The organism is Streptomyces liangshanensis, from assembly GCF_011694815.1.
Classification (GTDB): Bacteria; Actinomycetota; Actinomycetes; order Streptomycetales; family Streptomycetaceae; genus Streptomyces; species Streptomyces liangshanensis.
The window spans coordinates 5000001-5230686 of sequence record NZ_CP050177.1; the positions used below are offsets into that span (position 1 = coordinate 5000001).

A 230686-nucleotide genomic window follows, 5' to 3' on the forward strand; every position below is an offset into this window, starting at 1 on the left:
CGATGGGCCCTACCGGGTTACTGACCTTAGCCAAACTCCGAATGCCGGTAAGTGAGAGCGCGGCAGTGAGACTGTGGGGGATAAGCTCCATGGTCGAGAGGGAAACAGCCCAGAGCATCGACTAAGGCCCCTAAGCGTACGCTAAGTGGGAAAGGATGTGGAGTCGCAGAGACAACCAGGAGGTTGGCTTAGAAGCAGCCACCCTTTAAAGAGTGCGTAATAGCTCACTGGTCAAGTGATTCCGCGCCGACAATGTAGCGGGGCTCAAGCGTACCGCCGAAGTCGTGTCATTCACATATATAGCCCCAACGGGTGTGTGGATGGGTAGGGGAGCGTCGTGTGCCGGGTGAAGCTGCAGCGGAAGCTAGTGGTGGACGGTTCACGAGTGAGAATGCAGGCATGAGTAGCGATACACACGTGAGAAACGTGTGCGCCGATTGACTAAGGGTTCCTGGGTCAAGCTGATCTGCCCAGGGTAAGTCGGGACCTAAGGCGAGGCCGACAGGCGTAGTCGATGGACAACCGGTTGATATTCCGGTACCCGCTTTGAAACGCCCAGTATCGAATCCATTAATGCTAAGGCCGTGAAGCCGTCCTGGAGCCTTCGGGCGAAGGGGAGTGGTGGAGCCGTCGAACCGAGGTGGTAGTAGGTAAGCGATGGGGTGACGCAGGAAGGTAGTCCAGCCCGGGCGGTGGTAGTCCCGGGGTAAGGGTGTAGGGCGTGTGATAGGCAAATCCGTCACACATTGAGTCTGAGACCTGATGCCGAGCCGATTGTGGTGAAGTGGATGATCCTATGCTGTCGAGAAAAGCCTCTAGCGAGTTTCATGGCGGCCCGTACCCTAAACCGACTCAGGTGGTCAGGTAGAGAATACCGAGGCGTTCGGGTGAACTATGGTTAAGGAACTCGGCAAAATGCCCCCGTAACTTCGGGAGAAGGGGGGCCATCTTGGGTGAAGGAATTTACTTCCTGAGCTTGGGGTGGCCGCAGAGACCAGCGAGAAGCGACTGTTTACTAAAAACACAGGTCCGTGCGAAGCCGTAAGGCGATGTATACGGACTGACGCCTGCCCGGTGCTGGAACGTTAAGGGGACCGGTTAGTCACATTTCGGTGTGGCGAAGCTGAGAACTTAAGCGCCAGTAAACGGCGGTGGTAACTATAACCATCCTAAGGTAGCGAAATTCCTTGTCGGGTAAGTTCCGACCTGCACGAATGGCGTAACGACTTCTCGACTGTCTCAACCATAGGCCCGGTGAAATTGCACTACGAGTAAAGATGCTCGTTTCGCGCAGCAGGACGGAAAGACCCCGGGACCTTTACTATAGTTTGATATTGGTGTTCGGTTCGGCTTGTGTAGGATAGGTGGGAGACTGTGAAGCTTGGACGCCAGTTCAGGTGGAGTCGTCGTTGAAATACCACTCTGGTCGTGCTGGATGTCTAACCTGGGTCCGTGATCCGGATCAGGGACAGTGTCTGATGGGTAGTTTAACTGGGGCGGTTGCCTCCTAAAGAGTAACGGAGGCGCCCAAAGGTTCCCTCAGCCTGGTTGGTAATCAGGTGTTGAGTGTAAGTGCACAAGGGAGCTTGACTGTGAGACCGACGGGTCGAGCAGGGACGAAAGTCGGGACTAGTGATCCGGCGGTGGCTTGTGGAAGCGCCGTCGCTCAACGGATAAAAGGTACCCCGGGGATAACAGGCTGATCTTCCCCAAGAGTCCATATCGACGGGATGGTTTGGCACCTCGATGTCGGCTCGTCGCATCCTGGGGCTGGAGTCGGTCCCAAGGGTTGGGCTGTTCGCCCATTAAAGCGGTACGCGAGCTGGGTTTAGAACGTCGTGAGACAGTTCGGTCCCTATCCGCTGTGCGCGTAGGAGTTTTGAGAAGGGCTGTCCCTAGTACGAGAGGACCGGGACGGACGAACCTCTGGTGTGCCAGTTGTTCTGCCAAGGGCATGGCTGGTTGGCTACGTTCGGGAGGGATAACCGCTGAAAGCATCTAAGCGGGAAGCCTGCTTCGAGATGAGAACTCCCACCCCCATGAGGGGTTAAGGCTCCCAGTAGACGACTGGGTTGATAGGCCAGATGTGGAAGACCGGTAACGGTTGAAGCTGACTGGTACTAATAGGCCGAGGGCTTGTCCTCAGTTGCTCGCGTCCACTGTGTTAGTTCTGAAGTAACGAAGAGCCGTGTTGTCATCCAGCTGTTCGATATCTTCATAGTGTTTCGGTGGTCATTGCGCGAGGGAAACGCCCGGTTACATTCCGAACCCGGAAGCTAAGCCTCGTAGCGCCGATGGTACTGCAGGGGGGACCCTGTGGGAGAGTAGGACGCCGCCGAACAATCTTTGTGGGATTGCCCCGCACCATTTATGGTGCGGGGCTTTTCCGCGTTCAGGACCATTTCGGTCAGAAAGAGAAAGGCCCCGGCGACGCCGGGGCCTTTCTTGCGTTGAGGCCGTACCGCTCAGAGGCGGCCTGCGGCCTTGAGGGCGAGGTAGGCGTCGGCGAGGGCGGGGGCGAGTTTGTCGGGTGTCGCGTCGACGACCGTGACCCCGAGGCGCTGGAGTTGCTCTGCCGTGCGGCGGCGCTGGGTCTGTGTCTGGGCGCCGGCGGCGGCTTCGTACACGGCCTCCACCGTGCCCCTCCCGGCGCTCATCTTCTCGATGTACGGGTCCGAGACCGATGCCACCAGCACGGTGTGCCGTTGGGTGAGTTGCGGCAGGACGGGGAGCAGCCCCTCCTCGACCGGGGTCGCGTCCAGACTCGTCAGCAGCACGATCAGGGACCGGCGTGGGGCGCTCTTCAATAGGGCCGAGCCGAGGCCGCGGGCATCCGTTTCGACCAGTTCGGGTTCGATCGGGGCCATCGCGTTGACGAGGGAAGGCAGGAGGTCGCCTGCCGCCCTGCCCTGGACTTGGGCGCGGATGCGGCGGTCGTACGCCAGGAGGTCGACCCGGTCGCCGGCGCGGGCGGCCAGCGCGCCCAGGAGGAGCGTGGCGTCCATGGCGGCGTCCAGGCGGGGCACGTCGCCGACCCGGCCGGCCGAGGTGCGGCCCGTGTCGAGGACGATGAGGATGTGCCGGTCGCGTTCGGGGCGCCAGGTGCGTACCGCCACGGCCGACTGGCGTGCGGTGGCCCGCCAGTCGATGGAGCGGGTGTCGTCGCCCGGGACGTAGTCGCGGAGGCTGTCGAACTCGGTGCCCTGCCCGCGGATGAGGACGCTTGTCCTGCCGTCGAGTTCCCGCAGGCGGGCCAGTCGGGAGGGCAGGTGCTTGCGGCTCGTGAAGGGCGGCAGGACGCGGAGGGCCCAGGGGACCTCGTGGTTGCCCTGGCGGGCCGCGAGGCCCAGCGGTCCGAGCGAGCGTACGGTGACGCGCTCGGCGTGGCGGTCGCCGCGGCGGGTGGGGCGGAGGAACGTGGTGAGGCGGCGGCGTTCGCCGGCCGGGACCGTCAACTGGTGCCGGGACGCGGCCTGTTCGTCGCCCGTCGGCCAGCTGCTCGGCGGCCAGGCGTCGCGGAACTGGGCGCGCAGACGCCGGGTGGAGCCGTTGGTGACGGTCAGCTGGACCTGCGCGCTCTCGCCGAGTCGAACTGAAGTGTCACCACTTCGGGTGAATTGGAGCGATCTCACTGGCGCCGCGAGGGCGTAGTCGCACAGAATTGCGAGTGAGAGAGGCGCGTTGACGGCGAGGATCCCCGCCCAGCTGGGGGCGAAGATCCCGACGGGCAGCGTGCCCAGGGCGGCGAGTAGCGCTGTTCGTCCGGTGAGGGCCACGGGTCATCGCCTCATCGGGGGACGGGGACATGGGCGAGGATCGCGGTGATGACGGAATCGGCGGTGACGCCTTCCATTTCCGCTTCGGGCCGCAGTTGCACGCGATGACGGAGCGTGGGGAGGGCGAGGGCCTTCACGTCGTCCGGTATGACGTAGTCGCGGCCGGTGAGCCAGGCCCAGGCCCGGGCGGTGGACAGCAGAGCGGTGGCGCCTCGCGGGGAGGCGCCGAGGGTGAGCGAGGGGGATTCACGCGTGGCACGGCAGATATCGACGACATAGCCCGCGATCTCGGGTGAGACGGATGTCCTGGCGACGGCGTCGCGCGCCGCTTCCAGGTCGGCCGGCCCGGCGACGGGTCGTACGCCCGCGGCTCGGAGATCGCGGGGGTCGAAGCCTTCGGCATGGCGGGTCAGGACGCTGATCTCGTCGTCGCGGGAGGGCAGCGGCACGGTCAGTTTCAACAGGAAGCGGTCCAGCTGGGCTTCCGGGAGGGGGTAGGTGCCCTCGTACTCGACCGGGTTCTGTGTCGCGACGACGAGGAAGGGGTCGGGCAGCATGCGCGCGCTGCCGTCGACGGTGACCTGGCGTTCCTCCATCGCCTCGAGAAGCGACGACTGGGTCTTGGGCGGAGTGCGGTTGATCTCGTCCGCGATCAGCAGGTGGGTGAAGACGGGTCCCGGCTGGAAGGAGAACTCGGCGGTCCGGGCGTCGTAGACGAGGGAGCCGGTGACGTCGCTCGGCATCAGGTCGGGGGTGAACTGGACGCGCTTGGTGTCGAGTTCGAGGGAGGCCGCGAGTGCCCGTACGAGAAGGGTCTTCGCGACACCGGGGACTCCTTCGAGGAGTACGTGGCCGCGGCACAGGAGGGCGACGACCAGTCCGGTGACGGCGGAGTCCTGGCCGACCACCGCCTTCGCGATCTCGGTGCGCAAGGCCTCCAGGGAGGCGCGGGCCTTCGCCGCGTTCGCGGCGGGCTCCGCGGTCTCTTCGGCGGTCTCTGCGGTCGGGGCGCTCATGAGGTGCGTACCTCTCTTTCGAGGGCGTCGAGTTGGTCCGCCAGGCGGATGAGAGCGCTGTCGTCGGCCGGGGCGGGCCCGAAGAGCAGCGAGTGCGGGTCGAGTGCGGTGTCCGGGAGCCGGACGGTGACCGCGGGCAGCAGGATCTCGGGGCGGTGGGCCGTGCCGGGGGGTACGCCGAGGAGGGGGGAGAGGCGGTCGCGGGACGCGGCGCGCAGGACGGAGGCCGCGTGGTCGCGGGCGTTCGCCTTGGCGTAGAGGCGGGCGCGGCCTTCGGTGGACTCCGACGCGCGGACGGCGACGGGGAGTCGTTCGGCGACGAGCGGGCCGAGCCTGCGGCCGCGCCATACGGCGGCGAGGAGTGCGGCCAGGAAGAGCTGGAAGGCGCCCCAGAGCCAGCCGGAGGGGATCAGGTCGAGGAAGCCGCTCTCGCCGCCGTCCGCGCGGTCGGTGCCGTCGTCCGCGGAGTAGGTGGGATCACTGAGCGAAGGGAGGTACCAGACGAGATGCGGCCGGGAGCCGAGGAGTTGGAGGGCCAGCGACGCGTTGCCCCGCTGGTCGAGGCGCTCGTTGTAGAGGATGTCGGGGGAGCCGAGCAGGACGGTGTCGCCCGAGTCCCGGTGGTTCAGGACGAGCAGGGTCGGTGTGCCGGCTGCCGGGTAGCAGGCCTGGGCGTCGGGGGAGTCGGTGCTGTAGCGCTCGCCGCCGATGTCGATGGTGCCGGCGCGGCGGGCGGCCGGCAGGGAGCACTCGGGTGCGCGGGAGGAGACCTCGGCGGGGGTGTGCGTGCGGACGCCGGGGGCGAGTGCGTCGACGGAGTAGGGGCCGGCGCCGAGCAGGATGGTGCGGCCGCCGGAGGAGGTGGTCGCGGCGCTGAGGGTCTCCTGCTGGTAGGGCGTCAGGAGTTCGGGGGCCGCGACCAGGAGTGTGGTGTCGGGGCGGGCCGCGTCGGTGGCCTCGTCGAGCGTGGTGACGACGTCGGTGGAGACTCCGCTGTTCTTGAGGAGCTCGGCGACGGCCCGGCTGCCGAGGGCGTCGGCGGAGCGGGGGTCGAGGCGGCCGTGGTGGTCGCCGGAGCGGACGGCGGCCAGGACCGTTCCCGCTGTCAGGAGGATGACGAGGGCGAGGAGGAGTCCTCGTCCGCGGGTCCAGATCTGACGGGGGGTGAGGGACACGGACGTGGGGCTGGTCGTGAGGGTCATGGGGCCGTTCCCCCGGCGGCGTCGCTCAGGTGCGGCGTGGCCTGTTCCAGGTCGAGGTCGAGTTCCCGCAGGCGCCGGTATGCCTGTTGGTCCGTGGTGCGGCCGCCGTATGTGACGTCGTCGAACTCGCGGGCGGCGGAGCGCAGTCGGGTCGCCTGGGCGGGGAGTGTGCGTCCGGCCTCGTGGGCGGCCTCGTCGGCCGTGCGGCCCGGGTGGGGGGCGAGGAGGGTGCGTTCCTCCAGGGAGCGGACGACGGCGCGCATCCGTTCTTGGAGGGCTTCGTTCCAGCGTTCCTTGGCGGCGTGCCTGTCGGCCGCGGCGCGGTGTTCCGCGGCGCTGCGGGGCCGGTCGTCGAAGAGGGAGCCGGGCCTGTGGGGGGTGCGTCGGGGCTTGCCGAGCCGCCACCAGAGGGCGGCCACGAGGGCCGCGACGAGCAGCAGGATGACGATGAGGCCGAGTGTGCCGCCGGGGGCCGCGCCGGCGACGGAGGTGAGGAGGTCGCCGACCCAGCTCCAGAAGCGGTTCATCGCTCGTTGGAGGAGGTTCGGGTCGTTCTCGTGGTACATGGGTTTGGACAGTTCCCGCTCCGCGGCCTCGCGGGCGGGGAAGCGGGACGGTTCCACCGGGCCGTCCGCCGCCGTGCCGAGCAGTGCGTGTGCTGTTGCCGAGCCCCCCGTGACGGACACCGCATCAGCTCCCGGGGGTCGCGGTACCCGGCGTGCCGTTGCCCGTCAGGCCCGCGGCGCGCGCCAGTTCGAGGTCGAGGGCTTCGCGGCGGATGCGCTGGTCGACGTAGAGGAGCACGGTCACGCCGGCGGAGATCGGGTAGCTGATCGAGGAGGCGATGACCGCGCCGACGCCGGTGATGATCAGGTAGGTCCAGCCGTACTCGGGGGTGGATCCGGCGACCAGGCCGTCGATGCCGGAGCCGTCCGTGGCGAGGGCGATGATCGCGAACGGGATGGAGACGATCATCGTGATGAGGAAGGTCAGGAGCAGGGTCAGGGACTGGATGCCGAAGATCCGCCACCAGGCGCCCCGGACGAGTTTGGCGGAGCGGCGCAACGAGGCTGCGATGCCCTGGCGTTCGAGCATCAGGGCCGGGGAGGCGAGGGCGTAGCGGACCATCAGCCACGAGATGACGACGAGCGCGATCAGTCCGCCGAGGACGGCGAGGAGGACGCCGGCGGTGGAGCCCACCAGGATGCCGGGGGTCACGCCCACGCCCATGATCACGACGGCGGCGAGGGGCAGCAGCAGGGTCAGGCCGAGCAGTTGGGCGAGCCGGGGGCGGGCCTCTTGCCACGCTTCGGTGAGGGTGACGGGGCGTCCGAGGATGGAGCGGCTGACGACCATGGTCAGGACGGCGGTGGTGAAGAGGGTGCCGAGCAGGGTGATGACCGTCGTGGGGGCCAGGGAGAACAGGCTGTCCCGGATGGAGTCGCCGGCCTGGGAGAGCGCTTCGGACGGCGTCGCCTCGGGGTCGATCTGCTCGGGCTCGGGGACCAGGTAGCGGACGACGAGTATGTCGCAGATCTGGGTGACCACGGCAACGGCGAGGGTGACGCCGAGGACGGTGCGCCAGTGGGCGCGCAGGGTGGAGACGGCGCCGTCGAGGATCTCGCCGACGCCGAGGGGGCGCAGCGGGATCACGCCGGGCTTGGCCGCCGGCGGGCGGCCCCACGCGGGGCCCGGGGCGCCGCCCTGGCCGGGTCCGCCCCAGCCGGCGCCCCAGGCGGGGGCGGGGTGCGGCGGGGTGGGGCCGGGTTGGCCGGGGGTCTGGGCGCTGGGCGGGGACCACTGGCCGGGGGGCGGCTGGGTCTTGGACCACTTGGAGGGGGTACCGGTGTCGTCGGCGGGCTCGGCCGGCCGCGGAACGGAAGCGTCCTGGCCGTCGGACGGGGCGGATCCGGGCGAGGCCCAGCCCGGAGTGTCGTTCACGGTCGTCCACCTCGTGGCTTGGTTGTGGGGCCGGCTCGGCGAGTCGGCGGTTCGGAGGTGCCTGTCCGCGGTGCGGGACGGCGGGCTGGCAGCCATCGTGCCACGCGTTGCCCGTTGGTGGACCTGGGGTTGTATCTCCTTCTCACCTCGATTCCTGCCTTCATTGTGGGTGTCGTAGCGGGCAGACTGGGCGGATGGCTGATCAGTACGTACCAAACGCGGCCGGCCCGGAGCCGTCCATGCTTCCGTCGATCCGCTGGGACGAACCACCGGAGGGCCCGGTTCTGGTCCTCCTCGACCAGACGAGACTTCCGGTGGAGGAGGCCGAGCTGGTCTGTACGGACGTTCCCGCGCTGGTGCGGGCGATCCGCACGCTGGCGGTGCGCGGGGCGCCGCTGCTGGGGATCGCGGGTGCCTACGGGGTGGCGCTGGCGGCCGTGCGGGGCTTCGACGTGGAGGACGCGGCGGAGATCCTGGCGCAGGCGCGGCCCACCGCGGTGAACCTCGGGTACGGGGTGCGGCGGGCGCGGGACGCGTACCGGGCGGCGGTCGACGGGGGTGCCGGTCTGGAGCAGGCGGCCGCGGCGGCGCTGGCCGAGGCCAGGCTGCTGCACCAGGAGGATGCCGAGGCCAGCGCGCAGATGGCGCGGTTTGGGCTTACGCTCCTGGATGAGTTGCTGCCGGGCGGCAATCATCGGATCCTGACCCACTGCAACACCGGGGCGCTCGTCTCCGGCGGGGAGGGCACCGCGTTCGCCGTGGCGTTGTCGGCCCACCGGGCCGGCCGGTTGCGGCGGCTGTGGGTGGACGAGACTCGTCCGCTGTTGCAGGGTTCCCGGCTGACTGCGTACGAGGCGGCGCGCAACGGGATGGCGTACACCTTGTTGACGGACAACGCCGCTGGTTCGCTCTTCGCCGCGGGTGAGGTCGACGCCGTCCTCATCGGCGCGGACCGGATCGCGGCGGACGGTTCGGTGGCGAACAAGATCGGGAGCTATCCGCTCGCGGTGTTGGCGGCGTACCACCATGTGCCGTTCGTCGTGGTCGCCCCGACCACGACGATCGATCTCGGGACCCCGGACGGGGCGTCGATCGAGGTGGAGCAGCGGCCGGGGCAGGAAGTGACGGAGCTCACGGCGCCGCAGACGGCGGTGGCGGGAGTGGAGGCGGGGAGTGGGATGCCGGTGGCGCCGCTGGGAACGCAGGCGTACAACCCGGCGTTCGACGTCACGCCTCCTGAACTGGTGACGGCGATCGTCACCGAATACGGCGCGCTGTCCCCGGTGACCGGGGACGGAATCGCGGAGCTGTGTGCCAGGTCACGCCGGGTAACGATTAGATAAATGGGATGATGTCGATATGAAGGGACGCGTCCTTGTCGTCGATGACGACACCGCACTGGCCGAGATGCTCGGGATTGTGCTGCGTGGTGAAGGGTTCGAACCGTCGTTCGTAGCGGACGGTGACAAGGCGCTGGCCGCCTTCCGTGAGGCCAAGCCGGATCTGGTGCTGCTGGATCTCATGCTGCCGGGCCGGGACGGTATCGAGGTGTGCCGGCTGATCAGGGCCGAGTCCGGGGTGCCGATCGTGATGCTCACCGCCAAGAGCGACACGGTCGACGTGGTGGTCGGGCTGGAGTCGGGGGCGGACGACTACATCGTCAAGCCGTTCAAGCCCAAGGAGCTGGTGGCCCGGATCAGGGCGCGGCTGCGGCGCTCCGAGGAGCCCGCGCCGGAGCAGCTGACCATCGGCGATCTGGTGATCGACGTGGCGGGTCACTCGGTGAAGCGGGAGGGGCAGTCGATCGCCCTGACGCCTCTGGAGTTCGACCTGCTGGTCGCGCTGGCCCGTAAGCCGTGGCAGGTGTTCACGCGGGAGGTGCTCCTGGAGCAGGTGTGGGGTTACCGGCACGCGGCCGACACCCGGCTGGTGAACGTGCATGTCCAGCGGTTGCGCTCCAAGGTCGAGAAGGACCCGGAGCGGCCGGAGATCGTGGTGACCGTCCGGGGTGTCGGGTACAAGGCAGGACCGAGCTGAGATGACCGGTGGCAGCGCTGCTCCGAAGCCCGGGGAGCCGGGAGTCCGTGCGGGGCGGGCTGCCGGGCCGGGGCGTGCGTTCGCGCGCCTGGGCCGGCTGGTCCGGGACGGCCGGCTGCTCCAGGACGGCTCGCCGGGCGGTCCGGTGCTGCGGTTGCTGGTGCGGTGGGTGCGGCGTCCGCTGCTGCCCGCCGTGCGGCTGTGGCGGCGCAACATCCAGCTGCGGGTCGTCGCGGCCACGCTGCTGATGTCGCTCGGGGTGGTGCTGCTGCTCGGGTTCGTCGTCATCGGGCAGATGCGCAACGGTCTGCTGGAGGCCAAGGAGAAGGCGGCGCAGAGCCAGGCCGCCGGTGGTTTCACGGTGGCCAAGGAGATCGCCGACGCGCCGTCGGCGCCGGGCAAGCAGGGGGCCGACGGTTCCGGCGGTGTCCAGGGGAAGAACTCGGTGAACTGGCGGACCGAGCTGGTCGAGCAGCTGGCCAGTGGTGGTCCGGGGGCGTTCAACGTGGTGGCGCTGAGCGCCGACTCGCAGGACGACGCCGTGTCCACCAGCCGCGCGCCCCGCGCGTCGAACGGGGTGGACTTCACCAGCATCCCCGCGGATCTGCGCGAGGAGGTCGCCAAGGGCACCGAGCCGTTCCAGGTGTACGCGCAGATCAGGTACACCGACGCCACGGAGGCGCGGGCGCCGGAGCCGGGGCTGGTGATCGGCAAGCGACTGAACGACCCGGACGGCAAGGCGTACGAGCTGTACTACCTCTTCCCGCTGACGCAGGAGGAGCAGTCGCTGAACCTGGTCAAGGGCACGCTCGCCACCGCGGGGCTCTTCGTGATCGTGCTGCTCGGGGCCATCGCGTGGCTGGTGGTGCGCCAGGTCGTGACGCCGGTGCGGATGGCCGCGGGGATCGCCGAGCGGCTCTCGACGGGCCGGCTCCAGGAGCGGATGAAGGTCACCGGCGAGGACGACATCGCCCGGCTCGGTGAGGCCTTCAACAAGATGGCGCAGAACCTCCAGCTCAAGATCCAGCAGTTGGAGGAGCTCTCCCGCATGCAGCGGCGCTTCGTCTCCGACGTGTCGCACGAGCTGCGCACGCCGCTGACGACCGTACGGATGGCCGCCGACGTCATCCACGACGCGCGGGCCGACTTCGATCCTGTGACGGCCCGGTCGGCGGAGCTGCTCGGGGACCAGCTGGACCGTTTCGAGTCGCTGCTCTCGGACCTGCTGGAGATCAGCCGCTTCGACGCGGGGGCGGCCGCGCTGGAGGCGGAGCCGATAGACCTGCGGGAAGTGGTACGCCGGGTGATCGGCGGGGCGGTGCCGCTGGCCGAGCACAAGGGCACCCGGATCCGGGTCCTCGGGGACGGGCAGCCCGTCGTGGCGGAGGCCGACGCCCGCCGGGTCGAGCGGGTGCTGCGGAATCTGCTGGTCAACGCCGTGGAGCACGGTGAGGGCAAGGACGTGATCGTGCGGATGGCGGTGGCCGGCGGCGCGGTCGCGGTCGCGGTGCGCGACTACGGGGTCGGGCTCAAGCCCGGCGAGGCGACGCGGGTGTTCAACCGGTTCTGGCGGGCCGACCCGGCCCGTGCCCGTACCACCGGCGGCACCGGGCTCGGGTTGTCGATCGCCGTCGAGGACGCGCGGTTGCACGGCGGCTGGTTGCAGGCCTGGGGCGAACCGGGGGGCGGGTCGCAGTTCCGGCTGACGCTGCCACGGACCGCGGACGAGTCGCTGCGCGGCTCGCCGATACCCCTGGAGCCCGAGGATTCCCGGCGCAACCGGGAGCGGGCCGCGGCCGAGCAGCGCACGGAGCAGGCGCAGCGGCTGATGAGTGTGCCGTCCCAGCCGCGCGCGGATCGTTCCGCGCTGCCCGTACCGCCCCACCTGGCGGCGGCGCCCCCGTCGGGGACGGCGGTCGATCCGGCGGCGCTGCCGGGCAGTGGGGCGCGGGTGGTGGCGCGGCCCGCGGGGGAGCGGCCCGCCGACGGTGACGGGAACGATCCACTGAGCACGGCTTCGGAGCGGGAGGACACACGTGGGCGCTGACCGCGGCCGTCTGGGCCGGGGACGTGCGGTGAGGGTGCCCGTGGTGCTGGGGACCGCCGCCCTGCTGCTGGCGGGGTGTGCGTCGATCCCGGACAGCGGTGACGTGGAGCCGGTGAAGGCGTCCCCGCGCGGGGGCGAGTCGCAGGTGCGGGTGTACGCGGTGCCGCCGCGTGCGAAGGCGGCCCCCGACGAGATCGTGGACGGCTTCCTGGAGGCCATGACCAGTGACGATCCCGACTTCGCGATGGCCAGGAAGTACCTGACGGACCAGCGGTCCAAGGCGTGGCGGCCGGAGGCCGGGACGACGGTGCTGCGGGACGCGCCCGCGGCGGCGGCGCCCAAGCAGCCGGGTGGCACGGATCCGTCCGGGATGACGTTCCAGCTGTACGGCGACCAGATCGCCGACGTGGACGGGACGCACCAGTACGAGCAGGTCGCGCCGGTGTCGTACACGGGCACGATCCACCTGGTGCAGCAGAACGTCGGTTCCGAGGGCAAGGAGTGGCGGATCGACGACCTGCCGCAGGGGCTGGTGCTCGGGGAGTCGGACTTCCAGCGGAACTACCGTTCGGTGAACAAGTACTACTTCGCGTCGGGCGAGAGCTGGCTGGTGGCCGATCCGGTCTACATCCGTCAGCGAATAGACCCCACGACGCGGATGGACCCGGTCACGCAGGCGGTCAAGGCGCTGCTGGACGGGCCGACGAACTGGCTCAAGCCGGTGGTGGATTCGCCCTTCCCGACCGGTACGGCGTTGCAGAAGGGCACCCGGACGCTGGAGTTCGACGACCGGAACGGGCTGAAGGTGCCGCTGAACGGCAAGGCGGCCGAGGCGGGTCACGACCAGTGCCGGAAGATGGCGGCGCAACTGCTGTTCACGCTGCGGGACCTGACGTCCACACCGGTGGGGCGGGTCGAGTTGCTGGCGAACGGTTCCTCGCTCTGTGTCCTCGACGGGGACCAGGCGGAGGAGTTCGCCCCCGACCACAGCGCGGGCCGGGCCGACACCCCGTACTTCGTCGACCGGGAGGGGCGGCTGTCGCTGCTGACGTCGGGTGGTGACGGTTCTCCCGAACAGAGCCGGGTCAGGGGCCCGTTCGGTGACGGCACGGTGAAGCTCGACTCGGTCGCGGTGGCCAGGGACGAGCGGCGCGCGGCGGCGGTCACCAACGGTTCCAAGTCGCTGTACGTGGCGCCCGTGACGTCGGCGGGCGAGCTGGGGCAGCCGCTGGTGACCAGCCAGGGCGTCGCCGCCAAGGACCGGTTGTCGGCGCCGAGCTGGGACGGGCACGGCGATCTGTGGGTCGCGGACCGTGACCCGGCCAAGCCGCGTCTGCTGCGGTTGGCGGACGGGGCGGGGACCCCGGAGGAGGTCACCGTCGACGGGCTGGGCGGCGCGCGGGTGGAGGCGCTGCGGGTGTCGGCGGACGGGGTGCGGATCGCGCTGCTGCTGTCCAAGGACGGGCGGACCACTCTCCAGATCGGCCGGGTGGAGCGGCACGGCTCCGGGGCGGACACCGAGGTGTCCGTGGTGGAACTCCAGGCGACGGCCCCGCAGATGGACACGGTCACCGCGGTGTCCTGGGCGGGTCCCAGCCGTCTCGTGGTGGTCGGCAAGGAGGCCGGCGGGGTCCAGCAGGTGCGCTACATCCAGACCGACGGGTCGACGTCGGCGGGGAGCGTGCTGCCGGGCCTGAACCAGGTGACGGCGATCGCGGCGGCGGACGACGAGCAGCAGCCGCTGATCGCCGATTCCGGGGACGCCGGGATCGTACGGCTGCCGACGGGGGCGAACTGGCAGACGGTCGTGCCGACCGGTTCGTCGCCCATCTACCCGGGCTGAGCGGACTTTGCCCGATCTGGTTGTCCACAGGGGTGGCCGGGTGCCTCCGGCGTTGGCACAGTGAGTGTCATGCGGGGGTGGTGGCGGGAGATCACCGGCCTGGTGCTTCCGGTCGCCTGTGGCGGCTGCGGCAGCCCCAGGACTCCCCTGTGCGAGGACTGCCGCCGGGCGCTGTACGGGATGTGGCCGTGCCGGGTCCGGCCGGTGCCTGAGCCGCCCGGGTTGCCGCCGGTGTACGCGGCCGCGCCGTACGAGGACGCGGTACGGGCAGTGCTGCTGGCGCACAAGGAGCGCGGCGCGCTCGGGCTGGTGGGTCCGCTGGGCCGGGCGCTGGCCGGCGCCGTACAGGCCGCCGTGCCGCCGGGTACGGGGGTGGGGCCGCTGCTGCTCGTCCCGGTGCCGTCGTCCCGGCGGGCGGTCGGCGCGCGGGGGCACGACGCCATGCGGCGTACGGCGCTGGCCGCGGCGGCCGAGCTGCGGCGCGCGGGCCGGACCGCCCGGGTGCTGCCGGTGCTGCGGCAGCGGCGGGCGGTCGCCGACCAGGCGGGCCTGGGTGCCCCTCAGAGGCTGGCGAATCTCTCCGGAGCCCTGGAGGTCGCGGTGGGTGGTGCGCGGCTGCTGGAGGGCGGCCGAGTGGTGCTGGTGGACGATCTCATGACCACGGGCGCCTCGCTGGTCGAGGCGGCGCGGGCGCTGCGGGCGACGGGCGGGCCGGGTGGTCCTGGATATGTCCAGGTGAGGGCGGCGGTGGTGGCCGCCCCGCCGCTGTCGTTCGAAATAAACCGGAACTGAGGTCGATCTTGCATCGTTCCAGGTGGACGGGGAAAGAGAACACCCGAACGGAGCTACATCCCGGTAGCGGGTGCCGACACCCGTCCGGGCGAGCTATGTTCGGTTGTGAGGAATGGTGGAAGCCGTGACTCACTGAATGCACTGGTCTGCTACGGCGTTTTTCAGCACCTCGGGAATTCGGGGGAGTGGGGATCTTGCCGTCGGGGGAGGAGGAGGTGAAAGTCGCCAAGTCCGAGGCTCCGGTGACTACTGGGGTCTGGTGCAACAGGGAGTAACTCCGCAACGAGGCGGAGTGATCCGGGAACGGAGTTCTGCGTGGACATCGTCGTCAAGGGCCGCAAAACAGAGGTGCCCGAGCGGTTCCGGAAGCACGTGGCCGAGAAGCTGAAGTTGGAGAGAATCCAGCAGCTCGACGGCAAGGTCATCAGCCTGGACGTCGAGGTCTCGAAGGAGCACAACCCGCGTCAGGCCAACACGTGCGACCGAGTGGAGATCACGCTCCACTCCCGCGGGCCCGTCATCAGGGCGGAGGCGGCGGCCGCGGACGCGTACGCGGCCCTGGACCTCGCCACCACGAAGCTGGAGGCGCGGCTGCGCAAGCAGCACGAGAAGCGGCACAACCGCCGCGGTACCGGGCGGCTTTCGGCGGCCGAGGTCGTCGACGTCGTTCCCGGGGTGGCCCGGTTGAACGCGAACGGCGCGACGGTCGCCGACGAGGTGCGTGCCGCCGTGCCCACCACCAGGATCGGATCGCTGGAGGTGCAGGGCGAAGGCCCCCTGGTGGTCCGGGAGAAGAACCACGTCGCGGCGCCGATGTCGCTCGACCAGGCGCTCTACGAGATGGAACTGGTGGGGCACGACTTCTATCTGTTCATCGACTCCGACACCAAGGAACCGAGCGTCGTCTACCGGCGCCACGCCTATGACTACGGTGTCATCCACCTGCAGACGGACCCGTTGGCCGAGTCGCGGGCCGGCGACGCCGGCGGCGCCCTCGGTGGCTGAGACCGGACGGTCGGGAAAAGGCTGAGACATGGCCCCCGGTGGTGCCCGTGAGGACTCCCTGAGCCCTCACGGGCACCACCGCGTGGCGGCGGCGTCACCGCTGCGGCGCCCGGGCATGAAATCATGACGTCGCAAGCCAACACGTGGTCTGCGAACAGCGGTTGGCCGGCACTCATGAACTTCGGGCCATGGCCTTCAGGGGGAGGAACGATGGCGGACAGCTTCGGGCCGGTGCACGGCACGGACCACGCCGGCCACAGGGCCGGGGGTCCGGGGTCGGACGCCGACACGGACCGGGGCGGGTCCCGCAAGGAGCCGATCCGGGTCCTCGTGGTGGATGACCACGCACTCTTCCGCCGGGGCCTGGAGATCGTCCTCGCCCAGGAGGAGGACATCCAGGTCGTCGGTGAGGCGGGCGACGGCGCGGAGGCCGTCGACAAGGCCGCCGACCTGTTGCCGGACATCGTGCTGATGGACGTACGGATGCCCAAGCGCGGCGGGATCGAGGCCTGCACCTCCATCAAGGAGGTGGCACCGAGTGCCAAGATCATCATGCTGACGATCAGCGACGAGGAGGCCGACCTCTACGACGCGATCAAGGCGGGCGCGACCGGATATCTCCTCAAGGAGATCTCCACGGACGAGGTGGCCACCGCCATTCGCGCGGTCGCCGACGGGCAGTCGCAGATCAGTCCTTCCATGGCGTCCAAGCTGCTGACCGAGTTCAAATCGATGATTCAGCGCTCCGACGAACGCAGACTCGTTCCCGCGCCGCGCCTGACCGAACGGGAACTCGAAGTCCTCAAGCTCGTCGCCACCGGAATGAACAACCGCGATATCGCGAAGGAGTTGTTCATCTCCGAGAACACCGTGAAGAACCACGTCCGCAACATTCTGGAGAAGCTGCAACTGCACTCCAGGATGGAGGCCGTGGTCTACGCGATGCGGGAGAAGATCCTCGAGATCCGCTGACCCGCCACCCGCTGACCACTGCCCCGCAGGCACCTCAGAGCGCCGTGAGCGCCTCGGCCAGCGGCCCGCGCAGCTCGGGCGCGTCGACCCGCTCCACCCGTACGTCCGAGCAGCCGACCCACTCCGCCGCCTCGCGCAGCGCCTGCGCCATCGGCAGCACGGCCTTGGGCGTGTCCAGGGAGACGTGCTTGGCGACCAGTGTCCGGCCCTCGCGCGCCGGGTCGACGCGGCCGAGCAGCCGGCCGCCGGACAGCAGCGGCATCGCGAAGTAGCCGTACACCCGCTTGGGCTTGGGGACGTACGCCTCCAGGCGGTGGGTGAAGCCGAAGATCCGCTCGGTGCGCGCCCGCTCCCAGATCAGGGAGTCGAACGGGGACAGCAGGGTCGTACGGTGCCGGCCCCTCGGCGGGCTCGCCAGCGCCTCCGGATCGGCCCACGCGGGCTTCGCCCAGCCCTCGACGGTCACCGGGACCAGGCCCGAGTCCGCGATCACGGCGTCGACCTGCTCGCCCTTGAGCCGGTGGTAGTCCGCGAGGTCGGCGCGGGTGCCGACGCCCAGCGACCGGCCCGCGAGCCGGACCAGCCGGCGAAGGCACTCGGTGTCGTCCAGGTCGTCGTGGAGGAGGTCGCCGGGGACGGCGCGCTCCGCCAGGTCGTACACCCGCTTCCAGCTCCGGCGGCCCGTGCAGACCACCTCGCCGTGCATCAGCGCCCGCTCGACAGCGACCTTGGCCTCCGACCAGTCCCACCAGGGGCCGCCGTTCTTGGCGCCGCCCAGCTCCGTCGCCGTCAGGGGGCCCTCCGCGCGCAGCTGCTTGATCACCGCTTCGTACGCGCCGTCCGCCAGGTCGTGGTACCAGTTCGGGCGGGCCCGGTAGGCGCGGCGGCGGAACGCGAAGTGCGGCCACTCCTCGATCGGCAGGATGCACGCCGCGTGCGACCAGTACTCGAAGGCGTGCGGCGGGTTCGGCGCGGCGCCGGTGCCGGGCGGCGTCCAGTAGGCGTCCTCGACGGTCCTGCGGCCCACCGCGCCCAGGCGCGCGTACGGGATCAGCTCGTGCGAGCGCGCCAGCACCGAGATCGTGTCCAGCTGGACGGCCCCGAGGTGGCGCAGCAGGCCCCGGACCCCGCCCCGGCGGTCCGGGGCGCCCAGGAACCCCTGGGCGCGCAGCGCGATACGGCGGGCCTCGTCGGCGGACAGCTCGGCGGCGGGCGGCGGCACAGTCGTCATGACCGCACGATAGACGGCGGCACCGACAGCGGGCGGCGCCCGGGGGACGGCTCAGGCCCGGGCGGGCAGGTACGGGTAGGGGCTCGGCAGGCCGACGTCGGACGGGAGCACCGCGCCGACCCAGCAGTCACGCAGCGTGCCCTTGTTGAGCAGGGCCGCCCGTAGCGTGCCCTCGACCACGAAACCGGACTTCTCGGCCACCGCGCGTGACCCCCGGTTGCCGACCTCGGCGCGCCACTCCAGCCGTATCGCGCCCAGTGTCGTGAAGGCGAACCTGGTCAGCGCCTTCACGGCCTCCGTCATGTAGCCGTGGCCCCGGTACTCCTTCGCCGTCCAGTAGCCGATCTCCCAGGACCCGGCCGCGGGGTGGTGCAGTGAGACGGCGGCCATCAGCGGCCCGTCGTCGCCGCGCCGCACGGCGAAGGCGTACGCGCTGTCGTCGCGCCATCCGTCGGGGACCAGCTGCCCGACGAACTGTTCGGCGTGGTGGCGCGCGTACGGCGAGGGGATCGTCGTCCAGCGCTGGATCTCGGGGTCCTGGCAGGCGTCGAGGACGGCGTCCGTGTCGTCCGGCGTGAAGATGCTCAGCGTCAGACGCTCGGTCGTGAGGGTGAGAGGCTCCATGTACGGATTCTGGTGACGGCCGACCCGCCGCGCGAGCACTTTTCGTGTCTCACCGGCACCTTCCGCGCGTTCCGCGCGTTCTCATTGCGGGTGACAGCAGGCCTGCGTGACAGCGGCCCTCCCGGCGCAGGCGGGTCCTCGCTTACGATGGCCGATGCGGTGGGGCCCGCCTGCCGTGCCCGCGCCCGTGTTCCCATACCACCCACGTGCCAGGCCCGACCGGCAAGGAGACCAGCCTCAGTGTCCGTCTTCAACAAGCTCATGCGTGCAGGCGAAGGCAAGATCCTGCGCAAACTGCACCGCATCGCGGACCAGGTCAACTCCATCGAAGAGGACTTCGAGAGCCTCTCCGACGCCGAGTTGCGGGCGCTCACCGACGAGTACAAAGAACGCTACTCCGACGGCGAGAGCCTGGACGACCTGCTTCCCGAGGCCTTCGCGACCGTCCGCGAGGCGGCCAGGCGCGTTCTCGGCCAGCGTCCTTACGACGTCCAGCTGATGGGTGGCGCCGCGCTGCACCTCGGTTATGTCGCCGAGATGAAGACCGGTGAGGGCAAGACCCTCGTCGGCACCCTGCCCGCCTACCTGAACGCGCTGTCCGGCAAGGGCGTCCACCTGATCACGGTGAACGACTACCTGGCCGAGCGTGACTCGGAGCTGATGGGGCGCGTCCACAAGTTCCTCGGCCTGTCCGTCGGCTGCATCCTGGCGAACATGACGCCCGCGCAGCGCCGCGAGCAGTACGCGTGCGACATCACGTACGGCACGAACAACGAGTTCGGCTTCGACTACCTGCGCGACAACATGGCGTGGTCCCAGGACGAGCTGGTCCAGCGCGGTCACAACTACGCGATCGTCGACGAGGTCGACTCGATCCTCGTGGACGAGGCCCGTACGCCGCTGATCATCTCCGGCCCCGCCGACCAGGCCACCAAGTGGTACGGGGACTTCGCGAAGCTCGTCACGCGCCTCGCCAAGGGCGAGGCCGGCAACTCGCTCAAGGGCATCGAGGAGACCGGCGACTACGAGGTCGACGAGAAGAAGCGCACGGTCGCCATCCACGAGCCCGGTGTCGCGAAGGTCGAGGACTGGCTGGGCATCGACAACCTGTACGAGTCTGTGAACACCCCGCTCGTCGGTTACCTGAACAACGCGATCAAGGCCAAGGAACTCTTCAAGAAGGACAAGGACTACGTCGTCATCGATGGCGAAGTCATGATCGTCGACGAGCACACCGGCCGTATCCTCGCGGGCCGCCGCTACAACGAGGGCATGCACCAGGCGATCGAGGCGAAGGAAGGGGTGGACATCAAGGACGAGAACCAGACCCTGGCGACCATCACCCTCCAGAACTTCTTCCGCCTCTACGGCAAGCTCTCCGGCATGACCGGTACGGCCATGACCGAGGCCGCCGAGTTCCACCAGATCTACAAGCTGGGCGTCGTCCCGATCCCGACGAACCGGGCCATGGTCCGCAAGGACCAGTCCGACCTGATCTACCGCACCGAGGTCGCCAAGTTCGCGGCGGTCGTCGACGACATCGCGGAGAAGCACGAGAAGGGGCAGCCGATCCTGGTCGGCACGACCTCGGTCGAGAAGTCCGAGTACCTCTCGCAGCAGCTCAGCAAGCGCGGCGTGCAGCACGAGGTCCTCAACGCCAAGCAGCACGACCGGGAGGCGACGATCGTCGCCCAGGCCGGCCGCAAGGGCGCGGTGACGGTCGCCACGAACATGGCCGGCCGTGGTACGGACATCAAGCTCGGCGGCAACCCCGACGACCTCGCGGAGGCGGAGCTGCGCCAGCGCGGCCTGGACCCCGTCGAGCACGTCGAGGAGTGGGCCGCGGCCCTGCCCGCCGCGCTGGAGAAGGCCGAGAAGGCCGTGCAGGCGGAGTTCGAGGAGGTCAAGGAGCTCGGCGGGCTGTACGTGCTGGGCACCGAGCGGCACGAGTCGCGCCGTATCGACAACCAGCTGCGCGGTCGTTCCGGACGTCAGGGTGACCCGGGCGAGTCGCGGTTCTACCTGTCGCTGGGCGACGACCTGATGCGGCTGTTCAAGGCGCAGATGGTCGAGCGCGTCATGTCGATGGCGAACGTCCCCGACGAGGTGCCCATCGAGAACAAGATGGTGACGCGCGCGATCGCCTCGGCCCAGTCGCAGGTCGAGCAGCAGAACTTCGAGACCCGTAAGAACGTCCTGAAGTACGACGAGGTCCTGAACCGGCAGCGCGAGGTCATCTACGGCGAGCGCCGCCGCGTCCTGGAGGGCGAGGACCTGCACGAGCAGGTGCGGCACTTCATGGACGACACGATCGACGCGTACATCCAGGCGGAGACCGTCGAGGGCTTCGCCGAGGAATGGGACCTGGACCGGCTGTGGGGCGCCTTCAAGCAGCTCTACCCGGTGAAGGTCACCGTGGACGAGCTGGAGGAGGCGGCCGGGGACCGGGCGGGGATCACCGCCGAGTTCATCGGCGAGTCCATCAAGGACGACATCCACGACCAGTACGAGGACCGGGAGAACCAGCTCGGCTCCGACATCATGCGTGAGCTGGAGCGGCGCGTGGTGCTGTCGGTCCTGGACCGCAAGTGGCGTGAGCACCTCTACGAGATGGACTACCTCCAGGAGGGCATCGGCCTGCGGGCGATGGCCCAGAAGGACCCGCTGGTCGAGTACCAGCGCGAGGGCTTCGACATGTTCAACGCCATGATGGAGGGCATCAAGGAGGAGTCCGTCGGCTACCTGTTCAACCTGGAGGTCCAGGTCGAGCAGCAGGTCGAGGAGGTCCCGGTGCAGGACGCGGCGGAGCGTACGTCGCTCAGCAAGGACGCCACGGTGCCGGCGACGCGCCCCGAGATCCGCGCCAAGGGGCTGGACGCCCCGCAGCGGCCGGACCGGCTGCACTTCTCCGCCCCCACGGTGGACGGCGAGGGCGGTGTGGTCGAGGGCGACTTCCAGAACGCGGACGGGCCGACGCGCTCCACGTCGGACGGGCTGACGCGCGCGGAGCGCCGGAAGGCGCAGAAGGGTGGCGCGCAGGGCGGGCGCCGTCGCAAGAAGTAGGTCTGTGTCCTGACGGACGGGCCGGGGCGGGCGCAGGTGGCGCGCCCCGGCCCGTCGTCATGTCCGGGCGCCGCCCAGCTCGACCGCGGCGCACCGCCAGCGCAGGTCGGCGCCCCGCTCCAGGCGGAACGCGATGGCCCGCACCTGCGCGCCCGCCGCGATGCTGGCGGACGCCTCCAGGACGCCGGGGCGCGGCTCGAAGCTCCGGCAGGTACGGACGACGGGGTGCACGCCGCGGGCCCTCAGGGGGGTGCCGGGGGCGAGGCGTACGAGCTGCTCGTACGCCTCGCCGACGGTCTGGCCGAGCATCCAGTGCACGGGCCGGCGGCCGCTGAGGACGGCGAGCAGGCGCTCGGCGAACAGCTCGTGCGGAGGGACGTGGCGGCGCCGCTGCGGGACCACCGTGCCGGGCCTGCGCGCGTCACGCCGCCCGGGCGGCCGCCCGGGCCCACCCGCCCCGGAGGGGCGCCCGGGGGCGCCCGCGGCGCGAGCGGGCGTCGTGGGGGTCGCTTCGGACGGGCGGGTCGTGCCCGCGTCGTGAGCGGTGTTCGCCGTGCCCGTCGTAGGCGCCGTTCCTGCCGCGCTCGCCGTGTTCGTGGTGCTCGCCGTACCCATCGTGTCCCCCGTGTGTGTGGTGCTCGTCGTGCCCGCGTCGCGGGCCCCGGCCGCCGGGGCCGGACGCACGCTCGTTCCCGTTGCGCCGGTGGTCTTCGTCGTTCCTGTTGTGGTCACGCAGATCGCCCCCGTTCTGCCCGGCCGGTGGGGATACCGGTCGGTAACTTGTGATGGGGATCTTCTACGGGGCCGAGGAAGGCGTGGCAAGAGCCGTTCGGGGGCGGGGGGCGCCGGGGCGAAGTCACCTATCCGGGTGATGCGGGCGCCGTGCGGGGCCGGTGGAGGCGGGGGTGGGGGGTTCCCGGGTGGACGGCGGGGGGACCCGTACACGTCACCCCCACGAGGGATTCCCGCACGTATCCTTGGGTGTTCGCCCGACTAGGAAAGCGGTCCGCCCATGCGCGTCTACGTCCCCTCGACCCTCCCCGGTCTCGCAGAGGCGCACAAGACGGGTGAGCTGGGGCCGGGACCGGTCACGGCGTACGCGGTGACCCCCGGGCTGCGCGAGTGGTACGTCTCCGACGACATCGAGGAGCTGGAGTACGCGGCCCTCAACCGCGCCGCCGCCGCCTCGCTCCGGCTGCTCGCCGCCGATCCCGCCGCCGCCCGCCGCCGGGTGGTCGTCGCCTTCGACGTACCCGACAAGGAAGCCGTCGCCGACCCGGACCGCGGACCGGACTCCGCGGGTCTGGGCGAGGTGCGGATCGCCGCCGCCGTACCGCTCTCCAAGGCCGCCGCCGTCCATGTCGACGCGGACGACGCGGACACCGACGTCTCGGCCGCCGCCGCCGCGCTGGGCGCCGCGGACCACGGTGACGACGACGCTCAGTTCGTCGTGGACGGGGCGGAGGACCACGAGCTGCTCTGGTTCGGGGTCCAGGAGATCGACCACCTCATCGGCTGACCGCGCCGCGGCGGACGCGTAAGGCCCGTGGCCACTGCACCGATGTCAGTGGCGGGCGGTACGGTTTTGCCATGGGGAAGCAGAACACGCACCTGGTCTGGGACTGGAACGGCACCCTCCTGGACGACACCGAGGCGGTCATCGGGGCGACCAACGCCGCCTTCGGCGAGATCGGCCTGGAGCCGATCACCCTCGCGCGCTACCGCGAGTTGTACTGCGTGCCCGTCCCGGTCTTCTACGAGCGCCTGATGGGCCGGCTGCCGACGGACGCCGAGTGGACCGTCATGGACCAGGCCTTCCACCGGCACTACACGGAGCAGCGCGTGGGCTCCCGACTGACCGCCGGTGTCGAGGAGCTGCTGGCGGCCTGGACCCTGGCGGGCCGCAGCCAGTCGCTGCTCAGCATGTACGGCCACGAGGAGCTCGTCCCGGTGGTGCGCGGGTACGGCATCGAGAGTCATTTCGTCCGGGTCGACGGGCGCACGGGCCCCTCCGGGGGGAGCAAGGCGCTGCACATGGAGCGCCATCTGATCGCCCTCGCGTCGGCCGGCGCGATATCGCCCGGTCGTACGGTGGTCATCGGCGACGCGGTGGACGACGCGGTCGCGGCGGCGCACGTGGGCGCGCGGGCGGTGCTGTACACGGGCGGGTCGCACAGCAGGGCCAGCCTGGAGGTGGCGGGGGTGCCGGTCGTCGACTCCCTGGAGGAGGCCGTGGAAGCGGCACAGGACCTGGTGGGCCGAGAGCACGCCTGAGTCCCGGTGTCGCGGGCCGGAGTGTCAAAGTTCACGGTGAGCTTTTGTACACATGCGGCTCATGACGGCGCCCCGGTGGAGAGCGATAGCCTGGGGCCGTGATCAGCGCGATATGCCGTGGGGGCAGCGAAGCCCCCCGTCTGCGCCCGGAGCGCCACCGCGCCCGGGCCGTCGTCGATCCCCGTTATCCGGACCGGCCGTCAAAATTGGCCAATAACGTCCCGGACATCTCTCATCGCGGCATAACGTCGACCCCGACCGGAAACCCCGCGTCGTGGCGTTGTGGCGCTTCTTTCATCTACGTCACGCAACGGCGCGCGACAGGAGCCAGAGGACATGCAGACCAAGCTGGACGAAGCCAAGGCCGAGCTGCTCGAACGGGCGGCCCGGGTCGCTGAGAACAGCCCGGCAGGGGAGACCGGAGGGCCGGGGGGCATCCCCCTGGCGGACCAGGACGCGGCAGGGGCCGCGCACGAGGGGCGGTCCTCCCGGGACGCGCTGCTCGCCTACCTCCAGCGCTACTACCTGCACACCGCCCCCGAGGACCTGGCCGACCGCGATCCGGTCGACCTCTACGGCGCGGCGCTCTCGCACTACCGACTGGCCGGGAACCGACCGCAGGGGACGGCCAACGTGCGGGTCCACACCCCGACGGTCGAGGAGAACGGCTGGACGTGCAGCCACACCGTCGTCGAGGTCGTCACCGACGACATGCCCTTCCTGGTCGATTCCGTCACCAACGAGCTGTCCCGCCAGGGCCGCGGCATCCACGCCGTGATCCACCCGCAGGTCGTCGTCCGCCGCGACGTCACCGGCAAGCTGATCGAGGTGCTCCCCGACGGCCCCGCCGCCGGGGCGGAGCGCCCGCACGACGCGGTCACCGAGTCCTGGATCCACGTCGAGATCGACCGTGAGTCCGACCGCGACGACCTCGTGCAGATGACCTCCGACCTGCGCCGCATCCTGTCCGACGTACGGGAGACCGTCGAGGACTGGGACAAGATGCGCGAGGCCGCGCTGCGCATCGCCGAGGAACTGCCCGGCGAGCCGACCGCGGACGACCTGCGCGTCCAGGAGGTCGACGAGGCCAGGGAGCTGCTGCGCTGGCTCGCCGCCGACCACTTCACCTTCCTCGGCTACCGCGAGTACCAGCTGACGGACACCGACTCGCTGTCCGCCGTGGCCGGCACCGGCCTCGGCATCCTGCGCTCCGACCCGCACCACAGCGAGGACGACGACCACCCGGTCAGCCCGTCGTTCAGCCGCCTGCCCGCCGACGCGCGCGCCAAGGCCCGCGAGCACAAGCTGCTCGTCCTCACGAAGGCCAACAGCCGGGCCACCGTGCACCGCCCCAGCTACCTCGACTACGTCGGCGTGAAGAAGTTCGACGACAAGGGCAACGTCGTCGGCGAGCGCCGCTTCCTCGGCCTCTTCTCCTCCGCCGCGTACACCGAGTCCGTCCGCCGCGTGCCGGTCGTGCGCCGCAAGGTCGCCGAGGTCCTGGAGGGCGCCGGGTACTCGCCGAACAGCCACGACGGCCGCGACCTCGTGCAGATCCTGGAGACGTACCCCCGCGACGAGCTGTTCCAGACGCCCGTCGACCAGCTGCGCTCGATCGTCACCAGCGTCCTCTACCTCCAGGAGCGCCGCCGGCTGCGGCTGTACCTGCGCCAGGACGAGTACGGGCGCTACTACTCCGCCCTCGTCTACCTGCCGCGCGACCGGTACACCACCGGGGTCAGGCTGCGCCTGGTCGACATCCTCAAGGAGGAACTCGGCGGCACCAGCGTCGACTTCACCGCGTGGAACACCGAGTCGATCCTCTCCCGGCTGCACTTCGTCGTCCGGGTCCCGCCGGGCACCGAGATCGCCGAGCTGACCGACGCGGACGCCGACCGGATCGAGGCCCGGCTCGTCGAGGCCGCCCGCTCCTGGGCGGACGCCTTCTCCGAGGCGCTGAACACCGAATGCGGCGAGGAGCGCGCGGCCGAGCTGCTGCGCCGGTACGGGGCCGCCTTCCCCGAGGGCTACAAGGCGGACCACACCCCCCGGGCCGCGGTCGCCGACCTCGTCCACCTGGAGGCGCTCACCAACGACGACAAGGACTTCTCGCTCTCCCTGTACGAACCGGTCGGCGCGGCCCCCGGCGAGCGGCGGTTCAAGATCTACCGCCTGGGCGAGCAGGTATCCCTCTCGCGCGTCCTGCCGGTGCTCCAGCGGCTCGGCGTCGAGGTCGTCGACGAGCGGCCGTACGAGCTGCGCTGCGCGGACCGTACACACGCCTGGATCTACGACTTCGGCCTGCGGATGCCGGTGGCCGGCCTCGGCGGGGAGACCCGCGCCGACGACGCGCGCGAGCGCTTCCAGGAGGCCTTCGCCGCCGTCTGGACCGGCGCGGCGGAGAACGACGGCTTCAACTCCCTCGTCCTGGAGGCCGGGCTGAGCTGGCGCCAGGCGATGGTGCTGCGCGCCTACGCCAAGTACCTGCGCCAGTCCGGGGCGACGTTCAGCCAGGACTACATGGAGGACACCCTCCGTACGAACGTCCACACCACCCGCCTGCTCGTCTCGCTCTTCGAGGCGCGGATGTCGCCGGGCCACCAGCGCGCCGGCACGGAGCTGACCGACGGGCTGCTGGAGGAGCTGGACGGGGCGCTGGACCAGGTCGCCAGCCTGGACGAGGACCGGATCCTGCGGTCCTTCCTCACGCTCATCAAGGCGACGCTGCGGACGAACTACTTCCAGAGCGCGAGCCTGGACACCGGCACGTCGGACAAGACCGAGGACGCCGAGAGGGCCGAGCGGTCCGGGAAGGCCGGGAAGCCCGGTAAGGCCGACCAGAAGGCCGCGGTCGCCAAGCACCACACCTACGTGTCGATGAAGTTCGACCCGCAGGCCATCCCCGACCTGCCGGCCCCCCGGCCCGCGTACGAGATCTGGGTCTACTCCCCGCGCGTCGAAGGGGTGCACCTGCGCTTCGGCAAGGTCGCCCGCGGCGGGCTGCGCTGGTCCGACCGGCGGGAGGACTTCCGTACGGAGATCCTCGGCCTGGTCAAGGCGCAGATGGTCAAGAACACGGTGATCGTGCCCGTCGGCGCCAAGGGCGGCTTCGTCGCCAAGCAGCTGCCCGACCCGGCCGTGGACCGGGACGCGTGGCTGGCCGAGGGCATCGCCGCGTACAAGATCTTCATCTCGGCGCTGCTCGACATCACGGACAACATGGTCGCGGGCGCGGTCGTGCCCCCCACCGACGTCGTCCGGCACGACGAGGACGACACCTACCTGGTCGTCGCCGCCGACAAGGGCACGGCGAGCTTCTCCGACATCGCCAACGCCGTCGCGGTCGCCTACGACTTCTGGCTCGGCGACGCGTTCGCCTCCGGTGGCAGCGCCGGATACGACCACAAGGGCATGGGCATCACGGCCCGCGGCGCCTGGGAGTCCGTCGAGCGGCACTTCCGGGAGCTGGGCCACGACACCCAGTCCGAGGACTTCACGGTCGTCGGCGTCGGCGACATGTCGGGCGACGTGTTCGGCAACGGCATGCTGCTCTCCGAGCACATCCGCCTCGTCGCGGCCTTCGACCACCGGCACATCTTCATCGACCCGCACCCGGACGCGGCCACCTCGTTCGAGGAGCGCCGCCGGCTCTTCGGCCTCCAGCGCTCCTCCTGGGCCGACTACGACAAGGCGCTGCTGTCGCAGGGCGGCGGCATCCACCCCCGTACGGCCAAGTCGATCCCCGTCAACACGCACGTCCGCGAGGCGCTCGGCATCGAGCCCGGGGTCACGAAGCTGACCCCCGCCGAGCTGATGAAGGCGATCCTCCAGGCCCCGGTGGACCTGCTCTGGAACGGCGGGATCGGTACGTACGTCAAGGCCTCCACGGAGTCGGACGCGGACGTCGGCGACAAGGCCAACGACGCGATCCGGGTCAACGGCGAGGACCTGCGCGTCAAGGTCGTCGGCGAGGGCGGCAACCTGGGGCTGACCCAGCTCGGCCGCATCGAGTTCGCCCGCCGGGGCGCCGGCGGCGAGGGCGGCAAGGTCAACACCGACGCCATCGACAACAGCGCCGGCGTGGACACCTCCGACCACGAGGTCAACATCAAGGTCCTGCTCAACGGCCTGGTGACCGAGGGCGACATGACGGTCAAGCAGCGCAACAAGCTGCTGGCCGCGATGACCGACGAGGTCGGCGCGCTGGTGCTGCGCAACAACTACGCGCAGAACACGGCGCTCGGCAACGCGCTCATCCAGTCGCCGTCCCTGCTCCACGCCCACCAGCGCTTCATGCGCCGGCTGGTGCGGGACGGGCACCTGAACCGGGCCCTGGAGTTCCTGCCGACCGACCGGCAGGTCAGGGAGCTGCTCAGCGCCGGGAAGGGGCTGTCCCAGCCCGAGCTGGCCGTGCTGCTCGCCTACACCAAGATCACGGTGGCGGAGGAGCTGATCCACACGGATCTGCCCGACGACCCGTACCTGCGCAAGCTGCTGCACGCGTACTTCCCCGCCCCGCTGCGGGAGCAGTTCGCCGACCGGATCGACGCGCACGCGCTGCGCCGCGAGATCATCACGACGGTCCTGGTCAACGACACGGTGAACACGGGTGGTTCGACCTTCCTGCACCGGCTCCGCGAGGAGACGGGGGCGTCGATCGAGGAGATCGTGCGCGCGCAGACCGCGGCCCGCGAGATCTTCGGGCTGAACGCGGTGTGGGACGCGGTGGAGGCGCTCGACAACAAGGTCGAGGCCGACGTCCAGACCCGGATCAGGCTGCACTCGCGCCGCCTGGTCGAGCGCGGCACGCGCTGGCTGCTGGGCAACCGGCCGCAGCCGCTGGAGATCGCGGCCACGATCGAGTTCTTCGAGGCCGGGGTCGAGGAGGTCTGGGCGCAGCTGCCCACGATGCTGCGCGGCGCGGAGCTGGAGTGGTACCAGCGGATCCTGGAGGAGCTGACCACGGCGGGCGTGCCGGAGGAGCTGGCCCTGCGGGTGGCCGGGTTCTCGTCCGCCTTCCCGACGCTGGACATCGTGGCGATCGCGGACCGTACGGAACAGGACCCGCTGGGCGTCGCCGAGGTGTACTACGACCTCGGGGACCGGCTGCGGATCACCCAGCTGATGGACCGGATCATCGAGCTGCCGCGGGCCGACCGCTGGCAGTCGATGGCCCGCGCCTCGATCCGCGAGGACCTGTACGCGGCGCACGCGGGCCTCACCGCGGACGTGCTGTCCGTCGGGGACGCCAACTCGACTCCCGAGGAGCGCTTCAAGGCGTGGGAGGAGAAGAACGCGGCGATCCTGGGGCGGTCGCGTACGACGCTGGAGGAGATCCAGAGCTCCGACGCGTTCGACCTGGCGAACCTGTCGGTGGCGATGCGGACGATGCGGACGCTGTTGCGTACGCACAGCTGAGCCGTACCCCCGGCGCCGGACGGGCTGTGTCTCAGCCCGTCCGGCGGTCGGGGCGCGTGCCCGTCCACAGGGCGCGGCAGGCCAGCAGGGCCGCCGCCAGCAGCAGGCCGTTCCTGACGACCATCAGGGCGACGCCCGCCACCGTGCCGGCGACGACCTCCTCGTACAGCACGGGGTACGCGAGCGCGCTGAGCGCGGTCGCGGGCAGCAGGAGCAGCGCCACCGTGCGCTGCCGGGTGTGCCGGGACGTGAGGCAGACCGCGCCCAGGCCGAGGAGCCAGACCAGGTACTGCGGGCTGATCACCCGGCTGGTGACGGTGAACAGCAGGACGGCGGCGAGCGCGGCGTCGAAGGGCGTCGCCGGGTTCCAGCGGCGGGCGCGGAGGCGCCAGAGCAGGAGCCAGCAGCAGGCGGCGGCGGTCAGCAGCAGGGAGATCCGGGCGACGCTCGACACGTACGGGCCGGTGAACTCGAAGGCGCCGTAGCGGTATTCGACCGTGCCCGGCCAGCCCGCCAGCCGGGCCACGGCGAGCGCGGTGCCGCCGAGCGACTCGATCTGGACGCCCCGGTGCCGCTGCTGGTCCAGGAAGGCCAGGGTGTGGGTGTGGCCCAGGGCCAGGACGCCCAGCAGGGCGGCGGCGGCCACGGCCGCGGAGGCCCAGGAGGCGCGGGTGGTACGGCCCCGGGGGGTGCCCAGCAGGGTCAGCAGCGGCCACCCCTTCACCAGGGCGCCGAGGCCGGCGAGCGCGCCGCCGGCGCGGGGCCGGCGCCGGACGGCGAGCAGGGCCAGTACGGCGAGGGCGGTGACCTGGACGTCGTACCGGGCCAGCGGGATGTGCAGAAGGAGCGGCAGCCCGCAGACCCAGAGCCAGGCGCCCGCGGGGCCGGCGCCCCGGCCCGGCCTGGCCTCGATCCCGGTGCCCGCCCCCGGGTCGACGGAGGTCTCGGCGGGGGACGGGTCCTGGTCCGGCGCCGCCCGGTCGGAGGCGTCGGTGCGGCCCGCGCGGGCGAGCGCGAAGGCGATGACGGCGTCGGCGAGCAGGGCCAGCGCGACGAAGGCCTGGAAGTACGTCAGCCACGGCAGGAGCGCGGGGGACAGGATCACGGCGCCGGCGCCGGGCGGGTACTGCCAGGTGGAGTCGTCGGCGGGGAAGGTGCCCCGGCCGAGTTGTTCCGACCAGCCCCGGTAGAGGACGTACACCTCGCGGCTGACCCCGCCGACCCCGAGGTCGTCGCGGACGAGCAGGGCGAGCATCGCCAGCCGGGTCACGGCCCAGACGGAGACGAGCGCGAGGCCGGACCGGGGGCCCGCGCGGCGCGTTCCCGGGTGGCCGGGGGTGAGGAGGGGGCCGAAGCCGGGGGGAGGGGCCACGGAGGAACGGGCTGGGGTGCCGGCCGTGCCGGTCCGACGGGTAATCATCGACCGGCAGCCTAGCCCGCTTTGTGCCTATTTCTTGCTGCTTGAGAACTCCTGGTAGGCGGCGACTACCTCTTTGGCGGGGCCGTCCATCCGCAGGACGCCCGATTCCAGCCAGAGCGCGCGGTCGCAGGTGTCGGTGATGGTGTTGTTGCTGTGGCTGACGAGGAAGACCGTGCCGGCCTCCTTGCGCAGCTCGGTGATGCGTTCCTTGCTGCGGTTCTGGAACTTGGCGTCGCCGGTCGAGAGGGCCTCGTCGATGAGCAGGACGTCGTGGTTCTTGGCGGCGGCGATCGAGAAGCGCAGCCGGGCGCCCATGCCGGAGGAGTACGTGCGCATCGGCAGCGAGATGAAGTCGTCCTTCTCGTTGATGCCGGAGAACTCCACGATGCCGGCGTACCGCTCGCGGACCTCTTCGCGGGACATGCCCATGGCGAGGCCGCCGAGGATGACGTTCCGCTCGCCGGTCAGGTCGCCCATCAGCGCGGCGTTGACGCCGAGCAGGGAGGGCTGGCCCTCGGTGTGGATCATGCCCTTGGTCGGCGGCAGCAGCCCGGCGATGGCCTTGAGCAGCGTCGACTTGCCGGATCCGTTGGAGCCGATGAGGCCGATCGCCTCGCCCTTGTATGCGACGAAGCTGACGCCCTTGACGGCGTGCACCTCGCGGACGCCGGGGGTGGCGCGCCGGGAGACGATCCGGCTGAGGGCGGAGGTCGCGGAGCCCTTGCCGCCCTTGGTGCCGTGGACCTTGTACGTGATGTGGACACCGTCGACGATCACGGTGGGGGTGGGCTCGTCCTGGGGGGTGAGGTCAGCCACGTCCGTACTCCTCCTCTGCCTTCCAGAAGTAGACAAATCCGCCGACCCCGACCACGACCGCCCAGCCGAGCGCGATGGCCCAGACGTGCGAGGGCAGTTTGTCGGCGCCGAAACTGTCGATCAGGGCGAAGCGCATCAGGTCGATGTAGATGGCGGCCGGGTTCCACTGGAGCAGCAGCGCCACCGTGTGCGGCAGCTTCCCGGACACCTTGTCGATGCTGTACATCACGCCGGAGACGTACATCCAGGTACGCAGCAGGAAGGGCGTGAGCTGGGCGATGTCCGGGGTCTTGGCGCCGAGCCTCGCCATGATCATCGAGACGCCGCCCAGGAACACCGACTGGAGCACCAGCGCGGGCGCGGCCAGCAGCCAGCTGAGCGTCGGGTACTGCCCGAAGCAGACCAGGATCGCGGCCAGCGCGACCATCGAGAACAGCAGTTGCTGGAGCTGTTGCAGCGCGAACGCCAGGGGCAGCGAGGCGCGGGGGAAGTGCAGGGCCCTGACCAGGCCCAGGTTGCCGGAGATCGCCCGGGTGCCCGCCGTGATCGCGCTGGACGTGAAGGTCCAGATGAAGACGCCGGTGACCAGGAACGGGATGTAGTCCGGCACGCCGTGCTTGGTGTTCAGCAGGACGCCGAAGATGAAGTAGTAGACCGTCGCGTTGAGCAGCGGGGTCATGATCTGCCAGATCTGGCCGAGTTTCGCCTGGCTGTACTGGGCCGTCAGCCGCGCGGTCGCGAACGCGGTGATGAAGTGCCGGCGTGACCAGAGCTGGCGGACGTACGCGGGCAGGGAGGGGCGGGCTCCGCTCACCTTCAGCCCGTGGCGGGCGGCGAGGGCGGCGAGGTCCGTCCCCGGGGGCAGGAGACCGGTTCCGACCTGGGCTTTCCGGTCGTTGTCCGGGGAGCCCTGGCCGGGGTCCGGCGTGGTGGGGGTGATCGTCTGGCTCACAGGTACCGCTTTCGACGGTGGCTGGGTCGACGCAGGCGATGGAACGGGTCCGTATCGTCGCTACGTCGATGCTAGGACGATTTTCCGACGGAACGCAACCGTATCGTCGTGACGCCTTGGTCAAGCTATGCTCAACTCATGACCACGGATCCGCGCACTTCACGCCGCGTACCCGCGGGAGCCGCCGTGCTCCGGGAGGACGTGACCGACGCCATTCGTGCCGCGGTCTTCGAGGAACTGGCCGCGGTCGGGTTCGCCCGGATGTCGATCGAGGGCATCGCGCGGCGGGCCGGGGTCGGCAAGACCGCCGTGTACCGCCGGTGGAAGTCGAAGCTCGCGCTCGTGCTGGACCTGCTGTCCGTCTTCGCCGCGCAGGGCCTGCCCGCGCCGGCGACCGGCTCGCTCTACGGGGACGTACGGGCGCTGCTGGAGGTCGCCTCGCACGCGCTGCGCCACCCGGTCGCCTCGCAGGTCATCCCGGACCTGCTGGTGGAGGCGGCGCGGCACCCGGAGATCTCCGACGCGATCAAGGCGGCGCTGCTGGACGGGCAGCAGGGGATCGCGGCGGTGATCGTGCGCGAGGCGGTGGAGCGGGGGGAGCTTCCGGAGGGGACGGACCCGGACCGGGCGCTGGACCTGACGGTGGGGCCGCTGTACTGGCGGCTGGTGGTGGTCAGGAACGACCTGCCCAAGGGGTACCTCGACATGCTGGCGGCGTCGGCCGTGGCGGCGCTGAAGGGCGGGGCGTAGGCGCCGTGCGCCCCGGGGCGTACGCCACAGCGGGAAGGGGCGTACGGCACGTCAGGAGGCTGCGTACGGCACGTCAGGAAACGGCGGACGTCACGTCAGGAACACGCGGCGCACCACCCGTTCCGCCGCCCCCGCGTCCGCGTACGGGCAGAAGCGGGCCCGGAACGCCGTCCTGAGCTGCGTCGAGCGGGAGCCCCGCCAGTGGTCCGTGGTGAAGATGTCGATCAGTTCGTCCTCGGTACGGGCCACCGCGCCCGGCGGGAACGCGCGCAGGTCCACGTAGGTGCCCCGGACGGCCTCCAGGACGCCGTGGTCGGCGAGGTGCAGGACGATCGGCCGGTCCAGGTGCGCGTAGTCGAACATCAGCGGCGCGTGGTCCGTGACCAGCGCGTCCGCGACCAGACAGAGGATCTCCTCGGACGGGTGCTCCGACACGTCCATGATCCGGGGGTGGGGCGCGGCGGGAGCCACCCGGCTCAGGACGACGTAGCGCGGGCCCAGCGCCCTGGCGAGGCGTTCCAGGTCCAGTGACGGCGTCTGCACGCGGTGGTGGTCGCGGTGCGCGGGGGCGTACAGGACGGTGGTGAAGCCCTCCGGGATGCCCAGCGCCGCCCGCAGGCCCGGCACGTCGGCGGGCGCGTGGAGGGTGTCGTGGCGGGGGTGGCCGAGTTCGAGGGTGGTCGCGGGGGAGGGGTACGCCTTCTCGTGGGTCAGGGTGGCGTGGCGGTTGGCCGCCAGCGTGTAGTCCCACCGGGCGGCGTCCGCGAGCATCCGGGGGAGGTCGGCGGCCACCGCCGGGCGGTCCGCCAGGTCCAGGCCGACGGAGGCGAGCGGGGTGCCGCGGTGGGTCTGGAGCAGCGTCTGGCCGGGGCGTTTGACCAGCCGGGGATCGAAGTGGGTGTTGCTGGTGAGGTACGCGGACCTGGCCAGCGCGGTCCAGTAGGCGAAGGAGTCCGGGTCGGTGAGCCAGGACGTACGGACGGCGGGCGCCAGCGCGCGCAGCTTCCGCTCGATGGCGGCGGGGTCACCGCCGGGGCCGTACGTGGCGAAGGCGGCGCGGTCGGCGCGCAGGGGAAGGCGCCGCTGGAGGGCGTAGTGGAGGCGCAGCGCCAGGGCGCGTCCGGCGCGGCGCGCGGCGGTGCTCGTACGGCGTGCGCGGGCGCGCAGGGCGAGGGCCGCGCGCAGGACGGCGTACGTACGGTGGGCGCCGAGGCGCAGCGGGAGGTGGCCGCCGGTCGCGCCGGGGGCGCGGTGGCGGCGGAGGTGGGCGCGCGCCCGGCGGAAGAACGCGGCGCGCGGCCGGGCGGTGGGCGCCAGCAGCGCCAGGTGGTCGAGCATGCGCCCGCGCACGACCGGGCGCCAACGGTCCGCGTCGGGGCGGCCGTCGAGGAAGGCGAAGACCCGGTCGTACTGGTCGAAGACGTCCAGGTACGCGGACGGCGCCGCCGGCAGCGGGAGGGGGCGGCGCACCGCGCAGACCTGGTCGAGCGTCACGATCGACGCGGCGGTCATCAGCGCCTGGCAGGTCCACGCGACGTCGGAGAACGGGCCGGGCGGGAAGGTGAGCCCCGCGCTCTCCACGAACTCCCCGCGGTACGCCTTGTCGGTTGCGGTCAGCAGGAGGGCCAGGGCGTCCGGGGTGCTCCGCCCGGTGAGCGTGGCCGCGCACGGGGTGCGGACGGTCCCGTCCGACGGATGGGCCACGGCGTGGTCGTGGACCAGGACGTCCGGGCCGTCCGTCTCCTTGAGCCGGTCGGAGAGCGCCTGGAGCGCGCCGGGGACGAGGGTGTCCCGGCCGTCGAGGAAGACCACGTAGTCGCCGGTGGCGCGGGCGAGTCCGGCGTTGCGCGCCGGTCCCGTACCCGCGTGCGCGGTGAGCCGGACCGGGACGACCCGGCGGTCCCGGGCGGCGGACTCGCCGGCGATCTCCCCGCAGGCGTCGGGCGAGCCGTCGTCCACCACGATCAGTTCCAGGTCGTCGCACGTCTGCGTCAGTACCGATGCCAGGCAGTCCTGGAGGTACGCCTGGACCTTGTACGCGGAGACGATCACGCTGAACCGGGGCATGGCCCGGGAACGTTCGCGGGGGCCGAGGGGTTACGGCCGGCGGGCCGAACGGGGGACGCGGCGCGCGCCGGGAGGGGTAGATCCACCCCGGCGCGCGCCCACGTGACCACCGCTGACGGCTACTTGACGGCTCCCGCCATCACGCCCGTCACGAACTGCCGCTGGAACGCGAAGAACACGACCAGCGGGATCACCATGGAGACGAACGCCCCGGGCGCCAGGACGTCGACGTTGTTGCCGAACTGCCGTACCTGCTGCTGGAGCGCGACCGTGATCGGCGGATGCTTGGAGTCCGCGAACACCAGGGCCACCAGCATGTCGTTCCAGACCCAGAGGAACTGGAAGATGCCCAGCGACGCGATGGCCGGGCCGCCCAGCGGCATCACGACCCGCGTGAACAGCCTGATCTCCCCCGCCCCGTCGAGCCGCGCCGCCTCCAGCAACTCCCGGGGGATCTCCGCGAAGAAGTTGCGCAGCAGGAAGATGGCGAAGGGCAGACCGAAGGCGACATGGAAGATGATCACGCCGAAGGTCGTCTCGAAGATGCCGACGGCGCCGAAGAGTTCCGACACCGGGACCAGCGCGACCTGCACCGGCACCACCAACAGGCCGACCACCACGAGGAACCACCAGTCGCGCCCCGGGAAGTCCATCCAGGCGAAGGCGTATCCGGCGAGCGAGCCGATCACCACGACGAGCAGGGTCGCCGGGACGGTGATCAGGATCGTGGAGAACAGGGAGTTGGTGATGACGTCGTTGTCGAGGAGCCGGGAGTAGTTCTCCGTGGTCAGCTGCGCGGGCGCGGTGAAGACCTGCCACCAGCCGCTCGCGCTGATGTCCGTGGAGTCGCGCAGCGAGGAGAACAGCAGCCCGATCGTCGGCATCAGCCAGAACAGCGCGACCAGGAGCAGGAAGACGCGCAGCGCGCCGCCGCCCGCCCGGGCCGCGAGCCGGGCCGCGACGGACTGCTTCGCCTTGACCGCGGGCTCGGTCGTGGTCATCGGCGAGTCTCCTTTCGCATCCTGCGGACGTTGAACAGCATCACCGGGATGACCAGCAGGAGCAGCAGTACGGCGATGGCGCTGCCGACGCCGAGATCCGCGTCCGTGCCGAACGACGACCGGTACAGCTGGAGCGCCAGCACGTTGGCGTCGTCCTGCGACGAGCCGGGCGCGATGATGAAGACCAGGTCGAAGATCTTCAGCACGTTGATCATCAGGGTGACCATCACCACCGCGAGGACCGGGGCGAGCAGCGGCACGGTGATCCGGCGGAACACCTGCCACTCACTCGCGCCGTCCACCCGCGCCGCTTCGAGCAGTTCACGGGGCACGCTCGCCAGGCCCGCCGCGATGAGGACCATCGCGAAGCCCGCCCACATCCACAGGTAGCTGCCGATGATGGCGGGGGTGACCAGGTTCGGCCCGAGCCAGTTCACCCCGTTGTACGGCTCCCGGAAGTTCGAGGCGGGCAGCCGGAGTTGGGCGCCGTCCGCCGCGGCGGGGAGGCTGAACGTACCGTCGGCGGCGGCCGTGGCGCTCGCCACGACCTTGCCGTCCTTGACCGCCTCGACCTTGATGCCCTTGAGGCCCAGCTCCGAGGCGTCGATGACGTTGGGCTTCCCGCCGCCGCCCCGCGTGAAGTCCAGCCAGGCCGTGCCGTTGACCCGGTCGCTGTCGGCCGCCGGCCGCGGCGCCTCGGCCCGCTCGGCGTCCGACGGCATGACGTCCGGGGCCACCCCGACCAGGGGCAGTTGTACGGGCGTGCCCGCCCGGACCGTGTCCTTGGTGACGAACGCGCCGCCGCCCGCCGCCTTCAGCGGGTGCACCGGCAGGGGGTGCGCCTTGGGGAAGCCGGCCGAGTCGCTGAACGTGTCGTGCACGCCCACCCAGACGGCGTTGGCGATCCCGCGCTCCGGGTCCTGCTCGTACACCAGCCGGAAGATGATGCCCGAGGCGAGCATCGAGATCGCCATCGGCATGAAGACCACGAGCTTGAACGCCGTTCCCCAGCGCACCCGTTCGGTGAGCACGGCGAAGATCAGGCCCAGGGCCGTGGCGACCGTCGGGGCGACGACGACCCAGATCGCGTTGTTCTTGACGGCCGTCAGGATGGTGTCGTCGGTGAATATCTCGATGTAGTTGTCGAGTCCGGCGAAGCTGTCGCCGGACTTGTCGAAGAAGGACCGGTAGACGGAGAACCCGATGGGGTAGACCACGAGCGCGCCCAGCAGCACCAGCGCGGGCAGCAGGAAACCCGCCGCGATCGCTTTACGTGTGCCTGTCACGCTCTTGCGTTTGTTGCCCGGTGCGGAGGGCACCGGCGTGGTGTCCTTGGTGCCCTCCGCTGTCGCCGACGTCATCCCGTCAGCTCGTGTACGCCTTGGCCGCGTCCGACTCCAGCTTCTGCTGGGCCCCCGCGACGTCCTTCGGGTTCTTCAGGAAGTCCTGGAGGGCCTTCCACTCGCCCTTGCCGGGCGTACCGCCGAACGACTGCGGCATCTGGTCCGACATGTCGAAGCGGAAGTCGTCGCCCGCCGCGATCAGCGCCTTCGCGATGTCCCGCTGGACATCGTTCGGGTACGCGGCCACGTCCAGGGACTTGTTCGGCGACAGGAAGCCGCCGGACTCCGCCCAGATCTTCGCCGCGTCCGGGGACGCCAGGAACGTCAGCAGCGCCTGGGCGCCCTTGGAGTCCTTGAGCGCCACGGCCGCGTCGCCGCCGGTCACCACGGGGGCGTCGGGGCCGACCGCGGGAAAGGGGAAGACCTTGGCGTCCGTACCGATCTTGGCCTCGGTCTGGGCGATGTTGATCCCGACGAAGTCGCCCTCGAAGACCATCGCGCCCTTCGGCTGGTCGCCGCCGGTGAACGTCTGGGTGACGGACGCCGGGTACTCCGTCTGGAGCGCGCCGTCCGCGCCGCCCGCGATCAGGGCCGGCTTGCCGAAGAGCTCGCCGAGGGTGGTCAGCGCGTCCCGCACCGAGCCGTCGGTCCACTTGATCTTGTGCTGGGCGAGCTGGTCGTACTTCTCCGGGCCCGCCTGGGACAGGTAGATGTTCTCGAACCAGTCGGTGAGCGTCCAGCCGTCCGCGCCGGCGACCGAGACCGGGGTGACGCCCGAGGCCGAGATCGTCTCGGCGGTCGTCAGGAAGTCCTTCCAGGTCGTGGGGACCGTGGCGCCCGCGTTCTCGAACGCGGCGTTGTTGTACCAGACCAGCGACTTGTTGGCGGCCTTGAAGTACACGCCGTACTGGGTGCCGTCGACCGCGCCGAGGTCCTGCCAGCCCTTGTCGTAGTTCTTCGCGAGCTGCGCTTTCGCCTCCGCGCCGACGGGCTTGGCCCACTTCTTCGCGACGGCCTGCTGGATCGCGCCGACCTGCGGGAGCATCGCCACGTCGGGCGGGCTGCCCCCGGCGATCTTCGTCCCCAGGAAGTTGACGATCGGGTCCTGCGCGGGCACGAACGTGACGCTCGCCCCGGTGCGCTTCTCGAACTCCTTGAGGACCTTGGTGAAGTTCTCCTGCTCGGGCCCGGTCCAGACCGCGGCGACCTCGATCGTCTCCCCCTTGAGCTGGGGGAGTTGCACCGTGGCCGCCGGTGCCTTGCTCGCCGGCTTCTCCGGCTCCTTGGCGTCGTCCGAGCCGCCGCAACCCGCGAGGGTCACGGCGCCGACGGCCACGATCGCCACGGCGGCCGACCGGGCGGTGCGGGTGCTACGAGTGCTGGTGGTTGTGCTGGTGCGTGTGCCGAATGCCTTACGTGCCGTACGAGTTGTGCGCATCGCTGCCCCGTCTCTCCCGTGCGCGTCTGGTTCTACGCATACGGAACCGGCGTCGCAGCCGTGACGTGGCGGCGGCGCTCGCGTCCCGTGCGCACAGTCCTACGCCGGGTGACCGGGCGCCGCAATACTGCGCTCGGGGCCAACTCCCCTATCGTGATGGGCTCGTGACGTGCCACAACGGGGGTTCGGCGGACGTATGGGGATCTTGTGTCGCCGGTGACGGGCCGGGCGGGTCTCCTCAGGGATGGGCCGGGGCGAGCGGCGCGACCGGTACGGCGTGCACCGAACGCGCCGCCCGTTCCAGGGCGCTGGCGAGCAGCGCCAGGTCCGTCGGCCCGTTGCCCAGCTCCCGTACCGGCCTGCGGGTCGGCGGATCGCCCATCCGCTCCCACTCCAGCGGTACGACCGTCGGCCGCAGCGTCGCCGTACGGGGGATGCGGCCCGTCACCCGGCCGCCCTGGAACGGGGTGACCCGGCCGTCCGGATGGCCGAGACGGCCCCGGCCCGGCGACGGGTCGTCCGGGGAGGGCGCCGCGGGCGGCGGGTCCAGCACCACCCGCAGCCGCGCGCCCTGCGCCAGGTCCGTGTCGCTCGTGCGGTTCGGACAGGCCGACGACGCCACCAGGTGTACGCCGAGCCGCTCGCCGTCCCTGGCCACGGCCTCCAGCGCCCGTACGACCGAACCGGCCGCCGGGCGGCCCGGACTGCCCAGCGCGGGCGCCACGAGCGCGTCGAAGTCGTCCACCAGCACGACGAGCCGGGGCAGCGGGGGCTGTTCCGGCTCCGGTTCCGTACGCGCCGAGGTCGTCCGCAGCCGGAGCGTGCCGCCGGGTGGCGTGCGCTGTTCGGCGCCGCTCGGCGGACGCGGGCCGACCATCCGCTCCGCCACCTCGTGCCTGCTGTGCCACTCGGTGAAGTCCAGCCGGCCGAGCAGCTCCGCGCGCCGCTTCAGCTCGGCGCCGAGCGCCTGGGCGAACTCGCGCATCCGCACCGGGTCCGAGGCGACCAACAGCTCCAGGACGTGCGGCAGTTCCGTACAGGCCCCGAGGCCCTCGCCGCGCTCGCCGCCCGCGCCGTCCACCAGCAGCAGCCCCAGCCGGTCGGGCCGGTCGGCGGCCGCCAGCGAGGCGGCGACGGAGCGCAGCAGCTCGGAGCGGCCGCTGCCGGCCGGGCCCTCGATCAGCAGATGCGGGCCCTCCTCGGCCAGATCGACGCTCACCGGGCCGTGCGGCCCCGCGCCGAGCACCGCCGTGCAGTCGGCCGTGCCGTCCGCCGCGGACGCCCAACGGGCCATCAGGGACGCCGGGGTGGCCCGCGCCAGCCCCAACTCGTCGAGCAGCCGCGCCGAGTGGGGCAGCGCGGCGGCGGCCCGCCCCGAGCCGCCCCCGGCCGCCGTGCGCAGCGGCGCCAGTGCCCGGCCGAAGCGCTCGGCCCAGGCCGGCGAGACCGCGTCCACCACGGCGACCGTGCCGTGCCCGGCCGGCTCCCCGACCGCCGTGCGCAACAGGCGCAGCGCGCTCGCCACATCGCCGCTCAGCAGGCCCACGGCCCCGCACTCGCGGAAGGGCAGCGAGGCCGCGCACGCCGTCTCGTAGGTCGCGGCGACGGGGGAGAGCGGCGAGGCGGCCGGGGTCTCCGCCAGACAGACCAGGTGGATGCCGGCGGCGGCGCCCGCGCTCGCGAGCCGCGCCGTCACCTGCCGCAGCGAGGCGGAGCCGGGATCGCCGTCCACGACCACGACGGTGTACGGCCCCTCGTGGCGCCCGGCGGCCCGCGCGACGGACTCCGGGTCCGCCGACGCCCAGCCCGTACCGAGCGGTCCGGCGTCCAGCCTGCGGGTCAGCTCGGCGGTCCTGGCGGTGGCCTGGTCCCGGTCGTAGGCGAGCAGCAGCCGGCAGTCCTGGCCGTGCGCCGGGCGGACCTGGGGCAGCCAGCCGAGCCACCCCCACTCCTGCCTGCGCTGCTCGGGGCTGCGCGCCCGGTCCGTGCTGATCAGGACGATCTCCAGATCGGCGGGGGAGTGCAGCGCGGCGAGCTGGGCGACGACCGAGCGGGCCAGGCCCGTCAGCCGCTCCCGCGGTCCGGCGAGGCCCAGCGAACCGGCCTCGCGCAGCGCGACCGTCACCGGCACGCCGGGCAGCAACCCCACGCCGTCCGGCGCCGGACGGTCCGCCGTGCCCAGCCGGACCACCAGCGCCTCGGCGTGGTCGCTGTCGCGCTCCCAGAGCCTCGGGCCGGGGCCGAGCGCCGTCATCAGCACCTCGGCGGGGTCCGGCCAGGTGTCCGCGAGGGGCGCGCGGCCGGCCGGGCCCGCGGGGGGCCTCGGGCCCGGGGCGCTCCCGGCCGGTTCCTCCTCGCGGCCCCCGGCCAGCCGCCTCGCCCACGCTCCTATGCCGCCGCGCCGCCGGGCGGCGGCGTCGGGCAGCTGGGTGCCTCGGGCGGGCGTGCCCTGCCTGCGGGTGCCGGTGGTCCTGCTGTGCGACTGGGGTCCTTCGCCGACATCGCCGGTGCCGTCGTCCGCCGTCGCGTACGGCTGCTCGTCCGCGGCCCTGCTGTGGGCCCCGCCGGGGCCGGTGTCGCCGTCCGCGCGGGAGGCGGGCGCGGCGGGGCGCCGCGGGCCCGTACCGGAGGCGGGATCCGAGGTCGAGAAGCCGTAGTGGGTGTCGACCGCGCTCCGGGGATCGGGCACCCGGGGGTCGCGGGACGGCCCGCCGTACGAGTGGACGGTCCGGCCGCGGGGCTCCTCCGGCGCGCTCGCGCCGTACCGCGGATCCCGGTCGGAGCCGGTCCGCGGCCCGCCCGCCGGGGACCCCTCCCGCGCCTGGGCCGGTACGGAACCTCCCGCCCCGGATCCGGGGCGCTGTCCGTACTGGGGCCCGGGCGAGGCGCCCGCCGGGCCGAGGCCCGAGCCGTCCGTGCCGTACCCCCCGGAGCCGTACGCGCCCGTCTCCCGGGACCGGTCGCCCTCGTCGGCCCGGTCCCCGGCACCGTCCCCCGCACCGCCCTCCGGGCGCACCACCCGCAGGTGGCCCTCGCCGTCGGGCGTCGTCGGCAGCGGCGTCGCCAGCGGGCTCGTCAGGAGCCGCACGGCCGACTCGCCGATCCGCAGCAGCGCCCCGGCCGGCAGCCGTACCGGTACGGGCCCGACCTCGGCGCCCTCCAGCGTCGTACCGTTCGTGGAACCGAGGTCCGCGACCGACACCCCGCCGTCGTCCGCGACCGTCACCGCGCAGTGCAGCCGCGAGACGTCCGGGTCGTCGAGCGGGACGTCCGCGTCGGCGGAACGGCCGATCCTGATCTGGCCGCCGTGCAGCAGGTGCACCCCGCCCGCGTCAGGACCCGCCACCACCCGCAACTGGGCGGGCGCGTCCATCTCCGCCACCCCGTGCGTCTCGTCCTGGCCGGGGACCTGGAGCGAGAGCACCGCCCCGTCGATCAGCGGCGGCTCACCGAGGGCGCAGCGCTGCGCGTCGAGCCGTTCCGTACCGGCGTAGAGCACGACCGTGCCCGACACGTCCGGTCCCGACACGGCCGTGGCGAGGGCGGAGGCGACGGCGGACAGCGCCGTCCCGGCGGGTGCGGTGACGAGCACGTCGCACGCGCGCCCCGCGGCGTGGCCGCTGCGCGGCGCGAGGACGGTCAGCCGGATCTGCATCGCGTCAGCGGTCCCTTCTGCGCGGGGTCCCCGGTTCTGCGCGGGATGCCCGGCAGGGGTACTGCCCTGTGATTCCCCCCACCACGCACGGGACGCGTCGTCCGGTACAGGTCGGCGCGTACGGTGCCGTCCCCGGCCGGCACCCGACGCGCTGAGGGCATCCTCGCACCTGACACGGACAACACGCCCGGGGGCAGCGTACAAGTGATCTTGAATGGTCGGCTGTGGGTGCAAAAGTGCCTGCTTGGGCGCCCCTTCGAACGCCGATGAGATCATCCCCGATGCCCTGGGGACAGCCGTTCGGCAACCATCACCCCCTGGTCCGCGTCTCTCGTCCGGACGGGACACGCGTGCGACACACATGCGACCGTGGGCGCCACGGGACCTGTGGATGACCGGCCGGATACCCGTTCGGCCGGTCGGAGACCGTCCGGTGATTGGGGGGCGGGTGAAGGAGCGAGGTCCGGTGCGTGCAGCTGCAAGGCGGAGGATTGAGGCATGGCGGAGCCATGGTGATTGACGACAACGCCGCAGATGTGCGCACCGGACCTCGTGACGCCGCCCCCCAATCGCCGGCCGGTCTAAAGTGGGTCCGGAGCCCGGGGGGTCCGGGACGATGAACGGGACACACCAGCAGCAGGGAGCCCATGACGTGCGGCCGGTAGGCAGCAAGTACCTCCTGGAGGAGCCGCTCGGACGCGGCGCCACCGGTGTCGTCTGGCGGGCCCGTCAGCGCGAGACCGCGGGTGCCGAGGCGGCCGTCGCCGGCCAGCCCGGCGAAACCGTCGCGATCAAGGTCCTCAAGGAGGAGCTGGCCAACGACGCGGACGTCGTGATGCGGTTCCTGCGGGAGCGCTCCGTCCTCCTGCGCCTCACGCACCCCAACATCGTGCGCACCCGCGACCTGGTCGTGGAGGGCGATCTCCTCGCCCTCGTCATGGACCTCGTCGACGGCCCCGACCTGCACCGCTACCTGCGCGACAACGGGCCCTTCAGCCCCGTCGCCGCCTCCCTCCTCACCGCCCAGATCGCCGACGCGCTCGCCGCCAGCCACGCGGACGGCGTCGTCCACCGCGACCTCAAGCCCGCCAACGTCCTCCTCAAGGACGACAACGGGCAGATGCACCCGATGCTCACCGACTTCGGCATCGCGCGCCTCGCGGACTCGCCCGGCCTGACCCGTACCCACGAATTCGTCGGCACGCCCGCGTACGTCGCGCCCGAGTCCGCCGAGGGCCGCCCGCAGACCTCCGCCGTCGACATCTACGGCGCGGGCATCCTGATGTACGAACTGGTCACCGGCCACCCGCCGTTCGCCGGGGCGACCGCGCTGGAGGTGCTGCACCGCCACCTCAGCGAGGAGCCGCGCCGGCCCTCCACCGTGCCCGAGCCGCTCTGGACGGTCATCGAGCGCTGCCTGCGCAAGGACCCCGACCAGCGCCCGAGCGCCGTGAACCTGGCCCGCGCCCTGCGCGTCGTCGCCGCCGGTGTCGGCGTCCACTCCAGTGCCGCCCAGATCGACGCGGCGCTCGGCGTCGGCGCGCTCCTCGCGCCCGACCCGGCGCCCGCCGCCGTGCCGGAGACCCCGGGCGCCGCCGACCCGACCCAGGTCCTGCCCAGCAACGCCGCCGCCTTCGACCCGAACGCGGCGACCAGCTTCCTGCCCTCGGCCGGATACGCGGGAGCGGGCGCCCCCGGAGGTCCCGGCGGCCCCGGACAGGGCTACGGCCCGCCCGGGCAGAACGCCGACCCGACGTCGGTCATGCCGCCCGTACCCCCCGGGGAGCCGGACGGCCCGCACCCCTGGCAGAGCCAGCTCCAGGCAGCCAGGGACCGCAACGAACAGACCCAGGTCCAGTACCTCGACCCGAGCCAGGACCCGCTGCGCCGCCGCCCGCACCGCCCGCAGCCCCCGCGCCAGCAGCAGCCGCCCCCGCCCGCCCACCGGCAGGCGTCGCAGGGCTACCCGCCGCCCCCGCAGGCCCCGCAGCCGAGCCGGCAGCAGCAACAGCAGCCCCAGCCCCAGCAGCAGCGGTACGCCCCGCCCCCGCAGCAACAGCAGTACGCGCCGCCGCAGCCGCCGCCCCAGCAACCGGCGCCCCGGCAGCCGCGCGAGCCCCGCCAGCCCCGCCAGCGCAGCGCCAACCCCATGCGCATCCCGGGCCTCGGCTGCCTCAAGGGCTGCCTGTTCACCCTGGTGCTGCTCTTCGTGGGCGGCTGGCTGATCTGGGAGCTGACCCCGCTCCAGGACTGGATCGGCACCAGCAAGAGCTTCCTGTCGACGATCGGCGACGGCATCTCCGCGGTGTCGGAGTGGTTCTCGAGACTCGGGGATTCGACCGGCTCGCAGTGACCCTTTCGAGGGCAATACGGCGGCACGGACACCCCAGAAGCACACTTTTCGCCCCACGCAGGTGCGGGCGTGCCCGGGCCTGGGCACTGAACACCCCGATTGCCGCGTACTTTGAGGGGCAACGCCAGCCGCTGAGGGAGCAGTCTTGGCACGGAATATCGGCAGCCGGTACATCGCCCACCAGATCCTGGGACGGGGCAGCGCCGGCACGGTGTGGCTCGGCGAGGGGCCCGAAGGCCCCGTCGCCATCAAGCTGTTGCGCGAGGACCTGGCCTCCGACCAGGAGCTCGTCGGGCGCTTCGTCCAGGAACGCACCGCCCTGCTCGGTCTCGACCACCCCCGCGTGGTCGGCGTCCGCGACCTCGTCGTGGACGGCAACGACCTCGCGCTGGTCATGGAGTTGGTACGCGGCACCGACCTGCGCACCCGTCTCGACCGCGAGCGCCGGCTCGCCCCCGAGGCGGCCGTCGCGATCGTCGCCGACGTCGCCGACGCGCTCGCGGCCGCCCACAAGGCGGGAATCGTGCACCGCGACGTCAAGCCGGAGAACATCCTGCTCGACATGGAGGGACCGCTCGGCCCCGGCGGCGCGCACCCGGCCCTCCTCACCGACTTCGGCGTCGCCAAGCTGATCGACACCCCGCGTCGCACGAAGGCGACCAGGATCATCGGCACCCCCGACTACCTGGCGCCCGAGATCGTCGAAGGACTCCCGCCGCGCGCGGCCGTCGACATCTACGCGCTGGCCACCGTCCTGTACGAACTGCTCGCCGGCTTCACCCCGTTCGGCGGCGGCCACCCCGGAGCCGTCCTGCGCCGGCACGTCACCGAGACCGTCGTCCCGCTGCCCGGCATCCCCGACGACCTGTGGCAACTGCTCGTCCAGTGCCTGGCGAAGGCGCCCGCCTCCCGGCTGCGCGCCTCCGAACTCGCCGCCCGCCTGCGGGAACAGCTGCCGGGACTCGCGGGCATCCCGCCGCTGGACGTGGACGAACCGGACGGCGAACCGACCGAGCAGCCGTACGAGGAGCCGCGCCCCGGTTCCCCCGAGGAGCCGCGCCGCCGCGGCGCGGTCCCGCTCGTGCCCGGAGCCGTACCGGACTCCAACCGCGACACCCACACCAGCATGCGCGTCCCCGCGCCGGACGAGCTGGCGGGCGGCGCGCGCGGTACGGCCCGCGCGCCCCGGTCGCCGAGCCAGCGCAAGCCGGGCACGGCCCGGCACAAGGCGGAGACCGTACGCAAGCGCCGCATCACCCTGGCGGTGGCGGCGGTCCTGCTCGCGGCGGCGCTGGGAGTGGGTGGCTGGCTGGCCGCGAGTGGCGGCGGGGACGGTCCGCCGCAGGACTCGAAGCGGACGACGTCCCCGGAGCCGTAGGCGCGGGAGTCCGCGGGGCCGGGTCTGTGTCGTGTGTCACGGGCGGGCCGCGATCCGTCCGGCGCGGGGCTCCCGGGCGCCGCGGCGGGCGTCGTGGGCACCGCCCCCGCCGGCGGGGGGAGGGTTCGCGCGCTCAGCCGTTACGCTGGACCCGTGGCAGTCGTCGATGTATCCGAAGAGCTGAAGTCCCTCTCCTCGACCATGGGGTCGATCGAGGCCGTCCTGGACCTCGACAAACTGAGGGCCGACATCGCCGTGCTCGAGGAGCAGGCCGCGGCCCCGTCCCTGTGGGACGACCCGGAGGCCGCGCAGAAGATCACCAGCAAGCTTTCGCACCTCCAGGCCGAACTCCGCAAGACGGAGGCCCTGCGCGGGCGCATCGACGACCTGGAGATCCTCTTCGAGCTCGCCGAGGGCGAGGGCGACGCCGACGCGCTCGCCGAGGCCGAGGCCGAGCTGGAGTCGGTGCGCAAGGCGCTGGACGAGATGGAGGTCCGTACGCTCCTCTCCGGCCAGTACGACGCCCGTGAGGCGCTGGTCAACATCCGCGCCGAGGCCGGCGGGGTGGACGCGGCGGACTTCGCGGAGCAGCTCCAGCGGATGTACCTGCGCTGGGCCGAGCGCCACAACTACGGTACGGAGATCTACGAGACCTCCTACGCGGAGGAGGCCGGCATCAAGTCGACGACCTTCGCGGTGAAGGTCCCGTACGCCTACGGCACGCTCTCCGTCGAGCAGGGCACCCACCGCCTGGTCCGCATCTCGCCCTTCGACAACCAGGGCCGCCGGCAGACGTCGTTCGCCGGTGTCGAGGTGCTGCCGGTCGTGGAGTCCAGCGACCACGTCGAGATCGACGAGTCCGAGCTGCGCGTGGACGTGTACCGCGCGTCGGGTCCCGGCGGGCAGGGCGTCAACACCACCGACTCCGCGGTGCGGATCACCCACGTACCGACCGGCATCGTGGTGTCCTGCCAGAACGAGCGGTCGCAGATCCAGAACAAGGCGAGCGCGATGAACGTGCTCCAGGCGAAGTTGCTCGAACGCCGCCGCCAGGAGGAGCAGGCCGAGATGGACGCCCTCAAGGGCGACGGCGGCAACTCCTGGGGAAACCAGATGCGTTCGTACGTGCTGCACCCCTACCAGATGGTCAAGGACCTCCGGACGGACTTCGAGGTCGGCAATCCGCACGCGGTGCTGGACGGGGAGATCGACGGATTCCTCGAAGCGGGAATTCGCTGGCGCAAGCAGCGCGAACGGTAAACACACGCTTTGTCGACAAGGGAACTGCCGCCCCCGGGGCGGCAGTTCCCTTTTATGTCACAGTTGCATGCCCACACCCCGGACATCCGGCCTGAATGCGGTCATCGCGCGCGCAACGGCCTTGACGCGTATATGAAAAGTGGGAAGGCTGCCCGTGGCATGCGTATACCTGGGGCGTGTGTGACCGGGGGCGGACCAGAGACACCCCCCGTGCGGCCGCTGCCCCGGACGCTGCACCTCAACGAATCGGCTACTGGGGGTAGCAAGCAGATGACCAAAAAGACGCGGATCCGCGTGGCGCGCATCGCGGCAGGCGCGGTGATCGCCGCCGGCGCATCGCTGACCGTCGCGGGCGTGGCCCAGGCGACCAGCAGCTCCACGACCGTTGACATCGGCCTCGGCATCGACGACGCGCCGACGGACCCGGTGACGGAAATTCCCGACCCGCCCACTACGCCGCCGGTGGACCCGCCGTCGACCCCGCCGGTGGACCCGCCCAGCACCCCGCCGGTGGACCCGCCGTCCACTCCTCCGGTGGACCCGCCCAGCACCCCGCCGGTGGACCCGCCGTCGACCCCGCCGGTGGACCCGCCCACCGACAAGCCGACGGACAAGCCGACCGACGACCCGACCTCCAAGCCCACCGAGGCCGGTGGTAGCGGCACGAGCGGCGGCACCGGCAACGGCGGCACCGGTACGGACGGCGGCGCCGGTGCGAACGGTGGCACGGGCGGCTCCACCGGTGGTGGCGCCGACACCGACAGCCTCGGCTCCCAGCCGGTGCAGCAGGGTGAGGCCAAGGAGGAGCTGGCGGAGACCGGGGCCTTCGAGACCACGTTCCTGGTGATCGGCGCCGCGACCATGATCGCGGGTGGCATCGGCTTCCGGATGCTGCCGCGTCTGGTCGGCGGCGGACGGGCCGCCGTCTAAGGACGTACGGCACGACGTCACGACGTGACATACGGAAGGGCCCGGACACCGTGCATGGTGTCCGGGCCCTTCCCACGTTCGCGAAGCGCGCTACGCGGTCTGCTGCACCGCCACGAAGGCCACCGCCGCGAGCAGCACGACGATCATCGTCAGCAGGGCCATCGGGCTCAGGCCGCCGAAGGGCCCCTCCTGCTGGAGGCGCTCCCGGTTCGCCCGGCAGACGCGGCACCTGCCCTCACTGACGGGTCCCGCGCAGTTGGCGCACACCAATCGGTCGTAGGTCATGCGCATTCCTCCTCACCGCGCGGCGGAGCCGCAGCCAGTGTCTCCCCGCTCAACGCTCGGGGAATCGCGACTGTTCCCCTTACCACTCTGCCAGTTCCCGGCCGTTTCGGCGCGCCCGGCCGGTTTCCGGTGTGACCGCTCCCACTGGCGGACGACGCGCATCCGTGATAAATCGCCCAAGCCCGTCCCAACCTCCGGTGCGGACTGCGCGCGCCAGTCGGGTTCGCGTAAGGTCACGCACACCTGCTCCCGGCCGACCGTGGTGTATCTCGTGATTCGATTCGACAACGTCTCCAAGACCTACCCGAAGCAGAACCGCCCCGCGCTGCGTGATGTCTCCCTCGACATCGAGAAGGGGGAGTTCGTCTTCCTCGTCGGCTCGTCCGGTTCCGGCAAGTCGACGTTCCTGAGACTGATCCTCCGCGAGGAGCGCACGAGCACCGGCATGGTGCACGTCCTCGGCAAGGACCTGGCACGCCTGTCCAACTGGAAGGTGCCCCAGATGCGCCGCCAGCTCGGCACCGTCTTCCAGGACTTCCGGCTGCTGCCGAACAAGACCGTCGCGCAGAACGTGGCGTTCGCGCAGGAGGTCATCGGCAAGTCCCGCGGCGAGACCCGCAAGTCCGTCCCGCAGGTCCTCGACCTGGTCGGACTCGGCGGCAAGGAGGACCGGATGCCCGGCGAGCTCTCCGGTGGTGAGCAGCAGCGCGTCGCCATCGCGCGGGCCTTCGTGAACCGCCCCATGCTGCTGATCGCGGACGAGCCGACCGGTAACCTCGACCCGCAGACCTCCGTGGGCATCATGAAGCTGCTCGACCGCATCAACCGCACCGGCACCACCGTGCTGATGGCCACGCACGACCAGAACATCGTCGACCAGATGCGCAAGCGCGTGCTGGAACTCGACCAGGGCCGCCTGGTACGCGACCAGGTGCGCGGCGTCTACGGCTACCAGCACTGAGCACCGCCGTGTCGCGTACGGGACGGTGAGCACGATCGCAGTGAGCACGACCGCATTGAGCACCGAAAGCTGAAAGGACGCCATGCGCGCCCAGTTCGTCCTGTCGGAGATCGGCGTCGGCCTCCGCCGCAATCTCACGATGACCTTCGCCGTCATCATCTCCGTGGCCCTCTCGCTCGCCCTGTTCGGCGGCGCGCTGCTCATGCGCGATCAGGTCAGCACGATGAAGGACTACTGGTACGACAAGGTCAACGTCTCCATCTTCCTCTGCAACAAGGGAGATGTGACGACGTCGCCGCAGTGCACCAAGGGCGCGGTCACGACGGAGCAGCGGGACCAGATCGAGGCCGATCTGAAGAAGATGACGACCATCGTCGAGACCGTCCACTACGAGGACGCGGACGAGGCGTACAAGCACTACAAGGAGCAGTACGGCGACTCCCCGCTGGCGGCCACGATCACGCCGGACCAGATGCCGGAGTCGTTCCGCGTCAAGCTCAAGGACCCCGAGAAGTACAAGGTGGTGGCGACCGCCTTCGCGGGACGGGACGGGGTCCAGTCCGTCCAGGACCAGCGCGACATCCTCCAGAACCTGTTCGGGCTGATGCAGGGCATGAACGTCGCCGCGCTCTTCGTCATGGCGCTGATGCTGGTCATCGCCATCATGCTGATCGTCAACACCGTGCGGGTGTCGGCGTTCAGCCGCAGGCGTGAGACGGGGATCATGCGCCTGGTGGGCGCCTCCAGCTTCTACATCCAGATGCCGTTCATCATGGAGGCCGCGTTCGCCGGGCTGCTCGGCGGTGTGGTCGCCTGCGCGATGCTGCTCCTCGGGCGCTACTTCCTGATCGATCATGGCCTTGATCTGTCGCACAAGATGGAACTCGTCAACTTCATCGGCTGGGACGCCGTGCTGACCAAGCTCCCGCTGGTCCTGGCGATCGCGCTGCTGATGCCCGCCCTCGCCGCTTTCATCGCGTTGCGCAAGTACCTCAGGGTGTGACAAGTGCCCCTGGCGTCGTGTCGCCAAGGGCCCGTCCGCCGGGGGGCGTTGTCCTAGACTCAACGCCATGTCGGGCTCCGAGTTGCATCACAGACCCCGCGGCGTCCGTCGCGGCGCGGCCCTGACCTTGGTCTTCGCCAGTGTGCTGGCCACGGCGGCGGCGACGAACTCCCTGCCGCGCAGCGACGAGAAATCGCCGGCGCTGCCGCTGCGCGCCGCCTCCTCGACGGTGCACGGCGAGGACGTCGCCCGGGCCGCCGCCGAGGCCATGGCAGACGGCAAGTCGGCCACGGAAGCGGCCGAGGAGGTCGTCAGCCGCAGCGGTGACCGCTGGGGCGCGGTGTACGACAAGAGTGAGTACGAGGAGTTCGAGCAGGGCCTCGACGGCCGGTACACCGGGGTCGGGCTCGCGGCCCGGGGCGCGGCGGGCGGCCTGGTCGAGGTGACCCGGGTCCAGCCGGGGGCGCCCGCGGACCGGGCGGGCATCAGGGCCGGGGACACCGTACGGACCGTCGACGGCGCGTCCGTCGCGAAGCGGCCCGTGACGGAGGTCATGGCCCTGCTGCGCGGCGACAGCGAGACGAAGAGCGCGCGGCCCGGTTCCGCCGTGGTGCTGGGTCTGGAGCGGGGCGGGCGGCACTTGACCCGTACGGTACGCAGGGCCGAGCTGACCACCGAGTCGGTCACGGTCGCCACGCTCGCGGGCGGCGCCCGGCTGATCAAGGTCGAGTCGTTCACCAAGGGCACGGGCGCGCGGGTACGGGACGCGGTGCTGGACGCCCCCGCGAAGGCCGGTGTCCTCCTGGACCTGCGGGGCAACGGGGGCGGGCTGGTCTCCGAGGCCGTGAAGGCCGCCTCCGCGTTCCTGGACGGCGGCCTGGTCGCCACGTACGACATAAACGGGGACCAGCGGGTGTTGAACGCCGATCCGGGGGGAGACACCACCCGGCCCCTGGTGGTCCTCGTGGACAGCGGCACGATGAGCGCGGCCGAGCTGGTGACGGGGGCGCTCCAGGACCGGGGCCGGTCCATCACGGTCGGCGCGCGGACCTTCGGGAAGGGCTCGGTGCAGATGCCGAGCAAGCTGCCGGACGGCTCCGTCGCCGAGCTGACCGTCGGGCACTACCGCACGCCGGCCGGCCACGGGGTCGACGGCCGGGGCATCACCCCCGACGTGCAGGTGAGCGAGCGGGCCCAGGAGCGGGCGCGGACGGTGCTCAGCGGCCTCGGCGGAAATGGTTAAGGGAATCCGCGTCCAGGTGCGAAAATGGAAGGACTATGGCTAAGGAAAAAGGGCGCAAGCTGATCGCGCAGAACAAGAAGGCGCGGCACGACTACCTCATCATCGACACGTACGAGTGCGGCATGGTGCTGACCGGCACCGAGGTGAAGTCCCTGCGCCAGGGGCGGGCGTCGCTGACGGACGGGTTCGTCCAGATCGACGGCGGCGAGGCCTGGCTGCACAACGTGCACGTACCGGAGTACACGCAGGGGACGTGGACCAACCACAGTGCCCGGCGGAAGCGGAAGCTCCTGATGCACCGGCTGGAGATCGACAAGCTGGACTCCAAGTCGAGCGAGTCCGGGCACACGATCGTGCCGCTGGCCATGTACTTCAAGGACGGCCGGGCGAAGATCGAGATCGCGCTGGCGAAGGGCAAGAAGGAGTACGACAAGCGGCAGACGCTGCGGGAGAAGCAGGACCTGCGCGAGACGAACCGCGCGATCGCGGCGGTCAAGCGGAAGCAGCGGGCCTGACGCCTCGGCCCGCTTCCCGGCCCACCGCGCCGGGAATACGCGTGGACCGGGCTCGGTTGATCACGTAGGATGGGCCGTGCACTCCATCGAGGGTGCATGCAGGAAGCAGTTTGAAAAAACAACATGGGGATGATCGGTTTCGACAGCGGATGTCGAAGCAGGTGAAGCGAGCCGAGGAAGCGGCAATGATCTCGTAAACCATATGTCGCAAACTATAATCGCCACTTCTAAGCGCGATTCCTCCGCCTTCGCTCTCGCTGCCTAATTAGCAGCTAGCGAAGACTCCGCGGAGTGTCAGCCCGGGGCTGTTCCCGACCCGGATCCTGGCATCAACTAGGGAACTAAACTTCTAGGTCCGGTCACGGGACCTGGAAGGAAATCAAACAGTGACTGAGCCCGTCGGAGACTTGTCCGTGTGATCTTCGGGGCCGAGAAAATCGCAGCGGACTGCGCTCGGAGAAGCCCTGGTTCTGCACCGTTGGACGCGGGTTCGATTCCCGCCATCTCCACAAACCCCATGTGAGGCCGAGGCCCCGCTGCTCCCAAGGCAGCGGGGCCTCAGTCGTACCCGGGGGCGGGTGTCCCGGCCCCTGCCCGGACGACCGCCCCTCCGACGACCGCGGCCAGCAGCGCGAGCAGAGCGGCACCCGGCGGTACGAGGTAGCCGAGCGCCGGCCCCAGACGCTCCACCGCCCAGCCACCCAGCGCCGACCCGGCCGCGATGCCGCCGAGCAGCGCGGTGACGGCCAGGGTCATGCCCTCGTTCGACCGGCCCGCGGGGGAGAGGCCCTGGACCGCTCCCATGGCCGTCACCATGGTCGGGGCCGTCGCGGCGCCCGCCAGCAGCAGACTCCCGGCCAGCAACGGCAGCGAACCGGAGAGTGCCGCGACCAGGGGGACGGTCAGCAGCGCGGCCATCGCGGCGAGGCACAGCGCCAGCCGGCGGGCGGCCCCGCGCGGTGGTGGCAGCAGGCCCAGCAGCAGGCCGGCCGCGCACGATCCGCCGGCCTGGAGCGCCAGCAGCGCGCCGCCCGTCCAGGCGGGACGGCCGCCGTCGTCCGCGTGGGCGAGGGTCACCACCTCGGTCGCGCCGAAGACCCCGCCCGTCGCGAGGAGGACCAGCAGGAGCGCGGTCAGCGCGGGGGAGCGGAGAGGGGTGCGGGCCGCGGCCGTGCCTCCGGAGGGCGGTGGTTCGGTGGACCGCTGCCGGGCGAGGAACAGGACGCCGGTCAGCAGGAGGGCCGCGCCGGTCAGGGTCCCCGCCTCCGGGAAGAGCGCGGAGCACAGGGTGGCGGCCAGGAGCGGGCCCAGCATGAAGCACAGTTCGTCCGCGGCCTGTTCGAAGGAGCGGGCGGTGTGCCGGGCGGCCCGGTGCTCCGGGGTGTCCTCACCGAACAGGAAGACCCAGCGCGCGCGGGACATGCCGCCCGTGTTGGGCATGGCGGCGGTCGCGGCGTACGCGGCGAAGAGCGTCCAGTCCGGCGCGCGGTGACGGACGCAGAGCAGCAGGGCGAGCGAGCCGAGGACGGCCGACACGGCGGCGGGGACGGCGACCCGGGCCTGGCCGTGCCGGTCGACCAGGCGGGCCACCCCGGGGGCGACGAGCGCGGTGACGGCGAGGCCGGTGGCGGTGACGGCCCCGGCGAGGGCGTACGAGTGCCGCTGTCCGGCGATCATGATCACGGCGCTGACCGTGAACATCCCGGCCGGGAGGCGTGCCAGCAGGGATCCGGCGGTGAAGGCGAGGGCGCCCCGGGGCGCGAAGAGTACGGCGTACGGATTCACGCGCCCACCCTCGCGGCGCGCGCGGGGCGTGGTCCAACACCTGATCGGTGGCCCTTCACGCACCTGTGTTGTTGAATGCGGCGGATGTCCCGAGACATCGACCCCCGACTCCTCCGCGCCTTCGTGACCGCCGCCGAGGAGCTGCACTTCACCCGGGCCGCCGCCCGGCTGTACGTCGCCCAACAGGCCCTCAGCCGTGACATCCGGCGTCTGGAAGGGGAGTTGGGCGCCGAGCTGTTCGTCAGGACCACCCGGCGGGTGGCGCTCACGGCGGACGGTGAGCGGCTTCTCCCGTACGCCCGAGGGGTGTTGGCCGCGCAGGACCGGCTGCGCGCGGCCGCCGCCGAGGGACCGCGGCCGTTGCTCGTGGACCTCAACTCCGAGGGGCTGACCTCCGGCCGGGTGCTGGCGCGCGCCCGTGAACTCGCGCCGGACCACGAGCTGATGGCGCGCTTCGAGAGCGGATTGACCGGCGCCGCCGCCGAGATCCTCGCCGGCCGGCTCGACGTGTCGTTCGGGTACGCCGACGGGCTCGCGCCCGGGCTGCGCGCCGGGCTGCGGAGCCAACTGGTGCGGTACGAGCCGATGGCCGTCCTGTTGCCCTACGACCATCCGCTGGCCGGTCGCGCCGAGGTGCCGCTCGCCGCGCTCGCCGGGGAGCGGGTGTACGCGGGGGCCGGCAACCCGCGGACGGCGGAGTGGACGGAATTGGCCCGGCAGCTCTTCGCGGGGCGCTCGATCGCGGTCGCGGAGCCGGCGCCGATGGCCGTGGGGCGGGAGGAGTTCCGGCGGATCATGGCGAAACATCGCACGCCCGTTCTCACGGTGGTGGATTCGCCGGAGATGCCGGGATCGGTGCTGCGGCCGCTCGTCGAACCCGTACCCCTGTCACCCGTGTTCCTGGTGTGGCGGGAGGGGCTGAAACACGCCGGTGTGGCCGCCCTGCGGGCCGCCGCGGCCGAACTGGGCCGGAGCGGTGGGTGGCTTGAAGTGTTACCCGCGAGTTGGGTTCCTCGCGCGCCACAGCACTGATGCATGGTGTCCGTCAAGCCGAGGTACGGAGGACACCTCCTTGCGCTACATTCGTCGTCCGGGTGCGGTGTGGTAGGGGGCATTCCGGTTCAGGTGGGGGCCTGGGCCGACGGCATGCCCGGCCAATCGATTGCGCACCCAAGACAGCCAGTGGGGGATGTGCGCCGTAGTGGAAAAGTGGCTGAATGATGCCCGAATCGGGCATACACATGAGCCGATTGATGTCACTATCGAACTGGATGGCCTGGGCCGTCAGCTCTCCGAACTGCCCGTCGGCGCCCACCCCGCGCAGGAGTCAGGTCCTGCGCGGGAGGGTCAGGGGGGCGGTTCGGAGGGGCCCGTGTTCGTCGACGCCAGCGGTCGGCGGAGCAAGAAGTTCCGGCGGGCCGGCTGGGTCGTGGCGATAGCCTGCGCCTGTTACGCGGTGATGCTGGGGGCCGCGGTCATAGGTGGCAGCTCCAGCGCGCCGTGGCTGAAAATACCCGGTCTCGCGGACGAGAAGAAGTCCGATACGGTCGAGAACAGGCCAGCTCCGACACCGAGCCGATCAGGTTCGCACGCGCCGGGCGTTCCGGTGGCCCTGCCCACCGCCACGGACTCCAACGGAGTGGTCGTTCCCGGCCCTTCGGGCAGCGCCCCGCCCGGCGCCACCGGCACACCCGCCCCCGGCGTCTCGAAGCCCGGGGCCACCGTCAAGGCCCCGACGGGCGGCGCCGGAACGGCCGCCGCCGCGGGGGGAGCGGGAGCGGCGGGAGGCACCGGCGGTACGGGCCCGGTCACCGGAGCCCCGTCCGTACCCCCGGTCGACGACCCCGGCACCGCGGCCGGGAGCAGTGGCGGCGCGTCGCCGCCGGTCTCGCCGGACCCGAGCACGCCGCCGCCGGACCCGAGCACCTCCCCGGCCGCCCCGCCGCCGGACGGGACCGGGGCCCAGCAGGTGGCCGCGGAAGGGGCGAACTAGATGTCCTCCTCCCGCAGACGCCCACCCGAACGCGCCCGCCGCACCGGCAAAGAACGCCGCACCGCCCGCCGCAGGCTGCCCATGCGCTACCTGCTCCCGTGCCTCGTCCTCGTCGCCGTGCTCGCGATGCTCATGCTGCGCGGCTACGTCCACAGCGAGATCCTCGCCGACCACCGCGTCCGCCCCCCGGTCGCCACCGACCAGGTGCCCGACCGGATCCTCGACGGCGGCCCCGTCATCGACGCGCGCTCCGCCTCGCAGCCCGCCAAGTCGCTGAGCATCCCGGACGGCAGGCTGGTCCTGACGTTCGACGACGGCCCCGACCCCGAGTGGACCCCCAAGGTCCTGGACCAGCTGAAGAAGTACCACGCCCACGCCGTCTTCTTCGTGACGGGCACCATGGCCTCGCGCTACCCGGCCCTGGTGAAGCGGATGGTGGACGAGGGCCACGAGGTCGGCCTGCACACCTTCAGCCATCCCGACCTCTCGTACCAGACCAGGACCAGGACCAACTGGGAGCTGACCCAGAATCAGTTGGCGCTGGCGGGCGCCGCCGGCGTCAGGACCTCGCTGTTCCGGCCGCCGTACTCCTCCTTCGCCGACGCCATGGACAACAAGTCCTGGCCGGTCACGCAGTACATCGGGAGCCTCGGCTACATCACCGTCCTCGACAGCGTCGACAGCGAGGACTGGAGGCGGCCCGGCGCCGCGAAGATCGTCGAGGGGGCCACCCCGAAGGGCCGCCAGGGCTCGATCGTGCTGATGCACGACTCCGGCGGCGACCGCTCGCAGACCGTCGAGGCCCTCGGCCGCTACCTGCCCGCCATGCAGGAGCGCGGCTTCCGCCTCGTCAACCTCACCGAGGCGCTCGGGGCGCCCAGCGCGCTCACCCCGGTCACCGGCGCCGACCTGTGGAAGGGCAAGGCCTGGGTCGCGGCGGTCGCCCTCTCGGACAACGTCACCGAGGTCATGGTCGTCGGCCTCGCCGTGATCGGCGTCCTCGTCCTCGTCCGCTTCGGCCTGATGCTGGTGCTGTCCTTCGCGCACGCGCGCAAGGTCCGCCGCCGCGGCTTCCGCTGGGGCGACCCGGTCACCGAACCGGTCAGCGTGCTCGTCCCCGCGTACAACGAACGCGAGTGCATCGCCAACACCGTCCGCTCCCTGATGGAGAGCGGCCATCCCATCGAGGTCGTCGTCATCGACGACGGTTCCACGGACGGGACGGCCGACATCGTCGAGGAGATGTGGCTGCCCAACGTCCATGTCGTACGGCAGGAGAACGCCGGCAAACCGGCCGCGCTCAACAACGGCATCGCGCACGCCCGCCACGACATCATCGTGATGATGGACGGCGACACCGTCTTCGAACCCTCCACCGTGGGCGAGCTGGTGCAGCCCTTCGGCGATCCCCGGGTCGGGGCCGTCGCGGGCAACGCCAAGGTCGGCAACCGCGACACCCTCATCGGCGCCTGGCAGCACATCGAGTACGTGATGGGCTTCAACCTGGACCGGCGGATGTACGACCTGCTGCGCTGCATGCCCACCATCCCCGGCGCGGTCGGCGCGTTCCGCCGCCAGGCCCTGGAGCGGGTCGGCGGGATGAGCGACGACACCCTCGCCGAGGACACCGACATCACCATGGCCCTGCACCGCGACGGCTGGCATGTCGTGTACGCCGAGCGGGCCCGCGCCTGGACCGAGGCGCCCGAGTCCGTCCAGCAGTTGTGGTCCCAGCGCTACCGCTGGAGCTACGGCACGATGCAGGCGATCTGGAAGCACCGCGGGGCCCTGGTCGAACGCGGCCCGTCGGGCCGCTTCGGCCGGGTCGGCCTGCCGCTCGTCTCCCTCTTCATGGTGCTGGCCCCGCTGCTCGCGCCCCTGATCGACGTGTTCCTGCTGTACGGCCTGGTCTTCGGGCCGACGGCGAAGACCGTCGTCGCGTGGCTCGGCGTCCTGCTCGTGCAGGCGGTCTGCGCCGCGTACGCGTTCCGCCTCGACCGGGAACGGATGACGCACCTGATCAGCCTGCCGCTCCAGCAGATCCTCTACCGGCAGCTCATGTACGTCGTGCTGCTCCAGTCCTGGATCACCGCGCTCACCGGCGGCCGGCTGCGCTGGCAGAAGCTGCGCCGTACGGGCGTGGTGGAGGCACCCGGCTCGGTCCCGTCGCCGCGGGGGCGCAGCGAGGAGCGGAGGCCGGTGGCATGAGCGTCCCTTCGGTGGACACCGGGGGCGTACCCCGAGCCCGGCACCGGGCGGCGGCCGCCTCGCCCGGACCGGCGGAGGCCGGTACCGCGCAGGCGGGCCCCGCGGAAGCGGCCCCCGGCCGCGACCGCTACCTCGACCTGCTGCGCGCGATCGCGCTGGTCCGCGTCGTGGTCTTCCACGTCTTCGGGTGGGCCTGGCTGACGATCGTCTTCCCCTCGATGGGGGTGATGTTCGCGCTGGCGGGCTCGTTGATGGCCCGTTCGCTCGCGAAGCGCGCCCCGTGGAGCGTGATCCGGGGGCGGCTGCGCCGGCTGCTGCCGCCCATGTGGGCGTTCGCGGCCGTGGTCGTACCGGTGATCTTCCTGCTGGGCTGGCACCCGGTGCGGGAGGAGGGGCTCTGGGGCCTGGCGAAGCTGGGCAACTACGTCCTGCCGCTGGGCGCCCCGCCGTACCCGGACCCGAGCGGGTCGGCGAGCGGCTGGCTGGAGCAGTCCTGGGCGGACGAGGCGGTGGGACCGCTCTGGTACATCCGCGCGTACGTCTGGTTCGTCCTCGCCTCGCCGCTGCTGCTGTGGGCGTTCCGCAAGGTGCCGTGGGCGACGCTGGCCTTCCCGCTGGTCCTCACCGCCGCGATCGAGACGGGGCTGCTGACGATCCCCGGCGAGACGGGCCTCGCGGTGACCGACTTCGCGGTGTACGGCGCCTGCTGGGTGCTCGGATTCGCCCACCAGGACGGGCTGTTCCGGAGGATCCCGCGCTATCTGACGGTCTCGGTGTCCGTGCTGGTGATGGCCTTCGGCCTGTGGTGGGCGTCGGGCCATCCGGGGCCCGAGGGCTGGAACCTCGACGAGATGCCCCTCACCGAGGCGACCTGGTCGCTCGGCTTCGTGGCGATCCTGCTCCAGTACGCCCCGTCGTGGCGCGAACTCCCGGGCAGGCTGGCCCGGTTCGACCCGCTCGTCACGCTGGCCAACAACCGGGCCGTGACGATCTACCTCTGGCACAACCTGCTGATCATGGCGACGGTCCCGCTGATCGACCAGCTCTGGAACATCCCGGGCATCGACCGGTTCTCGGCCGAACTGGACGCCTCGTACGGGACGCTGTCCCTGATCCTGGTCTGGCCGCTGATCGCCCTGATGATCCTGGCGGTGGGCTGGGTGGAGGACACGGCGGCCCGGCGCCGCCCCCGGCTCTGGCCGGCCTGAGAGGGGGACGACCGGGGGGGCATGCCCCCACTTCGTCCCCCGGTGTCCCCCGTTGGTGTCCTCTGTCGACCCGGTTACGGCCCGCCTCTGCGCGCGCGCCCCGAAACGTAACGATCCTTGTGCGAGGACCGGAACGGACCGGATCGGCGCGAGGGCGGAAGGTACATGCGAATGTCGGAACAAGGCCGCGACCACCCGGGAGCGCGTGAGCGCCTCGTCCCCGGCTGCGACGTCTGCGCCGCCTTGCTCAGGCAGCGGGCCGACGCGCGCCGGGTGGGCGACCACGGCGCGGCGCAGGCGTACGGCCGGGAGCTGGAGAACCACCCGCACCCGGCCGCCGCGCCCCGCTGACGGTTCCGTGAGGCCCCGCCGTCCCGGGCGGCCCTACATGTGGACGGCCTGGACGCCTTCCGGAGCCGGCTGCGGCCGTCCGCCGCGGTACATCACCAGGGCGAGCACCGCGCCGACGGCGAAGATGCCGGCCGACCACCAGTAGGCGGTCGAGTAGCTCTCCAGCTGGGCCTGGGCGAGCGCCGCCGGACTCGGCTTGCGGTCCGACAGGTAGTTCGTCGCCGCGCTCGCGGCCAGCGTGCTCAGCAGCGCGGTGCCGATCGAACCGCCCACCTGCTGCATGGTGTTGACGGTCGCCGAGGCGACCCCCGCGTCCTCCGCGGAGACCCCGGAGGTGGACACGCTCATCGCGGTCGGCATCACCAGGCCGAGTCCGAAGCCGATGACCAGCAGCGGCGGGAGGACGTGGGCCGCGTACGTGCTGCTCATGTCGAGCCCGGTGAGCCACGCCATGCCGACGGCGGCCAGCGCCATGCCCAGCGGGACGATCGGCCGGGGGCCGTACTTCGGCAGCAGGGTGTTGGTGACGAGCGTCGCGGCCACCATCAGGATGCCGATCATCGGCAGGAACGCGAGGCCCGTCTTGACCGGGGTGTAGTGCAGCGAGGACTGGAGGTAGTACGTCAGGAAGAGGAAGACCCCGAACATGCCCGCGCCGGAGATGGCGAGCATCGTGAAGGACGCCCCGCGGTCCCGGTCGAGCAGGACGCGCAGCGGCAGCAGCGGGTGCTTCGACCTGGTCTGCCACCAGGTGAAGGCCGCCAGCAGGACCGCGCCGGCGAGCAGGAAGCCCCAGGTCTCCGGGGAGCTCCAGTCGTGCGTCTCCGCGTTGGAGAAGCCGTAGACCAGTCCGAAGAGGCCGGCGGTGACGAGGACCGTGCCCGGCAGGTCGAGCTTCGGCCGCTCGGCCGGGGCGCCCTTGCGCAGGAAGATCACGCCGCCGATGAACGCGAACACGGCGAAGAAGAGGTTGACGTAGAGCGTCCAGCGCCAGCTGAGGTGCTCGGTGAGCAGGCCGCCGAGCAGCAGGCCGACGCCGCCGCCCGCGCCGCCGATGGCGCCGTAGATGCCGAAGGCCTTGGCGCGCTCCTTGGCCCCGGTGAAGGTCGTGTTGAGCAGCGCCAGCGCGGCCGGCGCGAGCATCGCGCCGAACACGCCCTGGAGGGCGCGGCCGGTGACCAGGACCTCGAAGTTCTGGGCGGCCCCGGCCAGGGCCGAGGCGCCGGCGAAGCCGACGACGCCGATGAGGAAGACGATCCGCCGGCCTATGAGGTCGGCGAGGCGTCCGCCGAGGAGCAGCAGGCTGCCGAAGGCCAGCGCGTACGACGTGACGATCCACTGCCGGTTGTTGTCGTTGAAGCCGAGCGCCTGCTGGGCCGAGGGCAGGGCGATGTTCACGACGGTCGCGTCGAGGACCACCATCAGTTGGGCCAGCGCGATCACGGTCAGCACGAACCAGCGGTGGTTGGCGCGCTCCGGCTTGTCCGTCTCCCGTGCCGTGTCGGGCGGGACCTTGCTCTGCCGGGGAAGGGGATCGCCGACGGACGTGTCGGCGGGGGACTTGGCTGCCATGGGCCGGACTCCTGGAGAGGGACGACAGAGGAGAACGAAACTGTTTCGTACTCAGCCGACCATAGGACCGCCCTGGCCGAAACGCAAAAGATTCACTGCCGGTGGCTACCTCCTCACGCCCCGGATGTGCGACGCTCCCGTTCGCGGAATGTGCGACGCTCCAGGTCGCGGGGGTGGGGCCGGACCGGGGTACGTTTGTAGTGTACGAAACAGTTTCGTTCGTTGGTGGAGGTGGTCGGCCGTGGCAGGCACCAGGCTCAAGCCGGAGCGTGAGGCCGAGATGTACGCGGCGGTGCTCGACCTGTTGCGTGAGCTCGGGTACGACGCGCTGACGATGGACGCCGTCGCCGCCCGTACGCGCTCCAGCAAGGCGACGCTCTACCGCCAGTGGGGGAGCAAGCCCGAGCTGGTGGTCCGGGCGCTGCGGCACAACAAACCCGCCGCGTTCCAGGAGATCGACACCGGGTCGCTGCGCGGGGACTTCCACGCGATGGCCGAGCTGAGCGACGACTGCAAGATGGAGGAGGACGCCGCGCTCATGCGGAGCCTGCTCCACGTCGTGCACGAGAACCCCGACCTGCACCGGGCGCTGCGCGAGCTGCTCGTCGAGCCCGAGATGACGGGGCTCGGCATCCTGCTGCGCCGGGCCGTGGACCGCGGCGAGGTGGCGGCCGACCACCCCGCGTTCCCGTTCGTCACGCACATGCTGGTGGGCGCGTTCGTCGCCCGGCAGCTCATCGAGGACAAGGCCGTCGACCGCGCCTTCCTCTCGGACTACCTCGACGCCGTGGTCCTCCCCGCCCTGGGCGTCTGAGCGCCCGGGGTGCGTACGTAACGGCGGCGAAATGCCCGCGCAGCGGGACCGTCACGCGCCCTTGGCAGGCTCGGCCGCCTCATTCGTGACGGGCGGGACGAGCGGACCCGAGACGCATGGACGGACAGCGGTACGGCCCCCTCGCGGGGTTCACGGTCGGGGTCACCGCCGCCCGGCGCGCCGATGAGCTCGGCGCGCTGCTCCGCGCCCGCGGGGCCGCCGTCCTGCCCGGCCCCGCCCTGCGGATCGTGCCGCCCGCCGAGGACGCCGAACTCCTCTCCGTCACCGACGACCTGATCGCGCGCCCGCCGGACGTGACTGTGGCGACCACCGCCACCGGCTTCCGCGGCTGGGTGGAGGCCGCCGCGGGGTGGGGGCGCGGGGAGCGGCTCCTCGGCCTGCTGCGGGAGGGGGAGTTGCTGGCCCGCGGGCCCCGGGCCAGGGGCGCCGTCCGCGCCGCCGGGCTCGCCGAGGCGTGGTCACCGGCCACCGAGTCGGCGGCCGAGGTGCTGGACCGGCTCCTCGCGGAAGGCGTCGCGGGCCGCAGGATCGCCCTCCAGCTCCACGGCGAACCCCCGCCCGGATTCGCCGGGTCGCTACGGGCCGGGGGCGCCGACGTCGTGGTCGTACCGGTCCACCGGTGGGCGCCCCCGGCGGACCCCGGCCCGGTCGACCGGCTGATCGAGGCCACCGTCACCCGCGCCCTCGACGCCGTCACCTTCACCAGCGCGCCCGCCGCCGCCTCGCTCCTCGCCCGCGCCGGACACGGCGGCCGGCTCCCCGCGCTGGTCGACGCCCTCCGCCACGACGTGCTCGCGGCCTGCGTGGGCCCGGTCACCGCGCTGCCGCTCCAGGCGCACGGCATCGGCACCGTCCGCCCCGAACACGCCCGCCTGGCCCCGCTCGTCCAGCTCCTGTGCGCCGAACTGCCCTCCCGCGCCCGTACGTTGCCGGTCGCCGGACGGCACGTCGAGATACGCGGCCACGCCGTCCTGGTCGACGGCGACCTGCGCCCCGTCCCACCGGCGGGCATGGCCCTCCTGCACGCGCTGACGCGCAGGCCGGGGTGGGTGGTGTCGCGCGGGGAGCTGCTGCGGGCGCTGCCCGGCGCGGGGCGCGACGAGCACGCGGTGGAGACGGCGATGGCCCGCCTCAGGGCATCGCTGGGCGCCCCGAAGCTGATCCACACGGTGGTCAAGCGCGGCTACCGGCTGGCCCTGGACCCGCCGGCCGACCCCGCGTAGGGCGGCGGGTGACATCGAGGCCGCGGCGGTAGCAGGGGTTCCGGACGCGCCTCGGGGCAGGCACTCTGAGAAGGACGGCGCGGCGACGCGCTCACCGGTGAACCCCGAGGCGGTGACAGGCACATGGCGGCGGGCATGGGCTCGTACGAGTGGCGGTTCGACTCAGGACGGGTCTGTCTGGACCTGGTCGCGACCGGGGAACCCGCGCCCAGAGGGGCCGAGCGCGCCGAGCGCCTCGACCGCGCCGAGCGGCTGGAGCGCTGGCTGGTCGGCTCCGGACTCGTACCGGAGGGCACCGCGCTCGTCGCGGTCGACGCCGGCTGGGTCGGGCGGTTCGCGGACCTGCGCGAGGGCATCGACCGGCTCGTGCGCGCCGAGATCGAGGGGCGGGACGCCGGGGGCGCGCTGGAGCGCGTCAACGCGCTGGCCGCCGGGGCGCCGCCCGGGATCAGGGCCGTACGGGACGAGGACGGCGGACTCGTCAGGGTCCTGGCGGGCGAGCCCGGGTGCGACGCGCTTCTCGCGGCCGTCGCCAGGGACGCCGTGGACCTGCTCACCGACCCCGCCGCCAGGTCCCGGCTCCGGCAGTGCGACGGGGACAGCTGCCGGCGGATGTATCTGGACACCTCGCGCGGCCGGCGGCGCCGCTGGTGCTCCAGCGAGGTCTGCGGCAACCGCGAACGGGTCGCCCGCCACCGCCGCAGGGCCGCCGCGCTCCTTTGACACCGCCTTGTCCCTGATACGGGTGGTGCGTCCCCCACCAGGAAGGACAACCGCGAGAAGATTTTTAAACTTTCTCACCCCGCGTTGAGTGAACTCTCCCGTCGTGACCGTAGTGATGCATGAGAAGCAGCCACGAAGTCTCGACCGGGAGGTTCCAGGTGCGCAAGGATGCGGCCGTGGCCGATGAACGTCCTCACCGGGCCCGACACCGGAGCGAGGCACCCCGTACCGACTCTTCAGCACCTGACGAAGAGTTGATGCGCGCCCTCTACCGGGAACACGCCGGACCGCTGCTCGCCTACGTACTGCGCTTGGTCGCGGGCGATCGGCAGCGGGCCGAGGACGTCGTGCAGGAGACGCTCATCCGTGCCTGGAAGAACGCCGGTCAGCTCAACAGGGCGACCGGCTCTGTCCGACCCTGGCTGGTGACGGTCGCCCGGCGTATCGTCATCGACGGACACCGCAGCCGGCAGGCCCGGCCACAAGAGGTCGATCCGTCGCCGCTGGAGGTCATGCCCGCGGAGGACGAGATCGACAAGGCGTTGTGGCTGATGACGCTCTCAGATGCGCTCGATGATTTGACCCCTGCCCACAGGGAAGTGCTCGTGGAGACGTACTTCAAGGGCCGCACGGTCAACGAGGCAGCGGAGACGCTCGGCATACCCAGCGGGACCGTGCGTTCACGTGTGTTCTACGCACTGCGTTCCATGAAGCTCGCGCTGGAGGAGAGGGGGGTCTCGGCATGACCACGCACGATCAGTACGGACCGGGCGACGACAGCGCAGTGCACGAAACCGTCGGCGCGTACGTCCTCGGCGTACTGGACGACGCCGAGGCCACCGCCTTCGAGGAGCATCTGGCCGGCTGCCAGATCTGCGCCGTCCACCTGGAGGAGTTCTCCGGGATGGAACCGATGCTGGCCATGCTCGCGGACGGACCCGGGGCGTTCGGCGCCCCCGGCGCCGGCGGCGGGACGGTCGTGCAGGGCGCCTTCGGACAATCCCCGCCCGGCGCGTCCCCCTTCGGACAGCTCCCCTTCGGACAGGCCGGCGCCCCGGGGCGGCTCGACCCCTTCGCCCAGCTCCCGTCCCCCTCGCGGCAGGCGACGCCCAGCGTCTCCGTGCAGCCGAGCCCGCAGCTCCTCGACCGGCTGGTCGACGAGGTCGCCGCCAAGCGCGCCAAGCGCAAGCGGCGGGGCATGTACCTGGTCGCGGCCGCCGCCGCGCTCATCGTCGGAGGACCCCTCGCGGCCGTGGTCGCGACCTCGGACGACGGCAAGGCGGACAACGTGGCCGTGGGCGAGCCCTCCCCGTCGGCCAACACCGCCAAGGCGGCCTTCGCCGGCCTGCCCGAGAAGGTCACGGCGACCGACCCGACCACCAAGGTCACCGCCACCGTCGCGATGGGCGCCAAGGGCTGGGGCACGGACACGGTGCTGGAGCTCAAGAACCTCAAGGGCCCGGAGAAGTGCAGCCTCATCGCCGTCTCCAAGACCGGCGAGGAGGAGACCACCAGCTCCTGGACGGTCCCGGCGTGGGGGTACGGCATCCCCGACGGGCCGAACGCGGTGTCCAGGGCGCCGCTGTACGTCCACGGCGGTACGGCCATGCAGAGCAAGGACATCGATCACTTCGAGGTCCGGACGTTCGACGGCAAGTCACTGGTGAAGGTCGACGCCTGACATAGCCGCCCCCTTCGCGTACGGTTGACGGCTGCCCGTTGCACGTCACGAAGGGGGCCTCGGTGGCCGCGCAGGATGCCGCTGTTGAATCCGCTGGACCCGCTGTAGATCCCGGACGCGACACGGGGAACGACTCCGTACGCGATCGGGAGATCGGCGTCGAACAGCACCATCTGGACCAGGTGTACCGCCGCCTCGAGGAGAAGATCCACGAGGCGGAGTTCCTGATGAACGACGCCGCCAAACGGGGGCAGGTCGGTACGCCGGGCGCCCTCGCCGAGCGCGACGCGCAGGTCTTCCGCGCCGGGATCCACCTCAACCGGCTCAACAACGAGTTCGAGGACTTCCTCTTCGGGCGGATCGACCTGCTGCCCGGCAAGGACGGCAAGAAGGGCCCGGACGGCGCGTACACCTCGGTCGACCCGGCCGACGACGCCATCAGGACCGACCTGACCGCCGACATCGCCGAGACGCTGCACATCGGCCGGATCGGGGTCCTCGACTCCGACTACTCGCCGCTGGTCATCGACTGGCGGGCGCCCGCCGCCGCGCCGTTCTACCGCGCCACACCCGTCGATCCCGGCAGGGTCGTGCGCCGGCGCGTGATCCGCTCCAAGGGCCGCCGGGTCCTGGGGGTCGAGGACGACCTGATGCGCCCCGAGCTGACCGCCTCCCTGGACGGCGCCGCGCTGGCCGTCATCGGGGACGGCGCGCTGATGGCGGCGCTGGGCCAGGCCCGCAGCCACACCATGCGCGACATCGTCTCCTCCATCCAGGCGGAGCAGGACCTGGTGATCCGCGCCCCCGCCGCCTCCGTCACCGAGGTGTCGGGCGGACCCGGCACGGGAAAGACGGCGGTCGCGCTGCACCGCGCCGCGTACCTGCTCTACCAGGACCGGCGGCGGTACGCGGGCGGCATCCTGATCGTCTCGCCGACCCCGCTCCTCGTCGCGTACACCGAAGGCGTGCTGCCCTCCCTCGGCGAGGAGGGCCAGGTCGCGATCCGCGCGGTCGGCTCCCTGGTCGACGGCGCCGAGGCCACGGCGTACGACGAACCGGCCGTCGCCCGTGTCAAGGGTTCGGCCAGAATGCTGAAGGTGCTGCGTACAGCGGTCAGAGGGGCCCTGGAGCCCTTCCCGGCCCCCGGCAGGTCCACCGGCGCCCCGGGCGGCCCCGGCGGCTCCCAGGGCTCCCCGGCAGGCCGCGGCGGGCGCGACGGCCGAGGGGGCGGCCCGCGGAACGGCCAGCTCGCCTTCGGCGAGGAGGAGGCCACCACCGCCCCGGACACCGCCGGCGGCGACTCCGGGACGGAGGACGCCCCCGCCGCCCCGGCCGTACGGACCGACCTGCTGCGGGTCGTCGCCTTCGGGCGGCGCCTGGAACTGGACGCCGACGAACTGAACCGCGTCCGGCAGTCCGCGCTCAGCGGCACCGCCCCCGTCAACCTGCTGCGCCCCCGCGCCAGGAAGCTCCTCCTGGACGCCCTGTGGTCCCGGTCCGGCGCCGCCGCCCGGGCCGGCGAGTACGCGTCACGCGGTGACGCGGAGCTGGCCGCCGAGCTGCGCGGCGGCTTCGACGAGGACGTCGCGTCCGAGGACAGCTTCCTCGCGTTCCTGGACGCCTGGTGGCCCGAGCTGACCCCGCGCGGGGTGCTCGCCGCCATGGCCGACGAGCGGCGCCTCGGCCGCTGGAGCCGGCGGGTCCTCAACCAGGGCGAGAGCCGCCGGCTGGCCCGTTCGCTCCGGCGGCTGGGCGCCGACGGCAAGGGACCGCTGTCCGTGCACGACGTGGCGCTCCTCGACGAGCTGGAGACCCTCCTCGGCTCGCCGCCGCGTCCCAGGAAGCAGCGCCGCGAGCTCGACCCGCTGGACCAGCTCACCGGTCTGGAGGAGCTGATGCCGCAGCGCGAGGAGACGCAGCGCGAGCGGGCCGAGCGGCTCGCCGCCGAGCGCACCGAGTACGCGCACGTCATCGTCGACGAGGCCCAGGACCTCACCCCGATGCAGTGGCGGATGGTCGGCCGCCGCGGCCGGCACGCCACCTGGACGGTCGTGGGCGACGCCGCGCAGTCGTCCTGGACGGATCCCGACGAGGCGGCCGAGGCCAGGGACGAGGCGCTGGGCAACCGCCCGCGCCGCCGCTTCACCCTGACCGTCAACTACCGCAACCCCGCCGAGATCGCCGAGCTGGCCGCCAAGGTCCTGGCGCTCGCCATGCCCGGGATGGAGTCGCCGTCCGCGGTGCGCTCCACCGGCGTACGCCCGCGCTTCACCGTCGTACGGGACGACCTCGCCGCGACCGTACGGGCCGAGGCGCGCGACCTGCTGGCGCGGGTGGACGGCACGGTCGGCGTGGTCGTGGCCATGAACCGCCGCGAGCAGGCGGCCCGCTGGCTGGCCGAACTGGGGCCGCGCGTGGTGGCGCTGGGCAGCCTGGAGGCCAAGGGCCTGGAGTACGACGCGACGGTGGTGGTCTCCCCGGCGGAGATCGCCGACGAGTCGCCGGCCGGGCTGCGGGTGCTGTACGTGGCGCTCACCCGGGCGACGCAGCAGCTCACGGTCGTGTCGGGGGCCCGGGACGAGCCCGACGCGGACGGGGTGCCGGACCTGCTCAGGGATTGATTCCAGGTCAACTCGTCAGGGGGGAATCACTTTCCGGGGTGGTTTGTTAGCCTGGTCATGGCACCGACTCGATCCAAGCCCCCGGGCCCAACCTTCGTCGCCTAGAGCGACCTCTTGCCGCGAGGCGAGCATGGCGGGTCGGTGCCGCCTTGTTCTTCCTTCACTCCCTGGTCCGTGGCCTCCTCGCAGGCCGCGGACCATTGAGTTCATTGAGTTCTCCGCCGAGTTCCGCGATCGGCTTTCCGTTTGCCGGGCCTTCACCGATGGTTGGTGGGGGCCTGCTTTTCTGGGCGGACCCGCTTGTTACGCTCTCCCGCCTGATGGAAGGCCCCTTCCACCCACGCGGGACCCTCACCGGCCGCGCGCCGGGAGGTGCGACCATCGGTAGGCGTGTCGGGCCCGGGGCTCCGACGCGCGGCAATCTGAGCCAGTGAAAGCAGAGGAACACGGTCATGGCAACGGCGCCAAGCGTCTCGTACTCGATGACGGTCCGGCTGGAGGTCCCCGCGAGCGGGACCGCGGTGTCCCAGCTGACCACGGCCGTGGAATCCTCCGGTGGCTCGGTGACCGGCCTGGACGTGACCGCGTCCGGCCACGAGAAGCTGCGGATCGACGTCACGATCGCGGCGACCTCCACCGGTCACGCGGAACAGATCGTCGAGCAGCTGCGCGGCATCGAGGGTGTCACCCTCGGCAAGGTCTCCGACCGTACGTTCCTGATGCACCTCGGCGGCAAGATCGAGATGCAGTCCAAGCATCCCATCCGCAACCGTGACGATCTCTCGATGATCTACACCCCGGGCGTCGCCCGGGTCTGCATGGCGATCGCCAGGAACCCCGAGGACGCCCGCCGCCTCACCATCAAGCGCAACTCCGTCGCGGTCGTCACCGACGGCTCCGCGGTGCTGGGCCTGGGCAACATCGGCCCGATGGCCGCGCTGCCCGTGATGGAGGGCAAGGCCGCCCTGTTCAAGCGCTTCGCCGGCATCGACGCCTGGCCGATCTGCCTGGACACGCAGGACACCGACGCCATCGTCGAGATCGTCAAGGCCATCGCCCCCGGCTTCGCGGGCATCAACCTGGAGGACATCTCGGCGCCCCGCTGCTTCGAGATCGAGGCGCGGCTGCGCGAGGCGCTGGACATCCCGGTCTTCCACGACGACCAGCACGGCACGGCGATCGTGGTGCAGGCCGCGCTGACCAACGCGCTGCGCGTGGTCGGCAAGGGCATCGGTGACGTACGGGTCGTCATGTCCGGCGCGGGCGCGGCCGGTACGGCCATCCTCAAGCTGCTGATCGCGGCTGGCGTCAAGCACGCCGTCGTCGCCGACATCCACGGCGTCGTGCACGCGGGCCGCGAGGACCTGGTCGAGGCCGACGCCGAGTCGCCGCTGCGCTGGATCGCCGACAACACCAACCCGGAGGGTGTCACCGGCACGCTCAAGGAGGCCGTCGTCGGCGCGGACGTGTTCATCGGCGTCTCGGCCCCGAACGTGCTGGACGGCGACGACGTCAAGGCGATGGCCGACAAGGCGATCGTCTTCGCGCTCGCGAATCCGGACCCGGAGGTGGACCCGGCGATCGCCCGCGAGTCGGCGGCCGTGGTGGCCACGGGACGCTCCGACTTCCCCAACCAGATCAACAACGTGCTGGTCTTCCCCGGCGTCTTCCGCGGCCTCCTGGACGCGCAGTCGCGGACGGTCAACACGGACATGATGCTGGCCGCGGCGACCGCCCTGGCGGACGTCGTCACCGAGGACGAGCTGAACCCGAACTACATCGTGCCGTCGGTCTTCAACGACAAGGTCGCGTCGTCGGTCGCCGGCGCCGTGCGGGACGCCGCGAAGGCGGCCGGGGTGACGGTGTCGCCCTCCGCGTCGGCCACGTCCGTCTGAGGCACGTCACCACGGTCCGCCCTGTGCCCGGCGCGTCGCGATTCGCCGGGCGTCACGGCCCCCTCTAGGGTGGCGGACCATGGGCCCCGCCGCTCCAGTGAGGTTTTCAGGGCCTCCGGGGGGCCCAGAGGGCTCCCAAGGCTCCAAGGAGTCTCCACAGAGTCGACGGAACGTCACGACGACGAGGCAGTGGCGCTTTTCGTGTGACTCCGGAGGGTGCCGGATTGGCTTTCCCGCCGCTGGTGGGGGCAGGATGCGTATTCGGGCGCGAGGGTCTGTCAGCAGACCCGGGTCCGGGGACTGTCCGAGGGCCCTGGCAGCATCGGCTTCGATCTCACGCCTCACAGGCAAGAAGAACACGGGAGTAACAACATGAACCGCAGTGAGCTGGTGGCCGCCCTGGCCGACCGCGCCGAGGTGACCCGCAAGGACGCCGACGCCGTGCTGGCCGCTCTCGCCGAGACCGTCGGCGAGATCGTCGCCAAGGGCGACGAGAAGGTCACCATCCCCGGCTTCCTGACCTTCGAGCGCACCCACCGTGCCGCTCGGACCGCTCGTAACCCGCAGACCGGCGACCCGATCCAGATCCCGGCCGGCTACAGCGTGAAGGTCTCCGCGGGCTCCAAGCTCAAGGAAGCCGCCAAGGGCAAGTAACCCCACAGGCGAACTAGCACGGCACAGGGGCGGCCATCCAACCGGATGGCCGCCCCTGTGTTGTCCCCCAGAAGGCCACAGACCGGGCGTGTACGGCCCGGAACGCCCCGGGCGGCACGATGGCCCCGCCCGGGGGAGCGAGGCCATCAGCGCCGTACAGAGGGATTCCGGGGGCATGTGCCCCCGGCCGGGTGGGTCAGACCAGCGAACCGCCCGGGAGCTCGACCTTGGCCCCCAGCTCGGTGAGCTTGTCCATGAAGTTCTCGTAGCCGCGGTTGATCAGGTCGATGCCGTGCACCCGGGAGGTGCCCTGCGCCGCCAGCGCCGCGATCAGGTACGAGAAGCCGCCGCGCAGGTCGGGGATGACCAGGTCGGCGCCCTGGAGCTTGGTGGGGCCGGACACGACGGCCGAGTGCAGGAAGTTCCGCTGGCCGAAGCGGCAGTCCGAGCCGCCCAGGCACTCCCGGTAGAGCTGGATGTGCGCGCCCATCTGGTTGAGCGCCGAGGTGAAGCCCAGCCGCGACTCGTACACCGTCTCGTGCACGATGGACAGCCCGGACGCCTGCGTCAGGGCCACCACGAGCGGCTGCTGCCAGTCGGTCTGGAAACCGGGGTGGACGTCGGTCTCCAGGGCGATCGCGTTGAGCGAGCCGCCCGGGTGCCAGAAGCGGATGCCCTCGTCGTCGATCTCGAAGGCGCCGCCGACCTTGCGGTAGGTGTTGAGGAAGGTCATCATCGACCGCTGCTGGGCGCCGCGGACGTAGATGTTCCCCTCGGTGGCCAGCGCGGCGGACGCCCAGGAGGCGGCCTCCAGCCGGTCGGGGATGGCGCGGTGCGTGTAGCCGTCGAGCCGGTCGACGCCGGTGATCCGGATCGTCCGGTCGGTGTCCATGGAGATGATCGCGCCCATCTTCTGGAGCACGCAGATCAGGTCCTCGATCTCCGGCTCCACCGCGGCGTTCGACAGCTCCGTGACGCCTTCGGCCAGGACGGCCGTCAGCAGCACCTGCTCCGTCGAGCCGACCGAGGGGTACGGCAGCCTGATCTTGGTGCCGCGCAGCCGCTGCGGGGCCTCCAGGTACTGGCCGTCCGCCCGCTTCTCGATCGTCGCGCCGAACTGGCGCAGCACGTCGAAGTGGAAGTCGATGGGCCGGCCGCCGATGTCGCAGCCGCCCAGGCCGGGGATGAAGGCGTGCCCGAGCCGGTGCAGCAGCGGGCCGCAGAACAGGATCGGGATGCGCGACGACCCGGCGTGCGCGTCGATGTCGGCGACGTTGGCGCTCTCGACGTACGTCGGGTCGAGGATCAGCTCGCCCGGTTCGTCGCCCGGGCGCACGGTGACGCCGTGCAGTTGGAGCAGTCCGCGGACGACCCGTACGTCACGGATGTCCGGCACGTTGCGCAGCCGGCTGGGGCCGCTGCCGAGCAGCGCGGCGACCATGGCCTTCGGCACCAGGTTCTTCGCACCGCGAACGCGGATCTCACCCTCCAGCGGGGTTCCGCCGTGGACAAGCATTACATCGTCTTTGACGGTCATGAATCTCGCGTTCCGGAGTGGGCGGGCAGGTGGCCAAGCAAAAGGGTAAGGGGCCGGAGCCCCTGCCCCGTAAGGGCGAGGACGTCCCGAACACGTAATGAATTCGACATGACACGTTCCGTTCCACGCCCCTCGCGGAGGGTCACCGTCCCATCTTCCCGCCGCCCGGTGTCCGAGCCGCCCCGGTGCGTCGTGAGCTGCGTGGGCACGCACTGGGCCGCGCGGGGCACGGACCGGGCGAATGTGCGGGATCATGTGTCGCATGACCGAGGTGTCCTCGCTCACAGGGCGGTTGCTGGTCGCGACACCCGCTCTGGCGGACCCGAATTTCGATCGCGCCGTTGTGCTGTTGCTCGACCACGACGACAAGGGTTCTCTCGGCGTGGTCCTCAACAGGCCCACGCCGGTGGACGTGGGGGACATCCTGGAGGCCTGGGGGGACCACGCGGGGGAGCCGGGGGTGGTGTTCCAGGGCGGTCCCGTGTCGCTCGACTCCGCGCTCGGCCTCGCCGTCATCCCCGGCGACGAGGGACCACTCGGCTGGCGCAGGGTGTACGGGGCGATCGGCCTGGTCGACCTGGAGACCCCGCCCGAGCTGCTCGTACAGGCGCTCGGCTCGCTGCGGATCTTCGCCGGGTACGCGGGCTGGGGGCCGGGGCAGCTGGAGGCCGAGATGGCCGAAGGGGCCTGGTACGTCGTGGACTCGGAGCCGGGTGACGTGTCGTCGCCGCGGCCCGAGGGGCTGTGGCGGGCGGTGCTGCGCAGGCAGCGCGGGGAGCTGGCGATGGTGGCCACGTACCCGGACGATCCGTCCTTGAACTGACGCGGGGCCGCGCGCGGGGGGCGGCCCTGAGCGATGCGTGAGCGAACGGTTCCGGAGTGCATGGCCCCGGAGCCTCCGTCCGGGCCCCGTCGTGGGTACCCTTGGCGCTCATGAGCACTCTTGAGCCCGAGCGCGGGGCAGGGACGGGCACCCTCGTGGAGCCGGCACCACAGGTGTCGCACGGCGACGGCGACCACGAGCGCTTCGCCCACTACGTCCAGAAGGACAAGATCATGGCGAGTGCCCTCGACGGCACTCCGGTGGTCGCACTGTGCGGGAAGGTCTGGGTACCGGGGCGCGACCCCAAGAAGTACCCGGTCTGCCCGATGTGCAAGGAGATCTACGAGTCCATGGGCCCCGGCGGGGACAAGGACAAGGACAAGGGCGGCAAGGACAAGAGCAAGAAGTAACGGCTGGTCCTGTCCTTCGGTGACGGCCCCCCGGGCGCGCGTGTGCGCGCCCGGGGGGCCGTTCGCGTTTTGTCCGGCATGCGGGGCGGTCCGTTGCACAGGGTGCTTCGGCGGGTCACAGAGTGGTAGAGACCACTTGTCGGCGTGTTCCCGACATGCTTATCTCCTGCGAGTTGTGCAGAACGAAACGCACGTTGCGCATGCTGCAACGGATGCCCCTGTCGTCCCCACCGACCCGTAGGGAACTCCCGGATGAAGCTTTCCCGCATGGCCGCCCCGATAGCGGCACTGGTGCTCGCCGGCCTCACGGCCTCCGCCTGCGCGCCACAGACGTCCGACAACGCCGCGACGAAGGACGAGAAGAGCGGCACGCTGCGCGTGTGGCTCTTCCAGGAGGTCAACAACAAGCCCAAGGAGCAGGTCGTCGACGGCGCCGTCGCCGCGTTCCGCAAGGAGCACGCGGGCACGAAGGTCGAGATCGAGTACATCCCCGTCGAGACCCGCGCCCAGCGCATCAAGGCCGCCTTCAACGACCCGAAGAGCGCGCCCGACCTCGTCGAGTACGGCAACACCGACACGGCCGGGTACGTCAAGGACGGCGGACTCGCCGACGTCACCGAGGAGTTCGGCGCCTGGGACGAGGCCAAGGACACCGACCCCACGGCGAAGCAGTCCGTCACGGTGGACGGGAAGATCTACGGCGCGCCCCTGTTCGTCGGCGTCCGCGCGCTCTACTACCGCACCGACGTCTTCAAGGAGTTGGGGCTCGCCGCCCCCAAGTCCCAGGCCGAGCTGATATCCACGGCCAAGAAGATCCACAAGGCCAAGCCCTCCCTGTACGGGCTCGCGGTGGGCGGCGCGTACACCTACGGCGCCATGCCGTTCGTCTGGTCGAACGGCGGCGAACTCGCCGACGAGAGCGGCGGTACGTACAAGGCGGCCGTCAACAGCCCCGCCGCCCGCAAGGGCATCGCCGCCTACACCTCCCTGTTCGGCGACGACAACTGCCCGGCCGCCAAGTGCGCCGCCATGGGCGGCAACGCCACCGTCACCGCCTTCGCGTCCGGACAGGCCGCCATGGCGATCGGCGGCGACTTCAGCCACCAGGCCGTCGAGGCCGGCACGGTCAAGGGCAAGTACGCCGTCGTCCCGCTGCCCGGCGTCCAGGCCGGATCGATCGCCCCCGCGTTCGCCGGCGGCAACAACATCGGTGTCCTCAGGAGCAGTTCGCACCGCACCCTCGCCGTCGACCTGATGAAGTCGATCACGGGCAAGGACACCCAGGCCAAACTCTTCGACGCGATGGGCTTCCTGCCGACGTACACGGACGTCCTCGCGGCCTCCGCCCAGAAGCAGCCGTTTGTCGCCCCCTTCGTCAAGACCCTCGGCGCCGGGGCCAAGTTCGTCCCCGCCTCCGCGGGCTGGTCCCAGATCGACTCCTCGCTGGTCCTGCCGACGATGTTCCAGGAGATCATCAGCGGCCGTAAGGACGTCGCGGCGGCCTCCGACGACGCGGCGAAGAAGATGGACGCGGCGTTCGCGTCCGCGGGCTGAACCGGATGACGTCCCCCACCGACCACGCGCCGCGCCCCCGGTCGCCGAAGAGGCCGGAAACGGCCCTCCCGGCGACCGGGGGCAAGGCCCCGCGCCCAGGACCCCGCGGGGGCACCCGCGGCGGCCCCCGGCGGGCCGGCCAGGGCGGCTGGACCCCGTGGCTCTACCTCGCGCCCGCCCTCGTCGTCCTCGGCGGCCTGCTCGTCTACCCGATCTACCAACTGGGCCTGATCTCCTTCCTGGAGTACACCCAGGCCCAGGTCAGCGGCGGGCAGCCGACCACCTTCCAGGGCTTCGGGAACTACGCCACGCTCTTCGGCGACAGCCAGTTCTGGCAGGTCCTGCTCGCGACCGTCCTGTTCGCCGCCGCCTGCGTCGTCACCACGCTCGGCCTCGGCTGCGCCCTCGCCGTCCTCCTGACGCGCGTACGGGCCCTGCCGCGCCTCGCGCTGATGCTCGCCGCCCTCGGCGCCTGGGCCACCCCCGCGATCACCGGCTCCACCGTCTTCGTCTTCCTCTTCGACCCCGACTACGGACCGGTCAACCGGATCCTGGGCCTCGGCGACTTCTCCTGGACGTACGGCCGCTACAGCGCCTTCACGCTCGTCCTCCTCGAAGTCGTCTGGTGCTCCTTCCCGTTCGTGATGGTCACCGTCTACGCCGGCATCAAGGCCATCCCCGGCGAGGTGCTGGAGGCGGCCTCCCTCGACGGCGCCTCCCAGTGGCGCACCTGGCGGTCCGTCACCGCGCCGATGCTGCGTCCGATCCTGGTGGTCGTCACCATCCAGTCGATCATCTGGGACTTCAAGGTCTTCACCCAGATCTACGTGATGACCAACGGCGGAGGAATCGCCGGCCAGAATCTCGTGCTCAATGTCTACGCGTACCAAAAGGCCTTTGCGTCCTCGCAGTACAGCCTGGGCTCGGCCATCGGCGTGGTCATGCTGCTGATTCTGCTGGCGGTCACACTCGTCTATCTGCGGCTGCTCCGCCGCCGGGGGGAAGAACTGTGAACCTGCCGCTCGTCCGCCGTCCCTGGCGCCTCGCCGCCGAGGCATCGGCCCTGGTCATCGCCGTCGTGGTGGCGTTTCCGCTGTACTGGATGGTTCTCTCCGCGTTCAAACCGGCGGGCGAGGTCCAATCCACCCGGCCGCGCCCGTGGACCCTGTCCCCGTCGCTCGACTCGTTCCGCCGCGTCTTCCAACAACAGGAATTCGGGCGGTACTTCCTCAACAGCCTGCTGGTCGCCGGCACGGTCGTGATCGTCTCCGCGCTGGTCGCCTTTCTGGCGGCCACGGCGGTCACCCGCTTCCGTTTCCGCTTCCGTACGACCCTGCTGATCATGTTCCTCGTCGCGCAGATGGTGCCGATCGAGGCGCTCACCATCCCGCTGTTCTTCCAGATGCGCGACCTCGGCCTGCTCAATACGCTCGGCTCGCTGATCCTGCCGCATCTCGCGTTCTCCCTGCCGTTCGCGATCTGGATGCTGCGCGGATTCGTCAAGGCGGTGCCCGACGCGCTGGAGGAGGCCGCCTACATCGACGGCGCGAGCCGTACCCGATTCCTGTGGCAGATCCTCTTCCCGCTGGTGTTCCCGGGGCTGGTCGCGACGAGTGTCTTCTCCTTCATCTCGACCTGGAACGACTTCCTCTTCGCGAAGTCCTTCATCATCAGCGACACCTCCCAGTCGACGCTTCCCATGGCGCTGCTGGTCTTCTTCAAACCCGACGAGAACGACTGGGGAGGGATCATGGCGGGATCCACCGTGATGACCGTTCCCGTGCTCGTCTTCTTCGTACTCGTACAGCGGCGGCTGGTCTCCGGACTGGGCGGCGCGGTCAAGGACTGACCGGCGGAACCCGGTCACGGTCGACGATCGGCCGAAGCACCCGGTCGCGGTCGACGGCCGGCAGACACACACCCGTGAGGACCGACGCATGGACCTGATTCCCGACCCCCGGCACACCTGGCCGGCGCCCCAGGGGACCGACCCGTTCCCCCTGGACGACGCGACGACCGTCGACGCGGCCCCCGGCACCGAGGGCGTCGCCCGCTGGCTCCGTACGGCCGTCGGCGCCGCGACCGGACTGCCCCTCGCGGACGGCGCCGAGGACGGCAACAGCGTCGTCCTGGAGCTCTCCGAGGACCTGGAGCGCCGGCTCGGCCCCGAGGGCTACCGGCTCACCGCCGACGCCCGGGCGGTACGGATCGAGGGCGGCGGCCCCGCCGGGGTGTTCTGGGGCGCGCAGACCCTCCGCCAGCTCCTCGGCCCCGACGCGTACCGCGCCGCCCCGGTGGACCCCGGGCGCCTGTGGTCCGTGCCCGCGACCGTGGTCGAGGACGCCCCGCGCTTCGGCTGGCGCGGCCTGATGCTCGACGTGTCACGGCACTTCATGCCCAAGGACGGCGTCCTGCGCTATCTCGACCTGCTCGCCGCGCACAAGCTGAATGTCTTCCACTTCCACCTCACCGACGACCAGGGCTGGCGCGTCGAGATCAAGCGCTATCCGAAACTGACCGGGACCGGCGCGTGGCGCAGCCGTACCAAATGGGGACACCGCGCCTCGGAGCTCTGGGAGGAGAAACCGCACGGCGGTTACTACACCCAGGAGGACATCCGCGAGATCGTCGCCTACGCCGCCGCGCGGCATATCACCGTCGTCCCGGAAATCGATATACCGGGACATTCGCAGGCCGCGATCGCCGCGTATCCCGAACTCGGCAACACCGATGTCGTGGACACCGCCGCGCTCACCGTCTGGGACACCTGGGGCATCAACGAGAACGTCCTCGCCCCCACCGACCACACCCTGCGCTTCTACGAGGGCGTCCTCGAAGAGGTGCTCGGCCTCTTCCCGTCGACCTTCATCCACATCGGCGGCGACGAGTGCCGCAAGGAGCAGTGGAAGGACTCCGCGGCCGCCCAACTCCGCATCGAGGAGAACGGCCTGGCCAACGAGGACGAGCTCCAGGCCTGGTTCATCCACCACTTCGACACCTGGCTCACCGCCCGCGGCCGGCGTCTCATCGGCTGGGACGAGATCCTCGAAGGCGGTCTCGCGCCCGGCGCCGCCGTCTCCTCCTGGCGGGGGTACGGGGGCGGCATCGCCGCCGCCAGGGCGGGCCACGACGTGGTCATGTGCCCCGAGCAGCACGTCTACCTGGACCACCGGCAGGCGCCCGGCGAGGACGAGCCGATGCCCATCGGGTACGTCAGGACCCTGGAGGACGTCTACCGCTTCGAGCCCGTGCCCGCCGACCTCACCGAGGAGGAGGCGGCGCATGTCCTCGGCACCCAGGCCAACGTCTGGACCGAGGTCATGCAGGACCGCGCCCGCGTCGACTACCAGGTCTTCCCCCGCCTCGCGGCGCTGGCCGAGGTCGCGTGGTCCGACCTCCCGGCCTCCGCCGAGCGGGACTTCGAGGACTTCGAGCAGCGCATGACCGAGCACTACCGGCGGCTGGACGCCCTGGGGGTCGAATACCGGCCGTCCGGGGGGCCGTTGCCGTGGCAGCGGCGGCCCGGCGTGCTCGGACGCCCGATCGAGGGGCTGCCCCCGATCGTGTGAGCCGCGCGTGAGGCGCCCGCCCCGCCCCCGTGCCCCGGGGAGCCCGCGCGGCGTCTTCGCGGGCCGTTCCGCGCCGTTCCCCGGCGCCCCCGTCAAGGCCGCGTCCCGGGCCGAACGGCGGGCGCCGGCCGGGCGCGTGGGACGCCGAAGGCGGGGCGAAGCGGACCATTGCCCTGGCCGGGGACGGATCAGCCCTTCGTGGACCCTCGCGCCGGTCGGCTCCGAAGATGTGCCAGAGTTGCCACGTCCGGGCTGTGAGCACGTACGGTACGGCAACACAGGTACCGGTACGGCAACACATGCGGGACACCGGAAAGGGGCAGCTGGGTTGACCACGCACGCACCGCAGACGGCGCAGTCCGTGACGCTGCCGGCCTCGCTCGACGAGGCCGTGGCGGCGCTCACCGCGATGCCCGCCGCCGTACCCGTCGCAGGTGGCACCGACCTGATGGCGGCCGTCAACAAGGGCCTCCTGCGGCCCTCGGGACTCGTCGGCCTCGGCCGCATCAGCGAGCTGCGCGGCTGGCACTACCAGGACGGCCACGCGCTCCTCGGCGCCGGCCTCACCCACGCGCGCATGGGCAGGCCCGACTTCGCGGCCCTCATCCCCGCGCTGGCCGCGTCCGCGCGCGCCGCGGGCCCGCCCCAGATCCGCAACGCCGGGACGCTCGGCGGGAACATCGCGACCGCCGCCCCGACCGGCGACGCCCTGCCCGTCCTCGCCGCCCTGGAAGCCGACCTCGTGGTCGCGGGACCGGGCGGCGCGCGGCGCGAGATCCCCGTCACGCACCTGCTGGCCGGGCGCGAGATGCTCGCCCCCGCCGAGCTGATCGGCTTCGTCCGCGTGCCGTTGCTGCACGCCCCCCAGGTCTTCCTCAAGGCGACCGGGCGGACCGGCCCCGGCCGCGCCACCGCCTCCGTCGCCGTGGTCCTCGACCCGGCGCGGCGCGGCGTGCGCTGCGCCGTCGGGGCCATCGCGCCGATGCCGCTGCGCCCGCTGGAGGCCGAGCGGTGGATCGCCTCGCTGATCGACTGGGACGGGGCACGCGGCCTCACGCAGGAGGCCCTGGCGGCCTTCGGCGAGTACGTGGCCGCCGCGTGCGTACCCGACCCGGCGCCACCCGCCGACGGGAGCGAGCCGCCCGCGCTCGCCCCCGCCGTACTGCACCTGCGGCGTACCGTCGCCGCGCTGGCCCGGCGAGCACTGGGGAGGGCCCTGTCGTGAGCACCGACGAGCATTCCGGTACGGGTTCCGGATCCGGCCCCGGGGACCCGCGCGGCGGCTGGGAGCCGGTCGAGCACGGCGGCGAGTACGACGCCGAGGCGACCGCGTTCGTGCAGCTGCCGCCCGAGGACTTCATGGACGCGCCGCTGGCCGCGCCGGGCCACGGCTACGTACCGCCGCAGATCGTCCCGCTGACGCCCGCCGCCGACCCCTCCGTACCGGACCACATGCGCTGGCCCGAACCGCGGCAACAGGGCGGCCAGGGGCAGGTGTACGACACGTCGTACGACCCGCGCGCCACCGGGCACTGGAACTTCACCGACGCCGGGCAGCCGGGGCAGCCGCAGCAGGGCCCCGGGCAGGCGCCCGCGCAGGGGCAGGGCGGCGGGACGGACGGCCGGGGGAGCGCCCTCGCGGGCGGTTCCGGGCCGGGCCCGAACGCGCCGTCCGAGCTGACCGGCGAGTGGACCATCCCGGTCGCCCAGGGCGACCTTCCCGACGAGTCGGGGGAGTTCAGCGCCTCCGTCCTCGCCGCGCAGTGGGGCGGCGGCACCCCGCCCGCGACCCTGCCCGGCGGCGCCGCCGCCCCCTGGGCGCCGCTCCCGGGGACCGACGCCTACGCCGACGCGCCGGACGCCCCCGCTTCCCCGGACGCCTCGCCCGAGCCGGGGCCGGACGCGGCCGGGGACGGTTCCCCGGCGGACGCCGCCGACACCGCCGCGCCCGAGGCCGACCCCGTACCCGACGCGGACGCCGAGCCCGCCCTCCTCACCAGCAGCAACAACAGCGCCGAACACCCCGGCGGCTCCTACGTCCTGCGGGTCAACGGCGCCGACCGCCCCGTCACCGACGCCTGGATCGGCGAGTCCCTCCTGTACGTGCTCCGCGAGCGCCTCGGCCTCGCCGGCGCCAAGGACGGCTGCGCCCAGGGCGAGTGCGGCGCCTGCAACGTCCAGGTCGACGGCCGGCTCGTCGCCTCCTGCCTCGTCCCCGCCGCCACCGCGGCCGGCTCCGAGGTCCGTACGGTCGAAGGCCTGGCCGTCGACGGCGAACCCTCCGACGTGCAGCGGGCGCTGGCCAAGTGCGGCGCGGTGCAGTGCGGCTTCTGCATCCCCGGCATGGCCATGACCGTGCACGACCTCCTGGAGGGCAACCACGCCCCCACCGAACTGGAGACCCGGCAGGCGCTGTGCGGCAACCTCTGCCGCTGCTCCGGCTACCGGGGCGTCCTCGACGCCGTGAACGAGGTCGCCGCCGAGCGTGCCGCGAGCGCGGAGGCGGCCGCCGCCGCCTCCGAGGAAGCCCGCGTCCCGCACCAGGCGTCCCCGGGAGCCGGCGGCGCGCAGCCCGCGCGGCCCGACTCCCACGCGAACCCCCACTCGCCCGCGAACTCGCACTCGCACGACGGAGGCATGGCGTGAGCAACGACGCGGCCACCGGGACACCGACGCTCGACGGCCCCCGGCAGGAGCCCCCCGCGCACGGCCTCGGCGCCTCCCTCGCCCCGGCCGACGCCCGCGCCAAGACCGAGGGCACCTTCCCGTACGCGGCCGACCTGTGGGCCGAGGGCCTGCTGTGGGCCGCGATCCTGCGCTCCCCGCACCCGAGCGCGAGGATCGTCTCCATCGACACCTCCGCCGCCGCCGAGATGCCGGGCGTCCGGGCCGTCGTCACCCACGAGGACGTCCCCGGCGACTCGGCGTACGGCCGCAGGGTCGCCGACCGCCCCGTCTTCGCCTCGGAGGTCGTACGGCACCACGGCGAGGCCATCGCCGCCGTCGCCGCCGACCACCCCGACACCGCGCGGATGGCCGCCGCCGCGATCGCCGTCGAGTACGAGATCCTCGACCCGGTCACCGACCCCGAGAAGGCGTTCGCCGCCGAGGCGCTGCACCCCGACGGCAACCTCATCCGCCACATCCCGCTGCGCTACGGCGACCCCGGCGTCCAGGGCGAGATCGTCGTGGAGGGCCTGTACCGCATCGGCCGCCAGGACCCCGCCCCGATCGGCGCCGAGGCCGGCCTCGCGGTTCCCAGACCCGACGGTGGGGTCGAGATCTACACCGCCTCCACCGACCCGCACACCGACCGCGACCTGGCCGCCGCCTGCTTCGGCCTGGACCCCGAGCGGGTCAAGGTCGTCGTCACCGGAGTCCCCGGCGCCACCGGCGACCGCGAGGACCCCGGCTTCCAGATCCCGCTGGGCCTGCTCGCCCTGCGCACCGGCTGCCCCGTCAAGCTCGCGGCCACCCGCGAGGAGTCCTTCCTCGGGCACGCCCACCGCCACCCCACCCTGCTGCGCTACCGCCACCACGCGGACAGCGAGGGCCGCCTGGTCAAGGTCGAGGCGCAGATCCTCCTCGACGCGGGCGCCTACGCCGACGACTCGTCGGAGTCCCTCGCCGCCGCCGTCGCGTTCGCCTGCGGCCCGTACGTCGTCCCGCACGCCTTCATCGAGGGCTGGGCCGTCCGCACCAACAACCCGCCGTCCGGGCACGTCCGGGGCGAGGGCGCCATGCAGGTCTGCGCGGCCTACGAGGGCCAGATGGACAAGCTGGCCGCCACCCTCGGCCTCGACCCGGCCGAGCTGCGCCTGCGCAACGTCCTGGCGACCGGCGACATCCTGCCGACCGGCCAGACGGTCACCTGCCCGGCGCCGGTGGCCGAACTGCTCCAGGCCGTACGGGACTTCCCGCTGCCCGCCCTGCCCAAGGACACCCCGGAGGCGGCCTGGCTGCTGCCCGGCGGGCCGGAGGGGGCGGGGGAGCCGGGCGCGGTACGGCGTGGCGTCGGCTACGCGCTCGGCATGGTCCACATGCTCGGCGCCGAGGGCGCGGACGAGGTCTCCACGGCCACGGTGAAGGTCCACGACGGCGTGGCGACGGTCATCTGCGCCGCCGTCGAGACCGGGCAGGGCTTCTCGACGCTGGCCCGGCAGATCGTGCAGGAGACGCTGGGCATCGAGGAGGTCCACGTCGCCTCGGTCGACACGGACCAGCCCCCGGCGGGCCCGGCCGCGCACGGGCGGCACACCTGGGTCTCGGGCGGGGCCGTCGAGCGGGCGGCCAAGATGGTCCGTACCCAACTGCTCCAGCCCTTGGCCCACAAGTTCGGCATGTCCACCGAGCTGCTCCAGATCACCGACGGCAAGATCACCTCGTACGACGGGGTGCTGTCCACCACCGTCACGGAGGCGATGGACGGCAAGGAGCTGTGGGCGACCGCGCAGTGCCGCCCGCACCCCACCGAGCCGCTCGACGAGTCGGGCCAGGGCGACGCGTTCGTCGGCCTCGCGTTCTGCGCGATCCGGGCGGTCGTGGACGTCGACATCGAGCTGGGCTCGATCCGGGTGGTGGAGATGGCCGTCGCCCAGGACGTCGGCCGCGTCCTCAACCCGGCGCAGCTGGCGACCCGTATCGAGGCGGGCATCACCCAGGGCATCGGTACGGCCCTGACGGAGAACCTCCGTACGACCCGCGGCCTGGTCCGCCGCCCCGACCTCACCGGCTACGCGCTGCCGACGTCCCTGGACGCCCCGGACATCCACATCGTCAAGCTCGTCGAGGAACGCGACGTGGTGGCTCCCTTCGGCGCCAAACCGGCGAGCGCGGCCCCGGTGGTCACGTCCCCGGCCGCGGTCGCCTCGGCGGTCCGCGCCGCCACGGGCCGCCCGATCAGCCGCCTCCCGATCCGCCCCCAGGCGGCGGTGGCGGTACCGGGGGCGTAGGGCGGCGCCCTCCGTCGGCTCGCTCGCGTGGTCCATGTCACCGTGTCCGGCCCGGTGACGCGGGCCACTGCTCTCTGGGCTCCACGGCGGGACGGTCGTAGGGTGCGGGGGAGAGAGGAACTCCCATGAACGCATCTGAACCGCCGCACATCGGACGCAGGGCCGTGCTCGCCGGGTCCGGGGCCGTCGCCGCCGCGCTGGCCCTGGGCGGCCGCGCGCTCTTCTCGTCGTCCGCGTCGCCCTCGGCGTCGTCCGCCGCATCACCCTCCGCGTCGTCCTCCGGGTCGCTCTCCGCCGAGCCCGCGGCGTATCCGCGGGCCGCCGCGGTGCCGAAGGGGCTCACCGAGCGGCAGCTCGCGGGCCAGCGCGTCATCTACTCGTACCCGGGCCACACCCCGCCCGCCGCGCTGCTCAAGAAGATCAGCGCGGGCGAGGGCGCGGGGGTCATCTTCTTCGGCGAGAACATCACGAGCGCGGCGCAGATCGCCGCGGTCGTGAAGCAGCTGGAGAAGGCCAACCGGTCCAGCCCCGTACGCCTCCCCCTCCTGCTCATGACCGACCAGGAGGGCGGCACGATCCGGCGCCTGCCCGGCGCCCCCGCCCTGTCGGAGAAGCAGATCGGGCTGGCGGCCGACCCGGTGGCGGCGGCTAAGGCGGCCGGCACGGGGGCGGGGAAGAACCTCGCCGCGGCCGGCCTGAACCTCAACCTGGCGCCGGTGCTCGACGTCTACCGCACGGCCGGCGACTTCACGGACCACGCCCAGCGCTCGTACGGCCGGAACGCGGCGCAGGTCGGCAAGCTCGGCGCGGCCTTCGTCACCGCCCAGCAGCACGTCGCGGTCGCCGCGACCGCCAAGCACTTCCCGGGCCTGGGCGCGGCCGCCACGCACCAGAACACCGACCTGGGACCGGTGACGCTCACCCAGTCCCTGACCACCCTGCGGAACGTCGACGAGGCCCCGTACAAGCAGGCCGTCGCGGCGGGCACCCGGCTGGTGATGCTCTCCTGGGCGGTCTACCCGGCCCTCGACGCCAAGCACCCGGCGGGCCTGTCCGCCGCCGTGGTCAAGGAGCTGCGCTCGCACGTGGGGTTCAAGGGGGTCACGATCACGGACGCCCTGGAGGCGAAGGCGATCAGCCACACCCTCACCACGGGCCGACGCGCGGTCCTGGCCGCCGGCGCGGGCATGGACCTCCTGCTCTGCTCGTCCCGCCAGGTGTCCCAGGGCGAGTCGGCGGTGACGGCCCTGACCACGGCCCTCCACAACAAAACCCTCCCCACCCCCGCCTTCCACGACGCAGTCTCCCGCCTGACAGCACTACGCACGGCCCTGAGCTGACCACTCTCTCCCCCCCCCCCACGAGAATGGCGGCATGACAACGGCGACGGTCAACAGGGCGCGAGGCGCCCTCACTTCGGCGGTGACGGCCCTGGCCCTGACGACTCTGACCGCCTGCTCCGACGGGGAGCAGTCCGCGGAGGCGCAGATCCCGGCGGGGCGCTTGTGCCGGGGAACCCTCTCGGACGACGCCGTGAACGCCGTACAACTCCTCACCGCCGCAAAGGAGTTCGCCCCGATCAACGCCGAAGCCCAGCCGGCGACCACGGCCCAGGATCTCGTCGCCGACTACCTGGCGGACGGGACGGGTGGCGAGACCCATCAGCTGTGCGCGGTCCACCTGCCGGGACGGGCGACCTCCCAGATCGACATCGACGTGACGCTGGAGGACGCCGAGGGCGTCGGCGACTCACGGTTCGCCAACACCTTCAAGCAGTACGACCTCGGACGCGAGGGGCTCGCCTCCCCGCAGAAGGCGGTTCTCTACGCGGAGTGCGTCAGCGAGAAGTTCCGCGGCAGCCCCGTCATGCTGCGAGCAGCCCTGCGCAACCGCCACGAACCCGACGGCAACCCCGAACGCCTGCGCCGAGCCAACCTGACCCTCCTCCACTCGGTCACGCTCGCCCTCGTCAAGGAACTCGGCTGCACGGCCCGCGCCGACCTGCCGGAGACGCCGGAACTGGGTTAGGCCGGTGAAACGCCGATCGGTCGCCCCCGGTACACGGGTGGCGGGAATTGAACCCGCGTAACTCGCCTGAAGGCGAGTGGCTTCTCCTGCACGGGGCCGAACGAGTAGCGCGACCAGGCACGACGAAGGTGGCTTCCCGTCCTCGGAAGAGGAGGAGCCGCCCTCCGTTGAGAGCCCCAAGCCCCTGTGCGTTTTGCAGGTTTGTCGGTTCTGGCCAAAGCTCGATGAGCGGGCGACAGGCCAGGCACGAGGCAAGCTGGCGGTAAGGGGAGCTGGGGGACGCTCACCCGCAAAAATGGAAGCACCGGTTGCCGCCGAGCTGAGTACAGTGTTCCCAGCCTGAGAGGAGGCTTCGCCGTGGCGCAGGTCGATCCCAACAAGAACCTGACATCGGAACAGTTCCCTGAACTCAACCGATCTTTCTACGGTTCTGATCCTGCGGACTATTTCCGCAAACGGTTGGATTTGCTGATTCTCGCCGCAGCGAAGCCGCGTGAGCTGGATGCCATGTTGGCCAAAGGGCTCCGATACGGCGAAGTTACCGTGCGACAGCAAGAAACTGAACCCGCCGATGAGGATGCGGCATCGCTGCAAGCCTTCGTTTCCACTGAAGCTGAAGTCCTCCTCCATCATGCATCCGAGGCGCTCTTGCGTCTGTACTTTGCCCATGCCGAGGGACAACCGTGCCCCTGGCTGGAGTGCGCGGGTCTAACGAGCTTCAAGGTATTCAAGCGGCGAGTTGCCCAGCTTAGGGATGATCCCATTCCTGTGGAGAATGTCAGTCGGGTGTTCTTGGGGCGCGTAAGTGATGGTTCGAGCGATGAGCTGAAGGTGCACATCGATACAACGTCCAGATTTCTGCGCCTCGTTGCGAAACGTCTACTGAGCGACAGTAACCTTTACAACTCGGCTAAGCACGGCCTTGCCGTGCTTTCGGGGCCGGCTAGCTTGGTCATGACGGATGAGCAAACCGGGGCATCGTTCGGTGGCGGTGGCCCGAGCTTGAGTTACCTTGAGATCGAGACTAAGGACAACAGGGATCGGCTGTGGCGATGGACTACCCGGTGGGTTGACGCTGAGCAGACGATTATTCAGACCCATGCGGTTATCACGGCGATGTCGAGCCTCTGGGAGATTGCTAGAGCTAGGTACACCGACGCTGAAATAAATGGAGTCCAAGTCCTGACGGCTGAGGCGGTTAAGCAGTTCGCTGGATTTGGTGGAACAAGGACCAACCCGTTTACGCGCAGCAGTTTCTCTCTGGACTATTATCAGCCGCAACCTGCGGAGGATGCGACGGGAGTGAATTCCGCCTCGGGCGCCTAATGTCCTTGCCCTTGTGTCATGGTAGACCCTGCTTTGCCCTTGCCTAATGTCTTCAAGCGTACGGTCGGTCCGTCAACTCGCTGGCCATGGTGACGCGCAAGGTCGGCGTTCAGCACTCCTCGCAGCGAGTGGGCGATGTCCTACACAGGAAGGGGAGAGGCGGACTGCCGGGGGTTGAGAACGGCCGGGTGTTTCCGGACGAACACGGCCGTAGCCATCTAACCGGCGTGACTGGTCCGAGTGGAAGGCGCTTCTGATCGAGGCGAAGGTGCGGGACGGACGTCTGCACGACGCACCGCCGCGACGGTTCTGCTGATCCTCATGTTCCTGAGGGTGCCGTCATGGGCCTCATGGGGTGGTCGACCACGGCCACGGCCAGCCAGTACTAGCGCATGGTGGATGCCGTGCGCACCGACGTCGCGAGGTAGGTCGACGGTCTCATCTGGAAGACCGAGACTGACCGGCCGGATGATGACGGCTTGGCTGGGCTCAAGGTTCACGGGATTGAGAAGCGAGTAGAACGAAAAATCGAGGGCGCGCCGCCGTCCAGGCGGCGCGCGAGTTCTGTCCGGCTGTTTGATCAGATAGTCGGCGCGTGCTGACTCTCTGGTGCTACACATGGATCAAGTAGGCAAAGCACGGCTCGGTGGCCTGGGCGCGTGCGACGCCAGTAGCCGAGCTGCCCCCAAGCCCCGGGAGGTATGTTGCTGATAGCGGAGCAGTCCGACGGTTCACGTGTTGAAGCATCACGGGACCTCGGCCAGGACACCTATTTATGCCCAATGTGCCGATCATCGGTGATCCTCAAGCGAGGTCGGAAAGTCGCCGCGCACTTCGCCCACGCTCCTGACTCCAATTGTCCTGGAGCGGAGTCCGAGAGCTGGCGGCACCTGTTGGCAAAGCGCGTCCTGATGGACGAGTTCACGGCACTGGGCTGGGCCGCCCGGATGGAGGTGCCGCACCAAGCGGCCGGTCGCCGTGTTGATGTCGGTGTGAAAGTGCCCCATCCTCGCGGAACTTGCTACATAGCTGTAGAAGTTCAAGACTCTGCCATTCAGGTGGACACAATGAAGGCCCGTGTCGAGGCAGACAGGCGAATCGGATATCACGCCACAGTCTGGCTGTTCACCAGCCATCGGGCCGCAGCGCTCATGTATGCGGAACCGGACCACGAAGTGCGCGTGCCGGACGAGATGCTGTGGGTTGCCAACCGTTACGGTCAAGGCATTCCGATCATTGATCCTGAGGAGCGTGCGGTCTGGGTTGCGTCGCTTGGGTCAATCCACCGCGATGGAGAATCTCACGAGTGGTACGCCGAGGGCGGTGAGTTGACCGGAGTTGACTATCCCGGAAGGACGCTCCGAAAAACGAAGTCGATCGTGCGCACCCTCGGGGGCTTCGATTTTCGCCTCGTTGCCGGAAAGTTTGGCGACTCTTGGGCGGTCTCCTTCGCCTGCTGATCCATGCCGGCGTCAGTCCGGATGAGTCGCCGTGGTCGAGGCGGCTGCGCCCTGTGAGGCGCGGATCGCAGCTGTGTGATCTGCCAGTCAAGGACACGTCTGAACGGCCAACTGGGACGGGAACTGAGACGGATGACGAAAGGGCGGCACCCCCAAGGGGTGCTGCCCTTTCGTTCTGCCTGGTCAGGCATCCGGAGGCCGTGGCGGGAATCGAACCCGCGTAACTCGCTTTGCAGGCGAGTCCCTGAACCACTCGGGCACACGGCCAAGGTGTTGCTCTGGTCTTGACCGTAGGGGGGTGGGTGGGCACGCTCAAGTGTCGGGGGCGTTGTGCAACGGGACTGCCACACTGCGTTCACGCGGGTGGGTGGGTGGGGTGGGTGGGTTCTTGGTCTTACGACCAAGGGACCAGGGGGATCCGTCTCGCGACAGGGATCAACAGGGGCCATGCCCCTTACCCTGATTCCATGACCGCCCTGGAACCCGGCGACGCCACCGTCGCCCCCGCCGACCTGCCCGTACCAGAACTTCCCGGTCAGGGCGGGGTGCTGGGGCCGGTCCACCGGGCGCTCAGTATCGGGATCGTCTCCGTGGTGCTGCTCATCGCGTTCGAGGCGACCGCCGTCGGGACCGCGATGCCGGTGGCCGCGCGGGAGCTGGACGGCATCTCGCTGTACGCCTTCGCCTTCTCCGCGTACTTCACCACCAGCCTCTTCGCGATGGTGCTGTCCGGGCAGTGGGCCGACCGGAACGGGCCCCTCGCCCCCCTCACCACCGGCATCGCGGCCTTCGCCGCCGGGCTGGTGCTGTCCGGGACGGCCGGGACGATGGCGCTGTTCATCCTCGGCCGGGCCGTGCAGGGGCTCGGCGGGGGACTGGTGATCGTCGCGCTGTACGTCACCATCAGCCGCGCCTACCCCGAGCGGCTGCGGCCCTCGATCATGGCCGCGTTCGCCGCGAGCTGGGTGATCCCCTCCGTCGTCGGCCCGCTCGCCTCCGGCACCGTCACCGAACACCTCGGCTGGCGCTGGGTCTTCCTCGGCATCCCCGTCCTCATCGTCCTGCCGCTCGCCCTCGCCCTCCCCGCGATCCGGCGCATGGCCTCCGGTCCCGCCGACGCGTCCGCGCCCGCCATGGCCTTCGACCGGCGCCGGATCCGCCTCGCGCTCGGGATCTCGCTGGGCGCCGCGCTCCTCCAGTACGCCGCCCAGGACCTGCGTCCCCTCTCGCTCCTGCCGGCCGTCGCCGGAATCGCGTTCCTGGTGCCGGCCGTCCTCGGGCTGCTGCCGGCGGGCACCTGGCGGGCCGCCCGCGGCCTGCCCGCCGTGATCCTGCTGCGCGGGGTGTCCGCCGGGTCGTTCATCGCCGCCGAGAGCTTCGTCCCGCTGATGCTGGTGGCCGAGCGCGGGCTGTCGCCCACGATGGCCGGCCTCTCGCTCGCCGCGGGCGGCCTGACCTGGGCGCTCGGCTCGTACGTCCAGTCCAGGCCGCGCATGGAGCCGTACCGCGCCCGGCTGATGACGGGCGGCATGGTGCTGGTCGCCGCGGCGATCGGGGCCGCGCCGACCGTGCTGATCCACTCCGTCCCCGTCTGGATCGTCGCGGTCGCCTGGGGGGTCGGCTGCCTCGGCATGGGCCTCGTCCTCGCCTCCACGAGCGTGCTGCTCCTCAAGCTCTCGGCGCCGGAGGAGGCCGGCCTCAACTCCGCGGCCCTCCAGATCTCCGACGGCCTGTCGAACGTGCTGATGCTCGCGATCGGCGGCGCCGCCTTCGCCGCGCTGGGCGGCGGTTCGGTGGGCGGCCACGCGGTCTCCACGGCGACCGGTTCGCACCCGACGGCCTTCGCGGCGGTCTTCCTGCCGATGGCCGCGGTGGCGCTGGCGGGGGTGTGGGTGGCGACCCGGGTCCGCCCCGCACGTACCTGACACGGACGGGTCCCGTACGTACCTGAACGGACGGGTGAGGGGCGGGGGCGTTCCGAGCGGGGGGCGTTCCATGCGGGGGCGTTCCGTGCGGGTTCGTCAGGGAATGCCCCGCCCGGTGCGGGACGGCGCGCCTTCGGTGTGACCCTCGCCGCACCCGCGCGACCCGGCCCCCGTTCGTACGAGGATCGCCCCGGGCCCCCGATAGGGTGGCCCGGTTGTCGTACGTAAGCCCGCGCGACGCGATCGCGCACACCCACGTCCGAACCGGAGACCGTGACTACTACCGCCTCCTCACACCACCTTTCCCCCGCCTTCCCGGGCCGGGCGCCTTGGGGTACCGCCAACAAGCTGCGCGCCTGGCAGGAACAGGCGCTGGGGCGGTACCTCCAGGAGCAGCCCAGGGACTTCCTCGCCGTCGCGACACCCGGCGCCGGCAAGACGACCTTCGCGCTGACCCTCGCCTCCTGGCTGCTGCACCACCACGTCGTCCAGCAGATCACCGTCGTCGCGCCCACCGAGCACCTCAAGAAGCAGTGGTCCGAGGCGGCCGCGCGGATAGGGATCAAGCTCGATCCCGACTACAGCGCGGGCCCGTTGAGCAAGGAGTACGACGGCGTCGCCATCACGTACGCGGGTGTCGGCGTCCGGCCCATGCTCCACCGCAACAAGTGCGAGCAGCGCAAGACGCTGGTCATCCTCGACGAGATCCACCACGCCGGTGACTCCAAGTCCTGGGGCGAGGCCTGCCTGGAGGCGTTCGAACCCGCGACCCGGCGCCTCGCCCTCACCGGCACGCCCTTCCGGTCCGACACGAACCCCATCCCCTTCGTCGCGTACGAGGAAGGCAACGACGGCATCCGCCGCTCGTCCGCCGACTACACGTACGGGTACGGGAACGCGCTCGGCGACGGTGTCGTCCGCCCCGTCATCTTCCTGAGCTACAGCGGCAACATGCGCTGGCGCACCAAGGCCGGCGACGAGATCGCCGCCCGGCTCGGCGAACCGATGACCAAGGACGCGATCTCCCAGGCCTGGCGCACCGCCCTCGACCCGCGCGGCGACTGGATGCCGAACGTGCTGCGCGCCGCCGACCAGCGGCTCACCGAAGTGCGCAAGAGCATCCCGGACGCCGGGGGACTGGTCATCGCGAGCGACCAGGACTCGGCGCGCGCCTACGCCAAGCTCATCCGTGAGATCACCGGGGACAAGGCGACCGTCGTGCTCTCCGACGACACGGGCGCCTCCAAGCGCATCGACGACTTCAGCGGGAGTACCGACCGCTGGATGGTCGCCGTCCGCATGGTGTCGGAGGGCGTCGACGTGCCGCGCCTGGCCGTCGGCGTGTACGCCACCACCATCTCGACCCCCCTCTTCTTCGCCCAGGCCGTCGGCCGCTTCGTGCGCTCCAGGCGCCGGGGCGAGACCGCGTCCGTCTTCCTTCCCACCATCCCGAACCTCCTCGGCTTCGCCGGCGAGATGGAGGTCGAGCGCGACCACGTCCTCGACAAGCCGAAGAAGGCCGGCGAGGACGACCCGTACGCCGAATCCGAGAAGGAGATGGCCGAGGCCGAGAGGGAGCAGGACGAGGACACCGGTGAGCAGGAGTCCCTGCCCTTCGAGGCCCTGGAGTCCGACGCCGTCTTCGACCGCGTCCTCTACGACGGCGCCGAGTTCGGCATGCAGGCGCACCCGGGCAGCGAGGAGGAGCAGGACTACCTCGGTATCCCCGGACTGCTGGAACCCGACCAGGTGCAGATGCTGCTCCAGAAGCGCCAGGCCCGGCAGATCGCGCACAGCCGCAAGAAGCCCGACACCGAGGCCGACCTGCTGGAACTGCCCGCCGAGCGGCGGCCCGTGGTCTCCCACAAGGAGCTGCTGGAACTGCGCAAGCAGCTCAACACCATGGTCGGCGCGTACGTCCACCAGAGCGGCAAGCCGCACGGTGTCATCCACACCGAACTGCGCCGCGTCTGCGGGGGGCCGCCCAGCGCCGAGGCCACGGCCGGGCAGCTGCGCGAGCGGGTCAAGAAGGTCCAGGAGTGGGCCACCCGGATGCGGTGACCCCGTCTCCCGTTCCCCGGCCGGTGTGCGCACCCCGCCGGCCGGGGGCCCCGGACGGCCGCGTACCGCCGACCGATATAAGCCGACTGTTCCTCAGAAGTCCTCGTTCATTCGGTTTTGGGTGGGGAACTCGGCGTAACTCACCTCCCGTGCCCGGATTCTGGACGAGGTCTTCCGCTCAGCGGTGCCGCTCGCTACTGTCCCCGCAACGCATACGCCCCGTGGCAGTACCGCCCCGGAGCGCAGCCGGTGCGCCAAGGCTCGCCGCCGGCCTCTCCGTGCGTCGCCGTGGGACCGGTGCCGTCACACCGTGAGAGAGCCGTCGCCACTCACTCCGAAGGAGAGGGCGTCGTGACCGCGGAGACATCCCAGACGCTCGACCGGGGACTGCGTGTCCTCAAACTGCTCGCCGACACCGACCACGGCCTGACCGTCACCGAGCTGTCCAACAAGCTCGGCGTCAACAGGACGGTCGTCTACCGGCTGCTCGCCACGCTGGAGCAGCACGCGCTGGTACGCCGCGACCTGGGCGGCCGCGCCCGGGTGGGCCTGGGAGTGCTGCGCCTGGGCCGCCAGGTGCACCCGCTGGTACGGGAGGCGGCCCTGCCCGCGCTGCGCTCCCTCGCCGAGGACATCGGCGCCACCGCGCACCTGACCCTCGTCGACGGGGCCGAGGCCCTGGCCGTCGCCGTCGTCGAACCCACCTGGACCGACTACCACGTCGCCTACCGGGCCGGATTCCGGCACGCCCTGGACCGGGGCGCCGCGGGCAAGGCCATCCTCGCCGCCCGGCAGAACGCGCTCACCGAACCTCTCTGCACCCTCACCCAGGGCGAGCTGGAGGCGGGCGCCAGCGGCGCCGCCGCCGCGCTGATCGGGGTGACCGGCATAGAGGGGAGCGTGGGAGTGGTGATGCTCACCGACTCCGTGCCGGAACGGGTCGGACCCCGCGTCGTGGACGCCGCCCGCGAGGTGGCCGACGCCCTGCGTTGAACCCCGGGCGGAATCCAGGGCGGAGCCCTGGACGGAGTCTCGGACGGAGCCCTGGACCGAGCCCCGGACGGCTGCCGATACATTTGACACCGTGCCTCCTCGTCTCTCACGTCCCTTCCGTCTCGGTCTCTGCGCCCTCCCGGTCGTCGCGCTGCTCGCCGTCGCGGGCGCCGCGCCGCTGCCGTACGCCGTCGCGCAGCCCGGACTGACCGCGGACGTCCTCGGTGCCGACCAGGGGCGGCAGGTCATCACCATCAAGGGCGCCCCCACCCGCACGACGGAGGGGCAGCTGCGGCTGACGACCATCGTGGCGACCGGGCCGTCCGCCGACGTCGACCTGGCCGACGTGGCCAAGGGCTGGTTCCGTACCGACGAGGCCGTCCTGCCCCGGGACGCCGTCTACCCGTCGGGCCAGTCCGACCAGCAGATCCAGCGGCACAACACCCGCGACATGGTCGACTCGCAGGATTCGGCGACCGAGGCCGCCCTCGGCTTCCTGCACGCCGATCCGAAGAAGGTCGACGTCAGCCTGCACCTCGCCGACGTGGGCGGCCCCAGCGCCGGACTCCTCTTCGCCCTCGGCATCATCGACAAGCTCGACGGTGACGGCTCGGGCGGCGACCTGACCGGCGGCCGCACCATCGCCGGTACGGGCACGATCGACGGGAGCGGCAAGGTCGGCGCGGTCGGCGGGGTGTCCCTGAAGACCCAGGCCGCCGGGCGGGACGGGGCCACGGTCTTCCTCGTACCGAAGGCGGAGTGCGGGGACGCCAACGCCGAGCTGCCGACGGGCATGCGGCTGGTGCCGGTCACGACCCTCAAGGGCGCGGTGTCGGCCCTGCGGGCGCTGGAGAAGGGCGGCTCGGTCCCGAGCTGCTGACCCCGGGAGCCGCGTCCTCGACCGCCCCGTCGACCACGCCGCCGACCGCCTCGTCCTCCCGTACCGCCGGGCGCTCCATGTGCCGCCAGGCGGGGAAGACCAGCGGGCTCAGGGTCGCCAGCAGGTAGACGCTTCCCATGGCCAGCATCGCGTGACTCAGCCCCGCCCGCTCCACCAGCAGCCCGGCCACCAGCCCGCCCAGGGGCATGGTCATCTCCACGCCCGCCATGGTCACCCCGGACACCCGGCTCCGCAGCTCCGTCGGCACCCGCTCGAAGATGACCGTGGTCAGGATCGGGTTGAGCAGCCCGGCCGCCAGCCCGCCCGCCGCCATCGTCACCGCCAGCGGCAGGGTCCCGTCCACCAGCGCCGCGACCACGTATCGCGGCGCCCCGCATATGAGGAACGCCGTCGCGAACACCACGCGGCGCGGGAAGCGCTCGCCGAACGCCCCGTACAACAGTGCCCCCAGCAGCGCGCTGCCGCCGAACACGGCCGTCAGCAACCCGAGATCGGTGGGGCCGCCCAGATCCTCCCGCGCGTGGACCGGCAGCAGGACCGCGCTCCAGCCCTGGTCGAGACCGTTGGTGACCATCACCATGACCGTGATGCCCAGCAACAGGCGCGTGCGGACCAGGAAGGCGTATCCCTCGCGCAGCTCCGTGCGGTACCGCTTCAGGGAGACGGGGGCGAGGCGCTGCGGCTCCGCCGCACGTACGCCCCGCACCCCCACGGCTATGAGCGCCGCCGAGACCGCGAAGGTCGCCGCGTCCAGGAGCAGGACGGTCTCGGCGCCGAGGAACGCGATCAGGACACCCGCCAGCGCCGCCCCGAGCATGCGGGCCCCGCGCGAGACGGCGTCGAGGAGACTCGCGGCCCTGGGCATGGTCGTCCCGGCGCGCTCGGCGAGGTCGGGGACCAGCACGGAACGCGCGGTGAGGCCGGGGGTGTGCACCAGGCCGCTGAGGGCCATCAGGACACACAGCATCCAGAAGTCCAGCACCCCCGCGAAGTGCAGCAGCGGGACGGCTGCCACCGCGACCGCGCACACCAGGTCGGAGGTGATGGACACCCGGCGCCGGCCCAGCCGGTCGATGACCGGGCCGCCGACGACGGCCGCGACCACCACCGGCAGAGTGGCGCAGAAGGCGACGAACCCGGCCCGCCCCGCGCTGCCCGTCGTCTGGAGGACGAACCACGGGACGCCGATCAGGGTCAGTGAACTCCCGGCGATGGAGACGGTGTTGGCGGCGAGGACCGCGACCAGCGGCCGCCTGTCGTACCCGGTCACGGAGGGCGGAGGTGCCGGGGCCGACTTCGCCTCCCCGCGGCTCACGCGAGGGGGATTTCTCGCGCGTGCGGGCGGCTCGCGAGTCGCAGCCCCCACTCGACCAACGCCCAGCCCAGCCGCGCCCGGAGAGCGTGCCACGCGCGGCCCGGTTCCCCGGGCGAGGTGATGCGCGGAGCGCTCACGGCCCGCCTGCTCTCGGCGGCCCGCCTCTGTAGCTCGGCGGACTTCTCGCTGTGCAGCATCAGATGAATGTCGGCATGCATGAGGAACCCCCGGGCGAGATCGATGATGAATGAGGTGTCGGTCGTCTGTGCGGTGTCAGTCCTCGGCCTGCGGCAGCGCGTGGAGATGCACACGCACCTGCGCCACGTGCTCGGCGTCCTCCGGGATGACGCGGTCCTGATAGCTCTCGATGAGGGCGTGGGCCTTCTCGGTCATCTCCGCGGCCAACTCCGGTGTCAGCCGCAGGGTGAAGTCGCTGAGGTCCGAGCTGCCGTGCCACTCCACCGGCCAGTCGATGACGGAGTGGACCCAGGCGGACACCTCCCGGGCGTGCGAAGCCGCCAGCTCTTCGAGGAACACCTCCACCGCCGTACGGGTGCCCGGGTCGGAGTCCGTGTACAGCGAACGGTCGAGGCTCGTGCCCTGACGGACCGCCTTCCACCAGCGCTCCCGCCCCTTGCCCAGCTCCGGCGCGTCCTCCACGAACCCGTACGTCGCCAGCTGCCTCAGGTGGTAGCTGGTCGCACCGCTCGACTCGCCGAGCCGCTCGCCCAACTGGGAGGCGGTGGCGGGGCCGTGGTGCCGCAGGGCGGCGAGCAGGCGCATTCGTATCGGATGGGCGAGCCCGCGAAGGGTGTGCGGGTCCAGGGCGTGGACGTCGTCACGGGCCGGGGGGCGCGAGGCTTCTGGCATGCCTCCACGATAGACATGCAAAGGAATGGATGCAAGGGTTTCTTTGCAACCAATCCTTTGCAGCCACCTCTTTGTATCCGCGCCGTGCGTCACGGGCCGCGCGCTATACGTTCACGCGTCGAGGGTCGCGTCCCCCGCCGCCTGCTCCACCAGGGGGATGATCCGCAGCGGTACGGGGTTCTCCATCACGATCGCCGTCGACGCCCGCATGATCCCCTCGAACCCCACCACCCGGTCGATCACCCGCTGGAGATCCGCGTTCGACCGCGCCACCAGCCGGCACAGCATGTCGCCCTGCCCCGTCGTCGTGTGCAGCTCCAGCACCTCCGGCACGGTCGCCAGATGGGCCCGTACGTCCACCCCCTGCCCCTGCTTGATCTCCAGCGTCGCGAACGCCGTCACCGGATACCCGAGCGCGGCCGGGTCCACCGTCGGCCCGAACCCCCGGATCACCCCCTGCGCCTGGAGCCGGTCCAGCCGCGCCTGTACGGTCCCGCGCGCCACCCCGAGCCGCCGTGAGGCCTCCAGCACCCCTATCCGGGGCTCCCGCGCCAGCAGCACGATCAGCCTGCCGTCGAGCCCGTCGATGCCCATGACCGTCTCCCCCTCGCGTTGTTCCATGGTCACTCTGCGCAGATCGCCCCGTCATTCTGGCCCGCCACCGGACAGATTGCCCAGTGAACCCGCGAACTGTTGCGCACCTTGTGGAACCGGGTGACGCTGAGCCCATGGCAGACACCTCGATGCACCTCGGTACCGCACCCGACACCGCGCGCGCCGCCGACCCCTTCCCGGTCAAGGGCATGGACGCGATCGTCTTCGCCGTCGGCAACGCCAAGCAGGCCGCGCACTACTACGCCACGGCCTTCGGCATGAAGCTCGTCGCCTACGCCGGGCCGGAGAACGGCAGCCGTGAGACGGCCAGTTACGTCCTCACCAACGGCGCCGCCCGCTTCGTCCTCACGTCCGTCGTCAAGCCCTCGACCGAGCGGGGCCGCTTCCTCGCCGCGCACGTCGCCGAGCACGGCGACGGAATCGTCGACCTGGCGATCGAGGTGCCCGACGTCCGGGCCGCCTACGCGTACGCCACCGAGCACGGCGCGCGCGGCATCGAGGAGCCGTACGAGAGCAAGGACGAGCACGGGACCGTCGTCCGCGCCGCCATCGCCACGTACGGCCAGACCCGCCACACCCTGGTCGAGCGCTCCGGCTACACCGGCCCCTACCTGCCGGGCTTCACCGCCGCCGACCCGATCGTCGAACCGCCCGCCCAGCGCACCTTCCAGGCCGTCGACCACTGCGTCGGCAACGTCGAACTCGGGCGCATGAACGAGTGGGTGGCCTTCTACAACCAGGTGATGGGCTTCACCAACATGAAGGAGTTCGTGGGCGACGACATCGCCACCGAGTACTCCGCGCTCATGTCGAAGGTCGTCGCCGACGGCACGCTCAAGGTGAAGTTCCCCATCAACGAGCCCGCCGTCGCCAAGAAGAAGTCGCAGATCGACGAGTACCTGGAGTTCTACGGCGGCGCCGGCGTCCAGCACATCGCGCTCGCGACGAACGACATCGTCGCGTCCGTACGGGCCATGCGGGCCGCGGGCGTCCAGTTCCTCGACACCCCCGACTCGTACTACGACACGCTCGGCGAGTGGGCCGGTGACACGCGCGTCCCCGTCGAGACGCTGCGCGAGCTCAAGATCCTGGTCGACCGCGACGAGGACGGCTACCTGCTCCAGATCTTCACCAAGCCCGTCCAGGACCGACCGACGGTCTTCTTCGAAATGATCGAACGGCACGGTTCGATGGGCTTCGGGAAGGGCAACTTCAAGGCGCTCTTCGAGGCGATCGAGCGCGAGCAGGAGAAGCGCGGCAATCTCTGACGCGCGGCTTCCGCGCGGGTGTGGAACGCCGGACGGCCCCACGGAAACTGACCCGTGGGGCCGTACCCGTACCCGCGACAGCGAGTACGGCGACCGGCCCTACTCCACCTTCGCCGAAAGACCGGAAGCCGAGCCCGAGCCCGAGCCCGAGCCCGAGCCGGAACCGGACCCCGAACTCGCCTTCCCCGCCTTCCCGTACATGTCCTTGGGACCACCCCCCGCCGGTTCCCCCAGCGCGTCCAGCGCCTCACGCGCCTTCGGCGCCAGCAGCGGCGAGAAGGCCGGATGGGTACGCAGCGCCTCCTCGATGTGACGGCGCGCGGCACCGTCCATCTCCAGCGAGCGTTCGATCTCCCCCCGGTGGTACGAGAACAGGGCGCTGCGCCTGCCCTGTTCGGTCGCCTTCTTCGCGTACGAGAGGGCCTCCTTGCCCTCACCCGTACGGAACAGCGCCCACCCCAGCGCGTCCGCCACGTCCATGCTCCGGTGCTGCCGCGCCCACTCCGCCCGCAGCCGCTCCACCGCCGACTTCGGGTCCCCGTGGTCGGTCTCGAAGCGAGCGAGGACCAACTCCTCGTTCACGCCCTGCGCCTGAGCCTCCTCGGCCCGGGCCCGCAGCGCCGCGTACTGGCTCTGCGCGTCGCCGTCCAAGCCCTGCGCGTCGTACAACTCGCCCAGCTCCAAGGCGTACTCGGGCCTCGGGGTCTCCTCGATCGCCCGCTGGTACGTCGCGTACGCCTCGTCCGTACGGCCCAGCGCCGCCAGCGCCCTCGCCCGCCCCGCCAACGCCGCGGCGTGGTCCCGCACCGCCTTCAGCGCGGCGTCGTAGTGCCCCAGCGCCTCGGCCGGTTCACCCCGCTCCCAGGACAACTCGCCCTGCGTCCACAGCGCTTGGGCCTTCTCCGCCGGGGTGGCGGCGCGCGCCGTCGCCTCGACCGCCTTCGCCGCCGCGTCCTCGCGCCAGCCGCGGTCCCGGTAGACCACCGCGGCCCGCTCCAGCACGGGCGCGCCCGGCCGCAGCTTCTTGAGCCGGTCGAGCGCCTTGCCCGCCGCCTCGTAGTCGCCGAGACCGTTGTACGCGTCGATCAGGACCGGGTACGCCGCCCAGCGGCCGGGCTCCCGCTTCCGTACCTCCTCGCCCCACTTCCGGGCGGCGCCGTAGTCGTGCCGGGCGTTGGCGAGCGCGCCGAGACCGACCAGCGCGTCCGTACGGCCGGACGTGTCGGCGGACGCGCCCTTCCCCCGCGCGCCGGAGCCCGCGCCCCCCGAGCCCGAACCCGAACCCGACCCCGAACCCGCGCCCCCCGCCCCACCCGGCAGCACCTGGAGCGAGCGCCGCAACGCCCGGTCCGCCTGCGGGAAGGACGCCGGATCCGCCCGCCGTACCCCCCGCTCCACGTACGCCGAGCCGAGCACCGCCCACGCCCCGGCGTCCTCCGGATGCGTCCGCACCCGGTTCTCCCGCCCCCGGATGAGCGCGTTCAGGTCCGGCAGCGCCGCCGGCGCCCCCGCACCCACCGCGGCCATCGCACGGGCCTCGGGCCCGGGCGCGGGCGCCGGTTCCGCCCGCCGGTCCGGCACGAGCAGCAGGACACCGGCGACCAGCGCTCCGCCGACCCCGGCGGCCAGGGCCGCCCGTCTGACCTGCTTGAGCTGATCCGTTTTCATGGCATTCATGGTGATTACTGTGCGTCCATACGAAGAGCACACCCACTCCCGCGTGGTGGATCGCAGACGGGTTCACACCGATGGCCCCGGATGCGACGCTGGGATCATGGACGATCTCCTCGCACGGCTGCGGGCAGGACTGCCCGGCGAAGCCCTGATCACCGACCCCGACGTCACGGCGTCCTACGCCCACGACATGGCGAGCTTCTGCGAGGCGGGCACACCGGCGGTGGTGGTCCTGCCCCGCTCCGTCGAACAGGTCCAGCACGTGATGCGCACCGCCACCGCCCTGCGCGTCCCCGTCGTCCCGCAGGGCGCCCGCACCGGGCTGTCCGGGGCCGCCAATGCCTCGGACGGGTGCATCGTCCTCTCCCTCGTGAAGATGGACCGGATCCTGGAGATCAACCCGGTCGACCGGATCGCCGTCGTCGAGCCCGGCGTCGTCAACGCCACCCTCTCCCGCGCCGTCGGCGAACACGGACTCTTCTACCCGCCGGACCCCTCCAGCTGGGAGACGTGCACGATCGGCGGGAACATCGGCACCGCCTCCGGCGGCCTGTGCTGCGTCAAGTACGGCGTCACCGCCGAGTACGTCCTCGGCCTCGACGTCGTCCTCGCCGACGGGCGGCTGCTCACCACCGGCCGCCGTACGGCCAAGGGGGTCGCCGGGTACGACCTGACCCGCCTCTTCGTCGGCTCCGAGGGCAGCCTCGGCATCGTCGTCCGGGCCGTCCTCGCCCTGCGCCCCCAGCCGCCCCGGCAACTGGTCCTGGCCGCCGAGTTCAACAGCGCGGCCGCCGCGTGCGACGCCATCTGCCGGATCATGGAGAGCGGCCACACCCCGTCCCTGCTCGAACTCATGGACCGTACGACCGTCCGCGCCGTCAACACGATGGCGAACATGGGCCTCCCCGACACCACCGAGGCCCTCCTCCTCGCCGCCTTCGACACCCCCGACCCCGGGGCCGACCTGACGGCCGTCGGCCTGCTCTGCGAGGCGGCCGGCGCCACCGGGGTCGTCCCGGCGGAGGACACGGCCGAGTCCGAACTGCTGCTCCACGCCCGCCGGTTGGCCCTCCCCGCCCTGGAGGCGGTGAAGGGCACGACGATGATCGACGACGTCTGCGTACCCCGTTCGCGCCTCGGTGACCTGCTCGAAGGCATCGAGCGGATCGGCGAGAAGTACGCGCTCACCATCGGCGTCTGCGCCCACGCGGGCGACGGCAACACCCACCCCACCGTCTGCTTCGACGCGGCGGACCCCGACGAATCCCGCCGCGCCCGCGAGTCCTTCGACGAGATCATGGCGCTCGGGCTCGAACTGGGCGGCACGATCACCGGCGAACACGGCGTCGGCGTACTGAAGAAGGACTGGCTCGCCCGGGAACTCGGCCCGGTGGGACTGGAGTTGCAGCGCGGCATCAAGCGGACCTTCGACCCGCTGGGCCTGCTGAACCCGGGCAAGCTCTTCTGACGGCGCACGCCCCGTACATCCCAACTCCCCCTATTCCCCCTCGGCGGAGTCCGCCGACTCCGCCGACCCGTCCGACGGCCACGGATCCCGCAGCCACAGGTCGTCGGCGGGCGCCGGGGCCAGCAACCCCGCCAGCCCCTCGTCGATCCCGAGCCGCTCGCACTCCGTCCCCGGCGGCACGATCCGCAACGTCCGCTCCACCCACGCCGACACGGCCACCGCCGGCGCCTCCAGCAGCGCGTCGCCGTCCGGGGAGGTGAGGGCCACGCACAGGACACTGCGCCCGCCGACCTTCGTCGGCCAGATCCTCACGTCCCCGTGCCCGCACGGCCGGAAGATGCCCTCCACCAGCAACTCACGGGCGAAGGTCCAGTGGACGGGGGCCTCGGAGCCGATGTGGAAGGCGACGTGCACGGCGCACGGATCGTCGGTCCGGTAGGTCAGCCGGGCCGGGACGGGGATGCTGCGCTCGGGCGACAGCACCAGGTTCAGTTCCAGCTCACGTTCCACCACGGTGTTCATGGGCGGCACTTCCTCTCTCGGTACGGGCCCTGACGGCGGGCCGTACCGGAAGAGAGCGCGCCGACGGCGATTCATGACGCGACTTCTCCGGGCAACTTCCGATGAGCCTGATCGCGTGCTTCCGGACCCTCGCTCTCTGTGCCGTCACTCTGACCGGAAAGTGGCTCAAACGACGGGAGCGGCCCTGGGGACCCCGGTGGTCTGATAGATGTGGACCCTGAATTGGCTCAGAGGAGATACGGGACCACGGTGATGAGCGCCCCAACCTCGGCGACCGGAGACGGCAACCCCGCTCCCGGCTACTACCCCGATCCGTCCATCCCGGGATACGTCCGGTACTGGAACGGAGCAGCGTGGGTGCCCGGATCGAGCCGCCCCGCGCCGCCCGGTGCCGAGGCGCCGCAGTCCGGCGCGCAGGCGGTGCCCGCCGTCGAGGAGACGGGCCCGGTGTTCTTCGACGAGGAGCCCCAGGCCGCCGAACAGCCCCGCCAGGAACCGGCGTCCGCGTGGCAGGCCGACGTCTCGCGGCAGACCGGCTTCGGCGGTGAGCGGGACAACCGCGTCTCCTGGGGGGCTCCGGACCCGCGCGTCCCTGCCCCGGCCCCCGAGCCCGGCGCGCCGCGCCGCGACATCCCGTTCCCGGCGCCCGTCGACCCCACCGGCGGGGCCCTGCCGGGGGTCCGCGCGCTCGGCCCCGGGACGGGCGACAGCCAGCCGGTCATCGACGGTACGGTCGCGATCCGCGCCATGCGCCGCGGCATCGCGCCCGGACCGGGCCCGGCACCGGGTGTCGGCCCGGGTACGGGCGTCAGCCCCGGTACGGGTACGGGTACGGGCCCCGGAGCCGACACCGGCGACCGGCGCGGTGGTACGGGCACGGGCGAGGGCGGTACGGACCGGCCCGCGGCCCTCCCCGGCCAGATCCCGTCCGCCGGGGCGCAGCAGCCGCCGGTCGACAGCACGGTCGCCATCCGCGCCCTGCGCGCGGCGCGCCGCGCCAAGGACGAGGACGCGGCGGCCGGGCGCACCGGCGAGGCGGACGGCGCCCTGTCGGTCCGCTCCATGACCCCCGGCGCGGCCGGCGCGGGCACCGTACCGCCGCCGTCGCGCGACGAGTCCGCGCGGCAGGCGTCCTCGTCCGTGCCGGCGCCCTCGGCCGCGCAGCCCCAGCAGGGCGGCGCGGGTGGCGGCTCGGCCTCCTGGGCCCAGCAGGTCCACCAGCTCGCGCAGCCCGCGGGCGACCAGCCCGTGGTGCCCTGGAAGCCGCCGGTCAGCGACCCGTTCCTCCAGGCCGCGCAGGCCCAGGCGGCCGCCAGGCCCGCCGGCCTCGGCAAGCGGCTCGTGGCCCGCCTGATCGACACCCTCGTGCTCGGCGCGCTGGTCGGGGCCGTGGCCCTGCCGCTCGTGGCGAAGGCGCGCACGCATGTGGACGACAAGATCGAGGCGGCGAAGCAGACGGGGGAGACCGTCACCGTCTGGCTGCTCGACTCGACGACGGCCGGGTATCTCGGCGCGGTCCTCGGCGCGCTGCTGGTCCTCGGGGTGCTGTACGAGGCGCTGCCGACCGCCAGGTGGGGCCGCACGCTGGGCAAGAAGCTCTGCGGTCTCCAGGTGCGGGACATCGAGTCGCACGAGGCCCCGGCCTTCGGCGCGGCCCTGCGCCGCTGGCTGCTCTACGGGGTGCTGGGGCTGCTCGTGGTGGGCGTGCTCAACGTCCTGTGGTGCCTGTTCGACCGGCCGTGGCGGCAGTGCTGGCACGACAAGGCCGCGCACACCTTCGTGGCGGGCTGACCGGCGGGGCCGTATCTCCGAACGGGCCGTACCTCCGAACGGCGGGCAAGCCGTTGCGGGCCCCTCGCGGGCGCGGTGCACTGCCCCCATGAGCGACGACCGCCCCCCGCCCGGCCAGGAGCCACCCGACGACGACCCGTTCCGCAAGAAGCCGCGGGAGTCCCCGTCGTCCGGGGGCCCGGAGTCCGGGGGCCCGGAGTCGCCGTACGGATCTCCCTACGGGGGAGCGGCGGGCGTCCCGCCCCCGCCTCCGCCGGAAGGCTCCGACCCCTTCGGCGGCCCCCCGGGCGGCGGCCGGTACGGCGGCGGGGGCGGCGGCCCGTACGGGGGCGGGGGCGGTCCCTACGGCGGGGACCCGCTCGGCGGGACGGACCCCTACGCGGGCATGCCCCCTCTCGCGCCCTTCGGCAGGCGCCTCACGGCCCGGATCGTCGACGTCCTGATCATCGCCATCCCGGTGGCGGTCCTCTCGCTCGCCGTCGGCGGCTTCGACACGTCGACGTCGAACGGGCACAACGAGTGGAACGACTTCACCGATCAGGTGAACACCGGCAGACAGTGGCTCTGGTCGCTCATCTCGCTCATCGCGTACGTCGCCTACGACACCCTCATGACCAGGAGCAGAGGCCAGACGGTCGGCAAGCGATGGCTGAAACTGCGCGTCGCGATGCTCAACAACGGAGCCGTGCCGGACACGAACGCCTCGCTGCTGCGGGCCCTCGTCCTCTGGCTGCCCGCGCTGCTCTGCTGCTTCTGCCTCTGGTGGGCGATCATCATCCTGACGATCTGGACGGGCAGACCCTACAAACAGGGCCTGCACGACCGGGTCGCCAGGACCGTCGTCGTCTCAGCGGCGCAGTGAATGCTGGCCGAAGCGGGACTCCGCGCCCGCGTGGGAGCGCGCGGCCGGCACCCGGGGCTGCCCGGCGGTCCCGGCGGCCGAGGCGGGGGAGCCCGCGGCCGTACGCCGCGCGGCCGCGGCGCGAGCCGCCCTGGCCCGGCGCGGCAGGGGCACGGTCAGGGCGACGAGCAGTCCCAGCGCGAGAGCCGCCATGCCGATCACCGCGACCCCCACGCCCGTGGACGTACCGGACAGCAGCAGCATGGCGAGGGTCGAGCAGACGACCGTGGCGGAACCGTAGGCGAGCTGTGCGGCAGTCGGACGCGGCATGGCGGAATCCGTCCCTCGGAGCATCGGTTTGGGGGTGTCTCGCGTGTCTCGCACGTACGCCGCACTGCCGCTCGCAGTGGTCGCACTGGTGATCGCACTGTCAGTCGCAGTCTTCGCCGACTCTACGACGGTGGATGCCCCCGTGGAACCAACAGTAAGCGTGAGCTAACCCACGGTGCCGTCGCACAGGGGGCGCATGGAGTCACGCGCCCCCTCGCCAGGAGGCGTCAGTGCGCCTGTTGTTCGAATATTCCGCCATGCGGACGGTGGTCGGCCGACCGTCCGGCCGGCCCGGCGCCCGGGGCGCCCGGGGCGCTCGGAGGGGTCGCATGTCGCTCGTGTCCGTATATCGGAAGTGCCCACTCGCATAGTGCAGTTGACCAGTTCAAGTCAAGGTCTGGCTTTTCTTCTTCAACTCAGGTCGAATGGCGCCACTTATGACGCGCATACGCGCGCGGATCCCCCAACTCCCGGACCGCCGCCCGCGCATGCGCCGGGGAGGACAGCATCAAGTGATCAGCAACCGACGGGCAAGAAGAGTGTCCGCGGTGATCGTGGCACTCGCCGCGACCGCCGCCACCGCTTCTGCCTTCACCACGGCCCAGGCCGAGGGCAATCCCTCGGCCGGTTCCGCCGGCATCGAGCGCCGCGACCCGGCTCCTCAGAAGGCCGAGGTCGACCACGACCTCGACGGCCCGTTCAGCAAGCAGCAGGCGGCCGAGCGCAGCGCCGCCATGGAACAGGTCATCGCGGGTGACGCGAAGGTCGAGAAGCGCGGCGGCTCGCAGGTCGTCAAGCTCGGCAACAAGAAGTACGTCGAGCTGGGCCGCGAGAAGACCGACAAGATCTTCACGGTCCTCGTGGAGTTCGGCGACCAGGTGGACACGACCACCCAGTACGACCCCGACGGCGCGGCCGGCCCCAAGCCGCCGGTCGTCAAGTTCGGCGGCACGCCCGGGCCGCAGCACAACGAGATAGCCGAGCCCGACCGGAAGGTGGACAACTCCACCGCCTGGCAGGCCGACTACAACCAGCAGCACTTCCAGGACCTCTACTTCGGTGAGGGAACGGACCGCAAGGGCAAGCCGAAGGAATCGCTGAAGACCTACTACGAGAAGACGTCCTCCGGGCGTTACTCGGTCGACGGCGAGGTCTCCGACTGGGTCAAGGTCCCGTACAACGAGGCCCGTTACGGCTCCAACTACTGCGGCAGCTCCAACTGCGCCAACGTGTGGGACGCGGTCAAGGACGGCGTCACCGCCTGGGCCGCCGACCAGAAGGCCAAGGGCCGGACGGACGCGCAGATCAAGACGGACCTCGCCGGCTACGACCAGTGGGACCGGTACGACTTCGACGGCGACGGCAACTTCAACGAGCCCGACGGGTACATCGACCACTTCCAGATCGTCCACGCGGGCGAGGACGAGTCGGCCGGCGGCGGCGCCGAGGGCGCCAACGCCCTCTGGGCGCACCGCTGGTACGCGTACGGCACGGACGCGGGCCGCACCGGCCCCGCGGCGAACAAGTCCGGCGGTACGCAGATCGGCGACACCGGGATCTGGGTCGGCGACTACACGATGCAGCCGGAGAACGGCGGCCTCGGCGTCTTCGCGCACGAGTACGGCCACGACCTGGGCCTGCCCGACCTGTACGACACCGCGGGCGGCGACAACTCCACCGCCTTCTGGACCCTGATGTCGTCGGGCTCCTGGCTCGGCAACGGCAAGGACGCCATCGGCGACCGGCCGGGCGACATGACGGCCTGGGACAAGCTCCAGCTCGGCTGGCTCAGCTACGCCAAGGCGAAGGCGGCCACGAACTCCACGACCAAGCTGGGTGTCTCGGCGTACAACACCAAGAACCCGCAGGCGCTGATCGTGGACCTGCCGCCCAAGGAAGAGACCACCACGGTCGTGACGCCCGCCGAGGGCTCCAAGCAGTGGTGGAGCGACATGGGTGACGACCTCAAGAACACCCTCAGCCGCTCGGTCGACCTGACCGGCAAGTCCACGGCGTCGCTTCAGCTCCAGGGCTGGTGGGACATCGAGGCGGACTACGACTACCTGTACGCCGAGGTCTCCACGGACGGCAGCAACTGGACGCCGGTCGAGGGCACCGCTGACGGTCTGCCGATCACCCGCGACTCGGCCGACAAGCCGGCGCTGACCGGTGGTTCGGGCGCGTACAAGAAGCTCGTCTACGACCTGAACGCGTACGCGGGCAAGAAGGTCGACGTCCGCTTCCGCTACCAGACGGACGGCGGCGCGGGCGGCAAGGGCTTCGCGGCCGACGCGATCAGCGTGGTCGCCGACGGCGCCGCGCTCTTCACGGACAACGCCGAGGGCGACGACGCGGGCTGGACCGCGAAGGGCTTCTCGCGCATCGGTGCGTCCTTCACCCAGGACTACCCGCAGTACTACATCGCCGAGAACCGCCAGTACGTGTCGTACGACGAGACCCTCAAGGTCGGTCCGTACAACTTCGGGTTCGCGGCGCCGAACGACGCGAAGGTGGAGCACTTCCCGTACCAGCCCGGTCTGCTGATCTGGCTGTGGGACACCTCGCAGAAGGACAACAACACCAGCCAGCACGCGGGCGAGGGCCTGGTCCTGCCGATCGACGCGCACCCGAAGGCCGAGAAGTGGGCCGACGGGACGGTGATGCGCAACCGCATCCAGGCGTACGACTCCACGTTCAGCTGGTGGCCGACGCAGGGTCTGACGCTGCACAAGGCGAACGTCGCGACCAAGATCAAGCCGAAGCTCGGCGCGCCGGTCTTCGACGACCGCAAGGGCACCTACTACGACGCGAGCAACCCGCTGGCGAGCGTGCAGGTTCCTGACACCAACACGAAGATCACGATCGTCGGCCAGCCGCTGGACGGCCAGACGCTGACGGTCCACGTGGGTCCCTCCGGTCGGTAACCGGAAGTAACCGCAGGTCAAGCCATGATCGGCCGTCGCCCTCTAGCGGGCGGCGGCCGATCGTGTTTAGGTGCGTCCTACGGACCTCTTATTGACAAGACGTCTCATGACGATGTTCGACCGACGCACGGGGGAGAGGAATGATCATGGCAGGCGGAGGCTTCAGCAGACTCCCGAACGGCACGGTGGTGGTGGCACTGACCCTGCCCAGCCCGACGACCGAGGGCGGGGCGGTGCGCGTCCTGGTGCACGCGGGGAACCGGGCCCGGGCCCTGACCAGGCTGCGGAATCTGGGGCTCCGGGCGGTGTACCTGCGGGGGAACGCGGAGCCGCCGACGCTGGACGAGATCACGGCGGTGCTGCACCACCCCGACGGGCTGCTCTGGCGGACCACTCCGGAGTGCGTGGAGCAGCTGTGGCAGCCGATAGGGGCGCTGCTGCGCCGACCCGCGGGGACTGCGGCCGGGACGGCCGCTTAGGGGGGGTGTGGGGGGCCCGGGGGCTGCTTGTCGGTGCGGGGCGGTCCGGGGTGCACGGCCTGCGGCCGTAGGTGTCCTCAAGCGCCGGACGGGCTGGGTTTGTCGTGGTGGCGGGGGGCGGGGCCTCCGGAGGTACGTGTGTCCGGACTGCTATCCTCACCGCGCTTCGCGCGAGCTGCGACGCTTTACGTCCGGACACACGCACCTCCTCCGACCCCACCCCCCTCACGCCGGACGGGACGGATCAGGCGCCGGGCGGGGCGGGGTGGGTCAGGCCACGGTTGGTTTGCCGGTGAGGGTGATGCCTGCTGTGCGCATCTCCTCCAGGGCCCGGTCCGTTGTCTCGGGCGCCACCCCTGCTGTCAGGTCCAGGAGTACGTGGGTCGTGAAGCCCTCTCGGGTCGCGTCCAGGGCTGTGGCGCGTACGCAGTGGTCCGTCGCGATGCCGACCACGTCGACCTCGCTCACCCCGCGCTCCCGCAGCCAGTCCGCCAGGCCGGTGCCGTTCTCGTCCGCGCCCTCGAAGCCGCTGTACGCGCCCGAGTACGCCCCCTTGTCGAAGACCGCGTCGATCGCGCCGGACGCGACCGCCGGGGCGAAGTTCGGGTGGAAGCCCACGCCCTCCGTGCCCGCCACGCAGTGCGGCGGCCAGGTCGTCTCGTAGTCCGGGGCCGTCGCGAAGTGGGCGCCCGGGTCGATGTGGTGGTCGCGGGTCGCCACGACGTGGCGGTACGCGGCGGTCGCCTCGCCGATGAGGTCGGTGATGGCGGCGGCGACATCGGCGCCCCCCGTCACCGCGAGGCTCCCGCCCTCGCAGAAATCGTTCTGAACGTCGACGACGATCAAGGCGCGGTGCATGGCGGAATTCCTTCGGTGGGAGCGAACGACTGCGGGCGGTGGTTCCGAGCGTAGAGACTCCACCGCCCCGAGGGGAGGGGCCGGGGCCGGGCAGCGACGGGGCTCCCGGCCCGTTCCCCGTCCCGTCCGGCGTGAGGGGGGTGGGGTCGGAGGAGGTGCGTGTGTCCGGACGTAAAGCGTCGCAGCTCGCGCGAAGCGCGGTGAGGATAGCAGTCCGGACACACGTACCTCCGGAGGCCCCGCCCCCCGCCACCACGACAAACCCAGCCCGTCCGGCGCTTGAGGACACCTACGGCCGCAGGCCGTGCCCCCGCACCCACCCGCACCCACCCGCACCCCGCAGGGAGGCACCCCGCAGGGAGGCACCCCGCAGGGAGGCACCCCGCAGGGAGGCACCCCGCAGGGAGGCACCCCGCAGGGAGGCGCCCCGCAGGGACGCACCCCGCAGGGAGGCGGCGACGGTCACACGTACTCGGTCGGGATCACCGGCTCCCCGCGCGACAGCTGGATCGCCGACATCGGCAGCCCCGCCCGCGCGGCGATGTGCCGCTCCCGCGCCGCGTCCAGCGCCTCGCGGGCCACCACCCGGCCGCCCTTGACCAGCTGCACCAGCAACTGGCTGTCCAGCAGCTCCGGCGGTACGGGCCCGGTGCCGAGCACCTCCGCCTCGGCGCGGCCCTCGGCGTCCCGCCGCCGCGCCGCCCACTTGCGGCCGCCGACCGACGTCTTCCCGCCCAGCGACTTCTTCGCCACCGGCACGAGCGGCGCCGCCGGATCCGCCGACTCCGCGCGCGCCACGAGCTTGTAGACCATCGAGCACGTCGGGTGCCCGCTGCCGGTGACCAGCTGGGTGCCGACGCCGTACGCGTCCACCGGGGCCGCCGCCAGCGAGGCGATCGCGTACTCGTCCAGGTCGGAGGTGACCACGATCCGGGTGTTCACCGCCCCGAGGTCGTCCAGCTGCTGCCGTACCCGGTGCGCGACCAGCAGCAGGTCGCCCGAGTCGATGCGGACGGCGCCCAGTTCGGGCCCCGCCACCTCCACCGCCGTACGCACGGCCTCGGCCACGTCGTACGTGTCGACCAGCAGGGTGGTGCCCTCCCCGAGCGAGTCCACCTGCGCCCGGAACGCGTCGCGCTCGCTGTCGTGCAGCAGCGTGAAGGCGTGCGCGCTGGTGCCCACGGTCGGGATGCCGTACCGGAAGCCGGCCGCGAGGTCGGACGTCGTGTCGAACCCGCCGACGTACGCGGCGCGCGCCGCCGCGACCGCCGACAGCTCGTGCGTGCGCCGCGCGCCCATCTCGATCAGCCGCCGCCCGCCGGCCGCGGCCGACATCCGGGAGGCCGCCGCTGCGATCGCCGAGTCGTGGTTGAGGATCGACAGGATCACGGTCTCCAGCAGCACGCACTCGGCGAAGGAGCCCTCGACCCGCAGGATCGGCGAACCGGGGAAGTACGCCTCGCCCTCCTGGTAGCCCCAGATGTCCCCGCCGAAGCGGTACGAGGCCAGCCAGGACAGCGTCGCCTCGTCGACGATGTCCCGCTCCCGCAGGAAGCGCAGCACGTCCGCGTCGAAGCGGAAGTTCTCCACGGCGTCCAGGACGCGCCCGGTGCCCGCGACAACCCCGTACCGGCGCCCCTCGGGCAGCCGCCGGGTGAAGACCTCGAAGACCGAGCGGCGGTCGGCCGTACCGGCCTGGAGCGCGGCTCGGAGCATGGTCAGCTCGTACTGGTCGGTGAAGAGCGCGGTCGACGGCACGTCCACCGGCAGCCCAAGGTCCGCAGTGTTCATACGGACGATGCTACCCCCAATACTCGTCAGAGTGACGATTTCTTTTCGGGCACCCTCCCGGACACCCCGGCGGCGGCCCCCGGAGCCGTTTGTGCGACCGGCCCCCGTGGGTGGCAGCATGGGTCGTGCAGGGCTGAATCCCGGGCTGCAACCGGCAGAGAAGAAGGTCGTCCCGAACCGTGAGTGTTGCTCCGACTGAGATCGAACGCCCCGAATCGGCCGAGGAGACGTTCGTTGTCCCCGACCCCGACGTGCCCTGGCTGACGATCGTCCACAACGACCCGGTCAACCTCATGAGTTATGTGGCGTACGTCTTCCAGACGTATTTCGGCTACTCCAAGGACAAGGCGCACAAACTGATGCTCGACGTCCACCACAAGGGCCGCGCGGTCGTCTCCAGCGGCAGCCGCGAGGAGATGGAACGCGACGTGCAGGCGATGCACGGGTACGGCCTCTGGGCGACCCTGACCCAGGACCGCGACTGATGGCCGGGCACTTCGAGGCCACCCCGGGCGGCGGCGCGGCCGTCGCGCTCGACGAGGTGGAGATCTCGATCCTGCGCTCCCTGGCCATGCAGCTCCTGGAGCTGATCGGGCCCGGCGACGAGCCCGCCCAGGGCGAGGACCCGCTCGCCGCGCTCTTCGCGGTCGGCCCCAGCGAACCGCCCGAGGACCCGGCGCTGGCCCGGCTCTTCCCGGACGCGTACGGCGACGGGGACGACGAACTGAAGGAGTTCTCCTCGGAGTTCAGGCGCTTTACGGAGAACGACCTGCGGGACCGCAAGCGCGCCGACGGCATCGCCGTCGTCCGCTCGCTCGACGCGCTCGGCCCCACCGGCGAGGGCGGCGCCGTGCTCAAGCTGTCCGGCGAGGAGTGCCTGCACTGGCTGGGCGCCCTCAACGACCTCCGGCTGACCATAGGCACCCGCCTGGAGGTCACCGACGAGGACGAGGGCGCCGAGCTGTACCGGCTGCCCGACACGGATCCGCGCAAGCCGATGGTGATGGCCTACCTCTGGCTCGGCGCGCTCCAGGAGAGCCTCATCGAGACGCTGACCGCCTGACGGAGGCGGCCCCCGGCCGTTCGCCGCGAGGCCGCCTCCCGTTCGCTCAGCGGAGCCTCAATTCGGCATAACGATCACGTCACCGCTCCCGTGACGTTTGCGAGCGCGGATGGAATTTGTCCGCTTCTCCCTGTGCGCTCCGCCACAGCGCACCTCGCCGGTCACCCCCGCCACCGTGATAGATCTGCCGGACCCCCCGGGGACGCCACCCCTGTCCCCGGGGGTGTCTCGCAGCGGCCGACCGCCGCCGGCACTCCATCCGTATCCGGGGGGATCAGGAACCGGTCCAGGGCCGACGACGGCCCGGACCGGCAGGGAGAAAGGGCGCATCACCATGACCTCTCCGCAGGTCGACAAGGGGCACGGCGACAGCGGCGCGGCCGCTCCCCGTACCGGTGAGGACCACACCGGCGAAGAGGGCTACGAACGCGGACTGGGCAGCAGGCAGGTCCAGATGATCGCGATCGGCGGCGCCATCGGCGTCGGCCTCTTCATGGGCGCCGGGGCCAACATCGCCAAGGCGGGGCCCAGCATCATCCTCATGTACGCCCTCGCCGGCGTCGTGATCTTCTTCATCATGCGGGCCCTCGGCGAACTGCTGCTCTACCGGCCCGTGTCGGGCTCCTTCGCCGAGTACGCCCGGGAGTTCCTCGGCCCGTTCTTCGGCTTCGCGACGGGCTGGACGTACTGGCTGATGTGGGTGGTCACCGGCATGGCCGAGCTGACCGCCGCCGCCATCTACATCCACTTCTGGTTCCCCGCGATCCCGCAGTGGGTCAGCGCGCTGGTCTTCCTGGTCGTCCTCTTCGGTGTGAACCTGATCTCGGTCAAGATCTTCGGCGAGGTCGAGTTCTGGTTCTCGATGATCAAGGTCACCGCCATCATCGGCATGATCGTGATCGGCCTCGGCGTCCTCACCCTCGGCTTCTCCGAGGCCGGCGACACCGCGCAGGCCTCCAACCTCTGGGCCCACGACGGCGTCTTCCCGAACGGTGTCGGCTCCAGCCTGATGACCCTCCAGGGCGTCATGTTCGCCTACCTCGCCGTCGAACTCGTCGGCGTCACCGCGGGCGAGTCGGAGAACCCCGAGAAGACCCTCCCCAAGGCGATCAACACCCTGCCCTGGCGGATCATCGTCTTCTACGTCGGCGCGCTCTCCGTCATTCTCGCCGTCGTCAAATGGACCGAGTTCTCCGCCGGCACCAGCCCGTTCGTCTACGCCTTCGAGAAGATGGGCATCCCGCTCGCCGCGGGCATCGTCAACTTCGTGGTGCTCACCGCCGCGCTCTCCTCCTGCAACTCCGGCATGTACTCCACCGGCCGGATGCTGCGCGGCCTCGCCGCCAACAGCGAGGCGCCCAAGGCCTTCGGCCGGCTCAACTCCCGCAAGACCCCGGCCCTCGGCATCACCGTCTCCGTCGCCCTCATGGGCATCGGCGTCATCCTCAACTACATCGTCCCGGAGAAGGCGTTCGGGTACGTCACCTCCGTGGCGACCGCCGCCGGCGTCTGGACCTGGCTGATGATCCTGATCAGCCACATCCGCTACCGGCGCGCCGTCGACGCGGGCCGCCTCCCGGCCTCCCCCTTCCCGGCCCCCGGCGGAGCGGTGTTCAGCTGGGTCGCGGTCGCGTTCCTCGCGCTCGTCACCTGCCTGATCGCGTACGACGAGGACGCGCGGGTCTCCCTGTACGTCGGCGCGGTCTGGGCCGTCGGCCTCGCGGTGGGCTGGCGGTTCCTCCAGCGCCGTACGACCGGGAACGCCGGGAGCGACGCGCCCGAGTACGCGTCCGCGGCGGAGTGACCTGGCCCGCCCCCGACCCGGCCCCGCACCCGCGGGGCCGGGTCCGTTTATATTTCCAAGCATGCTCACCATCAGCCAGGCCCTGCACGACCAGATCGTCGCGCACGCCCGACGCGACCACCCCGACGAGGCCTGCGGCGTGGTCGCGGGCCCGGCCGGCAGCGGGCGCCCCGAGCGGTTCGTCCCCATGCTCAACGCCGCCCGCTCGCCCACGTTCTACGAGTTCGACTCGGCCGACCTGCTCAAGCTCTACCGGGACATGGACGACCGCGACGAGGACCCGGTGATCGTCTACCACTCCCACACCGCGACCGAGGCCTACCCGTCCCGTACCGACATCACGTACGCGAACGAGCCCGAGGCCCACTACGTGCTGGTCTCCACCGCCGACACCGACGGCCTCGGCCCCTTCCAGTTCCGCTCCTACCGCATCGTCGACGGACAGGTCACGGAAGAGGACGTCGAGGTGGTGGCGGACGGCCCCGGGGCCGTCTGAGAGACTGACCGCCGAACCCGAGGCGGCAGGACCCAGGAAGCCGGTGCGAATCCGGCGCGGTCCCGCCACTGTGACCGAGCTCTCCACGGCTCGGCAGCCAGGAACTGACCTGCCGCCCTTCTTCCACCAACCAGGGGACGCGGAAATCCCCTGGAGGAGGCCCTGCCGTGCATGTCGTTCCCCGGCGCCGCCGCGCGCTCACAGCCGTCGCCCTGTCCGCCGTCCTCCTCCCGCTCGCCGCCTGCGGCAGCGATACGGCGCCCGAGGCGGCGAAGGACCCGAAGGCCGGTGCCGAAGCCCCCGCGGGCTTCCCGTACACCGTCACCAACTGCGGGGTGACCACCACCTACCAGGCCCCGCCGAAGCGCGTGGTCACCCTGAACCAGCACGCCACCGAGGTCATGCTCGCCCTCGGCCTCCAGAAGTCCCTGGTCGGCACTGCCTACCTGGACGACAGGATCCTCCCCGCCTACGCCAAGGCCTACGCGGGCGTCCCGGTCCTCGCCAAGGAGTACCCCTCCAAGGAGAAACTCCTCGCCGCCAACCCCGACTTCGTCTACGGCGGCTACTCCAGCGCCTTCGACGCCGGCGACGGCCGCAGCCGCGACGCGCTCAAGGGCTCCGGCATCAACACCCGCCTCAACCTGGAGAACTGCACCAAGGGGAAGACCACCCTCGACGACGTCTACCAGGAAGTACGGGAAGTCGGCCGCACCTTCGGCGTCCCCGACCGCGCCGAGAAGTGGATCGCCCACGCCCGCACCACCGTCGCCGACACCGCCGAGCATCTGAAGGACGTCGAGCCGCTCTCCGTCTTCGTCTACGACAGCGGCGACAAGACCGCCTTCACCGCGGGCGGCAAGGGCATCGGCAACGAACTGATCACCCGCGCCGGCGGCCGCAACGTCTTCGCCGACCTCGGCAAGGCCTGGGGCGACGCCACCTGGGAACAGGTCGTCGCCCGCAAACCGCAGACCGTCGTCATCTACGACTACGGCTCCACCACCGTCGCCCAGAAGGAGAAGCGCCTCCTCGACGACCCGGTGCTCAAGGACGTCCCGGCGATCAAGAACAAACGATTCGCCGTCATGCCCCTCTCCGAAGTCGTCCTCGGCGTCCGCGCCCCCGACGCCATCGCGGAACTCGCCGCGCAACTCCACCCCGAGACCGTGAAGTAAGCGACGGTGAGCGCCACCACCCCGCCCGCCCGCGGGCGGATACGCCACACCCTCGTGCTGACCGGCCTCGCCGCCGCACTCGCCGCCGCCGTCGTCGCGGCCCTCGCCCTCGGCTCCGTCCGCATCCCGCCCGGTCAGGTCGTCGCCGCTCTGACCGGGCACGCCGACCCCAGCCCCTTCCGGACCATCGTCCTCGACGTCCGGCTCCCGCGCGTCCTCCTCGGCGCCGTCGTCGGCGCCGGACTCGCCGTCGTCGGGACCGTCCTCCAGGCCCTCGTACGCAACCGCCTCGCCGACCCCTTCCTCCTCGGCATCTCCTCCGGCGCCTCCACCGGCGCCGTCCTCGTCCTCGTCCTCGGCATCGGCGGCGGCATCACCACCACCGTCGCCATGCCCGCCGCCGCCTTCGCCGGCTCCCTCGTCGCCCTCGTCCTCGTCTACGGACTCGCCCGGCGCGGCGGCGAACTCACCGGCGGCCGCCTCGTCCTCGCCGGCGTCACCGTCTCGTACATCCTCACCGCCCTCACCACCCTCGTCCTCGTCGTCTCCGCCCGCCCCGAGCACTTCCAGGAAGCCCTCTACTGGTCCATGGGCGGCCTCGGCAGCGCCCGCTGGTCCACCCTCCTGCTGCCCGGCGTCGTCCTCACCCTCGGCACCGCCGCCCTCATGGCCCTCGCCCGCCCCCTCGACCTGCTCCTCCTCGGCGAGGAAGGCGCCACCGCCCTCGGCCTCGACACCGCCCGCTTCCGCGCCGCCGTCTTCGTCCTCGCGTCCCTCGTCACCGGCGTCATGGTCGCCGCCAGCGGCGCCGTCGGCTTCATCGGCCTGCTCGTCCCGCACGCCGCCCGCATGGCCGTCGGCGCCACCCACCGCGTCCTGCTGCCCGTCGCCGCCCTCGGCGGGGCCGTCGTCCTCGTCGTCGCCGACCTCGCCGCCCGTACCGTCGCCGCCCCGCAGGACATCCCCGTCGGCGTCCTCACCGCACTCACCGGCGGACCGTTCTTCCTCTGGCTCATGCGCCGACGCCCCGAAGGAGCCCCCGTATGACCGCCGCCCTCACCCTCGAAGGCCTGTCGTACGAAACCGCCGGACGCCTTCTCGTCGACCGCGCCGACCTCACCGCCGCCCCCGGCGAGACCGTCGGACTCGTCGGCCCCAACGGCAGCGGCAAGACCACCCTGCTGCGCTGCGTCTACGGGACCCTCCGCCCCACCGCCGGACACGCCCTCCTCGACGGGCGCGACCTCCACACCATGACCCCCAAGGAACGGGCCCGGCGGATCGCCACCGTCCCCCAGGACGGCGGCACCGAGTTCGAACTCACCGTCAGGGAAGTCGTCGCCATGGGGCGCTCCCCGCACAAACGCTTCTGGGAGGCCGACACCGCGGCCGACACCACCCTCGCCGACGAGGCCCTCGCCCGCGTCGGCATCACCGACCTCGCCTCCCGCGCCTTCCCCACCCTGTCCGGCGGCGAACGCCAGCGCGCCCTCGTCGCCCGCGCCCTGGTCCAGCGCCCCGCGCTGCTCGTCCTCGACGAACCGACCAACCACCTCGACATCAGCTACCAGCTCGGCATCCTCACCCTGATCAAACAGGCGGGCACCACCAACCTCCTCGCCCTCCACGACCTCAACCTCGCCGCCCACTACTGCGACCGCATCCACGTCCTGCGCGCCGGCCGGATCGTCGCCTCCGGCACCCCGCACGACGTCCTCACCCCCGCGCTCCTCGACGCGGTCTACCAGGTGAAAGCCGAGGTCAGCGAGCATCCGCTGACCGGCAGACCCCTGGTGGTCTACCTCCCGCCGTCCACCTGACGAACACCATCCGTCCGCCCGGCGAGACGGCCTATCGGGATGTGAAGCGGGAATCGATACGATGACCGCATGGTTCTTCCCGACGTGAGCGACAAGACGCCGAGCACCCCGCTGCTCGTGGCGCGGCTGCACGTCGACCTGTGCCGCCTCGCGAGTGCCATCTGTCCCGACCCGGCCGGCTGAGCCCGGACACCCGGCCGGAACAACAGCCTCCGCCAGGCCCGTACCGCACCCGGAACCGCACCACCCCCTCCGCGCGGGGGCCCGAGCCGCGCGCCGATACTTCTCCCGCCCGGCCGTTTCCCTGCCCCGCACCGACCCCGCCGCACCGACAAGGAGCCCACGTCATGGCCATCGAGGTCCGCATCCCGACCATCCTCCGCACCTACACCGACGGAGCGAAGGCCGTCCAGGGCACCGGCGACACGCTCTCGGACCTGTTCGCCGACCTCGACACCCGCCACGCGGGCATCCGCGAGCGGCTCGTCGACCCCGCCGCGGGCAACCAGCTCCGCCGCTTCGTCAACGTCTACCTCAACGACGAGGACGTCCGCTTCCTCGACGGCATCTCCACCACCCTGTCCGACGGCGACAGCGTCACCATCCTCCCGGCGGTCGCCGGCGGCGCGCCCGAGACGCACACGGCCTGATGCGCTACGAATCCCCGCTGGCGGCGGTCGGCAACACCCCTCTCGTACGGCTTCCCCGGCTGTCGCCCTCCGACGACGTCCGGATCTGGGCCAAGCTGGAGGACCGCAACCCGACCGGCTCCGTCAAGGACCGCCCCGCCCTCCACATGGTCGAACAGGCCGAGAAGGACGGACGGCTCACCCCGGGCTGCACCATCCTGGAGCCCACCAGCGGCAACACCGGCATCTCCCTCGCGATGGCGGCCAAGCTCAAGGGCTACCGCATCGTCTGCGTCATGCCGGAGAACACCTCGCGGGAGCGGCGCGAGCTGCTCACCATGTGGGGGGCGGAGATCATCCCGTCCCCGGCGGCGGGCGGCTCCAACACCGCCGTCAAGGTCGCGAAGGAACTGGCGGAGAAGAACCCCGACTGGGTGATGCTCTACCAGTACGGCAACCCCGACAACGCGGGCGCCCACTACGCCACCACCGGCCCCGAGATCCTCGCCGACCTGCCGTCCGTCACCCACTTCGTGGCCGGCCTCGGCACGACGGGCACGCTCATGGGCGTCGGCCGGTACCTGCGCGAGCACAAGCCCGACGTCAGGATCGTCGCCGCCGAGCCCCGCTACGACGACGTGGTCTACGGGCTGCGGAACCTGGACGAGGGCTTCGTCCCCGAGCTGTACGACGCCTCCGTCCTCACCACCCGCTTCTCCGTCGGCTCGGCCGACGCGGTGACCCGTACCCGTGAACTCCTCCAGCAGGAGGGCATCTTCGCCGGAGTCTCCACCGGCGCCGCGCTCCACGCGGCGATCGGCGTCGGCAAGAAGGCCGTCAAGGCCGGCGAGAGCGCCGACATCGTCTTCGTCGTGGCCGACGGCGGCTGGAAGTACCTGTCGACGGGCGTGTACACCGCGGCCACCACGGAAGAGGCCATCGAAACCCTGCACGGCCAGCTCTGGGCATAGGGGTAACTCAAGCCCGTCCGGCGATTGAGGACACCACGCGGCCGAAGGCCGTGGCCGCACCCGCACTCGCACCCCGCCACCCCTCACCCCGTGAGATCCCGCACCCGCTCCCACAACGCCGGATCCACCGTCGACGCCCGCCGCCGGAAGTCCTTGAGCCGTACGCTCCTCAGCTCACCGGTCTCCAGGTAGCTCCGGCGGCCCTGGGCGTCGCCCACCGTGTCGGGCGGCAGGAGAATCACCCCCGGGCCGTCGTGCCGCTTCGTCGTGATCTTCGCGACCCGCGCGCTGTTCCCCCGCACCGACAGGACCAGGCACGGCCGGTCCTTCGACCCCGGACCGTCCTCGAACGGCACCGTGGCCCACCAGACCTCCCCCGGAACAGGCCGCCCCGTCCGCTTCGGCGCACGGGCCGGCCCCCCGGGCGGCCTCGTCCGGCCACCCGGCCCGGTCCCGCGCCGCGGCCGCGGACCGCGCCCCCAGCCGTCCACCACCGAGGCGATCAGCGCGAGCGCCACGACGACGACCAGAACGATCCACCACGTCGTATTCATGACGTCGAAGGTAGCGCCCCGAACCGGCGATCCATCCGAACCGGTGACAGAGCAGGTGAGTTCGCCCACAGACGACCGGTGTGGAGGAGCGACCGGCCCTTTCGCGCCTTACGCTCGAAGACCGAACGACCCCCGTCCACGCAACGGAGGTTCACGCTCCATGAAGCTCACCGTCGTCGGCTGCTCGGGCTCCTTTCCCTCGGTGGGATCGGCCTGCTCCAGCTACCTCGTAGAGGCCGACGGCTTCAGGTTGCTCCTCGACATGGGCAACGGCGCCCTCGGCGAGCTGCAACGCCATGTCGGTCTGTACGACCTCGACGCCATCTTCCTCAGCCATCTCCACGCGGACCACTGCATAGACATGTGCGGGTACTTCGTCGCCCGCTACTACCGCTTCGACGGCGGGCGCTGCGGCGCCCTCCCGGTGTACGGCCCCGAAGGCACCGAACAACGGCTCACCACGGCTTACGCGGACACCCCGACGGACAAGTCCATGAGTGAGGTCTTCGACTTCCAGACGCTCAAGCCGGGCTCCTTCGACATCGGCCCCTTCCAGGTACGCACGGAGAAGGTCGCGCACCCCGTCGACACCTTCGGCATCCGGGTCGAGCACGGCGGACGCTCGCTCACCTACTCGGGCGACACCGGCGTGTGCGAACCGCTGGTCGAGCTGGCCGAGGACACCGACCTGTTCCTGTGCGAGGCGGCGTTCACGTACGGCAAGGAAGACATCCCCGGCCTGCACCTCAACGGCCGCGAGGCCGGCGCCCACGCCGCCCGCGCCCGGGCGCGGCGGCTGGTGCTCACCCACATCCCGCCGTGGACGGACGCCGAGCGGAACCTCGCCGACGCCCGCGCGGTGTACGGCGGTCCCGCCGAACTGGCCGTGCCGGGAGCGGTGTACGAGCTGTGACGCGCGAGGCCTGAGGACACCACGCCGAAGCCCCCGCCGCTCCTCGGAGCGGCGGGGGCTTCGGCATCGGGTCCTAGGCCTTCGTGAGGTCGTCGACCTCTTCCTCGGGCTCACGGCCCGGGGTCTTCAGGTCGAACTTGACGATCACGTACCGGAAGACGCCGTAGTAGATCGCGCCGAACAACAGCCCGATCGGGATGATCAGCCATGGTCGGGTCGCGATGTGCCAGTTCAGCGCGTAGTCGATGACCCCGGCGGAGAAGCTGAACCCGTCATGCACGCCGAGGGACCAGGTCAGCGCCATCGAGGCCGCCGTCAGCAGCACGTGGATCACGTACAGCAGCGGCGCGATGAACATGAACGAGAACTCGATGGGCTCGGTCACACCGGTCACGAACGACGTGAGGGCCAGCGAGATCATCATGCCCAGCACGGCCTTGCGGCGCTCGGGGCGAGCGGTGTGCGCCATGGCGAGGGCGGCGGCGGGCAGGCCGAACATCATGATCGGGAAGAAGCCCGACATGAACATCCCGGCGCTCGGGTCACCGGCGAGGAAGCGCGTGAGGTCTCCGTGGACAACCACGCCGGACGCGTTCTTGAAGTCACCGAGCTGGAACCACGCCACCGTGTTCACGAACTGGTGCATCCCGACCGGGATCAGACCGCGGTTCACCGCGCCGAACAGCGCGGCCCCGCCGGAGCCCAGCCCGGTGATCCACTGGCCCACGTCGGTGATGCCGTCGCCGATCGGCTTCCAGACCAGACCGAAGATCACACCGACGAGCGTGCCGACGAACGCCATGATGATCGGGACGAGCCGGCGGCCGTTGAAGAAGCCGAGCCAGTCCACCAGCTTCTTGCGGTGGTAGCGCTGCCACAGGACCGCGGACAGCAGCCCCATGATGATGCCGCCGAACACCCCCGGGTCGTTGTACGTCGCGGCTATGTCGGCCTTCGACGTGATCACGGCGTCCGTGACCGGGAACGCCTGGAGCACCTTGCTGTAGACCAGGAAGCCGACCAGCGCGGCGAGCGCCGTGGAACCGTCCGACTTCTTGGCGAAGCCGATGGCCACACCCACACAGAACAGCAGCGGCAGGGCGCCGGTCAGGGCACCGCCCGCGTTGTCGAAGACGGACGCGACCTTGTCCCAGCCGAGGCCGTCCTGACCGAAGACGTCCTTGGCGCCCAGGCGGACCATCAGGCCCGCGGCCGGCAGAACGGCGATCGGCAGCTGAAGGCTGCGCCCCACCTTCTGGAGGCCCTGGAACACTGCCGAGCCCCGCTTCTTGGCGGGCGCGGGGGCGGGTGCCGCCGCGGCGGTGGCCGTAGTCATCAACTTCCTCCAGAAGACATGGCGCCGCCAGGGACAGGGGGGACGAACAAGGGGGAGACGGCGGCGACAGCTTGAACACAGCGTGCGGGCCGTGTGGTCTACACCACTGAGTGGTGTAGACCAGTTCTACAGGATGTGCGATAGATAAGGAACCTCTATAAATGTGGCCTGAGCCATAGTCGTAAAAGCCGTAAAACTGCCTCAGGCTAACATTCCGGCAGGGGGGCATACGGTGCCATGACGGACCGAAAGCCCCAACTGGCTTGCCCCGCAAAGGCGTTGCTCTCCGCGACCGCCGCCCCCGCCCGACCGGCCCGTCCCTCTGAAATGGTGTAGACCAGTTGAGGTACGTTGAGAGCCGGTCACCCGCCCGTGAAGACAGGGCAACCGTGCGTTACCGTGACAAAACGCTCTAGGGCTTGTCGTTCCGGAGCTTTCCGAGAGTCAGGGAGAACACCATGGCCACCAAGGCTGAGAAGATCGTCGCCGGACTCGGCGGGCTCGCGAACATCGAAGAGGTCGAAGGCTGCATCACCCGCCTCCGCACCGAGGTCGTCGACCCCTCCCTCGTCGACGAAAAGGCACTCAAGGCCGCCGGCGCCCACGGCGTCGTCAAGATGGGTACCGCGATCCAGGTCGTCATCGGCACCGACGCCGACCCCATCGCCGCCGACATCGAAGACATGATGTGACCACCACCTGACCCCCGGGGCCCGTACCACGACCGCCGTCCCCACCGGCCGTACGGGCCCCACAGGCCTCCCCACTAAACTCACCGCCATGTCTCGCATCGACGGCCGCACCCCCGAACAGCTCCGCCCCGTCACCATCGAACGCGGATGGAGCAAGCACGCAGAGGGCTCCGTCCTCGTCTCCTTCGGCGACACCAAGGTCCTCTGCACCGCCTCCTTCACCGAAGGCGTCCCCCGCTGGCGCAAAGGCAGCGGGGAAGGCTGGGTCACCGGCGAGTACTCGATGCTGCCCCGCGCCACCAACACCCGCGGCGACCGCGAATCCGTACGCGGCAAGATCGGCGGCCGCACCCACGAGATCAGCCGGCTCATCGGCCGCTCCCTGCGCGCCGTCATCGACTACAAGGCCCTCGGCGAGAACACCGTCGTCCTCGACTGCGACGTCCTCCAGGCCGACGGCGGCACCCGCACCGCCGCCATCACCGGCGCCTACGTCGCCCTCGCCGACGCCGTCACCTGGGCCCAGGGCAAGAAGATCGTGAAAGCCGGACGCAAACCCCTCGTCGGCACCGTCGCCGCCGTCAGCGTCGGCATCGTCGACGGCACACCGCTCCTCGACCTCCGCTACGAGGAAGACGTCCGCGCCGACACCGACATGAACGTCGTCTGCACCGGCGACGGCCGCTTCGTCGAGATCCAGGGCACCGCCGAGGCCGAACCGTTCGACCGCAAGGAACTCAACACCCTCCTCGACCTCGCGACCGCGGGCTGCGCCGACCTCGCCACGATCCAGCGCGCGGCGCTGGAGGGGACACTCGGCGCCTGACGACCGGGCCGGCCACCGGGTAAAGACGCAACCAAGGATCCCCCCAGGGCGTCTCTACGCGCACGGGCGTACGGGCCGAACCGTACGCCCGTCCGCACACCACTTCACATCCCTGGGGGAACCGCGATGGGCCCGCGCCACCGCCGCACCGCACTCGCCGCCGCAGCCGCCATGCTCACCGTCAGCGCGGTGGCCGGATGCGGCGCACTCGACAAGGCACTCGACTGCGTCCAGACCGCCGAGGCCATCAGCGACAGCGTCGGCAACCTCCAGCAGGCGATATCCGACGCGGGCGACGACCCGCTGAAGATCGACGACGCGCTCCGCGGCATCGACAACGAACTCGACAACCTCAACGACACGACGGACAACGCCGACCTCAGCAAGGCCGTCGACCAACTGTCCGACGGCGTCGACAACGTCCGCACGGCGGTCAAGGACGGCGACAACAGCCCCGACCTCACGCCGATCACGGACGCGGCGACGGAGATAGGCAAGATCTGCACACCCTGAGCGCCTGATACTGGGTGCATGACCCGCCTGATCCTCGCCACCCGCAACGCCGGGAAGCTCACCGAACTCAAGGCCATCCTCGCCGACGCCGGCCTGCCCCACGACCTCGTCGGCGCGGACGCCTACCCCGACGTCCCCGACGTCAAGGAGACCGGCGTCACCTTCGCCGAGAACGCCCTCCTCAAGGCCCACGCCCTCGCCGACGCGACCGGCCTCCCCGCGGTCGCCGACGACTCGGGCCTCTGCGTGGACGTGCTCGGCGGCGCCCCCGGCATCTTCTCGGCCCGCTGGTCGGGCACCCACGGCGACGACGCCGCGAACCTCGCCCTGCTGCTGGCCCAGCTCGCCGACATCGCCCCCGAACACCGCTCGGCCCACTTCGCGTGCGCGGCGGCCCTGGCCCTCCCGGACGGCACGGAACGCGTGGTCGAGGGCCGCCTCCTGGGCACCCTCCGCACCACCCCCGCGGGCACGAACGGCTTCGGCTACGACCCGATCCTCCAGCCGAACGGCGAAACGAGGACGTGCGCGGAGCTGTCCCCCCAGGAGAAGAACGCGATCAGCCACCGGGGGAAGGCGTTCCGGGCGCTGGCGCCGGTGGTGGGGGAGCTGCTGGGCTGAAGCGGAACGAGGAAACGGCCTGCGCATCGATCCTTCGATTCGCAGGCCGTTCGCTGTGCGGCGGAAGGGATTCGAACCCTCAAGCCCTTTCACAGGCCACAGATCCTAAGTCTGCTGCGTCGCCGTTGCGCCACCGCCGCTAGCCGCCTGCCATCGTACCGGGCAGGCGGCTGAGGTGGTTCCGAGCGGGTCGGCTAGGGCGTACGGCGTCGAGCGCCTCCCCGGCACCATGTCGGGGTGACGGCGTGGCAGTTGGGGTACAGGAGCCGCAGGTTTTCCCGCCGGTTGTCGCTCCAGTCGCCGTTGACGTGGTCGACCTCCAGGGGGAGGGGGCGCCCGCGCCAGACGGTTCCGCAGCCGCAGAGCGCGCAGCTCTCCTCCCGTCCCAGGTCCACCATTGCCCGCTTGAGCAGTGAGCTGGGCGTACGGCGCGCGTGGGCCTCGTCCGTGAGGACCAGTATCTCCTCAGCGGACCGGCGATTCCGGTTCATGCGCATCCGCGCGGTGCGTACCCGCGGCGTGAAGTGGGAGGTGTCGACGCCCAGCCTCGTGAGCGCCTCCGACATCGTTCTCGACGAGCTTGCCGCCTCCGTGAGGCGGGTTCGTGTGTACGGGCTTGGTGGCATGGGGGTGGGTCCTCCGGTCCGTGCGTGCGTTCGTGCTTCGTACGGGACAACGAACCGGATATCGGGTGGTTACGTCCGATAAACGGAATGGAGGGTGCCGCGGAATCCCCACTCTTCTGGGATAGCGCCGGATCCCACGCCTCCTTGATCATGACCGCACCCCCCCGGTCGCCAGAGGAGAACCTGTGTTCCGCCGAAGATCGTCCGCTTCCCGCCCGCTCGCGAGCCTCTTGGCCGCGGCCGCCGTCGCGCTCCCGCTGCTCCTGACCCCCGTCCCCGCCTTCGCCGCGGACCTGCCCAAGTGCGTCACCCAGGGGCCCAGGCAGGTGGGCACGCTCGACCCGAACGACCCCGGGGCGCCGGCGCCCGACGAGGGTCCGCAGATGGACCGCGACCAGATGCTGTCCTTCGTGGCGGGCGGTGAGACCCCCTACGGCCTGGACGGCAATCCGCACGTCTACACGAACGCGCAGGGCCGCCTCGCCGTGGGAATCGGCTTCGAGCTCGACGCCCCGGACGCGCGGAGGCTGATCGAGTCCGTCGACGCGGACTACGACGCGATTCGGTCGGGGTCGAAGGTTCTGACGCCCTTCCAGATCCGCGTCCTGTTCGACGTCGAGATCACCGCCGCCGAGACCTATCTCCGGGCCCGCCTCCCGTCCCTGGACTCGCTCTCCGGAAACCGGAGGGCGGCGCTGATGGACGTGATGTTCGACGCCGGCCCCGACCGGTTCGACGACCTGGAGTTCCAGGCGATGATCAACGCGGTCTCGCAGGGCCAGTACAGCGCGGCCGCCATGCAGCTCAAGAGGTCGGAATGGGCCAGGGAGGCAAGCTTCCGTGCCAAGTACGACGCGGACCTGCTGACCTCCGCGATCCTGTGCTACGTCCCGGTTCCCTCGACACCCAACTGGTTCCCCAAGCGCGACCCGCTCGTCGACGAGCGGATCAAGGCGCTCACCAACGGGGCCGCGTACGTCACCGGGATGATCGAGAGCGGTGGCCACACCAGCCCCACGTACTTCCAGAGGTACTTCAAGTCGGAGCAGACGTGCGAGGCGACGTTCAGCGTCGAGACGCACGGGACGTCCGTCGATCTTGTCATCAACATCGAATGCCGCTCCAGCGCGAGCCCGACCCGCTAGCTTCGCGGGACGTGAACGCGTAGGGCGTGACGCCGGTCCGGTCGTGGTCAGGTCTCCACGGCCGGGCCGGCGCCGTCGCGACAGCCGTTGCTCAGGTGCGGGCCTCCACGATCCCCGCGATCCCGTCCAGCAGCGGCCGCAGGCCGAACTCCAGCAGGGCGTCCAGGTCCAGGTCGTAGTGGTCGCCCAGGCCCGTGATCACCCGGGTCACCGCCGGGTAGCGGGGGGACGTGAGGATCCGGTTCATCGCGGCCGCCTGGCCGTCCAGCCACTCGTCCTCCGTCAGGCCCGTCGACGCCGCCGCCTGCGCCTCTCGTTCCAGATTGACCGCGAGGCCCTGGACGTAGCTGTACAGCAGCACGTGCAGGTCGAACATCGTCACCGGGTCCAGGCCGTGGCCCTCCAGCGCGCTCAGCATCCACTCCGCGTGGACCATCAGGTTCGGCAGCATCAAGGGCCGGGTGAGCGGGTGGAGTTGCGCCAGCCACGGGTGCTTGCGGTAGAGCCGCCACAGCGTCCTCGTGCCCAGTTCCACCCGCCCCCGCCAGTCGTCCGGGACGTCCGCCGCGTCGGGGTACTCCGCCTCGCCGAACGCCGCGTCCGCCATCAGCAGGACCAGGTCCTCCTTGCTGTCGACGTACCGGTACGGGGACATCGCCGCCACCCCGAGCCGTGCGGCGACCCCGCGCATGGAGAGCGCGGCGAGCCCCTCCGCGTCGGCGATCTCCACGGCCGCCTCCACGATCCGCTCCTGGGTGAGGAGGTCGTGGGACTCCGTCTCCTGGCGGCGCCCATTGCGTGGCGATTCCCCGAGCGGTGGTTCCGTGCGCCGCTCCTTTCCGCCGCCCGCCCGTCCCGGTCCGGCCGCCACCACCGTCCCCACCCGGGGGCGCGCCTCCACCAGTCCGTCCCGGCTCAGCCGGGTCAGCGCCTTGGTCGCCGTGGCCAGCGCCACACCCCACTCGCGCGCGATCTGCCGCGTCGACGGCACCCGGTCGCCTGGGGCGAGTTCGCCCTCCGCGATGCGCCGCCGGATGTCCGCCACGATCCGCAGGTACGGGGGCGGGGGAGGGGATGGCGGCGGGGTGGTCCTGGGCATCGGCTTCCTTCGTTCGTTTCCCCGGATCGGAATCTTTTTCGCGGGCTCCTGGATCTGTACTAGTGCAGGGATCAGCTGGAGCGACGCGTCGCCGGGTGCCTGTTCGCGCCCCCTGATCTAGTGCAGAAGCCCCAAACTACCAGTTGGCAGCGGTGTTCGTACGCCGTACATTCACCTGTGTACACCGTACGAAAGGGGCTTCCAGCATGAAGACCGTACTGATCTCCGGCGGCGGCATCGCCGGTTCCGCGCTCGCCCACCAACTGCTCCGCCGCGGCTTCGCGCCCACCGTCGTGGAGCGCGCCGCCGGGCCCCGTCGTGGGGGCCAGGCGATCGACGTCCGCGGGGCCGCCCTCGACGTCGTCGGGCGGATGGGCCTGCTGGAGCGGGCGCGTGGACTCCGTACCCGTATCCGGGGCATGTCGGTCCTCGACGCCGACGGCAACGAGATCCACCGTTCCACCGAAGTCGCCTACAGCAGCGGCCGGTTGGACGGCGAGGACATCGAACTCCTCCTGGAGGACCTGGTGTCACTGCTCCACGAGCACGCCGGGGCCGAGGTCACGTACCTCTTCGGCGACACCGTCACCGCGCTCACCGAGCAACCGGACGGCGTACGGGCCGACTTCGCGCACGCGCCGTCCCGCGTCTTCGATCTGGTCGTGGGGGCGGACGGCCTGCATTCGACCGTACGGCGGCTCGTCTTCGGCCCGGAGGAGCGGTACGCGCACCACCTGGGCACGTACCTCTCGGTCTTCGGCGCCGACAACTTCCTCGGCCTCGACCAGTGGCAGGTGTGGCTCCAGGACGGTGACAACGGCTTCGGGATCATGCCCGTGCGCGACAGCACCGAGCTGCGGATCGCCTTCGGCTTCCGGTCGGAGCCGTTCGGCGGCGACCGGGATCCCGAGCGCTTCCGGAAGATCGTCGTCGACCGGCTCGCCGGCCTGCGCTGGCAGGCGGCCGGGCTCACGAAGGCCGCGGCCGACGCGCCCGACTTCTACTGCGACGCGATGGCCCAGATCCGGATGGACCGCTGGTCGCGCGGCAGGGTCGTCCTGCTCGGGGACGCCGGGTACTGCGCGTCCCCGCTGTCCGGCCAGGGCACGAGCATGGCGCTGGTCGGCGCCCACGTCCTCGCCGAGGAGCTCGGCCGGGCGGACGGGGGCGGCGGGTACGAGGGCGCCTTCGCGCGGTACGAGGACCGGATGCGGCCCTTCGTCACGCTCAACCAGGCCCTCGCCACGGAGAACCCCGGCGGCCCGGCCTCCGAGGAGTCGGTCGCCCGTGCCAAGAACGCGATCGAGCTGTAGCCGTGCGGGGCGCACCACCGGCGCGCACCACCGGGGTCCCTCCGGGGGGAGGGACCCCGGTGGCAAGCGGCCGCAAGATCCGAAAGAGACGGACTAGACGCCCAGGTCCTTGATGATCTTGGCCACATGGCCCGTCGCCCGGACGTTGTACAGCGCCTGCTCGACCTTGCCGTCCTCGTCCACGATCACCGTCGACCGGATCACGCCGGTCACGGTCTTCCCGTACAGCTTCTTCTCGCCGAAGGCGCCGTACGCCGTCAGGACGGCCTTGTCGGGGTCCGCGACCAGCGTGACCCGCAGGTTCTCCTTCTCCCGGAACTGCGCCAGCTTCTCCGGCTTGTCCGGCGACACGCCGATGACGTCGTAACCGGCGCCCGCCAGCAGGTCCAGGTTGTCGGTGAAGTCGCAGGCCTGCTTGGTGCAGCCCGTCGTCATGGCCGCCGGGTAGAAGTACACGATGACCTTGCGGCCCTTGTGGTCACCGAGGGAGACGTCGTTGCCGTCCGCGTCGGGCAGGGTGAAGGCGGGGGCGGTGTCGCCCGGCTGAAGTCGCTCACTCATGGTTCTGGTTCTCCTCGGTGGAGGTCTCGCCCGGTTCCGGGGTACCCGCGGTGGGGCGCACGCCGGCCCCGGGCGTACGGAGGTACGTGCCCGAGGGTAATGCGGCCGGGCCCGATAGGGGGTGCCGCCGGGTGCGCGGGCCGTTGAACTGACAGACTGTCGAGCAGGTACGGACAGAAGTACTGACGAAGGATTACCGGACACGACGACGGAGGCAGCGCGGTGTCGGATTCCAGGACCCCGGCGCAGATCGAGGCGGACATCGTCCGCCGGCGCGGGCAGCTTGCCGAGACGCTCGACGAGATCGGGGTGCGGGTGCACCCGAAGACGATCGTCGGTGACGCGAAGGCCAAGGTGGCCTCCAGTGTGGACCAGACGGCCGGACGGGCGTTCGTCGCCGTGAACAGGGCGGTCGCGGGTGTGCGGGCGCAGTTCGTCGGCATGGACGGCGCGCCGCGGCTGGAGCGGGTGGTGCCGGTGGCGCTGCTCGCGGTGGGGGTCGTGGGGTTGTACGCGGTGTCGGCGCGCCGTCGCCGGGGCTGACCCGGCGGCGAGGGGCGCGGCGGTGGCCGCGCCCCTGTGGCGGGGGGTGGCCGTGCGGGCAGGTAGGTTCTGGGGCGTGAGCGAGAACACCGACGACAAGCTGCCCATCCGCATGCTCCACGACCGGGTGCTGGTGAGCACGGACATCGCGGAGGGCGAGCGGCGTTCCTCCGGCGGCATCCTGATTCCCGCGACGGCCGCGGTCGGCCGGCGGCTGGCCTGGGCCGAGGTGGTCGCAGTGGGGCAGAGCGTGCGGACGGTGAAGCCGGGGGACCGGGTGCTGTACGACCCCGAGGACCGCGGCGAGGTCGAGGTGCGCGGGGTGGCGTACGTGCTGATGCGGGAGCGCGACCTGCACGCGGTGGCGGCGGACCGCTTCGAGGGCTCCGAGGATTCGACCGGGCTCTACCTGTAGCCCGGCGCCCCTACCGCCCCGCCCGCCTTACCGCCCCCGCCCCTACCGTCCCACCCCCGGGAACGACGGTACGTCCCCGGTCCCGCCCGTCCCGCCGTCCGTCTCGCCCGTGGTCGTGCCGGTCGTGCCGCCCCCGGGTCCGCCGGGTCCGCCGTCCGTCCCCCCGTCGGCCGTACCCCCGCCGGTGTCCGGCCCCCCGGGCCCGTCGCCGGCCGTTCCCGTGGTCCCCGTTCCGGTGCTTGTGCCGGTCCCGCCGTCCGTGCCGCCGGTCGTCGGGCCGCCGGTCGGTTCCTCGGAGGGGCCGCCGTCGCTGGGGGTGCCGGTCTGGCCCTGGTCCTGTCCCGGCGGCCTGCTGCCGTCCTGCGACGGTCCGTCCGTGCCGCCCTGCGTGTCGGAGGGGGACTGGGAGTCCGCGGGGTCGGTCGGTTCGTCCGAGGTCTGCGGGTCGGGTGAGGCGTTCTCGGCGCCGTCCTCCAGTTGCAGGTCGAAGTTCGCCACCGGGGTGCCCTTGAGCGCGGCGGCGGTGTACTGGCCCCAGATCTGCGCGGGCGGCCCGCCGCCGTTGACGCGCGCCAGGCCCAGCGCCCCGTACAGCGGCTTCTGCTTCGCGGTCTCGGGGTCGGCGCCCATGACGGAGACGACGGTGGCGAGGTTCGGGGTGTAGCCCGCGAACCACGCGGCCTTGTCGTCCTCCGCCGTACCCGTCTTGCCCGCGGCGGGGCGGCCCGCGGCCCCTGCGGCGGTGCCGGTGCCGGTGGACACGACGCTGCGCAGCATGGACGTGGTGGTGTCGGCGGCCTCGCGGCTGATGGCGCGCTTCGGGTCCTGGTCGGGCAGGGCGATGTTCGCCCCGTTCTTGCTGACCTTGTCGACCAGCGTGTACGTGCCGTGCCGGCCGTGGTTGGCGAGGGTCGCGTACGCCTCCGCCATGTCCAGGACGCTCGCCGTGGCCGGGCCGAGGGCGATGGAGGGGGAGGCGGTCAGGTCGGGGGTGCGGGAGGGGAGGCCGAGGGAGACGGCGGTCTTCCTGACCGTGGCCGGGCCGACGTCCTCGGCCATCTGGGCGTAGACCGCGTTGACGGACTTGTCGGTGGCGGTCCTGACGGTGATGGGGCCGTAGTCGACGTCGTCCTCGTTGGCGGGGGCGTACCCGGTGGGTCCGTCGGGGCCCTCGACCATCCGCTTGTTGTCGCCGTCATAGATGGTGTTCGGCGTGATGGTCTCGCCGTCCTGGGTCCGCGAGCCGTTCTGGACGGCGGAGGCGAAGACGAAGGGCTTGAAGGTGGAGCCGACCTGGTAGTCCCGGCGGGTCGCGTTGTTGACGTACTGCTTGGTGTAGTCGATGCCGCCGTACATGGCGACGACCTTGCCGGTGGCCGGGTCGACGGAGGCGCCGCCGACGCGCACGTTCTTGTCGGCCGCCCGGTCGGGGTCGAGCTTGGAGGTGACCTGGTCCTTGACGGCCTGGGTGAACGCGTTCTGCTTGCCGCGTTCGAGGGTGGTCGTGATCCGGTAGCCGCCGGTGGCGAGGGTCTTCTCGTCGATGACGTGGTTCGTGATCAGGTAGTCCTTGACGGCCTGGACGATGTAGCCGCGCTGCCCGGAGAGGCCCGCGTCGGTGTTCTTGACCTGGCCGGGGGTGGGGAAGGTGATCGCGGCGCGGTCGGCGGGGCTCAGCCAGTGCTCCTTGACCATGCCGTCGAGGACGTAGTTCCAGCGGGCGACGGCGGCCGGCTTGTTCTCCGGGTGGGCGACGACGTCGAACTCGCTGGGGGCGTTCAGCAGCGAGGCCAGGTACGCGCCCTCGGCGGTGGTGATGTCCTCGATGTCCTTGCCGTAGTACGCCTGGGCGGCGGCCTGGATGCCGTAGGCGTTGCGGCCGAAGTAGCTGGTGTTGAGGTAGCCCTCGAGGATCTGTTCCTTGCTCTCCTCGCGGTTGAGCTTGATCGCGATGAAGAATTCCTTGGCCTTGCGGGTGACGGTCTGTTCCTGGCCGAGGTAGTAGTTCTTCACGTACTGCTGGGTGATCGTGGAGCCGCCCTGGGTGCCCTTGCCGGTCGCGGTGTTCCACGCGGCGCGGACCATGCCCTGCGGGTCGACGGCGGGCTCGTTGTAGAAGCCGCGGTCCTCGGCGGCGAGCACGGCCCGCTGCACGGTCCTGGGCACCTGCGCCAGCTGGACGTTCTCGCGGTTGACGTCCCCGTCCCGGGCGAGCGGGGTGCCGTCCGCGTACAGGTAGACGTTGGACTGCGCGGTCGCGGCGGCGTTGGCGGCGGGGATGTGGACGTAGTGGTAGCCCGCGAGGAAGCCGCCGACGACGAGCAGCGCGAGGAAGAGGAACGTCCCGAGCAGCGTGCGCCAGGTGGGGAACAGGCGGCGCCAGCCGGTGCGCTTGGGCCGCCCGGCCTTCTTGCCCTTCTTCCCCTGCCCGGCCGGTGGGGTGGCCGTGGGGTCCCGTGGGGCCCAGCTCTGCTGCTGTGGCTCGTCGCTCATGTGGATGAAGACTCCTCGGCGGGCGCCGGCGGTTCACTCTCCGGCATAACGGTGTCGTATCAGGCCATTCGTCGCGGAGGCCCAAGAAACGCTGCGCCCATCCATGAAACACGCCAGGGGTGGGAAACGGATCGGCACGGTTTGTGTGGATTGCCACTTCAGGGGACGTGTGGTGCGGGTGGTGCGGGTGGCGCGGCCGAATATCGGTCGCGGTGGCCCGGCCCGGGGGCTAGGGTCGGGCGTTTTGGGGAGGGAGCTTTCGTGCGGCTCTACGCCGTGGTGGCCGCGAGCGGGTTCCGGCGCTATGCGACGTACCGGATCGCCACGTTCGCGGGGATCTTCACCAACACCGTCTTCGGCTTCATTCTCGCGTACACCTATGTCGCGCTCTGGGACGAGCGCCCCGGGCTCGGCGGGTACGACCAGGCGCAGGCCCTCACGTACGTGTGGCTGGGGCAGGCGCTCCTGATGACCTGCGCCGTGATGGGCGGCAGCTTCCAGGACGAGCTGATCGAGCGGATCCGTACCGGCGACGTCGCGATCGACCTCTACCGGCCCGTCGACTTCCAGCTGTGGTGGCTGGCCGGTGACCTGGGGCGGGCGGCCTTCCACCTGCTGGGCCGGGGGGTCGTGCCGGTGGTGTTCGGGGCGCTGGCCTTCGATCTGGCGCTGCCGTCGGATCCGCTGGTCTGGCCGGCCTTCCTGCTGTCCGTGCTGCTCGCGGTGGTGGTCAGTTTCGCGCTCCGCTTCCTGGTGGCGCTCAGCGCGTTCTGGCTGCTGGACGGGGCGGGGGTGGTGCAGATGGCGATGCTGGTGGGGCTGTTCTTCTCCGGGCAACTGCTGCCGCTGACCCTCTTCCCGGGGGCGCTCGGCACGCTGGCCCGGGCACTGCCCTGGTCGTCGATGCTCCAGGTCCCGGCGGACGTCCTCCTCGGCAAGCACACCGGGTGGGGGCTGGTTCAGGCGTACGCGTTCCAGGCGGGGTGGGCGGTGGCGCTGCTGGCGCTGGGGCGGCTGCTCCAGGGCGTGGCGACGAGGAGGGTGGTGGTGCAGGGTGGCTGAGCGGGTGCGGGAGCCCGGGGGGACGGCCGCCGGGGCGGAGCTTCCCGGGGAGCGGTCGGTTCCCCGGGAGCGGTCGGTTCCCCAGGAGCGGTGGATTCCGCGGGAGTCGTGGCGGGTCCGGCTGGGCGGCGGGCTGCGGGCGTACGGGCTGATCGTGGCGATGTGGGTACGGTCCACGATGGCGTACCGCGCGTCCTTCGCCATGACCGCGTTCGGGACGTTCGTCGCGTGCGCCCTGGACTTCGTGGCGATCCTGCTGATGTTCTCCCACGTGGACTCCCTGGGCGGGTACGCGCTGCCCGAGATCGCCTTCCTGTACGGCACGTCCAGTACGGCCTTCGGCCTCGCGGACCTCCTCATCGGCTCGACGGACCGGCTGGGCCGCCGGGTGCGGGACGGCACGCTCGACAGCCTGTTGCTGCGGCCCGTGCCGGTGCTGGCGCAGGTGGCGGCGGACCGCTTCGCGCTGCGCAGGCTGGGGCGGATCCTCCAGGGCGCGCTGGTGCTGGGCTACGCGCTGGTCGCGCTGGACATCGACTGGACGGTCGTCCGGGTGCTGATGGTCCCGATGATGATCGTGAGCGGGGCGGCGATCTTCGCGGCGGTGTTCGTGGCGGGGGCGGCGTTCCAGTTCCTCGCGCAGGACGCCGCCGAGGTGCAGAACGCGTTCACGTACGGCGGGACGACCCTCCTCCAGTACCCGCCCTCGCTGTTCGCGAAGGACCTGGTGCGCGGGGTGACCTTCATGGTGCCGCTGGCCTTCGTCAACTGGTACCCGGCGCTGTACGTGCTCGGCCGCGAGACCCCGCTCGGGCTGCCGGCGGCGGTCGCGTTCCTGCCCCCGGTGGTGGCGGTGGTGTGCTGCGCGGCGGCGGGGGCCGTGTGGCGGACGGGGCTGCGGTCGTACCGCAGCACGGGCAGCTGAGCGCGCTCGCCCGGCCGGCCGATCACGGAACGCGGCCGACTACGGAACTTGGCTGACTACGGAAAGGTGACCGGACCGGTGGACGACGCGGATTTCATCATGCTGGACGGGATCGAGAAGGTCTTCGACGTCCGGCGCAAAGTGGGCCGGTTCCGCAGGGAGCGGCAGCGGGTCCGGGCGGTGGACGGGATCAGCTTCCGGGTGCCGCGCGGCGAGATGGTCGGCTACATCGGCCCGAACGGCGCCGGGAAGTCCACCACCATCAAGATGCTCACCGGCATCCTGACGCCCAGCGGCGGCCGGCTGCGGGTCGCGGGCATCGACCCGTCGCGGGAGCGCACCCGGCTCGCACAGCGCATCGGCGTCGTCTTCGGCCAGCGCACCACGCTGTGGTGGGACCTGCCGCTGATCGACTCGTACCGCCTGATGCACCGCATGTACCGCGTCCCCGACGGGCGGTTCAAGCTGAACCTGGAGCGCTGCGTCGAACTCCTCGACCTGGGCGCGCTGTTGGACGTACCCGTACGGCAACTCTCGCTCGGGCAGCGGATGCGCGGCGACATCGCGGCCGCCCTGCTGCACGACCCCGAGGTGCTCTACCTGGACGAGCCGACGATCGGTCTCGACGTGATCTCCAAGGCGAAGGTCCGTGACTTCCTGAGGCAGTTGAACGCCGAGCGCGGGACGACGGTGCTGCTCACGACCCACGACCTGACCGACATCGAGCAGCTCTGCCGGCGGGTGATGGTGATCGACCACGGCCGGCTGCTGTACGACGGGGCGCTGGCCGGGTTGCACGAGGTGGGCCGGAGCGAGCGGACGCTGGTGGTCGACCTGGAGCGCGAACTGCCGCCGGTGGAGGTGGTGGGGGCGCGGGTGGTGAAGGTGGAGGGGCCGCGGCAGTGGCTGGCGTTCCCGGCGGGGGCGTCGGCGGCGCCGCTGGTGGCGCGGATCGCGGCGGAATACCCGTTGGTGGACCTGTCGGTGCGGGAGCCGGACATCGAGACGGTGATCGCGAAGATGTACGCGGAGCGGTCGGACGAGGAGCCTGGGGAGGCGGGGTCGGAGGAAGCGGGTCGTACTGGCGACCGATTGGGCACTGACGGTTCGCGGCTGCCGAACTAGGCTTGTTCCATGACGAGCGAGCAGCCAGAGACGCGGGCCTCCGACGCCGAGCGCGAGCGGGTCGCGGAGCGCTTGCGGGAGGCCGTGGCCGAGGGGCGCCTCGACATGGACGAGTTCGACGAACGCCTCGGGGCCGCCCTCCGGGCCCGTACCCACGGCGAGTTGACGCCCCTGGTCCGTGACCTCCCCGCCCCCGGGACGACCGCCGACCTGGTGTCCGGAGCCCGGTCCGGCACCGGGGCCGCAGTGGGTGCGGCCGGGGACGCAGGGTGGGCGGACCGGGTCGGCCGCGGGGAGCCGACGTCGACCGGCGGGTTCGCGTTCTGGAGCGGGTTCAGCCGCAAGGGGACCTGGACGGTGGGCCGTTCGTTCACCGGGGTCGTGATCCAGGCGGGCGGCGAGATCGACCTGCGCGAGGCGCGGTTCGCGGACCGTGACGTGGTGATCCGCTGCGTCGCGATCATGGGCGGGATCGACGTGGTCGTACCACCGGGGATGCACGTCCAGGTCAACGGCTTCGGTTTCATGGGCGGGTTCGACCAGGTGGGCGGGGGCGAGGTGGATCCGGGGGCGCCGCGGGTGGTGGTCACCGGGTTCGCGCTGATGGGCGGCGTCGGTGTGAAGCGCAAGCTCAGGGAGGCGGACCGGCTCCGTCTCAAGGAGGAGCGCAAGCGGCTCAAAGTGGAGAAGAAGGCGGAGCGCAAGCAGCTCTGACCCCTGACACCGCCGGGGCCGCCACAACGGGGTTCTACAACTGGGTGGGGCTGCGCGCCTCCAGGACCCCCAGGTCCAGCGTCCGGGCCATCACCCGGTACCCGGCGTCGCTCGGGTGCAGGTGGTCCCCGGAGTCGTACGCCGGGGACAGCCGGTCCGGCGCGTGCGGGTCGCGCAGCGCCCGGTCGAAGTCGACGACGTCGTCGAAGACCCCGCCCGCCCGGATCGCCGCGTTCACCTGTTGGCGCACACGCTCCCCGGCGGTGGTGTAGCCGCTGTACCCGCCGAACGGCGTCAGCGTCGAGCCGATCACCCGCAGGCCGCGGCCGTGCGCCTGGGCGGTGAGCTCCTTCAGCGCGCCGACGATGCGGCCGGGGTCCCGTTCCCGCCCGGCCAGGATGTCGTTGATGCCGAGGTCGACGACCACGGCGCGGACGCCGGCCCGGTCGAGGACGTCGCCACGGAACCGTACGAGACCGCTCTCGCCCTTTCCGCGCCGCACGCCGCTCCCCAGGAGGCGGTTGCCGCCGATGCCCTCGTTGAGCACCCCGATGTGCCGGTCGCGCAGCCGGACGGCGAGGTCGTCGGGCCAGCGGTGGTTCGCACCGGGGCGGGAGCCCACGCCGTCGGTGATCGAGTCGCCGAAGGTGACCACCGCGCCGCGCGCGTCGGCGGCGAGGACGTCGACGGCCGTCAGGTAGCGCCAGTTGGTGGTCCGGCCGGTGTACGCGCGGCCGCCGGTGTCCTCCGTACGGTCGCCGCGTGCCACGTACGAGGTCTGGAGGGCGTAGCGGTGGTACGTCACCGGGCCCCCGGCGGCCGGGGTGTAGACCGTGACCAGCAGGTCGCCGCCGGACGGTACGCGCAGGCGCACCGGGTCGCTGACGACCTGGCCGCCGGGCGGGACGGTCACGGCGGGGGAGCGGCCGAACGTCACGCGCCGCATGGTCCCGGGGACGGCCGCCGCGCCGCCCTCGCCGGGGGTCGTGGCGGCCGCGTCGACCGCGCCGGTGCCTGCCCCTGTTGTCCCTCCGGTCGCGCCGCCGGCGCCGGGGCCGCGCAGGGCGACGGAGGCGTGGCCGATGCGCAGGTCTCCGGTGCCGTACCGGTTGGAGAGGGTGATGCGGACGCTCGTACCGCCGATGCTGGTGTGCACGACGTTGCGCAGGGAGCGGCCGGGGTAGCCGTGCGGCGCGCCCGGCTCGGGGCCGCCCGGCGCTGCGGCCCAGGTGCCCGTCCACGCGCCGGCGGAGGCGGGGGCCGCCCTTCCTACGGAGGTACGGCCCTGAAAGGCACCGGAGCCGTGCCCGGAGCTGGAGCCGTATCCGAACCCGAGGCCGGAGACGGTGGCGGCGCCGACGAGCGCCGCCACCCCTATGAGCGCCCCGAGCAGGGCGGATCCACGAGGTCGTGTCATGGCCCCGGTCTCTCCTCGCGTCTGTGACCCCGTGGGTCCCGTGCGTACGGGACGTGTCCCCGGGGAACTCGATGTGCGCCCCGGGAGTACCACAGGTAGGGACAATGCGTACGGGTCGAATTGTGCACGAGCTGGGGCACGACACGTACGCGGACGGGTGGAGCGGATGGAACGCAGCAACAAGGGGAGAGCGGCCGGACCGGACACGGACGCCGACCGCTCCCCCGGCACGGACGCGGGTCGTTCGCCCGGCCGCCCCGGGGGGCTGTCCGCCGCCGGGCTGCCCGCCTTCTCGTACACCGCCGCGGACGAGGAGAAGCGGCGCGGCGTCCGCCGGATGAAGACCACCGCCAGCGGGCTGCTGCTGCTCGTCGCCGTGATCTACGTCCTCGCGACCTGGGCGAAGAACTCGGGCGTGGACGGCTGGCCGGGTTACGTCGCGGCGGCGGCCGAGGCGGGGATGGTGGGCGCGCTCGCGGACTGGTTCGCGGTGACGGCGCTGTTCCGGCGCCCGCTGGGGCTGCCCATCCCGCACACCGCGATCATCCCGAACAAGAAGGACCAGCTGGGCACCTCCCTCGGCGCGTTCGTCGGGGAGAACTTCCTGTCCGCGGACGTCGTACGGGCCCGGCTGCGGGCCCTCGGCATCGGCGGCCGGCTCGGTTCCTGGCTGGCGGAGCCCTCCCACGCGGACCGGGTGACGGCCGAGCTGTCCACGGCGCTGCGCGGCGCGCTGACCGTGCTGCGGGACTCGGACGTGCAGGCCGTGGTCGGCGAGGCGATCACGCGGCGCGCGGACGCGGCGGAGATCGCCCCGGGGCTGGGCAAGATGCTCGACCGGATCGTGTCGGACGGGGCGCACCACCGGGCCGTGGACCTGATCTGCGCCCGCGCGCACGACTGGCTGGTGGAGCACGGCGACTCGGTCATGGACGCGGTGCAGGGCGGCGCGCCGGGCTGGACGCCGCGGTTCGTGGACCGGCGGATCGGCGACCGCGTGTACCGGGAGCTGCTGCGGTTCGTGACGGAGATGCGGGACATGCCGGGGCACCCGGCGCGGGGCGCGATCGACCGGTTCCTGCGGGACTTCGCGGCCGACCTCCAGTCGGACACGGACACGCGGGCGCGGGTCGAGCGCCTGAAGTCGGATCTGCTGGCCCGCCCGGAGGTGCAGGACATCATCGCCTCGGCGTGGTCCTCCGTACGCGGAATGATCATCTCGGCGGCGAGCGACGACCACAGCGAACTGCGCCTGCGGGCGCGGGCCTCGCTGCTGTCGCTGGGCGCGCGGCTGGCGACGGACGGGCGGCTCCAGGCGAAGGTGGAGGGGTGGGTCGAGGACGCGGCGGGGTATGTCGTGTCGACGTACCGGGGGGAGATCACGTCGCTGATCTCGGACACGGTGAAGAGCTGGGACGCGACGGACACGTCCCGCAAGATCGAGGCGAACATCGGGCGTGACCTTCAGTTCATCCGGATCAACGGGACGGTGGTGGGGGCGCTGGCGGGGCTGGTGATCTACACGGTGTCGCACGCGCTGGGGGCGTGAGGCGGCGGCCGCCTCGTACCGTACGGAATCCGGCGACCGCCGGAGAGCGAGCGACCGGCAGAGGCCTGGTGCCCGTCAGAAGTCGGGGAGCGGCTGCTCGCACCAGATGGTCTTGCCGGTCGTCGTCTGGCGCGTCCCCCAGCTCTGGGTGAGGCCGGCGACGAGCAGCAGCCCGCGGCCGCCCTCGTCCGTCTCCCGGGCGCGCCGCAGGTGGGGCGCGGTGCTGCTGCCGTCCGAGACCTCGCAGATCAGGGTGCGGTCGCGGATCACCCGGAGCCGGATGGGGGGCGCGCCGTGGCGGACGGCGTTGGTGACGAGTTCGCTGGCGACCAGTTCCGTGATGAAGGCCGCCTCGGAGAGCCCCCACGCGTCGAGCTGGTCGACGACCAGCCGCCGGGCGCGTTCGACCTGGGAGGGGTCGGCGGCGATGTCCCAGGTGGCGACCTGGTCGGGGGACAGGGCGCGGGTACGGGCCAGCAGGAGCGCCACGTCGTCGGCGGGGCGCTCGGGGAGGAGGGCTCCGGTGACGATGTCGCACGCCTCCTCCAGGGTCGCGGCGGGGCGGGCGAGGGCCCGGCACAGTTCGGCGATGCCGCGGTCGATGTCGTGTTCGCGGGACTCGATGAGGCCGTCGGTGTAGAGGGCGAGGACGCTGGAGGGTTCCAGTTCCAGTTCGGTGGTCTCGAAGGGGAGGCCGCCGATCCCGAGGGGCGGGCCGATGTGGCCGGAGACCGGTGCGGCCGTCCCGTCGGGGGTGAGGACGACGGGGAGCGGGTGGCCGGCGGTGGCGAAGGTGCAGCGGCGGGAGACGGGGTCGTAGACCGCGTACAGGCAGGTGGCGCCCAGGTCGGCGACGGCCGCCGGGTCGTGGGTCTCCTCGCTGGTCTCCTCGCCGTCGGCGAGCCGGATGACGAGGTCGTCGAGGTGGGTGAGGAGTTCGTCGGGCGGCAGGTCGACGTCGGCCAGGGTACGGACGGCGGTACGCAGCCGTCCCATGGCCGCGGCGGCGTGGAGGCCGTGGCCGACGACGTCGCCGACGACCAGCGCGACGCGGGTGCCCGACAGGGGGATCACGTCGAACCAGTCGCCGCCGACGCCGCCCAGCTCGCCGGTGGGCAGGTAGCGGGAGGCCACCTCCACCGCGGCCTGCTCGGGCAGCCGCTGGGGGAGGAGGCTGCGCTGGAGGGTGAGCGCGGTGGCGCGCTCGCGGGTGTACCGGCGGGCGTTGTCGATGGCCACGGCGCCCTTGGCGGCCAGTTCCTCGGCGAGGGAGACGTCCTCCTCGTCGAACGGCTCCCCCTGGCGTGAGCGCCAGAAGCTGAGCACGCCCATCATGTCGCCCCGGGACAGCATCGGGGCGGTGATGAGCGAGTGGACGCCCTCGTCGAGGATGCGCCCCGCGTACTCGGGGTCCCCGGCCCGCCAGGAGGTCGAGGTCCGCAGGTCAGCCTCGATGTGGCCGAGGCGGGTGCCGAGGCTGCGCGCGTACGGGGTGGAGGGGTCGGGGGTGCGCCGGGTCCCGACGGGGCGGAACGGGTGGTCCTCGCGGATGCCGCCGACCGCCACCCGCTGGAGTTCCTGGGAGGCGCCGGTCTGCGGTGTCTCGCCCTGCACGGGGGTCAGGAGGTCGGCGGTGGCGAAGTCGGCGAACTGCGGTACGACCACCTGGACCAGTTCGCGTGCCGTCCGCTCCACGTCGAGGGTCGTACCGACCGACACGCTGGTGTCGTACAGCAGCCGCAGGCGGCGGCGGGCCGCCTCGGTCCGGGCGCGGCTCTCCTGGAGCGACCGGGCCATGGTGTTGAAGGACGCGCCCAGCGCGCCGATCTCCGCGGGACCGGTGAGCGCCATGCGTACGCCGAGGTCGCCGTCCGCGATCTGCTTGGCGACGGCGGCCGCCCTGCGGGTGGGGCGCACGATGGCGCGTGACTGGTAGACGGTGAAGCCCACGATGAGCAGGATCGACACGCCGAGCCCGGCGGACGCGGCGATCACGGCCCGCTCGGCGTTGGCGTTGGCGGTGTCGGCGCGGGCGTCCAGGAGGTCGCGTTCGGTGGCCATGTAGCGGGTGAAGTCGTCGCGCAGCGCGTCGGCGAGGCGCTTCCCCTCGGCGGTCGCCGCCAGGCTCGACACGGCGGAGTCACCGCGCTGGGCGGCCTTGACCAGCGGAACCGAGTAGTCGTGGATGTACGAGTCGATGCCCCGCGTGATCTCCGCCGCGCGCCGCTTCTGCGCGGGGGTGCTGGCGTGCGACTCGAATTCCCGGGCCTGGGAGGGGAAGGCCTTGCGGGCGGCCTGCCACGGTTGCAGGAACACGCCCTGCTTGGTGATGACGTACCCGCGCTGCCCGGTCTCGAGGTCGACGAGCAGCTGCTCGAACCGCTCCGTCTCGACGATGCCCATGCGGGTCTCCTTGCGGGCGTCGGCGGAGGCGCGCATGCCGTTGATCGCCCACAGCATGAAACCGAAGATCAACCCGATCAGCAGCGCGAGCAGCCCACTCGCCACGACGGTGAGCCGGGTGAGACCCCATCGCAGGTCCTTCCCCTTCCCCGGCACCTGTCTCCTCATGGCCCACATCATGCCTGGATCAACCACTTTATGCCGGTTCAGACGCCGCGTCCGGGGGGCCCGGGCGCGGCCGGGGCGCGGGGGTACGGGCCGCGAGCACCCGGCCCGGCCCGGCGCGCGGGCGCTCGCGGAGGTGGCGGAACGGCTGCGCTTGGGCACCGCCACGGCGTCCTGGGTTTTTACGCGGCTCCAGCACCACCACTGCGCCGGGTTACGACCCAGGAAGCCGTGGCGACCGTACCGGCCACGGTGAAGACAGCGGGCCAGGCGCCGACCTTCTTGGCCAGGGGGTGCGAGGCGCCGAACGCGGCGAGGTAGGCGGCGCTCAGCCCCACCGAAGCCTTCGTCCCGCCCTCCCGGTGCCACTGCCGGGCGGCCACGGCGCCGGCGGCGGCCAGCGCGACCCCGCCGAGGGGTCGCTTCTTGGTCCACCGGGCGACCGCGTACCCACCGACGAGCCCACCGGCCGCCACCACCGCTGCGGGAACCCGAGCCATCACAACCACCCACCCCTACCTCTGCCGTCTCCAACGCACAGAGCCTACGTCGCGAGAAGAACCGACCGCAGGCACCCCGCAACGCAACACAGCACATAACAGATCGTCACAACCCACCCCGAGGAGTTCCCGGCCCCACCACCCCCGGGCAGAGAACCCCCATGCTCCGAACCACCGCCGCGGACCCCGCCATCACCCACCTCGCCCGCACCCAGCAATGCCTGGCGACCTCACGCCAGCTCCGCGCGGCTGGCCTGGCACCGAGCACGACCGCCCGCCGTTGCGCACCGAACGGCCCCTGGCAGCGACTGCTGCCCGGCGTGGTCCTCCTCCAGACAGGAACGCCGGACGCGCGCCAACGGCTCCTGGCGGCGGTGCTGTACGGGGCGAAGGGCCTGACGCCCCTGTCCGGCGGCACGGCCGTACTGACCGGCGAATCGGCACTCGCCCTGTACGGAGTCCCCGGGGCGACCACCCACCGGGCGGCCGTCCTCGTCCCGGCAACCAGAAGCCTGCGGAACACCGCGTACGTCCACGTCCGGCGCACGAGCCGCTGGCCACCGACGCTCCTGGTCGACGGCATCCCGTGCGTACGCCCCGTCCGCGCCGCCTCCGACTTCGCGGCCCACGAACGCTCCCCGGACCGCGTCCGCGCGATCCTCACCGCCACGGTCCAGAAGACCAGCTGCCACCCGGAAGACCTCCGCGCCGAACTCCACGCGTCCCGCGCCCTCCGCAACCCGGCAGCGCGCACCGTCCTGGACGACCTCCGCGCGGGCACCCGCTCCATCGCGGAGGCCCGGGCAAGGGACACCCTCCGCCACACCAACCTCCCCCACCCCCTCTGGAACCCCACCCTCCTCACCCCCAAGGGCACCTTCCTGGCCCGCCCGGACGCCTACTGGCCCCACGCCGGCGTGGCCCTGGAGGTCGACTCGGAGGAGTACCACCTCGGCATCGCCGAATACCGCACCACCCTCCGCAGACGCCTCCGCCTGGAAGCCCACGGAGTAGACGTGATCAGCGCGGCCCCCGCCCTGATCCGCGACCACCCGCAAGAACTACTGGCAGCCCTCACCACCAAACTCCACCAAGCCAAATCCCGCCCCACCCTCCCCAACCTGATCATCAGGCCCTACCTCTGACCCGAGTCGGTCAAGGCCTGACGACCGCGTCCGTCAGTGGAGCGCCGGGGTGAAGAACCCGATGGACGGGTCCTCCGGGGTCCCGATCAGGAGTGCACGGTCCAGCAGGCCGTTGTTCTGCTCGCAACTTGTCTCGGGCAGCAGGACGCAGGCGTGGCAGGCCGCGAGATTCACGCTGCCGGCCCCACTCGCCTCGGACTCGACGCAGAGAGGGTCCGCCGAGCACCACGTGGCCCTGGTCAGAGCGGCCCGAAGAGCCTTCTCGAGCTTGGCGGGTTCTCCCTGGGCGACCAGACCTCCAAGGCTGCCTGCCGAGTCGCTGGTCGCCGTGTAGACGAGGAGACCGGCCATGGTCTCGTCGGCGTACAACCGTTCCCGGAGCGAGGACGTGGGGTAGCCGCCGTCCAGACTCCACTCGTTGACGAGTACGTGTGACAACGTGTGCAGCAGAATCATCCGGGCGGACGCGGGCGAGTCGGGGGCGGACTTCGGATCCTTGGCACGCTCGCGCAGTTGACGCAGGTGGTTGGACCGAATCCGTTCCACGCGTGCCGCCACCGCCGCGTTCCTCGCCCAGGAATCGACCCTTTCCTCGTCGAGGCGGAGGAACACGCCTTCGCCCTGGACCTCCATGGCCGGCAGCCAGTTCAGCGGGGTGAGCGACAACTGTGCCTCGTGGACGTCCGCGTGGGAGTCGGGGGTGTCCACGCGGGAGAACGCCTTGAGGGCCCGTACCTCTCGAAGACGCTTGACCAGCATGGGACTTGTCACGCCGTACGGAAGCAGCACGGACGTCGAGGATCTGGGTCGCTCGCAGATGAACTGTTCGTCCCGGTCCGCCGAGCTCTCGGGATTGCCCTCGCTCAGACGTTCGTACTCCTTCTTCCGGAGTGCCACATTGGCGCGATCCTTCGTGCGTGCCTCCTCCGTTCCGGCGTCCTCCTCGTTCTCCGCGTCGAGGAGTGCGACGACCTGTTCCAGAGGCAGCTCGTCCTTGTCCTTCAGGGTGATCAGCTTGAGGGCCAGTTCGAGTTCGCTGCGGTCGATGGCGCGCAAGGTCTCCCAGTGATCGGCGAGACGGGCCGCGAGACCGCCGCTCCACGGCGGGATCGACAGCGCGGTCCGTACGATCGCCTGCCAAGCCACCGACGAACCACGTTGGAGCGTTCTGGGGGCCTCGGCACACGGCTCGACGGGAGCGTCCTTGAGCCAGGGACGCTTTCCGCTGCATCGCACCTTGAGGTCCGACAGTGCCCGGCCGCGGAACGCCCCCTCCATCGAGACCTCCGGGATCCCGCAGCTGCAGGAGACGAGGACGGACCGCAACGACGCCGTCTTTCCGCTGGTGCGCAGACGCATGGCGCCACCGCAGAGTCCCGTCTCGCCGGCACGGTTGTTGCGGTGGGCCCATTTCCAGTAAGGAAAGTCGTCGATGTGTCCGCGGGCGCAGGCCATGACGAAGCGTGACGGGACGAGCTCCTCGTCGCATTCTCCGCACTCGTTCTTCCCGGGAGGGGAGTTGAACCCCCGCACGTGCTGGAGCGCGTTGCAGGTGGGGCACGAATGCCAGAGAGGGAAGCGTCGGACATGGACGCCGTCCTTGCTGGTGTCGTCCGACGCGGGAGGAAGGCGGAAGAACTGGACCCCGAGCACACGTGCCAGTCGGTGCTCGTGAATGGTCGGGGCTCCGTCGACGTTCCACGAGTCGATGCCGGACACGATGAACGACTCGTTGTCGACGGCGATCATCGAGCCGACACCGTACGTCGTGATCATCTGCGAACGGCGTACCGAACCCTTACGGGGGAAGCTCCGCTCCGGAGCTCCTCCTCGACGGCGGCGGGCGGGCGGCGGGGTCATCGCGATGTCTCCATGAACAGGGCGGACTCGGCGTCGACATCACGCAGACTCCACAGAGTGGGCCAAGCCTCTTCGTTCGTCATGTCGTCGAAGGCACAGAGCAGGGAAGGAGTTCTCCGCCCCCGTCCCGGTTCGTACGACAGCCCCCCGTGGACCTCGGCCCGTTCCTCCCAGTGATCGAGGAACTCCGTGACGGCCCGGGACGTCGCCTCGTACTCGTCCTCGTCGACCTCACGGACCCGCGTCAGCAGGGAGGCCTCGACCACACGCTCGATCTCTTCCCGGAACTCACCGATCCGTCCGGCGCCCTCGTCGGGACGGGCGGCAGGGATCAGGATCCGTGCGAGGGCGACGACGACCGCGTGCAGCCCTCGTTCGCGGGCCCGCGAGGAGAACGGTGTCACGCTGGTCGACTCCACCTCCCGGTAGAGCGCGGAGTGGAAGTGCAGAAAGTCCTCGTAGTGCGAACGGTCCCGTGAACGGGCGGAGTTGAGCATGACCGCCACGAGTCCGGGGTGACTTCGGCCGACACGGCTCGTCGCCTGGATGTACTCGGCGGTCGTCTGCGGCTGGCCCATCACCGCCATCAGACCCAGTCGGTCCACGTCCACACCGACGGAGATCATGTTCGTGGCGAGCAGGACGTCGACGGACTCGGGGTGAGGGATGCGTCGCTCGATCTGCTTGAGGCGACTCGGGACCTCGCTGGAGTTGGCCCGGCTGGTCAACTCGGTCATCTCCCGAATGCGTCGTCTCGGTACGCCGTCCCGGTCGGCCAGGTACTCCAGGTAGGCCTCGACGTCGTCGTGGACCTGGAGTTCGGCCGCGGCCAGCAGCCGGAGGCTGTTGAAGTAGCCGACCAGCGTCCAGTACGCGTCACGCACCTCCTCGGTGGTGCCGGCCCGCATCGCGTGGTGCAGCAGGGTCGCGTAGGTCCGGATGAGAAGCGTCGACTGGCTGGTGCTCGGCGTGAGCAGACCGACGTATCGGCGAGTGGCCTTACGCTCCTTGGGCGTCTCGACGGCGAACCAGGAGTCACGGGCGTCCAGGCCGCCCGGCGGGAACTGGGCGACCTCGCGGTCGAAGAGCGCTCTGCCCTGATCCGCGGCACGCCGGATGGTCGCGGTGGAGGCGATCACCTTGGGGCGGTCGGCGAGCACGTCGACCGCGGTCTCGTACAGCCCGGTGAGGGTGCCGAGCGGCCCCGAGATCAGATGCAGCTCGTCCTGGACGATCAGTTCGGGAGGGGGGGTACCGTCCGAGCGGTCCCGGTTGAACAGAGCCGCGGTGCGCTCACGCCACGGCATCGCCGCGAACTTGTCGACGGTGGCGATCACCAAGGTCGGGCGTGCGTCGTAGACCGCTTCGTCGACCAGGTGGACGGGCAGCCCGTCACGGAAATCGCACGTCTCGTCCGGGCAACGGACGTACATCCGTCGTGCTTCCTCGTCCACCTCGTACTGGTAGGCGTCGAGGCGGGTCCCGCACCAGGGGCAGGCGTGCAGTTGGACGGGGTTCCTCTCCTGAAGGGTCCTGCCACCACGTAGCTCGGCCAGGCTGGTCTCCGCCACCGAGAGGGTGTTGGGGGTGGCGGACTGGCCGACCCACATACCGACGGAGATCGGTTCGGCCCCCAACGTGGCGGTGTCGCCCAGCCGGAGCAGTTCCATGGCACAGATCAGGGTGGTGGCACGCTCGAACTGCTGGAGGGTGAGCAGCCGCAGGGTGTAGCGCATGAGGACGGTGACGCCCGCTCCCGACGCCCCGAGGCGCATACGGCGCAGGAACGTCGTGAAGGCGATCAGCCCGAGATAGGCCTCCGTCTTTCCGCCACCGGTCGGGAACCAGAGAAGGTCCGCGATCCCACGGTCCTCGTGGGCGGGATCCTCGATCCCCTCGATGCACAGGAGCATGAAGGACACCTGGAAGGGACGCCAGCGACCGGCTGTCACGTCGGGAGCGCCGGTACGCCCCGACTTCACCCAGACGCTGCGTGCCCGCTGTCGTGCCATGGCCAGGTTCGCGAGGCGGAACGCCTCCATCGCGTCGGGTTTCGTCCCCAGCACACGGATTCCTCGACGCATACGGGCCAGCGCGGCCAGGCACCGCTCGATCTGGGTTCGGGCCGGAACCTCGAAGGAGGTCCCGGTCAGTGCCTCCGCCTCCTTCTCCTTCCGGTCGATCCAGTCCGCGTACCCGGCGGCCAGTTCGTTGAGAGCCGCAAGCACCTCGGACGTGGGCCCGGTGGCCAGACCGTGCATGGTGAGGGCCGAGTTGTCGATCTCCGGGTTGGAGTCGGTCAGAAGTACCTCGTGGGTCGGTACGAACTCGGTCCGCACCTCGCCGACGGACGCGCGCTCGACGGGCGGCGCTCCGACGGGAGGTGGGGTCCAGTCCCAGACGGCCGCGCATCCATGCCCCATGGCGAAGGTCGGGGCATGTCGGTGGAGCAGCCTGCCGGCGGCCAGTTCCGGGTCCGTCGCCCTCCCGGTGGCCGGCCGCTCCACGAACGGGGCCTTCCCCCGGGGTGCGGTGACGGTGAGACGGGGCTGGTAGAGGCAGAAGGCGTCCTGGAGCTCGCGCTCCCCGATCCGTCTGGTGTTGATCAGGGTGACCGTGACGGTGACCGTGCCGTGAGGGCCCGCGGGACGCCGGACCAGAGCTCGGATCTCCACGCCCTCGTCGACGATCTCCGCCGGTTGCATACCGGCGCGGGTGACGTCGATCGTCACAGGGCGCAGGGTCAGTGGGCGTCGACGCCATCGTTCGGACTGTTCGGAGGTACTTCGCGCCTCGGCGCGCTTCGCTGCGACGGGGCGGCCCGCGGCGTCGACCGGGTCGTACGCGGCGGCTTCGGCGGTGACGAGGATCGTCGATGTCACCGCGGGGTCGACGGCGAAGGTGAGGCCCATGGACGACGGTCGACGGTCGTTCGCCAGGGACACCCCCGAATCGGGAGTGGTGTCCTCGATGTCCCGACCGCCGCGCAGCACGGGGGAGTCGTCGAGGCCGTCGTTCTCGGCCGTCGCCGCCCAGAGCTCGTTCTCCGCCGCCTCGTCGGTGGGACGGGGGAAGAGCACACCGATGGGGTAGGTCGTGATCGGTGGATCCTGCGTGAGGATCTCGTCGGGCTCACCCGGACCGAGCAGGTCCCTGCGGAGTTCCTCGACGAGGCCTTCGCGCATCGCGTAGTGCGCGGAATGCGGGCCTGGACCGGTGGTCATCTGCTCTGCCCTTCGTCGGCGTTCTTCCGGACCCGTCTGTACCGGCCGAGCCCGGACATCCGGGGCACGATCCAGATTCCCTGGTCGCCCAGCCCGGCACGCAGGCCGGACGCCGTACTTCCTGCGACGCTCTCCAGACAGTCCACCCTGAAGCCCGTGATCTCCACGGGCCAGTTGATCTCCCAGGTTCGGTTGATCTTCAGGGACGCGTGGAGATCGCGACGGAACTGCTCCGACACCACACCGACGGGCCTGCCCCGGTGGTGGATCGTGTAGGGCGGGCTCTGGTCCGCGGCCATGGGCATCTCGTGCTGCGGGCGCAGGACCAACTCGTCGCCGGGGTGGACCGAGGTCGCCAGGTACTCCTGCACGGCGGTGGCGTCGTCCGTGAAACCGTCCGTACCAGGTGGGTGCTCCCGGGAGACGTCCAGGCCGGAGGCGGTGATTCCGTCCCGGATGTACGCCTGCCAGCCGCCCAGGTACCAGCGGTTGGCGGACCTGTCCTTGCGGAGGAGCGCCGTGTCGGGCGGCGCGATCCGGAACAGGTCGTCCCTCGGACGCGTCATCGCCACGTACAGCGCACGGGCCTCCGACGCCGGATCGACGTGGGAATGCTGTTTCGCCAACTCCGCCGTCGTCCCCGGTTCCACCACGATCACCCGGTCGAACTCCAGACCCTTGGCACGGTGGACGGTGGAGATCACCAGAGGTGCCGGCTCCGCGGCGGCGAGATCGTCGGGGAACCGCCCCTCCGCGATCAGAGGGCGCACCGCCGTGACATCCATGAGCCCTCGCGGCCCACGCGCCGCGCCGCGCAAGGAGCGCCAGAGCCTGGGGTGGTCACCGGAGGGCGGGGTCGGACCGGCGGCGAGAAGCTCGCGGAACCGTTCCTCGGTGAGTGTGCCGGAACCGGTGGCGCGCAGCAGGGACGCCACCCACGCCGGCACGGGCCGGTCCTGAAGAGGGCGCTGGGTCCGATGCCCGACACCTCGGGAGTGCAAGGTGTCCGAAAGCGCGATCGCCTGTCGGTTGTCCCGGCAGAGGATCGCGCAGGTTCCCGGGAAGTCGGTGAGGGAGCCGAGGGTGAAGGCGTTGTCGAGGGTGCCGAAGTCGGGGCACGCCCGAAGCAGGTCGCGCAGCTTGCGGTGAAGGACCTCACCCGCGGCGTCGGACTCCGCGGTCTCGGACGGCAGGCGGCGGAGTGTGGTCCCGAGCGTCAGGGCCGTACGTGCTTCGTCCGTGCGGGCACGAAAGTTCTCCGACAGGTGGAGTTCCACGAGGTCGTCCGGGTAGGACGCCCGCAGCCAGTCGAAGAAGTAGTTGGTCTCCGCCGCCCGGGCGTCGTCGTCCGACACCTGGAAACCGAAGATGGCCTGGGCGCCGTCCCCCACGACGGTGAAGCCGCAGTTGTTCTGGAAACGGTCGAGCAGCGTCTCCACCATGTCCCTGCGGTCGCCGACCAGGTCCTGGACCTCGTCGATCACCACGTGGGCGGGAGCACCCGATTCGGTCTCCTCGACCGCCCCACGCATGATCGCCTCGGTGGCCTCCTGGATACGTTCCTCGAAAGGAAAGGTGCTCCAGTCGCGGGCGGGGTGGGCGCTTCTCAACAGGGCGTAGGCCCAGGAGTCGAAGGTCTGCACCCGTACCCGGCGAGCTTCGCGCGCGTGGAGCGCGATCCGCTCGCGCAGCTCGCGTACGGCCGCTCGGGAGAAGCTGAGCACCAGGATCTCCCGCGCCTCGAGCGCGTCCTCCTCGTCGCTCATCAGGGCGTCCAGCCTGCGCACGAGCGTGTGCGTCTTGCCCGCGCCCGCACCCGCCGTGACCAGGAGTCGGGTGTCCCAAGGTTGGTCCACGACGGCCTGCTGCTCGGCCGTGAGGACCGGGCTGTCCAGATAGACGTTGCTCACTTCGCACTCCACAGGTGCTCGAACTGTGTGAAGGCCAGGGATCTGCCGTAGTTGGTGATGTTGTCCCGGACGTTCAGGATCAGACAGGTCTCCTTGCCGCCGTTACGTGGTCCGCGCAGCCCACGGCCGATCATCTGCTGGTAGACGTTCGGGCTGTAGGTGGGGCGCGCGACCACGACGGCCCGCGTCGCGGGAGCGTCGAACCCCTGCGTCAGGACGCCGTAGTTGGTGAGAACACGGATGGCGCCTTTTCGGAACAGATCGATTCGGTGCCGTCGGTCCGCCGTCGGTGTCGCGGAGTCGACCGCTGCCGCCGTGATCCTCAGGTCGTTGAGCTTGGCGGCCAGGAACTTGGCATGGTCCACGGACGTGGCGAAGACCAGTACCGGCCAGTCCTCGGGCATGCTCCGGATCTCGTCGATGATCCGTTGGTTCCGGTCCTGGTCGCCGGCGAGACGCTCCTCCGCTGCCTTCGACAGCAGACTCAGCTGTTCGGCCCGCTCCTTCTCGACGTTCGTCAACTCGATCGTGCCGCCCGCGAGTTCCTGGTGCGTGACCCGCGCCAGCATGCCGAGCTCCTGGAGTTCCGCGTACGCGTCGTCGGTGGCGAATATGCCGTCGTCGAGTCGGCGGCCACCGAACCGTTGCACCAGTCGACGGGTCTCGTCGTCGTTGGTGTTGCGGAAGGGTGTCGCCGTCAGGCCGAGCAGGTGACGTTCGGTCCGTGTGTGGGTCAGTCCCAGGTGGCCGAGGATCTCGGTGTACTGGGGCGAGATGGCCACGTGCGCCTCGTCGACCACCACGAGACAGGCGGATCGCAGCCATTCGTAGCTCTCGCCGTCCAGACAGTTCCGTAGTTTCGCGTCGGTCGCCACGACCAGGTGGGGACGGTCCTTGACCGGACCTGCCTCGTTCGTCGACCAGAGCCGACTGATCGTCAGAGGGCTGTCCGTACCGACCTTCGACCAGACGAAGCTCCAACTCTGGACAGCCTGTTCGCAGAGCTCCTCCGACTGCGCGATCCACAGGATCGGGCCGTCCAGCTGGTCCACCCGCTTGACCCAACGGATGACGGCCTCCGCGGCCACCCGGGTCTTGCCCGCTCCTGTCGGCAGGGACAGCATCCCCCGTTGGGGGCTGAGTCGGTCGAGCATCGCGAGGACGTTGGTGGCCAGGCGCTCCTGGTAGTCGTGCAGACCGAGGTACTCGGTGGGGCCGGGGACGTCGACCCTCGGCGCGAGTGAGGACGCCTTGGTACCGGCGAAGGAGTCGGGAAAGCCGAAGTCCGACACAAATTTCACGGCGAGGGACGAGCCGGTGAAGGACGACGGAGCCTGGTTCGGATAGGCCGCCAGGAGATCCTTCGCGTGCATCTGGAGTACTCCGTCGCCGTGGGCGTTGTGCGCCATGCGTGCGATTCGGCGGGCGGACGGTTCCTCGCCGTCCCGGTCCGCCCGCTCGCTCTCCAGGAGACCGGGGGGAAGTCCGGCACGGAGCGAGGGCGCGCCGATCAGCAGTTCGAGCTTCTCCTCGACCGTCTCGGCGTCACGGACCCTGCGGAGGGCCTCCTGCACCTGCTGGTCCGCCTCCTGGCGTTCCTGCGCTTCGAGGACCGCTCGACACCCTCCTTCCTTGAGGCCCCACCGCAGCTCCCTGTCCGCCGCGACGAGTGCCGCCAGGCGGGACTCGGGTTCGAGGACGAGCACGGTGGTGCCGTGGAGCGCACTGGTCAGGGGAGCGGCCCGGGTGCCCTGCGGGGTACGGGTCACCTCCTCCAGCTCGGAACACCGCAGAAGGCTGTAGTTGTTGATCACACCCCCGAGCCGTTGCCGCAGCGTCGGGAACTCGTCCCTGAGCAGGATCGGCTCGCCCTCCCCGACGTGTCGGGTCTCCTTGCTGATCACGTCGGAGAACTGCAGCATCCCCCAGGTCCTGATCAGGAGGTCCGCGTCCGCGGCGCCGCCCGCGAACAGTGCCGGCTGTTGCTCGGCGCGGAGCACCCGGTACTCCTCCTCCGTGGCCGCCACGGCGATCTCGCCGTCCTCGCGGGTGTCCCACTCGTTGCCGATCCGGCAACGGGTGAGGCTGTCCGCGGGAAAGGGCACCTCGAGCCGGGTCAACATCACGTAGGTACGCCCCACGAAGGCGTCGTCCTCGCTCCGGCCGAGCTCTGCCATCAACTGCGCCCACTGCCGTGCGGGCACATCGGCCGCCACGACGGGCAGATGGAGTTTGCGAGCCTTCTCCGCACTGATGTCGGCCACCGGTAGCACGTCGCTGTACCCGTGGAGCTGTGGTCCTACCGCGTCCTCGAGCGCGACGATGCCCTGGGACGTCGGGACCATGCCGTGCTTGCGCAGCATCCATCGCAACGGCGAGACGACGGGTCGGCGGGTCGACGCCTGGACACCGATCTGCACGGTCCAACGGTCGATGACGCTGTCGTCGGGCAGGGCTTTGACGAAAGCGGCCCTGGCCTCGTCGGAGAGGTGGGGGAGGAGGTGCAGGGGGCCGCCCGTGGCTGCTCCTTCCACCTTCAGACGATGGAGTGTCGGTCGTGGGGCGTCGCTGGCCAAGGTTCTGCAGTACTCCTCGTGCATCGCCGAGCGGTACTCCTCGAACCAGGGCTCCGCGGCGGGCTGCCGGCCGCCCGTGGGCCGATCCCGGAGGCCGAACTCGTCGAACACCGCGATGTCGTCGGAGTGGAAGACCGGATCCACGGCGACGGACGCGTCCCGGGACCCGTCGGCGGGAACCACCGGGCCGGGAAGCAGACAGTCGTTCATGGGGTGGAAGCGCCCGTCCAGCGTGCGGACGTGGAGGGTCGTCAGCGGCTCGGCGACCCTGGACCTGACCTCCATGGAGACGTGACGGCCGCCCGCGCTGTGGAAGAGTTCCCAGAAACGTGTCCAGTCCTGCGGTCCGTAGCGTTCGAAGCCCTGGTCCAGAACTCCTACGAAACGGCCTCGCGCGTCGGCCTCCCGGATGCCGATGTTGTTGAGCGCCCCCGTCAGGGACATGTCCTCGGAGAGCTTCTGGTCCACGTACACCAGGTCGTCCTTGAGGCCGTCCCGTACGGACCGCCTGAACACCCTTCCGGCGACCGGCGCGACCAGTCCGTGCTCCTCCGTGAGGACGATCCTGGCCTTGCGGGCCTCCTCCGTGAGGGGCGAGTCTTCCCGGATCATCTCCGAAAGGATGCGGACGGCCACGGCGGACGCCTCGGCGGACCCGTCCGAGACGAGAGCCTCCAGCCATGCGCGCACAGTCGCCCGCGGCTGCTTCGTCTCGTTGAGGATGTGCTCGACCTTGCCCACCCGGATGTCCACCGCGTCCACCGACGGGTGGAGCCAGTTCGAGGGGCGCCCCGGGTGGGCGTTCCACATGTCGAGCCAGCGCGTTCTCGGACCTCCGCGGTTGCCCAGGACAGGATGCACGTGCAGATCCCGAGGGATCTGCAACACACCGTCCTGGTCCGGCAGAGAGGGACGTTGCGCGGCCAATTTCCAGATCTGCTCGGTCAGGTACCTGTCCGCCCAGTTCAGTGTCTCCGACTCCCTGGAACGGCCGGGGAGGAGAGGAAGATAGGCCCCGGGGTCCTCGGCCGGCACCAAATGAGGCAGGGAATCGATCACCAGGCGAGCCGCGACCTGGATGATCTCCTGGTTGAAGGGGCTCGCGTCCAGCAGGTTCTGCCGGTCCTCGTTCGTCTTCCACGCCCCGTTGAGGGCGCCGCTCAGCGTCATGGGGTACTTGGTCGGGAAGAAGGACCAGAACTCACCGCGGCCCTTGGGCGGGACGAGGAGCGTGTCCCCGGTGTATTCGGGCACCGCCCAGGCGATGTCGATCGTCCCGCGGTCGTGCATCTCGCCCGCGCTACGGCGGGCGACCTCCGTGGGGCGGTGTGCGTGCGTGAAGACCTTCCAGGTCGTGGTCTCGACCGTTCTCCCGGTGCGTGCCTCGTGGATGCTGTGGCGGAACCCCTCGTGCTCGACGGTGATCTCCCGCCGGACCGGGGGCATCGTCCGGCGGTCCTCCAGGACGACCTTCCCCACGTGGTGGGAGAAGAGCTGGAACCTGGCGGGGAACTCCTTCCGTACCTCGTCCTTCGACGTCCGGTGCATGTCGTGGGCGAGACGCTCGGCCGCGCCGGGCAGCAGGGGAAGACGAACGACCGTGGTGGCCCAGGCCAGCAACTGGTCGAGGACACTGTCCTTCAGGCGTTCGTCGACGGGGTCGAGGGGCCGGGCCATCCGCAGCACGGGCGCCTCGAATTCGTCGACGGCGGCGGTACCGAGGGTTTTGCGGATGGCTTCGTACGACCATGCGCGGTCGAATCCGAAAGAACCGGAAGTGCTGAAGAACTGAGGGGTGTCCGTGACCGCCAGGATCGATTTCACCCCCACGCCGAACCGGCCGATCTGACCACCGCGCTTTTTGGAGACACTCATCCGGAGGATGGTCTCCGCGCCCTCCGCGGTGACGGGCGTGCCCTGATTGGCGCAGTAGAGATGCGATTCGGTGAGCACGACGTGGACTTTCCCGCCGGGCTCGGCGGCGATCTCGTCCGCCGCGTTCTGTACCAGCTCGAACAACTGGCGGTCCCCGTAGCCTCCTTGTGTGATACGACGCTCGCCGTTGGAATGCTCCAGAATCAGGCCGGGGTCGACGCGATAGGTCTCCAACACGCGCGCGGACTGTTCGACAATCTTCTGGATGACGGGTGAAGCGGATGAAGTGTCCGTCGCAGACGATTGGTTCACAGGGATTCCGTTTCTGAGGCTGCCGGCCGGGTGCGGGGAGGGTCGGGGGGCGGCCGTGTTCGGGCATGGCCGACCCCCCGAGTGAACGATAGACGTGCGACCTGACGGTCCGTCGGGTTACCGCTGAACGATGACGATGATGACCGTCCTGGTACGGAACGAGGTGCGGGAGACCCGCGGACGGCGCAGTGAGTTCCTGTTGCGAGGGCGGGTCCGGGGCGGCGCGGGCCGACGACGGTTGCGCGACTTACGGGGGACGAGGGGGACGACACGCGGGGCGTCGGGCGTCACCCCGGGGTTCTTCGCCTCCCGGCGCGCGGCTTCGCGCCTGCGGCGTGCGTTCCGGATGAACTCGAAGGTCCGGCCGTGGGCTTCGAGGAAGTCGGCCCGGAGCTGCGGGTCGTCGAACGAATCGTAGGCGTCGAGGAATTCGGAGTCTTCATTGTCCGGCATGGGCCATCCCTGAATCGGTTCGGGTTCACGGCAGATCGAAAATGCTGATGGTTCACGTGTGTCGCGGCCGAACGCACAGAAAACGGAGGAGTGCATTCCGGGGGATGGCCTGGAGGGCGGAGGAGAAGTCGTGGAGAGGTGCGAGAAAGCATGCGGAGCTGGCCGATCCTGCGATCGGGCACAGCAAACAGGGATATGCGTCTCGAGGGTTTCCCGAGAAGTTCGTGGTGCGGTGGTTCGAAGACGATAGCGTTGTGATTAGGCGGGGTCAAGGAGCCTTGGGAGTCAAAGTCCGCCCGTCCGGGGGGAGTTGGTGACACTTCGGTTCGGGCGATGTGCGCGAACGGCACATGTGGGGCAAAAGGTTCACGGCGGAACATCGGGTGGCGGATCGGAATTTCAGGAAATCCTGGCAGTAGGAACTGTCCTGGGGCGCCGAGCCGTTGTCAACCAGGATTGTCGCTTGGTGCGACTGTCAAATGAGGGTGTAGCGTGGTGCTTCCTGATATGTCGAACGGCAGCTGAGGAGTGTGGACGTTGGACGTCGGAGAGGACTTCGGCCCGTGGCTCGCGCGGCAGTTGAAGCGTCTGGGCATGAGCCAGGCGGAGCTGGGTGAACGCGTCGGTCTGACGCGTGCGGCCGTCTCCGCCTGGATCACCGGACGAGCCGTGCCGCGTGAGGACACGATGCGCCTGATTGCGGATGCGATCGGAACCGACTCCGGAACCATCCACACCCGCACCACGGACGCCGTGACCGGCAAGCCGGCCTCGTGGTACCACCGACCTGCCTACGCCGACGGCGGGAGAGAGTTCGGAAACGCCGCCGCCTTCGCCTTCGAGGCTGACGTCGAGGTGCTCGCGCGCGAGGCGACCCAGAACAGTCTGGACGAGCGACTCGACCGGAAGCGTCCGGTCCGCGTTCGTTACACCCTGCACGAGTTGAGCGGTGAACATCTCGATCGCTTTCGCGAAGCGATCGGATGGGAGTCCCTACGCCCGCATTACGAAGCCGCGGCCGCCCAGGAACAGAAGGTCGGCAGAATCATCGCGGAGGGCCTCCGCGACATGAACGAGCGGGACCGGCTGGTGCTGCTCAAGGTCGACGACTACAACGCGTCGGGTCTCACGGGGGACGACTACGAGGACGGTCGGTTCGCCGCGGTCGTGCGACGTCAGCTCGACAGCCACAAGTCGGACGAGGGCGCGGGCGGTTCCTACGGTCTGGGCAAGGCCACCCTGTGGGCCACCAGTCGCCTGGGACTCGTACTCATCAACTCCACCCTCGCCGAGCCCCACGAGGGGCGCTCCGAGAAGCGGCTGATCGGACGCCTCGATCTGCCGTGGCGGGTGGTGGGCGGAGAGGCGTGGGCGGGCCCCGCATGGTTCGGCGAGCCGGACACCGCCTCGGGCAGCGAGAACGTCGCCCGGTCCTGGTGGGCCGACGACGAGACGGTCGAGCGCCTCCACCTCACGCGCGAGAGCGGAGAACCGGGTACTTCCTTCCTCATCGTCGGGGCCCACGACGTGGCGAGCGGGTCGAACGACCCGACGGACGACGAGGGCGACGAGGACGAATCGGTCCAGGCGATGCACAAGAAACTGGTGGGCGCGCTCGCCGCCAACTTCTGGGCCGCCATGACGTCCGGCGCCACCGTCGCTCCGTTGCTCGAAGCCTCTGTACGTACGTTGCGCAACGGGAACGTGCTCGTGAAGGAACAGCGGGTCGAACCGCACCTCGCGCAGCCGTCGCGTACACGGGCCCTCAAGGCGTACTTCGACGGAGACACCGTCGATCGGCTGACCGAGGTCGGTCAGGTGGCCATGGCCAAGGTCATGTTGAAGGTCCCCGCCCTGCGCGGGCGGGGCAAGCCGGTCGAGCACGAGGCGGTGCTGCTGGTGACGGCGGCCGAGGACGCCGACGGCAGGCCCAACCACCTGGTCAGCATGCGAGGAAGTCGTATGAAGGTCAGATCCGTCCGGGTACCCGATCTTCCGCTGGGCACCAGCCCTTTCCAGGCCGTCCTGCTGGCCGGACACGCGGCCGGTCCCGACACGGTCGAGGCGGACCGGGCCGAGGCGTTCCTCAGGGCGTCGGAGCCGCCCGAGCACAACAAGTGGGCACAGACGGAGGAGCTCCGGGCCAGCTACTCACCCACGGCGCACCGTCGGATCGCGGACTTCACCAGGGCGGCCAACAGCGCGGTCAGGGAGTTGGTGGGGCGTCGTAAGGAACAGACGCAGGAGGGTCCCAAGGCACTTCGTGACCTGTTGCGACTGGACGGAACGCCCGCTGCCGGTCCCAGAGCGGCCGGCGGCGGTTTCCCGACGATTCTGGACATCGACGCCTTCGTGGACGACGAGGGCGCGTGGCAGATCGAGGCCGAGGTCAACCTCCCCGCTCGGCAGGATCCATGGGTCATGAGTCCGGTGGCCCGCTTCGAGGTGAGATCGGGCGGCAGGCCTTCGGTCGGCTGGTCGAAGGTCGTGGCCGTCGAGAACTGTCGTGTCGTCGACGGCGTCCTGCACTTCGCGGCGGGCGCGCGGACAGCCACGTTCACCGCGACCACGGACGTGTCCTCCCACCCCGTGCGCGCGGCCCTCGCCGGCCTCGTGGTCGATCTTCAGAAGCCGAAGGGCGGAGCGGCATGAGAGTACTTCCGTATCCGACACCGGCCGGGAAGGTCACGTTCAGGGTGACGGCGGTGAAGCAGGACCAACGCAGCCTGCACACGTCGGTCTTCTCCGGGGAGGAGCGTGTCGTGGCGCTCCACCAGGTGGAGCGGGACGACTGGAAGTCCTCCCGGATCGCCCTCACGGCCACCCTGCCGATGAAGGAGATCGAGGAGGGTCCGTGGTCCGACGTGGCCGTGGTCGCCGTGCTCACGGAGAAGGCGACCAACACCCGTACGACCGCCGTTCTTCGGAGACAGGGCGAAGGTGGCGCCGAATGGGCGGGTCGGATCAGGCTGCGGAGGGCCGATCATCGAAGCCAGGCCGAACTGTCGGTGACCGTGGTGGCGACCGTCGACGGGGTGGCGGGGCGAGTCATCGGCACCTCCGAGGAGAAGTGGACGGTCGACCTCACCGCGCGGACCCCGGTACGACGGAGCGAGTTGCAGGTCGACGAGGTCGACTTCGCCGACGGTCCGCACGAGTGGCTCAGGGCCTTCAAGGACGCCCCTTGGTTGGTGGAGACCTCCGGGGACCTTCCGACGGTCCATGTGAACACCGGCTTCGAAGGCATCTCCGAACTGCTCAACTCCGGCGGCGGTCCGTTGGAGCGAGGGATCAGGGACATGCTCGCCGCCCAGATCGCCACGGACGTATGGACGGCGGTGTTCCATTCCGCGGTCAGCGATCTCGAACTGGACGCGGACGGCAACCCCGAGTGGCCGGGCGGCTGGCGAGACGCCGTACTGAACGGAATGCTTTCCGACGTGCTGCCCGGCATGTCCGGAATCGATGCCCTGAACGAGATCCACGCACGCCGCGGCGAGTCGTCCGGCTGGAACGAACTCCAACCACGTATCAACTACGCGGCGGCCCGTCGGGCGAAGGTCGCCAGGAACCTCGGTACCGCGTTGCGTGTGCTCGACATGTCCCAGAGGGAGAACAAGGCGTGATCGACAGACCGGATCCACTTCCCGACCGGATCGCCTCGCTCGCCGACCTCAACGCGGTCAAGTACATCGGTTCGGGGGTCAGGTCGGGCCGGGAGGAGCCGCCCTACATCGAGCTGGGCCGTTCCGTCACCGCCACGGCCGAGGACGACGTGAGAATGCGTGTCGAACCGGTACGCGACCTCGTCGACGACGTCATGCACCTCTACAGGGACGACACACGCACGAGGGCCGACGCGTGGCTGGCTCCGAGGTTGCACGCCGCTCTGCGGCTCACGCGCAGGGAAGCCGCCGACGAAGGGATCTGGAACCATCTCGCCGCGGCTGTCGCGCCCGACTACGTGTTGTGGAGGCACCTGCCGGCGACAGGGTCGGACGGCGGGCCCCCCATGGTCCCGTCCGGTCGCTTCCACGGGGCGCACCACACACAGGCGTTCTCCCGACTGTGGTGGGCGGCGGAACTGTTCAGGAACGGACCCGACTACGCGCCGGTGGTGGTGGCCTGCGGGATTCAGGACGTGCTCAACACGGTGCTGAGGCTCGACATCATCGATCACCGGCCCACCGCGCAGGCCGTGGTCGCCCTGGTGGAACAAGGCGTGGCCCGCACGGGTCGCGAGGTCAACGCCCTGGCCGTGGTCGCGAACGCGGCCGCGAGCACACTGTTCTACGACGTGCTCGCGGAGGACGAGGAGCGCGACGACGGAGCTCTGGACGAGTGGGTGGCGGGTGCGGCGTCGGCTCCCCCCGTGCCCAGGAGATCCCTACCGCGGGGACCAGAGGACGGGACGGTCCCCGAGAAGGCGGTGGCCGCTCTGGTCGAGCGCTTCGGCGAGCTGTTCCAGGACGCCGTCGTGCGGGGGCGTACGGCATCCCAGGACTGATCCGAACGGCTCGGGCCGCCGGGGAAGGGGCGGGCCCGATCCTCCCCCGGTGTCGCCCGAGCGTGCGTCAGAGCCCGAGGGCGCGCGCGACAGCCGTTCCGAGCGCGCGCCCCACCGGGGGCGGCGAGGCATGGCCGATCTGCCGGTAGCGGGCGGTCTTCCCGCCCGCGAAGCGCCAGTCGTCGGGGAAGCCCTGGAGGACGGCGGCCTGTTCCACCGTGATCTTCTTGAGCGTGGAGTCGGACGTGTCCGACTCCTGCACCCCGTCGGGATCCGGGACCTCGTCGCTCAGGGCTCCGCCGTTGATGCCCATCCGGGCCCAGGCCTTCTTCGTTCCGGTCGGCCCCAGGTCGGCTCCTCCGCGGTTGTCCGACCCGCCCACCAACGTCGGGGCGACACTGTCGGCCAGAGCCGACCATGCGTCGGCTCCTGTCCACCCACGCGCGGACATCGAGGTGTGCAGTGCCTCTCCCACGGTGACAGGGCCGTCGACGGTCGGTCGGGGCGGTCGGAAGGTCTCGACCCCACCGTCCTTGACGGCGACCAGCACACCCTGTTTGCGGTCCTGCGGAACCCCGAAGTCGGCGGCGTTCACGACGAACCAGTGGAACTCGTAACCCAGGTGGATCAGTTCCTTCCGGGCGAAGTCCCTCACCTCGGCGAACTCGGGCCCGTCCACCAGGTCCGGGACGTTCTCGACGAGGAGTGCGCGTGGCTGCACCGCGTGCACCAGGAGAATCGTTGCCTCCAGGAGCCGTTGTTCGGTGGTGCTTCCCGGCCGGCCGCGGGTCGCCGCGGATCTCACGCGGGGCAGCCCGGCGGAGAGCAGATCCACGTCGTAGGTCTCCTGGTGCTCCACAGGGTCGAAATCGAGGAGATCCGTTTCCAGGACCTGCCACGACGGCCTGTTCGTACGCAAGGTCCTGCACGCCACAGGCTTGTGGTCGAGAACCAGAACGGGATCGAATCCGGCCTGTTCGAGCCCAAGGGCCAGGCCACCCGCGCCCGAGCACACATCCACGGACCGTAGACGTCTCATCGGTCTTCCCCCTCGCGTCGTCGTGCGTCGTCGGGACCGCTCCTGCTGATGGTGGCCGCGACCCGGGCGGCGACCGCCTCAGGTGCTTCGTGCTCCCAGAACCGTAGGACGGTCCAGCCGAGAGCCGTCATGTGCTCCGTGGTCTCGAGATCGCGAGCCATGTTCCGGTCGAGCTTCTCCCGCCACCACTCCGCGTTCGACTTCGGCTGCGTCGCGTGTTCCGGGCAGCCGTGCCAGAAGCAGCCGTCCAGGAAAACGGCGACCTTGGCCCTGGAGAAGGTGATGTCCACGGTCCGCCGTGGCATGTCGGGCACCCGGACGTTGAGTCGGTAACGGTAGCCCGAGGCGTGCAGCAGCTTCCTGACGGCCACCTCGGGCTTCGTGTCCCTTCGCGCCTGGCGACTCATCCGCGACGAGACGGCGGGCGACGACGGCTTCGCTTGGGTGTTCATGTCTCCTGCACGCCTCGGTCCGAGGCGGTTCACAGTTGTCGGTGGCCGAGTTCTGCCCGAGTGATCGTTCTGTCCGGGCGATCAGGAAGGCAGTGGGGCGCCGTGGCAATCCTTGTAGGGGGTGCCTGAGTTGCACCAGCAGGGGGCGGTTTTGGTGGGGGGCCAGGGGGTGGCTCGGCCTCGGGCTGCGAGGGTGGTGGCGTATTGGGGGAGGAGGTCGGGGTCCTCGGGGGAGGCGGCTTCCGAGGCTGCGAAGGCTTCGTACGAGGGGACCGTGCCGGTGACGATGCCCAGGTTCGGGGTGCCGGTCGCGGCCAGGTCGCGCAGGGAGGACTCCAGGGCCGCCAGGTGGGCTTCCTCGGTGGGGTACTCCGTGGTGAGCGCCGGGTAGGCCGCGAGGAGTTCGCGCAGTTCCGGGGTCGGCCAGTGGAGGACCGCCACCGGGAACGGGCGGGAGAGGGCCGTACGGTACGAGCCCAACTCGGCGCGCAGGCGGGTGATCTCGGCCTGGAGTTCGGCCGGGTTGTCCGAGCCCAGGGACCAGAGGCGCTTCGGGTCGTGCAGTTCGTCCAGGGGGACGGTCGCGCGGTGGAGGCTGTCGGCGAGGGTGTCCCAGGCGTCGTGTTCCAGGGCGAGCAGGCGGCGTACGCGGTGGCGTCCGGTCAGCAGGGACTGGGTGCGGTACGGGACGTCCTCGCCAGGGGTGAGGAGCAGGTCGAGGGCCGCGGTGAAGGAGTCGAGGGCCGCTTCGAGTTCGTCGTGGGCCTCCAGGGTCTCCGCCACGATCTCCCACGGGGCCGGGTCCAGCGGGGCCGCGGCGCGCAGGCCGTCGATGATCGCGCGGGCCTCGGCCTCGTGGCCGTACTCCCACAGGTTGGCCGCCTTGAGGGCCTTCACCAGGTGGGGGCGGTCGGGGGAGGCGGCGAGGAGGGTGTCGTAGAGCCCGGTGGCGCGGTCGCGGGCGCCGGCCAGTTCCAGGTGGGCGGCGGCCTGGAGGAGCAGCGGTTCGTGGTCCTCCGGGTACTGGGCCGCCGTGCGGAGCAGGCGCTCGGCTTCCGTGGTGTGGTCAGCAGGCATGTCGGGGCGCATGGTCCACACCGTACTGCCGTGGGTCCGTCCCGACCCAGGGTGGTGGAGAGGTGGGGGGACCGGGGTGACCCGGGGGAGTGGGGAGTGCGGCTTTACGGGTGCGGGGTGCGGTCCTTCAGTACGAGGACCAGCGCCGCCGCCACGAGGGACAGCGCCGTCGCCACCAGGATCGCCGCGTTCGCGCCCGCCTCGCGGGTGCCGCCCGACGTCGCCACCGCGATCATCAGGGCCACGCCCGCCGCCGAACCGATGTAGCGGGCCGTGTTGTTGGCCCCCGACCCCATCGCCGCGCGTTCCGGCGGGACGGACTCGACCGACAGGCGGGGCAGGGCCGCGTTCAGCAGGCCGCTGCCCACCCCCGCGACGAACAGCCCCGGCAGCAGGCCCACCAGCGACCCGGCGTCCAGCGCCACCATGATCCCCGGCGCCCCCACCGCGTGCAGGACGAACCCGAACGCCAGTTGGTGGCGCGCCGCCACCCGGCCGCTCAGCCGCCGCGCCTGGAGCGCCACCACGAAGGCGGTGCCCGCCCACAGCACGAACAGCCAGGCCGCGCCCAGCGCCGACAGCTTGATCGTCACCTGGAGCAGCGAGGGCAGGTAGCTCATCATCCCGATCACCCCGAGCCCCGTGAACAGCCCGCCCACCGTCGCCGCCTGGAAGAGCGGGCGCCGCAGCAGGCCCAGGTCGATGAGCGGGGCAGCCGTACGCCGCTCCACCACCGCGAACACCGCGGTCAGCACGACGGCCGCCGCCAGCAGGAGCAGCACCGGCGCGCGCAGCCAGCCGTCCCGCCCCAGGGTGAGCGCGCTCAGGAGCGCCACGAGGGCCAACGCGAGGGTCAGCGCCCCCGCCAGGTCGGGGCGGGTGCGGTGCGGGGCGCGTGACTCGGTGAGTACGCGGGTGGCGTAGGCGCCCGTGCCGAGCGCGGCCGCGCCGAGGATCACGTACGGCAGGCGCCAGCTGGTGCTGTTCAGGGCGCCGGCCAGGAGCGGGCCGAGGGCGATCCCGCCGCTGACGAACGCGCCCCACACCCCCGTCGCCCTGATCCGCGCGTGCCCGGCCGGGAAGGCGTGGACCAGCAGGCCGAGGCTGCTCGCGATGACGGCCGCGCTCGCCGCGCCCTGCGCGACCCGGGCCAGGGTGAAGAAGAGGCTGTCGCCCGCCAGCGCGCCGAGGGCCGTGCTGACGCCCAGCGCGAAGGTGCCGATGAGGAAGATCCGGCGCCGGCCGTAGTCGTCGGCGAGGCTGCCCGCGACGAGGAGCAGGGCGGCGAGACCGAGCGGGGTGCCGTTGAGCAGCCACGCCTGGGCGGAGAGCGGGGTGCCGAACTGCGCGGTCAGGGTGGGGAGGCTGAGCATCGGGGTCGTGTAGTTCATCAACGCGACCATCGTGACGAGGCTGGTGACCGCGAGGGTGGCGGTGGGGAGCCGCGCGGGGGCGGGGGAGGGGGAGGCGGAGTGGGTGGGGAGGGAAGCGGAGGTGGCGTCGGCAGCCCCTGGTACGGGTTCCTGTGCGGCCTGCTCGCCGGTGTCCGTCTTCGATGATGCGGCCATGACGTCTGTCGTCCCCTGCGGTCCGTTGCTGCGTTCCCGTTCGGGCGGTTCCCGGCCCCGGCCTTTCCCTGCCGGGGCCAGGACCGGGGCCGAGTGGGTTCGTTCAACGAACCCAAGCGATCGGTGCCGAGCGTAGCATGGTCGGTCTCTTCAATGAACCAACCCCACCCGACCTTGTTAAGGTGACCGCATGGCTCTCGGGAAGGACTACACGGCCCAGCAGTGCTCGATGGCCCGCGCGTTGGAGATCATCGGCGAGCGCTGGACCCTCCTGATCGTCCGCGACGCCTTCTACGGCGTACGGCGCTACAACGACTTCCTCACCCACCTCGGCGTGCCCCGCGCCGTCCTCGCCGCGCGCCTCCAGAGCCTGGAGCGGGCCGGCGTCCTGGAGAAGCGCCGCTACCAGGACACCCCGCCGCGCGACGAGTACGTCCTGACCGAACGCGGGCTCGCCCTCTGGCCCACCGTGCGCGCGCTCAGCGTCTGGGGCCGCGAGGTCGAAGGCGCCGGGCACCTGAGGATCTTCACCCACGCCGCGTGCGGCACCGAACTGGGTCCGTACGGCGAGTGCTCCGCCTGCGCCGTGCCCGTACCGCCGCACGACGTCGAGATGCTCCCGGGTCCCGACCTCGACCAGGATCCCGCGGACCCCGTGTGCCGGGCCCTCCTGCACCCACGCCGGCTGCTCCGGCCGCTCGCCACGGACCGGGTGTAGCCCACGGCCGATCCTGTATAACGGTTGGAGTGCCGACGAGAGGTGGCAGGTGATGGTCCGTACCGCGCTGCGCCAGCTGCGCTCCTCCGGCCTGCTGCTCTTCCTCCTCACCGAGGTCATGCTGCTGGACGCCGGCAGCCTCTCCGCCGCCGTCGCCCTCGCCGCCACCGCCGCGGCCGGTTCCGCCCTCGCCGTGTGCGCGCACCTCAGCGCGCGCTCCGTGCCCGTCGTACCGCGTCAGCGGGTACGGACCGCCATCCGCGACCGCGAGCAGCGCACCGCCTTCCTCCCGCAACGGGATCCCGACGCCTCCGGCCGTACCAGGCCCCGAGCGCCCGGCCGTCCTCTGCCGACGGCCGCGTAAGGGTTCACCGACCCCCACCACCCTCCATCACCACCGCTTGAGCGCTCCAGTGCTTGAGTGCTGAGACATGGCGGCGCTGTTCCCTGGCGCCCCCTCCCCACCTCGGTGTCCCCGCGCGGATCGTCCTGCCGCATTCCCATTCGTCCGGCACGACGAGACCCCTCGGAGGGCTCACCATGTCCGTCTTCATGTCCGTCTTCGCCGACCTGGTCGGCAACTTCGCCGACCTGCTCCAGCCGGTCTTCCACCACGGGGCGGCCGCGGCGGCGATCATCCTCTTCACCCTGCTGGTACGGCTCGCGATCCACCCCCTCTCCCGGGCGTCGGCGCGCGGGCAGAAGGCCCGGTCCCGGCTGGCCCCGCAGATCGCGGAGCTGCGCAAGAAGCACGCCAAGGACCCCGAGCGCATGAAGAAGGCGCTCATGGAACTGCACACGGCGGAGAAGGTCTCGCCACTGTCGGGCTGCCTGCCGAGCCTGTTGCAGATGCCGGCGTTCTTCCTGATGTACCACCTGTTCTCCCGTAGCGAGATCGGCGGCCGGGCCAACGAACTCCTCGGCCACTCCCTCTTCGCCGCCCCGCTCCACGGCCGCTGGGCCGACGCGCTCGCTCACGGCGGGCTGTTCGGTCCGGCGGGTGCGGTGTACGCCGTCCTCTTCGCGATCGTCGCGGGTGTCGCGACCTTCAACTATCGCCGGATGAAGCGGCAGATGGCGGCCGCGCCCGCCCCCGCGACGCCCGCCGGGCCGGACGGGCAGCAGGTCGCCGGGCTCGCCACGATGATGAAGTTCATGCCGCTGATGTCCTTCGCGACGCTCTTCACGGTCGCCGTGGTGCCGCTGGCGGCCGCGCTGTACGTCGTGACGAGCACCACATGGACGGCCGCCGAGCGCTACTTCCTCTACCGCGACATGCCGTTGGCGGGGGCGCTGGCCAGCCCGGTGTGAGGCGGCGGACGGTCAGGGCTGCCGGTCGGTCCGGTCAGGGCTGCCGGTCGGTCCAGGTGATGAACCGGGGCTTGCACAGTGATCCGATGTCTTGGAGGATCGAACGGCCCGCCTGCGGCTGTGTCCCCGGGACGGGCCACCCCCGGACACCCGGCCCGGGGCCCGCCCCGTTCGGCCGACCCGGCCCGACCCGGCTCAGTTCTACCCCGCTCGACCAGAGGGAGAAACACCAATGAAGTTGTTGCGAGTCGGTACGGCGGGGGCGGAGCGCCCGGCGTTGCTCGACCAGGACGGTACGACCCTCCGGGACCTTTCCGGCCTGGTCACGGACATCGACGGCGCGCTCCTCGCCGACGAGGCCGCCCTGGAGCGGGTGCGCGCCGCGGCCGCTTCCGGCGACCTGCCCGTCATCGACCAGGGCGGTCTGCGCATCGGGGCGCCCGTCGCGCGCATCGGCAAGATCGTCTGCATCGGCCTGAACTACCACGACCACGCCCGCGAGACCGGGGCCGAGATCCCCACCGAGCCGATCATCTTCTTCAAGGCTCCGGACACAGTGGTCGGACCTGATGACACGGTCCTCGTCCCCCGCCGCAGCGTGAAGACCGACTGGGAGGTCGAGCTGGCGGTGGTGATCGGGCGTACCGCCCGCTACCTGGACTCCGTGGAGGAGGGGCTGGCGCACGTCGGCGGGTACGCCGTCTCGCACGACGTCTCCGAGCGCGAGTTCCAGTTGGAGCGCGGGGGCCAGTGGGACAAGGGCAAGAACTGCGAGACGTTCAACCCGCTCGGCCCCTGGCTGGTCACGGCGGACGAGGTGCCGGACCCGCAGACCCTCGCGATGAAGCTCAGCGTGAACGGCGAGGTCAAGCAGGACGGGACGACGGCGGACCAGATCTTCGGGGTCGGGGAAGTGGTGCGGTACGTCAGCCAGTTCATGACCCTCTACCCGGGTGACGTCATCAACACCGGGACCCCGGCGGGCGTGGCGCTCGGGCAGCCCGAGCCGAAGCCGTACCTGCGGCCGGGCGATGTGGTGGAGCTGGAGATCGCCGGGCTGGGCCGGCAGCGGCAGCAGCTCAAGGGCGCGTAGGGCGCGACGTCGGGGGCGGGGGCTGGTAGGGCCTGGCAGAGGCGGGCTCGGACTTGGAGCCCGCCCCGGCCGGGCGCGTGCGGGGCGGGCTCGGGTCAGCCGCCCCCGTGCGTGTCCCCGCTCCCCCCCGTCACTCTCCCGACAGGGCCGCCAGCTTCGCCAGCGCCTCCACCACCATCGCGTGGTCCTCCGCCTGCGGCAGCCCGGAGACCGTCACCGTGCCGATGACGCCCGCGCCCTCGACCGTGATCGGGACCGCGCCGCCGTGCGCCGCGTACAGGTCCGGGTCCAGGCGCGACGACTCCTCGAACGTCGTGCCCTTCTCGCGGAAGCGCGTACCGACGAGGAACGAGCTCGCGCCGTACCGCTCCGCCACCCGCCGCTTGCGGTCGATCCAGGCGTCGTTGTCGGCCGTCGAGCCCGGCAGCGCGTAGTGGAACAGCTGCTGGGGCCCCCGGCGGATGTCGATCGCCACCGGCGCCCGCCGCTCCCTCGCCAGCTCCACGAGGAGCGTGCCGAGCGCCCACGCGTCGTCGTGGGTGAAGTGACGGAGGGTCAGTTCCGCCTCCCGCGCTTCGAGTTCGGCCGCGGTGGGGGCAGAGGGAGGGGTGGCGGGAGAGGTGCTCATGCGTGGGCCTCCAGATCGATCGTGACGCCCTCGCGCGCCGAGCGCCGGGCCGCTTCCAGGACATCCAGGGCCGCCGCCGCCTCGTGCGCCGACACCGGCGGAGCCGTACCCTCGCGCAGCGCGGTGGCGATCCCCGCGTAGAACGCCGGGTAGTCGCCCGGTTCCGTCTCCACCGGTTCGCCGCCCCCGGTCGCGGGGGACTCCCCGGAGCCGATCCGGCCCCACATCGAGGCGGGTTCCACTCCCCAGGGTGCGTACGTGCCGGGCCGCCGGCCCTCGCGGAGGTCAGCCTCCTGCGGGTCGAGGCCGTACTTCACATAGCCCGCCGACGATCCCAGCACCCGGAAACGCGGGCCGAGTTGAGCGGTGGTGGCGCTCGCGTACAGGTGGGAGCGGACGCCGTTCGCGTGGGTGATCGCGAGGAAGGTGTCGTCGTCCGCCCGCGCGCCGGGGCGCCGTACGTCGGACTCCGCGTACACCCGTACCGCCGGTCCGAAGAGGACCAGCGCCTGGTCGACGATGTGGCTGCCCAGGTCGAACAGCAGCCCGCCGATCTCCTCCGCCGAACCGGACTCGCGCCAGCCGCCCTTGAGTTGGGGACGCCACCGCTCGAACCGCGATTCAAAGCGCTGTACGTCGCCCAGCTCGCCGGCCTCGATCAGGCGGGCGAGCGTGCGGAAGTCGTTGTCCCAGCGGCGGTTCTGGAAGACGGAGAGCAGCAGGCCCCGCGACTCGGCGAGCGCGGCCAACTCCCGCGCGTCGGCAGCGGATCCGGAGAGCGGCTTGTCCACGACCACCGGCAGGCCGGCCTGCAGCGCGGCGGTCGCGAGGGGGACGTGGGTCTTGTTGGGGGAGGCGACGACCACCAGGTCGAGCGTGTCGGCGCGCGCCCACAGCTCGTCCGGCGACGCCGCGAACCGTACGCCGGGGAACTCGGCGCGCGCCTGCTCCTGGCGCTCGGGGTTCGAGGTGACGATCGTGTCGAGCACCAGGCCCTCGGTCGCGGTGATCAGGGGGGCGTGGAAGACGGAGCCCGCGAGGCCGTAGCCCACAAGGGCGACGCGCAGGGCGGTGCCGGTCCCGGTATCAGTCATACGCCTACTTAAGCAACGCTGTTGCCAAAGTGCAAGAGCGGAGGAGAATGGCGGGGTGGACGTGGACACGGAGAGCGCGGGGAGCGGTGCGGGCGGCGGTGTCGCCGGCGGTGCGGGCGCAGGTAAGGGCGGCGGTACGGGTGCCGGTACGGGCGCCGGGTTCCGGCATCCGGCGGGTGCGCTTGCCGGGCCGGGGGCCAACCTGCCCGTGCTGCGGGGGCACAACGCGGCGCTGGTGCTCGACCTGCTCCGGACGGCGGGGGCGGCCGGCATCAGCCGGCTGGAGCTCGCCGAGGGTACGGGACTGACCCCGCAGGCCGTCAGCAAGATCACCGCGAGGCTGCGTACGGAGGGGCTCGTCGTCGAGGCGGGGCGCCGGGCGTCCACCGGTGGGAAGCCGAGGACGGTCCTGCGGCTCGTGCCGTCCGCCGCCTACGCGGTCGGCCTGCACCTGGACCGCGACGAGCTGACGGCGGTGCTGGTGGACCTGGCGGGGGCGGTGGCCGGCGCGCGGACGGTTCCGTTCGACCTGGGCGCGGGGGCGGCGGAGGTCGTCGCGGCGGCGGTGGCGCAGGTGGGGTGTCTGGTGGGCGCGGTGGTGGGGGAGGGGGAGGTCGTCGCCGGGGTCGACGCGGGGGCGCGTGCGGGCGTGGCCGGCGGGGGGCTGCTCGGGGTCGGGGTCGCGCTGCCGGGTCCGCTGGATCACCGCACCGGCGTGCTCGGGCGCGTCACCGGCTTCCCCGCGTGGGACGGCTACCCGCTGCGCGACGCGCTCGCCGCACGCCTCGGGCTGCCGGTCGTCCTGGACAAGGACACCAACGCCGCCGCCCTGGGCCTCGCCCTGCGGGGACCCGGCGACTCGTTCGCGTACCTCCACCTCGGTACGGGGCTGGGCGCCGGCCTGGTCCTGGGCGGCGCGCTCCACCGGGGGGTCCGCACGGGGGCGGGGGAGTTCGGGCACCAGGTCATCCAGCTCGACGGGCCGCCGTGCGACTGCGGCAACCGGGGCTGTATCGAGGCGCTGTGCCTGGCGGCGGTCGCGCGCGGCGACCTGGCGGAGGCGGCGCGCGTGCTCGGCGCGGGGGCGGCCAACCTGGTGGGGCTGCTCGACATCGACCGGGTGCTGCTCGGCGGCCGGACGATCGCCGCGCACGAGGAGCGCTTCGTACGGGGCGTGGGGGCGGCGGTCGCCGAACGGGGCCGGGGCGCGGTGGTCCCGGTGGGGAGGGCCGAAGGGGCGTACCCGGTGGCGGAGGGGGCGGCGCAGCTGGTGCTGGCTCCGGTGTTCGGACGGGGGCGGGGCGCCGAACTGGGGTGAGGGGGGTGGCGCGAGCTGGGGTGAGGGGCGGTACGGGGTTGCCGGGCACGGGTTGTGGCCGCCGGCCCGCTCCAGCGCCTCACGCCGGAAGACGCCCAGGTGGACGGTCTCGGCGGGGCCGGCTTGGTCATCGGTGTGGGAGACCGCGTTCAGCGCTGCCGGGGCGTGGCCGGTCGGGTTGGGCACGGTGGGTGGGTCCGTGGCTGCGGCGGGGCGGGGTGCTGCGGCTCGGCTGATCGGGTGTATTCGTACGACTTTCATACCGTTCTGTGTCGTGGTGCCCGGGCGGTGGGGGTCGCGCGTGGCAGCGTCGGGCACCGTCCGTGTCCTGACCGCTTCGCGAGCAGCAAAGGCCGTGACCCCATGCGACTGCGACGTGCCCTCGCCCCCACGCTCGGAGTCATCGCGGCGACCGCGGTGGCCCCCGCCCTGGCGCCCCCGGCCCAGGCCGCGATGCCGGACCTGCCCACGACCACCCACGCGGCCCCCGCGAACACCGGGAGCGCCGCGAACACCGCGAGTGCCGGGAGCGCCGCCGCCCGTACCGCCTGGGCCGCGCGCGTGGTCGCCCTCGTGCGGGCCGCGCGACACGTCGGTACGCCCGGGGTCGCCGCGCCTGCCGGGCCCGTCGGTCTCGCCGTGCGCCCCGGCCCCGTCGGTCTCGGCGTGCCCGCCGGGGCCGCCGGTCCCGCCGGCCGCGGCCTCCTCCTCCCCGGGCCCGAGGCCGGCCGGCAGCCGCGCTGCGGGAAGGCGTCCGACCCCGACTTCCCCATCGACACCCGCATCCACGGCGGCCCGCGTTCCTACCGGGCCGGTGGCGGACCCGGCACCTGGTACCTCGACCTCACCAACACCACCGCCGACGCCTGCCACGACATCCACCCCGTGATCGTCCTCGTCGACCGGGCCCGGGTCCTCAAGCCCTCCCAGGTGAAGCTCCAGATGTCCGACGGCGGGGGAAAGTGGCGGACGCTCTCGCTGGAGCGGTCCGACGAGGACGAGACGCTCGGGATCCTCGACGACGGTTCGCCCGGCTTCGCCGTTCCGGCGGGGCGTACCGTCACCGTCCGCGCCCGGCTCACCTTCGCCCGGGGCACCCGGCCCAACACGATCGAGGTCAACTCCGCGACCGTGCAACGCCGCGGGGACGACGGGGACTGGGTCGGGAAGTCCAACTCCTACCGGTTCTCGGTCGGTCGCGTGGACGACGACACCGACCCCGGCGTCGAGGAGGACGTGCCGGCCGGCCGGCCCAGCGGCCACGCCACCGGGCGCCCGGACGGCTCCGCCACCGACCGCCCCGCCGACCCCGGCACCCGCCCCCGCGGCGACTCCTCCGCCGCTACGCGCCCCGGGGTCGGCGGCCTCGGCGAGGAGACCCCGGCGCCCGGGCGCCGGCCGGGCGACGCGTCGGCCGCCCCGCGCCCGGAGAGCCCCGAACTCGCCGCGACCGGCCCCGGCGGCACCCTCGCCCGGAGCCTCGCCGCCGGTGCGCTGCTCGCCGCGGGCGGCGGGCTGTTCGTCGCCTTCCGGCGGCGGCGGGCCCGGCGGGTCTGAGACGCGGGCGCCCCGGCCGGGGCGGCGCTCCCAACATCCCTACCCTCAGAGGCAGTTGGCCGCCCCCGACCGCCTCCGCGTCCCCGCTCCGCCCCCGCCTCCGCCCGCGCCCCGGACGCGTGCGCGGTCCTGCCGTCCGCTCGTTACGCTGGATGGGTCGGACCGAGCACCATTTTTGGCCACAGCAGAGCGGAGAACAATCCAGTGGCAGAGCGCAAGCCGATCGAATCCTGGCTCACCGACATGGACGGTGTCCTCATCCACGAAGGGGTTCCGATCCCCGGCGCGGCGGAGTTCCTCAAGGCGTTGCGGGAGTCGGGGAAGCCCTTCCTCGTCCTCACCAACAACTCCATCTACACCCCCCGCGACCTCCAGGCCAGGCTTGCCCGCATGGGGCTCGACGTACCGGTGCACAACATCTGGACGTCGGCGCTCGCCACCGCCAAGTTCCTGGAGACGCAGCGGCCCGGCGGTACGGCGTACGTGATCGGCGAAGCGGGTCTCACCACCGCCCTGCACGACATCGGCTACATCCTCACGGACCACGAGCCGGACTACGTGGTGCTCGGCGAGACCCGTACGTACAGCTTCGAGGCCCTGACCCGGGCGATCCGGCTGATCAACGGCGGCTCGCGGTTCATCTGCACCAACCCCGACGAGACCGGCCCCTCCACCGAGGGCCCGCTGCCCGCCACCGGCGCGGTGGCCGCGCTGATCACGAAGGCGACCGGCAAGGACCCGTACTTCGCGGGCAAGCCGAACCCGCTGATGATGCGGACCGGGCTCAACGCCATCGGCGCGCACTCCGAGACCAGCGCCATGATCGGCGACCGCATGGACACCGACGTCCTGGCGGGTCTGGAGGCCGGGATGGAGACCTTCCTGGTGCTCACGGGAGTGACCACACCGGCCGACATCGACCGCTATCCGTTCCGTCCTTCGACGGTCGTTGACTCGATCGCCGACCTGGTGGACCGTATCTGAGCAGGTCAGCGGGGTGCGCCGAGAGGTGGGCGGCCGCTGCGGATGCGAAAACCCGCCGCGCGGGTGAGCCTGGCGTCTACCAGGAGGTTCACCATGCGTTCAGGGTTGCTCGCTCTCCGTGCCACCGGTGCGGCCGCCGCACTGGTGGTCGTCCCCGTCCTCGGCGCCACCGCCGCCCAGGCCGGCGAATCCGTACGAGTCACTGTCACCCCGGCGACCGTCGCCCCGGGTGGCGAGGTCGAGATCCGTGTCGACGGCTGCGACAGCCGGTTCGGTACGGCCGTGTCCGAGGTCTTCGTCATGGAGGCCGGTCTCCACGGCCGGGGGGACGGCCGAGGGGGCCGCGACGACGGCCCGCCCCCGCCGCGCGACGAGGGCCGACCGCAGGACGGGGGCCAGCCTCGTGAGGAGGGGCGCCCCCGCGACGAGGGTCAGCCCCGCGACGAAGGTCAATTGCCGCGCGACGAGGGCCGCCCCCGCGACGAAGGTCAGCCGCCGCGCGAGGGCCGACCGCAGGACGAAGGCCGGCCGCGCGACGAAGGTCGGCCGCAGGACGAAGGTCAGCCGCGTGACGTCGGTCCCTCCGCCCCCGAGTTCGGGTCCGCGGGCCGCGAGGCGGGTGCGTCCGGCAGCCAGAACGCCGGCGCTCAGGACGGCCGGAAATCGGCGCTGTTCGGGCAGGCGGCGATCAAGTCGCAAGCCGCTTCCGGCACCTACGAGGTCAAGGTCAAGTGCCACGGCCAGGGCCGGTCCGGCGCGGGCATCGTCCAGGTGGTCCACAGCCGGCCCACCCACGACCGGCCCAGCCACCACGCCAGCCCGGTCGCACCGGTCAAGGCGGGCGGCGGCGGTGCCGCGGTCCTCGCCGCGGACGGCCGTGACGCCGACAAGGCGGAGGGCCCCGGCACCCGCCACGCGGTGATCGGTCTGGTCCTGGCGGGTGTCGCCGCGGTCGCGGTGGCGTACCGGAGCGTGCGGCGGCAGCGGTCGGCCGCGCGGGACACGGACTGACATGTCCACCGGGGACCGCAAGGCGGGCAGCGCGGGCAGCGGCAGGCTGCTGACCGGGGTGGCCTGGGCCGTACTGCTGCTGGGACTGTGGCTCTGGGGCCGCGATGCCACCGGCGGCTCGGGCGGCCAGTCGGCGCCCACGACCGGAGACGTGGCCGCGGTCGGCCGCCCGCTGGGCGGCGTACCGCTGCCCGCCGCCCGCGAACCGCTCGAACCCTCGGAGCCGCGGCGCGTCGAGGTCCCCTCGCTGGGGATCGCGGCGCCCGTCGCGCCCCGCGGGCTGGACGGCGCGGGGGCGGTCGACCCGCCGCCGTACGAGACGCCGCAGACGGTCGGCTGGTACGGCCGCGGGGTGCAGCCGGGCGCGGCGGGCACCGCGCTGTTCGTCGGGCACGTCGACACCCGGACCAAGCCGGCGGTCTTCTACGGGCTCAGCGCGGCGCGGCCCGGCACGAAGATCCGGGTGACGAGGAGCGACGGCTCGGTCGCCGAATTCACCGTGGACGACGTGCAGGTGTTCAGCCGGGAGCGGTTCGACGCGAAGAAGGTCTACGGGCCGCGCGAGAAGTCGCGTGCGGAGCTGCGGCTGATCACGTGCGGCGGGACGTTCGACAAGAAGGCCGGCGCGTACACCGCGAACGTGGTGGTGTCGGCGTACCTCACGGGCGCGGGCGGGACCCGCGACAGCTGAGGCAGCCTGCCGGGGCCGTGCGCGGGACCCCGGTCCTCGGGACCCCGGTCGCCGGGGCCCCGGAAACGTAATGTGGGGGCCGTGGTCCTGGACTTGGGGGAGCGGATGGACGGCAGTGCGGTACGCGCCACGGCGCTCGCGGCGGGCACGCTGCTCCTGCTTGCTGGCTGCTCGTCCGGCGGCCCCGGCGGCGGCGCCCCCGACGCGGGCGAGCGCGCCGCGCCCACCGCGTCCGTCGGCCAGCGCCCCAAGGCGGACGTGCCGTACTGGGTGGATCCCGACGGTACGGCGGCCCGGGAGGCCGTCGCCTACGCGGACCGGGGCGACGTGGACAGCGCCCGGCTGCTCAGGAGGATCGCCGAGCAGCCGGCCGCGTCGTGGATCGGCCCCGACGACCCGAGGGGACAGGCCGAGGCGGTGACGACCGCGGCCACCGAGGCCGACCGGGACGCGCTGCTCGTGCTGTACAACATCCCGCACCGCGACTGCGGCCAGTACTCCAAGGGCGGCGCCGCCGACGGTGACGCGTACCGGACGTGGATCGACGAGGTCGCGCGGGGCATCGGCGGGCGCAGGGCCACGGTGATCCTGGAGCCGGACGCCGTCCTGCACCTGGCGGACGGCTGCACGCCGGAGGAGTTCCGGGAGGAGCGGTACGGCCTGCTCGGCGCCGCCGTCGAACGGCTCGGCCGGCAGCCGGGCACCTCCGTCTACCTGGACGCGGGCAATCCGGGCTGGCGCACGCCGGACGCGCTGTTCGAGCCGCTGCGGCGGGCGGGCCTCGCGCAGGCGGACGGCTTCGCCGTGAACGTGTCGAACTTCTTCCCGACCGCGGCGAGCGTGGACTTCGGCAAGCGGCTGTCCGCGCGGGTCGGCGGCAAACCGTTCGTGATCGACACCAGCCGCAACGGCAACGGCGCGTACACCTCGGGCGATCCCGGCGAGAACTGGTGCAACCCGCCGGGCCGCGCGCTCGGCGAGGCGCCGACCGTCAGGACCGGTGATCCACTGGTCAGGGCCTACCTGTGGATCAAGCGCCCGGGAGAGTCGGACGGCGAGTGCCGGGGCGGGCCCCGGGCGGGCGAGTGGTGGGCGGAGTACGCGGTGGGGCTGGCGCGGAACGGGGCGTGAATCCCCGGACAGGCCCGAGCGCCGGGCGCACGCGTGCGTACGTACCCGGCACACGCCCCGGGCGCGCGAAACGCAACAATGGCGGACATACGCCACGTCCGCGAGGTGTACGGGAGGGCTGCGGCGGGCGCGCGGCGCCCGCGCAACAGGCGAAGCCCCCTCACATGACGTGAGGGGGCTTCGTCCGTCGGTGCGCCGTCAGGGACTCGAACCCCGGACCCGCTGATTAAGAGTCAGCTGCTCTAACCAACTGAGCTAACGGCGCGCGCTGACCTGGAGAACTCTACCCGATCGTCGCGGGTGGACCGGACCACGCGAGGCCCCCGGCCACCTGTTGGATAGTCGTTTCTTACCTTTGATCCGTCAAAATGCGACTTGTCAAGACAGTTGAGACACTGACGCCCGTGCAGCCGCGTCGAAAGATCTTGATGAGTGTGGAGGGGATCGCATGATCGTCCCGGCCTTCGAGGAGTACGAGCCCGCTCTTGACTGCCCCTGCCCCGGGTGCGCCGCGCGGCGCCGGGATCTGGCGAGAGGCCTGCCGGTACGGGCCGGCGGCCACCCGGGCGCGCACGGCACCCGGCGGGCGTTGGTGCTGGTCACGGCGGCGGGGGTGGCGTTCGGCGCGACGGGTTCCGGCGCGTGGGCCGAGGCGGGGGCGGACGGGACGGGCCTCGACACGTTCGCGTCGTCCGGAGCCGTGCTCGCCGCCGTGCCCGGCGAGGAGCCCGAGCCCGAGACCCCCCAGGGCGGCAGCGGCCCGCTGCACGGGAAGCCCTCGCCGGGACCGGGACCCGGGGTCGGCAAGCCGTCCGCGCCGCTGCGCGCCACGACGCGGGCGGACATCATCAACCGCGCCAAGCGGTGGGTGGGCGCGCAGGTGCCGTACAGCATGACCAAGTACTGGTCGGACGGCTACCGCCAGGACTGCTCCGGCTACGTCTCGATGGCCTGGAACCTCGCGGGCAACGAATGGACCGGCAGCCTCGCGCAGTACGGCGTGAAGATCGCGCGGGAGGATCTCCAGCCAGGGGACATGCTGCTCTTCCACAACCCGTCCGACCCCAACAAGGGGTCGCACGTCACGCTCTTCGGCGGCTGGACGGACTACACGCACGCGTACTACATCGCGTACGAGCAGACGCAGCCGCACACGCGCACGCAGTCCACACCGATGGCGTACTGGAACAACTCGGCGCGGTACGTGCCGTACCGCTACCGGGGGCTGACGGAGGGGGCCGCAGGCAGCAAGGCGGTGACGGTGGCGTCGTACCCGGGCGCGAGCGCGTTCGGGCCGGGCGCGCGCAACAAGTACGTCACCCAGCTCGGCCGGATGCTGGTCGAGCGCGGCGGCAAGCGCTTCTACAGCCTGGGCCCCGGGCCGCGCTGGGAGGAGGCGGACCGGCGGGCCACGCAGGCGTTCCAGGTCGCGCAGGGCTGGCGCGGCGCGGAGGCGGACGGGCTGCCGGGACCGCAGACGTGGCGGCTGCTGGTGAACGGCCAGGGCAAGGGCATCCCGGGGGCGGGCGGGAGGAGCGCCGGTCGGGCGGCCGGGGGTGGTGCGGCCTCCGGCGGTGGCGCCTCCGCCGGTCGGGCCCCTTCCGGTGGTACGACGGCGGGGGTGCCGGCGTATCCGGGCCTCGGGTCCTTCCGGCCCGGCCGGTCGGGTCCGTATGTCGAGCGGCTCGGCGAGCGGCTGGTCAGGAAGGGCTTCGGCAGGCACTACACCTCGGGGCCGGGCCCGAGCTGGGGCGAGGCGGACCGGCGCAACGTCGAGGCGTTCCAGCGCGCGCAGGGCTGGCGCGGCAGCGCGGCGGACGGCTACCCGGGGCCCGAGACCTGGCGACGACTCTTCGGATGACGGAGGCAAGGATGACGACGAGGGCGCGAGAGAACGACGAGGGTGGCGCGGGCCGGGGCGACGGTACGGGGCGGCCGCTTCCGGGCGCCGGCCGCGGGCCGGAGGCCGACGCGGACGCTGGCTCCCAGCCGGGACCGTCGCCCTCGGAGACATCCGCGTCCTTCGCGTCGGACGAGGCCGCCCCTGACTTCTCCGTGCCGGGTACGGCCGCTCGCGGCGTGGCCGCGTGGACGCCCCCGTTCGAGGGCACGCACTGCCGGCCGGTGACGGTCCACGAGGACGGCCGCGTCGAACCGCTGCTGCCGCCTCCCACCGGGGCTGCCGAGCCGGACCGGGTCGATACGGGACGGTCGGACGGGAGCGACCCTGGCGAACAGGGCGTCGCGTCGACCGGTACGGCGTCCGCTGAGCCTGCCATTCCGGCTAAAACGGCCGACACGGCCGCCCCGGAACGGCCCGCCGCGCGGGCGGCGGAACGGGACGCCGAACAGACCTCCGCCGAGGCGGCGGCGCGTCCCTCCGTACGGCAGGTTCTCGGCCGTGATCTGCCCCCCGGGCCCGTCGAGCACCTCGCTCCCGCTCATCCGCTCACCCCCGCCCTGCACCCCATCCCCGGCCACGAGTTGAACGCGCCCGCCGGGATCCCCTCGTCCGCCGCCGCCGTACCGGTCGTACCGGCTGCCCCGGTCGAGTCCGCGTCCCCGGACGAGGCCCGCCACGTACCGCCCTCGACCCCGGCGGCCCTGCCCGCCGCGACGGCCTCCGCGTCCCCCTCCGCGTGGACGGCCCCCGCCGCGTCCCCCACCACCCCCCACGCCCGCACCGCCGACGACGACGACGCGGGTGCGCGGGACGCCGACGGGGGCGCCGACGCCCGGGCGGCGGGCGTCCAGGGGGCGGGCGTCCAGGCGGCAGGCGAGACGGTGCGGTGGAACAGTCCGCTCATCGTCGGGGAGTCCACCCACGAGATCCCCGTCCACCTCCTCTTCCGCGACGAGACCGGCCCCGCCCGCCCCGCCGCCGGTGCCCGCCGGATGCGGCGCGTGCCCGCCCCCGCGCCCGTGCCCGTCGTTCCGGTACGGGCCGCTCCGCCCAGCGACCCCAAGCTCGTCGAGCGGCCGGGGCCCGTACTGCCCGGCTGGGTCGCGGCCCTCGCCGGGCTCGTCGCCGTCGCCGCGTGCGCCGCGGTCGTGTGGTGGGCCGGGGCCGTCCCCGACGCGGTCAACGCCATGCTGCGGCTGCCGTCCCCCGCGTACCACGGCATCACCATCGCCGAGTGGGCGCTGCTCGCGCTCGGCGTGACCGTCGCGCTCTTCGCCTTCGGCGGCCTCGGGCGCGGGCGCGTTGGGCAGGCCTGGGTGCTGACGCTGTTCGGCGACTACCGGGGGAGCGTGCGCCGCACGGGCCTGCTCTGGGTCAGCCCGCTGCTGCTGCGCCGCAAGGTGGACGTACGGCTCAGGCACTGGCGCAGCGAACCGGTGCCGGCGGTCGACGCGAACGGTACGGCGCTGCGCGTGGTGGTCCTCGTCGTGTGGCGGGTCAGGGACACCGTGCGCGCCGCGCTCGGCGTACGGGACCACGAGGAGTACCTGCGCGAGCAGGTCGAGGCGGCGATGGCGCGTGTCCTGTCGCAACTGCCCGCCGACGCGTTCCACGACGAGGCCCCGACCCTGCGCAACGCGGAGGCCGTCGGTGACGCGCTGACCCGGATGCTGTCCGCGGAGTGCCGGCCCGTCGGCGTCGAGGTCTTCTCGGCGCAGCCGACGCGGATCGAGTACGCCCCCGAGATCGCCGAGGCCATGCAGCGCAGCCGGATCGCCGCGATCGACGCCCGGCACCGGGACAGCGTGCTGACCGCGGTGGTCGACGCGGTCGACGACACCGTGCACCGGCTGACGTCCCGCGGCCTGGTCGAACTGGACGACTACGAGCGTAAAGCGCTCGTCAAGGACCTCACGGTGGCCTTCTACACAGGTCGGCAGGGTACCGGCGAGAGATTCTGAGTGGTCTGGACCGCACTTGTTATGGACACGGTCAAGTTCCGTTAATACTCTAGGGCTTGGTCTAGACCGCAGACTGTACTCCCCTGCACGCGTGCAGTACGGCTCACCGAACTCCCCACGTTCTCTGGAGCGAAGCATGCGAAAGAAAATAGGCGCGGCCGTGGTCGGCCTCGCGATCGCCGGCGTTTCCTTCGTCGGAACCGGCAGCGCCAGCAGCCATGGCTACACCGACCAGCCGCTCAGCCGTCAGAAGCTGTGTGCCAACGGCACGGTGTCCAACTGCGGCAACATCCAGTGGGAGCCGCAGAGCGTCGAGGGGCCCAAGGGCTTCCCGGCCGCCGGCCCCGCCGACGGAAAGCTGTGCTCCGCCGGGCTCAGCCAGTTCAACCAGCTCAACGACCAGCGCAACGGCGCCTGGCCGACCACGAAGGTGACAAGCGGCGCGAGCTACAACTTCCGTTGGCAGTTCACCGCCAGCCACGCCACCACCGACTTCAAGTACTACATCACCAAGCAGGGTTGGAACTCCAACGCGCCGCTGACCCGCGCCGCCCTGGAGACCCAGCCGTTCCTGACGGTGCCGTACAACAACGCGCGGCCGCCGTTCACGCTGTCCCACTCCGGCCAGCTGCCCAACCGGACCGGTCGTCACATGATCCTGGGTGTCTGGACGATCGCCGACACGGCGATGGCGTTCTACTCCTGCTCGGACGTCCAGTTCTGACGGCTGATCAGGTAGCAGTGACGACCCCGATGGCCGTGGTGGCAGCGGCGATCGGGGCCGGTACGTCGTAGTCAGGCGCCCGGGGGGCGGTGCACGGCCGGTCCGCCGCCGTCGGCACCGCTCCCCGGGACGCCGCATCCCGGTACGCCGCCCCCGGGCCGTCGCCCCCCGGGGCGCTTCCTGGGCACTTCCGGGGTGCCTTCCCGCGCGGTCATTCGCGCGTCCCGGCCAGTTCCACCGGCCGCCGCCGGAGCGACAGCCATGCCGGTACGACGGCCGAGACCACCGCCGTCGCCGCGCAGGCCGCCGCGACCGCGAGGAGCGCGGACCAGGGCATCACGGGTACGGAGGGGACGCGCAGCACGCCCAACGCCCCCCACATCCCGAGCAGGTTGAGCCCGGCGACCAGGACGCCGAGCACCGCGCCCACCGCCACGACCGTCAGCGCCTCCACCGCGACGAGCCGCAGCACCTGCGCCTTCGTCGCGCCCGCGAGCCGCAGGACGGCCAGGTCGCGGACCCGGTCGGCGGTCGCCGTCACCATCGTGTTCGCCAGGGCGATCCCGCTGTAGAGCAGGGCGATGCCGAGGACGAGCAGGAAGCCGGCGCGTGTCCTGCTGTCGGTCGCCGGATAACTTGCCGCCACCCAGCTCGCCTTGGTGAAGACCCGCCCGCCGTCGCCGACTTCGGCCCGCAGGGCCGCCGCCACCGCGTCCGCGTCCCCGCCCTTCCGGACCGCGACGTCGACCCGGTCCACCGGCGCGCCCGCCGCGTTGCGCGGGGTCACGTACACGCCGTTGTCGCCGGTGCCGGCCCGCATCACGGCCGCGATACGGAGCGTTCTGCGCGTACCGTCGCCGAGCCGCACGGCCACGGACCGGCCGACGGTGTGCTCCCGCCACTCGTCGTTGACGATGATCGAGTGGTCGTCCAGGTCGGCCGACCGGCCCGCCACCAGGGGGAGTCGGGCCGTCGCGGCGAGCGCGGACGGTTCGGCGGCGCGGGCGTCGGAGCGGATCAGCGCCACCCCGTCCTCCAGGACGTAGACGGCCCCGGCGGCGGTCGGCGAGACCACGGCGCCGGGAACGCGGCGCATCCGGGCGACGGTGGCCGCGTCGAAGCCCCGGTCGCCGGCGCCGGACACCACGAAGTCCGCCGTGGTCTGCCGCCGGACCTCCCCGGCCTTGGCGTCGGCGACGGTGGCCACGGCCCCGAGCAGTGAACCGGCCAGCGCCACCGTGACGAGGACGGGCGCCGCGACGGCCGACGTGCGGCGGATCGCCGTGGACGCGTTCTGCCGGACCAACAGGCCGACCGCACCCCGGAGTCGGGCCTGCGGCCAGGTCAGCAGCCGGATCAGTGGGCGGACCAGGACCGGCGCGAGCAGCGCGAACGCCGTGATCAGCAGCATCGGCCGGCTGGTGTACGCCTTGCGGCCGAGCAGGCTGCCCGGCTCGGTCACCAGCGTGAAGGCGAGCAGACCGAGGCCGGTCAGGAGCAGCCCCGCGCCGAAGAACCGGCGGCCCCACGTCATGACCCCGCTGTCCACGGCCGCGTCGCGCAGCGCCTCGGCCGGCCCGACCGCGCCCGCCCGCCAGGACGCGGCCACCACCCCGGCCAGCGCCACCGAGAGCCCTGTCCAAAAGGCCAGTTGGTACGGCCAGGTGGAGGTGCCGATCGCGAACCAGCCGGGCGCGACACCGCTCGTCACCAGCCAGGCCGCGAGCCGGGGCGCGGCGGCGGCGCCGAGCGTGCATCCCGTCGCCGACGCGGCCACGCCGACGACCGCCGCCTCGGCGAACACCGTGCGCCGGACCTGCCCGGGCGTGGCGCCCGCCGTGCGCAGGAGCCCGAACTCCCGCCGCCGCTGAGCGACTCCGAACGCGAACGTCGAGGCGACCACGAAGACCGAGACGAAACCGGTGACTCCCGCCGCCGTACCGAGCATCGTGTTGACCACCACCAGGGCCTCGCCGTCCCGGTCCGGATCGGCGTCCGCCTGCGCGCGGGCGCTGCCGGTCAGCACCCGTACCCCTGGGGTGTCCGCCACCGCGGCCCGCACGGCTCCGGCGTCCGCCGACACGGCCAACTGGTGTACGGGAGGGGAGAGTTCGGCGGCGCGGGAGTCGGTGAAGAAGAGCGCGTGCTCGAAGCCGAGGTCCCGTACGGTGCCGACGACCGTGACCGTGCCCCGGTCGGTCCGTATCCGCATTCCCGGGGCGGCCCACCTCCCCGTCGCCACCACCTCGTCGGCGGCCTCGGGCGCCCGGCCCGCGTCGAGGCGGTACGGCGCGAACGCGGCGGCCGACCACGGGTGACCCACCAGCGCGGCGGGAGCCGCCTGCCCGGCCCGCACCTCGTGCGACGCTTGTGTCGTTCGTACCACCCGTACCACGCGTACCGCGAAGGCCCGGTTCTCCACCGTCCGGCCGACCGCGGCCACCTTCCGCACCAGCGCGGGGGACAGGGGCGGCGGGAAGTCCAACTCCTCGGTCCTGTCCCCGACCGGGGTCGGGACGCGCAGGACGCCGGACGCCTTGACCACCACCGGCGCGGCCGCGAACCGTTCGGGGCGGTGGTCGGGGGCGTCCAGGCTCGCCGCCAGCGCCAGCCCCATCGTGGCGATCAGCCCCACGCCGAGCGCCAGGGCGACGAAGCTGCCCACGAAGGTGGTCCAGCGGGCGCGCAGGGTCCGGAGGGCGACACTCAGCACGACGCGGCCTCCTGGGCGGTCTGCGGGGTGGCCTCCGGAGCGGTCTCCAGCGTGGTCATCCGGTGGGCGACGGCCTCGGCGGACGGCGCGCGGAGTTCGCCGTCGACCCGGCCGTCGACCAGGAAGACGACGCGGTCGGCGAAGGAGGCGGCGACCGGGTCGTGGGTGACCATGACGATCGTCCGGGCCTCCCGGTCGACCATGGCGCGCAGCAGGGAGAGCACCTCGCGGCCGGTCCGCGAGTCCAGGGCGCCCGTCGGCTCGTCGGCGAACAGCACCTCGGGCCGGGTGATCAACGCCCGTGCCAGCGCCACTCGTTGCTGCTGCCCGCCGGACATCTCCGAGGGGCGGTGCCGCCCCCGGTCGCCGAGGCCGACCTCCGTCAGCGCCTCCCGTACCCGGGCCCGCGCGGGGCGGTGCCCGGCGAGCCGCAGGGGCAGCGCCACGTTCTGCTCGGCGGTCAGGGCGCCCAGCAGGTTGAAGGCCTGGAAGACGAAGCCGACCCGGCGCCTGCGCAGCCGGGTCAGCCGGGCCTCGGAGAGCGCGGTGAGTTCCGTACCGCAGAGGGTCACCGAGCCGGACGTGGGGCGGTCGAGGCCGGCGGCGCACTGGAGCAGCGTGGACTTGCCCGAGCCCGAGGGGCCCATCACGGCGGTGAAGGTACCCGGCGGGAAGGCGAGCGAGACCCGGTCGAGGGCGGCGACGGCGTCCGCCCCGCTCCCGTACGTCCTGCTCACGGAGGTCAGCCGTACGGCGGCGCGGTCGGATTCGTTCTTCCCGGGACGGGCCGCAGGGCCGGGGTGCGTGGGTTCGTACGTCATGGGTCCACCCCACCCGGAACGGCCGCCCGGCACAGCGGGGCGGGACCGAGTCCCGGGGTAGGGCTGGCCCTACCCCACGGCCTATGCCCTGCCCGGTGTTCCCGGGGTCGACCGCCCCTCTACGGTCGTGCCATGTCCTCCCGAGCCGGGTCCCCGGAACGAGCCGGGCCGCCCGAAACCGTGTGGCGGGCGCTGGCCCGGCCCCGCTTTCTGCTGTCGCCCTGGCCCTGGCGCTCGGCCGCGTACCTGCTGAGCGGCGTCCCGGCCGGGATCGCCGTGCTGGTGGTGACGGTCGCGCTCGCCGTGGCCGGCGGGGTGCTGTCCCTCGTGCTGGTCGGGCTGCCGCTGCTCGCCCTGCTCGCGCTCGGCGGGATACCCGTGGCCGGGCTGGAGCGGCGCAGGACCCGGCTGGTGGACCCCCGGCCCCTGCCCGACCCGCATCGCGGGCCGCCCGCACCGGGGCTGTGGCCCTGGGCACGGACCCGGTTCCGGGAACGGGCGACCTGGCGGGAGCTGGGCCACGCCCTGCTGTTCGCCCTGGTGCTGTGGCCGCTGGACCTAGTCGCCGTCGGCCTCGGGCTGCTGCTGCCGCTGGACCTGATCGCCACGCCGTTGCTGATGGCGACGGTGGGGGACGGCCGGGAGGCGAAGGCGGTGAAGCTCTGGACGGTCACGTCCTGGCCCGCCGCCTGGGCGTTCGCCGTGCTGGGCGTGGTGTTCCTGGCCGGGTGCGGGTACGCGCTGGGCGCGGTCGCCGGGGCCCGCGCGGAACTGACCCGGATCCTGCTCGCGCCCCGGGACCACGTGCTCGGGCAGCGCGTCACCGAGTTGACGCGGTCGCGGATGCGGCTGGTGGACGCGTTCGAGGCGGAACGGCGGCGGATCGAGCGCGACCTGCACGACGGGGCCCAACAGCGGCTCGTCGCACTGACGATGGTCCTCGGGCTCGCCCGGCTCGACGCCCCGCCGGGCCCCCTCGCCGACCGCCTCCGCACGGCGCACGAGGAGGCCGGCGAGGTGCTGGCGGAGCTGCGTGAACTGATCCGGGGAATCCACCCGACCGTCCTCACCGACTACGGGCTGGCCGCCGCGATCACGGACGCGGCCGACCGCTCGGTGGTGCCGGTGGACGTGGCGCTGGACGGGGTGGCGGGTGGGTCGGCGGGGCGGTTCTCCGACGCCGTGGAGGCCACCGCGTACTTCGTGGTGTGCGAGGCGCTCGCCAACGTCGCCCGGCACAGCGGGGCGGCCCGGGCGACAGTGACCGGGCGGTACGGGGACGGGCGGCTGGTGCTCGCCGTCGAGGACGACGGGCGGGGCGGGGCGCGGGCGGCGGGCGGGAGCGGGCTGACCGGTCTCGCCGACCGGGTGTCCGTCCTGGACGGCCGGCTGTCCCTGTCGAGCCCGGTCGGCGGCCCCACGGTCCTGCGGGTCGAGATCCCGTGCGACATCCGTGCGGATTCCGTACGGGGATCCGCACCGAAGCCGCCAACCAGGCGCGTTTGAAAGGGCGTTCCGTCGCGCCACCGGTGCAGGGGGCTATCACGGCACGGGAATGTCGGGGAGGATTCTCGCAGCGGTCATCGCGCGTAGACCCGTAAGAGAACCACCCCGTTCAGTGTGAGGAAGCGCCGCGCCACCGCACGGCGTCACGCCCGTTTACGCCCGGAGGTTTTCGCATGCGCAGACGTCTGGCTCTTTCGCTCGCCGCAGCCCTGCTCGCCCTTCCCGCCGCACTGCTGTCAACCAGTCAGGCCGTCGCGGCGCCCGCGGACAAGCCGCAGGTGCTCAGTGGCTGGACGCAGGGAACCGTGAGCAGCTACAACGCGTGGGTCTCCGCCCGCGGGAATCAGGGCGCCTGGTCGGCGTACGGCTTCGACTGGTCCACCGACTACTGCTCCAGCTCGCCGGACAACCCCTTCGGCTTCCCGTTCCAGACGGCCTGTGCCCGCCACGACTTCGGTTACCGCAACTACAAGGCGGCCGGCACGTTCAGCGCGAACAAGGCGCGGCTCGACTCCGCGTTCTACACCGACCTCAAGCGGGTCTGCTCGACGTACTCCGGCGCCACGAAGGCGTCCTGCGACGCCACGGCGTGGACGTACTACCACGCGGTCGACATCTTCGGCGTGACCCCGGCGGTGGACGGCAACCGGTCGGTCGCCCAGGTCGGCTGACCCGCCGGTCCCGGCACCCCAGCCCCAGCCCCACCCCGCTGCGGCACCCCGCACGCCAGGCACACGAAGAAGGCCCCTCGCTCTCGCGAGGGGCCTTCTCCTGTCTGTGCGCCGTCAGGGACTCGAACCCCGGACCCGCTGATTAAGAGTCAGCTGCTCTAACCAACTGAGCTAACGGCGCCTGCTGACTCGAAAATAATACCCGGTGCTCGGGGGTGCTCCGGACCACGGCCTTCCCCGCCCCGGGGAGGAAGGGGGGAGGCCGTGGCCCGGGTCCTGTCAGCCCCTGGGCGGGGCGGTCCTGAGAAGGCCCTCGAAGGCGGCCTTCACCTGGCGGGCCTGGTTGTCGGCGCCCGCCGCGTTGGGGTGGACGAACGTGCACGCCTCACCGTTGCCGGGGATCTGCTCGCAGAACTCGGCCGGGGGGTCCGTCTGGTCCCCGTCGCCGGTCAGGTCGTCCTTCACCCCGTACATCCAGCGCTCCGCGGCCGGCTCGCACAGGCCGTGCGCGGCACTGGAGGCGTAGGTGTCCACATACGTGGCGCCATGGTCGGCGGCGTGGGCGCCGATCCGGTCGTTGAGCTCCCGCTCCACACCGTCCAGCCAGGGCATGTCCCCCCTGGCCACCGTGCCGAGCTGGCGCCAGACGCCCCACGTGCAGCCGCTGTTGTGGGGGATGATCGCCGGATACCCGACGACCAGGACCCGGGCCTCCGGCGCGCGCTCGCCGATGGCGGTCATCATGGCGTCGTACTCCCGGTCGAGCTGGGCGAACCTGTCCTCCAGCCACTCCCGGCCGTCGCCCTCCGTGAAGTACTTCGTGCAGGGTGTCCCGAAGCCGAGCGTGGCGAGGCCGCGCTCCAGGCACTGGGTGACGATCGAGCCGAACCCGAGGGTGTTGCCGCCGATGCCGACCGTCACGTAGTCCGTGTCCGGCCCGAGCGCGTCCAGCTGCGGCGGCTTCGCGGGCCAGCCGCCCTCGGGGGGCAGGGACGGCGGACCGAGGATCTTGTCGGACGGCTGGGGGCCCAGGATCCCGTCCTGCACCTCCGCCGCACCGCACGTGACGTCCGTGAGGTCGAGGGCCAGCTCGGCGGCGACCTGGCGGGGCCAGCTGCGCGCGGACCGGCCGCACCCGTCGCTGTCGTCCCACGGGCGCACCCAGACGTTGGCACTGTACGAGTCACCCAGCGCCACGTAACGCGGCGGCGCCTCGGCCCGTGCCACCGCCCCGGCTCTCGCCCGGCCGTCGGTGGCCTGCGCCCCGGAGGTCGAGCCGAGGACGGAGAGGGAGACGGCGAGCGCGGCGGCCGCGGCGAGCGGCACGCGCAGGCGGACCGGCACACGCAGGCGGACAGGCATGCGGAATCTGGACAATCGATCGCCCTTCGTGACTGCGCCGCGGGCACATCCCGGCGGCACATCACCAAGCGTAGTTACAGGGCGACTCCGCGTGAATGGCCGCGAGCGAGGTTGGCGAAGGGTCGCCAGATCCGTTTGATCCCAGGATTCAGAGCGTCAGCGGCACGGTCGTGATCAGAGCGTCAGCGACAAGGCCATCGGCGCCGCCCCGCGGTTCAGCCTCGCCGCCGCCGACCTCAGCCGGTGCGCGTCCTCGACCGGCAGCGACAGCGCGAGGCAGCCCACCGCCGAGCCGGCCGTCAGCGGCACCGCCGCGCACACCGTCCCCACGGCGTACTCCTGGAGGTCCAGCACCGGCACCGTCGGCGGCTGGCCCTCCAGCCGCGAGAGCAGCAGCCGCTCGCTGGTGATCGTGCGGGACGTGAAGCGGGCCACCTTGTGGCGCGCCAGGTGGTCCCGGCGCCCGTTCTGGTCCAGCTGCGTCAGCAGGCACTTCCCTATGGCGCTCGCGTGCGCGGTGGACCGGAAGTCCACCCACTCGTTCACCGCCGGGGTGCCGGGGCCGTCCGCGATCTGCGTGACCTTGATCTCGCCGTCGATGTACCGGCTCATGTAGACCGCCGCGCCGACGGAGTCGCGCAGCGCGGTCAGGGAGTCCTGGAGCTTGGTCTCCAGCGCCTCCTTGCGGGCGGCGCCGGACCCGAGCAGGACGAGCGAGTCGCCGATCGCGTACGCGCCGTCGGCGACCTGCTCGACGTACCCCTCGCGCCGCAGCATCGAGAGCATCGGCGCCAGATGGCCGGTGGGCAGGCCCGTCTCGCGGGCGATCTGGGCGTCCGTCACCCCGCCGGCGTACTTGGACACCGTCTCCAGGACGCGCAGGACGTAGTGCACCGAGTGGAACGGCGCGGTCGGCTCCGGCTTCAGCGCCACGGCTCCCCCTTGCAGGTTGTCAGCGGGTTGACAGCAGGTAGTGACCGCAGGATTACGGACCCACGATAACCGCCAAGGAGCCCGTGCGGGGCGGCTGTCGAGGAGAAGAACGGAGCGGCCCCGCGCCGTACGCAGCGGCGCGCGACCTTGGCATATGACAGTGTCATAGCTGGTAAGCGGAGTGAGAGGTCAGAGCCCCGGACGCGCGGCCCGGGGACCGTCGGCCGGTCCGGGGAGCGGCGGAACATTTCTCGGCGCCACCGCCGGGCGGACCCCTCCGCAAGGCTTCACCGTACGCTCACGGCCGCTCAGTAGGAGTCGGAAGGCGCCGGAATCCGCGCCGCGCCGGACACGTACAGCGCGTGCGCCGCGCGCAGCACCACCTCGTCCGCGTGGCGCGCCCCGACCAGCTGGAGCCCGATCGGCAGCCCCTTCCCGTCGACCCCGCAGGGCACGGTCGCGGCCGGCTGCTGGGTGAGGTTGAAGGGGTACGTGAACGGCGTCCACGCCGTCCACCGCCGCTGCCCCGACCCGGCGGGCGTCTCCCGGCCCGCCTCGAACGCGGTGATCGGCAGGGTCGGCGTGACCAGCAGGTCGTACGACGTGTGGAAGAGCCCCAGCCGGCGGCCGAGTTCGGCCCGTACCTCCGTCGCCGCCACGTACTCGCGCGCGCCGGTCCGCGCGCCGGCCGCCGCCATCTCCCGCAGCCCCGGGTCGACCAGCGCCAGCTGCTTGCGGCTGAGCGGCTGGAGCAGCCGCGCGGCCCCGGCGGCCCACAGCGTGTGGAAGGCCGCCAGCGGATCGGTGAGGTCGGGGTCCGCCTCCTCCACGTACGCGCCCAACTCGGCCAGCCGGCCCACCGCGCGCCGTACCGCCGCCGCCACCTCGGGGTGCACCGCCACCTGGCCGCCCAGCGACGGCGAGTACGCGATCCGCAGCCCCCGTACCCCCCGGCTCCCGTCGCCGTCCCGCGTCAGCGGGCCGGACACCCCGGCGGCAGGCGGGAGATGGGACCAGTCGCGCGGGTCGGGCCCGCCGATCACGTCCAGCAGGAGCGCCGCGTCGGCCGCGTCCCGCGCCAGCGGTCCCGCGTGCCCGAGCGTGCCGAACGGGCTGACCGGGTACTGCGGCACCCGCCCGTACGTCGGCTTGAACCCGAAGACCCCGCAGAAGGAGGCCGGGATACGGACCGAACCCCCGCCGTCCGTACCGATGGAGAGCGGCGCCGCGCCGAGGGCGACGGCCGCCGCGCTGCCGCCGCTGGACCCGCCGGGCGTACGGGACAGGTCGTACGGGTTGCGCGTCACCCCGGTCAGCGGCGAGTCCGTGACGCCCTTCCAGCCGAACTCCGGGGTGGTCGTCTTCCCCACCAGCACCGCGCCGTGCTCCCGCAGCCGCGCGACCGCCGGAGCGTCCTGGTCCCAGAGGTTCGCCGGGCCCTCACCCTCGGTCCGTACGGTCCGCGACCCGCGCAGGGTGGGCAGGCCGCGCTGCCGGAACGTGTCCTTCACCGAGACCGGCACGCCGTCCAGCAGCCCCTGGGGGCGCTTGCGGTGCCACCGCTCGGCCGACGCCTCCGCCTGCGTGAGCGCCTCGTCCGCGTTCAGCCGTACGAACGCGTTGACCAGCGGTTGTACGGTCTCGATCCGGTCCAGGACGGCCACGGTGACGTCGAAGGGCGAGAAGTCGCCCTTCGCGTACCCGGCCAGGAGCTGTCGTGCCGTCAGATCGGTCAGGAACGCGGAGGCCGCGGGCTCAGTCATGCAGGGGGACGTACCCACGTTTCTTGTCGACCACGTTACGGAGGGGCCTTCCGGCCGCCCACAGTTCGTACAGATCGACGAACTGCTCACCCAGCCGGTCGAGCCGGCCGACGGTGTCCCCGCTCATGTGCGGGGACACGATCAGGCCCGGCACGTCCCACAGCGGGCTGTCCGGCCCCAGCGGCTCCCGGTCGAAGACGTCGAGGGCGGCGCCGGCGATCCAGCGCTTGGACACGGCGGCGACGAGGTCGCTCCCGACGACCAGCTCCCCGCGCCCGACGTTGATGAAGCGCGCCGACGGCTGCATCAGCCCGAAGGCGCCGGCGTCGAACATGCCCCGGGTCGACTCCGTCAGCGGGGCCGCGCAGATCACCCAGTCCGCCCGGGTGAGCAGCCGCCGCAGCTGCTCGGGGCCGTGGACGCCGGGGCGCGCCCGGCTGCCGGTGACGGCGACCGTCACGCCGAGCGCGCGCAGGGTGGTCGCGACGGCCCGGCCGACCGGCCCCGCGCCGACGACGGCGGCCTTGCTGCCCGCGACCCGTAACCCCTCGCGGTGGCGCCACTGCCGCCGTCCTTGCAGCTCCAGCGTCCGCGGCAGGTCCTTGGCCATGGCGAGGACGAGGGCCGCCACGTACTCGGCGACGGGTTCCTCGAAGATGCCGCGCGCGTTGGTGACGACGGTGCCGGAGGCGACCAGCTCGGGGCAGAGCACCCGGTCGACCCCGGTGCTCGCGGTGTGCACCCAGCGGGGCCGCGGGCCCGCGCCGGGCCAGGCCGCGCGGACCGCGTCGGAGGTGGGGTCCCAGACCAGCAGCACGTCCGCGGTGGGCAGCCGGGCGGCGAGCCCGGGCCCGTCGGTGTGCAGGACCGTCGCCCGCCCGGTCAGCCTGCCGAGGCGCGGGCCGGGTTCCTGGCCCGGCGCGTCCAGGACGAGCAGGGTCGGTACGGCCATGAGGGGGAGCCCTTCCACCGGCGTCCGGGAGGTGCGGATCGACCACGCTCGCACCTCGCCAGGAGGTCGTCAACAGCGCACCGGGGCGTGGGGAGTACCGGCCTCGGGAGGGGGTACTCGTCATCGATCTCATGGAGGAGCCGGTGAAAAAGTAGGACAATTGGTCGTGACGACACAGGAAGGCTGGACATGACAACCGTTGGACTTCTCTGTCCCGGACATGCCGCCGAGGACGACTTCCCGCGCATCGAGATGCTGCTCGGCACCGACGTCAGGCTGCCCCTGGTGCACGCGGACATGGGCGAGCCGGACCGGCTGGCCGAGGGCGTGGCCGAGCTGAGGCTCGCGGGCGCGGAGTGTGTCGTCTGGGCGTCCGCCAGCGGCAGTTTCATGTACGGGTGGGACGGGGCGCACGAGCACACGCGCGCGCTGGCCGTGGCGGCGGGACTGCCGGCGTCGAGCACGTCGTTCGCCTTCGCCCACGCGGTACGGGCCCTGGGGGTCGGCCGGGTCGCCGTCGCGGCGGGCTATCCCCGGGACGTCACCGACCGGTTCGTCGCGTTCCTGAAGGCGGCGGGGACCGAGGTCGTGTCGGACGGGGCGGGTGGGCCGGACCTTGCCGGCGGCCCGGCGGGCGACGGCGGCGAGGCGGACTCGCGCGAGGAGGTGATGGAGCTGGCCCGGGCGGCGGATCACCCCGACGCGCAGGCGGTGCTCCTCCCGGACACGGCCCTGCACACGGTGGCGTACCTGCCGGAGCTGGAGGAGAGCCTCGGGAAGCCGGTGCTCACCGCGAACCAGGTGACCGTCTGGGAAGGGTTGCGGCTGACGGAGCGCCGGGCGCGCGGGCGGGGTCTGGGCGCGCTGTTCGCGGGCCCGGAGTGAGCGGGCGGGAATAAAACGGCGGGGCCCTCCTGTTGTGTCGTGATCCGAGGATCTACTGGCGCAGGAGGGTTTTTCCGGTGGTTGACGCGAGCCGAGACACGACGGACACCGGGGCGGGCACGTCCGCGGCCACCGGCACGGGAGCGGACGCCGAGGCGGCCACGGACACGATCCGTGGGGTGGTGCGGGGGACCGCCCCCGTGCCCCTGTCCGTCCTGGACCTGGTCACGGTCGGCAAGGGCTCGACCGCCACGAACTCCCTGCGCACCAGCGTCGCGCTGGCGAAGCTCGCCGAGCGCCGCGGCTTCCACCGGCACTGGGTCGCCGAGCACCACTCGATGCCGGGCGTCGCCTCGTCCTCCCCGGCCGTGATCCTGGCCCACCTCGCCGCCCACACCGAGCGCGTCCGGCTCGGCTCCGGCGGGGTGATGCTCCCCAACCACGCCCCGCTGGTCATCGCCGAGCAGTTCGGGACGCTGGAGGCGCTCGCCCCCGGCCGTATCGACCTGGGCCTGGGCCGCGCGCCCGGCACCGACGGCGCGACCGCCGCGGCCCTGCGCCGTACCGAACGCCTCAACGAAGGCGCGGACGACTTCCCCGAGCAGCTCGCCGAGCTGACCCGCTTCCTGGACGACAACTTCCCCGACGGGCACCGCTACGGCCGGATCCACGCGATCCCCGGCCCGGTCCAGGGCCCGAAGGGCCGCCCGCCGATCTGGCTGCTCGGCTCGTCCGGCTTCAGCGCCCGCCTCGCCGGCGTGCTGGGCCTCCCCTTCGCCTTCGCCCACCACTTCTCGGCGCAGAACACCATCCCCGCGCTCGACCTCTACCGCGAGTCGTTCCGCCCGTCGGAGGTGCTGGACGCCCCGTACTCCCTGATCGGCGTGGCGGCCCTCGCGACCGACGAGGAGCAGGAGGCCCGCCGCCAGGTCCTCACCGGCGCGCTGTCCATGCTCCAGCTGCGCACCGGCCGCCCGGGCCTGATCCCGACGCCGGACGAGGCGGCGGCGTACCGGTTCAGCCCGGTGGAGCGGGAGTTCGTGGACAGCTGGCTCGTCAACATCGTGCACGGCACGCCGGACGTGGTACGGGCGGGCCTGGACGACCTCCAGAAGCGCACGGGCACCGACGAGTTGATGATCACGGCCCACGCCCACAGCCCCGAGACGCGCCTGCGCAGCTACGAACTGATCGCGGACGCCTACGGGTTGCCGACGCTGGACTGACGCGTCGGGCGCGTCCGGTGGGCACGCGTCCGGTGCACGCCTCCGGTGCAAGCGGGGCATCGGGCGCGTCCGGGGCTCAACTCACCTTGGGCGCGGCCCGCATGCCCACGTACACGCAGCTCGTGCCGTCGGCGAGGGTGGAGAAGACCACGGGCATCCAGCCCTCGCTGAACGACGGCCCCGCGCCCGTCCCCGCGAACACGCTGTCCGACACCGGTACGAGGCTGACGTCGAGCGGCGGCGAGAAGTCCTTCATTCCGTCGACGAACTCGTAGACCAGGTGCGGCGATCCGTCGCGCTCGCCGACGGTGATGACCACTCCCTCCCGCCGGTAGACGCCCGCGAACGGCGCGAGGTCCACCACGGGCGGCCGGGGCGGCGGCGCGAACGCGTCCGGCATCCGTACCCCGGCCAACTCGCCCAGCAGTTCCCGCATCAGCTCCCCGTACAGCCCCCGAGCGCCGCCGCCGTTCGTCAGCAGGGCCACGGCCACCCCCGCTCCCGGCACCACACGCAGGTACGCGTACTGCCCGATCGAGGCGCCGTCGTGGCCGAAGCCGGGAACGCCGGCCCAGTCGTACAGCGTCCAGCCCAGGCCCCAACCGTCCGCGCTGACCGTCCACTTGTCCGGCACGTCGACCTCCCGGCGCCGCATCGCGGCGACGGACTCCGCCGTCAGCACCCGCGTGCCGTCCGGCGCCGTACCGCCGTCGAGGTGCGCCCGGGCCAGGGCGACGACGTCGCCGGCGGTGGCGCAGACCCGCCCGTACGGTCCGGCCGAGCGCGGCATGAGGTCCCACGCGGGAGCCGGGTCCGGGTCCTGGCCCGGCTCTCCCAGGTGCCCCATCGCGGCCCGGAAGGACAGGACTTCCTCGGGCAGGGTCATCGTGCGCGCCAGCCCGAGCGGGTCGAGCAGCAGCTCCTTGAGCGCCCGGTCCCAGGTCAGCCCGGTCAGCACCTCGACGACGCGGCCCAGCACGTTGTAGCCGACGCTGCTGTACGAAACGGCCGTGCCCGGCGGGCAGTCGAGCGCGACGTCCTTCGCGGCCTCGACGTAACGGGCCAGGCAGTCGTCGCCGCGTCCGCTGTCGTGGGTGAAGTCGCACGTCAACCCACTGGTGTGGCTGAGCAGTTGGCGGACGGTGATGGCCTTCGTCGCCTCGGGGTCGGCGGTGGCGAACTCGGGCAGGACGTCCACCACCGGCGCGTCCAGGTCCAGTTGGCCGGTCTCGGCCAGCCGCATCACCAGGGTGGCGGTGTAGACCTTCGCGATCGAGCCGAGCTGGAAGACGGAGTCCGTCGTCGCCTCGACGCCGGTGCCGCGGTGCAGGACCCCGGAGGCCAGCTCGTGGACCATCCCGTCGGCGAGCACGGCGAGGGTCGCCGCCGGTACGTGGTGCGCGGCGCGCAGTTCGTCGAGCCGGGCCTGCCAGCGGCGGGTGTCGAAGCGTGAGGGCGTCATGGGGTGGCCTTTCACCGGGCGTGGCTGAGGAGGACGAGGAGTCGGCGACGCGTACGGTGTGCGAGGCTCCCGTACGCCGTGCGCCTCTCCGCACACTGTACGGTCAACGCACGGCGTACGCAACGCTGTCCCGGCTCAACCCTCGTAGACCCCTCCGCCCCCTCCTTCGCGCCCTCAGTCGCTCAACGGGCGGACCAACCCCCAATACCCCAGCGCCGGCTTCATGCCGAGCGAGTCGTTCAGGCGCAGGATCGGCTCGTTCGTCTCGTCGTTGTGCGTGACCACGCAATCGGCCCCCGCCCGGTACGCGTACAGCAGCGCCGCCGACTTCACCGCCGCCGCGATGCCGCGCCCCCGGTACCGCGCGTCGACCCCCGTGAAGATCGTGTACCAGGGGTCGGTCGGGCCCTGCGGGGTCATGATGGTCAACCCGCAGGTCACGGGCTCGGAGCCGTCCAGCGACTCCGCCAGCATGATCACGGCCTCCGCCGGGATCAGTCTTCGCGCGTGGTCGAGGTTGATGTCCTGGCCCTCCTGGAACGGGAGCTTGGCGCCCTCCATGCAGCGGCTGACGCACTCCATGATCGTCCGCGCCTCGTCCTCCATGCTGGCCGCCCGGACGCTGACGCGCGCCAGCGTCGCCGACCGCGCCGCCGCCCCCGCCAGCCGCTCGCCGTGCGCCGGCAGCTCGTACAGCCGCCCCACGCTGTGGTTCGTCACCCGGAAGCCCCGCCCCTCCGCGAACGCCCGCCCCTCGGGGAGGTCGTCCCGCAGCGTGCAGGTGAGCATCCCCGACCCGCGCAGCCGCCCGGCCCCCTCTTCGAGCAGCCCGGCGAGGGCCGTCCCGATGCCGGTCCCGCGGGCCTGCGGGCCGACGGAGACCAGCGCGGAGGCCGTCCCGGGGAACGCGGGCTCCCGCGCGAGCTTCGCCGCGCCCACCAGGTCACCCTCGCGCTCCGCGACAAAGGCGAGATGGGCGTCGTGCGCGGCGGCGGCGCGGAGCTGCTCCCGCAGGCGGTAGCGGATGTCCCAGGCGCTGGTCAGCATGAGCAGCTCCATCACCGCGTCCATGTCCGCGGGGCGCATCGGCCGTGTGGTGTACCCCGCCCGCGTCAGAGATTCGCCCATATGTACAGTTTAGGTGGAATGCCCCAGCCGCGCCCTGCCGACGATCCGACCCCGGCCGCACGGCTCCGGGGCCGTCCGTCTCACCCCTCGTCGCCACGCTCCCGTGTCGCCCGTCGGTGCCGTGGCCGGTGCGGCATCAGATTGCGTACGTTCGCTTCGCCCGCGCCCACGATGGGCAGCCGCTGTGCCTGTGACGCGGGGAGGACTTCCGGCTCGCAGCGCGCCTCCGGCTCGTGGCGGGATTCCGGGTGCGGGTGCGGGTGCGTGGGCGCGGTTGAGTGCGGGCGGGCAGCCGTGTCCGGCGCGCCAGGTGTGCCCGGAGCTGGAGGCATCGGCTCCACGTCGGCCGACGCGTCGTCGGCCGACTGGTCCGGGAAGCGGAGCAGCCTGCCCGAGGGAACGGGAAGGTCCTCCATGTCGGGGTGACCGGCCGCCGTGGGCTGCGCCGGGTCCGCCGCCCGTGCGTGTTCCGCCCAGCCGGTGCGATACCAGCGCACTTGATCCCGGATGACTTCCTCGTCCGTGAGTATGCGCACACCGTCGACACCGGCCTGCTGGACCTTCTGACCCAGCTCGATCAATAAGTCACCCAACAGCATGGCCACCCGGTCCTGTGGGACCGGAACGCCACCATCCCCTTCGTTGCCCATGCGCGCTCTCCTTCACGCCCCCCCACGGGGCAGCCGATCCCCTAACTACTGGCCGGCAGGAATTGCTTCGCGACCTTCACGAAGATTTCCCGCAGCTCAGGGGGCACCCCCATTCTCCGTGCAGCCTCCTCCGGGCCCAGCCGCGGGGAGTCCTCTCCCGCCCCGGGCCCCGCCGGATCGGTCTGCTGCCGCACCGCGATCGGCAGGTCCTCCTCCGACAATCGCCCCGACCTGATGAGCATTTCTCTCAGCGGGATGCCGAGCACCGCCGCCAGTCTTCGCATGGTCTCCAGGTCGGGCATGCTCTGCCGCTGGAGCAGTCGGCTGACCGCAGCACGGTGCACCCCCGCGTCGTCCGCGAGCTTGGACTTGCCGCCACCCCGCGGATTGTCGATGTCGTATCCCTGACGCCGCATCAGGGATTCCACCCAGCCGGCGAACACGTCCAGTCCGTCCGCGCGGTTCCTGACACCGTCACCGCGGAAGCCCGGGTTGTTGCGGGCATCCGCCCGCGAGCCTGAACCCATTGTCTCGATCTCCCCTCGTCGCGGGAGACAGCGTACCGATCGCGCGCGCACCCATTGGTGTGCGCGCTCGCGCGTAGTTGTGGAGATGTCGCACAACGCGCAGGCCGGGTGGGGGACTTGGCGTGCAGTGCTGACACCCCCTCACGGAACGTAGTCGCTTGCGCACGCGCTCGCACCATGCAACGCTGATCACGCGTCCGCAATTGTCGAACAAATATTCCCATACATGGGGAGGGGTTGCACGTGCCTTCACCGATGACAGCGTCCTCAACCGCTGTGACCTTGGACTTCTGCCGCACGGACGAAGATCTCGACTGGCGCAGGGACGCCGCCTGCGCCGATCTTCCCCAACGTTTTGTGTTCACCAAAGTCCCTTCCGAGGCCGCACCGGTATTGCGTGCCTGCAATCACTGCCCGATCCGTGAGGAGTGCGTCGCTGTCGTGGATCCCATGCGGACCTGGTTCGACGGGGTCAGCGGCGGGCGTCTGTGGCGCAACGGCCGCGAGGTAAGGCGGGCGGCGTGACGGACATGGGCGGCACACTCTGGATCGCCGCTCTCCTGCGGCACTTTCCCGAACTCCTGGCAGAACTAGCCCCGTCCGGCGGCCGCACCCTGCGCGAGCGCCTGGGCGGCGCCCCGGCCGGTGGCTCCGTAGCACCCCTGCGCCTCTACGTGTCGGATGCCATCCGCGATGTCACCGACGGCGTCGTGGAGTTGGAGGAGGCCGTACGGGAACGGCTCGGCCTCCCCCGGGTGGCCGCCGCCCCCGTGCCCGTACGCCTTCGCCGTATCGCGGGTCTTTCGGAGCGGATCGCCGGGGACCTTGACCTGGCCGCGCATGTGGAGGACGAGACCCGGCGGATGGCCCGCCGGTGCGCCCGGGCGCTGGGCGATCCCGAGCAGTTGGTCCGCGTCGCCGGGCGCTGCCCCGCCTGCGACTCGGTGTCCCTGCGGGCGTTCCCCGAGCGAGCGACGGTGATGTGCGTGAATCCCGTCTGCCGCCACACACCGACGGTGGAGGTGGCGTCGTGAGCGCCGGGACGACAGGTGCGGGCGGAGCGGCGAGCGTCGCGCTGATCTCGGCGGATCTGGCCGCCGCCGAGGTCGAGGTGTCGCCTGCGACCATCCGCAAGTGGGTCCAGCTCGGACACCTCATCGCGGCGGGACGCCAGGGCAGGCGGCTGCTCTACCGACTGGAGGATGTGTTCGCCGCGGAGCGCGCGGTACGCCGTAGGAGCTGAACCTACGACCGACGCACGGCCCACGTACGACCGAGGAAGGCCCCGCCGGGACACCGGCGGGGCCTTCCTCGTTGCCGGCGCTCGCCAACCGCGCCTCCGGAAAGGTCGGTTGCGGGATCAGCCACCCTCGATCACACTTGAAGCAGCGGCAGAGCTGCGCCCCTTCCGAGGGGCGGCGGACCTGCCGCTTTGTGTTGCCCGGAATCCCACTCCCCTGGGTCGCGACCGGGCCTCACCACTGATCCGCACCACGGCCCATCGCCTTCCGCGAAGGAGCGTCCATGTGAGCGTTCTGAACTTTCCCGATGTGGAGCGACTCGTCGTCGACTTCCTTGAGGACCGGCCCGAAATGGTCGGCGTCACGGTCGACAACCGCCCGCCCGCCGGGTTCGACGGCACCCAGAAAGCCGTCCTGGTCTCCCGCGTCGGCGGCGTGTGGGTCGACGACCTGCATCTCGACAAACCGCTGTTGGACCTTGAGGTGTACGGCCCCGACAAGACCACGGCGCACGCCGTGGCTCTCGCCGCCCGCGCCTGTGTCCTGGAGCTGATCGGTACGCGGTACGGCACCGCGGTGGTCACCGATGTCGACGAGGCCGACGGACCTCGCTGGCTGCCCGACTACAACCGCCCGGCCGGCAATCGCTACCTGGCCACGCTCCGCCTGTCCATCCGCCCCGCGTGAATCCGCAACACCCAACCCTTCCGAAGGAGTTCCCATGGCACCCGGTCCCAACAGCAGCAAGGAAATCCGCGTCGCAGGCACCGGAAAGGTCCTGGTGGCCGCCCCTGTCGGAGCCACCGGAGCGCCGGCCGCGCCGATCGACACCACCGTGGCGTGGACCGGCTGGACCGAGCTCGGCTACACCTCCACCGACGGCATCAAGCTCAGCAAGAAGGACAAGATCGACCAGGTGGACGGCTGGCAGTCGGTGAGCGCGCTGCGCTACATCTACTCCGACCGCGAGCTGACCGTGAAGTTCCAGCTGCTCCAGATCAACAAGAGCACCCTGCCGTTCTTCATGGGCGGCGGTGCCACGTCGCTCCTGGCCTCCCCGGCCGCGTCCGGCACGTTCAAGTACGACCTCTCCGCCAACCCCAAGGCGGACGAACGCCAGCTCGGCTTCGAGTTCACCGACAGCAACGGCACCGGTGACGTGTCGTACCGCTTCGTCATCCCGCGCGGCCAGGTCACCGAGACCGAGGAGATCTCGATGACCCGTACGGGCGCGATCAAGCTCGGTGTCACCTTCACGGCCTACGCGCAGGACGACACGTCGCTGCCGCTGGCGACGTGGCTGATGAAGGACACGGCGTTCGCGTAACCGCTACAGGTACGGGGGTGGCCGACGCGCTACCCCCGTACCTCCGTACCCCCAACACAAGGAACAGGAGACCGACATGGCGGGATTCAACGTCAACGCCGCACGTGCCCAGCGCCTCGAAGCGCTCGGCCGTGCCTGGGGTTTCGATCTGGACGAGGACTCGTTCGAGCTGCCGACGGAGCTGACCCGTACGACGGCGCGCAAGCTGCGGGACCTCGACGACAACGACGTGGACGGTCTGCTGCGACTGCTGCTCGGCGAGCAGCAGTTCACGCGCTTCGAGCGGCACGACGTCACGATGCAGGACATCGCGGCGATCCTGGAGGCGTACGGCAAGGAGACGGGGCTCGGCCTGGGGGAAGACTGAGCCTCGGCGAGCTCGTCGACGAGCACGCCGAGGCCCTGGAGGCCGACCTGTTGCGTTACTACGGCACGGACCTGCTGGACTGGCACCGCGGCCGCCTCACCTCCCGCCGCCTCGCGGTACTGATCCGACACCTCCCCCGGGACAGCGCGGTGGCCCGCGAACTCCACGGCGAGTCGGCCGACTGGACGGTGACGGAGTACCTCCTGGCCCACGTGGCCGACCAACTGGCGGAAGCGAACTGGATGTTCGCCACGGTCAACCGCGACGAGGACGCCGATCCACCGGAGGCGCCGGAGCCCGTTCCCCGCCCCGGCGGGACGTCCGGTGCCGAGGCCGGGGAACGGCCCGCGCCTGCCCCACCCGGCCCGGCGGAAATCGCGCACTTCTTTTCCTGAGACGTCTCTAGGAGCTGAGGAGAGCCAGGGCCAGGGAAAAGACGGCGACCGCGGCGGACGCCGCCATGAACGAGAGGGACAACCGGCCTTTTGTCATCTGGTCCGGGGTCTCCGCGTTTCGTGGATCGCGAGGATCGTATATCACGGTGACCGTGTCACCGATGTCGGCGGGGGGATAGCGGAACGGCCCCAGATCGAAATGCAGTTCCATCCCGTCGGGTGACGTGTGCCGGACCATGAGATTCACGGTGCCACTGGGGCCTTTCGCTTTGTTCACGCATATCGCGGAGACTCGCACCCCGCGCTTCCGTAACGCCCTGCCCCGGCTGTGAATCTTGGTGAAGAAGAGCAGGGAAAGTGATGCCAGGGCAGTAACCGTGATCGCAGGTCCATTCATGTTCCACCCCTGTACTCGACCTGGACGACACCGAAGATCGGCGCGGCTCATTGTCGTGCGGCCGAGTTTCCGTGTCAAGGGTCGTCAAGTGCGGGCGGCGGGCGCAGAAAGAGAAGGAATCGACTATGGCAGATCACTCGCTCGGCGAGGTCTACGACCAAGTGGTCGAGGTGAAGCGAAAGCTCGAAGCCGGCGGTGGCATTGCCACCCAGGCGTACATCAACGAGAAGTTCAAGGAGCACAAGGGCGGGGGTGTCACCAAGGAATATCTGGACGAGAAGTTCAAGAGTGCCAAAGAGGATCCGACGCAGGCCGAGCAGTGGGCCAAGGTGATTGGTGCGGACGGAGTCGTCAAGGCGATCCAGGACTTCAAGATCTCGTCGCTCGCCAGCCTGTCCGCACTGGGTGCCGTACTTGTGGGTTTCCTGGTCAGCACGATCGTGGACAAGGATCTGCTGACGGTCGCCGCGCTGAAGAAGTTCAATCTGGCCCGCGATGAAAGAGGAATTCCCCGGTCTATTCCGAGGGAGACGCCCACCCCCGCGAGGACCACTCCTCAGTCGGCGCCGGTGAGCAGTATCGACATCGACCGGCTCAAGAGCATGCGCAGCGCCTCCATCGCACTGTCCCGATCCCTCAGCGATCTCACCAAGGAAGTCACCAACGCCGCACGGCAGATCGCCTGACACGACAGGGAACCCTGATGTCACTCGCTCGAAGTTCGACCACCGCAGCCTCCTCACTCTCGCGATTCCGCACCACGATCACCCAAGCGGCGTCGGCCGTACGGCAACTTCAGACCTCCGCCGGCGGGGCGGGCCCCACGCTGGACAGGATCCGTGGAGGGTCGGACCGGCTGAACACCTCGTTGGGCAGGCTCAGGACCGCCGCGACCACCGGAGGCAGCGGCCTGGACAGGATCAAGTCGACCGCCGTGTCCGCCGACGGCGGGATGGGGAAGGCCCGGGCCGGGGCCGACAAGTTCAAGACCTCGCTCGACCGGCTCAAGAGTTCCGCCGACAAGGCCAAGAACGCCCTCCAGGACGTCAAGAGGCAGGCCGACGGGGTGGAGAAGTCCGTCGGGAAGGCCGGGAAGAACGCCGACAAGGGCGGGAAGTCCATGGACGGGCTCGGGAAGGGGCTCAAGGGCGCGTCGCTCGCGCAGAGGGGACTCAACCTCGCCATGGCCGCCAGCCCGTTCGGGCTCATCATGACGCTGCTCGCGCCCCTCATCGCGCGGTTCGTCAACATGGACAAGGTCATGGCCGTCGCCAAGCGGGGCATGACGGCGGCCTGGAACGCCATGCGGTCCGCGTCCTCCTCCGCAGCCCGGTTCCTCGGCCCGCTCTTCAAGGGCGTCGTCAACGCCTTCCTGCTGCCCACCCGCATGCTCGTCCGGGGGCTCAACTCCCTGATCGGCGGGCTCAACCAGGTCAAGTTCAGCGTTCCCGACTGGGTGCCCGTCATCGGCGGCAAGGGCTTCGCGTTCAACCTTCCCCGCATCCCGGTGCCCCAACTCGCGCAGGGCGGCATCGTCGAGGCCAGGGCCGGCGGCCGGCTCGCACTCATCGGAGAGGGAGGCGAGGCCGAGGCCGTCATCCCGCTCTCCCGGCTGGAGCGCATGCTCGGCGGGCACCCAGGCGGAGCCGCCGGAATGACCCGGCTCGCCCAGGCCGTCGAGCGCCTCGCCGAACGCCCCGTACACATCGAGGTCGACTCGCAGACCATCGCTCGCGCTGTCCTCGTCGGCCAGCGCAAGCTCGCCAGGAGGTGAGACAGGACATGGCAAGGAATCTGTGGATCGGCAAGCCGGGACTCCTGCGGGAGATCACGCAGGCCGCCAAGAGCTGGGACCGCGGAGCCGAGTTGAACGTCAGCGAGTTCAAGTCGTTGGAGGGGCAGATCACCACCATCGCGCCCGCACGTACCGCGCGCCGGCTCAAGTTCGCCTGGGACTGGCTGGAGCCGGCCGACGCCGAGCACCTGATCCGGCTTGCCCGGCGTGTCAACGGCCCCGGCATGTTGGGCCGCAACGTGTACGCCGGCCGGTCCGTCGTCGTGATCGATCCCGCGGCCGTCAATCTGCTGGACCCCTACCAGGCGGCGGGACAGACCCTGAATCCCGGCGGCCACGAGCACTGGTTCACCGTGCAGGGAGCGATCACCATCAGTCCCACCGTCGACGACGTCGTCGTCGGCAGTTGTGACAACGCGGCCACCAAGATCGGCTGGCGGCACGGGGTCTGGCCCGGCTGGCCCGTGATGCCGGGTATGCGGATCTCCTGGCTGCTTCCGCCCGACTGGGATTCCGAAGTGGCCACCGCCCAACTGGATTGGAAGGACGTGGACGGCACCTATCTGTCCACGACGTCGGCCGCCGGCCCGCTGGTCACCGGCACGGCGCCCGCTGGCGCAGCCTTCGTCACCCCCGTCGGTGCCCCCGGCAGGACCGGGCTGACCGGTCTGGCCGGAGCGAGCCTGACCATCGGCGAGGAGCCCGTGGCCCTGTCGCTCGGCGACGGCTGCCCGGCCATGGCCGTCACCGGCTACACCGAGACACCCGCCACCCGCCTGCCCTACCGCAGTGTCAGCATCGATCTGGTGGAGGTGGCAGGTGCAGCCCTCTGACGAGAGGTTCGACGCAGCGCTCGCCGCGCCGGAGCGTACCCCCGTCCACTCCACCCGCCTCGGCGGCGAGGAGCTCGGCGAGCAGATTCAGTCCTGGAAGGTCGAGCGGGCCTACAACACCGACCTCCCCGAGGCCATGCGGGCGTTCAGCGGCAGCGCCTCGGCGCAGTTCGAGGCGCAGCTGGGCGGCCGGACCGAGGAGCGGAACGCCGACGAGGCCGGCGCGGGCCCGGTCCCGGAGCCCGCCCCGCGCCTGTACTCCGCCTGGGCGGACCGGGCCACCGGCGACGCCGTACGCCCCGGCCAGTCCGTCGTCCACGAGACGGGCGTCAACGGCCGCACGCTGCCGGCCTTCCGGGGCACCATCCGCTCCCGTACGGCGGCGTCCGGCAGCGACACCGTCACCGTCCAGGCCCTCGACGGCGCCGAGCGGCTGCGGGGCCCCGCTTCGCTCCCCCGCCCCTACCACGGCGTCTGGACCGGCCTGCGGATCGCGTCCGCGCCCTGGTGCGTGGACGAACTGCTCCGGCAGGGCGGCATCCACACCTGCCCGCCGCCTCGCGCGCCGCAGGCCGACGCCGACGACACCAACGCCTTCACCGCGCTGTACGCCTCGTTGCACGGTGGCGTCAACGCGACCTACGGACAGCCCGAGTCGGTCCCCTCGATCGGCGACTACGACTGGATCCGCGAAGGTGCTCCCTTCGAGATGGCCCTCATGCCGAAGGCGGCCGGACTCACCGCATCGTGGATGCCGCGCTCGCGGTTCGTCGTGCCCGGCAAGGTGTTCCTGCTCGAATGCTGGGTCAACACGGCCAAGAGCAGGGGCAACATCATCGAGCTCAGTGTCGTGCTGGACCGGAGCGGTGGGGCCTTCGGCTACCTGAAGGGGAGCGTCGACATCGCGACGGGTACGGTCTTCATCCACTCCGGGACCCAGGGGGGACCCTTCTGGTATTTCACCTGGACGGTTGCCGCGCTGGCGGCCCTCAGGGGCAGCTGGCACCTCGGATTCCTCTTCGACACCCGGTCGTCGGGGACCAGCGTGCTGCCGACGGTCGCCCCCCGGCTGACCGGCCCCGACGGCTCGTACTACGCCGGCCCCACCGCGACCTACGTCCAGCCGTCGGGGAGCCAGCCGCGCGCGGAGGTCCACCACGTCGACCTCACCACCGACATGGCGGTGGAGTGCGTCCAGCTGACCGACCGGATCTGGCCCGACATCCCCTCCTACCCCCGCGCCGAGTGGGAACAGCGGGGTAAGTGGACCAAGGGCGCGGTGCTGGACGACGAGGCGTTGCCGATCTACGCCATGCCCAGGGTGACCGGTTCGCAGTGGGACGTGATCACCGAGATCGCCCGCGCGAGCATGTCCACCGCGGAGTTCGACGAACAGGGCGTCTTCCACTGGAAGGGACCGACCCGCTTCGGCAGGGTGCCGGCCGAGCCCGACCTCACCGTGACCACCAGAAGGAACATCGCCGCTCTCACCGTCGGCGAGGAGATCGACGCCTGCCGCAATCACTGCGAGCAGCCGTACCAGGACTGGTCCGGCGTCGGCCGCGTGAACGGTGACTCCGTGGACGACACGGCCATCCGGAGAATCGATCCCGGTACGTCGGTGGAGATCTCCTACGCCGTCGCCGAGGACGAGTTCGACATCGGACCCCTGGTCGTGACCGACGACTCGGTGGTGAACGACGGTCACCGGGTTCGCTTCGGTACAGCCCCGACCGGTGGTACAGCGGTCAAGGGCGTGGTCTCCGTCAGCTGCCGTCGCGAGGGACCCACGTACTTCGCCCGCTTCACCAACACCGGGACCGTACCGCTGTGGACCGTCACCAAGGACGGCAAGCCATCGGCCCGGATCGTGCCGCAGAAGGCGACCGGCGATCCCCAACTGCGCCAGGCGGCCTGGTGGAGCCCCGATAGCCAGCAGTACTACGGCCGGCAGCAGTACGCGGCCCCCGCCTCCGAGTGGGTGCAGAACGGCGGTTCGGCGACCACCCTCGCGCAGACCATGCTCAACGCCGGCCGCTACCCGGTGCCGGTGCTGGGGGAGGTCGAGGTGCTGCACGATCCGCGGATCCAACTCGGCGACGCCGTCCGGGTCGTGGACACGGCGGGAGCGCAACTCGACACACTCGCCTGGGTGGTCGGGACGCGCACGAACTACGCCGCGGGAGCCGCGCCGCAGCAGACGCTCACACTGCGGGGGACCTCGTACAACGGCGTACCGCGGGACGCGGGGCTGACACCGGACGGGCCGATCGACCCGTCGTACGGCACACGGCGTACGTACGCCCAGGTCACCGCCCAGTACGCGACGCTCGCCGACCTGAGGGCGGGTGAGCCCGACTACCGCGCGCTGCTGGTTCCGCTGCCGGTGACCGCCGGTGCGGCCGCCAGATCGGCGGGCGCGCCCCACGCCGCCTCGGAGGTCGCGCCTGAGGACGTACCCGAAGCCGAGCAGCCTGCCGACGACCCGCTCCCCCCGGAGCCTCCGCGGCCACCGGTACCGGTCGACAGCCCCGGGGCGGGCGCGGGCGACCGGGGCACGAGCCCCGACATCCTGCCGCCGTCTCGGGAGGGCCGCGGCTGACCCGGCGCCGCCTCCACCCTGACGCCCGCCTCGACATCCGCGCCTTCCTCGTCCGTACAGCCAGGAGGTCCTGCCATGGCCCAGCTCACCCCGCTCGGGAATCTGCCGTACCCGCAGCCCACCGACGCCGCCAACGTCCCTCTCCACATCCAGTCACTCGCCGAGTCCATCGACGGCCGTACCGTCCTGCGCTTCCTCGACGCGGCGACCCGCGACGCCAGGGTCACCGCGCCGGTCCAGGGCATGCTCGTCTGGCTCAACACCCCCGGCCGGTTCTTCCACTACTCCGGCACCCAGTGGCAGCCCGTCGTGCCGGGCGCCGTGCACAAGGCCAACACGACGGCCGGCACCCTCGCGGTCACCGCCTACACCGAGACGCTCACCGGCTCCACCGGCGATCCGACGGCGGTCACGTTCACCGCGCCCCTCTCCGGCTCGGTCCTGGTCTCGGTGGGCGCGCGCATCAGCGGCAGCGCGGCCTCCGCGTCCTTCATGTCGGCGAACATCCGCACCGGTACGACTCTCACGCTCGCCGCCGCCGACGCGCGCGCCGCGATCGTCAGTGGTACGAACCAGTGCTCCGCCTCCACGCAGTTCCAGGTCAACAGCCTCGCACCCGGCGCCGTCTGCACCGCGACCGCCGCCTACAAGTCGGCCGCCACGACGAACACCGCCACCTTCACCAACCGATTCGTGACCGTGACGCCCCTGATGTGACACCCCCGTCCACGACGTGAGGAGCCGGCCCATGGCCGCACCGCTGTCCGCCGACGCCCTCGTCCGCGCCCTGCGCGGCGAGGGCGTCCGCGTCGCCGAGCACGGCGACTGGAAGACCCACAACCGGAACCACAAGGGCCCTTGGGGCCCCGTCCATGGAGTGATGCTGCACCACACCGCGGGCGTCGACAGCCTCGCGCTCTGCCGCGACGGCATTCCGTCCCTGCCCGGCCCCCTCTGCGTCGGCCTGCTCACCAAGGACGGCACGGTCCATCTCGTCGGCCACGGACGGACGAACCACGCGGGCAACGGCTCCGCCGCTGTCCTCGAAGCCGTACGCGCCGAGCGGCCCCTGCCCGCGAGGGGGCCGGACACCGTGGACGGCAATGCCCGTTTCTACGGCTTCGAGATCGAGAACCTCGGCAACGGACGTGACCCCTATCCCGCCGCCCAGCTCGACGCGGCCGAGCGGCTGTCGGCGGCATTGTGCCGGGCGCACGGCTGGTCGGCGAGGAGTGTGGTCGCGCACAAGGAGTGGACGCGACGGAAGGTCGACCCGTCGTTCTCGATGTCTCTGATGCGGGACCGCGTCAGCGCCCGCCTGCGCTCGAAACCGGCGCCTCCGGCCCCACCCCCCGGGCCCGGCACACCCCCGGAACCGGCCTACGAGACCTTCCCCGGTGCCGCCTTCTTCGTGCCGGGCCGCAGCAGCCCCCTGATCACGTCGGTCGGCCGCCGGCTGGTTGCCGAGGGCTGCGGACGGTACGACGTCGGCCCCGGTCCCGTATGGGGTGCGGCCGACAACCGTTCGTACGCCGCGTGGCAGCGCAAGCTCGGCTACCGCGGCGCCGACGCCGACGGCATTCCAGGGCGGGCCAGTTGGGAGCGGCTGCGTGTCCCTCGTACCGGAGGAACCGTTCTGACCGGGGGTGGGGCCGCGTGACGCAGTCGGAAGCCGAGGGCATCGCCGTCGAACTGGAGCGCCTGCACCGGTCGGTGGACGTCGGATTCGCCACCACCCGCGGCGACTTGGCGCTGCTGCTCCAGCGCGTCGACCAGACCGACAAGGCCGTGGACGAGCACGAGGACCGGCTCGACGCGCTGGAGCGTTCGCGCTGGCCCCTGTCGTCGCTCGCTGCGGTGACGTCGTGCGCCGCGCTGGCGCTGACCATCTGGCAGGCCTCAGGAAAGTGACGTGACGCGGGGACGCCCCCGGCCGTGTGTCCCGCGGTCGGGGGCGTTTCTCCGCGTTCCCGGGTGGGACCGTTCCGCCTCAGACCTGCTGGGGGCTGGGGGCGTGGGTGCGGTCCGCCGTGATCATTTCCGCAATGCGGTCCGGGGTGACCGCGCGGGAGTACAGCCAGCCCTGGCCCGTGTCGCAGCCGATGCGGCCCAGGCGCTCGGCCTGGCCCTCGGTCTCCACGCACTCCGCCGTGACCGTCAGCCCCAGCCGGTGCGCGAGGTGCACCAGGGTCTCCACGATCACCTCGTCCGCCGGGCTCGGGTGGACCCCCTCGTCGTAACGGAAGCCCCGGACGAAGGAGCCGTCCAACTTCAGGACGGAGACGGGCAGTCGGCTGAGGTAGGCGAGGTTCGAGTAGCCCGTGCCGAAGTCGTCGATCGCGATCCGTACCCCCATGTCGCTCAGCGCCTGGAGGGCCTGGAGCGGGCGGCCCGCCGAGCCCATCACCGCGGACTCCGTCAGCTCCAACTGGAGAAGGTACGGGGCCAGTCCGGTCTCCGCGAGGATCCCGGCGACGTCCGCCACCAGGTCGGAGTCCCACACCTGGCGTACGGCGACGTTGACGCTGACGAACAGCGGGCGGGCGCCCGGGTGGTCCTTCTGCCACTGCCGGGCCTGGCGGCAGGCCGTCCGCAGTACCCACCGGCCCAACTGCACGATCGAGCCGTCCTCCTCGGCGATCCCGATGAAGCGGTTCGGCGCGAGCGTCCCGAACTGCGGGTGCTCCCAGCGCACCAGCGCCTCCACGCCCCGCACGGCCCCGTCCGCCATCCCCACCAACGGCTGGTACTCCAGCAGGAATTCGCCGCGCTCGACGGCCGGCCGCAGCGTCGAGGACAGCGCCTGACGGGTCATCCGGTGGGCGTTGCGCTCCGGGTCGAAGAGGGTCCAGCGGGCCTTGCCGTCGGCCTTCGCCCAGTAGAGCGTGGTGTCGGCGGCCTGCATGAGGCCGGTGGGCGTGGTGCCCTCGGTCGTACGTTCCACGACCCCGATCGAGGCCGAGACCGCGAGCCGCTGGCCGGCCAGGTCGAAGGGGCGCTGGAGCGCGGAGAGCACGGACCGGGCGAGATCGGCGAGTTGCTCCGTACCGGTGGAGTCCTCGACCAGGATCGCGAACTCGTCGCCGCCGAGCCGGGCGACCAGGTGGCTGCCGCTGCGGGTGTAGCCGTCGTGGTCGGCGCACTCGGTCAGGCGGCCGGCGACGGCGGCGAGCAGCCGGTCGCCGACCCGGTGGCCGAGGGTGTCGTTGACCGCCTTGAAGCCGTCGAGATCGAGGTAGCAGAGGCCGATCCGCCCTGTTCTGCCATGATCTGCCCCCGTGTCGCCGCCCCGGCCGACACCGCCGGACGGGTACGCGGGGTGGCGCGGCGGTGTCTCCAGCGCCGACGCCAGGCGTTCGAAGAACAGGGTGCGGTTGGGCAGCCGCGTGACCGGGTCGTGCATCTGGAGGTGGCGCAGCCGTGCCTGGAGCTCCCGCCGGTCGGTGATGTCGGAGACCGACAGCAGGACGCTGCGGCTGTCCGGCACCGGCGCGACCGTGATCTCCGCCCACAGGGTCCGGCCGTCGGAGTGCTTGAGGCGGCGGGTGCAGCGGAAGCGGGAGCGCAGGCCGTGCAGCACCTCGCGGTACGCGTGCCAGGTGCGGGTGTCGGAGGAGAGGTCGACGAGGTCGGCGGCGGACCGGTCGAGGAGCACGGCGGCCGGCACGCCGAGGAGCGCGGCGAGCGCGTCGTTGGCGCACACGATCGTGCCGTGGTGGTCCACGACGGCCATGGCGAGGGGGGCGGTCCGGAAGGCGGCGCGATGCTCGCCCGCGTCCGCCGGGGGCGGCCCGTCCGTCCGGGGCGGCGCGTCCGTCCGGCCCGCTGGATCCGTCCAGCCGGCCGAATCCGCCCGGCCCCCCGAATCCGTCCGGTCCGCATGACGCTCCGTGACCGGCGGCCGCACGGTGCCGGGTACGTTGCCGGGCGCCACGACTGCCGCAGGGCGCGGCCCTTCGGAGGTTCCGCTCACGGCTCGCTCCCGCGGTGCAGTGGTGTCGTACAGGGTGGTCGGGACGGTCGGCCTGGGAAAGTGTGCCGATCATAGAGGCTGTCCGGGTGGCCGTTCCAGCTCTGTGGCCGAGATCCGGAGTCCGATCGGTCGGCGGCCTGTCGCTGGGCGATCGTTTCTGCACGCCCGTGGCCTCGGACGATCCCCTCGTGAGCGGTTGTGACTTTCCGTGAGAGCCCGGGGTGTCGCACCCCGCGCGCCGCGCCTCACCCGAGTGGGGCAGCGGAACAGGGCGTATCGCGAGGAACCGGCACAAGGTGGGTGGTGGTGTCCCCCAACCCCCAGCCGGAGGTCGACGTGCAGCGACTGGAGCCACCCGGGGGAGTGGAACGGCCGCGCCTGCGCAGCACGGCGGCCGCTCTGACCTCCCTCATGGCGCTCGCCGCCACGTCCCTGGTCGCCGGCCCGGCCGTGGCCGCGCCGGCGGCGGGGCCCTGCGCCCTGCCCCGTACCGCCGCGCACCACTCCCTCGGCCTGGACACCTGGAACGGCTCCTACACCCGCCCCGACCGCACCCTCGACGCGGTGATGGTCTTCCTGTCGTTCCCGGACGCCGAACCGACGACCAGCCCCGAGGAGCTGGCCGCCGACCACTTCCCGGCCACCAGCCGCTTCTACGCGCGGGCGTCGTACGGGAAGTTCGCCCTGCGCGCCCACCCCGAGGCGCGGTGGATCCGGATGCCGGACGCCTCCACCTCGTACGGGATACAGCGCGACTGGGACCCGTCGAAGCGCACCGCCTACCTGCGCGACGCGCTGCGCGTCGCCGATCCGGTCGTGGACTTCTCGCGCTACGACATCGTGTACCTGGTCGCCGACCCGACCGCCCCCGGCGTCGACTCGGACGCCACGAAGGTCGTCAACTTCGAGCGGCCGATGCGCGCGGACGGCAAGGACATCCGCCGTATCGTCACCGTCTTCGAGAAGCACCCGCCGGACCGCAACGTGCTGGCCCACGAGACCGGGCACGTCTTCGACCTGCCGGATCTCTACCACCGCCCGTCGGACGGCAAGGGCGACTGGGACACGTACGTGGGGGACTGGGACGTGATGGGCAGCCAGTTCGGCCTCTCGCCGGACCTCTTCGGCTGGCACAAGTGGAAGCTGGGCTGGCTGGACCGGCGCCAGGTGCGCTGCGTGCTGCCCGGTACGGAGCTGCTCACCCTGGAGCCGATCGCCGAGGCCCCGCAGGTCGGCGGGGACGCGGGGACCCGGCTCGCGGTCGTCAGGACCGGGGAGGACTCCGTGGTCGCCGTCGAGGCGCGCGGCGCGACCGGGAACGACGCGGGCACCTGCACCGAGGGCGTGCTGATCTACCGCGTGCGGAGCGGGGCGGAGTCCGGCGGCGGCCCGGTGGAGGTGGTCGACACCCATCCGTCCAGCGACGCCTGCTGGGACACGTCGGTGTACCCGCCGCTGGCGGACGCGCCGCTGGGGGTGGGGGAGACGTTCTCGGTCCCGGACGAGCGGATCAGGGTGGAGGTCGCGGACCGGACGGCGACCGGCGCCTGGACCGTCAAGATCACCACGGGCACGTAGCGCCGGAGCCGGCGTACGGCCAAAAGACCGAGGCCCCCCGCTCGCGCGAGGGGCCTCGATCTTGTCTGTGCGCCGTCAGGGACTCGAACCCCGGACCCGCTGATTAAGAGTCAGCTGCTCTAACCAACTGAGCTAACGGCGCCTGCTGACGTCGTAGACCTTAGCACCCGGATCGGCGGGAGGAAAAATCGATATGGGGGGAGCGGGTGCGGGGTCGTATCGCCTGGTCAGAGGTGTGTGCGGGGACGCGGGTACGGGAGCGGGCGGGACGTCCCGCCGCACGGGCGGCCCGGACGCACGCCCACAGCAGGACGTCCGGTCCCGGCAGCCACGGATGGCGGGTGTCGGGCGCCACCACCCAGCGCGGCCCCGACGCGTTCCCGGGCGCCAGCGGCGGTACGGTCACGGCGTCACCGGCCCCGTGACACAGCAGGGGCGGTACGGAGAGGGCGCCGCCCGACCGGTGGCCGTCGCCGTCGTCCGCGTACTCGCCCGCGCCCCCGTACCCGTCCGCGTCGCCGCCCCCGTACCCGCCCGCGCCCCCGTCCCGGGCTCCTTCGGCCGTCGCCGCCGAGCCGCCCCACTCCTCCCACGCGAGCAGGGACGGCAGCCGCTGGGCGGTGCCCGGAGCGGCGAAGAGTAAGGTCCTGCCCCGGTACGCGGCCACCGGACCCGACCCGGGGCCGTCGGACCAGAGCCGGTTCAGCATGCGGCGGCCGAAGATCGCCGGGGCGCTGACCACGTCGAACGCCCCGCCGCATGGAAGAACCCCCGGCGCGGTGGGGCGGGCGGCCCACTGGGAGAGCGTCGAGCGGGGGTACGGCCCCGCGGAGGCGAGCCAGTCCGCACCGGCCGGCGTGACCCGTGCCGTGTGGTGCCCGCTCTCCCCCTGGAGGAGACCGAGGATGTCGGTGCGGCGCTCGTCGTCGCTCGCGCCCGGACTCAAGGGTGATTCGTCTCGCAGCCATCCACTCATGTCACCCAGATGTACCGGGAGTGACGAGGCAGTTCCTCAGAGTTCACGGAAACCGGGACAGGGCGGGAGCGGACGGCGTAACCTACGCCCCGGCATATGCCAGCTGCCTGGCCGGTTCGAGCGGTTGACAGCGGTCCGGGGACCGCCACCGCCCCCGGCCGCTCCCGCCGCCCCCGAGGGCTACTTCTCCGCCAGGCCCTCACCACGCAGCAGATCCCGGCCGAACTCGACCATCTTCTTCGCGTAGTCCTCGGTCCACTGCGCCCGCAGCGCGATGTCCGCGGCCGTCAGCCGGTCGAACCGGCGCGGGTCGGCGAGCTGGGCCGCCGCGACCGCCTGGAACTCGACCGCCCGGTCGGCCGCCGCGCGGAAGGCCAGACTCAGCTCGGTGGCGCGGCTCAGCAGGTCCGCCGGGTCGTCCATGGATTCGAGGTCGAAGAAGTGCTCGGGGTCGGCGACCGCCTCCGAGGGCTCGAAGAGCAGCGGTGCGGGCCGCAGCCGCCGCTCACTCCGCTCGGGATCCGCCATGTGATTCCTCCTGCTCGTGCCTGTGCCGGCCTCTGGGCCACCGTCCATTGTCCAACCCCCCGCAAGAGGGCCTCCGCCCATACACCGGACGACCTCCGGGCGACAGACAGCCCGAAACCAGGAACTCCCCGCACGCCCAGCCCGCCCCGGCCCTCACGGCCGCCAGGTCACGCGGTGTTCCGACAGTTGGGCCAGCACCGCGTGGTTGGCCTCCCAGCCGTCCGGGAACTTGACCGTGACGCCCAGCTGGACCGGTTCGGTGGACGGGTGCTCGTCCAGCAGTTCCGCCACCCCCGCCCGGCAGACCACCACGCACGCGTGCCGGTGGCGGGAGGCCAGGACGCAGAGCCTTCCGGTCTCCAGGTGGAAGGCCGTCGCGTCCGGGCGGCCCGAGAGCGGGTGGAGCACCACCGTGACGTCGAACTCCCGGCCCTGGAGGCGGTTGGCCGTGTCGACCGCGACCCCCTCCACGCCCAGCTCGGCGAGGGCCGCGCGGACCGCCGCCGCCTGGTCGCGGTGGGCCGTGCCGACCGCGACCCGGTCGGCCGTGACCGGCACCGGATCCGGGGAGCGCTCGCTCGTCGCCACGCCGCCGCGGTCCAGCAGCCGCCGTACCACCAGGGCCACGGCGCGGACCGCCTCCGGGTCGGTACGGGGCGTGCGCCGCGCGGGCAGCTCCAGCAGCCCCCAGCCCGCGGCGGCCGCCTCGTCCAGCACCCGGTCGGGCCCCGAGCCGTCCGACGGGACGCCGAAGGCCAGCTTCCGGTCCCCGGGACCCGTACCGCTGCGGAAGGGGGTGTACGGGTAGAACGCGTCCGACACCAGGGGCGCCGCCGACGCCGGCAGCCGCCACGAGACCGGCAGCCGGTGCTGGGGCAGCTCCGGATTGTGCGCGAGGAGCGTCGAGACGGCGCTCGCCGACGGGTCGTACGACAACCCCGCCCACTGGTCCGCCCCCACCACGCTGAACGGGTCCAGCTGCCCGGGATCCCCGACGAACAGCGCCCGCTCGAAGAGCCCCGCGACGGCGAGCAGCGCGTCCGAACGCATCTGGTACGCCTCGTCCACGATGGCGTGCCGCCACGGCTCGACGCCCTGCACGTGGGCCCACTTCGCGGCCGTGGAGATCACGATGTCGAGCCCGGCGAGGTCCGCGGCCTTCGCGGACTTGCGCACGCTGGGCAGCTCGTCGAGGACCTTGTCGTACGGGTCGGGGTCGTTGCTGTGCAGCCGCCCGACCGGCAGGTCGGGGGCCTTCTCGGCGAGCCGCGTCACCAGGTCGTCCACCTGGGCGTTGGTCTGCGCGACCACCATCAGCGGCCGCCCGGCGGCGGCCAGTTCGAGGGCGGCCCGCACCACCAGCGTCGACTTCCCGGCGCCGGGCGGGGAGTCCACGACCACCCCGCGATGGGCGCCGTGCAGGGTGTCCCGCAGGATCGCGTCGGTGGCCCGGGTCGCGGCGGCGCCGGGGTCGAAGGCGGCCGCCGTACGGGGGTGCGCGGCCTCGTCCGTACTGCTGCTGCTCACAGGAAGTCGTCCTCCGTGACCGGGTCGGGGGCGGGGAGTGGTGCCTCGGGGGTGGCGTCGGCGCCCGGGGGGCCGCCGTGCGTCCACGGCGTCTCCTCCGGGTCCGGCAGCTTCGGGCCGCCGCGCTGGTCGTGCTCAAACAGGGTCCAGACGATCCGGTCGCCCTTCTCCGGTACGGAGCCGGGCGCGGGGTCCTTGCTCCGCCCCATCCGGTCCAGGAGCCGCAGCACCAGTGCGCCGCCCCCGGCGTCGCCCTCCGGGGTGTCGTCCGCGCGGACGAACTCTGCCGACTGCGGTTTGCCGTCCAGCGAGCGGAACACCTTCGTCCGGTGGCCGAGGTGCGGCAGGTCGTCGGTCAGGACGGTGATCAGCGGGCGCGGCGAGGGCCGCTTGCTGTCGCTGTACGCCATCTCCACCTCCGTCACCTCGCCCAGGAACGCCTCCCCGGCCAGCCTGCGCCCCGCGAGCACCAGCGGGTCGTCCAGCGCCTCCTGCGCCTCCAGCTGCCCCTGCGCGGTCTCCCGCGAGGCGAGCTTCTGGGCGGCCGTCACCGCGTCGTCGCGGCGCGGCTGCGGCGGCTCACCGGCCCGCACCCGGTCGCGGTGACCGGTGAACGACCAGCGGTCGCGCGTCCAGCGGTCCGTGACGCGCGCGCCCTCGGGCAGTTCCGCGAGCAGGTCGAGGCCGTGCCACACGGCGTCCCAGGTGGGGCGCATGACCCCGGCGAGCAGCCGGCGGATCTCCCGCTCGGCGCCGGTGAGCCGGGCGAGCTGTTCGTCGGCGCCCGGGCCGTCCTCGGCGGCGGCGAGGGCCTGCCGGGCGCTGTCGTACCGCTCGATCGCCGGGGCGAGGAGCCGGTTGTCGAACGCCGGGTCCGTGGCCGGTCCGGCCGGCGGGCACACCAGCTGGCCGTCCCGGTCCCGCTCCAGCTCGGCGCGGAGCGCGGCCTCCTCGCCGGACGACCCGGCCGGCGGGTCGATCCACGCGAGCAGCGCGCCCAGGTGCTGGTCCTCCAGGTTCGACTGCCCGGTCGCCCAGTGGCGGTTGAGCAGGTCGGTCGCCGCGAGCAGCAGCGAGGAGCCGGGGACCCGCGCGCGCTCGCCGTAGTGCGTCAGCCAGCGGCCGAGCAGCGGGACGCGCGGGGGCGCGGGGTACGGGGTCTCCGGGTCGTCCTCCGCCGTACGCCGGAAGCGCATCGAGCGCCCCAGCAGCCGGACGAAGTCGATCCCGGGGCGGCTCGGCACGATCAACTGCGGCGCGTCCGCGCACAGCTCGACCTCGACCTTGACGCGCTTCCCGCTCTCCGGGTCGGTCTCGTTGCGCTCGGCGGCCTCCACGACGTCCGCGTACGCGTCCAGGTACGGCAGGACGGATTCGGCCAGCTCGGCGAGGAAGGCAAACCGCAGGTCACGGTCGCGCGGCTGGGCGACGGTCAGCAGCCGGGGGGCGTCCCGGTCCGTCCCGACGAGCGCGCCGAGCGGGGCGCCGGCCTCGCCGGACGTGGTCAGCGGCACCAGCACGAGGGGCCGCGCCGAGATCCGCCGGTGCCGCACGGTGGCCAGCGCCCGCGCCCGCCCACTCTCCATGGCCTCCAGCCGCGCGAGCGTACCGATCAACGACATCAGCCCTCCCCTCCGGACAGACCACCCGAAGCGGCCCCACCGGAAGGCGACCCACCGGAGGGCACCCCGCCGAAAGCCACCCCCGCAGCCGCCGCCAGCTCCCCGGTTGCCTCCTCGCGCGCGGCCTCCCGCGCCGTCGCCTCCGCCAGGGCCTCCGCGCGCAACCGCGCCGCCCTGCGCAGTGCCGCCACCGTCGGGTCGGCCGGGTCGCCCGACTCGCCGCGGGCCGCCGCGAGGACCGCGCCCACCGTGGTCAGGCCGCCCAGCTCGCCCCGTACACCCCGGCCCAGCGCCTCCACCGCGCCGTCCGTGCGCGCCCTGCCCCGGCAGTGGAACGCCAGCTCGCAGGCCGCCAGGCACTCGGGCGCGTACGCCGCCGCCACCGCCTCCACGGCCGCCGTCAGCTGCGCGCCCGAGCACTGCTCCACGTCGAACGTCGTGCCCTCAGGGAGCGCGTCCGCGATGTCCTCGATCCGGGTCAGCCGGGCCAACTGCCGGCGCGTCACCGACAACTGCTTCCGTACGTCGACCACGGATGCCGTCGGCAGGTTCGAGAAGTCCTTCGGGCAGACCAGCAGCACCCGGTGGTCCACCTCCGCGCCCTCCGTACGGACCGCGACCCGCTCCAGCGCCAGCACGTACACCGCCGCCTGGCGCGCCGCCGCCCCCACCTTCGCCGCGTCCGCCGAGCCGTCGATCATCGGGAACGACTTGATCTCGACGACCGTCCACCGCCCGTCGGGCCGTACGACCACCGCGTCCGGCTCCAGGTACGCCGGCGAGCCCGCCACCTCCAGCGCCAGCAGCGGATGGTCCAGCAGCGCCCACGCGCCCGCCTCCGTCGCCTCCCGCAGCGCGAGCGCCGTCCTCGCCGTGCGCCCCTCGGGGCCCGCCGCCGACAGGTCGGGTACGAGGACCTCACCGGGCGCGGGCGCAGCGACGCCCAGCCGCTCGGCGACCAGGCGCGTCAGTTCCGTACCGCCGTCGGCCTTGACCTTGGCCTCGAACGCGTTCCCCCGCATGAACGCGAACTGCGACTGGCCGAACGGGGCGGGGGAGCCCAACGCCTTCGCGAGCGCCGCCTTGTCCACCCCGGCGCCGTCCAGCAGCGCGCGGCGCCGGCAGCCGGGGTTGGCGGCGAGGGCGGCCAGGGCGCGGGCGTCCAGGGGATGCGGCGCGACAGCCGGGCCGCGCAGCTCAGCGAGCCGTTGCCGCAGCGTCGTCCGCGGTGGAGGCGGCGGGGACGGAGGGGCTGGAGGGAGCGCTGGTGCGGGTCCGCTGCCCAGGGAATCGGTCACCCGCGGAAGTGTCGCATCCGCCGCTGACAATCGGGGTTTCGCGGGACGGGATCGAGGGGAGCGACGGGGCGGGCGCCCCGGCGGCGGCGAACGGCAGCGCCGCCCACAGACGGTCCGCCAGCCGCATCGCGGGCCTGGTCAGCAGCGCCCCCGCGCCCATCACCACCACACCCGCCACCGCGTCGAGGAAGTAGTGGTTGGCCGTGCCCATCACGACGATCGTGATGACCACGGGATACGCGACGCCCACCCACCGGACGAACGGCGTCCGCGCGTGCCGCCACAGCAGCACCCCGCACCACACGGCCCACCCGACGTGCAGGCTGGGCATCGCCGCGTACTGGTTCGTCATCCCGCCGAGCCCGCGCGGCGCGCTCGCCTGGGCGCCCCACCAGCCGTACGAGCTGTACTGCGCCATCGTGTCGACGAAGCCGTGCCCGGCCTCCAGCAGCCGGGGCGGGCAGGTCGGCAGCAGCGTGAAGCCTATGAGGCCGAGGAGGGTGGAGAGCATCAGCCAGGTGCGGGCCGCCCGGTAGCGGGCGGGGCGGCTGCGGAAGATCCAGACCAGGATCGCCGGCGTGACCAGGTAGTGCAGCGAGGCGTACGCGAAGTCGGCGGGTATGCCGAGGGCGGGGGTGCTGGTGAAGAGCCGGTTCAGCGGGTGTTCGGCGTTGAGGCGCAACGCCTTCTCTATCCGCAGGATCGCCAGCCCGTGATCGACCGCCGTGGACACGTCACCACGTGCGAGCAGCCGGCCCGCCGAGTACGCCGCGTAGACCGCGACGATCAGCACCAGCTCGGCCCACCAGCGCGGCCTGAGCCGGAGCCGAGGCCGGGGGTGCGGCCTGGTCTCCGCGCTGGCGCTGTACGGCATCCGGACGATCTCCATCGTGTTGTCATACGGTTTTCGGCCGACGTTCAACCGTACGGTGCGGCCTGTCGGACGTTTCGGCCGGGTTCCTCTCCGGATCAACGTTCGACAACATCACCTTCTCCCCGAAAGAGGACGCCGCTATCCCCCTGGGGGTTGCCCAATGTTCAGGTACGCGATGATGGGGCGGCACCCGTTGTGAACTCCAGGGAGAGCCCCGATGGCACCGCGCGTCCTGCTGGCCCGGCACGGTCAGACGGCCTGGTCACTGTCCGGCCGGCACACCGGCAGGACGGACATCCCGCTCCTCGACGAGGGCAGGCGGGGTGCGGCGCTGCTGGGCGAGCGCCTGCACCGCGCGCCGTGGTCGGGACTGCCGGGTACGGAGGTCCGTACCAGCCCGCTGGTCCGCGCGAGCGAGACGTGCGCGCTCGCAGGGTTCGGGGAGCGGGCCACCGAGTGGGACGCCCTGATGGAGTTCGACTACGGGGCGTACGAGGGGCTCACCCCGGCCGAGATCAGGGCCGCGCGGCCCGACTGGTTCATCTGGCGCGACGGCGTCCCGGACGGCGAGACCCTGGCGCAGGTCGCCGCCCGCGCGGACGAGGTGGTCGCGTGGGCGCGCTCGGCCGACCGTGACGTCCTGGTCTTCGCCCACGGCCACATCCTGCGGGCGATCGGCGCGCGCTGGCTGGGCGAGGACGTGTCCTTCGCGGCCCGCATCCGGCTCGACCCGACGTCGGTGTCCGTCCTCAACTGGGCTTACGGCGAACCGGCGATCGAGGTCTGGAACGACACGGCGCACCTGGCGGGTTGACGCGGCGCTGGGCTGGGACGGGGAGCCCGGTACGGCCCGGGACCGCGTGCCCTGCCCGTACGGCCGGGAAGGCGCGCCTCGTACAAAGGGCCGACGCGCCCCGTACGAAGGGCCGACGCGCGCCCCGTACCGCCGGGAAGTACGCGCCCTACACGGCCGCGTGCCGCTCCAGGAACGCCGCCACCTCCGGCGACGACCTGCGGCGCGGCAGCAGCAGTCGGGCCGTCACCGCCAGCATCGCCTGGATGCGGGACGACTGGACCTCGTCCAGCAGGTCGAGCACCTGCCGCCCCGCCGCCGCGGCCTCCTCGGGCCGCCCCGCCCGCGCCAGGTCCGTGGCCAACTCGGCCCGGTAGAGCGCGAGATTGCGGGTGAAGTGCGGATCCTGGAGCACGGAGGCGCGGTACGCGTGCCGCGCCGCCCGCGCCCAGTCGCCCAACGCCGCGTGGCACTGCGCCTCCAGGGCCTCCAGCTCCGGTTCGCCGAAGAAGGACATCCACTCGGGGTCCGCGTCCGAGGTGCCGCGGTCGAACAGCGCGTGGGCCTGGACCAGGGCCTGTTCACAGTTCGTACGGTCGCCGAGCCCCGCCCAGCCGCCCGCCTCCCGCAGGGACAGCAGCGACAGCAGCCGGGCGGACGACAGGTGCTTGGCCGCGCCCCGGCCGGCCTGGGCGGCCCGTACCGCCTCCCGGTACCGGCCCGAATCCCGCGCCAGGAACGACGTGTTGCAGAACGCGTGCGCCTCCAGCGCCGGGTCCCCCGCGACCCGCGCGGTCGCGAGCGCCTCCGCGTAGTGCGAGCGGGCGTCGTCGAAGCGGCCCGAGTCGTGCGCGAGCCACCCCACCGAGATCGACAACTCGCCCGCGCCGGAGTGCAGCCGGTCGGTGGTGGACTGCCGGGTCGCCGTCCCCGAGTCGAGCAGCGCGTACGCCGTGCGCAGCGGCACCGCCGCCTGGCGGTAGAGCCCGTCGGCGCCGTGCCGGTCGTCCAGCAGCCGGATCCGCCGCACCGCCGCCTCGACGGCGGCCACCTCGGCCTCGCCGATTCTGCGCGGGGCCGGGATCGAGGGCGTGGCCGCGGCGGACGTACCGCCGAGCCCCAGGCTCGCGGCCACGGTGACGGAACCGCTGGTCATGAATGCGCGACGCAGCACGTCGCTCTCCTCGCTGATCTCGCTGTGTCCCGGGTCGTTCGCGGATTGCTCCACGGGTACCCGGGCCGCCCGGCCGCGAACGTGCTCGCGGGCCGTGAAGCCCAGGTCGGTCAGGGTCAACCCGGGGAACATGTGCAGGAAGACCCGTTCGTACGCGTAGTTGGGGCAGCGGATCTCACCCGCTTCCACCCGACCGATATAACGTGCGTCGCACGCGACTTGTTCACCGATCTCCCGGGCGGCCCTGCGCACCGCGGCGGCGAACTCCCCCGGCGAGCGCTGTCCGCGCTGCCGGCGGAAGGGGAGGTTGGGAACTGCCCGAGAAGACGCCATGGCCGAGCCCTCTCCTGTGCTCCGGTGGTCCGGCGGGCAAGAACGTACCTGCTGTGACGGGTCGCACACGCGGTGTTTGCCTACAAAGCGGATATCTCACCCACGATCTGCCATGAACTGCCATCCTTTGCGGCGGTGTGCCTCCGTAGCTGTTGACGCCGGCGGACGTTGAACCTTATGGAGACGCCCTACGCGTCTCCACCCGACGAGGAGGGTTCCCTTGTTAGAGGTGGAGGTGAAGGTCGGCATGGAGACCGGTGACGGCTCACACACGACTGCTCAGCACGGTGGCGACGAGCTGGACCTGGTGACGGTCCCGGCCCGGCAGGGCCTTGAGGCGGTGGACATCCTGCGGCGCGGGGCGACGCCCTCGGTGGGGCCCGTCCTGCACGACGGCTCCTGCCACACCCTCGGCTTCCTGGTGCCGCCCGGCACGGCGGAGGGCTGGGACGTCCCGGGGAGCGCCTGTACGCGGACGAGCGGCCGGGGGTTCCGTGTCCCCGTCGAGGAGCCGCCGGTCACCGGCACCGGCTGGCTGCTGCCCCCGGAGGCGTCCGACCCGGTCACGGACCCGGCGGTCCTGCGCGCGGCGCTCGGCGAGGCGGCGAGACTCATCGAGGCGGCCGACCGCTGCCGATAGGCCGGCACCGAGCCGGCACCAGGACAGCAACAGGACACCGCCAGGCAGCTGCCAGGACACCACCGAGCGGCACCAGGACACTCGTCACCACGCACCCGGCGCAGGGGCCCGCACCCCCGCCGGATCTCGGCATGTCCGCCCGGCCCCGATACTGGGGGGATGGCCAGGAACAGGCGGGGCGGACGGGGTACGGCGGCCGAGACGGTGACCCGGCCGGTCGACGGCGGGCTCGCCGAACTCGTACCGGACCGGGAGCGTCCGCGCGCCTGGACGCTGCTGATCGACGGCGCCCCGCAGTCCCACGTGGATCTGGACGACCCGGCCCACCTGTCCTTCGAGTACCAGCGCAGACTCGGCCATGTCGCCGACCTCGTGGCCCCCGCGCACCAGCCCCTGCGCGTCCTGCACCTCGGCGGCGGGGCGTTCACCCTCGCCCGGTACGTCGCCGCCACCCGGCCCCGCTCCACCCAGCAGGTCGTCGAGGTCGACGCGCCGCTGGTGCAACTCGTGCGTGAGCAGCTCCCGTTGGATCCGCAGGCCCGGATCAAGGTCAGGTCAGCGGACGCCCGGGCCGGTCTCGCGAAGCTGCCGGACGGCTGGGCGGACCTGGTGATCGCCGACGTGTTCGGCGGAGCCCGTACCCCCGCGCACCTCACCAGCGCCGAGTTCCTGACCGCGGTACGGCGGGTCCTCGCCCCGGACGGCTGCTACGCGGCGAACCTCGCGGACGGGCCGCCTCTCGGCCATCTGCGCGGCCAGGTCGCCACCGCCGCCTCGCTGTTCGGCCATCTCGCGCTGGCCGCGGACCCGACGGTCCTGCGGGGCCGGCGCTTCGGCAACGCCGTGCTCCTCGCGTCCGACCGCGACCTGCCGGTCGCCGAACTGACCCGCCGCATCGCGAGCGACCCGCACCCCGGCCGGGTCGAACACGGCCGCGCCCTCAGGGACTTCACCGGGGGAGCGGCCGTCGTCACCGACGCGGACGCCAAGCCTTCCCCGCCGCCCCCGGCGGGCGCCTTCTCCTGACCGTCCGCACCGAGGTGCACAGTGGCCGGTTCCGATCAACGGGAGCCACCGGTCCTGGACAGTGCGAATGACGTTGCCTAACGTTTGTTCAGCGACTTCCCGAACAATGGTTTGGTAACTCTCCGTAGGAGTCCATGGTGACGGAAACCCTCCCCCCACACCCCCCGCTCGCCCCCGAGTTCCCGATGGCCCGCGGCTGCCCCTTCGACCCGCCGCCCGAACTGCGCAGGATCCAGCACGAGGCTCCGGTCTCCCGGGTCACCCTCTGGGACGGCAGCACGCCCTGGCTGATCACCCGCTACGACGACGTGCGGGCCGTGCTCGCCGATCCCCGGGTCAGCGCCGACATCGACCGGCCGGGCTATCCGCACAGCACCGAGGGCTCGGCCACCCGGTCGAGCCGCGTCAAGCTCTTCATCACCATGGACGACCCCGAACACGCCGCCCAACGCCGCCTCCTCACCTCCGACTTCATGGTCAAGAAGATGGAGGCGCTGCGGCCGCGAATCCAGGAGATCGTCGACGGCCTGATCGACGACCTGCTCGCCGGGCCCCGACCCGCCGATCTGGTACGGGAGTTCGCGCTGCCGGTGCCGTCGCTCGTCATCTGCGAGCTGCTCGGGGTCCCCTACGCCGACCGTGACTTCTTCCACCGGCTCAGCAAGACGCTGGTGTCGCGGGAGACCACCGCGGAGCAGGGCGCGGCGGCGGTGGCCGAGTTGACCGGCTACCTCGGCGACCTCGTGGACCGGAAGCTCGCCGACCCCGGTCAGGACGTCCTCAGCCGGCTCGCCACCGGGCAGCTGGGCACGGGTCTGATGACCCGCGAACAGATAGCCTCCATGGGCCTGTTGCTGCTGGTGGCCGGGCACGAGACCACCGCCAACATGATCGCGCTGGGTACGGTCGTCCTGCTGGAGAACCCGGAGCAGCTGGACCGGCTCCGCGCGACCGACGACCCCAAGGTGGTCGCGAACGCCGTCGAGGAACTCCTGCGCCACCTCACCATCGTCCACGGCGGCCGGCGCCGGGTCGCGACCGAGGACCTGGAGGTCGGCGGGCAGCTCATCCGCGCGGGCGAGGGCATCATCGCCGCCAGCGACATCGCCAACCGCGACGGGGCGGCCTTCCCCGATCCGGACGCCCTCGACCTCGGCCGCGAGGCGCGTCATCACGTCGCGTTCGGCTACGGCGTCCACCAGTGCCTCGGGCAGCCGCTGGCCCGCGTCGAACTCCAGGTCGTCTACAGCACGCTGTACCGGCGCGTCCCCACCCTGGCCCTCGCGAAGCCCGTCTCCGAACTGGGCTTCAAGCACGACATGTTGGTGTACGGGGTGCACGAGCTGCCGGTGACCTGGTGACCCGGGAACGGAAAGGATCAGCACGATGAAGGTCATCCTGGATCAGGACAAGTGCGTCGGCTCCGGGCAGTGCGTCCTGGTCGCGCCCGAGGTGTTCGACCAGCGGGACGAGGACGGCATCGCCGTACTGCTGGACCCGGACCCGCCCGCCGGCCGGCACGCGGAGACCCGCGAGGCCGCGCGTCTCTGCCCCGCGCTCGCCATCGAACTGGCCGATTCGTGAGTGGTCTGTCGCGGATCGTCGTCGTGGGCGCCTCGGCGGCGGGTCTGACCGCCGCCGAGGCGCTCCGGCGCGAGGGCTACGGCGGGCGGCTCACGCTGGTGGGCGACGAGCCCCACCTCCCGTACGACCGCCCGCCGCTGTCCAAGCAGGTCCTGCGCGGGAGTTGGACGCCGGACCGCACGGCCCTGCGGCGCGCGGACCACCTCGACGGCCTCGGCGCGCGATGGCTGCTCGGGCGGACCGCGGCCGGTCTCGACGCCGCCGCGCGGACCGTCACGCTCGTGGACGGCGAGGTGCTCGGGTACGACGGGCTGGTCGTCGCCACCGGCGTCACTCCCCGGTCGCTCCCGCGCGGCCACGAACTGGCGGGCGTCCACGTCCTGCGTACCCTCGACGACGCGCTCGCGCTGCGCGAGGGGCTGCTCACGGCGGCCTCCGTGGTGATCGTCGGCGCGGGGTTCCTCGGGTCCGAGGCCGCGGCGGTCGCCACCGAACTGGGCGCGGACGTCACGCTCGTGGATCCGCTGGCGGCGCCGATGATCCGGCAACTCGGCCCGCTGGTCGGGGACATGGCGGCCCGGCTGCACACCGGCCACGGCGTGCGGGTGCGGACCCGCACCGGGGTACGGCGGTTGGCGGGCGAGGACGGCCGGGTGGTGGGCGTCGTCCTCGACGACGGCTCGCACGTCCCGGCCGATCTGGTGCTGGTGGCCATCGGCTCCACCCCGTCCGTCGGCTGGCTCACCGGCAGCGGGCTCGCCCTCGGCGACGGCGTCGAGTGCGACGAACTGTGCCGGGCCGCCCCCGGCGTGGTGGCCGCGGGCGACGTGGCGTCCTGGCACCACCCCGGCCTCGGGCGCCTGCGGGTCGAGCACCGGATGAACGCCACGGAGCAGGGCACGGCCGCCGCGCTGACCCTGCTGGGCGGCGGCCGCCCGTTCGCGCCCGTACCGTACTTCTGGACCGATCAGTACGACGTGAAGATCCAGGCGTACGGCCTGACCGGCCAGGAGGCAACCTTCCGCGTGGTCGCGGGGGACCCGGCCGAGGGACGGTTCGCGGGACTGTACGGCCGGGCGGGCCGGGTGGTGGGCGCACTCGGCTGGAACATGCCCCGAGAGGCCCGAACCCTCCGCCGCCACGTCACCGAGACCACCCCCTGGCCACAGGTGATGACCCCCGCGGGGGGATGAGCGCGGGGCGTCCGGACGGGCCGGGTCCACCAGGGCGCCCCCGCCCCCGGCGGGACCGCCCCCTCCCCGCGCCGCATGCGGTAAGAATGGCCTCGTGCCAGACGACGTCGACATCAAGCCCGAACGGACGCGTAACCGCTGGGGTGAGGGCGACCGTCTCCGTGGCGAGATCCTGGACGCCGCCGGCCGGCTGCTCTCCGGGCTCGGGGGTGAGGACGGCCTCACCATCCGCGGGGTCGCCCGCGAGGTCGGCATCGCCCCCGCCAGCATCTACCACCACTTCACCGACCGCACCGCGCTGGTCCAGGGCCTGATGGACCACGAGCACGCACGGCTCACCTCGCTGATGCGGGCGGCCGACGAGGCGGTGGTCGCGGAGGACGTGGTCGGGCGCGTCCACGCCCAGTTGTACGCCTACTGCGACTTCGCCACCGACAACCCGGGACACCACCGGCTCGTCCTCGGCAACGGTTCCGGCGAGCCGCGCTCCGCCGCCCCGCCCGTGCTCATCGACGTCGTGGAGGCCCTCACCGCGGCGTTCGACCGGTGCGAGGCCGCCGGGCACACCCTGCGCCTGCCCGGCGACCGGGCGGCCGTCATGGTCTTCGTCGCCGTGTACGGGCGGGTCGCGCTGCTGCACAGCATCCAGCGCGGACAGACGACCGACGAGCGCCGGTCGTTCATCGACGAACTCGTCTCCCTGGTCCTCGCCTGACCCCGCCCGGACGGTGACCAGCGACCAACCCCGCCGGACGCCGCTCAGCGGTCGTCGAACTCCACCAGCGGCGGATGGTCGTGCCAGGTGCAGAACACCGACACCTCCCGACCGTCCCGGGTGAACGTCACCCGGATCCACGTCGGCTGCGTCCACACCTGCATCTGCCACCCCGCGTCCGGCGTCGCCGACACCAGCTCCGCCGACACGTCCCCGATGTCCAGCACCACCCGGCCGCCGTCGACCGTGTAGCTCTTCACGTTCCCGGGGGACGCGGGCGGGGACGGCTCCACCGCGGGCCGCGAGGCGGACCCGCCGTAACTCTGCGAAGGAACGGGAACGGGCGTGAACGACAGCGTCGGCGAGGGCTTCACGGACTTCCTCGGTTTCGGCGCCGGCGGCGACACCGACCGCGAGGCCGACGGGCTCGGCGGGCGGTGCGTCGAGGACACCACCGGCCGGGCACCCTGCGTCGTCGCGTTGTCCTTGCCGATCGGCACCGCGCGCGGCGGGTCGTACGCCGTCCCCGCCATCACCGTGTGGACACCCCACCACGACAACGTCACGGCGGCGCCGGTCGCGAGCGACCACGCAATGGCATGTACGAGTCCGATACGCATCGGGGCCATGGTGCACCACCGGGGCCGCCACGGGGAACCGCCGACCGGCATCCCCCGAATGGCGTACGGTGCCGCCCATGCCCAGTGTGCTCGTGGTCGAGGACGACCAGTTCGTACGCTCCGCCCTCATCAGGCACTTGACCGAGGCCTCCCACACCGTACGCAGTGTCGGGACGGCCCTGGAGGCGCTGCGTGAAGTGGCCCATTTCCGGTTCGACGTGGTCATTCTGGACCTCGGCCTGCCCGATCTCGACGGGTCCGAGGCGCTCAAGATGCTGCGCGGCATCACCGACGTACCGGTGATCATCGCCACAGCGCGCGACGACGAGACCGAGATCGTCCGGCTCCTCAACGACGGCGCCGACGACTACCTCACCAAACCGTTCTCCGTCGAACACCTCTCCGCCCGGATGGCGGCCGTCCTGCGCCGCTCCCGCGCGACCTCGGACGAGGCTGCGTCCCCCCGCGTCATCCGCGTCGGCGGCCTCGCCATCGACCCGCTGCGCCGCCAGGCCGAACTGGACGGCACCCGGCTCGACCTCACCCGCCGCGAGTTCGACCTGCTGACCTTCCTCGCCGGGCGCCCCGGCGTGGTCGTCCCCCGCAAGGAACTGCTCGCCGAGGTCTGGCAGCAGTCGTACGGCGACGACCAGACCATCGACGTCCACCTGTCCTGGCTGCGCCGCAAACTGGGCGAGACCGCCGCCAGGCCCCGTTACCTGCACACCCTGCGCGGAGTCGGCGTGAAACTCGAACCCCCCAGCGGGGAGCGCCCCGTATGAGGTGGGCACTGATCAAGGTCTCCCTGGCCGTCACGGTGATGGTCGTGATCGCCTTCGCCGTGCCGCTGGGCATGGTCATCAAGGAGATGGCCAGGGACCGGGCCTTCACCAACGCCGAACGGCAGGCCGCCGCCATCGGCCCCACCCTCTCCATCACCTCCGACCGCGACCAGCTCGACCGGGCCATCGCCTCCACCCAGGCGGGCGCCGACGGCAAGATGGCCGTGCACGTCCCCGCCTCCGGCGAACCGGGCGGCCTCCCGATGGAGCTCGGCACGCGCCGGGCCGCCGAGAAGGACCTGGCGACCGTACGGCGGCTCGGCCGCGCCTCCATCACCGACGTCCCCGGCGGCTTCGCGCTGCTCCAGCCGACCGCCCTCGGATCCAGCCTCGGCTCCAACTGGATCGCGATCGTGGAGGTGTACGTCCCCGAGGCGGAGGTCTCCAACGGCGTCACCACCGCGTGGCTCGTCCTCGCCGGGGTCGGCATCGCGCTCATCGTCGGCTCGGTCACCGTCGCCGACCGCCTCGGCCTGCGCATGGTCGAGCCCGCCCAGCGGCTCGCCGGCGCCGCCCACGCCCTCGGCGAGGGCAAGCTCGGCGTACGCGTCCCCGAGGAGGGGCCGCCCGAACTGCGCTCCGCCGCCGTCGCGTTCAACTCCATGGCCGACCAGGTCGTCCAACTCCTCGCCAACGAAAGGGAGCTGGCCGCCGACCTCTCCCACCGCCTGCGCACCCCGCTGACCGTGCTGCGTCTCAACGCCGCCTCGCTGGGCGAGGGGCCCGCCGCCGACCAGACGCGGGCCGCCGTCGCGCAGTTGGAGCGCGAGGTCGACACGATCATCCGTACCGCCCGCGAGTCCACCTCCCACTCGGTGGCCAACGCGCCCGCCGTGGGCTGCGACGTCTCCGAAGTCGTCCGCGAGCGCATGGACTTCTGGTCGGCGCTGGCCGAGGACGAGGACCGGAAGGTACGGCTCGCGGGCGTCGGCGCGCCGATCCGTATCCCGGTCGCCCGCCCCGAACTGGCCGCCGCGCTGGACGCGTTGCTCGGGAACGTCTTCCGGCACACCCCGGAGGGCACCGCGTTCTCCGTGGACGTGCACAACGGCGAGGACGCGGTGATCGTCCTCGTCTCCGACGCGGGCCCCGGCATCGCGGACCCGAAGGCCGCGCTCGTACGGGGCAACAGCGGCGGCCGGGAGGGCTCGACGGGCCTCGGCCTGGACATCGTGCGCCGGGTCGCGGAGTCGACCGGCGGGGACGTACGGATCGGGCGGTCCGTGCTCGGCGGGACCGAGGTGCGCATCTGGATCGGACGCGAGGGCTGGCGGCCCGCCCGCGAGCCGCGCGGACACCGGCTGCGCGGCAGGAAGCGCGGCGCGCCGGACCGCCGGGGAGCGGACGTCTGAGCCCGCAGGCACCCCTGGATCCCGACGGGTCTTAATCGGCCCCCATGCCTTCCTTAAGGGCGCCCTAAGAACCGCGACCGCCGCCCCGAACAGGCCTTTTGTCGTCCCGGGGGCGGCTAGCGTGCTGCCACACCCACCGGAGACGCCCACGGGACCCACCCACCGGGCGTACCGCTGGAGAACAGCCGCACCACTTGAGGCAGGCACACGATGGGCAGAGTCACACACCGGCGCACGGTGAACCGCCGGACCAAGGTGATCGGGGCCGTTCTCGCGGCCGCCGTGATCGGCGGAGCCGCGTTCACCCTCGCGGGGTCGGCGCAGGCCGCGTCGGTGAGTGCCACGTTCAGCAAGCCGAGTTCCTGGAGCGGTGGTTACACCGGGCAGTACGTCATCACCAACGCCACGGACAAGGCCCGTTCGGGCTGGACCCTCACGTTCGACCTGCCGGCCGGGACGACGCTCAGCTCCCTCTGGAACGGTGAGTACACCGTCTCCGGGCGGCACGTGACGGTGACGGCCCAGGACTGGAACAAGAAGCTGGCCCCCGGCGCCACCGCCACCGTCGGGTTCACCACCGCCGGGACGGGCGGCGCGGCACCGACCGGCTGCCGGATCGACGGCGCGACCTGCGGCCCCGGCGGAAGCTCCCCCACCACAGCCCCCACCCGGCCCGCGACACCCCCGGCCACCACCGCGCCCGCCACCAAGCCGCCGGCCACGAAGCCCCCCGTCACCATCCCGCCCGCCACGAAGCCCCCCACCGCCACGAAGCCCCCCACCGGCACCCCCACGGCCCCCGCCACCACCCCGCCGGCCGGCGGCACCGCGGCCTCCGCCGCCTTCTCCCCGTACGTCGACACCTCGCTCTTCCCGGCGTACGACCTGCTGGACACCGTCACCAAGACCGGGGTGAAGAACTTCACCCTCGCCTTCATCACCTCCGGCGGCACCTGCACCCCCAAGTGGGGCGGCGTCTCCGACCTCGCGAGCGACGCCGTCGCCCGCCAGATCACCGCCCTGCGCGCCAAGGGCGGCGACGTACGGGTCTCCTTCGGCGGCGCGTCCGGCGTCGAACTCGCCAACAGCTGCACGTCCGCCACCACCCTCGCGGCGGCCTACGGCAAGGTCGTCGACACGTACCGCCTCACCAAGGCCGACTTCGACATCGAGGGCGCGGCCCTGCCCGACACCGCCGCCAACACCCGCCGCGCGCAGGCGATCGCCCAGCTCCAGAAGTCCCA

Annotated in this window: 195 protein-coding genes, 5 tRNA genes, 2 rRNA genes, 1 other RNA gene, 2 pseudogenes and 1 riboswitch (2 of these 206 only partly in view); of the genes and pseudogenes, 130 read left to right on the plus strand and 75 right to left on the minus strand. The window is 71.7% G+C overall.

The window, feature by feature from the left end; translation table 11 throughout:
* Nucleotides 1–2144: ribosomal RNA gene (locus HA039_RS21650) — 23S ribosomal RNA — on the plus strand; it begins 980 nt to the left of the window's first position.
* Between the two features lie 80 nt (nucleotides 2145–2224).
* Nucleotides 2225–2341, plus strand: a 5S ribosomal RNA gene (rrf, locus tag HA039_RS21655).
* 124 nt (nucleotides 2342–2465) lie between these two features.
* Here rrf and HA039_RS21660 read toward each other — a convergent pair.
* The 5 genes from HA039_RS21660 to HA039_RS21680 are packed head-to-tail and all read right to left on the minus strand — an operon-like array spanning nucleotide 2466 to nucleotide 7935.
* Entirely contained in the window at nucleotides 2466–3776 is a 1311-nt protein-coding gene (locus tag HA039_RS21660) for a DUF58 domain-containing protein (RefSeq protein ID WP_167032526.1), read from the minus strand.
* Nucleotides 3777–3787: 11 nt separating this feature from the next.
* The gene (locus tag HA039_RS21665; RefSeq protein WP_167032528.1) at nucleotides 3788–4792 is read right to left on the minus strand and encodes an AAA family ATPase; all 1005 of its coding nucleotides are present in this window, start codon (nucleotides 4790–4792) and stop codon (nucleotides 3788–3790) included.
* Nucleotides 4789–5994 (minus strand): DUF4350 domain-containing protein, encoded by a 1206-nt coding sequence (locus HA039_RS21670; RefSeq protein ID WP_167032530.1) that lies wholly within the window; start codon nucleotides 5992–5994, stop codon nucleotides 4789–4791. Before HA039_RS21670 ends, HA039_RS21665 begins: the two co-directional genes overlap by 4 nt.
* Nucleotides 5991–6680 carry a DUF4129 domain-containing protein gene (locus tag HA039_RS21675; protein ID WP_243869649.1) on the minus strand — a complete coding sequence of 230 codons (690 nt, stop codon included), beginning with the start codon at nucleotides 6678–6680 and terminating at the stop codon, nucleotides 5991–5993. The genes HA039_RS21670 and HA039_RS21675 overlap by 4 nt, the downstream gene beginning before the upstream one ends.
* A 4-nt stretch (nucleotides 6681–6684) precedes the next feature.
* On the minus strand, nucleotides 6685–7935 hold the full coding sequence (locus HA039_RS21680; RefSeq protein ID WP_167032532.1) for a DUF7847 domain-containing protein: 1251 nt from the start codon (nucleotides 7933–7935) through the stop codon (nucleotides 6685–6687).
* 194 nt (nucleotides 7936–8129) lie between these two features.
* On the opposite strand from HA039_RS21680, the gene mtnA reads away from it, so the two are divergent.
* The 7 genes from mtnA to HA039_RS21715 all read left to right on the plus strand — a co-directional run bounded on the left by mtnA (nucleotide 8130) and on the right by HA039_RS21715 (nucleotide 16631).
* Nucleotides 8130–9278 carry an S-methyl-5-thioribose-1-phosphate isomerase gene (gene mtnA, locus HA039_RS21685; protein ID WP_167032534.1) on the plus strand — a complete coding sequence of 383 codons (1149 nt, stop codon included), beginning with the start codon at nucleotides 8130–8132 and terminating at the stop codon, nucleotides 9276–9278.
* A 16-nt stretch (nucleotides 9279–9294) separates the two neighbouring features.
* Nucleotides 9295–9972, plus strand: a complete 678-nt coding sequence (gene mtrA, locus HA039_RS21690) for a two-component system response regulator MtrA (RefSeq protein ID WP_003968748.1) — start codon at nucleotides 9295–9297, stop codon at nucleotides 9970–9972.
* Between the two features lies 1 nt (nucleotide 9973).
* Nucleotides 9974–12019: an MtrAB system histidine kinase MtrB gene (mtrB, locus tag HA039_RS21695; RefSeq protein WP_167032536.1), complete on the plus strand. Its 2046-nt coding sequence runs from the start codon at nucleotides 9974–9976 to the stop codon at nucleotides 12017–12019.
* Nucleotides 12009–13862 (plus strand): LpqB family beta-propeller domain-containing protein, encoded by a 1854-nt coding sequence (locus tag HA039_RS21700; protein WP_167032538.1) that lies wholly within the window; start codon nucleotides 12009–12011, stop codon nucleotides 13860–13862. The genes mtrB and HA039_RS21700 overlap by 11 nt, the downstream gene beginning before the upstream one ends.
* A gap of 69 nt (nucleotides 13863–13931) precedes the next feature.
* Nucleotides 13932–14654, plus strand: a complete 723-nt coding sequence (locus HA039_RS21705) for a ComF family protein (RefSeq protein WP_167032540.1) — start codon at nucleotides 13932–13934, stop codon at nucleotides 14652–14654.
* A gap of 315 nt (nucleotides 14655–14969) precedes the next feature.
* Nucleotides 14970–15659 (plus strand): ribosome hibernation-promoting factor, HPF/YfiA family, encoded by a 690-nt coding sequence (gene hpf, locus HA039_RS21710; protein ID WP_341830029.1) that lies wholly within the window; start codon nucleotides 14970–14972, stop codon nucleotides 15657–15659.
* Between the two features lie 210 nt (nucleotides 15660–15869).
* Nucleotides 15870–16631: a response regulator gene (locus HA039_RS21715; protein WP_167032542.1), complete on the plus strand. Its 762-nt coding sequence runs from the start codon at nucleotides 15870–15872 to the stop codon at nucleotides 16629–16631.
* A 34-nt stretch (nucleotides 16632–16665) separates the two neighbouring features.
* Here the strand turns inward: HA039_RS21715 and HA039_RS21720 are convergent, their stop codons facing one another.
* Together HA039_RS21720 and HA039_RS21725 are read right to left on the minus strand one after the other, a co-directional pair.
* Nucleotides 16666–17862, minus strand: a complete 1197-nt coding sequence (locus HA039_RS21720) for a winged helix-turn-helix domain-containing protein (RefSeq protein ID WP_167032544.1) — start codon at nucleotides 17860–17862, stop codon at nucleotides 16666–16668.
* 51 nt (nucleotides 17863–17913) lie between these two features.
* A complete protein-coding gene (locus tag HA039_RS21725; RefSeq protein ID WP_167032546.1) occupies nucleotides 17914–18486 on the minus strand; it encodes a GNAT family N-acetyltransferase in 573 nt (190 codons plus the stop codon).
* A gap of 240 nt (nucleotides 18487–18726) precedes the next feature.
* Between HA039_RS21725 and secA the strand changes: the two genes are divergently transcribed.
* Nucleotides 18727–21549: a preprotein translocase subunit SecA gene (secA, locus tag HA039_RS21730; protein WP_167032548.1), complete on the plus strand. Its 2823-nt coding sequence runs from the start codon at nucleotides 18727–18729 to the stop codon at nucleotides 21547–21549.
* 57 nt (nucleotides 21550–21606) lie between these two features.
* Here secA and HA039_RS21735 read toward each other — a convergent pair whose 3' ends face one another.
* Nucleotides 21607–21951: an Rv3235 family protein gene (locus HA039_RS21735; protein WP_167037326.1), complete on the minus strand. Its 345-nt coding sequence runs from the start codon at nucleotides 21949–21951 to the stop codon at nucleotides 21607–21609.
* Nucleotides 21952–22561: 610 nt separating this feature from the next.
* Between HA039_RS21735 and HA039_RS21740 the strand changes: the two genes are divergently transcribed.
* From HA039_RS21740 to HA039_RS21750, 3 genes are all read left to right on the plus strand, one after another.
* Nucleotides 22562–23068 (plus strand): DUF6912 family protein, encoded by a 507-nt coding sequence (locus tag HA039_RS21740; protein WP_167032550.1) that lies wholly within the window; start codon nucleotides 22562–22564, stop codon nucleotides 23066–23068.
* A gap of 71 nt (nucleotides 23069–23139) precedes the next feature.
* Nucleotides 23140–23823 carry an HAD family hydrolase gene (locus HA039_RS21745; RefSeq protein ID WP_167032552.1) on the plus strand — a complete coding sequence of 228 codons (684 nt, stop codon included), beginning with the start codon at nucleotides 23140–23142 and terminating at the stop codon, nucleotides 23821–23823.
* Nucleotides 23824–24159: 336 nt separating this feature from the next.
* Nucleotides 24160–29241 carry an NAD-glutamate dehydrogenase gene (locus tag HA039_RS21750; RefSeq protein WP_167032554.1) on the plus strand — a complete coding sequence of 1694 codons (5082 nt, stop codon included), beginning with the start codon at nucleotides 24160–24162 and terminating at the stop codon, nucleotides 29239–29241.
* A gap of 31 nt (nucleotides 29242–29272) precedes the next feature.
* Here HA039_RS21750 and HA039_RS21755 read toward each other — a convergent pair whose 3' ends face one another.
* Genes HA039_RS21755 through HA039_RS21765 form a run of 3 tightly spaced genes read right to left on the minus strand, consistent with a single transcriptional unit; the run spans nucleotide 29273 to nucleotide 32342 of the window.
* Complete coding sequence (locus HA039_RS21755; RefSeq protein WP_425086370.1) at nucleotides 29273–30661, minus strand: glycosyltransferase 87 family protein; 1389 nt, start codon at nucleotides 30659–30661, stop codon at nucleotides 29273–29275.
* 27 nt (nucleotides 30662–30688) lie between these two features.
* Nucleotides 30689–31477: an ABC transporter ATP-binding protein gene (locus HA039_RS21760; protein ID WP_167032556.1), complete on the minus strand. Its 789-nt coding sequence runs from the start codon at nucleotides 31475–31477 to the stop codon at nucleotides 30689–30691.
* Nucleotides 31470–32342 (minus strand): ABC transporter permease, encoded by an 873-nt coding sequence (locus HA039_RS21765; RefSeq protein WP_167037332.1) that lies wholly within the window; start codon nucleotides 32340–32342, stop codon nucleotides 31470–31472. The genes HA039_RS21760 and HA039_RS21765 overlap by 8 nt, the downstream gene beginning before the upstream one ends.
* A 225-nt stretch (nucleotides 32343–32567) precedes the next feature.
* On the opposite strand from HA039_RS21765, the gene HA039_RS21770 reads away from it, so the two are divergent.
* Nucleotides 32568–33179, plus strand: a complete 612-nt coding sequence (locus HA039_RS21770) for a TetR/AcrR family transcriptional regulator (RefSeq protein ID WP_167032558.1) — start codon at nucleotides 32568–32570, stop codon at nucleotides 33177–33179.
* Between the two features lie 90 nt (nucleotides 33180–33269).
* Here the strand turns inward: HA039_RS21770 and HA039_RS21775 are convergent, their stop codons facing one another.
* From HA039_RS21775 to HA039_RS21795, 5 genes are all read right to left on the minus strand, one after another.
* Nucleotides 33270–35246 (minus strand): bifunctional glycosyltransferase/CDP-glycerol:glycerophosphate glycerophosphotransferase, encoded by a 1977-nt coding sequence (locus HA039_RS21775; protein WP_167032560.1) that lies wholly within the window; start codon nucleotides 35244–35246, stop codon nucleotides 33270–33272.
* Between the two features lie 119 nt (nucleotides 35247–35365).
* Entirely contained in the window at nucleotides 35366–36247 is an 882-nt protein-coding gene (locus HA039_RS21780) for a carbohydrate ABC transporter permease (RefSeq protein WP_167032562.1), read from the minus strand.
* Entirely contained in the window at nucleotides 36244–37608 is a 1365-nt protein-coding gene (locus HA039_RS21785) for a carbohydrate ABC transporter permease (RefSeq protein WP_167032564.1), read from the minus strand. Before HA039_RS21785 ends, HA039_RS21780 begins: the two co-directional genes overlap by 4 nt.
* Nucleotides 37609–37612: 4 nt before the next feature.
* Entirely contained in the window at nucleotides 37613–39028 is a 1416-nt protein-coding gene (locus HA039_RS21790) for an ABC transporter substrate-binding protein (protein WP_167032566.1), read from the minus strand.
* Between the two features lie 238 nt (nucleotides 39029–39266).
* Nucleotides 39267–42683: an FtsK/SpoIIIE domain-containing protein gene (locus HA039_RS21795; protein ID WP_167032568.1), complete on the minus strand. Its 3417-nt coding sequence runs from the start codon at nucleotides 42681–42683 to the stop codon at nucleotides 39267–39269.
* A gap of 652 nt (nucleotides 42684–43335) precedes the next feature.
* Here HA039_RS21795 and HA039_RS21800 point away from each other — a divergent pair.
* From HA039_RS21800 to HA039_RS21815, 4 genes are all read left to right on the plus strand, one after another.
* Nucleotides 43336–45036: a serine/threonine-protein kinase gene (locus HA039_RS21800; protein ID WP_167037335.1), complete on the plus strand. Its 1701-nt coding sequence runs from the start codon at nucleotides 43336–43338 to the stop codon at nucleotides 45034–45036.
* A 145-nt stretch (nucleotides 45037–45181) separates the two neighbouring features.
* Nucleotides 45182–46414, plus strand: coding sequence for a protein kinase domain-containing protein (locus HA039_RS21805; RefSeq protein ID WP_167032571.1), 1233 nt, complete (start codon nucleotides 45182–45184; stop codon nucleotides 46412–46414).
* A 153-nt stretch (nucleotides 46415–46567) separates the two neighbouring features.
* Nucleotides 46568–47674, plus strand: coding sequence for a peptide chain release factor 2 (prfB, locus tag HA039_RS21810; RefSeq protein WP_167032573.1), 1107 nt, complete (start codon nucleotides 46568–46570; stop codon nucleotides 47672–47674).
* Nucleotides 47675–47944: 270 nt separating this feature from the next.
* A complete protein-coding gene (locus HA039_RS21815) occupies nucleotides 47945–48604 on the plus strand; it encodes a hypothetical protein (RefSeq protein ID WP_167032575.1) in 660 nt (219 codons plus the stop codon).
* A gap of 90 nt (nucleotides 48605–48694) precedes the next feature.
* Here HA039_RS21815 and HA039_RS21820 read toward each other — a convergent pair whose 3' ends face one another.
* Nucleotides 48695–48889 carry a hypothetical protein gene (locus HA039_RS21820; RefSeq protein WP_161311575.1) on the minus strand — a complete coding sequence of 65 codons (195 nt, stop codon included), beginning with the start codon at nucleotides 48887–48889 and terminating at the stop codon, nucleotides 48695–48697.
* 271 nt (nucleotides 48890–49160) lie between these two features.
* Between HA039_RS21820 and ftsE the strand changes: the two genes are divergently transcribed.
* The 5 genes from ftsE to ssrA all read left to right on the plus strand — a co-directional run bounded on the left by ftsE (nucleotide 49161) and on the right by ssrA (nucleotide 53123).
* Nucleotides 49161–49850: a cell division ATP-binding protein FtsE gene (gene ftsE / locus HA039_RS21825; RefSeq protein ID WP_167032577.1), complete on the plus strand. Its 690-nt coding sequence runs from the start codon at nucleotides 49161–49163 to the stop codon at nucleotides 49848–49850.
* A gap of 82 nt (nucleotides 49851–49932) precedes the next feature.
* On the plus strand, nucleotides 49933–50853 hold the full coding sequence (ftsX, locus tag HA039_RS21830; RefSeq protein ID WP_167032579.1) for a permease-like cell division protein FtsX: 921 nt from the start codon (nucleotides 49933–49935) through the stop codon (nucleotides 50851–50853).
* A 67-nt stretch (nucleotides 50854–50920) separates the two neighbouring features.
* Complete coding sequence (locus tag HA039_RS21835) at nucleotides 50921–52096, plus strand: S41 family peptidase (protein ID WP_167032581.1); 1176 nt, start codon at nucleotides 50921–50923, stop codon at nucleotides 52094–52096.
* A gap of 35 nt (nucleotides 52097–52131) precedes the next feature.
* Nucleotides 52132–52611 (plus strand): SsrA-binding protein SmpB, encoded by a 480-nt coding sequence (gene smpB / locus HA039_RS21840; RefSeq protein WP_167032583.1) that lies wholly within the window; start codon nucleotides 52132–52134, stop codon nucleotides 52609–52611.
* Nucleotides 52612–52736: 125 nt separating this feature from the next.
* Nucleotides 52737–53123, plus strand: a transfer-messenger RNA (tmRNA) gene (gene ssrA, locus HA039_RS21845).
* Between the two features lie 46 nt (nucleotides 53124–53169).
* On the opposite strand, the gene HA039_RS21850 is transcribed toward ssrA, so the two are convergent.
* Nucleotides 53170–54441: an MFS transporter gene (locus HA039_RS21850; protein ID WP_167037341.1), complete on the minus strand. Its 1272-nt coding sequence runs from the start codon at nucleotides 54439–54441 to the stop codon at nucleotides 53170–53172.
* Between the two features lie 39 nt (nucleotides 54442–54480).
* On the opposite strand from HA039_RS21850, the gene HA039_RS21855 reads away from it, so the two are divergent.
* From HA039_RS21855 to HA039_RS21875, 5 genes are all read left to right on the plus strand, one after another.
* The gene (locus tag HA039_RS21855) at nucleotides 54481–55428 is read left to right on the plus strand and encodes a LysR family transcriptional regulator (protein ID WP_167032585.1); all 948 of its coding nucleotides are present in this window, start codon (nucleotides 54481–54483) and stop codon (nucleotides 55426–55428) included.
* A gap of 340 nt (nucleotides 55429–55768) precedes the next feature.
* A complete protein-coding gene (locus HA039_RS21860; protein ID WP_243869655.1) occupies nucleotides 55769–56389 on the plus strand; it encodes a hypothetical protein in 621 nt (206 codons plus the stop codon).
* A gap of 81 nt (nucleotides 56390–56470) precedes the next feature.
* Nucleotides 56471–58597 (plus strand): bifunctional polysaccharide deacetylase/glycosyltransferase family 2 protein, encoded by a 2127-nt coding sequence (locus HA039_RS21865; protein WP_167037345.1) that lies wholly within the window; start codon nucleotides 56471–56473, stop codon nucleotides 58595–58597.
* Entirely contained in the window at nucleotides 58594–59805 is a 1212-nt protein-coding gene (locus HA039_RS21870) for an acyltransferase family protein (RefSeq protein ID WP_167032589.1), read from the plus strand. The genes HA039_RS21865 and HA039_RS21870 overlap by 4 nt, the downstream gene beginning before the upstream one ends.
* A 171-nt stretch (nucleotides 59806–59976) precedes the next feature.
* On the plus strand, nucleotides 59977–60156 hold the full coding sequence (locus tag HA039_RS21875; protein WP_167032591.1) for a hypothetical protein: 180 nt from the start codon (nucleotides 59977–59979) through the stop codon (nucleotides 60154–60156).
* A 33-nt stretch (nucleotides 60157–60189) separates the two neighbouring features.
* On the opposite strand, the gene HA039_RS21880 is transcribed toward HA039_RS21875, so the two are convergent.
* Entirely contained in the window at nucleotides 60190–61728 is a 1539-nt protein-coding gene (locus HA039_RS21880) for an MFS transporter (RefSeq protein WP_167032593.1), read from the minus strand.
* Between the two features lie 241 nt (nucleotides 61729–61969).
* Here HA039_RS21880 and HA039_RS21885 point away from each other — a divergent pair, with 241 nt between their 5' ends.
* From HA039_RS21885 to HA039_RS21920, 8 genes are all read left to right on the plus strand, one after another.
* Nucleotides 61970–62542 carry a TetR/AcrR family transcriptional regulator gene (locus HA039_RS21885; protein WP_167032595.1) on the plus strand — a complete coding sequence of 191 codons (573 nt, stop codon included), beginning with the start codon at nucleotides 61970–61972 and terminating at the stop codon, nucleotides 62540–62542.
* A gap of 116 nt (nucleotides 62543–62658) precedes the next feature.
* Nucleotides 62659–63786, plus strand: coding sequence for a uroporphyrinogen-III synthase (locus HA039_RS21890; protein ID WP_167032597.1), 1128 nt, complete (start codon nucleotides 62659–62661; stop codon nucleotides 63784–63786).
* Between the two features lie 123 nt (nucleotides 63787–63909).
* Entirely contained in the window at nucleotides 63910–64509 is a 600-nt protein-coding gene (locus HA039_RS21895; protein WP_167032599.1) for a CGNR zinc finger domain-containing protein, read from the plus strand.
* Between the two features lie 119 nt (nucleotides 64510–64628).
* Nucleotides 64629–65255, plus strand: a complete 627-nt coding sequence (locus HA039_RS21900; RefSeq protein ID WP_208298684.1) for a sigma-70 family RNA polymerase sigma factor — start codon at nucleotides 64629–64631, stop codon at nucleotides 65253–65255.
* A complete protein-coding gene (locus HA039_RS21905; protein ID WP_167032601.1) occupies nucleotides 65252–66190 on the plus strand; it encodes a zf-HC2 domain-containing protein in 939 nt (312 codons plus the stop codon). Before HA039_RS21900 ends, HA039_RS21905 begins: the two co-directional genes overlap by 4 nt.
* A 62-nt stretch (nucleotides 66191–66252) precedes the next feature.
* Nucleotides 66253–68811 carry a HelD family protein gene (locus tag HA039_RS21910; RefSeq protein WP_167032602.1) on the plus strand — a complete coding sequence of 853 codons (2559 nt, stop codon included), beginning with the start codon at nucleotides 66253–66255 and terminating at the stop codon, nucleotides 68809–68811.
* A gap of 452 nt (nucleotides 68812–69263) precedes the next feature.
* Entirely contained in the window at nucleotides 69264–70706 is a 1443-nt protein-coding gene (locus tag HA039_RS21915; RefSeq protein ID WP_167032605.1) for an NAD-dependent malic enzyme, read from the plus strand.
* Nucleotides 70707–71078: 372 nt separating this feature from the next.
* Nucleotides 71079–71360, plus strand: coding sequence for an HU family DNA-binding protein (locus HA039_RS21920; protein ID WP_003954777.1), 282 nt, complete (start codon nucleotides 71079–71081; stop codon nucleotides 71358–71360).
* Between the two features lie 196 nt (nucleotides 71361–71556).
* Here HA039_RS21920 and murA read toward each other — a convergent pair whose 3' ends face one another.
* Nucleotides 71557–72897, minus strand: a complete 1341-nt coding sequence (gene murA / locus HA039_RS21925) for a UDP-N-acetylglucosamine 1-carboxyvinyltransferase (protein ID WP_161307383.1) — start codon at nucleotides 72895–72897, stop codon at nucleotides 71557–71559.
* 262 nt (nucleotides 72898–73159) lie between these two features.
* Between murA and HA039_RS21930 the strand changes: the two genes are divergently transcribed.
* The 14 genes and pseudogenes from HA039_RS21930 (at nucleotide 73160) to HA039_RS21995 (ending at nucleotide 89019) form a co-directional block, all read left to right on the plus strand.
* Nucleotides 73160–73720 carry a YqgE/AlgH family protein gene (locus HA039_RS21930; RefSeq protein ID WP_167032607.1) on the plus strand — a complete coding sequence of 187 codons (561 nt, stop codon included), beginning with the start codon at nucleotides 73160–73162 and terminating at the stop codon, nucleotides 73718–73720.
* 110 nt (nucleotides 73721–73830) lie between these two features.
* A complete protein-coding gene (locus HA039_RS21935) occupies nucleotides 73831–74130 on the plus strand; it encodes a DUF3039 domain-containing protein (protein WP_161307385.1) in 300 nt (99 codons plus the stop codon).
* Between the two features lie 252 nt (nucleotides 74131–74382).
* Nucleotides 74383–75684 carry an extracellular solute-binding protein gene (locus HA039_RS21940; protein ID WP_167032609.1) on the plus strand — a complete coding sequence of 434 codons (1302 nt, stop codon included), beginning with the start codon at nucleotides 74383–74385 and terminating at the stop codon, nucleotides 75682–75684.
* A 5-nt stretch (nucleotides 75685–75689) separates the two neighbouring features.
* A complete protein-coding gene (locus HA039_RS21945; protein WP_167032611.1) occupies nucleotides 75690–76697 on the plus strand; it encodes a carbohydrate ABC transporter permease in 1008 nt (335 codons plus the stop codon).
* Nucleotides 76698–76699: 2 nt separating this feature from the next.
* The gene (locus HA039_RS21950; protein ID WP_167037351.1) at nucleotides 76700–77533 is read left to right on the plus strand and encodes a carbohydrate ABC transporter permease; all 834 of its coding nucleotides are present in this window, start codon (nucleotides 76700–76702) and stop codon (nucleotides 77531–77533) included.
* Nucleotides 77534–77621: 88 nt separating this feature from the next.
* Entirely contained in the window at nucleotides 77622–79253 is a 1632-nt protein-coding gene (locus HA039_RS21955) for a beta-N-acetylhexosaminidase (protein WP_167032613.1), read from the plus strand.
* Between the two features lie 328 nt (nucleotides 79254–79581).
* Nucleotides 79582–80478 carry an FAD binding domain-containing protein gene (locus HA039_RS21960; RefSeq protein WP_167032615.1) on the plus strand — a complete coding sequence of 299 codons (897 nt, stop codon included), beginning with the start codon at nucleotides 79582–79584 and terminating at the stop codon, nucleotides 80476–80478.
* A 134-nt stretch (nucleotides 80479–80612) separates the two neighbouring features.
* Nucleotides 80613–81899, plus strand: coding sequence for a (2Fe-2S)-binding protein (locus HA039_RS21965; RefSeq protein WP_425086420.1), 1287 nt, complete (start codon nucleotides 80613–80615; stop codon nucleotides 81897–81899).
* On the plus strand, nucleotides 81896–84205 hold the full coding sequence (locus HA039_RS21970; RefSeq protein ID WP_167032619.1) for a xanthine dehydrogenase family protein molybdopterin-binding subunit: 2310 nt from the start codon (nucleotides 81896–81898) through the stop codon (nucleotides 84203–84205). The genes HA039_RS21965 and HA039_RS21970 overlap by 4 nt, the downstream gene beginning before the upstream one ends.
* Before the next feature lie 125 nt (nucleotides 84206–84330).
* Nucleotides 84331–85545, plus strand: a complete 1215-nt coding sequence (locus HA039_RS21975; protein WP_167032621.1) for a glycoside hydrolase family 3 N-terminal domain-containing protein — start codon at nucleotides 84331–84333, stop codon at nucleotides 85543–85545.
* 34 nt (nucleotides 85546–85579) lie between these two features.
* Nucleotides 85580–86233, plus strand: a complete 654-nt coding sequence (locus HA039_RS21980) for a hypothetical protein (RefSeq protein WP_167032623.1) — start codon at nucleotides 85580–85582, stop codon at nucleotides 86231–86233.
* A gap of 357 nt (nucleotides 86234–86590) precedes the next feature.
* The gene (locus HA039_RS21985) at nucleotides 86591–87559 is read left to right on the plus strand and encodes a hypothetical protein (protein ID WP_167032625.1); all 969 of its coding nucleotides are present in this window, start codon (nucleotides 86591–86593) and stop codon (nucleotides 87557–87559) included.
* A gap of 176 nt (nucleotides 87560–87735) precedes the next feature.
* Nucleotides 87736–88056, plus strand: a pseudogene (locus HA039_RS34640) (site-specific integrase); the annotation flags it as partial.
* Nucleotides 88057–88260: 204 nt separating this feature from the next.
* Complete coding sequence (locus tag HA039_RS21995; RefSeq protein WP_167032628.1) at nucleotides 88261–89019, plus strand: competence protein CoiA; 759 nt, start codon at nucleotides 88261–88263, stop codon at nucleotides 89017–89019.
* A gap of 195 nt (nucleotides 89020–89214) precedes the next feature.
* Here HA039_RS21995 and HA039_RS22000 read toward each other — a convergent pair.
* Nucleotides 89215–89286, minus strand: a tRNA-Cys gene (locus HA039_RS22000).
* 200 nt (nucleotides 89287–89486) lie between these two features.
* On the opposite strand from HA039_RS22000, the gene HA039_RS22005 reads away from it, so the two are divergent.
* The 4 genes from HA039_RS22005 to HA039_RS22020 all read left to right on the plus strand — a co-directional run bounded on the left by HA039_RS22005 (nucleotide 89487) and on the right by HA039_RS22020 (nucleotide 94878).
* Nucleotides 89487–90944: an MFS transporter gene (locus HA039_RS22005; protein WP_167032630.1), complete on the plus strand. Its 1458-nt coding sequence runs from the start codon at nucleotides 89487–89489 to the stop codon at nucleotides 90942–90944.
* A gap of 273 nt (nucleotides 90945–91217) precedes the next feature.
* On the plus strand, nucleotides 91218–93005 hold the full coding sequence (locus tag HA039_RS22010) for a DEAD/DEAH box helicase (protein ID WP_167032632.1): 1788 nt from the start codon (nucleotides 91218–91220) through the stop codon (nucleotides 93003–93005).
* A 351-nt stretch (nucleotides 93006–93356) separates the two neighbouring features.
* Entirely contained in the window at nucleotides 93357–93998 is a 642-nt protein-coding gene (locus HA039_RS22015) for an IclR family transcriptional regulator (protein ID WP_167032634.1), read from the plus strand.
* Nucleotides 93999–94089: 91 nt separating this feature from the next.
* Nucleotides 94090–94878: a S16 family serine protease gene (locus HA039_RS22020; RefSeq protein ID WP_167032636.1), complete on the plus strand. Its 789-nt coding sequence runs from the start codon at nucleotides 94090–94092 to the stop codon at nucleotides 94876–94878.
* Here the strand turns inward: HA039_RS22020 and HA039_RS22025 are convergent.
* From HA039_RS22025 to HA039_RS22040, 4 genes are all read right to left on the minus strand, one after another.
* On the minus strand, nucleotides 94817–96214 hold the full coding sequence (locus HA039_RS22025; protein WP_243869657.1) for an MFS transporter: 1398 nt from the start codon (nucleotides 96212–96214) through the stop codon (nucleotides 94817–94819). The two genes, HA039_RS22020 and HA039_RS22025, sit on opposite strands and share 62 nt — an antisense overlap.
* The gene (locus HA039_RS22030) at nucleotides 96211–96432 is read right to left on the minus strand and encodes a hypothetical protein (RefSeq protein WP_167032638.1); all 222 of its coding nucleotides are present in this window, start codon (nucleotides 96430–96432) and stop codon (nucleotides 96211–96213) included. The genes HA039_RS22025 and HA039_RS22030 overlap by 4 nt, the downstream gene beginning before the upstream one ends.
* A gap of 55 nt (nucleotides 96433–96487) precedes the next feature.
* The gene (locus tag HA039_RS22035) at nucleotides 96488–97084 is read right to left on the minus strand and encodes a winged helix-turn-helix domain-containing protein (protein WP_167032640.1); all 597 of its coding nucleotides are present in this window, start codon (nucleotides 97082–97084) and stop codon (nucleotides 96488–96490) included.
* Between the two features lie 111 nt (nucleotides 97085–97195).
* Nucleotides 97196–97678: an Lrp/AsnC family transcriptional regulator gene (locus tag HA039_RS22040; RefSeq protein WP_167037357.1), complete on the minus strand. Its 483-nt coding sequence runs from the start codon at nucleotides 97676–97678 to the stop codon at nucleotides 97196–97198.
* Between the two features lie 149 nt (nucleotides 97679–97827).
* On the opposite strand from HA039_RS22040, the gene hppD reads away from it, so the two are divergent.
* Entirely contained in the window at nucleotides 97828–98967 is a 1140-nt protein-coding gene (hppD, locus tag HA039_RS22045; RefSeq protein ID WP_425086421.1) for a 4-hydroxyphenylpyruvate dioxygenase, read from the plus strand.
* A gap of 99 nt (nucleotides 98968–99066) precedes the next feature.
* Here the strand turns inward: hppD and HA039_RS22050 are convergent, their stop codons facing one another.
* Nucleotides 99067–100635, minus strand: a complete 1569-nt coding sequence (locus tag HA039_RS22050) for a tetratricopeptide repeat protein (protein WP_279592860.1) — start codon at nucleotides 100633–100635, stop codon at nucleotides 99067–99069.
* Between the two features lie 106 nt (nucleotides 100636–100741).
* Between HA039_RS22050 and HA039_RS22055 the strand changes: the two genes are divergently transcribed.
* Entirely contained in the window at nucleotides 100742–102109 is a 1368-nt protein-coding gene (locus tag HA039_RS22055; RefSeq protein ID WP_167032644.1) for an FAD-binding oxidoreductase, read from the plus strand.
* Nucleotides 102110–102139: 30 nt separating this feature from the next.
* Here the strand turns inward: HA039_RS22055 and HA039_RS22060 are convergent, their stop codons facing one another.
* The gene (locus HA039_RS22060; RefSeq protein ID WP_167032646.1) at nucleotides 102140–102631 is read right to left on the minus strand and encodes an SsgA family sporulation/cell division regulator; all 492 of its coding nucleotides are present in this window, start codon (nucleotides 102629–102631) and stop codon (nucleotides 102140–102142) included.
* 252 nt (nucleotides 102632–102883) lie between these two features.
* On the opposite strand from HA039_RS22060, the gene HA039_RS22065 reads away from it, so the two are divergent.
* Together HA039_RS22065 and HA039_RS22070 are read left to right on the plus strand one after the other, a co-directional pair.
* Nucleotides 102884–104422 (plus strand): RDD family protein, encoded by a 1539-nt coding sequence (locus HA039_RS22065; protein WP_167032648.1) that lies wholly within the window; start codon nucleotides 102884–102886, stop codon nucleotides 104420–104422.
* Between the two features lie 88 nt (nucleotides 104423–104510).
* The gene (locus tag HA039_RS22070; protein WP_167032650.1) at nucleotides 104511–105284 is read left to right on the plus strand and encodes an RDD family protein; all 774 of its coding nucleotides are present in this window, start codon (nucleotides 104511–104513) and stop codon (nucleotides 105282–105284) included.
* Here HA039_RS22070 and HA039_RS22075 read toward each other — a convergent pair.
* Nucleotides 105270–105593 carry a hypothetical protein gene (locus HA039_RS22075; protein WP_167032652.1) on the minus strand — a complete coding sequence of 108 codons (324 nt, stop codon included), beginning with the start codon at nucleotides 105591–105593 and terminating at the stop codon, nucleotides 105270–105272. The two genes, HA039_RS22070 and HA039_RS22075, sit on opposite strands and share 15 nt — an antisense overlap.
* Nucleotides 105594–106105: 512 nt before the next feature.
* Between HA039_RS22075 and HA039_RS22080 the strand changes: the two genes are divergently transcribed.
* Nucleotides 106106–108517, plus strand: a complete 2412-nt coding sequence (locus tag HA039_RS22080; RefSeq protein ID WP_167032654.1) for an immune inhibitor A domain-containing protein — start codon at nucleotides 106106–106108, stop codon at nucleotides 108515–108517.
* A 146-nt stretch (nucleotides 108518–108663) separates the two neighbouring features.
* Complete coding sequence (locus HA039_RS22085) at nucleotides 108664–108996, plus strand: hypothetical protein (protein ID WP_167032656.1); 333 nt, start codon at nucleotides 108664–108666, stop codon at nucleotides 108994–108996.
* 270 nt (nucleotides 108997–109266) lie between these two features.
* On the opposite strand, the gene HA039_RS22090 is transcribed toward HA039_RS22085, so the two are convergent.
* The 3 genes from HA039_RS22090 to HA039_RS22100 form a co-directional block, all read right to left on the minus strand.
* Nucleotides 109267–109854, minus strand: a complete 588-nt coding sequence (locus HA039_RS22090) for a nicotinamidase (protein ID WP_167032658.1) — start codon at nucleotides 109852–109854, stop codon at nucleotides 109267–109269.
* A gap of 289 nt (nucleotides 109855–110143) precedes the next feature.
* On the minus strand, nucleotides 110144–110320 hold the full coding sequence (locus tag HA039_RS34645) for a pentapeptide repeat-containing protein (protein WP_167032660.1): 177 nt from the start codon (nucleotides 110318–110320) through the stop codon (nucleotides 110144–110146).
* Nucleotides 110317–111645 carry a nicotinate phosphoribosyltransferase gene (locus HA039_RS22100; RefSeq protein WP_167032662.1) on the minus strand — a complete coding sequence of 443 codons (1329 nt, stop codon included), beginning with the start codon at nucleotides 111643–111645 and terminating at the stop codon, nucleotides 110317–110319. The genes HA039_RS34645 and HA039_RS22100 overlap by 4 nt, the downstream gene beginning before the upstream one ends.
* Nucleotides 111646–111824: 179 nt before the next feature.
* Here HA039_RS22100 and clpS point away from each other — a divergent pair, with 179 nt between their 5' ends.
* From clpS to HA039_RS22145, 10 genes are all read left to right on the plus strand, one after another.
* Entirely contained in the window at nucleotides 111825–112130 is a 306-nt protein-coding gene (gene clpS, locus HA039_RS22105; protein WP_167032664.1) for an ATP-dependent Clp protease adapter ClpS, read from the plus strand.
* Nucleotides 112130–112708: a DUF2017 domain-containing protein gene (locus HA039_RS22110; protein ID WP_167032666.1), complete on the plus strand. Its 579-nt coding sequence runs from the start codon at nucleotides 112130–112132 to the stop codon at nucleotides 112706–112708. Before clpS ends, HA039_RS22110 begins: the two co-directional genes overlap by 1 nt.
* 334 nt (nucleotides 112709–113042) lie before the next feature.
* A complete protein-coding gene (locus HA039_RS22115) occupies nucleotides 113043–114512 on the plus strand; it encodes an amino acid permease (RefSeq protein WP_167032668.1) in 1470 nt (489 codons plus the stop codon).
* 61 nt (nucleotides 114513–114573) lie between these two features.
* Complete coding sequence (locus HA039_RS22120) at nucleotides 114574–115008, plus strand: M67 family metallopeptidase (RefSeq protein ID WP_167032669.1); 435 nt, start codon at nucleotides 114574–114576, stop codon at nucleotides 115006–115008.
* A gap of 10 nt (nucleotides 115009–115018) precedes the next feature.
* Nucleotides 115019–115135: riboswitch (cobalamin riboswitch) on the plus strand.
* A gap of 40 nt (nucleotides 115136–115175) precedes the next feature.
* Nucleotides 115176–116186 carry an ABC transporter substrate-binding protein gene (locus HA039_RS22125; protein ID WP_243869659.1) on the plus strand — a complete coding sequence of 337 codons (1011 nt, stop codon included), beginning with the start codon at nucleotides 115176–115178 and terminating at the stop codon, nucleotides 116184–116186.
* 6 nt (nucleotides 116187–116192) lie between these two features.
* Nucleotides 116193–117233, plus strand: a complete 1041-nt coding sequence (locus HA039_RS22130) for a FecCD family ABC transporter permease (protein WP_167032670.1) — start codon at nucleotides 116193–116195, stop codon at nucleotides 117231–117233.
* Nucleotides 117230–118006 carry an ABC transporter ATP-binding protein gene (locus tag HA039_RS22135; RefSeq protein WP_167032671.1) on the plus strand — a complete coding sequence of 259 codons (777 nt, stop codon included), beginning with the start codon at nucleotides 117230–117232 and terminating at the stop codon, nucleotides 118004–118006. Before HA039_RS22130 ends, HA039_RS22135 begins: the two co-directional genes overlap by 4 nt.
* Before the next feature lie 69 nt (nucleotides 118007–118075).
* Complete coding sequence (locus tag HA039_RS34535) at nucleotides 118076–118189, plus strand: putative leader peptide (protein ID WP_341830031.1); 114 nt, start codon at nucleotides 118076–118078, stop codon at nucleotides 118187–118189.
* Between the two features lie 164 nt (nucleotides 118190–118353).
* Nucleotides 118354–118656, plus strand: a complete 303-nt coding sequence (locus tag HA039_RS22140; RefSeq protein ID WP_167032672.1) for a MoaD/ThiS family protein — start codon at nucleotides 118354–118356, stop codon at nucleotides 118654–118656.
* Nucleotides 118656–119606, plus strand: coding sequence for a PLP-dependent cysteine synthase family protein (locus tag HA039_RS22145; protein ID WP_167032673.1), 951 nt, complete (start codon nucleotides 118656–118658; stop codon nucleotides 119604–119606). The genes HA039_RS22140 and HA039_RS22145 overlap by 1 nt, the downstream gene beginning before the upstream one ends.
* An 83-nt stretch (nucleotides 119607–119689) precedes the next feature.
* Here the strand turns inward: HA039_RS22145 and HA039_RS22150 are convergent, their stop codons facing one another.
* Nucleotides 119690–120160: a type II toxin-antitoxin system PemK/MazF family toxin gene (locus tag HA039_RS22150; RefSeq protein WP_167032674.1), complete on the minus strand. Its 471-nt coding sequence runs from the start codon at nucleotides 120158–120160 to the stop codon at nucleotides 119690–119692.
* Nucleotides 120161–120320: 160 nt separating this feature from the next.
* Here HA039_RS22150 and HA039_RS22155 point away from each other — a divergent pair, with 160 nt between their 5' ends.
* Nucleotides 120321–121073, plus strand: coding sequence for an MBL fold metallo-hydrolase (locus tag HA039_RS22155; protein ID WP_167032675.1), 753 nt, complete (start codon nucleotides 120321–120323; stop codon nucleotides 121071–121073).
* Between the two features lie 73 nt (nucleotides 121074–121146).
* Here the strand turns inward: HA039_RS22155 and HA039_RS22160 are convergent, their stop codons facing one another.
* Nucleotides 121147–122409: a PTS transporter subunit EIIC gene (locus HA039_RS22160; protein WP_167032676.1), complete on the minus strand. Its 1263-nt coding sequence runs from the start codon at nucleotides 122407–122409 to the stop codon at nucleotides 121147–121149.
* A 458-nt stretch (nucleotides 122410–122867) separates the two neighbouring features.
* On the opposite strand from HA039_RS22160, the gene HA039_RS22165 reads away from it, so the two are divergent.
* From HA039_RS22165 to rdgB, 4 genes are all read left to right on the plus strand, one after another.
* Nucleotides 122868–123101, plus strand: coding sequence for a PTS sugar transporter subunit IIB (locus tag HA039_RS22165; protein ID WP_167032678.1), 234 nt, complete (start codon nucleotides 122868–122870; stop codon nucleotides 123099–123101).
* Between the two features lie 88 nt (nucleotides 123102–123189).
* Nucleotides 123190–123927 carry a ribonuclease PH gene (rph, locus tag HA039_RS22170; protein WP_167032680.1) on the plus strand — a complete coding sequence of 246 codons (738 nt, stop codon included), beginning with the start codon at nucleotides 123190–123192 and terminating at the stop codon, nucleotides 123925–123927.
* A gap of 126 nt (nucleotides 123928–124053) precedes the next feature.
* Complete coding sequence (locus HA039_RS22175) at nucleotides 124054–124440, plus strand: hypothetical protein (RefSeq protein WP_167032682.1); 387 nt, start codon at nucleotides 124054–124056, stop codon at nucleotides 124438–124440.
* A gap of 18 nt (nucleotides 124441–124458) precedes the next feature.
* Complete coding sequence (rdgB, locus tag HA039_RS22180; protein WP_167032684.1) at nucleotides 124459–125061, plus strand: RdgB/HAM1 family non-canonical purine NTP pyrophosphatase; 603 nt, start codon at nucleotides 124459–124461, stop codon at nucleotides 125059–125061.
* Between the two features lie 56 nt (nucleotides 125062–125117).
* Here the strand turns inward: rdgB and HA039_RS22185 are convergent.
* Both HA039_RS22185 and HA039_RS22190 read right to left on the minus strand, forming a co-directional pair.
* Nucleotides 125118–125201: transfer RNA gene (locus HA039_RS22185), tRNA-Leu, on the minus strand.
* A gap of 54 nt (nucleotides 125202–125255) precedes the next feature.
* Nucleotides 125256–125627, minus strand: a complete 372-nt coding sequence (locus tag HA039_RS22190; protein WP_341830032.1) for an HNH endonuclease — start codon at nucleotides 125625–125627, stop codon at nucleotides 125256–125258.
* Nucleotides 125628–125872: 245 nt separating this feature from the next.
* Here HA039_RS22190 and HA039_RS22195 point away from each other — a divergent pair, with 245 nt between their 5' ends.
* A complete protein-coding gene (locus HA039_RS22195) occupies nucleotides 125873–126832 on the plus strand; it encodes a lysozyme family protein (protein ID WP_167032688.1) in 960 nt (319 codons plus the stop codon).
* A gap of 91 nt (nucleotides 126833–126923) precedes the next feature.
* On the opposite strand, the gene HA039_RS22200 is transcribed toward HA039_RS22195, so the two are convergent.
* Nucleotides 126924–127931, minus strand: a complete 1008-nt coding sequence (locus HA039_RS22200; protein WP_167032690.1) for a GntR family transcriptional regulator — start codon at nucleotides 127929–127931, stop codon at nucleotides 126924–126926.
* Nucleotides 127932–128137: 206 nt separating this feature from the next.
* Here HA039_RS22200 and HA039_RS22205 point away from each other — a divergent pair, with 206 nt between their 5' ends.
* Nucleotides 128138–129244 carry an FAD-dependent monooxygenase gene (locus HA039_RS22205; RefSeq protein ID WP_167032692.1) on the plus strand — a complete coding sequence of 369 codons (1107 nt, stop codon included), beginning with the start codon at nucleotides 128138–128140 and terminating at the stop codon, nucleotides 129242–129244.
* A gap of 93 nt (nucleotides 129245–129337) precedes the next feature.
* On the opposite strand, the gene bcp is transcribed toward HA039_RS22205, so the two are convergent.
* Nucleotides 129338–129805, minus strand: a complete 468-nt coding sequence (gene bcp / locus HA039_RS22210; RefSeq protein ID WP_167032694.1) for a thioredoxin-dependent thiol peroxidase — start codon at nucleotides 129803–129805, stop codon at nucleotides 129338–129340.
* Nucleotides 129806–130027: 222 nt separating this feature from the next.
* Here bcp and HA039_RS22215 point away from each other — a divergent pair, with 222 nt between their 5' ends.
* Both HA039_RS22215 and HA039_RS22220 read left to right on the plus strand, forming a co-directional pair.
* On the plus strand, nucleotides 130028–130348 hold the full coding sequence (locus tag HA039_RS22215; protein ID WP_167032696.1) for a DUF3618 domain-containing protein: 321 nt from the start codon (nucleotides 130028–130030) through the stop codon (nucleotides 130346–130348).
* A gap of 112 nt (nucleotides 130349–130460) precedes the next feature.
* Nucleotides 130461–130763, plus strand: a complete 303-nt coding sequence (locus HA039_RS22220) for a GroES family chaperonin (protein ID WP_161309485.1) — start codon at nucleotides 130461–130463, stop codon at nucleotides 130761–130763.
* A gap of 42 nt (nucleotides 130764–130805) precedes the next feature.
* Here HA039_RS22220 and HA039_RS22225 read toward each other — a convergent pair whose 3' ends face one another.
* A complete protein-coding gene (locus tag HA039_RS22225) occupies nucleotides 130806–133256 on the minus strand; it encodes a transglycosylase domain-containing protein (RefSeq protein WP_167032698.1) in 2451 nt (816 codons plus the stop codon).
* 261 nt (nucleotides 133257–133517) lie between these two features.
* On the opposite strand from HA039_RS22225, the gene HA039_RS22230 reads away from it, so the two are divergent.
* The 4 genes from HA039_RS22230 (at nucleotide 133518) to HA039_RS22245 (ending at nucleotide 137082) form a co-directional block, all read left to right on the plus strand.
* A complete protein-coding gene (locus HA039_RS22230; protein WP_167032700.1) occupies nucleotides 133518–134318 on the plus strand; it encodes an ABC transporter permease in 801 nt (266 codons plus the stop codon).
* Between the two features lie 94 nt (nucleotides 134319–134412).
* A complete protein-coding gene (locus HA039_RS22235; protein WP_243870211.1) occupies nucleotides 134413–135243 on the plus strand; it encodes an ABC transporter permease in 831 nt (276 codons plus the stop codon).
* Between the two features lie 99 nt (nucleotides 135244–135342).
* The gene (locus tag HA039_RS22240; protein ID WP_208298830.1) at nucleotides 135343–136368 is read left to right on the plus strand and encodes an ABC transporter ATP-binding protein; all 1026 of its coding nucleotides are present in this window, start codon (nucleotides 135343–135345) and stop codon (nucleotides 136366–136368) included.
* A gap of 9 nt (nucleotides 136369–136377) precedes the next feature.
* Entirely contained in the window at nucleotides 136378–137082 is a 705-nt protein-coding gene (locus tag HA039_RS22245) for a DUF1707 SHOCT-like domain-containing protein (protein ID WP_167032702.1), read from the plus strand.
* A gap of 34 nt (nucleotides 137083–137116) precedes the next feature.
* Here HA039_RS22245 and HA039_RS22250 read toward each other — a convergent pair whose 3' ends face one another.
* Nucleotides 137117–138499, minus strand: coding sequence for an SGNH/GDSL hydrolase family protein (locus tag HA039_RS22250; protein WP_167032704.1), 1383 nt, complete (start codon nucleotides 138497–138499; stop codon nucleotides 137117–137119).
* Between the two features lie 166 nt (nucleotides 138500–138665).
* Between HA039_RS22250 and HA039_RS22255 the strand changes: the two genes are divergently transcribed.
* Nucleotides 138666–140048 carry a DUF445 domain-containing protein gene (locus HA039_RS22255; RefSeq protein ID WP_167032706.1) on the plus strand — a complete coding sequence of 461 codons (1383 nt, stop codon included), beginning with the start codon at nucleotides 138666–138668 and terminating at the stop codon, nucleotides 140046–140048.
* A gap of 75 nt (nucleotides 140049–140123) precedes the next feature.
* On the opposite strand, the gene HA039_RS22260 is transcribed toward HA039_RS22255, so the two are convergent.
* Both HA039_RS22260 and HA039_RS22265 read right to left on the minus strand, forming a co-directional pair.
* Nucleotides 140124–142619 carry a SpoIIE family protein phosphatase gene (locus HA039_RS22260; protein WP_167032708.1) on the minus strand — a complete coding sequence of 832 codons (2496 nt, stop codon included), beginning with the start codon at nucleotides 142617–142619 and terminating at the stop codon, nucleotides 140124–140126.
* 179 nt (nucleotides 142620–142798) lie between these two features.
* Nucleotides 142799–143116 carry a hypothetical protein gene (locus HA039_RS22265; protein WP_167032710.1) on the minus strand — a complete coding sequence of 106 codons (318 nt, stop codon included), beginning with the start codon at nucleotides 143114–143116 and terminating at the stop codon, nucleotides 142799–142801.
* A 161-nt stretch (nucleotides 143117–143277) separates the two neighbouring features.
* Between HA039_RS22265 and HA039_RS22270 the strand changes: the two genes are divergently transcribed.
* A complete protein-coding gene (locus tag HA039_RS22270; RefSeq protein WP_167032712.1) occupies nucleotides 143278–144261 on the plus strand; it encodes a hypothetical protein in 984 nt (327 codons plus the stop codon).
* Nucleotides 144262–144294: 33 nt separating this feature from the next.
* Here HA039_RS22270 and drmB read toward each other — a convergent pair whose 3' ends face one another.
* The 5 genes from drmB to HA039_RS22295 form a co-directional block, all read right to left on the minus strand.
* The gene (gene drmB / locus HA039_RS22275) at nucleotides 144295–146121 is read right to left on the minus strand and encodes a DUF1998 domain-containing protein (protein ID WP_167032714.1); all 1827 of its coding nucleotides are present in this window, start codon (nucleotides 146119–146121) and stop codon (nucleotides 144295–144297) included.
* Entirely contained in the window at nucleotides 146118–149345 is a 3228-nt protein-coding gene (locus HA039_RS22280) for a helicase-related protein (RefSeq protein WP_167032716.1), read from the minus strand. Before HA039_RS22280 ends, drmB begins: the two co-directional genes overlap by 4 nt.
* Entirely contained in the window at nucleotides 149342–151255 is a 1914-nt protein-coding gene (locus HA039_RS22285) for a UvrD-helicase domain-containing protein (RefSeq protein WP_167032718.1), read from the minus strand. The genes HA039_RS22280 and HA039_RS22285 overlap by 4 nt, the downstream gene beginning before the upstream one ends.
* Entirely contained in the window at nucleotides 151252–156018 is a 4767-nt protein-coding gene (locus tag HA039_RS22290) for a DEAD/DEAH box helicase (RefSeq protein ID WP_167032720.1), read from the minus strand. The genes HA039_RS22285 and HA039_RS22290 overlap by 4 nt, the downstream gene beginning before the upstream one ends.
* A 117-nt stretch (nucleotides 156019–156135) precedes the next feature.
* On the minus strand, nucleotides 156136–156471 hold the full coding sequence (locus HA039_RS22295) for a hypothetical protein (protein ID WP_167032722.1): 336 nt from the start codon (nucleotides 156469–156471) through the stop codon (nucleotides 156136–156138).
* Between the two features lie 537 nt (nucleotides 156472–157008).
* Here HA039_RS22295 and HA039_RS22300 point away from each other — a divergent pair.
* The 3 genes from HA039_RS22300 to HA039_RS22310 are packed head-to-tail and all read left to right on the plus strand — an operon-like array spanning nucleotide 157009 to nucleotide 160978.
* Nucleotides 157009–159123: a helix-turn-helix domain-containing protein gene (locus HA039_RS22300; protein WP_167032724.1), complete on the plus strand. Its 2115-nt coding sequence runs from the start codon at nucleotides 157009–157011 to the stop codon at nucleotides 159121–159123.
* On the plus strand, nucleotides 159120–160097 hold the full coding sequence (locus tag HA039_RS22305) for a hypothetical protein (protein WP_208298685.1): 978 nt from the start codon (nucleotides 159120–159122) through the stop codon (nucleotides 160095–160097). The genes HA039_RS22300 and HA039_RS22305 overlap by 4 nt, the downstream gene beginning before the upstream one ends.
* Nucleotides 160094–160978, plus strand: a complete 885-nt coding sequence (locus HA039_RS22310) for a DUF6339 family protein (RefSeq protein WP_167032726.1) — start codon at nucleotides 160094–160096, stop codon at nucleotides 160976–160978. Before HA039_RS22305 ends, HA039_RS22310 begins: the two co-directional genes overlap by 4 nt.
* 67 nt (nucleotides 160979–161045) lie before the next feature.
* Here HA039_RS22310 and HA039_RS22315 read toward each other — a convergent pair whose 3' ends face one another.
* From HA039_RS22315 to HA039_RS22330, 4 genes are all read right to left on the minus strand, one after another.
* A complete protein-coding gene (locus HA039_RS22315; RefSeq protein WP_167032728.1) occupies nucleotides 161046–162017 on the minus strand; it encodes a DNA cytosine methyltransferase in 972 nt (323 codons plus the stop codon).
* Nucleotides 162014–162469 (minus strand): very short patch repair endonuclease, encoded by a 456-nt coding sequence (locus HA039_RS22320; RefSeq protein ID WP_167032730.1) that lies wholly within the window; start codon nucleotides 162467–162469, stop codon nucleotides 162014–162016. Before HA039_RS22320 ends, HA039_RS22315 begins: the two co-directional genes overlap by 4 nt.
* 81 nt (nucleotides 162470–162550) lie before the next feature.
* Nucleotides 162551–163558 (minus strand): SEC-C domain-containing protein, encoded by a 1008-nt coding sequence (locus tag HA039_RS22325; RefSeq protein WP_167032732.1) that lies wholly within the window; start codon nucleotides 163556–163558, stop codon nucleotides 162551–162553.
* A 92-nt stretch (nucleotides 163559–163650) separates the two neighbouring features.
* A complete protein-coding gene (locus tag HA039_RS22330) occupies nucleotides 163651–165114 on the minus strand; it encodes an MFS transporter (protein WP_167032734.1) in 1464 nt (487 codons plus the stop codon).
* 190 nt (nucleotides 165115–165304) lie between these two features.
* On the opposite strand from HA039_RS22330, the gene HA039_RS22335 reads away from it, so the two are divergent.
* The 4 genes from HA039_RS22335 to HA039_RS22350 all read left to right on the plus strand — a co-directional run bounded on the left by HA039_RS22335 (nucleotide 165305) and on the right by HA039_RS22350 (nucleotide 168236).
* The gene (locus tag HA039_RS22335) at nucleotides 165305–165832 is read left to right on the plus strand and encodes a winged helix-turn-helix transcriptional regulator (RefSeq protein WP_167032736.1); all 528 of its coding nucleotides are present in this window, start codon (nucleotides 165305–165307) and stop codon (nucleotides 165830–165832) included.
* A gap of 52 nt (nucleotides 165833–165884) precedes the next feature.
* Nucleotides 165885–166196: a DUF6412 domain-containing protein gene (locus HA039_RS22340; protein ID WP_167032738.1), complete on the plus strand. Its 312-nt coding sequence runs from the start codon at nucleotides 165885–165887 to the stop codon at nucleotides 166194–166196.
* Nucleotides 166197–166372: 176 nt separating this feature from the next.
* Entirely contained in the window at nucleotides 166373–167143 is a 771-nt protein-coding gene (locus HA039_RS22345) for a YidC/Oxa1 family membrane protein insertase (RefSeq protein ID WP_167032740.1), read from the plus strand.
* Between the two features lie 232 nt (nucleotides 167144–167375).
* Nucleotides 167376–168236: a fumarylacetoacetate hydrolase family protein gene (locus HA039_RS22350; protein WP_167032742.1), complete on the plus strand. Its 861-nt coding sequence runs from the start codon at nucleotides 167376–167378 to the stop codon at nucleotides 168234–168236.
* Between the two features lie 130 nt (nucleotides 168237–168366).
* On the opposite strand, the gene HA039_RS22355 is transcribed toward HA039_RS22350, so the two are convergent.
* Together HA039_RS22355 and HA039_RS22360 are read right to left on the minus strand one after the other, a co-directional pair.
* Nucleotides 168367–168864: a heme-degrading domain-containing protein gene (locus tag HA039_RS22355; RefSeq protein WP_167032744.1), complete on the minus strand. Its 498-nt coding sequence runs from the start codon at nucleotides 168862–168864 to the stop codon at nucleotides 168367–168369.
* Complete coding sequence (locus tag HA039_RS22360; RefSeq protein ID WP_167032746.1) at nucleotides 168861–169958, minus strand: Gfo/Idh/MocA family protein; 1098 nt, start codon at nucleotides 169956–169958, stop codon at nucleotides 168861–168863. Before HA039_RS22360 ends, HA039_RS22355 begins: the two co-directional genes overlap by 4 nt.
* Nucleotides 169959–170013: 55 nt before the next feature.
* On the opposite strand from HA039_RS22360, the gene HA039_RS22365 reads away from it, so the two are divergent.
* From HA039_RS22365 to HA039_RS22390, 6 genes are all read left to right on the plus strand, one after another.
* Nucleotides 170014–171276: an ROK family transcriptional regulator gene (locus HA039_RS22365; protein ID WP_425086372.1), complete on the plus strand. Its 1263-nt coding sequence runs from the start codon at nucleotides 170014–170016 to the stop codon at nucleotides 171274–171276.
* A gap of 363 nt (nucleotides 171277–171639) precedes the next feature.
* Nucleotides 171640–172833: a hypothetical protein gene (locus tag HA039_RS22370; RefSeq protein ID WP_167032748.1), complete on the plus strand. Its 1194-nt coding sequence runs from the start codon at nucleotides 171640–171642 to the stop codon at nucleotides 172831–172833.
* 204 nt (nucleotides 172834–173037) lie between these two features.
* Complete coding sequence (locus HA039_RS22375) at nucleotides 173038–173817, plus strand: HAD-IIA family hydrolase (RefSeq protein ID WP_167032749.1); 780 nt, start codon at nucleotides 173038–173040, stop codon at nucleotides 173815–173817.
* Nucleotides 173818–173910: 93 nt separating this feature from the next.
* Nucleotides 173911–174828, plus strand: coding sequence for a hypothetical protein (locus tag HA039_RS22380; protein WP_167032751.1), 918 nt, complete (start codon nucleotides 173911–173913; stop codon nucleotides 174826–174828).
* A 1-nt stretch (nucleotide 174829) separates the two neighbouring features.
* Nucleotides 174830–175519 (plus strand): class F sortase, encoded by a 690-nt coding sequence (locus HA039_RS22385; RefSeq protein ID WP_167032753.1) that lies wholly within the window; start codon nucleotides 174830–174832, stop codon nucleotides 175517–175519.
* A gap of 105 nt (nucleotides 175520–175624) precedes the next feature.
* Nucleotides 175625–176650 (plus strand): glycoside hydrolase family 6 protein, encoded by a 1026-nt coding sequence (locus HA039_RS22390; RefSeq protein ID WP_167037378.1) that lies wholly within the window; start codon nucleotides 175625–175627, stop codon nucleotides 176648–176650.
* 191 nt (nucleotides 176651–176841) lie between these two features.
* Here HA039_RS22390 and HA039_RS22395 read toward each other — a convergent pair.
* A tRNA-Lys gene (locus HA039_RS22395) sits at nucleotides 176842–176915 on the minus strand.
* 183 nt (nucleotides 176916–177098) lie between these two features.
* On the opposite strand from HA039_RS22395, the gene HA039_RS22400 reads away from it, so the two are divergent.
* The 3 genes from HA039_RS22400 to HA039_RS22410 all read left to right on the plus strand — a co-directional run bounded on the left by HA039_RS22400 (nucleotide 177099) and on the right by HA039_RS22410 (nucleotide 181238).
* Nucleotides 177099–178511: a peptidoglycan-binding protein gene (locus HA039_RS22400; RefSeq protein ID WP_167032755.1), complete on the plus strand. Its 1413-nt coding sequence runs from the start codon at nucleotides 177099–177101 to the stop codon at nucleotides 178509–178511.
* Between the two features lie 11 nt (nucleotides 178512–178522).
* A complete protein-coding gene (locus tag HA039_RS22405) occupies nucleotides 178523–180514 on the plus strand; it encodes an SPFH domain-containing protein (RefSeq protein ID WP_167032757.1) in 1992 nt (663 codons plus the stop codon).
* 136 nt (nucleotides 180515–180650) lie between these two features.
* On the plus strand, nucleotides 180651–181238 hold the full coding sequence (locus HA039_RS22410) for a lytic polysaccharide monooxygenase auxiliary activity family 9 protein (RefSeq protein WP_167032759.1): 588 nt from the start codon (nucleotides 180651–180653) through the stop codon (nucleotides 181236–181238).
* 211 nt (nucleotides 181239–181449) lie between these two features.
* On the opposite strand, the gene HA039_RS22415 is transcribed toward HA039_RS22410, so the two are convergent.
* The gene (locus HA039_RS22415; protein ID WP_167032761.1) at nucleotides 181450–183951 is read right to left on the minus strand and encodes an ABC transporter permease; all 2502 of its coding nucleotides are present in this window, start codon (nucleotides 183949–183951) and stop codon (nucleotides 181450–181452) included.
* Complete coding sequence (locus HA039_RS22420; protein ID WP_167032763.1) at nucleotides 183945–184772, minus strand: ABC transporter ATP-binding protein; 828 nt, start codon at nucleotides 184770–184772, stop codon at nucleotides 183945–183947. Before HA039_RS22420 ends, HA039_RS22415 begins: the two co-directional genes overlap by 7 nt.
* A gap of 132 nt (nucleotides 184773–184904) precedes the next feature.
* On the opposite strand from HA039_RS22420, the gene HA039_RS22425 reads away from it, so the two are divergent.
* A complete protein-coding gene (locus HA039_RS22425) occupies nucleotides 184905–186278 on the plus strand; it encodes a sensor histidine kinase (protein WP_208298686.1) in 1374 nt (457 codons plus the stop codon).
* Between the two features lie 173 nt (nucleotides 186279–186451).
* Entirely contained in the window at nucleotides 186452–186949 is a 498-nt protein-coding gene (locus HA039_RS22430) for a phospholipase (RefSeq protein WP_167032765.1), read from the plus strand.
* Between the two features lie 107 nt (nucleotides 186950–187056).
* Here the strand turns inward: HA039_RS22430 and HA039_RS22435 are convergent.
* The 5 genes from HA039_RS22435 to HA039_RS22455 form a co-directional block, all read right to left on the minus strand.
* Nucleotides 187057–187130: transfer RNA gene (locus HA039_RS22435), tRNA-Lys, on the minus strand.
* A 98-nt stretch (nucleotides 187131–187228) separates the two neighbouring features.
* On the minus strand, nucleotides 187229–188311 hold the full coding sequence (locus HA039_RS22440; protein ID WP_167032767.1) for an SGNH/GDSL hydrolase family protein: 1083 nt from the start codon (nucleotides 188309–188311) through the stop codon (nucleotides 187229–187231).
* A 174-nt stretch (nucleotides 188312–188485) separates the two neighbouring features.
* The gene (locus HA039_RS22445; RefSeq protein ID WP_167032769.1) at nucleotides 188486–189244 is read right to left on the minus strand and encodes an IclR family transcriptional regulator; all 759 of its coding nucleotides are present in this window, start codon (nucleotides 189242–189244) and stop codon (nucleotides 188486–188488) included.
* Between the two features lie 308 nt (nucleotides 189245–189552).
* Nucleotides 189553–191007, minus strand: coding sequence for an amidase (locus HA039_RS22450; protein WP_167032771.1), 1455 nt, complete (start codon nucleotides 191005–191007; stop codon nucleotides 189553–189555).
* Nucleotides 191000–191959 (minus strand): D-2-hydroxyacid dehydrogenase, encoded by a 960-nt coding sequence (locus HA039_RS22455; RefSeq protein ID WP_167032773.1) that lies wholly within the window; start codon nucleotides 191957–191959, stop codon nucleotides 191000–191002. Before HA039_RS22455 ends, HA039_RS22450 begins: the two co-directional genes overlap by 8 nt.
* 189 nt (nucleotides 191960–192148) lie before the next feature.
* Between HA039_RS22455 and HA039_RS22460 the strand changes: the two genes are divergently transcribed.
* Nucleotides 192149–192844: a maleate cis-trans isomerase family protein gene (locus HA039_RS22460; RefSeq protein WP_167032775.1), complete on the plus strand. Its 696-nt coding sequence runs from the start codon at nucleotides 192149–192151 to the stop codon at nucleotides 192842–192844.
* A 170-nt stretch (nucleotides 192845–193014) separates the two neighbouring features.
* The gene (locus HA039_RS22465) at nucleotides 193015–194070 is read left to right on the plus strand and encodes an LLM class flavin-dependent oxidoreductase (RefSeq protein WP_167037384.1); all 1056 of its coding nucleotides are present in this window, start codon (nucleotides 193015–193017) and stop codon (nucleotides 194068–194070) included.
* Between the two features lie 76 nt (nucleotides 194071–194146).
* On the opposite strand, the gene HA039_RS22470 is transcribed toward HA039_RS22465, so the two are convergent.
* From HA039_RS22470 to HA039_RS22485, 4 genes are all read right to left on the minus strand, one after another.
* Nucleotides 194147–195532, minus strand: a complete 1386-nt coding sequence (locus HA039_RS22470) for a serine hydrolase domain-containing protein (RefSeq protein WP_167032777.1) — start codon at nucleotides 195530–195532, stop codon at nucleotides 194147–194149.
* A 174-nt stretch (nucleotides 195533–195706) separates the two neighbouring features.
* Complete coding sequence (locus HA039_RS22475) at nucleotides 195707–196660, minus strand: GNAT family N-acetyltransferase (RefSeq protein ID WP_167032779.1); 954 nt, start codon at nucleotides 196658–196660, stop codon at nucleotides 195707–195709.
* A gap of 80 nt (nucleotides 196661–196740) precedes the next feature.
* Nucleotides 196741–197310: a hypothetical protein gene (locus HA039_RS22480; RefSeq protein ID WP_167032781.1), complete on the minus strand. Its 570-nt coding sequence runs from the start codon at nucleotides 197308–197310 to the stop codon at nucleotides 196741–196743.
* A 41-nt stretch (nucleotides 197311–197351) separates the two neighbouring features.
* Nucleotides 197352–197726 (minus strand): helix-turn-helix domain-containing protein, encoded by a 375-nt coding sequence (locus HA039_RS22485; RefSeq protein ID WP_243870216.1) that lies wholly within the window; start codon nucleotides 197724–197726, stop codon nucleotides 197352–197354.
* 387 nt (nucleotides 197727–198113) lie between these two features.
* Between HA039_RS22485 and HA039_RS22490 the strand changes: the two genes are divergently transcribed.
* From HA039_RS22490 to HA039_RS22520, 7 genes are all read left to right on the plus strand, one after another.
* A complete protein-coding gene (locus HA039_RS22490) occupies nucleotides 198114–198362 on the plus strand; it encodes a WhiB family transcriptional regulator (protein WP_243869662.1) in 249 nt (82 codons plus the stop codon).
* 5 nt (nucleotides 198363–198367) lie between these two features.
* A complete protein-coding gene (locus HA039_RS22495) occupies nucleotides 198368–198871 on the plus strand; it encodes a hypothetical protein (protein WP_167037391.1) in 504 nt (167 codons plus the stop codon).
* Entirely contained in the window at nucleotides 198868–199080 is a 213-nt protein-coding gene (locus HA039_RS22500; protein WP_167032785.1) for a helix-turn-helix domain-containing protein, read from the plus strand. The genes HA039_RS22495 and HA039_RS22500 overlap by 4 nt, the downstream gene beginning before the upstream one ends.
* A gap of 349 nt (nucleotides 199081–199429) precedes the next feature.
* A complete protein-coding gene (locus HA039_RS22505) occupies nucleotides 199430–199765 on the plus strand; it encodes a hypothetical protein (RefSeq protein ID WP_341830062.1) in 336 nt (111 codons plus the stop codon).
* Between the two features lie 34 nt (nucleotides 199766–199799).
* Nucleotides 199800–200405 carry a phage tail tube protein gene (locus tag HA039_RS22510; RefSeq protein WP_167032789.1) on the plus strand — a complete coding sequence of 202 codons (606 nt, stop codon included), beginning with the start codon at nucleotides 199800–199802 and terminating at the stop codon, nucleotides 200403–200405.
* Nucleotides 200406–200481: 76 nt separating this feature from the next.
* The gene (locus HA039_RS22515; protein ID WP_167032791.1) at nucleotides 200482–200772 is read left to right on the plus strand and encodes a hypothetical protein; all 291 of its coding nucleotides are present in this window, start codon (nucleotides 200482–200484) and stop codon (nucleotides 200770–200772) included.
* A gap of 47 nt (nucleotides 200773–200819) precedes the next feature.
* A complete protein-coding gene (locus tag HA039_RS22520) occupies nucleotides 200820–201167 on the plus strand; it encodes a hypothetical protein (RefSeq protein WP_243870218.1) in 348 nt (115 codons plus the stop codon).
* Between the two features lie 7 nt (nucleotides 201168–201174).
* On the opposite strand, the gene HA039_RS22525 is transcribed toward HA039_RS22520, so the two are convergent.
* The gene (locus tag HA039_RS22525; protein WP_167032795.1) at nucleotides 201175–201414 is read right to left on the minus strand and encodes a DUF3592 domain-containing protein; all 240 of its coding nucleotides are present in this window, start codon (nucleotides 201412–201414) and stop codon (nucleotides 201175–201177) included.
* A gap of 275 nt (nucleotides 201415–201689) precedes the next feature.
* On the opposite strand from HA039_RS22525, the gene HA039_RS22530 reads away from it, so the two are divergent.
* The 7 genes from HA039_RS22530 to HA039_RS22560 all read left to right on the plus strand — a co-directional run bounded on the left by HA039_RS22530 (nucleotide 201690) and on the right by HA039_RS22560 (nucleotide 208705).
* Nucleotides 201690–202250 (plus strand): hypothetical protein, encoded by a 561-nt coding sequence (locus HA039_RS22530; protein ID WP_167032797.1) that lies wholly within the window; start codon nucleotides 201690–201692, stop codon nucleotides 202248–202250.
* Between the two features lie 17 nt (nucleotides 202251–202267).
* Nucleotides 202268–203338 (plus strand): hypothetical protein, encoded by a 1071-nt coding sequence (locus HA039_RS22535; protein WP_167032799.1) that lies wholly within the window; start codon nucleotides 202268–202270, stop codon nucleotides 203336–203338.
* 8 nt (nucleotides 203339–203346) lie between these two features.
* Entirely contained in the window at nucleotides 203347–204192 is an 846-nt protein-coding gene (locus HA039_RS22540; protein WP_167032801.1) for a hypothetical protein, read from the plus strand.
* Nucleotides 204179–206794, plus strand: a complete 2616-nt coding sequence (locus HA039_RS22545; protein ID WP_167032803.1) for a hypothetical protein — start codon at nucleotides 204179–204181, stop codon at nucleotides 206792–206794. The genes HA039_RS22540 and HA039_RS22545 overlap by 14 nt, the downstream gene beginning before the upstream one ends.
* Nucleotides 206795–206869: 75 nt before the next feature.
* Nucleotides 206870–207511: a hypothetical protein gene (locus HA039_RS22550; protein WP_167032805.1), complete on the plus strand. Its 642-nt coding sequence runs from the start codon at nucleotides 206870–206872 to the stop codon at nucleotides 207509–207511.
* A gap of 31 nt (nucleotides 207512–207542) precedes the next feature.
* Entirely contained in the window at nucleotides 207543–208454 is a 912-nt protein-coding gene (locus tag HA039_RS22555; protein ID WP_167032808.1) for a peptidoglycan-binding protein, read from the plus strand.
* Nucleotides 208451–208705 carry a hypothetical protein gene (locus HA039_RS22560; protein WP_167032809.1) on the plus strand — a complete coding sequence of 85 codons (255 nt, stop codon included), beginning with the start codon at nucleotides 208451–208453 and terminating at the stop codon, nucleotides 208703–208705. The genes HA039_RS22555 and HA039_RS22560 overlap by 4 nt, the downstream gene beginning before the upstream one ends.
* 79 nt (nucleotides 208706–208784) lie before the next feature.
* Here HA039_RS22560 and HA039_RS22565 read toward each other — a convergent pair whose 3' ends face one another.
* Nucleotides 208785–210767 (minus strand): putative bifunctional diguanylate cyclase/phosphodiesterase, encoded by a 1983-nt coding sequence (locus tag HA039_RS22565; protein WP_167032811.1) that lies wholly within the window; start codon nucleotides 210765–210767, stop codon nucleotides 208785–208787.
* Nucleotides 210768–211103: 336 nt separating this feature from the next.
* Between HA039_RS22565 and HA039_RS22570 the strand changes: the two genes are divergently transcribed.
* The gene (locus HA039_RS22570; protein WP_243870220.1) at nucleotides 211104–212345 is read left to right on the plus strand and encodes a M6 family metalloprotease domain-containing protein; all 1242 of its coding nucleotides are present in this window, start codon (nucleotides 211104–211106) and stop codon (nucleotides 212343–212345) included.
* 68 nt (nucleotides 212346–212413) lie between these two features.
* On the opposite strand, the gene HA039_RS22575 is transcribed toward HA039_RS22570, so the two are convergent.
* From HA039_RS22575 to HA039_RS22605, 7 genes and pseudogenes are all read right to left on the minus strand, one after another.
* Nucleotides 212414–212487: transfer RNA gene (locus HA039_RS22575), tRNA-Lys, on the minus strand.
* Nucleotides 212478–213321: pseudogene (locus HA039_RS22580) on the minus strand (hypothetical protein). The gene HA039_RS22575 and the pseudogene HA039_RS22580 overlap by 10 nt, the downstream one beginning before the upstream one ends.
* 180 nt (nucleotides 213322–213501) lie before the next feature.
* Nucleotides 213502–213849: a hypothetical protein gene (locus tag HA039_RS22585; protein ID WP_167032813.1), complete on the minus strand. Its 348-nt coding sequence runs from the start codon at nucleotides 213847–213849 to the stop codon at nucleotides 213502–213504.
* Nucleotides 213850–214002: 153 nt separating this feature from the next.
* Complete coding sequence (locus HA039_RS22590) at nucleotides 214003–215376, minus strand: AAA family ATPase (protein ID WP_167032815.1); 1374 nt, start codon at nucleotides 215374–215376, stop codon at nucleotides 214003–214005.
* Complete coding sequence (locus HA039_RS22595; protein WP_167032817.1) at nucleotides 215373–216998, minus strand: hypothetical protein; 1626 nt, start codon at nucleotides 216996–216998, stop codon at nucleotides 215373–215375. Before HA039_RS22595 ends, HA039_RS22590 begins: the two co-directional genes overlap by 4 nt.
* Nucleotides 216998–218296 (minus strand): hypothetical protein, encoded by a 1299-nt coding sequence (locus HA039_RS22600; RefSeq protein ID WP_243869666.1) that lies wholly within the window; start codon nucleotides 218294–218296, stop codon nucleotides 216998–217000. The genes HA039_RS22595 and HA039_RS22600 overlap by 1 nt, the downstream gene beginning before the upstream one ends.
* A complete protein-coding gene (locus tag HA039_RS22605; RefSeq protein WP_243870223.1) occupies nucleotides 218196–219170 on the minus strand; it encodes a phosphatase PAP2 family protein in 975 nt (324 codons plus the stop codon). The genes HA039_RS22600 and HA039_RS22605 overlap by 101 nt, the downstream gene beginning before the upstream one ends.
* Nucleotides 219171–219387: 217 nt before the next feature.
* Between HA039_RS22605 and HA039_RS22610 the strand changes: the two genes are divergently transcribed.
* Nucleotides 219388–219984 (plus strand): histidine phosphatase family protein, encoded by a 597-nt coding sequence (locus HA039_RS22610; protein WP_167032821.1) that lies wholly within the window; start codon nucleotides 219388–219390, stop codon nucleotides 219982–219984.
* Between the two features lie 148 nt (nucleotides 219985–220132).
* Here the strand turns inward: HA039_RS22610 and HA039_RS22615 are convergent, their stop codons facing one another.
* Nucleotides 220133–221470 (minus strand): NsdA family TPR-like regulatory protein, encoded by a 1338-nt coding sequence (locus HA039_RS22615; RefSeq protein WP_167032823.1) that lies wholly within the window; start codon nucleotides 221468–221470, stop codon nucleotides 220133–220135.
* A gap of 247 nt (nucleotides 221471–221717) precedes the next feature.
* Between HA039_RS22615 and HA039_RS22620 the strand changes: the two genes are divergently transcribed.
* The 6 genes from HA039_RS22620 (at nucleotide 221718) to HA039_RS22645 (ending at nucleotide 226628) form a co-directional block, all read left to right on the plus strand.
* A complete protein-coding gene (locus HA039_RS22620) occupies nucleotides 221718–222110 on the plus strand; it encodes a hypothetical protein (RefSeq protein WP_167037400.1) in 393 nt (130 codons plus the stop codon).
* Between the two features lie 159 nt (nucleotides 222111–222269).
* Nucleotides 222270–223136 carry a spermidine synthase gene (locus HA039_RS22625; protein WP_167032825.1) on the plus strand — a complete coding sequence of 289 codons (867 nt, stop codon included), beginning with the start codon at nucleotides 222270–222272 and terminating at the stop codon, nucleotides 223134–223136.
* Nucleotides 223137–223273: 137 nt separating this feature from the next.
* The gene (locus tag HA039_RS22630; RefSeq protein ID WP_425086422.1) at nucleotides 223274–224497 is read left to right on the plus strand and encodes a cytochrome P450; all 1224 of its coding nucleotides are present in this window, start codon (nucleotides 223274–223276) and stop codon (nucleotides 224495–224497) included.
* A 25-nt stretch (nucleotides 224498–224522) separates the two neighbouring features.
* Nucleotides 224523–224720 (plus strand): ferredoxin, encoded by a 198-nt coding sequence (locus tag HA039_RS22635; protein ID WP_167032829.1) that lies wholly within the window; start codon nucleotides 224523–224525, stop codon nucleotides 224718–224720.
* 5 nt (nucleotides 224721–224725) lie between these two features.
* Entirely contained in the window at nucleotides 224726–225913 is a 1188-nt protein-coding gene (locus HA039_RS22640) for an NAD(P)/FAD-dependent oxidoreductase (RefSeq protein WP_167037403.1), read from the plus strand.
* Nucleotides 225914–226007: 94 nt separating this feature from the next.
* Nucleotides 226008–226628 (plus strand): TetR/AcrR family transcriptional regulator, encoded by a 621-nt coding sequence (locus tag HA039_RS22645; protein WP_208298688.1) that lies wholly within the window; start codon nucleotides 226008–226010, stop codon nucleotides 226626–226628.
* A gap of 44 nt (nucleotides 226629–226672) precedes the next feature.
* Here HA039_RS22645 and HA039_RS22650 read toward each other — a convergent pair whose 3' ends face one another.
* Nucleotides 226673–227248 (minus strand): hypothetical protein, encoded by a 576-nt coding sequence (locus HA039_RS22650; protein WP_167032831.1) that lies wholly within the window; start codon nucleotides 227246–227248, stop codon nucleotides 226673–226675.
* A gap of 77 nt (nucleotides 227249–227325) precedes the next feature.
* Between HA039_RS22650 and HA039_RS22655 the strand changes: the two genes are divergently transcribed.
* The 3 genes from HA039_RS22655 to HA039_RS22665 form a co-directional block, all read left to right on the plus strand.
* Nucleotides 227326–228030, plus strand: coding sequence for a response regulator transcription factor (locus HA039_RS22655; protein WP_208298689.1), 705 nt, complete (start codon nucleotides 227326–227328; stop codon nucleotides 228028–228030).
* On the plus strand, nucleotides 228027–229442 hold the full coding sequence (locus tag HA039_RS22660) for a HAMP domain-containing sensor histidine kinase (protein WP_167032833.1): 1416 nt from the start codon (nucleotides 228027–228029) through the stop codon (nucleotides 229440–229442). The genes HA039_RS22655 and HA039_RS22660 overlap by 4 nt, the downstream gene beginning before the upstream one ends.
* Nucleotides 229443–229652: 210 nt before the next feature.
* On the plus strand, nucleotides 229653–230686 hold the 5' portion of the coding sequence (locus HA039_RS22665; protein ID WP_167032835.1) for a glycoside hydrolase family 18 protein. Its footprint extends 481 nt past the window's final position; only the first 1034 of its 1515 coding nucleotides appear in the window; its start codon is at nucleotides 229653–229655; its stop codon lies beyond the right edge, outside the window.

Bases quoted from the DNA above. Each gene is read 5' to 3' on its own strand.
- HA039_RS21900 (WP_208298684.1), top strand. From the start codon at position 64,629: ATGAGAAGCAGCCACGAAGTCTCGACCGGGAGGTTCCAGGTGCGCAAG.
- HA039_RS22405 (WP_167032757.1), top strand. From the start codon at position 178,523: ATGACGACGAGGGCGCGAGAGAACGACGAGGGTGGCGCGGGCCGGGGC.
- HA039_RS34535 (WP_341830031.1), top strand. From the start codon at position 118,076: ATGGTTCTTCCCGACGTGAGCGACAAGACGCCGAGCACCCCGCTGCTC.
- HA039_RS22340 (WP_167032738.1), top strand. From the start codon at position 165,885: ATGGTCCGTACCGCGCTGCGCCAGCTGCGCTCCTCCGGCCTGCTGCTC.
- HA039_RS22005 (WP_167032630.1), top strand. From the start codon at position 89,487: ATGACCGCCCTGGAACCCGGCGACGCCACCGTCGCCCCCGCCGACCTG.
- HA039_RS22240 (WP_208298830.1), top strand. From the start codon at position 135,343: ATGCTGGACGGGATCGAGAAGGTCTTCGACGTCCGGCGCAAAGTGGGC.
- HA039_RS21720 (WP_167032544.1), bottom strand. From the start codon at position 17,862: ATGACGACTGTGCCGCCGCCCGCCGCCGAGCTGTCCGCCGACGAGGCC.
- HA039_RS22065 (WP_167032648.1), top strand. From the start codon at position 102,884: ATGAGCGCCCCAACCTCGGCGACCGGAGACGGCAACCCCGCTCCCGGC.
- bcp (WP_167032694.1), bottom strand. From the start codon at position 129,805: ATGAGTGAGCGACTTCAGCCGGGCGACACCGCCCCCGCCTTCACCCTG.
- HA039_RS22335 (WP_167032736.1), top strand. From the start codon at position 165,305: ATGGCTCTCGGGAAGGACTACACGGCCCAGCAGTGCTCGATGGCCCGC.
- HA039_RS22220 (WP_161309485.1), top strand. From the start codon at position 130,461: ATGCTCCACGACCGGGTGCTGGTGAGCACGGACATCGCGGAGGGCGAG.
- HA039_RS21725 (WP_167032546.1), bottom strand. From the start codon at position 18,486: ATGGAGCCTCTCACCCTCACGACCGAGCGTCTGACGCTGAGCATCTTC.
- HA039_RS22315 (WP_167032728.1), bottom strand. From the start codon at position 162,017: ATGAGACGTCTACGGTCCGTGGATGTGTGCTCGGGCGCGGGTGGCCTG.
- HA039_RS21965 (WP_425086420.1), top strand. From the start codon at position 80,613: ATGGACGCGCCGCTGGCCGCGCCGGGCCACGGCTACGTACCGCCGCAG.
- HA039_RS21920 (WP_003954777.1), top strand. From the start codon at position 71,079: ATGAACCGCAGTGAGCTGGTGGCCGCCCTGGCCGACCGCGCCGAGGTG.
- HA039_RS22135 (WP_167032671.1), top strand. From the start codon at position 117,230: ATGACCGCCGCCCTCACCCTCGAAGGCCTGTCGTACGAAACCGCCGGA.
- HA039_RS21865 (WP_167037345.1), top strand. From the start codon at position 56,471: ATGCGCTACCTGCTCCCGTGCCTCGTCCTCGTCGCCGTGCTCGCGATG.
- drmB (WP_167032714.1), bottom strand. From the start codon at position 146,121: ATGACCCCGCCGCCCGCCCGCCGCCGTCGAGGAGGAGCTCCGGAGCGG.
- HA039_RS22190 (WP_341830032.1), bottom strand. From the start codon at position 125,627: ATGTCGGAGGCGCTCACGAGGCTGGGCGTCGACACCTCCCACTTCACG.
- HA039_RS21715 (WP_167032542.1), top strand. From the start codon at position 15,870: ATGGCGGACAGCTTCGGGCCGGTGCACGGCACGGACCACGCCGGCCAC.
- HA039_RS22050 (WP_279592860.1), bottom strand. From the start codon at position 100,635: ATGAAAACGGATCAGCTCAAGCAGGTCAGACGGGCGGCCCTGGCCGCC.
- HA039_RS21855 (WP_167032585.1), top strand. From the start codon at position 54,481: ATGTCCCGAGACATCGACCCCCGACTCCTCCGCGCCTTCGTGACCGCC.
- HA039_RS22615 (WP_167032823.1), bottom strand. From the start codon at position 221,470: ATGGCGTCTTCTCGGGCAGTTCCCAACCTCCCCTTCCGCCGGCAGCGC.
- HA039_RS22455 (WP_167032773.1), bottom strand. From the start codon at position 191,959: ATGGCCGTACCGACCCTGCTCGTCCTGGACGCGCCGGGCCAGGAACCC.
- HA039_RS22470 (WP_167032777.1), bottom strand. From the start codon at position 195,532: ATGACGCCCTCACGCTTCGACACCCGCCGCTGGCAGGCCCGGCTCGAC.
- HA039_RS22380 (WP_167032751.1), top strand. From the start codon at position 173,911: ATGCGTTCAGGGTTGCTCGCTCTCCGTGCCACCGGTGCGGCCGCCGCA.
- HA039_RS22635 (WP_167032829.1), top strand. From the start codon at position 224,523: ATGAAGGTCATCCTGGATCAGGACAAGTGCGTCGGCTCCGGGCAGTGC.
- HA039_RS21980 (WP_167032623.1), top strand. From the start codon at position 85,580: ATGACAACGGCGACGGTCAACAGGGCGCGAGGCGCCCTCACTTCGGCG.
- HA039_RS21820 (WP_161311575.1), bottom strand. From the start codon at position 48,889: ATGACCTACGACCGATTGGTGTGCGCCAACTGCGCGGGACCCGTCAGT.
- HA039_RS22330 (WP_167032734.1), bottom strand. From the start codon at position 165,114: ATGGCCGCATCATCGAAGACGGACACCGGCGAGCAGGCCGCACAGGAA.
- HA039_RS22485 (WP_243870216.1), bottom strand. From the start codon at position 197,726: ATGCGGCGTCAGGGATACGACATCGACAATCCGCGGGGTGGCGGCAAG.
- HA039_RS21955 (WP_167032613.1), top strand. From the start codon at position 77,622: ATGGACCTGATTCCCGACCCCCGGCACACCTGGCCGGCGCCCCAGGGG.
- HA039_RS22115 (WP_167032668.1), top strand. From the start codon at position 113,043: ATGACCTCTCCGCAGGTCGACAAGGGGCACGGCGACAGCGGCGCGGCC.
- HA039_RS21945 (WP_167032611.1), top strand. From the start codon at position 75,690: ATGACGTCCCCCACCGACCACGCGCCGCGCCCCCGGTCGCCGAAGAGG.
- HA039_RS21995 (WP_167032628.1), top strand. From the start codon at position 88,261: ATGTTGCTGATAGCGGAGCAGTCCGACGGTTCACGTGTTGAAGCATCA.
- murA (WP_161307383.1), bottom strand. From the start codon at position 72,897: ATGACCGTCAAAGACGATGTAATGCTTGTCCACGGCGGAACCCCGCTG.
- HA039_RS22035 (WP_167032640.1), bottom strand. From the start codon at position 97,084: ATGCCAGAAGCCTCGCGCCCCCCGGCCCGTGACGACGTCCACGCCCTG.
- HA039_RS22440 (WP_167032767.1), bottom strand. From the start codon at position 188,311: ATGCCTGTCCGCCTGCGTGTGCCGGTCCGCCTGCGCGTGCCGCTCGCC.
- HA039_RS21775 (WP_167032560.1), bottom strand. From the start codon at position 35,246: ATGCCCCGGTTCAGCGTGATCGTCTCCGCGTACAAGGTCCAGGCGTAC.
- HA039_RS21915 (WP_167032605.1), top strand. From the start codon at position 69,264: ATGGCAACGGCGCCAAGCGTCTCGTACTCGATGACGGTCCGGCTGGAG.
- HA039_RS21940 (WP_167032609.1), top strand. From the start codon at position 74,383: ATGAAGCTTTCCCGCATGGCCGCCCCGATAGCGGCACTGGTGCTCGCC.
- HA039_RS22110 (WP_167032666.1), top strand. From the start codon at position 112,130: ATGGCCGGGCACTTCGAGGCCACCCCGGGCGGCGGCGCGGCCGTCGCG.
- HA039_RS22350 (WP_167032742.1), top strand. From the start codon at position 167,376: ATGAAGTTGTTGCGAGTCGGTACGGCGGGGGCGGAGCGCCCGGCGTTG.
- HA039_RS22165 (WP_167032678.1), top strand. From the start codon at position 122,868: ATGGCCACCAAGGCTGAGAAGATCGTCGCCGGACTCGGCGGGCTCGCG.
- HA039_RS22245 (WP_167032702.1), top strand. From the start codon at position 136,378: ATGACGAGCGAGCAGCCAGAGACGCGGGCCTCCGACGCCGAGCGCGAG.
- HA039_RS22225 (WP_167032698.1), bottom strand. From the start codon at position 133,256: ATGAGCGACGAGCCACAGCAGCAGAGCTGGGCCCCACGGGACCCCACG.
- HA039_RS22530 (WP_167032797.1), top strand. From the start codon at position 201,690: ATGGCAGATCACTCGCTCGGCGAGGTCTACGACCAAGTGGTCGAGGTG.
- HA039_RS21870 (WP_167032589.1), top strand. From the start codon at position 58,594: ATGAGCGTCCCTTCGGTGGACACCGGGGGCGTACCCCGAGCCCGGCAC.
- HA039_RS21935 (WP_161307385.1), top strand. From the start codon at position 73,831: ATGAGCACTCTTGAGCCCGAGCGCGGGGCAGGGACGGGCACCCTCGTG.
- hppD (WP_425086421.1), top strand. From the start codon at position 97,828: ATGCACCTCGGTACCGCACCCGACACCGCGCGCGCCGCCGACCCCTTC.
- HA039_RS21815 (WP_167032575.1), top strand. From the start codon at position 47,945: ATGACCAAAAAGACGCGGATCCGCGTGGCGCGCATCGCGGCAGGCGCG.
- HA039_RS21770 (WP_167032558.1), top strand. From the start codon at position 32,568: ATGACCACGGATCCGCGCACTTCACGCCGCGTACCCGCGGGAGCCGCC.
- HA039_RS21755 (WP_425086370.1), bottom strand. From the start codon at position 30,661: ATGATTACCCGTCGGACCGGCACGGCCGGCACCCCAGCCCGTTCCTCC.
- HA039_RS22430 (WP_167032765.1), top strand. From the start codon at position 186,452: ATGCGCAGACGTCTGGCTCTTTCGCTCGCCGCAGCCCTGCTCGCCCTT.
- HA039_RS21740 (WP_167032550.1), top strand. From the start codon at position 22,562: ATGCGCGTCTACGTCCCCTCGACCCTCCCCGGTCTCGCAGAGGCGCAC.
- HA039_RS22550 (WP_167032805.1), top strand. From the start codon at position 206,870: ATGGCCCAGCTCACCCCGCTCGGGAATCTGCCGTACCCGCAGCCCACC.
- HA039_RS21905 (WP_167032601.1), top strand. From the start codon at position 65,252: ATGACCACGCACGATCAGTACGGACCGGGCGACGACAGCGCAGTGCAC.
- HA039_RS22535 (WP_167032799.1), top strand. From the start codon at position 202,268: ATGTCACTCGCTCGAAGTTCGACCACCGCAGCCTCCTCACTCTCGCGA.
- rph (WP_167032680.1), top strand. From the start codon at position 123,190: ATGTCTCGCATCGACGGCCGCACCCCCGAACAGCTCCGCCCCGTCACC.
- HA039_RS22610 (WP_167032821.1), top strand. From the start codon at position 219,388: ATGGCACCGCGCGTCCTGCTGGCCCGGCACGGTCAGACGGCCTGGTCA.
- HA039_RS21780 (WP_167032562.1), bottom strand. From the start codon at position 36,247: ATGACCACGACCGAGCCCGCGGTCAAGGCGAAGCAGTCCGTCGCGGCC.
- HA039_RS22270 (WP_167032712.1), top strand. From the start codon at position 143,278: ATGCTCCGAACCACCGCCGCGGACCCCGCCATCACCCACCTCGCCCGC.
- HA039_RS22605 (WP_243870223.1), bottom strand. From the start codon at position 219,170: ATGCCGTACAGCGCCAGCGCGGAGACCAGGCCGCACCCCCGGCCTCGG.
- HA039_RS22040 (WP_167037357.1), bottom strand. From the start codon at position 97,678: ATGGGCATCGACGGGCTCGACGGCAGGCTGATCGTGCTGCTGGCGCGG.
- HA039_RS22655 (WP_208298689.1), top strand. From the start codon at position 227,326: ATGCCCAGTGTGCTCGTGGTCGAGGACGACCAGTTCGTACGCTCCGCC.
- HA039_RS22585 (WP_167032813.1), bottom strand. From the start codon at position 213,849: ATGGCGGATCCCGAGCGGAGTGAGCGGCGGCTGCGGCCCGCACCGCTG.
- ftsX (WP_167032579.1), top strand. From the start codon at position 49,933: ATGCGCGCCCAGTTCGTCCTGTCGGAGATCGGCGTCGGCCTCCGCCGC.
- HA039_RS22140 (WP_167032672.1), top strand. From the start codon at position 118,354: ATGGCCATCGAGGTCCGCATCCCGACCATCCTCCGCACCTACACCGAC.
- HA039_RS22150 (WP_167032674.1), bottom strand. From the start codon at position 120,160: ATGAATACGACGTGGTGGATCGTTCTGGTCGTCGTCGTGGCGCTCGCG.
- HA039_RS22495 (WP_167037391.1), top strand. From the start codon at position 198,368: ATGGGCGGCACACTCTGGATCGCCGCTCTCCTGCGGCACTTTCCCGAA.
- HA039_RS22060 (WP_167032646.1), bottom strand. From the start codon at position 102,631: ATGAACACCGTGGTGGAACGTGAGCTGGAACTGAACCTGGTGCTGTCG.
- HA039_RS22540 (WP_167032801.1), top strand. From the start codon at position 203,347: ATGGCAAGGAATCTGTGGATCGGCAAGCCGGGACTCCTGCGGGAGATC.
- HA039_RS22625 (WP_167032825.1), top strand. From the start codon at position 222,270: ATGGCCAGGAACAGGCGGGGCGGACGGGGTACGGCGGCCGAGACGGTG.
- HA039_RS21785 (WP_167032564.1), bottom strand. From the start codon at position 37,608: ATGACGTCGGCGACAGCGGAGGGCACCAAGGACACCACGCCGGTGCCC.
- HA039_RS21745 (WP_167032552.1), top strand. From the start codon at position 23,140: ATGGGGAAGCAGAACACGCACCTGGTCTGGGACTGGAACGGCACCCTC.
- HA039_RS21705 (WP_167032540.1), top strand. From the start codon at position 13,932: ATGCGGGGGTGGTGGCGGGAGATCACCGGCCTGGTGCTTCCGGTCGCC.
- HA039_RS22030 (WP_167032638.1), bottom strand. From the start codon at position 96,432: ATGCATGCCGACATTCATCTGATGCTGCACAGCGAGAAGTCCGCCGAG.
- HA039_RS22320 (WP_167032730.1), bottom strand. From the start codon at position 162,469: ATGAACACCCAAGCGAAGCCGTCGTCGCCCGCCGTCTCGTCGCGGATG.
- HA039_RS21890 (WP_167032597.1), top strand. From the start codon at position 62,659: ATGGACGGACAGCGGTACGGCCCCCTCGCGGGGTTCACGGTCGGGGTC.
- HA039_RS22160 (WP_167032676.1), bottom strand. From the start codon at position 122,409: ATGACTACGGCCACCGCCGCGGCGGCACCCGCCCCCGCGCCCGCCAAG.
- HA039_RS22650 (WP_167032831.1), bottom strand. From the start codon at position 227,248: ATGCGTATCGGACTCGTACATGCCATTGCGTGGTCGCTCGCGACCGGC.
- HA039_RS22345 (WP_167032740.1), top strand. From the start codon at position 166,373: ATGTCCGTCTTCATGTCCGTCTTCGCCGACCTGGTCGGCAACTTCGCC.
- HA039_RS21670 (WP_167032530.1), bottom strand. From the start codon at position 5,994: ATGACCCTCACGACCAGCCCCACGTCCGTGTCCCTCACCCCCCGTCAG.
- HA039_RS22460 (WP_167032775.1), top strand. From the start codon at position 192,149: ATGACAACCGTTGGACTTCTCTGTCCCGGACATGCCGCCGAGGACGAC.
- HA039_RS21895 (WP_167032599.1), top strand. From the start codon at position 63,910: ATGGCGGCGGGCATGGGCTCGTACGAGTGGCGGTTCGACTCAGGACGG.
- HA039_RS22145 (WP_167032673.1), top strand. From the start codon at position 118,656: ATGCGCTACGAATCCCCGCTGGCGGCGGTCGGCAACACCCCTCTCGTA.
- HA039_RS22450 (WP_167032771.1), bottom strand. From the start codon at position 191,007: ATGACTGAGCCCGCGGCCTCCGCGTTCCTGACCGATCTGACGGCACGA.
- HA039_RS22295 (WP_167032722.1), bottom strand. From the start codon at position 156,471: ATGCCGGACAATGAAGACTCCGAATTCCTCGACGCCTACGATTCGTTC.
- HA039_RS22305 (WP_208298685.1), top strand. From the start codon at position 159,120: ATGAGAGTACTTCCGTATCCGACACCGGCCGGGAAGGTCACGTTCAGG.
- HA039_RS22510 (WP_167032789.1), top strand. From the start codon at position 199,800: ATGGCACCCGGTCCCAACAGCAGCAAGGAAATCCGCGTCGCAGGCACC.
- HA039_RS22620 (WP_167037400.1), top strand. From the start codon at position 221,718: ATGGAGACCGGTGACGGCTCACACACGACTGCTCAGCACGGTGGCGAC.
- HA039_RS22475 (WP_167032779.1), bottom strand. From the start codon at position 196,660: ATGGGCGAATCTCTGACGCGGGCGGGGTACACCACACGGCCGATGCGC.
- mtrB (WP_167032536.1), top strand. From the start codon at position 9,974: ATGACCGGTGGCAGCGCTGCTCCGAAGCCCGGGGAGCCGGGAGTCCGT.
- HA039_RS22400 (WP_167032755.1), top strand. From the start codon at position 177,099: ATGATCGTCCCGGCCTTCGAGGAGTACGAGCCCGCTCTTGACTGCCCC.
- HA039_RS21790 (WP_167032566.1), bottom strand. From the start codon at position 39,028: ATGCGCACAACTCGTACGGCACGTAAGGCATTCGGCACACGCACCAGC.
- HA039_RS22265 (WP_167032710.1), bottom strand. From the start codon at position 143,116: ATGGCTCGGGTTCCCGCAGCGGTGGTGGCGGCCGGTGGGCTCGTCGGT.
- HA039_RS22205 (WP_167032692.1), top strand. From the start codon at position 128,138: ATGAAGACCGTACTGATCTCCGGCGGCGGCATCGCCGGTTCCGCGCTC.
- HA039_RS22255 (WP_167032706.1), top strand. From the start codon at position 138,666: ATGGAACGCAGCAACAAGGGGAGAGCGGCCGGACCGGACACGGACGCC.
- HA039_RS22250 (WP_167032704.1), bottom strand. From the start codon at position 138,499: ATGACACGACCTCGTGGATCCGCCCTGCTCGGGGCGCTCATAGGGGTG.
- HA039_RS22100 (WP_167032662.1), bottom strand. From the start codon at position 111,645: ATGAACACTGCGGACCTTGGGCTGCCGGTGGACGTGCCGTCGACCGCG.
- HA039_RS22505 (WP_341830062.1), top strand. From the start codon at position 199,430: ATGGTCGGCGTCACGGTCGACAACCGCCCGCCCGCCGGGTTCGACGGC.
- HA039_RS21835 (WP_167032581.1), top strand. From the start codon at position 50,921: ATGTCGGGCTCCGAGTTGCATCACAGACCCCGCGGCGTCCGTCGCGGC.
- HA039_RS22420 (WP_167032763.1), bottom strand. From the start codon at position 184,772: ATGACGTACGAACCCACGCACCCCGGCCCTGCGGCCCGTCCCGGGAAG.
- HA039_RS22390 (WP_167037378.1), top strand. From the start codon at position 175,625: ATGGACGGCAGTGCGGTACGCGCCACGGCGCTCGCGGCGGGCACGCTG.
- HA039_RS22155 (WP_167032675.1), top strand. From the start codon at position 120,321: ATGAAGCTCACCGTCGTCGGCTGCTCGGGCTCCTTTCCCTCGGTGGGA.
- HA039_RS22120 (WP_167032669.1), top strand. From the start codon at position 114,574: ATGCTCACCATCAGCCAGGCCCTGCACGACCAGATCGTCGCGCACGCC.
- HA039_RS22280 (WP_167032716.1), bottom strand. From the start codon at position 149,345: ATGACCACCGGTCCAGGCCCGCATTCCGCGCACTACGCGATGCGCGAA.
- smpB (WP_167032583.1), top strand. From the start codon at position 52,132: ATGGCTAAGGAAAAAGGGCGCAAGCTGATCGCGCAGAACAAGAAGGCG.
- HA039_RS22200 (WP_167032690.1), bottom strand. From the start codon at position 127,931: ATGCCCAGGACCACCCCGCCGCCATCCCCTCCCCCGCCCCCGTACCTG.
- HA039_RS22425 (WP_208298686.1), top strand. From the start codon at position 184,905: ATGTCCTCCCGAGCCGGGTCCCCGGAACGAGCCGGGCCGCCCGAAACC.
- HA039_RS21875 (WP_167032591.1), top strand. From the start codon at position 59,977: ATGTCGGAACAAGGCCGCGACCACCCGGGAGCGCGTGAGCGCCTCGTC.
- HA039_RS22360 (WP_167032746.1), bottom strand. From the start codon at position 169,958: ATGACTGATACCGGGACCGGCACCGCCCTGCGCGTCGCCCTTGTGGGC.
- HA039_RS21665 (WP_167032528.1), bottom strand. From the start codon at position 4,792: ATGAGCGCCCCGACCGCAGAGACCGCCGAAGAGACCGCGGAGCCCGCC.
- HA039_RS22075 (WP_167032652.1), bottom strand. From the start codon at position 105,593: ATGCCGCGTCCGACTGCCGCACAGCTCGCCTACGGTTCCGCCACGGTC.
- HA039_RS21975 (WP_167032621.1), top strand. From the start codon at position 84,331: ATGAACGCATCTGAACCGCCGCACATCGGACGCAGGGCCGTGCTCGCC.
- HA039_RS22355 (WP_167032744.1), bottom strand. From the start codon at position 168,864: ATGAGCACCTCTCCCGCCACCCCTCCCTCTGCCCCCACCGCGGCCGAA.
- HA039_RS22660 (WP_167032833.1), top strand. From the start codon at position 228,027: ATGAGGTGGGCACTGATCAAGGTCTCCCTGGCCGTCACGGTGATGGTC.
- HA039_RS22370 (WP_167032748.1), top strand. From the start codon at position 171,640: ATGCGACTGCGACGTGCCCTCGCCCCCACGCTCGGAGTCATCGCGGCG.
- rdgB (WP_167032684.1), top strand. From the start codon at position 124,459: ATGACCCGCCTGATCCTCGCCACCCGCAACGCCGGGAAGCTCACCGAA.
- HA039_RS22515 (WP_167032791.1), top strand. From the start codon at position 200,482: ATGGCGGGATTCAACGTCAACGCCGCACGTGCCCAGCGCCTCGAAGCG.
- HA039_RS22325 (WP_167032732.1), bottom strand. From the start codon at position 163,558: ATGCGCCCCGACATGCCTGCTGACCACACCACGGAAGCCGAGCGCCTG.
- HA039_RS21930 (WP_167032607.1), top strand. From the start codon at position 73,160: ATGACCGAGGTGTCCTCGCTCACAGGGCGGTTGCTGGTCGCGACACCC.
- HA039_RS22070 (WP_167032650.1), top strand. From the start codon at position 104,511: ATGAGCGACGACCGCCCCCCGCCCGGCCAGGAGCCACCCGACGACGAC.
- HA039_RS22385 (WP_167032753.1), top strand. From the start codon at position 174,830: ATGTCCACCGGGGACCGCAAGGCGGGCAGCGCGGGCAGCGGCAGGCTG.
- HA039_RS22260 (WP_167032708.1), bottom strand. From the start codon at position 142,619: ATGAGGAGACAGGTGCCGGGGAAGGGGAAGGACCTGCGATGGGGTCTC.
- HA039_RS22480 (WP_167032781.1), bottom strand. From the start codon at position 197,310: ATGGGCAACGAAGGGGATGGTGGCGTTCCGGTCCCACAGGACCGGGTG.
- HA039_RS21880 (WP_167032593.1), bottom strand. From the start codon at position 61,728: ATGGCAGCCAAGTCCCCCGCCGACACGTCCGTCGGCGATCCCCTTCCC.
- HA039_RS21750 (WP_167032554.1), top strand. From the start codon at position 24,160: ATGCAGACCAAGCTGGACGAAGCCAAGGCCGAGCTGCTCGAACGGGCG.
- mtrA (WP_003968748.1), top strand. From the start codon at position 9,295: ATGAAGGGACGCGTCCTTGTCGTCGATGACGACACCGCACTGGCCGAG.
- HA039_RS21795 (WP_167032568.1), bottom strand. From the start codon at position 42,683: ATGCAGATCCGGCTGACCGTCCTCGCGCCGCGCAGCGGCCACGCCGCG.
- mtnA (WP_167032534.1), top strand. From the start codon at position 8,130: ATGGCTGATCAGTACGTACCAAACGCGGCCGGCCCGGAGCCGTCCATG.
- HA039_RS22555 (WP_167032808.1), top strand. From the start codon at position 207,543: ATGGCCGCACCGCTGTCCGCCGACGCCCTCGTCCGCGCCCTGCGCGGC.
- HA039_RS22175 (WP_167032682.1), top strand. From the start codon at position 124,054: ATGGGCCCGCGCCACCGCCGCACCGCACTCGCCGCCGCAGCCGCCATG.
- HA039_RS22055 (WP_167032644.1), top strand. From the start codon at position 100,742: ATGGACGATCTCCTCGCACGGCTGCGGGCAGGACTGCCCGGCGAAGCC.
- HA039_RS22085 (WP_167032656.1), top strand. From the start codon at position 108,664: ATGGCAGGCGGAGGCTTCAGCAGACTCCCGAACGGCACGGTGGTGGTG.
- HA039_RS22595 (WP_167032817.1), bottom strand. From the start codon at position 216,998: ATGTCGTTGATCGGTACGCTCGCGCGGCTGGAGGCCATGGAGAGTGGG.
- HA039_RS22090 (WP_167032658.1), bottom strand. From the start codon at position 109,854: ATGCACCGCGCCTTGATCGTCGTCGACGTTCAGAACGATTTCTGCGAG.
- HA039_RS22410 (WP_167032759.1), top strand. From the start codon at position 180,651: ATGCGAAAGAAAATAGGCGCGGCCGTGGTCGGCCTCGCGATCGCCGGC.